We start from the raw sequence: 174,441 nt of genomic DNA, 5'->3' as shown, positions 1-174,441 counted from the left end.
ATCATAATTACATTAAAAATATTAAAATCAGAGATAGGCATATAAAACTATGGCAATGCCTATCTCTCTTTAGCTAAAATCTTGAATTACTGGCTTTCATCACCTTGACTATCGTCGTCAGAATCAGAATAGAGACCCGTATTAGTAGATCTCTTAATACTTGTGCTGGTTTGCCCAGCTACAATAAGATTTAATTGACTTTCTTCATTGATCTGAAGTTTGGGATTATAGCGAAGTTCTTGTTCAAGCACTTCACTAGAAATGCTGGTAAAAGCAGGCTCTACTGCAAACAACATTGCAAAAGGTAGCTTTTCAGAACACTTCTCTTCAGTACCTAACATTTTTACCATTGCTCTGATCCTCTAAGAGTAAATTTAAACCGGTCGTTTATATACTGTCATTCTACTGATAATTTATCAACTTGTACAAATGGGGTTTAAGGGGGATCTTGAGGCAACGATCGCGGCTTGAAAATGTCACCAAATTTGTTTTTATTCCAAGAAATGGGAAAATATGGGATAATGTAGGGTAAAAAGATACAAAACTTAACCCAATTGATTCAGCTATGGAACTTCAAGAAGTCCTCAAGTGGACAGATGATTTGATTTTTGCGAAAACAGGAAAGCGTCTGGATTCCTTACAGCAGGCGATTTTGGAGGGAGTTTGGGAACGTCAAGAATATAAAACCATTGCGGAGGAATACCACTGCTCTACGGATCATGTGAGAAAGATGGCTTGGGAATTGTGGAAATTATTATCAGATGTGTTGGGAGAAGATGTAAAAAAAAAGAATGTTAGGGCTATTTTAGAAAATGTGTCGTTTTTCTATTCTAATCCTAATATGCATATGGGTAACGGCAATATAAATATTTTTCACGACAATTATTCAAATTCACAAGTAAAAGAACAAACTTCTATTAATAAATCGGACAATTTTCAGGCTGAAAAGATTCACGATCGCACCCACATCCCCAAATACGATCGCCTCTATCCCCACCGCACAGAGGAACTCAACACGCTCAAACACTGGATACTCAACGAAAATAGCGCCATTATCACCATCTATGGGTTATCAGGAATGGGAAAAACAGCCCTCGCAACTCAACTCGTAGACGATATCGCAGAGCATTTCGATCGCCTAATCTGGTATAGTCACCGCACCTTCCCCAATCTTAACGCCCTCACCACCGACTTGATCCAATTCCTCTCCCAAGGAGACGCAACCGAACATCGCGCACTACTCGACTACTTGCGATCGCATCGTTGCTTCATTATCCTCGACGACTTCCAGGAAACCCTCACCCCTGGAGAACTCGTTGGGCGCTACTTACCCGAATACCAGCGTTATGGTAAATTGCTGCAAGATATTGGGCGATCGCCCCACAACAGTTGCTTACTGATTCTCAGTTGGGAACAACCCCCAGAAATAGCCACCCTCGAAGCAGAAAACCGTCCTTGTCATAGTCTCCTATTATCCGGTTCTATCCAACTCGCGCAAGAACTCTTGAAAAACAAAGGATTAAGCGATCCAGAGCAATGGTTAGAACTCATCAACCGCTACAGTCAAAACCCTTCATGGCTTAACATTATTGCTGCTACAATCCAAGACCTATTTAACGGTAGCGTCGCCCAATTCTTATCCTATCCTAACCTATTTCTGGGTGATATAGAACTAACGATCAGAGACCATTATGATCGTTTATCTGGTTCCGAAAAATTTCTATTATCCTACTTAGCTCATCAAGAGAATATCACCGATTTATCTAACCTCCCTTCAGAACCATTCCCCTCAGAATTCAATCTGTTAGCCAACATTTCCTCTTTAAGAAAACGGGGCTTAATTCAAACATCTCTAGACTCTAAACACTTCCAGTTGATTCTAGAACCCATCATTCAACACTATAGCGCTTCGCACGACAATGACGAACAGTTGGAACGATCCCCCTAAATCCCCCTTAAAAAGGGGGACTTTTACTGCCCCCCTTTTTTAAGGGGGGTTGGGGGGATCGATAAGTGTTATCATTAGACTAATTACAGGGTTCAAATCAAAGATGAGAAAAGAAACTCTTAACACCATCTTAAACGAAACCTGTCAAGGACTAAAAGCCCTATATGGCCAGAAAATTGACCAAATCATTCTCTATGGTTCTCAAGCAAGAGGTGATGCAGAACCTGACTCAGATATCGATCTTTTAATTATCCTGAAACAAGACTTCCAATACTCTGAAGAGAGCAACAGAATTAGCCAAACAATTGCCGATTTATGCTTAGAACATAATACGTTGATAAGCTGCGCTTTGGCCAGCAGTCGCCAATTCTAAGAGTATAACAATAGCTTTTTTCGTAACATCCGCCGAGAAGGAATACCCCTATGACACCAGAACAGCAAAAATTGCTGGAAAAAGCGACTCGCAGTCTACAAGCTGCCAGAGAATTAAACCGTACAGGTTTTCCGGATTTTGCGGCATCGCGCACTTACTACGCTATGTTTTACATTGCCACAGCATTTTTAGAAGGCGAGGGGTTGTCCTACTCTAAGCATTCAGCAGTTATCGCTGCTTTCGGTAGGATATTTGCTCGCACTAACCGCATTCCGGTTGAGCTACATCGCTATCTCATTGATGCGGAAAGAATCCGATTAAGAGCTGATTACAACACTAATACAGTCCACTGGAGTTAGTTAGGGCGATGCGCTGCGCGATACCTTCGCGATCGCCAAACACAATCCACATCTAGAGTTATAAATCTTCATTAACAAACTTGACCACTATAGATAGTGTGGTTTAGGATAAATACCCCTATCTATAATCAAGCCAACGCAACCGCCGTGAACCACCTACTCGAATGGGAAGCCAGTGGAGTCGATCGCCAGCTTACTCAGCTTAACGTCATTCCCCTCGAAGGACAAACCCCCTACAACTATCTGCTCTACGCTGATGACCTGCCCCGGCGCAAAGATGGCCGCCTGCGAGCCAATATTATGCAACGCTATCAGCATCTCAAGCAAGGGGGATGGTGGTGTTCCGGCATTAACCCCCTTACTGGAGAAGATGAAGACTGGGGATGCTTCAAACCCGCTCAACCGAGATATGCAGACGGCAAACCGATCAAATACGAACATCCCCCCAAAACCCCCACCGGACTCTTTGCGCTCAGGGTTACCCAGTCCATCTGGCAAACCATCGCCAACCGGGGAAACCTCCCCCTAAGCGCCGAACAGCTCCAGCCCCAACGCTCCGATCTCGGCTTTTGGCAGTGGGTCAAAGATAATCCTAGCCTGCCCCTCTGCATTACGGAAGGAGCCAAAAAAGCAGGCGCTTTGCTCACCGCAGGCTATGCGGCAATCGCCCTTCCCGGCATCCATAGCGGCTATCGCATCCCCAAAAATGACCAAGGTCGGCGCATCGGCCACCCCCATCTAATCCCCGAACTGCAACCCTTCATCACCCCCAACCGCCCCATCACTATCGTCTTCGACCAAGACAGCAAACCCCAAACCCTCGGCTCTATGCAAAGCGCCATTCGCCGCATGGGTTACCTGCTGCAACAAGCCGGATGTCAAGTCAACATTGTCACCTGGAACCCGGAATGGGGAAAAGGCGTAGACGACCTGATCGCCAGCCAAGGTGCAGCCAGCTTTCATCAAGCTTACAACCAAGCCATTCCCTTTGAGCGCTGGAAAGCCACCATCACCCAACAGCTCACTCATCCCCGCACCCTCACCCTCCATGAGCGCTACTTTCCGGCAACCCTTTCTATACCCGAAACCGCCCAACTCATCGCCATAAAATCGGCCAAAGGAACCGGAAAAACCCAACTGCTCGAAACCATTGTTAAACAAGCCAAACGCACCGGACAACCTATCCTCGTCATCAGCCATCGGGTGCAACTGGTCAAATCATTAGCTGCTCGGTTCGGACTGCCAGCGCTTACCGATGAAGCCTCCCCAGAACCGGGGGTGGTGCTATGCATTGACTCTTTGCATCCCAACTCCCGCGCTCAGTTGAACCCCCAAGACTGGCAAAATGCCCTTGTGGTGATTGATGAAGTCGAGCAAGTCCTGTGGCATGGTTTAAACTCCAGCACCTGTCGCCGTCATCGGGTGGCTATTCTTAACACATTGAAAACTTTAATTCAAAATGTTTTAGGGGGTAGCGGTCAAGTTTGGGTCGCCGATGCAGACTTAAGCGATATTGCCCTAGATTATTTGATTGCCCTATCTGGAATTGACCCGGAGGTGGCGGTGGTGGAGAATACTTGGAAACCGAGCCAGGAAGAGGCTTGGCAGGTCTATAGCTATGAGGATAAAACCCCTGAGCGGCTGGTGCAAGATTTAGCCGATCATATCGCGGCTGGGGGCCGGCCGATGGTCTGTTTGTCGGCTCAGAAACGGGGGAGTAAGTGGGGAACGATTACCCTAGAGAGCTATTTACAGCAGCGTTTTCCAGAGGGGCGGTTTTTGCGGATCGATTCGGAAACTCTGTCCGATCCGACTCATCCAGCTTATGAATGTATGGGCGAGAATTTCGATCGCCTTTTGAGTCAGTATGATGGGGTGTTGGCTTCTCCCGCGATTGAAACGGGGGTGAGTATCGATCTCATGGGTCATTTTACCTCGGTTTGGGCGATCGCTCAAGGCATTCAAGGGGAAAACTCGGTACGCCAAGCTCTGTCACGGGTGCGGGAAAGTGTGCCTCGCTATGTCTGGGTGGCTCCCTATGGCTTTAACCGGGTGGGGAATGGTTCCACCTCTCTAGCCAGTTTGCTCAGTTGCGAACATCGGTTAACCCAGGTGAATATTCGTCTATTGCAACAATCGGATTTTACCGAGTTGGACGGGTTGGATCTGGGATTTCAAGCCGAATCCCTGATGACTTGGGCCAAGTTGGCGGTACGGTTTAATGGGGGGATGGTGCGGTATCGGGAAGCGGCGATCGCCGGACTCATGGCGGAAGGTCATGTTTGTCAGAGTGCAGTGGAGCAGACGCAAGCGGTAGAGGAGGAGAGCGAACCGAGCTTGAAGACTACGATCGATCGCGTTTTAGAGCAAAACTATCAGGCAGAGTGTGAGGCCATTGCCCATTCTGCTATCCAGCCAATTTCCGTAATTTACCCGCAAGAGCCGTATCATCGGTGTAGCCTAACTCCGGATCAACGACGCAGATCTCGCCATCAGGAATTGTGGCAAAAGTATGGCATTCCGGTTACTCCGGAGGTAGTGAGTTTAGACGATCGCGGCTGGTACGAGCAATTACAGTATCATTATTTTCTCACCGTCGGTCGTCCCTATTTAGCCGATCGCGACACTGCCATGGCACGAGAATTACTCTCACGGAGATCGGGCGGTCTATTTTTACCTGATTTTAATGACTCTCAATTGGGGTCAAAGATTGGTACAATGGAACTGTTAGGCATTCCGGGTTTAATTGCCGATTCAGAGCGGGTATTTATGAATACCGATGTTGATTTACAGCAATTACAGCACATTGCCCTATGCAACCGTCAGGAAGTGCGATCGCTCTTCAGTATTGGACTGGCTAAAAATGCCTCTGGAATTATGATCCTACGCCGGTTTATTAACCTCTTGGGCTATGGTTTAGAGCATCAACGCACTACCAGTCTCAAGGGTTCCGGGAAACGCTTACGGATCTATGGCTTAGTTTGTCCGGATGATCCCAGAGAACAGGTGTTTCAGCAATGGTTACAGCGCGATCGAACAGACGAGAAAACCTATCCTCGAATTCCTTTAAGGCTTCCTGAGATCGCGACAGTAGAGCAGTCGGAGGGCAATCGCTATCAACAACTGAGTTTATTTGGGTAATTGAGTCGATACATACAGCGCCAAGTGCTATATATCAATACCTTTGATATTACCCAATCGTTTTTTTTATTTTTTTTGTATTAATAGCTACAAAAATAAGTCTAACACCCTAAATCTTGGTACGGTTTGCAAGTTCCTGAGCTGATTTTAATAAAGTTTTGTAAACAATATTCAGATCATCTCCAAAACTCTACCTTATACTCAAAGTATTCAGAAAATCTCAAAACATAAAAAAAACCTAATATGTACCTTTTGAAATCTGACAACCCTTATAAAACGCCATTAAAAGCTCAAGGGACTTCCATGGATGAACATCGGGCAAATACCCTATTCAATCAAGCACCGACAGGAATGCTGGAATGGTCTCTAGAGGGTAAGATTCTGAGGATTAATCCTCGGTTTTGCCATCTGATTGGTTATCACGAATCAGAGTTGCAAGGCCATTCGCTGATGGAAATTATTCATCCCGATGATATTGAGAGCGATCGCACCTTTCTCGATCAACTCTTAGGAGGAGAGTTGCAAACCTTCATGCAAGAAAAACGCTATCTGCATCAGGATGGCTCCATGACTTGGGTTAATTTAGCGGTTTCCCTGCTCCATACGAGTACCTCCGCTCCTCCTACCTTGCTGGGAGTGGTGACGGATACCAGTGAACGTCAAGCGGTATTACGCGATCGCCGCAAGGCACAACGAGCCTTAAAAGAGAGCGAACGGCGCTTTCGAGCCATTTTTAATTCTTCCTTTGGATTTATTACTATTCTCTCTCCAGAAGGACAAATTTTAGAAGCCAACCACACCATCCTAGAATTTGCCGGAGTGCAACTTTCGGATGTCATCGATCAAGATTTATGGAAGGCTCCTTGGTGGCCGCAGGATTGCGCGAATCAGGAACAACTCAAAGCTAAAATTAAGCAAGCAGCTAAGGGGAAAACCCTGCGCTCAACCGTTGATTTTTTGGGAGTCAACGAGCAAAAAGCTACAGTAGATTTTTCCCTGAAACCAGTGATGGATTCCTGTGGAAAAGCCGTGATGCTGATTGCTGAAGGACGAGATATTAGCGATCGTCAAGCCTTGCAACAAGAACTGGTCTGGCGAGATCAACTCTGGAATGCCTTCTTCAATGCTGCTCCAATTGGCATGGCAATTCTGGACAAAAAGATGCGCTTTGTGCAAGTCAATGAAACCCTAGCCACAACCAATGATAGTGCGATCGGCGATCATCTGAGCAAAACCATTACCGATATTAACCCCCATCGAGCCAAAACTCTCGAACCCCATCTCAGGCAAGTTTTAGCGACAGGTAAACCCCTACTCAATGTGGAAGTTTCCCATGAAACTCCACGGTTATCGGGAATTGTGCGTCACTGGTTAGAAAACTACTTTCCCCTCACCACCGAGCAAGGTCAATCTAAAGGAGTGGGGATGATCTGCATTGATATGACCGCTCGCAAACAGGCAGAACAGGCTTTACGCCATTCTGAATCCTTGTTAATCGAAAAAAATCAACAACTTCAGGAAACTTTATGTGACCTAAAACGCACCCAATCCCATTTAATTCAAGCAGAGAAAATGTCATCTCTGGGGCAAATGGTAGCCGGATTAGCCCATGAAATTAATAATCCGGTGAATTTTATTTATGGGAATTTGGCTCACGCAGAAACCTACATGAAAGACTTAGTAGAAATTCTGCAATTGTATCAATACCATTATCCCCAACCTCATCCCTCGATCGCGGAAATTAAAGAAGCCAAAGATCTGAATTTTCTTCTGGAAGATTTGCCCGAACTGCTCCATTCTATGACCGTGGGTACAGAGCGCATCAGAGAAATTGTCAAATCCATGCGGACTTTTTCTCGTTTAGATGAATCTGCCGTTAAATCTGTTGATATTCATCAGGGGATTGATAGCACCTTACTGATTCTGCACAATCGCATGAAAGTTAAACCCGATTATCCCGGAATTGAGGTGATTAAAGAGTATGGAGAATTGCCCAAAATTGAGTGTTATGCGGGACAACTCAATCAGGTGGTGATGAATATCCTCAGTAATGCCATTGATGCCATTGATGAATCCCTTTGCTCGAAACAAGGGCATTTAGAAGAACCCCGTGAGGGTCAAATTCGGATTACTACCCAATTGTTAGATTCAAAGTGGGTCGAAATTCGGATTAAAGATAATGGGATGGGCATTCCAGAGCGCGTTAAACAACGGTTATTCGATCCTTTTTTTACGACTAAACCAGTGGGAAAAGGTACAGGTTTAGGTTTATCGATTAGTTACCAAATTGTCGTCAAAAATCATGGAGGTAACATGGATTGTCATTCGATTCCAGGAGAGGGGACAGAGTTTATTATTCAAATTCCCTGCCAACAAAAATAGCTCTAGTAGGGTGCGTTTGTAACGCACCCTACTAGCCCAGGAAAAATTGATCTCAAGGGTGCAAATCTCTGTATTATCCCTCACAAGCTAGATAAATAAGAATGCCTAGCAAGCGCTCGATTGGCTCTATAGGATAGGCTTCTAAGTCAATGGTTAAATCCGTATCTTCTAATTTCAGAAATTTCCACAACTCTCCATTGGTGACGCAACCATAAATCGCCCGATCTGTCCGTTGGTTAAACAGTTGAGCGGCTACCATTTCTGCTCCGCATTGCCCTAATCCAGCATTGAGGTTTTCTGGCTTGGCTTCGACTAGCATAATCACTGGATTTTCTAAGACTAAAAGACGGGGCGATCGGGCAATTAAAAAATCGACATAGCCGACTAATTGTCGGGTTTCATCAATATTGAATTCTCGTCCAGAAAATAGGCTAATTTGATGGGAGGATAACCGACGAACGGCGGTTAAAATGGGATTAATAATCCATTCACTGCGAGCTTTTTCATTGCCCTGAGCTAGGGCAAGGGGCAGATTTTCCGCTAGGGTTGCTTTCAGCAGGGTATCGGCTTCAATGGGGGGGACTGGGGATAAGAAATGAAGGGTTTCGTGAAGGGTTAAACCCAACTCGTTTTGAACTCGCAGAAGATCGAATTTGCTATAAGCCATGGCAGGTTCTCCAAAGTACCAGATTGACAGAGGAAACCTCTATACAAGATCCTTCGATCAATGTAACCCCAAAGGGAGCAAAATTGCTATAGCACAGCCATAGGCTTTACTAGGGCGATCGTGATAAAATCAGTTTTATAAAGTACACCCCCATCAGAGTAATTATCAAGTAATAGGACAAGTCGGATGATAACACATCTTTTTTTAGCCAACTTAGGAGGAACTCTAAATTTAGTTGCGAGTGCTTTTATCGGTGGAATTATAGGGGCAACATCGACCTTTATTCTCTTTCTTCTTTTAAGTAAAAAATATGAGCAAGAAATCAAAAAAATTAATGGCTACACGGCTAAGTTAAAAAGTCTTGAAAATAATGTTTTCACCCTCAAACATAAAACCCTAGATCTGGTTAAACAAGTAGGGAAGCTTCAAGAGGAAAAAGCCCAATTACAAGCCAAGATTGACGAGCTGAACAATTCAGCTTTGAATCTTGAAGGTCAAGCAAAAAAAGTTACTCCAGAGATTGGGAAAACTCTCAAAGAAAAACCGATCAAAAAAATAGGGCTATACCAATACATTTTAGAGGGGTTGGAAAAAACTATGGATTTTTATAATCCCCAAAATCATCAAAGCTTTGAATATTATTTACAATCCCTAAAAAAACCAGCCGAGCAATTGTGGGAATCTTATAGATCGAATCAGGTTAAAGTGAATTACTCCGATCCATCAACTCAAGCCGCTTACTTAATACGTTATTACCCCCATTATGTCCAAATGACTTATGAAATTTTACAACAGTGTTCACAATTTTTCGCGTTTGGTGAGAAAATAAATGCTTGCTTTTTTGGAGCAGGGCCTTGTCCAGAAGTTGCTGGTTTAGCTCAATTTTTAACCAAGTATTATCCCCAAACAAAGGAGATTTTTGTGCAGGTTTATGATATTGCTTCTGACCAATGGTCTCTGAGTCGAGCAATCACTAAAGATTTCGTAATTCCTAATTTATGGAAAGGTCAATTTTCTGGAAATGCTTATAATTTAGATTTATGCTCGTCTAATAGCTTTGAGTCAGTTTCAGACGCGATCGAGAATAGTCATCTTTTTGTCTTTCAAAATTGTCTGAATGAAATATGGAATATATCGACGACGAAAGAGAATATTAAGTTTTTGCTTGAATCTGCTCCTTTAAACAGTTTTATTGTTATTGGAGATCTTCGCTATGCTCAAAACCGATATATATTAGAAGATATTGCCAAATTCGTGCAAAGAACGAATCATTATAAACTGATAATGCTAGATGAATTAGACATACGCTCTTCCTTAAGAATCCCTCAAATAGTGACACAAAATTTGCTAACGAGCGAAGGGTATTTAATTCCTCGCTCCCGCATTAAGTTTATGTTTTTAGTGATTACCAAAGTCTAATGAATAAGGACTTGATAATGCTCGATCTGATTTTTTTAGGGTAAAAGTTCCAAATTTTTTACCTTTGATTGAGGTTCGAGATCATGCCATCCGACTAAAGAAGGCGAATTAGGATTATGTTTTCGGTAATTTTCTCTTGCTCGATCAAAGTTGGTCGTTGCATAGCAATATTGACAGCCAAATAAACAACTGTTATACATGCCAATATCGCGGCTTTTCACACAACCACAAGCTTCTCTCTGACCCGTATCTTTCTTATGACTGACTTCTATGCCAAAGATTTCCTTGATATAATCATCATCTATGCATTTACCATGGTGAATGCTATAGGATTCTAAGTCATAGGGTTCGGCACAACTAAAAAGCTGGATCTTGTGTTTTTGAGCAATCTTTTCTATTGAGGGTAAAAATTTTTCAAAAACTTTTGGAGTTTCTTCTAAGGGATAAAAGGTAATCTCTTTTTCGGTTTCAATCTTTTGGAGACGATAGTTATTTTTGCTATACCGATCCATAAAACTAATTACGCATCGGTGGGTATAACCAGAAAGTTGACTGGCAATGTAAGTATATTGCTGAAGATGGAAATCTATATCAGTATCTTGACTAAAAACAATGGGATCGTATCGCCAAATTACTTTTTGGCTACCGATGAGATGGGCTAATTTTTGAAAGGTTTTAATGGTGAAAGATAAAGGGGTTTGATTCTGGTCTATAAAGTTTGGATTATTCATTACTGTGAACTGAAAGTAGTATTGATATCCCAGTTCATCTAAGAGCGCTAAAGATGACAGTAAAGGGTGGGGGTTGCGCGTCCAGAATACAATAACTTCAACATCTTTTGGAGTCAAATTAATACGGGAAAGTTGCTGGGAATTAAAAGGATTGGGGACGACGCAGTAACCGGCTCGAATCCGGTTGATAAACCATTGATGATAAAAGGCAGGAATATCAGTTCGTCTACTGGCGCTAATAATCATTTGGCTTTCACTTTAGATGAGAGTAAGATGGTTATCTGTTATGCTAACAAAGTTATTCAGTAGATAGCAAGTCTAACTCTAGTTTCAGCAAATTTGCTTATGCGTATTTATGGTAATCGTGCGATTAAAACACTTTCTGGTTCTTTGACTCGCCCGACGGCGGGACGGGTGCGGGAGGCGGTGTTTAATATTTGGCAAGGTTCGATCGCCGGTTGTCGCTGGTTAGATTTGTGTGCGGGTAGTGGCTCGATGGGGGCGGAAGCTCTGTGTCGGGGAGCGAGTTGGGTGGTGGGGATTGAAGCTTCTGCTCGTGCTTGTGGGGTGATTCGTCAAAATTGGCAACAGATGGCATCAGCAGAGCGATTTCAGGTGCTTTGTGGGGATGTTCTGAAGGGGGTACAGCGCTTAGAGGGCGATCGCTTCGATCGCATTTATTTCGATCCGCCTTACCAAAGTTCCTTGTATCAGCCGATATTAGAGGCGATCGCCGATCTCGATCTGCTCTCAGATACCGGAGAACTCGCCGTTGAACACTCCCCCCAACTGCCTCCTCCAGATGAGGTGAATGGCTTGGAAATTCTTCGGCAAAAGGTTTACGGCAATAGTGCGGTGACGTTTTATCAAGTCCATCGATCCTCTTGAGAGGTCAAAATGGGGTAAATAGGACATAATGTTAATGAGGGGTTTAACCCCTCATTCTAGTTTATGCGGAAAATAAAGTATTCTAAGTTACATTTTCAGGATAGATAGTTATGACACCAGCACAGCAGATGGCTCACGTAAAAGTGAAGAGACCGGATAAAAATCCACCTCAATTTCCGCTATCTGATAGAGTATCAACAACTCCGGTTGTGGAATCTTTGGTTTCTATGGGGGACTCAGATTTACCTCTGTACTTGAAGTCATTTCAGATTCCCTCCGAGAGGATTGTCTATCCCTTCGATCGCTTGAGTGAACAACTAACGGCCGTGTCTAATGCTGCGGATATCACAGAATCTGGGTTACCGTTCTCTCCTGGGAAGGGGATTCATTTGGATTTAGAAAGCTTGCAGGGGTTTGAGGTGGTGAACCATCAGTTTGAACAGTGGGGTATTCAGTTTCGCAATGCGATCGCCCTTCAACCTTCTAATCCAGCTTATCCTCCGAAAACGGGAACCATGGTGTTGATTGCTGGGCCGAAAAATGGTTGGATGGAAGTGTTGTTTACTCGTCCAATCCGGGGATTGAGTTGTTATGTGACTAGCTCGCGACGGGTGACGTTGACGGGGTTTAATGAGCAGAATGAGGCGATCGCCCATACGGAGCTGCCAGAAGCTAATCTAGCACACTCTAAGGGTTCTCTCGATCCGAATGCTCTGTTGACGCTAACGACGGAGACAGCAGAGATTTACCGGATTAATTTTTCCGCTTTTGATGGACAATTTAGTGTAGATGATTTCTATTTTCATTGGGATTAGCGATCGCTTGGCGTTGGTAATCGATGATGGGTAATAGCTCTTCTAAACTTCTAAAGCAATTTAGCGATCGCCTGTGGAGCGATCGGCAATTAGGCGATCGGTTTATCCAAGCATTCGATAACCCCCCTCCCTTGCATCCCTGTATTCTCTGGTGTGAAAACCCCCCTTTAGAGCGTCCGTTTGCCGTGGAACCCCCCCAACCTTGGCAACCGGAGCGGGTGGATCGACTCCAGTTAGGCGAGCAACCGGGAAAACATCCAGCCCACGATCGCGGAGCCTATTATTGTTTGGACTTTTCTTCTGTGTTTGCTGCATCTCCTCTGTTGCAACTTTCTACTATTAAAATAGCGATCGATGTTTGCGCCGCTCCAGGGGGTAAAAGTTTATTCACCTGGCATACTCTGCAACCGGACTTACTGCTGTGCAATGAAGTCGTCGGCAAGCGCTTAGGAACCCTAATGGCTAACTTAAGGCGGTGTCAGGGTTCTAGGGTTTCAGAGCAGGAGGGAAAGGCAAGGATTCTCGTCAGCCAACTCGATCCCCAACGGCTTGCCCAACAATTCCCCCAAGCCTTCCAACTCGTCCTTGTCGATGCACCTTGTAGCGGTCAATCCCTACTTTTGAAACAGAAAAAAGTACCCGGATGTTTTCATAAAGTCACCCTTAATCGTAATGCCAACCGGCAAAAGCGGATCGTCGGTAATGCCGCCCAATTAGTCGCACCCCAAGGCTATCTCCTCTACATGACTTGCACCTATTCCCTCGAAGAAAACGAAGAAATTTGTTATTGGTTCCTGAAAAAATATCCCCACTTTCAACCGATTTCTGTGCCCCATCTCCTCAATTACCAATCCCATCTGACCGATCTTCCTTGCTATCGCCTTTGGCCTCATCAAGGATTAGGTGCGGGCGCATTTACTGCTCTATTTCAAAACCAAAACTTAGGGGAAGTCGCAGGGATTTCTAGGGAAAATTTAGCCGCGATTAATCGATTTAGTTGTGTCAATTATTGGCAATGATAAATCAAGTTTTTGCTTTGTAGGGGCGGGTTCACCCAGATCTAGGATACCAGTCAGCAATAATGTTAACCCGCCCTACCCCGAAGGCAATAGCCGAATTTTGTCAGCTTCATTTAATAGTATTCTTGGACTAAACTGGAATTGAGTTTAGCTAAATTAGATACGAGATAACCGAGAATGATATGAGGGGGAGGTGGGAGCTTTAAACCACACCACTGAGCTACATCTACAGATAGGGTAACGCAATCGGGGCCTTTACCAATACAGTAGATTAATCCTCGGTATTTACTGGAAATTTGCTTAATCGTTTGCTCTAAGTCGGAGTCAGGAATTGCAAATTTGACCCAGTGTTTGATGTAGGGAGTTCTATCGGAGCGATCGATATAGCCAGGACAGAGGGGGAATTTGGGGATTTTCGGTTTGAAGGCATACCATTCTGATTTATGGTTGTATTCAAACCAACACACAGAATGAGGAAAACCAGTTTCGCTAATGACAGTGAGATATCCCATAGCCCTCTCTGGATAGAAATATTTCCTCATTTTAGAGGACACTTACTCTAATTCTCTCAGTATCTCACAGTCTGGGGGGCGATCGCCAATTCTCTCAGTTTCGCTAAGTTGATAACATCGAGTTCTGGCTGTTATCATAGGTATAGTTAGTCTCAAAAAATTATGATAAATCGAGTTCCTGCTACGGATACCCTTACCTTCCGTCTCTCCAATATCGTTCAAAAATTAATGGATGAGAACCCTTGTTTTCGGGAGCAACTGGATCGACAGAAAATTACGGAGATGTTGTTGAATGTTTTTGAAAGTGTCGATCGCGATAGCATTTTATTGCTAGAAGAAGAGGAGTTACTCCGCCGAGTCGATCTCTTAATGGCAACGGAATTAGTTTATGGTATGTTAGATACACTGACACCAGAAGAAATGGCACAATTTGATGCCGCAGTTGCCGGGAGATAATCAGATTGGGTTATTTGCTCGATACAAATATTATTACTGCACTGGTGAAGAGAAATTCAAGGGTAGTGACTCGATTACAGTATATCGAAGGTCAAGGTGCAGAGATTTATCTGAGTGCCGTAAGTTACTATGAAGTTAAAAGAGGACTTTTGTATATTAATGCCACTCGGCAGTTGGCGAATTTAGAGATTTGGTGCGCTCGCATTCCTCTGTTATATTTGGATAACCTCAATATTTTCCAGAAAGCTGTGGAAATTCATGCCAATTTAAGACGCAAGGGAGAGCCAATGGAAGATGCAGATATTTTAATTGCAGCAACGGCGATCGCCCATAATCTGATTCTGGTTTCCCATGATTCCGATATGCACAGGGTTGAAGATGTGAAGTTGGAAGATTGGCTTTAGCTGGAGGAGGACAGGGAGCGATCGCGCCTCTGACTTCTGGAAGTTATACTATCTATAGTCTGTCCATATTGTAGGGGAGAAGATTATGACCCAAGTTTTTCCAGCGCAAGATGTCGTCATCAGTCGAATTTCTGAAATTGTCGATCGCTTATTCCAAGAAAACGAGAAGTTCAGAGAGCGATTAGAAAAAGATGAGGTGATGAGCATCTTTTCTAACCTATTGGCACAAGTGGATACCCAGGAGCTTTGTGCTGTGGATGAGTCGGAATTGACCGATCGAGTTGAGCGGGTAATGGTGAGAGAGGCTGTTGCGGGAACGTTGAACGAGCTAACGCCAGAACAGATGGCTATTTTTGATGCCGCAGTGGAAGGTAAATGGTAAGTCACCATGGGTTATCTACTGGATACGAATATTGTCACAGCAATTTTGAAGAATAATAGAAAAGTCCAGGAAAAAATGGGAAACCTAGATGTTTTAGGTGAAAGCGTTTTCCTCGCCGGAATGACTTACTATGAAATCAAACGAGGATTGATTGCGAATGGGGCAACTCGTCAGCTTAAGGATTTTCAGGACTTATGTCAGAAATATCAGGTAATCGTTGGCGATCTGGCGATTTTCGAGAGAGCGGCACAAATTCATGCCAATCTAAAACGGAAAGGAGAGCCAATGGAAGATGCAGATATTTTAATTGCAGCAACGGCGATCGCCCATAATCTGATTCTGGTGTCCCATGATTCGGATATGCACAGGGTTGAGGATTTGATGTTGGAAGATTGGCTTTAGGGTAGGCTGGAGGTGGAAGGATGTGGCAGTCTAATCTTGAGGTTTCGTTAGAGGCGATCGTGGTTCTAGGTGTTATACTATTGAGACCCATCCAATGGAGAGAGCGATGCAAATTACCCTTGAAATACCGGATCGAATCGCGCAAAGATTAGGTGGAGAGTCCAAACCTATCGAGCGCAGAGTTTTAGAAATACTTGTGGCTGATGCCTACAGTTCTGGAGCATTGAGTACCGCAGAAGTTGGCCGCACTCTTGGGATTTCTTCGCGTCTAGAGACTCATGCTTTTTTGAAGAGCATGGGAGTTTATTTAAACTATGATGAAGCGGAACTAGAACGAGATCTTCAAAGCATTGCAGAGTTAAAACAACGCCGCCAACCTTCACCTTTGATTGCGGGCAAAGCTAAAATTACAGGAGATTTGGTCAGTCCTATTGTGGATGAAAACGATTGGGAATGCCTGAAATAAGTCTCAGAAAATGAAGCGAAAAATCAGATTACCAGAACCAGAAATAGCCCAGTTTTGCCAGCGCTGGAAAATTGTTGAATTATCGGTGTTTGGCTCTATTCTGCGCGATGATTTTAACCCGAACAGCGATATTGATTTCTTGTTTACCTTCTCTCCCGATGCTCGTTGGGGATTATTTAAGGTGATGGAGATGCAGCAAGAACTGGAAAATTTGGTGAGCAGGCCGATTGATTTTGTCAGTAAAAGGGCGATAGAGCGTAGTGAAAATTGGCTGCGACGGGAAGAAATTTTAGGGAATGCAGAGATTATTTATGAAGCCCGATAGTCAAACCTTACTCGATATTGTTAAAGCGGCTCGCTTGATTATTCAGTTTCAAGAAGGGATCGACAAACCAGTATTTTTAACGAATCCAGAGAAACAATCAGCGATTATTTACCAAATTATGATTATTGGAGAAGCGGTCAAAAGGCTTTCAGGGGAATTTCGGACACAATATCCAGAAATACCTTGGTCGGCGATCGCCGGAATGCGAGATACAGCAGTTTCCTCTGCTATGAGGTACATTAATGACTGTTTTTAACGATAGCTAAAATGGCTCAAAGCGCTACCCAATCTGTTATTTGTTCCCCCCATTCCCCCACTCCCCCACTCCCCCACTCCCCCACTCCCCCACTACAGCGCTTCGCGCTGTAAGTTGATTCATGATTATGATGAGGTGGATTTAGATCTGGTTTGGATGACTGCTACTGAAGAGATTCCTGGTTTTTTGAGCTTAATTCAGGGGTTGAACGATAGAGACGTTCAGGACAATTAGGATACTTAAGAAAAAGACCGCAGTCTGATGGGTTCGGAATGCGATCGCGTGTCTCCAATTCAATTTAACGGGCTTGTTGTAGCACTAGCTACATTTGCTCAGTCTATTAGTGGTAATCGATAGACTTCAACTAAGCTAGAGCTGGCTCAAATGGCTTAAACGAACCTGTGGCTATATCAAATTCTTTCGTTGGGTTCTGTTGTCCCTCGCGAATTTTCAAGCCATCTGCTTTGGCGGTTCCCCTTAAAATGGCATACACTTGGTAGGGAGTTAAGTTAGGATTAGCTTCTAACATCAAAGCCACTGTGCCAGTGACAAAAGGTGCTGCTTGAGAGGTTCCACTGTCCACGTCCTCTTTTTGCCCTGGAAATGTAGATAAAATCTGCGATCCTGGTGCAGAAACAAAATTGATGGGGGTTTCAGAAGCCGCAGGTAACGACAGATTTATCATTGCATTTATCTCATCTAAAGCTCCAACAGCAATCCCTAAACCTTGTTCTGCGTATCGTGCAGGATAAAAGTATTCAGTTAAACCATCTGATAATTTATTTCCTGCCGCCATGACTGCTACTACACCTTGTTCCTTGGCATATTGGAGAGCTTCTTCGACACGCAAATCGGGTATTAATCCTACTTGCTGGTTCTCACCAGCTAGAGCCAAAGACATATTAATAATATCAGCACCAGCATCCACAGCGCGGCGAATCGCTTGTGCAATGCCAGCATTAGTCTCATCAACAGTTGGATTCGCACCATCTACTTTAGTACCAAGTACTCTGAAAGGAATAATCTCCGCATTGTAAGCGACTCCTGTTACATCATTGCTATCCCTTTCTGCTGCAATGATACCTGTTACATGGGTTCCATGTTCAAATCTGCCTCTGTCCCCTCTATCGTTCTTTTTGTCATCTGGATTAAAAATTGGATCGTTATCTCCATCAACAAAATCAAAGCCTAGGTCTCGATTGACCTTATTGATTAAATCAGGATGATTGTAATCAATTCCACTGTCTAGTACAGCAATCTTCACTCCTTTACCCGTAAAGCCTTGGGCCCAAACTTCTGGAGCATTGACAGCATTTAATCCATAGAAATCATTCGATTCATCGTTGACACTATCAAAAATATCTTCAACCTCTGGAAACGCAGTTGATAAACCCCTGGCACGTGCCACAGCATCGGCCGCATCCACTAAGCCAAATCCAAATTGAGAGGTAAAAGGCCCTTCTGCAATGGGATCGCGTCCTTCAAATTGACCATGACTGAGGAAATGGTCTAATCCAGTGGGAAAATTGCCTTGAGAGACAGCAACAGAAACATCTTGGTTTTGCTGTAGATAATAATCTTCGCTATAAAAGGCGCTAGGTTGCCGTCGTTCAAATACGCCATGACCTAGAAAATGGTTAAATCCAGCCACAAAGTTACCTTGAGAGATGGCATTAGCCACATCTGGGTTTTGCTGAACGTAGTAGTTCTCATCAAAAAGATCGTTCAAGTTTAACATGATGGGTTGACCTAATCAAAAAATGGAGTGTACTGTAATGACGAATACAGATGAGTCATTACTCAAGTGGGATTCGCTAGGGTAGTGCTTTCTGAATAATTGGGTGTAGAGATACCAGCAGAGATGCAGCACTTTGTGTGGTAATGAGGTAAAGCCCACAAGATCCCCCTAAATCCCCCTTGAAAAAGGGGACTTTTACTGCCCCCCTTTTTAAGGGGGGTTGGGGGGATCGAAATGTACCGCACATCAGCGAAAACTGCTGTAAGTCAAGGGTAAGCGGGTTCAAATAAACCCTCAAATGGGTTTTCTGGATTGCCTAAGTCCAAGATTTCTCCTTCTAAAGGATCGCCCAAAGAGTTGACATCTATCTCAACTTCAACAGGATCATTTCCTAGGGAAAGTCGGCTAATGGGTATTCCCCAACTCAGGAGAATCATTTGCTCTGCTTCTCTTGCAGATGGTCGAGTTCCATCGGCAAAAACAAACGCATCGATACCCGTTAAAGGATATTTTTTTCTGCCATTCACCCCAATAAGTTTGCCCTGCTGATTTAGAATTGGGCCGCCACTCATGCCTAATTCAATGGCATTGGTATAGCCAATCTGATAACCCCGATCTAAGGATTTCCTCGATACCATTTCAACCGTTCCCTGGGTTAATTGATAGGCTTTGAATCCCCAGTCACGAGTTTCTTCAGCTAATCCAGGCTGAAAGTGCCAACTTGGAAATCCAGCCGCATAAACGAGATCGCCCACAGATAAAGAGTTATTGGTTTCAATTTCAGCAACTTGATAAGCGCGATCGCTGCTAAACTCCACTAAGGCCAAGTCTAGATTGCTGAATTTTTCTGACTTTAACCAATGACCTGAATATCTGCGTCCATCAGCCGTTAGGATAGTATAGGTCTCTGATTCATTGTCTTCTAACACATGATGATTGGTCAGAACCAGATAACGATCTCCATTGCGCTCAACAATAACACCAGAACCCATACCGATGTCACCCAAAATACGCACGGTAATCTTTTGGGAAATATCTTCGACCGATGTTTGCATTTCCACCAAGGGAATATTGTTTGATGGTCTGGGATCGATATCCACTATCCATTCATCGGCTTGGGCCAAGTGATAGGTTTTCAAAAAGGAAACCCCTTGCCATGATAGGGAAAGTAATATCACCATCATGGCAATGCGGGCAAGTTTCACAGATCCACGGAGAGAAAATAAACACACAATTGTGAGACTCTAAATCAATTCAGGAAAAATCAGAGTGAATGGGCTAGATGGTTGCTGTTACTCTGGACTGTTCAAAGCTGCATCTGCCCAGTCCTCTACGGTTACATCACCAGATTGGGCTAAAGGACGACCTCCCGCTGTTGCGCTAATCATTTGATTGAGAGCTGCACTAGGATTAGTGCCAGGATTTAAGGTAACAATTGTATTTCCACTATCGCATTGGCGCTCGCGACCTTGAAGGGCACAAATCACGCCTAAACCATTGATGTTTCCAGTGCTTAACCGCAAACGGTTGCCACTAGCAATGGCATTGTTAAACCGAGCAGTCACAGTCTGACAACGAACTTCAGGAGTAAAACCACTGTTACTAAAGGCTTGGCTATTCCAAGTAATTAACGAGCGAGTAACGTTGCCTTTACTCACGATGGTTACAAAGCCACCATTAGCACCTTGAACACAAGAAAATTGAAATGGAGTTCCGGCTTCAGCTTTTTTTGATTCCAAAGCGATGCCACCGCACAAGGTCAAAGCACAGAGAATAGTAGTAGAGATTTTTTTGATATTCATGGAATTCAACTCCTTGATTGGGTTAATGTTAGTCATCTGGGTAGAAACAGAATTTTAAGTTTGATTCTGTCCCTGAATACTTGAGAGGTAGTGGGAAAAAATCCTGTCTCTGAAACTACCGTCCTTGTAAGACTTGCTGAATCTGCTGGTAGGCTCATGTTGGGGGTTGACTGCGATCTAACACGCGAGAGAACCCGTTGAAGCTATTCAAATTAAATTTCATGTTTTTGATTGGGTTAACGTCAGAAATTTTGGTAGATAAGGAATCTCAAGTCCGTTCCTTTCCCCGATTTATTTAGAGACACAATACCCCTCACACCCGAATGGACTAGACAAAAATCTACTGTTGAAACTCAAGCCATATCATTCCGCCCCAAGGGATTAAGTCGTTCCGAAGCGAGAACTTTAGAATTTCTTAATAATTTGAGCAAAAAAATAATATTTGCTTGTTTTTTTGGCATTTTTTATATTAAAGCAGGTCGTTCCCAGGCTGTCTATGGACATCTGAATGTTCTTTTGGGGGAATTTGGACAGAAAAAGTAAACATCCGAATGTTCTTTTGGGCAAGAGATGGGCAAAATAGCTTAGAAAAAGGGGGGGCGATCGCCTACAGGATAACAAGTAAAAAAAAACACAAATACTCCCTGTATTTTGGTCGGAAACTGGGCGATCTTGCCCTCTCCCTTTCAGATCCATTCATGTCCCAAAGGGAAAGGAAAATCCTTCTCCCACGGGAGATGAACTTGTGCCCCCTTCTCCTGCGTAGGGGGTAGAGGGATAAGGGAAAAGATAAGTATCAAATCAACTAAAGATTGCCCCACCATCGGTTACAGGGGTAAAAATACGGAATTATACTCAACTCCTGAGAGTAAACATCCGGATGATCCATGAAGTAAGAGTTGGTAAAAAAGGAGAAAAACTGTGTAATATATAATTGTCTTTCAAACCCGAAACTCAGACCTCAACAGTCTAAAATATGCGAATGTTGACCTCTGAGGCAATCAGTTCCCATAACATTCGGTATAGAGCCATGAATCAATAGCAGTTCGATCGCATACTCGCAGGACTCAACCCTACAGAGCGGCAAGTTTTGCACGAATTGCTTAATAATCGGGAAATCGCTACGACTGTCGCCAGTAATAAATCGGATGTGCAGAAAATTCGGCGCGGTATTTATCACTCTTTTGGCATCAAGAAAGATGATGGGCGCAGGAGAGGGCGCTTTTTTCTGGTTGCTCTATTTTTCAAATATAAACCGGAGTTGGTGAACATTCCCTACTTGAAGAACTTCCAGAGCATGAGTGCAGAAGACTTTGAGGAAATTTGCGATCGCCTCTCCACCCAAGAAAAACCCGTTTTACAGCAATTCCTCCAGAACCAAACCGACGAAGAAATCGCCGCTTCCTTGAATAAAAACTCCGGAACCATTCGCAAACAGATCCGCAACATCTATCACAAATTCGGTATTCGCGGCAATAGCACGACTCAACGAAATTATCTGATCCCGATCTTCTTTAAATACAAACCAGAATGGGTTAATATTCCGCCCTTAACCCAGCAATATGTAGGGGCGGGTTCATCAAGATCTCGCTGGGAAGAGGATAAAATAGGTGAAGCCGCCCTTACAGAACCCGCCCCTACAGAACCCGCCCCTAGGTCACCCAAAACGAACAAACAACACTGGGGAGAAGCGCCCGATGTCTCCATTTTCCATGGACGCAACGACGAACTAGACACCCTGCAAACCTGGATTACCCAAGATTGCAAACCGGAAACCTCAACCTCTTCAACAGCCATGCTCTGATCAAAGCCACCGCCAAAGACTACGTGCGCGAAAGCCAAATCCGCCTCATTCTCCAACCCATTGCCGACTACCTGACGAACCTCATCGACCTGCAAAATCCCCGCCCCTGGATCGAACAATTTTTACACAAATTGCGAAATTCCGTTTCCGTTCCCCATTCCCCCATTCCCCCACCCCCCCATTCCCCCACCCCCAAATTCCTCGGATACGCTGCGGGCAACCTGATCAACCTCCTCTGCCAACTGAAAATCAACCTCTCCCATACCAACTTTTCCCAACTCCCCATCCGCCAAGCCTACCTCAAAGGGCACAACCTCAATAATACCGACTTTAGCCGATGTCACTTTGTCGGCTCCGTATTTACCGATATCTTCGGCCCCGTCTTCTGTCTCGCCGTTAGCCCCAAAGAACGATTAGTCGCCATTGGAGATGGGTACGGTGCAATCCGCCTCTGGGGATTCGACGACAGCCAACCGGTTTTAACCCTTGAAGCTCATCAAGGTTGGGTACGCTCCATCGCATTCAGTCCCGATGGTAAGCTCTTAGCCAGTGGTAGTTTAGACCGTATGGTGCGGCTCTGGTGCGTGGAAACCGGAAACTGCTTGAAGACGTTGGCAGGTCACCTGGCTACAGTGCAATCGGTGGATTTTAGTCCGGATGGTCAGCTTTTGGCCAGTTCGAGCGGCGATCGCACGGTAAAGTTATGGGACGCGAGTACGGGCGACCTACTCCGGACGCTAACCGGTCATGAGGATGCCATTTGGTGCGTGCTATTTAGTCCCGATGGCACATTAGTCGCCACGGGAAGCGGCGATCGAACAGCTAAGGTTTGGAGCGTCAGTACCGGTGAATGTTTATATACCTTTGTAGACCATACCCGTCCCACTCGCACCGTCGTATTCAGTGGTAATGGGGAACTGTTGGCGACGGGAAGTGACGATATGACGATTCGCCTCTGGAATCTGCCAACGGGAGAATGTGTCAAAGTTTTAACGGGTCATCAGGATTGGGTGAGTTCCCTGGCTGCGAGTTTGCAAGGATCAATTTTAGCCAGTGGTAGTGATGATACTACGGTGCAGATCTGGAATTGGGAAACGGGGGACGGTTTGCAGACATTGCCTGGTCATTATCACTGGGTTCATGCCTTGACAATGAGCGATAAAGGGGACATTGTAGCCAGTGGAAGCAGCGATCGCACCATCAAAATCTGGGATACGCACAGGGGGGAGTGTCTGCATACCTTAACTGGACATACCGAAGGGGTGCGATCGCTCTCCTTGAGTGCCGACGCTACCACCTTAGCCAGTGGGAGCGAAGATGAGACGATTAAACTCTGGGATGTCCACCAGGGAGCATTGATGAACACCCTGCGGGTACAACCTCCCTATGCAGAGATGAAGATTGCCAAAATTGAAGGCTTAACTCCAGCCGCGATCTCTACACTTAAGGCTAATGGAGCGATGGAGTACAGTGCATAGCAGGGCGTTCAAATGGGCGATGAGGCGATCGCACTCTATTCCAGAGATCTCATCCTAATCTTGTCCTCTTCAACCACGCTAAAATGCCCATACCAATCATCGCGAAGGGCGATCGCTTTCGCAACTTTTTCAGCTACTACCCCACTTGAAGGTGCTTTAATCCGAAACAAAATGATACCCACTGTAGCAGGAAGTTTTAACCGAAAGGCCAACTCTCCAAAATCCTTGTCAAAGGTTAACAAAATTCGAGAGTCTGCCTGAGCTAGACTCAAAACCTCAACATCAGAGATGCCAGGACAATTTACCCTAACCCAAACCACATCATGTCCATCCTGTCGCAATGCTTCAACAGCATCAAGAGGAAAATTTTCATGGGCAAGAAAATTCATAGATTAGGCAGGAATAGCATACACTTTTTCAGACTTCAGAGAAGCACTAGCGTAACTCAGACAGGCTCGAATATCTGCAAGGCTAATACCCGGATAATTACGAACAATTTCCTCCTGACTCCACCCTTGGGCAAGAAGATCAATAATGAATTCAACCGAAAGCCGTGTTCCCTTAATTATGGGTTTACCGGCTAATATCGCTTGGTCAAGGGTAATTCTAGCTTCCCAATCCATAGTCATTACACCACAAATATTTTGCTATTAATATAGCTCATTTTCACACCAATCATCAACACCAGAGGCTAAAAATAAGCCGGTTATGCTCAACCTTCAGGCATTAAGTTCAGACCGCGATAAACTTGCTCAATGGGAAAACTAAGGTTAATACTTTTGAGTTCTATGATATCTCCTTTTTTATAGTTAAGGATGATCCATTCTCCCGCATCATTTTTATGATACAGATCCATTTCTATCTGAGTCGAGCTAACCAATAAATAATCAATTAGGGCGGGATTCTGGCGATACATTCTAAACTTGCCGCCTCGGTCGTAGGCTTCCGTGCTTTTGGATAAAACTTCCACAATTAAGCAGGGATAGGTGATATATTGACTGGTGGTTTTATCGCGATCATCACAGGTTACGCTGGCATCAGGATAAGTGTAGTCATGGGTTTCGGCAATATTAACTTTCAGGTCTGAATTTCCGGTTTCGCAACCACTCCCTTCTAAGTGATTGGAAAATAAAGTGGTCAGTCTGACGGAGATTAAGCTATGATTCTTGCTACCGCCACCCATGGCATAAACTTCGCCATCTATATATTCATATTTTTCGAGTTGGATTTCTTCCCAAGCAAAATACTCTTCAGGAGTTAGATGGGGGGAATTGTCTTGAGCTGCAATCATAAGTTATAGAGATATACAGTATTTATGAATTATAACATTATTTAAAAGGATCGCACCCTAGGCTATACAATGAGAGGAGGTACATCAAAGGTACATTTTATGGAATCAGGATGATGAAAAGATGAAATTACCGGGTTCTTGGACACTCCCTGAAGAGATTAAAAACCGTTTAGGCCAAAAAAGTGCAGGAAAACAACGGGCGATGGTTGCTGAAGGTCATCTGCTCTTGGTTCTCCATCAGGCTCCCAAGCATAATGAAAAACAGCGTCAAGCTATTTTCTTTTGGCGCGATCCTCAAGGAAAATGGCAATCGAGTCATGGAAAAATCGGTTTACAACCCCTCATAAAACACCTACAAACCTATGATGAAGAAGTCAATCAACTGACTGCCCAATATGAACAAGCACAACAGGCTGAAGATTATTTCCAGTTATTGGAAAATTTAGCTCCCCTGCGACTGGCGGCTCAGAATCTACATTTTGCCTTACAATCAGCACGAGAAGAAATTCCGGATGATCGGGATATCATTGACTTGCGAGATTCGGCTTATGAGATTGAGCGATCGCTAAGTTTGCTCCACGATAATATGAAAAATGCTCTAGACTATCGCATTGCCCAACGGGCTGAACAACAAACCCAAATTAGTCTAGAATCGATGAGAATGAGCAATCGCCTCAATATTTTAGTGGCTATTTTCTTCCCGTTAACTGCCACAAGCTGCGTGTTTGGTATGAATCTCAATAATGGGATTAACCCTGCTTCCGTACTGGCGTTTTGGTTTGTTCTAATCGTCAGTATATCCTTGGGATTGGTTGTGCGCCGTTGGATTGTTACAGGAAAGATCTGAACTGAATCGCCAGGAAACGGAGGGAAATACCTATACCCAAAGCCGTAAATCCCGAATCTCTAGGAACTCCAGTCTTTTCTACAATGGTTGCAAAGCGTTAATATTGAGTATCTGAAGAGACTATGCAACCGAATAATCCTAATCAATTTACAGAAAAAGCATGGCAGGCGATCGCCCAAACTCCCGATATTGCCAAAAGCTATCAGCATCAGCACCTCGAAAGCGAACACCTCATGAAAGCGCTCCTCGAACAGGAGGGGTTAGCTACCAATATCTTATCTAAAAGCCAGGTGAATCTACCCGCATTTCGGGAGCAAACCGAAGCCTTTCTTAAGCGACAACCGAAAGTGCAGGGAGGGGGTGGATCGATATATCTTGGTCGTTCCTTAGATGCCTTACTCGATCGCGCCCAAACCTATCAAAATCAGTATGAAGATAGTTACATTTCCATCGAACACCTTCTACTGGCTTTCCTCCAAGATGACCGCTTTGGTAAAAGCTTGTGCAAAGATTTTAAACTAGATGAAGCCAAACTCCAGCAAACCATTCGCGACATTCGAGGAACCCACAAAGTGACCGATCAAAATCCTGAAGGTAAATATGAAGCCCTAGAGAAATATGGGCGAGATTTGACCGAGGCAGCCCGGCAAGGTAAGCTAGACCCCGTGATTGGTCGGGATGACGAGATTCGCCGCACGATTCAAATTCTCTCCCGACGTACCAAAAATAACCCTGTGTTAATTGGAGAACCGGGAGTAGGGAAAACAGCGATCGCCGAAGGATTGGCACAACGCATCATTGCGGGAGATGTGCCCCAGTCTCTCAAAGACCGTGCCTTAATCGCTCTGGACTTAGGCGCACTCATTGCCGGAGCCAAATATCGCGGCGAATTTGAAGAACGGCTCAAAGCTGTACTCAAAGAAGTTACGGACTCCAAAGGTCATATTATTCTCTTTATTGATGAAATTCATACCGTCGTCGGTGCAGGAGCAACCCAGGGAGCCATGGATGCCGGGAACCTGCTCAAACCCATGTTAGCGCGGGGAGAATTGCGCTGTATTGGCGCAACCACGCTAGATGAATACCGCAAGTATATTGAAAAAGATGCTGCCCTAGAGCGCCGCTTTCAACAGGTGTATGTGGATCAACCCAGTGTTGAGGATACGGTATCGATTTTACGGGGACTCAAAGAACGCTATGAAGTCCATCATGGGGTGAAGATTTCCGATAGTGCCCTAGTTGCAGCCGCTACCTTATCGACTCGGTATATTAGCGATCGCTTCCTTCCCGATAAAGCCATTGATTTAGTCGATGAAGCCGCCGCCCGGTTAAAAATGGAAATCACCTCCAAACCGGAAGAACTTGATGAAATTGACCGCAAAATTTTGCAACTCGAAATGGAGCGTCTCTCCTTACAAAAAGAAAACGATCCCCTATCTTTAGAACGACTAGAGCGTTTAGAAAAAGACCTTGCCAACCTGAAAGAACAGCAACATGCTCTCAATTCCCAATGGCAATTAGAAAAAGACATGATTGACAATCTTCAGGAAATCAAAGAAGAAATCGATCGCGTCAACATTGAAATTCAGCAAGCCGAACGCAACTACGACCTCAACCGCGCGGCTGAATTAAAATATGGCAAACTCACCACCCTGCAAAAGCGACTCACCGAAGCAGAAACCCATCTTTCTCAATCCCAAACCACCGGTAAATCTCTCCTGCGCGAAGAAGTCACCGAATCAGACATTGCCGAAATTATCTCCAAATGGACAGGCATTCCCATCAGTAAACTCGTAGAATCCGAAATGCAAAAACTCCTCAATTTAGAGGACGAATTACACCAGCGCGTCGTCGGTCAAAATGAAGCCGTAACCGCCGTTTCCGATGCCATTCAACGGTCTCGCGCGGGCTTATCTGACCCCAATCGACCGGTTGCTAGTTTTATCTTTCTCGGCCCCACAGGAGTTGGCAAAACCGAACTGGCTAAAGCCCTCGCTGCTTACCTATTTGATACTGAAGAAGCCTTGGTTCGGATTGATATGTCCGAATATATGGAAAAACATGCCGTTTCCCGCTTAATTGGTGCGCCTCCCGGCTATGTCGGCTATGATGAAGGCGGGCAATTAACGGAAGCCATTCGTCGCCGTCCTTACTCTGTCATTCTCTTTGATGAGGTTGAAAAAGCCCATGTGGATGTCTTCAACATTATGCTGCAAATCCTTGATGATGGCAGGGTTACTGACTCCCAAGGTCATACCGTAGACTTCAAAAATACGATCATTATTATGACCTCTAATATCGGTTCTCAATACATCTTAGATCTGGCTGGCAATGATGATAATTATGAAGAGATGCAAACTAGAGTTATGGAGGCTTTGCGCTCTACCTTCCGTCCAGAATTTCTCAACCGGATTGACGAAACCATTATTTTCCACTCCTTGAAAAAAGAGGAACTGAGGAAAATTGTGCAACTGCAAACCCTACAGTTAGAATCTCGGTTAAGCGAGCGCAAAATAGCGCTGAAATTGTCTGATGTGGCCCTAGATTTTCTGGCTGCTGTGGGTTACGATCCGGTTTATGGGGCACGACCTCTTAAACGAGCGATTCAACGGGAGTTAGAAACCACCATTGCTAAAGGAATTTTACGGAGTGAATTTAAGGAAGGTGATACTATTTTTGTGGATGAAGAAAATGAGCGCTTAATGTTGAAACGGTTGCCTGCGAGTTTAGTGAAAACTTAAATTCTCTCAAGATGTCAAGAAACCCGGTTGTTTCAAAAAACCGGGTTTCTGGTATATCTTAAGGACATTGGGCAACGGTTTGATTTTCTTTCATAGCGATCAAATATTGTTCAAGTAAAAAAGTAGGAATTTGAGTGACTATCTCATTATCTTGATGTTGAATCACGCGATCAGGTTGACAAGAGAGTTGCAGCTTATCCGGTGTATCTAAGGGTTGGGGCACATATTCAAAGGAACAAGAAATTTGTCGCTGTTGACAACTGTCTAAAACTGCCGCAATAATCATGCCATGACTGCCAGGATAATCGGCAACTGAGTACCAATCTCCTTGATAGATCACTTCAAAACTGCGGCTGTTGCGTTGGCGACAACGTTGGGGTTCAAGTTTCGCCCATTGAGAGAGGTATTTACAAAGTGGGGATTGAGTCATTATCCCTTTAAAGATTGACAGGACAAGGTTTGCTCTGAGCAGTACCTGATATTGTATCAATGCTAGGGAGAAGTTGAACGTTCAATTTGTTGGACTAGATTCCAGAATTTGAGTATACCGAGGCTAAACAGTACGAGGGAGGTGATACCGGAGGTGAAAAATTCTAGGCTATTTCCCCCTAGGAGGCTAATGAGACTACTGCACCCTATCCAAGCGGCAATCCCGGTTAAGACTGATGCTGAGGTGGCTTCATCCCCTCTGGTGATTAACAGCAGCGCGATTCCCGTGCCAAGGACGCTGACTAATCCGGAAAGGGTTCCAGTGGTGGTAATGGCGATCGCCACTATACCATAGCGTACAATTAAGCCCCAGGTTCGCCGACGGCGATCGCTCCTACTCATCTGACTGACTCCAGAAATTCTCTCTCCTCTTATCAGCCCACACTCTCACCCTACGGCAATCTGTTACATTTATTGACATCATTCTCAGTTCTATTTAGATCCAGAAAAAGCCTGGTTTGCTTGGGCATAAATTTTCAATGCTACAGACATTTGCTGCTGTGCCGTTTCTCCTTGTGCCTGAAACCAAGCCAAAGTTTCTGTATCAACTTCAACTTCTACAGTAATAGGAGGCTTAGGCATTCGTAATTTCGCTTTCGCCCAAAACTGCTCCGATAGAGGAGGAATATCAGAAGTATCAATATCTTCATCCTTCATACCATCAATTCTAGACCAATCTGTTTTTGATATATTGCTCATAATATTTTCGTTCATAGGATAATGCCTTTCTTAAGGATATAATACGGATAGTTTGATCGTCTGGCTCAGTATATACAATAACAACAAAACGTCCATCTAGTATACCAATCGCACAGAACCTATCCTCCCCATAATTCTCTCGCTCATCTAGTTCAACAACCATTGGTAAGTTAAATATACGATAAGCATCTGTAAAGTCAAATCCATGTTTAATCTGGTTACTTTCGTTTTTGCCCTCATCCCACTCAAATTTCATAAACTGTGGATTTTAGTTGATTTTCCTGTAAAACTAGAATTTATCTCTTTCCCCTTGTCAAGGAATTTAATGTAACGTTTTATTTCAATCATCATCGGAGTCAATCATGAAACATAACAGCCTTTCTGCCACCCAATACTATACCTGGAAAACCTATCGCTGTGCCTATGCAGTCAGCTCCCCACCAGAATCCGATCCCCAAACGACTCCTCTGCTGCTTATCCATCCCATCGGTGTAGGATTATCCCGAAGATTTTGGGATCGCTTTATTACCGAATGGCGCACCCAAGGGTATAACCAACCCATCTATAATCCCGATTTACTCGGATGTGGTGAAAGCGATATGCCACGAGTTGCCTATACTCCTGAAAATTGGGCGGAACAACTGCACTATTTTATCGAAACCGTGATTCAAAAACCGGTGATCTTGGTAGTTCAGGGGGCTTTATTTCCCGTGGCTATTGCTTTAACTCAACGTCAAAATAGTCACCCCTGGCTGAAAGCACTTGTCCTATCCGGGCCCCCCTCTTGGCCAGTGATCACTCAAACCACTCCGGATTGGCAAAACCGCCTCCTCTGGAATGGTTTTGACTCTCCCCTAGGTAATGCCTTTTATCGATATGCCCGTCGTCGTCAATTTTTAGAATCTTTTTCCATTCGCCAGCTTTTTGGTGAATCCCATGATGTTGATGGTGAATGGCTAGATACCCTAAAAAATGGCGCTCAAAACCCGGCGAGTCGTCATGCTGTGTTTTCTTTTCTAGCTGGATTTTGGCGCAGAGATTATCAAGAAGCCATTGAAAAAATAACCCAACCGACATTAGTGGTTGTCGGAGAAAAAGCGTCTAGTATTAGTAAGGAAGGGAAACAAGAAAAGGCCGATCAATGGTTGACGAAATACCTGGCTTATCTGCCCAATGGAAAGGGCAAAAAAATCCCAGGGCGCAATGTTTTACCCTATGAATCTACAGAAGTCTTTGTTTCTGTAGTTGCCCAACAGTTGAAGGAATGGCAATTATAGCACGGGGAGTCGGTGGGGCGGGTTTACAAAGGTTATGGACTGGTATCCTCATGGGTTGGTGAACCCGCCCCTACAGACCGAAAACCTTGTAGGGGCGGGTTCACCCATAATCTAGGATACTGACGAGCAATGATGTGAACCCGCCCCATTACCAGTTCGTGACAACGGAAACCCTAATTTCTCCCGTTGCTCTAGATAAAGATGGGCAATTTTGCGGGCTAAATTGCGGATTCTGCCGATATAGCGGGTTCGTTCTGTTACGGCAATCACGCCCCTGGCATCAAGGAGATTAAAGCTGTGGGAGCATTTGAGTACATAGTCTAAACCGGGAGTGACTAAGCCTTTGTCAATCAGTTGAGTGGCTTCTTGTTCGTAGAGTTCAAATAATTTAAAGAGTAATTCTGGGTTGGAGGCTTCAAAATTGTAGGTACATTGCTCGATCTCTCCTTGCAGATGAATATCTCCATAGTTTAGGCGATCGCTCCATTGAATCTCGGTGAGTGCTTCCACGCTTTGCAGATACATGGCTAAACGCTCTAAACCATAAGTAATTTCAATGGCAACGGGGTGGCAATCAATGCCTCCACATTGCTGAAAGTAGGTAAATTGGGTGACTTCCATGCCATCAAGCCAAACTTCCCAACCGACTCCCCAAGCGCCAAGGGTGGGAGATTCCCAGTTATCTTCGACGAAGCGAATATCATGGTCTTCAGGTTGAATACCGAGAACCCGTAAGGAGTCGAGATAAATGTCCTGAATGTTATTGGGAGAGGGTTTTATCAGTACCTGATACTGGTAATAGTGCTGGTAACGGTTGGGGTTTTCGCCATAGCGTCCATCGGTGGGACGACGACAGGGTTCGACATATGCGACTGACCAAGGTTCCGGCCCAATCGCCCTCAGAAAGGTATGGGGACTCATGGTTCCGGCTCCTTTTTCGGTATCATAGGGCTGGACAACCAAACAACCGCGATCGGCCCAAAACTGATTTAAGGTAGCGATGACTGACTGAAAATTCATGCCCCAACTTTCCTAGATCGAGTACAACAGTGTCTATTGTCCCTCAAAAGGGGAATTTAGCCTTACCTGTGGGGTTAATGGAAATAATCATAAATGTTCTGTGCTAAATTGGGGCCGATTCCGGGGACTTGTTGCAGTTGTTTGGGGGTGGCTTGGGCGATCGCATCTAAAGACGGAAAATGCTTGTATAATTGCTTCTGTCTTTCATAGCCTAATCCCGGAATTCCATCTAGACGAGAGCTGAGGAGGCGATCGCCCCGTTGCTGACGATGGCAGCTCACCGCAAACCGATGGGACTCATCCCGAACCCGGCGCAGTAACTGCACTCCCGGTCGATCGCGATCGGTAGCAAGAGGCGCAGAATCACCCGGTTGAAAGATTTCTTCCTCCTGTTTCGCTAAACTAATCACCCGCAACTCTGGTAAAAGTTCTAACTCCGAGAGGACGGACACCACCGCAGATAGCTGACCCTTTCCCCCATCAATCAGCAGTAAATCAGGAAAATCTGGGTTTCCTCGACGGGGGAGTTGGGGATTTTCCAGAAAAGCGCGAAATCGACGACTGATAACCTCTGCAAGGGAGGCAAAATCATCGGAATGACCGGGTTGGACAGTGGGATTTTTGATCTTATAATGGCGATAATATTGCTTTGCAGGCATCCCATTCACAAACACCACCTGAGACCCTACCGCGTTTGCTCCTTGCAAATGGGAAATATCGTAACCCTCGATCCTCCGGGGAGCTTCGGGCAAGTTGAGGATCTGGGCTAAATCTGTTAGGCTGTGTTGAGTGCGATCGCCCAATTTTTGCATCCGATTTAGCTCCGCTTCCGCATTGCGATAAACTAAATCAATTAATTCTGCCTTACTTTGCCGTTGCGGAACCTGAAGCGATACTTTTTTTTGCTTAATATTCCTGATATATTCTAGCAAAAAATCACCATCTTGTAAAGCATATTGCACCAAAATTTCCGCCGGAATTTCCAGAGGATCGGCGCTTTGGTAATGCTCCTCTAAAACCCGTTGCAAAATCGCCCCCGGTTCCCCCAATTCAGCAAAGAACCCCAATCGACCCACCAATTTACCGGCGCGAATCTGGAACAACTGAATACAGCAGCGTTCTCCATCCTCTGCCAGGGCGATCGCATCCCGTGAAACGCGATCGTCCGATAAATCGACCTTCTGACTCCTATTCAACGCTTGCAACCCCAGAATTTGATCCCGCAACTGAGCCGCTAATTCAAAATTCAGAGCGGCGGACGCTTCCTCCATTTTCTCCCTCAATTCCTCCACCAACTCCGTCGTTCTCCCCTGAAAAATCATGGCAATTTTTTGCATCATTTGCCGGTACTCTTCCACCTCCACCAACTGTTGACAAACTCCCGGACAGCGCCCCATATCATAATTCAAACAAGTTCGGTCTTTATACAGAGGTTTTAGTCGCTGACGTTGGGGAAAAATTCGCTTAATTAAATCCAAAGTTTGCCGCAATTGTCCCCCATCCACATAGGGGCCATAATATTTATCTTTCCGGTTTCTCAGCTTGCGCTTACGGGTAATAAAAATATGGGGATAATCCTCTGACCAAGTAATACAAATATAAGGATACTTCTTATCATCTTTGAGCAGCACATTAAAACGCGGTTGATGGCGCTTAATTAAGGTAGACTCTAAAGCCAGCGCTTCCGCCTCAGTATCCGTAATAATCCACTCAATATCGCTCACTTTTCGCACCATTAAGGCAATACGCCCATTATGGCTAGTGAAATCACGAAAATAGGAGCGAACCCGCGTTCTTAATTGTTTCGATTTACCGATATATAAAATTGAGTTACCCCTATCTTTCATCAAATAAACCCCTGGTAACTTCGGGACTTCTTGTAGATATTTTTTTAGGCGCTCTGGATTTTCACAGAGTAATTCTGAGTTAGTGTTGTTGGCCATAATGATGAGTTACAGCGCTTTGCTTGCTTGATCATGACTTAATATTAATAATACTGTACTCTGTTACAACCTGCTTAAAAATTCACCCAAGGCAAATTTTGATTACTCAGTAAAGCCAATACCTTGGTACTATCAATGGGTCGAGAAAAAAAGTAACCTTGTCCCCACTCACAACCTAATTCAGATAAGATTTTCAATTGTCCTAGGGTTTCTACTCCTTCCGCAATTACTTCCATCTTTAAGTGATGAGCTAAATTAATAATCGTTCTGACAATATCAGATTGTTCTCCATTTTCTCCCATATTGCTCACAAAAGACTTATCAATTTTGAGTATATCTAAAGGAAACCGATGTAAATAACTCAAAGAAGAATAACCCGTGCCAAAATCATCCATACAAAGTTTAATTGAGCGTTCCTTTAATTGGCTTAAAACTTCATTAACATAATCTGCATTATTAATGATCATACTTTCGGTAATTTCCAGCTTCAAATGATTGGCATGAATCTGGGATTGATGAATAATTTGATCGATTTTTTCTAATAAATCGGGTCGCGATAGCTGACAACCCGATAAATTGACCGCCATGGTTAGGCGGTGGTGACCATAATTTTCCCAGACACGCAATTGATTACAGGCTTCTTCGAGTACCCATTGTCCCAGTAATGCAATTAAGCCCGTTTCTTCAGCAATGGGAATAAATTGCACTGGGGAAACCATCCCCAATTCAGGATGCTGCCAGCGTAAAAGCGCTTCAAATCCAGCAATCGATCCGGTTTTTAAGCAAGTAATGGGTTGATAATAAACAATAAATTGATTATCTTTCAAAGTTTCTGGGCGTTCTAAAATTTGAACTGCACGACGCAAATCATTTTCAAGTTTTAATTGATTCATGACTCGCGTATGAGTTTCTAAATCAAAGACTTCATACCGAGCGCGGCCTTTAGATTTGGCATGATACATGACAATATCAGCATCCCGAAGCACTTGTTCAGGTCGTTCATAAGCGGTAGAACTCAGTGCTATACCAATACTAACAGTGGACAGAATTTGGTGACCATTAACTGAAAAAGGATCGGCCATATTTTGATGAATACATTCTGCTAACTGATTGGCTTGAGACCAGTCTGAGATATGGGTTAATAGAATGGCAAATTCATCACTCCCTAAATGGGCAATTAGGGTCTGTTCTGTGGACAAATGAGATTGTTTTTCTGTAACCCCATTGAGTCGTTTGGATAACTCAATGAGAAGGCGATCGCCAATCGTATGTCCGAGAGTATCATTAACCACTTTGAATCGATCCAGATCCAGAAATAAGATGGCAAATTTATACCCTTTAGAAGCTTGAGCTTCTTCAATCGCTTTTTGTAACCGATCCATAAACAGAAAGCGATTCGGTAAACCTGTTAAGGGATCGTGGTAAGCATTATAACGTAGTTGAGTCGCAATTTTTTCTTTTTTGTCGATCTCAGCTTGTAGTTGTTTTACCGCAGCTCTAAGCTTAAACGTCCGTTCTTCAATAGCTGCTTCGAGTTTGGTTTGAATATGATTGAGTTCTGCTTCTGCACGATGGTGAGCGATCGCCCCCCCGAAACAATCTGCAACAGTGGTTAAAATCCCAATTTCTTCTGCTGTCCATTGGCGATCGGTTTGACAATCATCAAACTCAACAAAACCCCAAAATCGTCGATCGACAAAAATCGGCAGTACCAACAGAGAACAAATTTGGCGATCGCCTAATAACTGTTTTTCCCATTCTGGTAGTTCACCCAGATAACCCGTAATTGGCTTTCCCTGGGAAAGTCCATCATACCAGCGCCGCAGCACCGTAGCATAAGATAAATTTTGTAATTCTAGATTATTAAAAGGAAGAGAAATTAATTCTGGAGTCCATTCCCACCATTGACTAGCCAATAAAGACTGGGTAACCGGATCGGTATGATTCTGGAAAATATACACTCGATCGATCCCCAGCGCTCCTCCCAGATGAGCTAAAGCTAGATGCATCGCTTCATGGCGATCCGAAACAGTCAGCAAGCAATGAGTGGCTTGAGTCACCCCTTGAAGAAGACGAATATGATATTCAGGATCGAGCATAGAAGCTTAGGGAAAATGTATCACTGAAAACAGTCGAAATTGCTACCATAGGCGATCGCTATTGCACTCAATTCTTGCAGTGTAGTCAGCGAGGTTAAAACCCAACCACGACTTTATCCAGAGCAGAAAAGTAAGAGGCGATGAGAGAGTTAATAGATCTCTATAGATCTCTACAACTCTATCCTAGCAATTTCCTGAGCAACACCCCTGATTATAGGCACATTTTCTAAGAGCATCACTTATCCATCTGGGCGATCTATCTGTAGATTCACCAATAAACATAACTTTTAGATTACAATTTAGCTCACCTTAAAAAAACCAATCATTTGTTTTAATTGCTCTGCTTGATCCGCTAACGCTTCTGACATCCTTGAGAGATCTTTCGCTAACTGAGAATTTTGTTGAGTCACTTCATCTAACTTCCCAATCGCTTGATTGATCTGATTCGAGCCTTGTAATTGATCCTGACTAACAACATTAATTTTTTCAACTAACTGATTGGTACTTTCAATACCGGGCAACAATTTATCCAGTAAACTTTCTGCTTTAGTAATACTCATCATACTAGAACTGGCTAATTGATTGATTTCTGACGCAGCATTGCGGGTACGAGTTGCTAATCTTCTCACCTCAGCAGCAACCACACTAAACCCTTTTTCAGATTCCTGCGATCGGGCAGCTTCAATACTCGAATTTAAAGCTAAAACATTAGTTTGCAGTGCAATTTCTTCAACCACACTAATCTTGTCAACAATCGACTTCATAATTTCCACGGCTGCTAACATAGAATCACGGGTTTCCTTGGCACTGTTAGAAGCTTGATTAGCCAAGTTTAGGGTTTCCGAAGCATGGTTAGTATTGTGACGAATATAATTAACCATATGATTAATAGATGTAGAAGCTTCTTCTGTAGATGCAGCTTGTTCTATTGCCCCTGAAGCCATATTCATAGCCTTCTCTTTCATGGTTTGACTACCAAGAGCTACTGAGTTACTAACCATTTTGACTTGTAAAAGGGTTGACTTAAAAACTTCTACCATCTGTTGAACTGAATTCATCAACTGACCGATTTCATCTTTACTTTTGACTTGAATATCTGTTCTTAAATTTCCCTGAGATAATTGGGAGTTGATCTGGATAGCTTCTGCCAGGGATCGACTAATTGACTGGGTAATCATAATCCCCACAAAAATACTAAAAAATGAAAAGATCGCCAGTAAAATAAAAGTATTTATAATCGTCTGCAATCGCGCCCGATCTGCTGCGGTTAAAAATTCCTGGGCCTTATTCTCAGCAAAATCAATGATTTCTTGGATATCAAACAATAAGCTCTCTACATATTTTGCCCCTTTCTCCTGAGTAATATTAGCGGCAGCTTCCGACTGGCCAGCTCTCATTAAGCGAATCACTTCATCCCGAATCGGCTTCCAATCCGTAAACTTTTGTCGAGCCAGATCGATTTGCTCAGGATCGCCTAAAAATTGACGAGTGATTTGATCGAATTCAGCATAAACTTCCTGTTCATACCGATCCACTTGGAGACGAGCTTTTTCAAGACTCTCTGGATTCTTAGCTAAGGCGATATCTTTCATGGAGCGATGCATTTTTACAATCCCTGACTCCACGCGCAACACCGAGGTACTCACCAAGTAAGGATGGTTATAAAGTTTATTGGTTAACTGAGCAAGACGGTTTATACTCACTAGGTTATAGAGACTCGTACTGATGACTAAACCTGTCATTAATCCATAACTTAAAATTAGGCGCGTGCTAATTTTCATCAACTCTTAGCTCCCATTAATATTTATAATGAGCAACGATCGGATTATGCCGGAATAAACTCAGTCACTAGGGTAAGCTGAATCAGTCCCAATTTCCAGGGTTGACCCGATGACGAAATTTTTACCCCAGTTCCTGAAAAGAGCAAACCGAGGTCAGGTCTGAAGGTTTCTATCTCTATTTTAAGTTGCTCTACAAACCGATCAGTTTGTAGAGTCAACTTAGATTCATTTTCCCTAGAAAACAGCTCAATTATGGCATCATTCATCAAGCAAAAATGTCCAGGATTATAAGGTTGTCCTGTGGCTAAATCAATTTGCAAATCTTGGTCAATGGATTTGATATTTAAAAGGGCAACTAAGCGCAAGGTTCCGGCATCCCATCCCCATTCAGGTTGGAGGACACAAGCTGGAACTTGACCGAGCAATTGCATCAAGTCATAGGACAAGCTGGTTAACTCCCAGAGGAGATAGGACATCCATTCCATTAAGGAAACTTGGGGATTAAGCTGTAGAGCATCTTGGATTTGGAATCGCAAGGGAGAAGGGATCGTCTTTTGACTCGATCTTTCCTGGGATAGATTCAGAGTGCCTAAGATTTGCTCCGTAATGGCGATCGCCTTTAAAGGACTCTCTGCATCCAGTGGATCTAAGGTTCCCAGGCGATCGAGCGCGGGATACAGAGCGCTAGAGAACAACATTTGACGATAGGCACTCATTAATAATGGATCGGTGAATCGAATTTCGATTTCTAGATCCCCCTCCTTCTCATCCGGCATCCTTTCTTCTGGAATCCACTCTAAACCTAGGGTGACTTGCGCCGTACCAGAAAGCCAATCTTTACCCGGTTCCAGGATATCCACCAACACCGGTTCAGTCCAGAATTGTACCTGGGGAGTCTGGGTATTTAGCTCCTCCTGCCAGTGTTGGATCAGATCTCTAGCAGGAACAGGATCGGTGATTGATGGGATCAAAATCTGAAACTGGCTGTCTGGATTGGGAAGAAGGGGAGGAGGCGCAAAAGTCCCTAAATCGATCGCCCATTCAATCGATGGGGCTTGCACCTCTAGAATAGGAACCGCACGCAATATACCCCTCTCTCCAGAACCATCAGCTTCCCATTTCTTCCCTAAGACTCCTCCACTCAGTTGCATGAGTCCATAGGAACTCGTAGCAATGCTCCAGAGCAGTTGCACGCTCAGATCTTCAATCAACCAGTTGGAATCTTGGGGAGATAAATCAGCCCTATGAGGCGGTTCAATCTCACTGAGACGATCTAAGACTTCATAGACTTCTTCCGTAACATAGGGCAGTAGATTTTCTGGAGTCCAAGGCAAATGTTCTGGCCAACCTCCTTGAGGCGATCGCAATTCAGCCATCAGCACCATCAACTGCTCCATAGCTCTCTGGAGCGCTTCTGAACCAGACCGGTATTCTATCGTCCGACGAGCATTCCAAGGCTGAGTTAAGCGAATTAAGGTTTCACTAACTCTTTCTGGATCAAAGTTTTCTCTAGAAATATAGTCTGACTGCCCCATTTCGGTCATGTGGGTCATCCTATTCAAATCGGACGGAATCCGATCGCTTCCACCGTTGATGGGGTATATACCCATGACTCTGTTGCCTCAGTTTGATCTCCATGGGTTACCCTTTCCCCATCAGCAGGCACAACCGGCTCGTCGGAACCCCTATCATCTTCACCTGAAAGTCCATTAGAAGCCCTCATCGGGTGAGATTGCAAATGATTTAAGGTTTCCACAAAATCCCGAATCCCTTGAAATTTCCCATAGACTGACGCGAAGCGAATATAGGCCACCTCACTCAAGGATCGCAAATGCACCAAAACCTGTTCGCCAATTTCGCTACTGGTTACTTCCCGTTCCGCTCGTTGCTGTAAATAAGTTTCGATGCAGTCAACCAGTCGCTCCAATGTGGCCAAATCAATGCCCGTTTTTTCACAAGATCGCACCACTCCCCTGAGCAGTTTTGAGCGATCGAACGATTCCCGTTGTCCATCCCGCTTCAAGACCGTAATTGCAACCAATTCAACCCGTTCGTAGGTGGTAAAGCGGCGCTTGCACTTCAGGCATTCTCGCCGCCGTCTCACGCTTTGCCCGGCTTCGGCAGAGCGCGATTCCAAAACCCTACTATCCGTATGCTGGCAAAATGGACATTGCATAATAATATTGAATCGTTAAGCCTCTTCGCGGGATGGACTGTTCCTACATTGAGATTAAATCTCTAATGGGAGATCGTTATTTACCAATTTTCGGGGGATCGCGGAAGGCGATCGCAAAGAAAATGGTTCCCAAAGCTAATGCTAGAACTAATATATAAACCGTGCTTTCCATAATTTAACTTCCCAATTGGGTAATGGATGAATGGCACTTATTTTATCTTACTTTGAAACCAAGAAAAAGTAGGAGTAGACTTACCTACTCCTACTTTTTCGATTATGGGTTCGGGTAGAAACCCATCCTCAAGGGGTTAGCTCAGTCTCCTAAGCCCCTTCTTTACGGGTGGTTGTATCACCCACTTTAGCAAACAAACCGAACTCGACTTGTTCTTCTAGATCCGAATCAATACCCGCAAATACATCTCGGTATAGAGTCCGAGAACCATGCCAGATATGACCAAAGAAGAAGAGCAGAGCAAATACGGCATGGCCATAGGTAAACCAGCCTCTGGTACTGGTGCGGAATACACCATCAGAACCCAGAGTAGCGCGATCGAATTCAAACGGTTCACCCAATTGGGCTTTCCGAGCGATTTGCTTAACTTTAGCGGGGTCAGTAATCACTTGACCATTGAGTTCACCGCCATAAATCGTTGCTGTTACCCCAGTTTGCTCGAAGCTATACCGAGATTCAGCACGACGGAAGGGAATGTCAGCGCGAACTATGCCATCTTCATCCGTAAGGACAACCGGGAAGGTTTCAAAGAAGTTAGGCATCCGACGCACGCTTAAGATCCGACCTTCTTTATCTTTGAATACGGGGTGACCTAACCAGTTTTGGGCAATGCCATCACCATTATTCATCGGCCCAACCCGGAACAAACCCCCTTTAGCTGGAGAATTTCCTACATAATCGTAGAAGGCCAGTTTTTCAGGAATTTTATTCCAAGCTTCTGAAGGACTATCTCCACTCGCAATGTTGGCTTGAACTCGGCGTTCAATTTCTTGTTGGAAATAGCCCTGATCCCACTGATAGCGAGTGGGGCCATAGAGTTCGATGGGGGTAGCGGCGCTACCGTACCACATGGTTCCAGCCACTACGAAGGCGGCAAAGAACACCGCCGCGATACTGCTAGAGAGTACGGTCTCAATGTTACCCATCCGCAGGGCGCGATAGAGTCGCTCTGGGGGACGAACTGTGAGATGGAATAATCCAGCAATGATACCAACCACACCAGCAGCGATGTGGTGAGCGGCAATTCCCCCTGGGTTAAAGGGATCAAATCCCGCCGGCCCCCATTCTGGGGCCACCGGCTGGATACTTCCGGTGAGGCCGTAGGGGTCGGATACCCAAATCCCTGGCCCAAAGAGGCCTGTGACATGGAAGGCTCCGAAGCCAAAGCACAGAAGTCCAGACAGGAATAGGTGAATACCAAACATTTTCGGCAGGTCTAGGGCGGGTTCACCGGTACGAGCATCGGTGAACAGTTCTAGATCCCAGTAGACCCAGTGCCAGCAAGCGGCTAGGAATAATAGACCCGATAGAATAATGTGGGCTGCGGCTACCCCTTCAAAGGACCAGAAGCCAACATTGGATACGGATTCACCCGTAACACTCCATCCTCCCCAGGAATCGGTGACTCCTAGACGGGCCATAAAGGGCATGACAAACATGCCTTGCCGCCACATGGGATTGAGGATGGGATCGCTCGGATCATAGATAGCTAACTCATACAAGGTCATTGAGCCAGCCCAACCTGCAACCAGGGCAGTGTGCATCAGGTGTACAGCGATTAGACGGCCTGGATCATTCAGGACGACTGTATGTACTCGGTACCAGGGTAGTCCCATTGACTACGCTCCTCCTTTTAGGATTTCTAAATCGACGATCAACTCAAGTGGTTTTGCCTTGTTTTTCGTTTTTTCGGTAGACCCTTGAAGCTAGATCCTGAGTCTACCTTAATATTAAATCAGCGACTCCTATTCAGATAACAAGACTTCTGGCTAGGAGTGCTGGTTTTTTTCATGAGAACGAATATAACGAATTGTAACCAGTGATGGAACCGATTGCAAGCTAAAATCGATTACTCTCGTTTCTTGTTGATTTTGGCCATAAGGATACCCAATAGTGCAACATTTCTTTATAATTCTTAATGAGAAGAAACAAGAGGTGATAATGGCTAATATCCAATTTGTCAATGAGAATAAAGAGGCGATCGCCGCCGATGGGGCTAACTTACGCCTAGAAGCTCTAGAAAAGGGGATCGATATCTACAAGCTGATCGGTAAAATGACCAATTGTGGAGGCGTTGGTCAATGTGCGACTTGTATTGTAGAGATTGTCGAGGGCATGGAAAACCTCTCTCCTAAGACCGATTTTGAACAACGAAAACTGAAGAAAAAGCCAGAAACCTACCGTTTAGCCTGTCAAACCTTAGTCAATGGCCCCGTCAGCGTCAAAACCAAACCGTAACTTCTGCTAAACAGGGGGTAAATTTCGGCGATCGCAAAAATGGGACGAAAACTCCATCCTTCCAGGACGGCTTTAAGTTAAACTAAGAAAAACATAACTTAACCGTTGACTAAAAGAGGGCTGTAGTTTATGCAAGTGAATGAATTAGGATTTGTGGCCAGTATCCTATTTGTCCTGGTTCCTGCTGTATTTTTGTTGATCCTGTATATCCAAACCGCTAGTCGTGGAAGCAAAGGCACTTAATTGTCCTGGCTTGTCACCATTAGATAAACCGAAAATGCTGAGACCCTTTTGCTCTCAGCATTTTTTATGGACTCTCAACCCTCTCTAATTACTGGAACTTCTAACCAGTAATACCGGACAGTTGGCCTTAACACGCACATAGTCAGACAGAGAAGATCCCAATAAGCGATCGAGATCCGGTAAACCTTTAGCAATAGAGGGGCGACGGTCTGGAGAACCCAACACCAATAAATCGGCATTCTTTTCTTCAGCAATCTCGCAAATTTTTTCCCCGGCATTCCCTACAGCATGGAGCAGTTCTGTATTCACCCCAAAGGCTTTAGCTTTCTGAGCGGCTGCCGTTAAAATGGGGTCTTGATCGGGACTGGGGATTCTCGATTCTGGATTCACATGCAACAGGGTTAGGGAACTCCCCGAAACCTCTTGCAGCAGTTGCAGGGCTACCCGGAGACTCTCCTGAGCCGCTTCTGAGGCATCTATGGCCACTAATACCCGATTGATACGCTGGACATACACATCATCTTTGATCAACAACATGGGACGGGTCGTAGTCTGGAAAACATATTGACTCACAGATTGTTGCAGGATCGATTGGAGGCGGCCTAGGGCCCGAGAACCCATGATAATCAGATCCGAGTTTTCTTCTTCAGCCACATCCAGAACGGTTTGTTTGGGGTCTCCTTGTTTGAGGCGGGGATTAATCCGGTCTTCATCAAGTTTAAGGGATTTCACAGCTTCCGCTAGGATTTTGCCCCCTTCTTCTAACCGGTTGGCCATAGCCGTTTCGCTAGATTTCTTGGGAACGATATGGAGAACGGTTACCTGAGCTTCCCGTTGAATGGAGGGAATCTCTAGGAGCATGTTCATCATTTGTTCGCATAGGCCTCGGCCCGCAACGGCAACTAAAATTTTCTTGAACATAGGGGTAATTCCACCTGTATTGAGGAAATTTTTCTTATCATTTAAGGATAATCTGAAGTTTGAACGTAGAATCTTAAGAAAAGTGTCAGAAAAACCGATCCCCACTGCTGGAATTGTAGCGGTTACGCCTAAAGCATCCGATCCTGGCGATCGCCCTTGGTTTGAATATCCCCTTTGTGTCTATCCCCATCATACGGACTATGCTGGGGTGGTTTGGCATGGAGCTTATCTGCAATGGATGGAGGAGGCACGGGTGGAGTATTTCCGCTCCATTGGCCTCGATTTTGCTCAATTGGTGGCCATCGGATGCGATCTACCGGTGGTGGATTTGTCGGTGCGCTATCATCAACCGCTTCAGTTAGGGATGAGGGCGATCTTGAAAACTCGTTTGGTGGAGATTACGGGGGTTCGCCAGATTCTCCAATCTCAAATTGGTTCGTTAGATGAACGGGAGCGTTATCTGACGGCTCAAGTGACGTTGGTGGCGATCGATCGCCAGAGGGGTAAGGTGATGAGAAAATTGCCGCCGATACTTACAGATGCGCTGATGAAGTTGTCTTAATCTCTGGTGTGTGATTGGGGGTGGAGAGAGGCTAGAGCAGCTCAATTCGATTGATTACTCATGGGCGATGCTTTGATAGTAGCTGGAGATGACGGCCACAGTAAACCACCAGAGAGTATTAACTTGGGGACGATACCAAACCGTATCGACTGCACCATGCGCCATCATCGCGATCGCGATCGCCAATGCTCCCATGAGCCACCAAGCCTCAGTGGAAGTCATCTCCCGCAGACGTTGCAGTTGTTTCCATCCTTGATAAAAGGTGACGGCTAAAAACCACAGAAACACGCTTAAGCCAATGAAACCCGTTTCTACAGCCGTTTCTAGCAATACAGAATAGGAACTGAGGGCAGAATATTTCGGTTCCATAAACAGGGGATAGATCTTATTGAAGGCGCTATTCCCTGGGCCAATGCCGATGAGGGGATAAGCTTCAACCATCCGTAGAGCGCCCATCCAGACATTAATCCGGAAATTGTTACTGCTATCACTGCGACCGACAAAAATAGTAGAAACGCGATCGCGAACGGGAGGCACAAATAGCACGGCACTGGCAAACAAGACCAGCAAAACCGCCAAGGTTAAGGGGAGAGCAAACTTTTGCCAAAAGGGAGAGGATAACTTAGCGCTCCACCAATACACTGCTAACAGGCCAAAGGCCGTTAAAGCGACTACAAAGCCAATCCATCCCCCCCGGCTATAGGTCAATACTAAGCAGGCAGAATTGACCGTGAAGGTTAAGATCGCCAAGATTTTGGGAAAAAAGCCCTTCCAGATCCAAATCGCCGCCAAGCCCCAAATCGCTGCCGGTAAGAGGTAGCCAGCTAGGAGGTTAGGATTACCCAAATAGCTATAGACGCGGGTGACATCGGCTGATGCTGAACTGGGGTCAACCCAAGTGGCCAGCGATCGCGCCCCAAAAAAGTATTGGCGAATGCCATAAACCGCTACTGGCAACGTCGTTAATAAATAGATGGTAATTAAACTAGAGCGAATCCGTTGATTGCGGGCTAGTCGAGCAGTGAAGGCAAAAAAGAGCAGATACAGACTCAGTTTAATTAACCCCTTCAAGGCAGCCATTTTTACTGGAGATAGGGCTGTAGCCACCAGAGAAATGACGGCAAATAGGAAAACCAAGCCATGAATCGGAGTAGTCAGGGGTTGGTTTTCTTGCTTGGGATCGTCGGAGAGGGTGAGTAAGATCCAGAACCCGCCACAGGCTGCCAATAGCACTCCAATTAAACCGGTGGAGACAAAGGGACTAAAGCCTAGAACCAAGGCAACTAAGGTAGCGCCGATCCAGTCTGCATAGGCCATGATGGCACTACCAGAGCGCCAAGTTCTCAGCGATCCGACAATTCGATGCAGTAGCGATCCTTCTAGCCAAGGATCGAGGGCAAAGTTAGATAACAGTAAAGTTTCCCACATGGTGATAATTAGGGAATAGGGAATAGCGCTCTAAAACTTAAGATAGGGCAATTGGGCGGCAGTGGCCCGAATGGAGTCTACTCCTTGTAGGAGTTGGCCGCAACTGTCCCATGTGCCGGAGGTGAACATCTGTTGCGCTCCCGATCCCAGATGCACCGAGTTGGTGTTGCCATCCCACTGTACGGTTAGGGTATTGAGGTCTAGGGTAAGCTCGATTTGGGGATTAGCGGCGATCGCCGTTTGCAAGGTTTTAATTACGTCCCTTGAAGCCGTGACGCAAGGCAGTCCAATGGCTACGCAATTACCGAAGAAAATTTCAGCAAAACTTTCGCCGATAATGGCTTTGATTCCCCAACGGGCGATCGCCTGGGGCGCATGTTCGCGACTGGAACCACAGCCAAAATTACCATTGACTACCAAGATCCGTGCTTCTTGATACTGGGCTTGATCGAAGGGATGTTCCCCCTGCATGTGGGCGCGGTCATCCTGAAAAACCACCTCTCCCAACCCGTCAAAGGTGATACAACGGAGAAAACGAGCAGGAATAATGCGATCGGTATCAATATCATCACCGATCAGGGGAATTCCAGGGCCAGAAATTTGTTGAATTTGACTCATAGTCAGGGTTTAACGGGCAATGCTATAGTATGTTACAGCGTTTTGCGCTGTTGAAGTCAAGAGGCTTCAACTATCACCCAATCTAGTTTATTATCCATGAGTTTGCCTAAATCTGAGAACCGAGAACTATTAGAGCGCTTAATTTTTGACGATCAGATGCCTGAAGATTGGGCTAGGGATGTGTGGGATATGAGTCCCACCTTGGGGGAGACGGCTGCTAAGTTAGTGGACGGGTTCGCAGCCGTGATTGAATGCTGCTCAGAAGAGAAATTAGATAATTTGGTGCGATCGCTCTATCGTAATCAACTAGAGGACTAATCACAATTGCCCAAACGAAATCCATTTTTAATTTCTAATTTTTAATTTCTAATTGATCTTATGTCATCCCAACAACTCGGATTAATTATCGGCGGTTTAATTCCCGCCTTATTGTATGGTTTCGCTGGTATATTCGCCAAAGTTAGCAGCACTGCGGGAATGCCTATAGGCGCTCATTTGATCTGTATTGGTGTAACGGTAAGCCTAGTCGGAGCCATTATGCAGCAGGTTTTACCCGCTCCTTTACCGTCAACTGGGGCAATGATTTCATCCTCCCTGCTTGGCTTACTCTGGGGCTTAGGAACGGGATTTGTAGCGCTGGGGTTAATTAAATACCAAGCTCCCCTGTCTAAGTTAGTTCCGCTCTACAACATGAATACCTTAATTACGGTGGTGTTGGCTTTAATCATTTTTCTGGAATGGAAAACCGTCGATCCCCTGAAACTCAGTGTAGGCGCAATTTTAGTGATTGTGGGCGGTTTACTGGTTTCTAAAGCCTGAATCAATGAACAATGAACAATTAACAATGAACAATTAACAATGAACAATTAACAATGAACAATTAACAATGAACAATTAACAATTATGGGCAATTGCTAATTAATTCTCCCCCCATCTCCCTATCTCCCTATCTCCCCATCCCCCCATTCCCCCATTCCCCCATCCCCCCATCCCCCCATCCCCCCATCCCCCCACTCCCCCATTCCCCCATCCCCCCATTCCCAACCATGACTGAACTGAAAAACGCGACTATATTACTAACTGGTGCATCTGGAGGATTTGGCCAGGAGTTTATCAAACAACTGGTTGAAGCTGGAAGTCGGTTAATTTTAACCGATATTGATGAAAAAGCGATCGCCAAAACTCTAGACGCTCTCTCGATTTCTTCAACCGATCAAATCATGGCGACCTTAGAAGCAGATCTCACCTCTAGCGATGGATGCGAGCATCTTTATCAACAGGTGAAAGCAATGAATCAACCCATTGATATTCTAATTAATAACGCGGGTATTGCTCTATTTGGTCGCATTGATGAAGTGCCAACCCAAAAATGGGAACAACTGATGGAGCTGAATTTGCTCACTCCCATACGGTTAACAACCCGATTTTTACCGGAAATGATTGCCCGAAAACAGGGCCATATTGTTAATATTTCCTCGGTTGCGGGTTGGTCAGCACCGGGAGGATTAACCCATTATGCTACCAGTAAATTTGGCTTGCGCGGCTTTAGTGAGGGTCTGCGAGATGAGCTAAAACCCTACAATATCAAAGTTACGGCGGTGTATCCCTATTTTAGCCGTACCCCGATTCTGCGATCGCCCCGCTATGGCACTCTAGCCGAAAAGGTTCCCGGTTTTCCCGAAAGTGAAGCCACCAACCCAGAAATGGTGATCGCCAATGTGCTACAAGGAATCATCAAGAATCGAGCCGCAGTTTTCCCCGATCCAACCGCTAAAGCCATTCATATCATTAAACGCTATTCTCCCCCCCTATTAGACTGGCTGACTCAGCAATTAACGCGGAAAATTTCCCAAAGTTCAGCTCATTCTGAATAAAATATAATAAATCAAACCCTTAAGATACAATCAAAAATAACTAAAAACTAGCAGAACATGGGGAATCCAAAATGTCAGTAGAACTCACTACCCAGACTTGCCCCGAAACTGAAACAACTATGGAGCCAGGGTGGAACCCCCCTACTCCACCCACTGACTTGATTTTTGATGATGGAGAACCATTGGAAAGCAACCGCCATCGCATTGCCATGAACGTCCTCATCCGGTCATTGCAACAAGCTTGGAGCGAACGTAATGACTTCTACACAGGCGGCAATATGTTTGTTTACTACAGCGACCAAGAAGTTTTCAACAAAGATTTTCGCGGCCCGGATTTCTTTGCTGTTCTTGATGTGGATGGCACTAAAGAGCGACAGGGTTGGGTGGTTTGGCAAGAAGAGGGTCGCTATCCTGATGTCATTGTGGAATTAATGTCACCGAGTACCTCGAAAGTAGACACAGGAAAAAAGAAAAACATTTATGGACGGATTTTCCGCACTCCAGATTATTTTGTCTATGACCCGTTTAAACCAAAGTCCTTGCAAGGATGGCATTTAGACATTTCTAAGGGCTATCAGTCATTAGTGGCTGATGACCGAGGTTGGTTGTGGTGCGAGAGCTTGGGCTTTTGGCTGGGAACTTGGTCAGGAACCATTGACCGAGAGGAAGCGGTTTGGCTGCGCTTTTATGATACTGAAGGCAATTTGGTGCAACTGCCAGAAGAAGCTGAACGGCAAAAGGCTGAAGTTGAACGGCAAAAGGCTGAAGCAGTCCAACAACAGCTTGATGAGGCTCAACAACGGCTTGATGAGGCTCAACAAGTGGCTGAGGAGGAGCGCCAGCGAGCGGAAACTGAGCGCCAGCGAGCGGAACGTATGGCAGAACAGTTGCGAGCGATGGGGTTAGATCCAGATAACCTTTAAATGAGTCAATGAGTTAATGAGCATGGAAAAATCCGGTTGGTGGACTTGCGCCATCCGGATTTTTCTGTCTGATTAGTGAAGAATAAAACTAAGTATATAGCCAGGGATTAGGGCGCATGAGAGAATAGAGCAACCCTAAACCCGTCAAGATAAAGCGCTTTTAAGATTACTGCCGATCCATGACCCATAAGCAGAGCAAAAGCGCCTATGATATTCTCCAATGATAGTGTGTTGTGTGTGGAGTGTTCTCAAAAATGGTTCAATCTTTATCTAAACCGCAAACTTCGATCGCTAGTAGTCCAGAAATTGCGCCGCTCAATCCCCTCTGGAATCCCCTGAATTTACCACCTTCTCGCCTCTTTGGTACAGATGGCATTCGCTCCAAAGCAGGGGACTTGCTCAATGCTCCCTTTGCGCTTCAATTGGGATTTTGGGCTGGACAGGTGTTGCTTCCTCCAGGAATGACTTCGGGAATTGTGATTTTAGGCCAAGATTCTCGCAATTCCAGTGATATGTTGGCTATGTCTCTGTCGGCTGGATTGACGGCGGCGGGGTTGGAGGTGTGGAATGTGGGATTGTGCCCGACTCCTTGTGTGGCCTATCTGACAGGAGTGACGGAGGCGATCGCTGGCATCATGATCTCAGCCAGCCATAATCCCCCCGAAGACAACGGGATTAAGTTTTTTGGCTCCGATGGTACAAAATTGTCCCCAACCGTTCAGGGGCAAATAGAGGCAGCGCTAAGAGGACAAACCACCCCCCATACCATCCCCCCCCACTGGGGACAACACCACCATCGCCCAGAATTACTCAAACAGTATGCCACCGCTTTACATCAACCCTTGGTCAACACCCTGGATTTGCGAGGAATGCGGATTGTTTTAGATTTAGCTTGGGGGGCTGCGGTTCCGGTTGCGCCTGGAGTATTTGAGGATTTGGGCGCAGAAGTGATCAGTTTACACAACCGAGCAGATGGCGATCGCATTAATGTAAACTGTGGTTCAACCCATCTAGCTGCCCTACAAACGGCTGTTCAAGAATACAACGCCGATCTCGGATTTGCCTTTGATGGCGATGCCGATCGGGTAATTGCCGTAGACTCCCAAGGAAGACCCGTAGACGGCGATTATATCCTCTATCTCTGGGGATGCACTCTCCACCATGGCCAAAAACTCCCCAACCAAACCATCATCTCTACCGTAATGGCCAATCTCGGCTTTGAACATGCTTGGGCAAAACTGGGGGGGCAACTGGTACGGACTCCTGTCGGCGATCAGCATGTTCACGCGGAAATGATTAAAAGTGGGGCTATGCTTGGGGGCGAGCAATCCGGTCATATTCTTTGCCACCATTACAGTTTAACCGGTGATGGTTTGCAAACTGCCTTGCACCTATCCGCCATTGTCCGTCAGTCTGGAACCAGTCTAGCTGACTTGGTAACCCAAAGCTTCCAACCCTATCCCCAACTGCTGAAAAATGTGCGGGTGGAAGACCGCCATACTCGTTTAAATTGGCACACTTGCCAACCCCTACAAGAGGCGATCGCCCATGCCACCGAAGCCCTCGGAAATCAAGGCAGAATCCTGGTTAGAGCCTCCGGAACTGAACCCGTCGTCCGAGTCATGGTGGAAGCCATTCAAGACAATTTGGCGATGCATTGGACAGAACACTTAGTGCAAGCGGTGCAGCGTCATTTAGTCTAGAAAAAGTCCTAGGGGGAGCCACTCCCCCGTTCTCAGATCTGATTAAGGTTGTGGATTAACCCTGGCATTTTGGGCTAAAATCCCATATTTAGGGGCAAACACCATGGCCAGAATAAAGAAGATCGTCAATAGTACCACGATCGCCCCCCCTGTGGAGATATCCAGATGATAGCTGAGATAGGTTCCCAGGATGCAGGATAGCACACTACTGGTAATGGAGATGGCCATCATGCGATCGAAGCGATCGGTCAGTAAATAAGCTGTTGCTCCCGGAGTCACAAGCATGGCAATCACCAGAATAATCCCTGCCGTTTGCAAAGCGGTAACAATGGTTAAGGCTAAAACCGACAACAGCGTATAATACATCAATTGAATATTCAACCCGATCGCCTTCGCATGGTTGGGATCGAAACAAAATAAGAGTAAATCCTTGCGTCGCAACCCAATCACCAATAGGGTAATTATGCCCGCTATTAAAGTTTGGATAATATCACTATTGGAAATTCCCAACACATTGCCAAACAGGATATGAAACAAATCTACATTACTGGGAATTTTGGTAATTAACACAATCCCAAAGGCAAAAAAACCAGTAAATACCACTCCAATGACGGCATCTTCTTTTAAGCGAGTTTTCGATTGCACATATCCTATCGCTACTGTTGCACCAAATCCAAATAAGAATGCTCCTATGGCAAAGGGAATATTGAGAGCATACGCAACCACCACCCCAGGAACCACCGCATGGGAAACCGCATCCCCCATCAGCGACCAGCCTTTGAGGGTAATATAACAGGAGAGTACGGCACAGACTAAACCGACAAAGGCACTCACCCATAAGGCTCGTACTAAAAAGCCATATGCTAGGGGTTCAAGGAGCCAGTCTAAAAGGGGTAGAGTGGTGATTAAAGAATTCATAAATTGATCGTATTTTCAATATTAATCCAGGGTTGCCCTCATCCCCCAACCCCTTCTCCCACGGGAGAAGGGGAGAAGTCCCTCTCCCTGGGGAGAGGGATATAGGGAGAGGGCAAAATCTGCAACTACCCCTCGAAAGGAGAAGATATAGAGGATAAACTTTGCACCGGTAAACCGCCAAATGTCATGGCGAGATTTTCTTGGGTAAAAGTTTCTTCTGTGGTTCCGGATGCGAGAATGGTTTGATTGATTAAAATGGTGCGATCGCAGAATGTGGAAATCGAAGCCAGATCATGAGTAGACACCAGAATGGTATGTCCCTCATCGCGCAACTGCATCAGCAAATCAATCATTCGCTTCTGAGTTTTCACATCTACCCCAGTAAACGGTTCATCCAATAAAATGACTTTACCTTCTTGAGCCAGCGATCGCGCCAAAAATGCCCGTTTCTTTTGTCCTCCCGAAAGCTCCCCAATTTGCCGATTCCGAAACTCCACCATTCCCACCCGCTCTAAACTTTCCATCACCAACCGTCGATCTTTCGCGCTGGGAATGCGGAACAGATTCATATAGCCATAGCGTCCCATCATCACCACATCAAAAACGCTGACCGGAAAATTCCAATCCACTTCATCCGACTGGGGTACATACGCCATTAACTGGCGCTTTTGAGCCATTTCTACCGGCATACCACCCACCCGAATTTGTCCTTGCTTAGGCGGTAAAAAGCCCATAATCGATTTAAATAAAGTCGATTTTCCGCCCCCATTGGGCCCCACTAACGCCGTAATCGTTCCCGGTTCGACGCGACAAGTGGCATTATAAATGGCCAGCCGAGCATTACTATAAGTCACACTCAAATTATTGACAGTTATATTAAGCGATTCAGTTAAAGATGGCATAGTTTTCTCCAAAACAATGAACAATTAACAATTAATAATTAATAATTAAATAATCACTCTGGTTTGGGGCAGGTTTACAAAGGTTATAGAGAGCAATTTGAGATTCTGTATTTCACTCCCCCCATTCCCCCATTCCCCTATTCCCCCACTACAGATTACTCCTTACTCATTAACAATCCCTCTGTAATCAGTTGCACATCATATTCCAATAAGTCTAAAAATGTAGGCACAGGGCCATCTGGAGGAGACAAAGAATCAACATAAAGATTGCCCCCAAACCTGGCTCCCGTAGCTTGCGCGACTTGTTTTTGTCCTTTATCATTTACTGTCGTTTCACAAAAAATAGCGGGAATTTGTTGATTTTTCACGCGATCGATTACGCCTTTCACTTGTTTGGGCGTAAACTGTTGTTCGGAATTAATCGGCCAAATATAAATTTCTTTCATTCCATAATCTCGCGCTAGATAAGAAAAAGCGCCTTCACAGGTGACTAAGTAGCGCTTATTTTCTGGAACTTTTGCGATCGCTTCGAGCAATTTTTGGTCAATGGCTTTGAGTTTTTCGCTATAGGCCGCTGCATTGGCATTATAAGTATCTGCATTTTCCGGATCGAGAGTAACAAACGCTTGGCGGATATTTTCCACATAAATCAGGGCATTTTGGGGAGACATCCAAGCATGGGGATTCGGTTTGTCAGTGTAGGGGCCTTCCGCAATGGGGATGGGTTCAATGCCTTCCGTTAAAACTACAGAGGGTACATTATCGAGGTTACCTAAAAATTGCTGAAACCAGCGCTCTAAATTCATGCCGTTGTAGAGAATCAAATCAGCATCTTGGGCTTTAGTAAGATCGCTGGGGGTGGGTTCATAACCATGAATTTCTGCACCGATGCGGGTTATGGACTCGATGATTAGTTTGTCTCCGGCAATGTTTTGGGCAATGTCGGCAAGAATGGTAAAGGTGGTGAGGACTTTCTTTTTATTTTGTGCTTCTCCAGGGATAGAAGCTGGGTTTTCAGGGGTTGGGTTCAGAGTTGGGTTGGTGTTTGTACTTATACAGCTTGTCAGACCTAGGGTGAGGACTAGGCCGGCGATCGCAATTTTTGGATAGGAGCAAGACATGGAGAAATCAGTCCGGTTGATTTCATAATTGTTTCATCTTTCATATTTATATCATAATTGCTGGGTTGGTTTAAAAAATTTGCCCTCTCCCTTTCATGTCCGTTCATGTCCCAAAGGGAAAGGAAAATCCCTCTCCCACTCCGAGAGGGACTTAAAACCCCCTTCTCCTGTGGGAGAAGGGGGCAGGGGGATGAGGGCAACAGGGCTACTCTATTACCAGAATTAGCCTTTGAGCTTGCGGCGCAAGATGCCACCCCCAATACCACCAAGAACGGCTATTCCTGCAACACCAGCGAGCATAGAACGATTGGCCAGGCGATTGTGGGTATGGTAGGGTTGGCCGTCAAGATAACTGACCTTATCTTCTTCAATCCCTTGGTCATTGACAGGAACGATCAGATTATCCCAATGGCCACCTGCCCCAATTTCTATCGACCACTCACCGGGAATGGAGGGATCGGGTTGAAAGACAAATTGACCGTTAGCATCGGTTTTGGTTTCTAGCCAAGGTTTGGTGGGATCGTTGGGGGCGTAAACGACCACGGGCGCACCTTCAAAGGCTTCACCGGTGCTAAACATAGATTGGATTTCCAGGCGATCGGACATGGCCTGATAATCGGTTTCTACGGCGTGGGCGATCGCCACTTTGGGTAAGCTGACGACGCTCAGTAGAAGGGCAGACAGGGTAAGGAAGGTTTTCATGACTCTCCTGTTGGTTATGACAGTTTTAGTCAATCTTAAAAGCAAATCCTCCAATTGGGCAGATTCTCCTGAGACTTTCCCTACTCCCTGCAAAGCAAGGAGTGGAAGCGTCTCCCTGGCTGCCTTTCTCTAGCAAGCAAGATGCTCCCACTCCCGAAAATCTAAACCTGTCTTTCTCTTTTGTCTCTTTTGTATTGAGCTGGCTACGTCTGGCTGAAGAAGTTGAAAACTAGATCACTTTCGTATATCTTCCCACTTCTAATTCTCCGTCGATTAACTCTGGAACTTGGCGGAGAGCGTCCTGGACATGCTCAGTATCCCAATGAAGAGTTTCTGACTCTATATCTGACCAGATCTCGAAGGAAATAAAGGTATGAGGATCGTCTGTAGATTGGTAAAAGCCGTAGTCAATACACCCTGATTCGTTCTTGCTTTTGAAGGTCAGTTGCTCAAGAAGTTCCATGATTTTAGCGACTTGATTCGCTTTGGCTTTGAATTTGCCTGTAACATAAATTTTTTCAGTCATATTATTGTTTAGAATGGGTAAACAGTTAACAGTGTAGACGATCTGTTTCTCATCGGATTACGGAGAGAGGGGTTTTAGCTGGCTAAAAGCGATCGCACTCAAGAAAAAGGCCAGTTGCATGATCACGATACTAGGGCCGGAGGGCAGGTTAAATAGGGCAGAAAGGACAATGCCGCATAAAGCACCGATCGCACCAATAACCGCAGAGCCGATCGCATAGGTAGTAAAATTATGGCTCAGTAAGCGAGCGGAACAGGCGGGAATAACGATAAACGCACTCACTAATAAAACTCCGATCGCCTTGATCGCGACTCCAACGACTAAGGAGAGCAGCACCACAAAGGCAGTGCGATGGGTTTCGACGGATACCCCACGGGCGATCGCCATCGGTTCATGGAGCGTCACCATCATCTGGGTTCGCAGGGTTAAGCCAATAAAGCCGATACAAACCAACAATAAGACCGTGCTAACGATGAGATCGAAAGGTTCCAGAGCTAAAATATCACCAAAGAGTAAATTATTGATGCCCCCTTTGTATTGACCGATCAGACTCAGGGTAATAATTGCAATGGCTAAGGAGGAAGAATAAACAATATTCAATACTGCATCTGTCCAGAGTTGGGTACGCTCTAGAAAAGTGTTGACGACCAGGGCAAAAATCACCGCAAAGGGCAAAATCACCAATGAGGGATTGAGTCCTAATAATAGCCCTAAACTTAATCCCAATAGGGCCGAGTGTCCCAAGGCATCGCTAAAAAATGAGAGTTGCCGCAAAATGGTAAAACTCCCTAACAATCCCCCCATCATTCCCATTAATATGCCTCCCACAAGGGCCCGTTGCATAAAGGAAAATTGGAAGAGTTCTATGGCCCGTGAAATTTCAGTTTCCATCAATTAATCATTAATCATTAAGAGGGTTGTAGGGGCCGGTTCACCTCAGTTTAGGACACCAACCCATCAATCATCTAAACTCGCCCACCCCTAAAGCAGGATCTTATCTTAAACATTGCCAAGTTTGAGAGGCGATCGCCCAATCTTCTTCTGTATGAATCACATAAACGCGCACCGCAGAATCGGCTGTAGCGATATCTGTATCCATAGGAGCAGAGGCATTCTTCTCCAGATCTAGCATTAAACCCAAAAACTCGAACCCTTCGCAGGCTCTTTGGCGCACTGCCACTGAATTTTCGCCCACTCCAGCAGTAAACACCAGCACATCCAAGCCCCCTAAACTGGCTAACATTTCACCCATGGCACTCCGCAGACGATGGATATAGAGATCGAAGGCCAATTTTGCCCGCTCATTCTTGTCATTCATCCCTTGCAGAATCGTTCGTAGATCGGCCGACAGTCCCGATACCCCTTTAAAGCCCGATTCTTTATTGAGCATTCGATCGAGACTATCGACATCAAAACCGCGATCGCGCATCAAATAGAAGATAATCGCCGGATCGATGGAACCACTCCGGGTTCCCATCATTAAGCCCTCTAAAGGGGTAAATCCCATCGTCGTATTGATACTAATGCCCTCTTTGACAGCAGCCAAGGAACAGCCATTACCCAAATGACAAGTAATCATCTTCAGGGACTCTAAAGGTTTTCCCATTAACTCCGCCGTGCGTAGGGCGCAATAGCGGTGACTGGTTCCATGGAATCCATAGCGCCGCACCCCTTGTCCAAACCATTCATAGGGAATGGGGTAGATCGCCGCTTCTAGGGGCATCTGGCTGTGAAAAGCCGTGTCAAATACCGCCACCTGGGGCAGGTCGGGCAAGACCTTCTCTACGGCTTCTATGCCCTGCAAATTGGCCCGATTGTGGGAGGGTGCAAGGGGGATCAGTTTCTTGATGGTCGTCTTCACTTCTGGGGTGATGGGGGTGGCTTGGGAATATTCGACTCCCCCATGCACCACCCGATGACCGACGGCGTTAATCTCGGAGAGGCTCTCTAGAACTTGGGTTTCGCCACTAACTAGGGTTTGCAGGAGTTGCCCGATCGCCTCTTCTTTGGCATCACTGGGTAAATGGGTTTCCAGCTTCATGCCATTGGCTTTGACTTTCATCACTCCATAGTCGTTGGATACTGTCCAGTCAATAGTCGCTTCCCAGAGGGGATGGGGCGGATGGGCTGGGAGAGCATCGCCGGTAATCTCGTATAAACAGCTTTTTTGGGAACTCGAACCCGCGTTTAAGACTAGGATTTTCATCAGCTTGGGGGATTGAGGGGACAAATGGTTTGGGTTTGGATGGCGGTAATGGTGACCGTATTGATGATATCGGTAACCGTACAGCCGCGACTGAGGTCATTAACGGGTTTCCGCAAGCCTTGCAAAATGGGGCCGATGGCGATCGCCCCGGTTTCCCTTTGGACGGCTTTATAGGTGTTGTTACCGGTATTTAAATCGGGGAAGACTAACACCGTTGCTTGTCCCGCAACTTCAGAATTAGGCATTTTCTGAGCGCCCACTTCTGGATCGACGGCTGCATCATATTGAATGGGGCCTTCAATTTTCAAATCTGGGCGTTTTTCCTGGGCTAAATGGGTAGCTTTTCTCACTTTTTCTACCTCTTCCCCTTTACCGGATTCTCCGGAAGAATAGGAGAGTAAAGCCACTCTGGGTTCAATGCCAAATCGTTTGGCAGTATCGGCAGAAGATAGGGCGATTTCTGCTAATTGTTCGGCGGTGGGATTGGGATTGACGGCACAATCTCCATAGACCAATACTCGATCTTCTAAACACATTAAGAAGACGGAAGAGACGATGGAACAATCGGGTTGAGTTTTGATGATTTGTAGGGCGGGGCGGATGGTATGTTGGGTGGTGTGGACGGCTCCAGAAACCATGCCATCGGCATCTCCACTGTAAACCATGAGTGTGCCAAAGTAAGACACATCCATGATTAAGTCTTTGGCCATATCGACGCTGAGGTTTTTATGTTTGCGGCATTCATAGAGGGTTTGGGCATAGCGATCGAAGTTTTCACTAATGGCAGGATTGATAATTTGGACTTGGTTTAAATCCAGGCGGATGTTATGTTTTTTCAGGGTTTGTTCAATGCTGGAAAGACTGCCTAAGAGGGTGATTTCGACTAATTCTTGGGATAAGAGGGATACCGTAGCATTGAGGATGCGGGGATCGTTGCCTTCGGGAAGGACAATATGGCGTTTTTGGGCTTTGGCTTGTTGAACCAAATTGTAGGTAAACATTTTCGGGGTGATGCCCTTGGTTTTTACCCCTTGAATGCGTGCTTCTAGCTGTTGTAAGTTGACGTAGCTATCGAAGGTTTGAATCCCTAGATTAATTTTTTTGCGATCGCCACAGGTGAGGGGAATATGCAAGTCATGGATGGCGGAAGCGGTAGTATAGGTATCGGTTTCTACTGATAAAATGGGCGGCGGATCGGGTAATCCATCTAGGAGTTTGGCGATCGCCGGGTGAGGTTTAATGCCACAGGAGAGGACTAAACCCGCTAAATTGGGGTAATTTACCGACTGATCCGCCTGCACAACACCCAGGATTACATCGGCGCGATCCCCTGGAGTCACGGCTAAATTGCCATCCTTTAATCGCTCGATCGCATGTTGCACTTGCATTGCTGCTACCACATAATTGGTGGCTAAGGTGTTCAGCCGTTTGTGTCCATATAAGACTTGGGCATTAAGTTGTTCTACTACATCTCGCATTCGGGGACTACTGAGGCGATGATCGTAGGGAATAACTGAAACTAAGCTCTCTGGTAGATCTAATGCTTCTACTAAACTGGCTTTGAGGCTATTGACTTGATCCGGTTGAGCTAAATTGAGAACTACTCCCACCACATCACATTCTTTTTCCCGATACACATCCAGGGGCAATTGTACTGAATTAATCGCTTCTTCTGGAGTGCGATCGCTCGCTTTCCCCACAATTAACACCGGACAGCCTAAATTTTTGGCAATTTCCACATTCAGATCGAACTCAAAAGCTGCCTCTTGACCCTTAAAATCCGACCCTTCACAGACTACAAAATCAACTTTTTTCTCTAATTCTTTATAACGCTCAATAATCCGATCGAGTAGATCGTCTAAATGGTGGTGACTGAGCAAATCGGTTGCTTCTTGCAGATATAATCCAAAGGAATCCTCTGGGGACTGCTTGAGACGAAAATGAGTCAGAATTAGGTTAATATCATCATCAATGTCACCGGATTCTGGTTTACGAATAATTGGGCGAAAAAAACCAATATTACTGGTTTTACGGGATAGACACTCAATCACACCCAGAGAAATAAGTGCTTTTCCACTGGCGACTTCTGTAGTGCTAATATATAAAGAATTGGCCATGATTTGTGAACCTTAAGCATTGACAAACATTGGGGCTAAGTAGAGATGAATTTTCAGAACACGATCAGGAATCGTTCTGCCGATCGCCTCCAATATTCTAACTCACCCACTCGATCCTAAAGGACTGTTGTGGCGATCGCCTGTTTGCTCTGACACCCATAGGCGCTTTTCCCCCTAAATTAGCATTCCTCTTTTCCATTCCTGATAAAATCTAAAATTTTGCTCAATCATGGATGTTCAGAATCGACCCGGTGATTGCTCACACCTCTAGTCAACTTTAGCAAACTCTTCCCCAATTTAATATTAATATGACATTAAATTCCTTTTAAGATTTTCATCCGGGCTATCAATCAAAAGAAAAGCTTAAGAAATCCGCCTTTTGTTATTTTGACAATTCCACCCTTGAGAGAGTTTAATAGGCTAGGAGTGAAGGGCGATCGCCTCTCACTCAACCCAGAAAAGTAAAATCGATCAACCGCTTTACAGTTTTTGTATCTAGGGAGCAAATATGGTCACCGTACCCGAAAAACTCAATATAAATCAAACGCCCCTATCTCCCAATGAACTTGACCAAATCCATGCTTACTGGCGAGCCTGTAACTATCTAGCCGTTGGCATGATTTATCTCAGGGATAACCCCTTACTCAAAGAACCCCTGAGATCCGAACAGATCAAATATCGGCTTCTGGGTCACTGGGGGGCCTCCCCAGCCCTCAGTTTCAGCTATGTTCATCTCAACCGACTGATCAACAAATACGATCTTAACGTCATTTACCTAGCCGGGCCGGGCCATGGTGCGCCCGGAGTCCTCGGCCCCGTTTACCTAGAAGGAACCTACTCCGAAGTCTATCCCGACAAAAGCGAAGATGAAGAAGGACTGCAAAAATTCTTCAAGCAATTCTCCTTCCCCGGTCATATCGGTAGCCACTGTACCCCAGAAACCCCTGGCTCCATCCATGAAGGGGGAGAACTCGGTTACAGTGTCTCCCATGCCTACGGAACCGTTTACGACAACCCAGACCTGATCGCGGCTGTGGTGGTTGGGGATGGAGAAGCCGAAACCGGCCCCCTAGCCACTGCTTGGCACTCCAACAAATTCCTTAACCCCATTCGCGATGGGGCCGTACTGCCCATTCTCAACCTAAATGGGTATAAAATTGCTAACCCCACAGTGCTATCTCGCATCAGTGCAGAGGAACTGGAGAGCCTATTTATCGGCTATGGCTATACTCCCTATGTGGTAGAAGGGGATGATCCCGCCATCATGCACCAAAAGATGGCCGGAACTATGGAAACTTGCATTAACCAAATTCGGGCCATCCAAGAGGAAGCCCGCCGCACAGGAGAAGCCAAACGCCCGCGCTGGCCGATGATTATTCTCCGGACTCCCAAGGGTTGGACGGGGCCAAAAATCGTGGATGGCCACAAAGTAGAAGGCTTTTGGCGGGCGCACCAAGTGCCCATGGGGGGAATGCACAGCAACCCAGAGCATGTGCGCTTGCTGGAAGAGTGGATGAAGGGTTATAAACCGGAAGAACTGTTTGACGAAAAGGGCAAATTGATCCCAGAATTAAAAGCACTGGCTCCAAAAGGCGATCGCCGCATGAGCGCTAACCCCAACGCTAACGGTGGCATTCTCCGCAAAGACCTGAAAATGCCCGACTTCCGCAGCTTCGCCGTCGAAATTCCCAAACCGGGAACCGTAGAAGTGGAAAATACCAAATTTCTCGGCTACTTCCTACGGGAAATTATGCGCGACAACCCCAACAATTTCCGCCTCTTTGGCCCCGATGAAACGGCCTCTAACCGACTCCATCCCGTCTATGAAGTCAGTAAAAAAGCCTGGATGGCCGACTTTCTCCCCGAAGACCTCGATGGTAGCGAACTTTCCCCCGATGGTCGGGTAATGGAAATCCTCAGCGAACATACCTTACAAGGTTGGCTCGAAGGTTATCTTTTAACCGGTCGCCATGGCCTATTCCATACCTACGAAGCCTTCGCCCATGTAGTAGACTCCATGTTTAACCAACATGCTAAATGGTTAGATATCTGTAAAAATGAAGTCTCTTGGCGGGCCCCCGTATCCTCCCTGAATATCCTTCTGTCGTCCCTCGTTTGGCGACAAGACCACAATGGCTTTAGTCACCAAGACCCCGGCTATGTAGACCTGGTAACCAACAAAAGCCCGGATGTCGTCCGCGTCTATTTCCCACCTGATGCCAACTGCTTACTGTCGGTTTCTGACCACTGTTTACGCAGCACCGACTATGTAAATGTGATCGTTTCGGACAAACAAATGCACCTGCAATATTTGAATATGCAGGATGCGATTAAACATTGCACGAAAGGGATTGGAATTTGGGAATGGGCCAGTAATGATGACTGTGGCAAAGACCCGGATATGCCCGATGTCATTATGGCTTGCTGTGGTGATATTCCCACGATGGAATCCTTGGCAGCCACTGCGATTTTGCGCGATGAATTCCCCGACCTGAAAGTACGGTTTATTAATGTGGTGGATTTGTTTAAGCTGATGTCAGAGGGAGAACATCCCCATGGTTTGAGCGATCGCGATTTTAATAGTCTGTTCACGGTCGATAAACCGATCATCTTCAACTTCCATGGTTATCCTTGGTTAATCCATAAACTGGTGTATCGTCGGGCGAACCAAGAGCGGATTCATGTACGCGGTTACAAGGAAAAAGGCAACATCAATACGCCCCTAGAATTAGCGATTAATAACCAAGTCGATCGCTATAACTTGGTGATTGATGTGATTGACCGCGTGCCTAAACTCGGCTCTGCTGCTGCCTATGTCAAGGAACGGATGAAAAACGCGATTATCGAAAACCTGCAATATGCCCGCGAACAAGGCATAGATCGGGAAGAGATTGTCAACTGGAAATGGCCCTATTAATGTCCTAACCTAGCCTAACTCAGTAGGGGCGAAAAATTTTTCGCCCCTACACAACAGAGTAAACAGAAGTTGGAACTCCCCAATCTTAAGCCAGGGTAGTCTTTCCCTGCAAATAATCTTGGATTTGTTGGCGATGATCGTGGGAAAGCCTCTCTTGAGGTAAATTCGAGAACTCATAGGGTTGAGCCGCTTCAATTTCTAGGGTATCTGCAATGGAGAGATCCCCTTCTACCTGAGCTTCAACCACAATGCAGACTGAATGTACTCTCGGATCGCGATCGGGTGCAGAATATACCCCCACCAAACGCCCAATCTTCACCACCGTTAATCCCGTTTCTTCCGCCACCTCCCGCACTGCCGCTTGATGAATGGTTTCTCCCCAATCGACTAATCCTCCCGGTAATCCCCAGGAGCGATCGTCCTTTCGCTGAACTAATACCACACGCCCATCAGGAAGAATAGGGATAATACTGGTTCCTACCAAGGGATGGCGGAAAATCAGTCCTAAAACAGTTTGAAAAATTTGCCACAGACGGCCCATAGGAAATATAGAGTATTGTAAGTCTGAAAATTAGGAGCATGGAAGAGATGGATATAACGGGTATAAGTATCCTCGCTGGACTCCTGTTACTGGCGATCGCCTGCTATCAAGTGTATCAGCAAATTCATCATCGCCGCCGGGCTGAACTGATTCTCAGACAGCAAACCCAGAGAGAGCGGTTAATCCATGAAATTGCCCAGCATATTCGCCAATCTTTGAACCTCGATGAAGTGCTGGCAACCACGGTAGCTGATGTGCGCCAATTTTTAGACTGCGATCGCGTTTTAATCTATCAAATTTACGCCGATGGAACGGGATGCGCCATTACCGAAACGGTTTTACCCGATTATCCCCGTATTTTAGGACAAGTTTTTCCCGCAGAAGTCTTTCCCCAGGAATATCATCAAGCTTACATCAAGGGCAAAAGTCGGGCGATCGCCGATATCGAACACTCCGATATTGAAGAGTGTCTGGTGGAATTCGTGCAACAATTTGCCGTCAAAGCCAAATTAGTCGTTCCCATTATTCAAACGGAAATTGAAACCCCGCAAACCCCCCATCCTTCCCCCCATCTGTGGGGCTTACTCATTGCCCATCACTGTCGCCAAACTCGGCAATGGCAATCTCACGAAATCGAACTGATGAAACAGCTTGCTACCCAAGTGGCGATCGCCATCCGCCAATCCGAACTCTATCAACAACTGCAACAACTCAACACCCAACTCGAACAGCGCGTCGAACAGCGCACCGAAGAACTCGCCCGCACCAACCACGCCCTACGCCTAGAAATAGCCGAACGTCAACGCACCGAAATCGCCCTCCGGCACACCAACCACACCCTACAATCCTTAATTGCTGCCTCTCCCCGTGCCATCTTTACCCTCGATCTCCAAGATCGAGTACAACTCTGGAATCCAGCCGCCGAACAGATGTTTGGCTGGAGTGAACTCGAAGTTTACAATCAACCCAACCCCATCCTCTCTGAAGAAACCGTAGACGAATATCGCGACCTGCGTCAAGCCTGTCTGCAAGGCATTACCCCCCCCAGTTTAGAACTACGCCGCTTTAGAAAAGATGGCTCCCCCATTGATATTGTCTTCTCTGCTGCGCCTCTACTCGATAGCGGCGATCGCATTAGTGGTATGGTTACTGTCGTCGCCGACGTTACCGAACAAAAACGGCAAGCGGAACAGGTGCGTCTCCTTCAGTCTGTGGTCATCAATACCAATGATGCCGTGTTAATCACGGAGGCAATCCCCCTCGATCCCCCCGGCCCCCGTATTCTCTACGTCAATCAAGCCTTCACCCGCATGACCGGTTATACCCTCGAAGAACTGATCGGCCAAACCCCCCGCATTCTCCAAGGGGCAAAAACTGACCGAGAAAAACTCGAACAAGTCAAAGCTGCCCTTTCTCAGTGGCAACCCCTAACCATGGAATTGATCAACTATCGTAAAGATGGCTCGGAATTTTGGGTCGAGTTTAGTTTAGTTCCTGTTGCCAACAAACAGAATGAATATACCCATTGGGTTTCCATTCAGCGAGATATTAGCGAACGCAAACACACTGAAGAAGCGCTCAAGCGCTCGGAAGAAAGGTTCCGTTCCCTGATTGAAAATGCCTTAGATATTATTACCATTCTCGATCGCCAAGGCACTATTTACTATGCCAGTCCTTCTGTAGAAAAAGTCCTGGGTTATCCCCCCACGAAACTGATGGGTCAAAATTTTTTTGACTTAGTGCATCCCGATGACTCCTGCAAAATTTATCAGCAGATCATCAATAGCTTAGAAAGCCAAGAAGGGCTACTGCCCATGGAATTTCGCGCCCAACATCAGGAGGGGTTTTGGCGTATCCTAGAAGCGGTTAGCCATGCCGATCGATCGTCCGTGAGGGAAAATGGCATAGAAAGCTACCCAGAACCCCGATTTGTCGTCAATTCCCGCGATATTACTGCCCGTAAGCGACTAAATGAGATGAAACTGGCTCTAGAGCGGGAAAAGGAGCTGCATACCCTGAAAACGCGCTTTTTCTCCATGGCTTCCCATGAGTTTCGGACTCCCCTGAGTACGGCTTTAGCGGCTGCCCAGTTGTTAGAACAATCCTCCCCTCTCCATCAAGCGGAAGATCCGGTTAAACGCTCTCGTAATTTACGGAGAATTCAAGATTCAATTAAACAAATGGTACACCTGTTAGATGATATTCTCACCATTAATCGGGCTGAAGCGGGCAAATTAGAATTTGACCCCCAACCCCTGGATCTGCCGCAGTTCTGCCGCCAGTTGCTGGAAGAAATTCAGTTTAGTACCGGTCATCAGTATAGTCTCAAATTTATCTGTAGCCAGGATTCGGTTTGGGTGAGTTTAGATGAAAAATTGCTGCGATCGATTCTTTCTAATTTGTTGTCTAATGCGATTAAATATTCTCCGATTGGCAGTGATGTTCAATTGCGCTTAAAGGTTGAACCGCAGGCAATTATCTTTGAAATTAGCGATCATGGTATTGGGATTTCCCCAGAGGATCAACAAAAACTGTTTGAGCCTTTCCAACGGGGTCAAAATGTGGGCCATATTCCCGGTACAGGATTAGGGCTAGTGGTGACTAAAAAATGTGTGGAACTGCAAGGGGGAACCCTTAAAGTTGAGAGTCAACTTAACATAGGTACAACTTTAACTGTTGTTTTACCCCTTGCCAAAGATTAGATTTTAACGATACAAAAGTTTTCATAGAAATAGGGGTTTAGCAACACCTGAAGTCTATTGTAGAAAGATGACGAAACTATGACAGTTCTGGGTAGGATCAAGGGTTCTCGACTTTACCTAAGCGATAGCCGATACCATGAACGGTTTCTATAAAGTCTTCTGGCGCACCAGCCGCTTTTAATTTTTGACGTAAACTGCGAATATGCACTTTCACTGTATCTTCTTCTGGGGGATCTTTGAGAGACCAAATATGTTCAATCATCACATGACGACTTAACACTCGACGACCATTTCGCAGGAGTAATTCTAATAGGGAATATTCTTTAGGCGTTAAATGTAGGGGTTGATGATTATAGTTGGCTTCATAGGTGCTAGGATCAAATGTTAAGGCTCCCCACTCTAAAATCGGAGCCGATACACTCCCTCGACGCAAAAGAGCGCGAACCCGTGCAAATAATTCACCCAAATCAACCGGTTTAACAATATAATCATCTGCGCCAGCATCCAAACCTGCGATTTTGTCGCTAACGGTATCGCGAGCGGTAATCATTAGAATCGGCATTTGATAACCTTGAAGACGGAGTTGCTTGCAGAGACTGATCCCATCGAGATCGGGAAGCATCACATCTAAGAGCAAGAGATCGTAGTCAAGAGCGTCAAAATATTCCCAAGCTGATGCTCCATTCTGGGCAATGTCAACAACATAAAGTTGATCCGTTAGGGCTTCTGCTAGAGTCTCAGCCAGACTTATGTCATCTTCAATTAAAAGAATCCTCATGTGGTTACAGTTGCCTTGACCCATTCATTTCAGCTTACAAGAAAACTCAGCATATTCTCCCGGTTATTCGGGGATCGAGTATTACAAAATGTTAAAATTTGCGATATTTTAGGAATCTTTCCGATTTCTTTACCATTTGTTCACTCTTTTAATTACTTCTCATCTGCTAAGTTCCTAAGTTATGGGAGGTTGGCTGATTTAGACAGTTTCCTAGAGGCTGACTTAGAGTCAGTCCCTAGGCTCCTTCAATGGAAGAATAAGAAACAGATCTCTCACCTCTGGATGGAGATGGGGTCGAGGTTTAGAGTTCGTCTCGGCATAATTTAGGTTCAGGGAAGTCCTCATAGATCCCGTTTAGGCGATCGCTCAGGGGTTAAAATGCACCGAAAGAGAGCAAAACTCTTTAGGCATATTAACTTAGTTCAACTCAAAATAACCTAGGAGGTCTTATGGTAATTCCCTTGCTTCAATATCCCCCAACCTCTCAAAACCATCGGGTTGAGGGATTTGAAATTTCTAGTCCAGAAAAACCTCGCCTATATACGACTGAACTGTTGACCTCATCAGCAGAAATGGATGAGCTGATTTGGGCAGCCTACCGGCAAGTGTTTAACGAGCAGCAATTGCTGTGTAAGAACCTTCAACAGAGCCTAGAATCTCAGTTGCGATCGGGTCAAATTACCGTCCGTGATTTTATGCGATCGTTGCTGCGATCAGAAACCTTTCGGATTAACAACTATGAACCCAATAGTAATTATCGGTTTGTAGAATTGTGCATTCAACGGGTACTCGGACGAGAAGTTTATGGAGAACGGGAAAAATTAGCCTGGTCAATTATTCTCGCGACTGAAGGTTTAAATGGATTTATCGATCGATTACTTGATAGCGAAGAATATTTGACCCATTTCGGCGATCGTACCGTTCCCTATCAACGGCGGCGGATTTTGCCCCAACGTTCTCAAGGAAATTTACCCAGTGCTAGGATGCCTCGTTATGGAGTCGATTATCGCCAGAAGTTAGAAGAGTTGGGTTATTTTCAACCTCCTAAAGCCGATTATCGCTGGTCATGGCAACGGCCTCCTTATCCGGTTTGGCTTCGTCTAACGGGCACAATCATAACTCTGGCTGGGGCAGGATTATTAAGTTTAGGAGTAGGCGCTGTAGCTTTAGCAGCTTGGGGAATTATTCCCTTATAACAGTGACAACATAATCTGTTTAAAAAATTGAAAACTCATTTAGGATGATACCCATGAGCATTGTATTAGATGCACCAGTTGAACTTTGGAAAACCAGTGGCTTAGATGAACAGCAAGCCGTTATTCGTGCTGTTTATAAGCAAGTGTTGGGGAATCCCCATGTAATGGAAAGCGAACGGCTGGTGACGGCTGAATCCCAGTTGACTCAAGGAGAGATTACAGTACGCGAATTTGTGCGGGCTGTGGCTAAGTCTGAATTCTATCGCCGTCGCTATTTTGAGTCTTGCGCTCCCTATCGATTTATTGAGTTGAATTTCAAGCATTTATTGGGCCGTGCCCCAGTGGATCAGAAGGAAGTTTCAGAACACATTACTATCTGTATTGAGCAGGGTTATGATGCTGAAATTGATTCCTATCTTGATAGTATGGAATATCAAGAAAAATTCGGGGAAAATATTGTTCCTTACTACCAGGGATCTATGAGTCAGACGGGACAAAAACAAGTCGGTTATAACCGCACTTTGTCTTTGTATCAAGGGAATGCTGGTGTAGATAGTGCATTTAAGGCTTCTCGCTTGGTGCAAGATGTGGCTACGAATGCAGCGACCAAGATTAAATTGCCTTCTAAAGGCGGTCGTGTTGCGGGCTATAAAGATGCGACTGAGAAGATGTTTGAAATTGTGGTCACAGGGTCTAAATTTGACTGTCCGCGTCATGTGAGTACAACTAAGTATTTGGTTTCTGGAGCTAAGATGACTCCCCAAATCCAGCGTATTCATAAAGCGGGCGGTAAGATTGTGAGCATTACAGAAGTGGCTTAAACCCAACAAGAGCTACTGTGCCCTGGTAGTCAATGATTAGACCAAAGAAACAAGGGGTTTTATCCCCTTGTTTTGATCTAGAGAGTTGAAAAGTTCTGAATGGAGAGAGCTGTGATCCCCCCAGTGGCTTGTCAAAAAATGCGAAATTGGATCAGAAATCGCTATTTAATCTGTTCCGGTAGTTTTTTCATCTTTCAAAGTGTAGAATATTCAGCAGTAGAACGATTTGAAGAATGCGTATCGAGTTTGGGTGGAACTTTAATTTCGGTCGAACCGGCTAAACGGGTTTGGATCGGACAACATCGACAGGTGATTTTGTATCAAGCTAAGGCGAGTTTGCATACGCCTAATCATGGTTTGAAACAGTATTGGCTGCAATATGGTAGCTTCTATACGAAGTTTAACGATCCTGGCGGAGAGGATAATTAGGGAATGGGTTAGGGTGGGGCGGCGATCGGGTACACTTTCCTTAAGGGATGAAAGGATAAGGTAGTGCTTTTGCAATGATACCGCTACAATTGACGCTGAAAAACTTTCTGAGTTATCAGGAAGGGAGCCTAGATTTTAGTCAACTCCATACCGCTTGTATTTCTGGGGTGAATGGGGCGGGAAAATCGTCTTTGCTGGAGGCAATCGCCTGGTGTCTGTGGGGTAAAAGTCGTGTCAATACGGAAGATGACTTGATTCATTATGGAGCGGCGGAGGTTCGGGTGAGCTTTAGCCTCATTCAGCATCAGCAAACGTTTCGGGTGATTCGTACTCGTCAACGGGGACAAACAACGAGTCTGGAGTTTCAGGTGCAAAAGGAGAGCGGGTTTCGTTCGCTGACGAGTCGGAATATGCGCCAAACTCAAGAGCTTATTATTGAGAGTCTGAAGCTGGATTATCATACGTTTGTGAATTCGGCTTATTTGCGCCAAGGAAGGGCGGATGAGTTTATGCTCAAAGGGGCGATGGAGCGTAAGCAGATTTTGGCGCGGTTGCTGAATTTGGATCGCTATGATCACCTGAGCGATCGCGCTAAGGAAATTTCTATGCAGCATAAAGCGACTGTGGCAGTGCTGCACCCACAACTTCAGGCAATTCAAAGCCAACTGACGACAGAAGAGGCGATCGCCGAAGAACTGCAAGCGATCGAGCAACATTTGCAGCAATTGCAGCAAACGCAAACCAGAGCGAAGCAGCAACTGAGCAGTTGGCAAACCCTCCAGCATCAGCAACAAACCTTACATCAGCAACTCCAATGGCATCAAAGCCAACAGCAAAGTTTGGAGCGCGATCGCCAGGGTTTGCATCGGCAGCGAGAAACTGCTAACGCCCAAAAGGAGCAACTCGAAAGCCTTTTAGAGCAAGAAAGCAGCCTGACGACGGCTTATCACAACTTCGAGAACCTGCGAGCCAAAGAAGCCCAACTTGCCGCCCAATTTAGCGCCTATCAAACCACCCAAGAACAGCTTAATCACTTACGTCAGACGCAAAAAGAGCAACAGGAAGCGATAGAGGATCAACTGCGTCTGATTCACATTCAACTGGAGCATCTACAAACCCAAGAGGGAGAACACCAAGCCATACTCGATCGCCAGCCAGAAATTGAAGCAGCTCAAGTTAAACTCCAACAAGCCCGCGATCGCCTCAATTCCCTAGATCGGCTTCAATTGCAAGTCTCTCCCTTGCTCCACCATCGCCAAAATCTGCAAAGTCAACTCGATCGAGCAACAGCCCATTGTCGAGCCAAACTCGAAGAATTACAAGCCTCTTGGCGACAGCTCCAAACCGAACAAGCACAAGCGCCCTTATTAGAACAAGCTGCTGAAGAATTAGCGGGACAAATTGCCCAATTGGAGAAAAAACGGATTTATCAACAGCGCGTGTTAGAAAAAGGGCAAGAACGGCGCAATATGATGGAACGCTTGCAAGCGCAACAGCGCAGCTACGAAAGCCAGCTTGATGCGATTAGTCAAAAACTACAATTGCTCAAACAGCGATCGAGTCCAGAAAACGGCGAGGAGCGGATCTATCCTCCTTGTCCATTATGCGATCGCCCCCTAGATGAACACCACTGGCACTTAGTGCAAGAAAAGCATAGTTCTGAACAACAACAAATTCTCAATCAAATTTGGGTCATTCGCGAACAACTTGCCACCTCTGAACTAGAAATTAAAGTTTTCCGTCAAGAATACCGAGATTTAGATCGCGAACTGGCTGGGCTGAGTCCCGCTCTTGAAAAGCGAGGACAACTCAAAGCCGTCTTAGATGTCACGGAGCAAAAACTCGAACGTCTGCAACAATTGCAAACGGAGATTTTAGAACTTGAAGAGGCTTTGCAAACTCGCAGCTATGCCCAGGATGTGTATGCAGAATTAGAGACCATCGATCGGCATCTTCAGAAACTTAATTATGACGAGAAAAATCATGTTCTCGCCAGAAATCAAGTTGAAAAATGGCGCTGGGTGGATATTAAACAAGGAGAAATTAAATCCGCCCTCAAACAGAAGCAGAAACTGCAACAAGAGCGCCCTGAATTAGAAGCGCAACAGCAGCAACTCAGCCGCCGTTTAGAGAAATTGCAAACCACCTCTAGCCTACAGAAACAAATTCAAACCTTAGAAACCCAATTAGCCGAAATTGGCTACGCTCCAGAGAGCCACCAAATTCTCATCAATCAGTTGCGAGACTCCCAAAATGCCCAATTTCGCTATCAACAATTGCAACAAGCCCAAGAACAGTATCCCCAAGTAATTCAGACCTGCTTAGAGTTAAATCGTCGCTTAGAAGATCATCAACATCGAGAGCAAGAATTAGGCAAAAGTTTAGCACAGTTGGATAAAGTTCTGCTCCAAAATCCCGATGCTACACCTCAAATAAACGCCTTAGAGCGACAGCTTCAGGAAGGACAACAGCAGCGAGAAGAATTGCTCTCTCGTAAAGGCAGATTGCAGCAGCAACAGCAACATCTGAAAAGTCTTAACCAGCAGTATCAAACCCTTAAACAACAACTGGAGAGCGCCCAGAGAAACTACCGAGTATACAGCGAATTAAGCTATGCTTTTGGCAAAAAAGGCATTCAATCTCTAATGATTGAGAATATTTTACCAGAGTTAGAAGCGCAAACCAATCGGGTATTAGCGCGGCTGAGTTCTCATCAGTTGCATGTCCAATTTATCACCCAAAAATCCCAGAAGACTAAAAAAGATAAATGGGTGGAAACTCTCGATATTTTAATTGCTGATTCCCAGGGGACTCGTCCCTATGAAACCTATTCCGGTGGGGAAGCCTTTCGGGTCAATTTTGCCATTCGTTTAGCCTTAGCTAAACTCCTAGCCCAACAGTCGGGGACAGCCTTACAAATGCTGATTATTGATGAAGGATTTGGCACACAAGACGAGGAAGGATGCGATCGCCTCATTGCCGCGATTAATGCCATCTCTCCCGAATTTGCCTGCATCCTCACCATTACCCACCTAAGCTTTTTTAAAGAAGCCTTTCCCCTACGGATTGAAGTCACCAAAACCGCTAACGGTTCCCAACTTACCGTAGTCTAAGGAAAACCCCTTTTCCCCCTCTGCCATTAAAAAACCCGCCGTAGCGGGTAAAACAAACAACAGAGAACAGACATAAAATGAATGATCTTAACCCATACTCAACACCATACCCATCAGAGTCTCTAAATGACCAGTACAAGCTTGTACCATATGATGGGTAATGGGGAGGCTGTCGATCACCATTCCCGTACACAATACCATCATATACAAAATCGAATACTTAAACATAGATTTGGCTAACGGGAGATCTTTCGGATTTTTTAACAAAACCCAAGCTTTCTGGAGAAAAATCGCCCCTAAAACCACTGCAAAAGCGCCATAGACTGCCCCACAGACTCCCAAGGGATAAATCAACATCAACGAAACAGGAACCACCAATAAAGAGTAGATCCAAATTTGCACAGTTGTGGCTTCTTCTCCTTCTACTACAGGCAACATAGGAACATTGACTGTGGCGTAATCTTCCCGAATCATGAGAGCTAAGGCCCAAAAATGGGGTGGAGTCCAAAGGAAAATTAAAGCAAATAATAACCAAGCTGCCCAACTTAATTCTCCCGTGACTGCCGCCCAACCGACTAAGGGAGGAATTGATCCAGCAGCGCCACCAATGACAATATTTTGGGGAGTATTGCGTTTAAGCATATGGGTGTAAACGACCAGATAAAATACAATCCCCATCATCGCCAACAGAGCGGCTGGCAAATTAGCAAATTGGGTTAACAAACCAAAGGATAAACCCGCCAGAATTAAAGCAAAAATGAGGGCATGTCGCGGTTGCACTTTGCCTGAAGGCAGGGGACGCTTGCGGGTGCGTACCATGGCATAATCAATATCGAGGTCATAAATACAGTTGAGAGTTTGGGCAGAGGCAGCCGCTAAAGTTCCTCCAGTTAGGGTCACCAGTAAGAGGATGGGATCGATTTTGCCATCTGAGGCAATCCACATACTGGCGGCTGTGGTAATCAGGAGTAGGGGAATAATGCGAGGTTTGGTGAGTTGATAGTAATTGCGCCAAGTCTCTAGAAGAGTTTGTTGGACAGAAGATAGGGAAATTCTTACAGTGTCTTGCATAGATTAATTGGGCGCTTTGCGCTGGTAAGGGTGTCAAGCGTAAGGGGTAAGGGGTTTTCGGGGTCGTCTCAGTGATGGGTCGCACGATCGCGCCATGCTAAAACTGAAAAAGCAGTTAAAATCCCCAATAAACAGGCCCCAATAGTTTGATGGGCAACGGTTAGGGGTTCCACTTGCAGGTGTAACCAGAGGGTTCCCACTCCCAACAGAATTTGCAAGACTAAAAGACCTCCTGCATAGTGAATTAAGCGCCGCAGTAGAGGATGAAGAGCAGGAGTCCGTCGGGCCCAAATAATCAGAATGGCGGTAGTGATGATAGGAGGGAGTACCCCAGCAATATGGCTATGCATAATGCCACAGAGTTGATTACCCCCTAAGCATTGATGAACGGCCCATTGGGAGGCAACGAGGGCCCCTAAAATACTTTGAATGTAGACCAAAGCGGCGGCAAATGTGCCTATCCAGGGCAGTTTTCCCGTTGCTCCTGTGCCGTTATAGGGTAAGAGCAACATCCAGATAGTCACCAGACTGAGGAAAAAGAGCAGGGCGGTTCCCAGGTGGGCGGCTACAATATCAAACCGGAGCAGTTCCGTCACCGTGAGTCCTCCGAGCAGTCCTTGAAAAACCACTAATCCTAGACTCCCAGTAGCGGCCCAGGGTAACCATTGGGGCAGTTCCTGACGATACCACCAAGAGAGACCCATCAGGTAGATTGCCCCCAAACCAATGACACTGGCATCGAGACGATGGAACCATTCCAGGAATACTTGTAGATTCATCTGTTGGGTGGGTACTAAGGTTCCATAACACAGGGGCCAGTCTGGACAAGCTAAACCCGCATTCATGACCCTGGTGGCACTACCAACGGCCATTAACAGCACCGTGGCCACGACCAGCTTGAGGACTAAATTGAGGATTCTTTGTTGAGGGTGAACTCGATGCTTCGATTCTATCTGTTCATGGAAGGTGAAATTAGCCATGCCCATATCCACAGTTCATTTATGCAATAAATTATCGATCTATGTTAATCAATTTGCGAGCTAATGCTCACCAACCGAAGACAGAGGTCAAGACCATCCGGCCAGTTCCCACTGGTCTACTACTTTAATCAGGCGATCGCCAATCCTAGCCAGGCTTTGGTTTTTCTTTCGATTCTCGGTAGTCGGTAATAGGGCATTCCCCTCTCCCCCATCCTCCCTCATTGCTGAAAAAAGTATTAAGGATAGCTTAGGATAGCTGTTGTTTAAACCTAAATTGACGAGACCTGCTCTAACGTAAATAGAGAAGTAAAGACTCCCTCAATCTAGAAAAAGGGATATCATGCTTCATACTCACTCCCTAGGAGGACTTAAGCATTGGTGTAGAGCAGTACCAACAACTGATCACCAATCCGCTATCCTATAGCATTATCTATAACCAGCGCCCAGCGCTATTGTTAAACCCCTTGAAGATCAACCGGCCTAATCACTGTGAATATTCCGAGTAACATTATTACCTTAATTGCAGGTATTCTCTTAACCCTGATCAGCCTCTGGTTCGGTCAACATCATGGGTTATTGCCTGTCGCTGCTTCTGAAGAAGCACCCTGGATTGATGGGCTTTTTAATACTATGATGACCATTTCTATTGGTTTATTTTTGCTGGTTCAGGGCATTCTGATCTTTTCGATCGTTAAATTTCGTCAGCAGCCAGGCGATGAAACCGATGGCCCTCCCATCGAAGGCAATATTCCCCTAGAAATCGTCTGGACAGCAATTCCAGCCATGATTGTCTTAGGCTTAGGGGTCTACAGTTTCGATGTGTATACCAACATGGGCGGACTCGATCCCATGGCTTCCCATGACCATGGTCAAATGGCCCACCATGGGCAGGGATCGGCGATCGCCGCGCCCCTAGAAGCACCAACGCTGGAAAAAACAGACCGTCGAGTGGCGATTGGGATTGGCGCTGATCCCAAAGCAATGGGCAAACCCGCCGATCTCGTCGTAGATGTTCTCGGCCTCCAATATGCCTGGATCTTCACCTATCCAGAAACGGGAATCGTCAGTGGAGACCTGCATATGCCCGTAGACCGGGATGTACAACTCAATATCAAAGCCTCTGATGTGATCCACTCCCTGTGGATACCCCAATTCCGCGTCAAACAAGATGCCATCCCCGGCCGGGACACCCAACTGCGACTGCGGCCCAGACAAGTGGGAAACTATCCCGTTGTCTGTGCTGAACTGTGCGGAGCCTACCATGGAGGCATGAGAACCACGACCATTGTGGAATCAGCAGAAGATTTTGACCGGTGGGTGAATGAGCAACTCGCCTCAGCCGATGGAGAAAATCTCGGAACCGTAGTCGCTAACCTCTCCTCCGAAGAATACCTCGCGCCCTATACCCAAGAAATGGGCATTGATGAGAGTGCCCTGAAAGCCATGGGTGTAGGGGAATGGGGGAGTGAGGGAATGGGGGAATAGGAGGATTAGGTTTTTCCCCATTACTCATTACTCATTACCCATTACTCATTACTTATTACTCATTTCTTATGACACAACCCCAAGCATCAACTGTTGTTGAAGCCTATCGCCCCAGTTGGCGAGACTTCTTAAGCTTCAGCATCGACCACAAAATAATCGGGATGCAATACCTGATTACCTCCTTTGTCTTCTACATCCTAGGAGGACTTTTAGCCGTTGGTATCCGTACCGAACTAGCCACTCCACAGGTAGATTTTGTCAGCCGCGAACTCTATAACGGTCTCTTTACCGTTCATGGAACCGTGATGATTTTCCTTTGGATTGTTCCTGCTGGAGCGGGTTTAGCCAACTATCTCATTCCTCTGATGATTGGTGCTAAGGATATGGCCTTTCCTCGGCTCAATGCCGTAGCCTTCTGGCTGATTATTCCAGGGGGCATTTTGTTAATGGCCAGTTTCTTTGTTGGCGCTCCCGGTGCAGGCTGGACTTCCTATCCCCCCTTAAGTACCACCGGCGCTAAGGCAGGGGAATTTATTTGGATTCTCAGTGTGCTGTTGTTGGGAACCTCTTCAATTTTAGGGGGCATCAACTTCATGACCACCATTGTGAATATGAGAATGCCGGGTATGGGGATTTATGATATGCCCCTGTTTTGTTGGGCGACAGTCTCTGTTTCTATTTTGATTTTGATGTCTACTCCGGTTTTAGCGGGGGCATTGATTCTCTTAGTCTTTGACTTAATGGCGGGGACTTCGTTCTTTAATCCCACGGGGGGCGGCGATCCCATCGTCTATCAGCACCTGTTCTGGTTTTATTCCCATCCGGCGGTCTACATCATGATTGTGCCCCTGTTTGGGGTGATTTCCGAGATTATCCCCGTACATTCACGCAAGCCGATCTTTGGGTATAAGGCGATCGCCTACTCCAGCCTCGTCATCAGCTTCCTGGGCCTCATTGTCTGGGCCCACCATATGTTCACCAGTGGCACACCCGGCTGGTTACGCATGTTCTTCATGGTCGCTACCATGATTATCGCTGTCCCCACCGGAATCAAAGTCTTTAGCTGGCTCGCCACCCTTTGGGGCGGCAAAATTCGCCTCAATAGCGCCATGCTCTTTGCCCTCGGCTTCCTCTCTCTGTTCGTAGTCGGTGGCTTAAGCGGCATCATGTTAGCCTCTGCTCCCTTTGATATCCATGTTCATGACACCTACTTTGTCGTCGCTCACCTGCACTATGTCCTCTTCGGCGGTAGTGTCTTCGGCATTTATGGCGCAATTTACCACTGGTTCCCTAAAATGACCGGTCGGATGCTCAATGAAACCTGGGGTAAGGTGCATTTTGTCCTTACTTTCCTCGGCTTTAACCTCTGCTTCCTCCCCATGCATTGGTTAGGCTTACAAGGAATGCCTCGCCGGGTGGCTGAATATGACCCCCAATTTACGACCGTTAATATGGTCTGTACTGTGGGTTCTATTCTTCTGGCTATCTCCACTTTGCCCTTCTTAATTAATGCCGTTTGGAGTTGGTTAGCCGGTCCTATCGCTCCGGCGAATCCTTGGCATGGCTTAACCCTAGAATGGTTAACCGCTTCTCCTCCCCCGGTGGAAAACTTCTTAGAACCCCCCGTGCTTTGGTCTGGCCCCTATGATTATGGAATTGATACCGAAGCTTCAGAAAAGGAGAAATCGGTGGACGAGTTGTTAGCGGAAATGAAACCCTCGACCTAGGGGAGTGGGGGAATGGGGGAATGGGGGAATGGGGGAGTGGGGGAGTTAATTCCCTGTTCCCTATTCCCTATTCCCTGTTCCCTATTCCCTATTCCCTGTTCCCTATTCCCTATTCCCTGTTCCCCAATTGGAGGATATATTACATGCAAAGTTCTGCTGAAGCGACAGCAACCGTAATGGGATATGCCGAAGAAACCCATGGCGTATCCCATCATGAAGAGCATCCGGATCATCGCATCTTTGGGATTTTGATGTTCCTGATTGCCGAATCAATGATCTTTTTGGGCTTATTTGCCGCTTATCTCACCTTTAAGCTGACTGCACCGGACTGGCAACCGGAAGGCACGGAACTGGAACTGCTGTTACCTGGCATTAATACCATTATTCTAATTTCCAGTAGTTTTGTGATTCATAAAGCTGGGGATGCGATTAAGAATAAGGGGGATGAAAAGGGACTCAGACTCTGGTTTGGCCTTACGGCACTGATGGGAATTGTGTTTCTGATTGGACAGTTGTATGAGTATTTCCATCTCAGTTTTGGCTTAACAGATAATGTGTTTGCTAGTACGTTTTATGTGCTAACCGGCTTCCATGGTTTGCATGTTTTGTTCGGATTGGTGTTAATTTTGGGGGTATTGTGGCGATCGCGTATTTCCGGTCACTATTCCCAATCTGCCCATTTTGGTGTAGAAGCGGCCGAGATTTACTGGCACTTCGTTGATGTGATCTGGATTGTCCTGTTTACTCTGTTATATATCCTGTAAATAATCAGCAACTTCCTGACCAAGGTATTCTAGAAACCGGGTTTCTGTGCAAGAAACCCGGTTTCTTTGGTATTACTGGCGTGGGAGCGTCTCTCTCCCCATCCCCCCATCTCCCCATCTCCCCATCTCCCCACCCCAGTTTCTGAAAATGGGAGTAGCATGGGTGAGTGTAAACCTGGATGCGATCGCCATGTTGAAAACGAATACGATCATTTCTTTACTGCTAGTCTTTGTACCCATCTCCATTGCCAGTGAATTTCTCGGCTGGGGATCGACTACTATCTTTATTACCTCTGCCTTGGCGATTATTCCCTTAGCCGCTTGGATGGGAACCGCTACGGAAGAAATTGCCGTAGTGCTAGGGCCCAATTTGGGAGGGCTGATGAATGCTACTTTCGGTAATGCCACTGAATTGATTATTGGTCTAGTTGCCTTAAATGCGGGCTTAGTTGATGTGGTGAAAGCCAGTATTACCGGCTCCATCATCAGTAACTTGCTGCTAGTGATGGGGTTTGCCATGTTTCTAGGCGGGATTCGCTATAAGGAGCAAAATTTTACTTCGGTTGTGGCGCGTCTGAATGCCTCAGCCATGAATTTGGCGGTGATTGCCATTTTGGTTCCCACTGCGGTGGATGTCACATCCGATGGTATCGCCGAAGAAACGATGCAAACCTTATCTGGTGCAGTATCCATTGTTTTAATTATCGTTTACTTGCTCACCTTGCTCTTTTCCATGAAAACCCATTCCTATCTCTATGATGTGGGATTGGCGGAAAATCAGGAGGAAGGGGAAGAAGAACCCCATGAAAAGCCCAATATCGTCTTGTGGGGTATAGTGCTGCTGGTGGCAACGGTGGTGGTTGCCGTAGAATCGGAGCTATTAGTGGCTTCTTTAGAAGAGGCAACCTCTTATCTAGGCTTAAGCGCTTTATTTACTGGGGTAATTCTGGTTCCCATCATTGGTAATGCGGCTGAACATGCCACTGCTGTTACCGTCGCGATGAAGAATAAAATGGAATTATCGGTTTCTGTGGCTATGGGATCGAGTTTGCAAATTGCCCTATTTGTGGCTCCGGTTTTAGTGTTAGCGGGAGTTATCCTTCACCAACCCATGGATCTCGATTTTAATCCCTTTGAATTAGTAGCGGTAGTGGTGGCTGTTCTCTTAGCCAATTCCGTTAGTTCAGATGGTCGTTCTGATTGGTTGGAAGGCTCTCTGTTACTCGCTACCTATGTGGTTTTAGGGTTAGCTTTCTTCTTCCATCCGGCGATCGAAGGATTGGGTTAATTTCGTTTTTCATGGATTGATAAATAAAAGGGGTTGAACAGACCCCTTTTTGAGATCTGCTATTCAAGGGTATGCACCCATAGCCAGCGCTGATAAAATATAATGCTCTAAAAGCTATGCTCTAATGCGATCGCTCATGCCTGAATCTTCTGTTTCTCCCACTTCCTTAACGTTTGCTGTCAGCTTAGATGACCCAACTCCAGAAGAAACCCCAGATCAGCCGGTTGCTCTGATGCCTTCAGAAGCGCCTCTAAGCCAAGATGAGGCTCAACCAGAAGGAGATCGTCCTCCAGATGCGGAACTGGATAGCCAAGAAATGCCACCGGAAAAGCGACAGTTGAAAGATATTCCGGTGCGCTTGAAGTCCCAAGGCTCCCATTTTTGCTTGATTTTACCGCCAGAGGGAGAATTAAGTTGTACTTGGATGGAGTTGTTTCAACAACTTCAAGTCTTGCTCAAGGGGAGCGATCGCCTGCGAGAAGCGAATGTACCGGTTCATCTGATTGCTGAAGACCGTTTGCTGGATATGCGCCAACTCCAGGCGATCGCCGATTTACTCAAAGCATACCAACTGCAACTCGAACAAGTCGAAACTCAACGCCGCCAAACCGCCGTTGCTGCTGCTACCTGTGGCTATTCGGTGCAACAAGTGACGCGCACAGACCCCCTCAAATCTCCTCCCTCCCAACCCCTAAAACTGCAAGAAGAACCCCTCTATCTGCATACCACCTTGCGATCGGGGGTGGAAATTCGCCATAAAGGAACGGTGATAATTCAAGGAGATGTTAACCCCGGAGCCTCGATTATCGCCGATGGCGATATCCTGATTTGGGGAAGACTGCGAGGAGTAGCCCACGCGGGGGCGATCGGGAACCCCGAATGTGTCATCATGGCATTAGACATGGAACCTACCCAAGTCAGGATCGCTGGTCAAGTCGCCAGAGCCAGCCAACATTCCCTACCCAAACCCTATCCAGAAGTGGCCTACGCCACCCCCGAAGGCATTCGTATTGCTGGAGCCATGGATTTTCAAAAAGTCCGTCAGGCTTTAGCCGATGAACAACCCGAAGTTTAACTCGATCTGTTAAAACCCTAAAACCCCTTGCTATAATCAACTGCCGTGACCCTGCCAAAGAAATCGCCATCATGAGCCGTATTATTGTCGTGACATCAGGAAAGGGAGGAGTGGGTAAAACCACCTGCACCGCCAATTTAGGAATGGCTCTGGCTCAACGGGGACGACGAGTCGTCCTAGTTGATGCCGATTTTGGGTTGAGAAATTTGGATCTCCTCTTAGGTTTGGAAAACCGCATCGTCTATACCGCAGTAGAAGTGATTGCCGGAGAGTGCCGCTTAGAACAAGCCTTAGTGCGAGATAAGCGTCAGTCGAAGTTGGTGCTGTTACCGGCTGCCCAAAATCGGACTAAAGATGCCATTACTCCGGATCAGATGGCTAAGTTGATTCATCGCTTGAGTCCCAGTTTTGATTATGTGATTGTGGATTGTCCGGCGGGGATTGAAATGGGATTCCAAAATGCGATCGCCGCAGCCGAAGAAGCCATCATTGTCACGACTCCCGAAATTGCGGCTGTGCGAGATGCTGACCGGGTAATCGGTCTGTTGGAAGCCAATAGTATTCGTAAAATTCGCCTCATTGTCAATCGCATTCGCCCGAAGATGGTGGAAGCCAATGATATGATGTCGGTGCAGGATGTTCAGGAAATTTTAGCCATTCCCCTGTTGGGGATCATTCCCGATGATGAACGGGTGATTGTCTCTACAAACCGAGGTGAACCCCTCGTCCTTTCTGGGGCTGGAGAGTCTTCTTTGCCAGGCATGGCCTATGGTAATATTGCTCGCCGTCTGGAAGGGGAAAAAGTCCCCTTTTTGGATCTGGTTCCTCCCCAAGGGAATTTTTTCAGCCGCTTCTTCCAGATGTTCCGCAAGGGCTGATCCGGGTGAATTTCTTTTTCTCGCTCTAAAATTGGTAATGGGGTATCGGTAAGCGTCACCAATTATCAGTTGTGAATGATCCAGTATGAACTTACCCATTAGCGATCCATGTTAAATGATCTTCTAGAACGCCTTTTTCCCTGGAAAACTCGCCCCTCTAGTCGTGAGGCAGTCAAAGAGCGGTTGAAGTTTGTCTTGGCTTATGACCGAGCGGGGATTAGCCCAGGAATGTTGAATGCCATGCGCGATGATATTTTAGTGGTGCTGTCTCGCTATGTGGAGATTGATCGCGAACAACTGGAGTTTTCGATCGAAAATAGCGATCGCACTACAGCATTGATTGCTAATTTTCCCATTCGCCGGATTAAACCTACGGCCGATCCAGAACCAGAAAATTCTTCCTTAGAGGAAGAGAGCTACCCCATCTCTTCTTCTAACGAAGAATCAGAGGCAGAATTCGCCCCTGAATTAGAGGAGTTGTTTGCCGAAGATGCTCCTCTAGAATCTCCCCAAACCCCTGCTCCTTCTTCATTACCAGAGAACAAAGAGGAAGAGGAAATTGAGCCTTCGACTCCCTCTGAACCCACAGAATCCGTAAAAAAATCGGATTTATCATCAAAATCTAACCAAAAATCGCGAAAATTGCCCAAATCTGAGTAAGATAAAGTCAATCGTTTTACTTTGTCTTACGAATGAACTTGGAATCTGATGCACAAAAACCCACTGGTGACTCCTTAAGTGTTTGTGTAAAGGCACTTGGTCTAGATCGGATTGAGCGCCATGTCTTCATTTGCACGGATCAGAGCGTTCCTAAATGTTGCGATCGCCAACAGAGTCTTGAATCCTGGGATTATCTCAAAAATCGCTTGCAAGAATTAAAGTTAGATCGGCCCACCCCAGAACGAACAAGCAGTATTTTTCGATCGAAGAGTCATTGCCTACGAGTTTGCCAGAACGGCCCCATTCTCGTTGTTTATCCTGACGGAGTTTGGTATCATAGCTGTACTCCAGATGTGATAGAGCGGATTATTACGGAGCATCTTCTCGGCAATCAAGTCGTTGAAGACTATGCTTTCCTCATCCACCCCTTGCCCAATCCTTCCGTAATTTCATCATAACTTTTCCGTGAATCCGGAGTTTTTCTCTGAAAAATCCGTAAATTCCGCAAAAAATCAAAGGATAATCCTGATTTTTTCCGCAAAAGTACGCTATAATCAAGAAAATCCAGCTAGTCAATGTCAGTATATTCACGAAATGTATTCTAGAAAACAGTCTGTCCGAAAGTCTGGGAAAACTCTCAGATAGTTTCGGACAAGGAGAAAATTAAATGATTCTCCCTATTGATTTTCCGTAATTCAATGAATATACTGACATAGCAGTAGTCAATTATGAACTTAATGAGAGGATACGGATATGACCACTGACCAGAAGCAATTACTCTTAATTGATGACGATCCCAACCTGATTCTGTTGGTACAAGATTACTTGGAATTCCGGGGATACGAAGTCACCACGGCTGAAAATGGGCAAATTGCGCTGAATCTCTTAGAAGAGACAACCCCAGACATGATCATCTGTGATGTGATGATGCCGGAAATGGATGGTTACCAGTTTGTGGAACAAGTACGGGTCAATGAAAAAACGGCCTGGATTCCCGTTCTATTCCTATCCGCAAAAGGCCAAAGTCAAGACCGGGTGAAAGGATTAAATAAAGGCGCTGATGTCTATATGGTCAAACCCTTTGAACCGGAAGAACTCGTAGCCCAAGTGGAATCATCTCTCAAGCAAGCTTCCCGGATGATGCATCATCCCTACAAAGGAGGTAATAGCGAGGTCAATTTCCCGAAAGTCCCTGAAGATGTGACCTTAACCCCCACAGAGCGTAAAGTCGTCCAGAAAGTAGCCCAAGGGAGTTCTAATCGAGAGATTGCAGAGATTTTAAATGTCAGCCAGCGCACCGTAGAAAGCCATGTGTCCAATATGTTGGGTAAAACCAATTTGCATAACCGCACCGAGTTAGCGCGTTGGGCCATGGAAAATAATCTCGCTTAAGAAGTGATGGGGTTGACCTAATTGATTCTAGAGGGTTGCATCTTTATTGTTTAGGTATCCCAATCCATTTACCTACTCCTCAAAACCACCAGCGAACCATTCCCAATCCAGACTGCCCTGCTTTTCTGTCTTAGAGCGTGACAACAAGATATCATTTCTGATATACTGCTCTAAGCGTCTGTTTGCTGGTGTAACTCAGTTGGTAGAGTAGCTGATTTGTAATCAGCCTGTCAGGAGTTCGAGTCTCCTCACCAGCTTTTGAACTTTGAGTTCATTGCTTTGTATCTGAATTGAAAATCGTTCAGAGGTTTTTGCCCTTTAGAATATCGATCGATAACCTCTTTCGTTAAATTTCAGCATATCCTATGGGCGAACCCTTAATTGAACTGCGCGGCATTTGTCAAACCTTTGGTCAGAGCAAGATATTAGATCACCTGGATCTGACCATTTATAAAGGAGAAGCATTAGGAATTATTGGGCCCTCTGGCACAGGAAAATCAACGATCTTAAGAATTATTGCGGGTTTACATCAGCCCGATGTTGGCGAAATTTATGTCGCCGGACAAAAGCGCGAAGGCTTAGTGGGAGATATCGAAGATCCGATTACAATTGGCATGGTATTTCAGCAGGCTGCTTTGTTTGACTCGTTAACAGTAGGGGAAAATGTCGGCTTTCGACTTTATCAAGAGGGAAAAATCCCTCAGAAGCAAATCCGGGAAATGGTAGAAAAAAAACTGGAATTAGTGGGATTATCAGGAATTAGCGATCGCTTCCCAGCCCAACTTTCTGGAGGAATGCGTAAACGAGTCAGCTTTGCTCGGGCGATTATGGAAAACCCCCAAGATCCTCAAGACCATCCGGAAGTCTTACTCTATGATGAACCCACCGCAGGACTCGATCCCATTGCTTCCACCGTTGTTGAAGACCTAATTCGCTCCCTCAAAGATCAACAAGGAGGGTGTAGTACCTATGTGATGGTGACCCACCAAGATAGCACCATTCGCCGCACGACTGACCGTATTGTGTTTATGTACCAGGGTAAAGTCCAATGGGATGGCAAAATCGCAGAAATTGACCACACGGATAATCCCTATATGCGCCAGTTTGCAGCAGGGAGCTTAGATGGCCCCATTCCCGTCATCAGTTAAGATAAAGCTGATACGGTGCTGGAGTCAGTAAAAACCATCATGCGTCAACGGACAATTCGAGAAGGTTCAGTCGGGTTACTTATCTTAGCAGGGGTGGGACTTTTTGGAGGTCTCATCCTTTGGTTGCGGGGGGCGACCTTCGGTAAACCTACTTACTCCATGATTGTGGAATTTGAAAACATCGAAGGAATGCAAATTGGGGCCGATGTTCGATATCGTGGGGTCGAAGTCGGTTCTGTGGCTGCTATTAATCCGGGATCGAATGGGGTTGAAGTCACCCTTAATATTCATCAAGCGAATTTGGTGATGCCCAAAAATGTAGTCATCGAAGCGAATCAAGCGGGTTTAGTCGGTTCTACTTCTATTGATATTATTCCTTTATCATCCGTGCCTGCCAATATGACTTCTGCTGTGGGGAGTTCATGCGATCGCCAAGTGGTCATCTGTGAGGGGACTCGACTTCCTGGGCAAATTGGAGTGAGTTATGTGGAACTCCTACGCAAAGGACTAGAGATGGCCGAACTTTTTAGTTCGGAAGAATTTTATACTCGTCTGATCTCCACCTTAGAAGGAGCAACCACGGCGGCTGAACAATTCACAGTTCTGAGCGCTGAACTCACACAACTGACCACCCTGGCTAAGGGAGAAATCAGTAATATTTCTAATACTACCCAATCCGTAGGTGCAGCAGCCGATCAAATTCGCCAATCTACTCTGCAAGCGACCACCCAATTTACAGAAAGTAGCGCTAAACTCACTAGCCAAGTAGAAAGCACGAGTGCTGAACTGAGAACAGCGCTACAAAATATGAATGGTTTGATTGCCCAAAACCGCACTAATATTACCAACACTCTGACTAATTTAGAGCGCACTTCAGAGGAGATGAAAACGGCTGTATCGACGTTAACTCCGATTCTCAATCAAGTGCAACAAGGAGAGTTAATTAATAATCTAGAAACCCTTTCAGCTAATGCTGCTCAAGCTTCTGCCAATCTCAAAGATTTATCCGATCAAATCAATAATCCCACTACCTTATTAATGCTCCAGCAAACTTTAGATTCAGCCCGATCGACATTTCAAAATGCCCAAAAAATCACCTCAGATATGGATGATCTGATCGGCGATCCCCAATTTCGTGAAAATATTCGTAATTTGGTTAATAGTCTTGGTCAATTAGTATCTTCTACAGAAAGGCTGGAAGAACAAGCCCAAATTGCTCAGGTTTTAGAGCCAATCAAAACCCAAATTGAATCACCAGAGTTTCAGCAATGGGAAGCATCAAATGTTCCTGAGTTAACGGACTGGAATCTAGCCCAGGATACCGACTCCAATCTGAAAACCGATTTTAAGATTGAACCTAAAATCTTGTTTGAGCTTCATCCAGGGTTTCCCTTGCCTAATTTTTCATCTTCAACGCCACCAATTGATTTTGATCCATAGGAGAGGGGGAGATACGGAGAAAAGAAGATTACCATTGCTCTTGGTAAGAGGTCAATTACTGGCCATCTCTGCGTCCTAATTCATAGACTCCACAAGCGACGCAGGCTAATAATCCCATGCTAATCCCCCAACTTTTCCCTAATGTTGCTTCTACAGCCCAGTTAAATAAAGCACCGAAGAGCAGAAAGGGAATGATACTAAATAGGGAGGCATAAAAGGAGTTTTGCGCTTCCCGATTTTCCCTGGTGCGCTCGAACTCTTCGACTGAGGTATAGAGACTGCGTTCAGCAAAGTTAAACCACCGAGTCAGTTGCAGCATAATCCAATCTCCAAGGGGAGAAAAGCCTAAGTAAAGACCCAGAGACCAAAGGGTGGTTCCGGCGATTGCCGTTGTATCGAGCGAAAAGGAGAAGGGGAAAATATCGGTGAACATGAGAACAGGCAGTTTGAGTGCAATTCTACCTAGTGTAATCAATTCTCCAAGGTTTGCATTAAGGATTCAAAAAATAGATTAAAGCTGTAATTGTTAGCCAGAAAACCCCTGCACTTGCGATCGCCGATCGCAATCTTCGGTTATTCTGTTACAGTGTTGCTAATCGACTCTGGGCCTGCGGGTTCCAGCTTGATGTGGAGTGGACTGTCTTTGCATGAAAAAATCCCTGAACCCCCTGATACAAACGGTGAAATTGCCCCTGAAGGCTTTGCTGAAGAGAGCGTCGAACCTAGAGGTAAACCCCACAGGAGACCTCCAGGGGTTCTTAGAAAGTCCCAATACCATTGAACGAAATGTCAGTGGGGTATTGCGGATTGCGGGTTGGGTGTTTCATCGGCGACATGCCATTGAGTCCCTGACCCTGATTCAAGATGAAACTACAGAAGCAACCATTACCTATGGGGAACCCCGTCCCGATGTAGGGCAGGCTTTTATTGATTTTCCCTCGGCTGAAAATAGTGGCTTTGGCTGGAATTTACCCATTGAACCCAATTTTTCTGGGGAGATTGCCATTAAGATTATGGCCAAGTTGGATAATGGGGATTCGCTCTGTTGTTTTGCCCGTACCATTACGATTCAAAATGTGTACGAGCGTCCCCCAAAGGTGAAGATTTCCCAGATCATTTCTGGGTTTATGACTAAGGTGATTTTGGCTTATAAACAGCGTGGTGGCATTCCCTTATCTCCTGCGGTTTGGATTCGGTTTGTGAAGCGCTATGTTGACCAAACCCAAACTCAGCCCTTTTCAGCCTATTCGACCATTATTCATCCTTGGCAACAGCAAGATCCCTATCAGCGTTGGTTAGACCATAATCGTTTAACGGCTAAGGTGCGGCAGTTGATGGAGGAGTCGGCCCAGAGCTTGGAGAAAACTGGAGTAAAAATTAGTGTGGTGGTTCCGGTTTATAATCCACCGAAGGGCTTTTTAGAAGAAACGATCGCCTCTGTACAAGCACAAATTTACCCCAATTGGGAGTTATGCATCGCGGATGATGCCTCGACTCAACCCCATGTTAAGCAGGTGTTGACCGCCGCCCAAGCCTCCGACCCTCGGATTAAGGTTGTATTTAGAACAGAAAATGGTCATATTGTCAAGGCGACGAATTCAGCATTAGAGGTGGCAACGGGGGAGTATATCGCCCTTTTAGATCATGATGACCTGCTCTCTCCGGATGCGCTTTTGCAGGTAGCTGAATGTGTAGACCAATACCCGGATGTGGATTGGATGTATACAGATGAGGATAAAATTACCCCCACGGGAGAGCGCTACGGGTATCAAATGAAGGGGGTTTGGAGTCCAGAAATGGCGATCGCCCACAATTACACGCACCATTTAGCCGTCATTCGCAAGCGCTTAATTGACGAGGTGGGAGGGTTGCGACCGGGTTTGGAGGGAGCGCAGGATATCGATCTTTACCTGCGGGTGCGGGAAAAAACTACGGTTGACCGGGTGCGTCATATTCCCCATGTTTGTTATCATTGGCGCGTTCATCCGGAAAGCACAGCATCCAAAGGAACACAGAAAACCTATGTATTTGATAGTGCCTATCGAGCGATTTCTGATACCCTGGCGCGGCGCAATTTAAAGGCGAAACCTTTTTTACCGGAATTGGCGACAAAGTATGGGTTATGTTTGCATCAGTTGCAGTGGGATAGCTCGATTTTAGCGGAAAATCCGGTTACTATTGTGATTCCAACCCGCGATCGCACGGAGATCTTATCAGAGTGTATCGCCAGTTTAGAGAAGACCGTAGATCCGCGCTATGTGCAAGTGATTATTGTGGACGATCAGTCTACGGAAGCGAAGACCGAGGAATTTTTCCAATACCTTGTAGGGGCGAAAAATTTTTTGCCCCTACCTGATCCCCTAAAATTAACCTATCAGGTGATTAGAACCCAACGTCCCGACCCCAGTTTAACCGGACGGGAAGGCTTCAATTATTCTCGCTTGGTGAATATTGGCGCTGCCCAGGTGAAAACACCCCTGATGTTGCAGCTTAACAATGATATCACGGCGATCGCCCCCGGTTGGCTCGAAGATATGGTCGGTTGGATGTCCATCGAAGGAGTCGGAGTCGTTGGCGCTCGTCTCCTTTATCCCAATAATACCCTACAACATGCCGGAGTTTGTATCGGCCCCAATGGCGGATTAGCCGGTCATTTATTCCATGGGTTACGCCAAGAAGAATTGGGTTATCTTTTCTATCCCCACACCACGCGCAATGTATCCGCCGTCACTGGAGCCTGCTTGCTTACCTCCACCGAACTTTACCATCAAGTAGGAGGATTTGATGAAGAAAAATTAGGCTTAGAATTGAACGATGTGGACTATTGTTTGCGCGTTCAAGAAACCGGTAAGCGTGTCGTTTATACCCCCCAAGCCACCCTTATCCACCAAGGAAGCGCCTCACGGGGAGATTATTATAATCCCAAAGAACATCTCAATTTCATGGCGCGATATCAGGGTAAGAAAGACCCCTACATTAACCCCAATATTAATATCGACTCCATGGCCATGGACTTAAACCCCCTCCACTATGTCCATAGTCGGCGCATTTCTGGGATTAAAATTCTGCTGGTCACCCACAATTTAGCCCTAGAAGGCGCTCCCTTAATGGCCTATAATTTTGCCAAGCATTTTGTCGAGTCAGGAGAATGCCAAGTTAAGGTTGTTTCTCTGGTTGATGGGCCGTTACGCAATGATTATGAGAGCTTAAATATTCCCGTCAAACTGATAGAAGATAATTTGCAACGGGTGGATAATAGCCTAGAAACCTACCATCAGCGCCTCCGGCAGGTGGGAGAAGTCCTAGATATGACTGAGTTCGATCTGGTGATGTCCAATACCATGGTCGGATTCTGGGGCATAGAATTAGCCCAACTCTTTGGCTTACCCAGTATTTGGCATATCCATGAAAGTTGTACGATTGAGCGCAGTTTACGCAACTTTTTTGGCGACTCTCCCCCACAAGTGATGCGCGGTGTATTGGAGGGTTGTTTTCAGAATGCCTCGCGGGTGATTTTTGTGGCGGATGCGACGCGGGCAATTTTCCACGATCTCGATATTCATGGCCGTTTTCGCACTATTCCCGGAGGCATGGATTTAGGAAAAATAGCTGAGTTTCGCCAAAGGAATAGTAAGTCCTATTTACGGCAAAAATATGGAATTTCGGAGGAAAAAACGGTAATTTCAGTGATTGGCACGACTTGCGAGCGTAAGGGACAGCATATTTTCTTAGAGGCGATTAAACAGTTAGAACATAATTATCCTGCCTCGAAGTTTAAAGATCTAGAGTTTTTGATTGTGGGGACTCGCGAGATTATCTATCTGGATTATTTGCGTCAGGTGCAAGAGCGGCTGAAATTGGATTATGTGAAAATGTACCCGGAAACGCGCTATGTATTTGACTTTTTTGGCTTGACGGATATTTTTGTCTGTACGAGTTTTGAGGAGTCTTTTCCGAGGGTGATTTTAGAGGCGATGGCGTTTGAGCTAAAGATTGTTAGTACGAATGTGTTTGGGATACCGGAGATGATCGGCGATCGCCACGAGGGGTATTTGGTGCGTCCTGGCGATCCAGAGGCGTTAGCCCATGTCTTGGTGGAGGCGATCGATACTGACTACGCCAACCGTCTACGCGGTAATGCTTATGCGCGAGTCAATCGCCTATTTGACAACCAGAAACAGTTACCCAAACATCTGGAAATGGTGAAAGAAGTCGTCTTGCAATATGAATAAATCTTTTGAGAGTCCCCAGCTTATACAGACGATTGAAGAGGCGTGAATAAACCCATCATGTTATGGGACTTCATCAAATACGGGAGGCCAAATTTCGGCGATCGCCAATTCCCAACCGGGGAGGAGTTCCGGAATAATCAAGGTATCCTCATTGGTGAGAACTAGGGGTTCACTATTGGGACGATAAACCGTCACGGTCAAATTTTTGGGGTCAACTAAAATACCGACTTGAGAGCCTAATTCTAGGAATTTCTTCAGTTTTTTCACCAGGGGTTTAATATGATCTGAGGCTGACCTGACTTCAATCGCCAAATCGGGTACAATTTCCGCAAATGCACGGGGAGCTTGGCGCATTTTTTGAGCCGGAACAAAGGAAACATCCGGGCCGCGCAGGTTGCCATCAGGTAGGCGAAATCCGGCGGAAGAACCGGTAACATAACCTAGCGATCGGGGAATCACCCAATTTTGCAAGAAAAATACTAATCGGGCAATAATAACTTCGGAAACGTAATCGGATAATCCCATGATAATAATTTTACCATCTACTAATTCTGTCTGATAGTCCAGATGGGCATCGGTTAATTGGGTTTGCAGTTTTTCAAGGTCTTCAACAGTGAGAGACATAAATGGGTAATGGGTCATGAGGAAAATTGGTATTATTCTAGCAACTTATAACCCAAATTTGGGATACTTGCGAAAACAAATTGAGTCTTTAAAAGGGCAAACTTGGCAAGATTGGATATGTTATGTGGTTGACGATCGCTCCTCTGAAGAGTGCCAAATTCAGATTAAAGCGCTGATTGCAGGCGATCGCCGTTTTCAGTTCTATCCCTACTCAGAAAATGTGGGTTCCTATCATAACTTTGAACGGGGATTACAGTTGTGCGTAGGCGATCCGAGTTTGGAGGCGATCGCCTGTTGCGATCAGGATGATATTTGGTTATCCGATAAATTAGAGCGTCAATGGCAGGCTTTAGAGTCAGAATCAGCCCTCTTAGTCCATTCTGACCTAGAGCTGATCGACCCACAAGACCAAACCCGCCATGATTCTGCTTGGCAGTTTGAGAAAAGAGCGCCCCAAAACCTCAGCCCCCAACTGCTCCTCCTCCGCAACACCCTCACCGGATGCACGATGATGTTTCGTCCTCAACTGCTGTCGCTGCTGCTGCCCTTTCCTGCCCGAAATGGGGGCGACTGGTATCATGATTGGTGGATTGCTCTGATTGCTTCCCATCAGGGCAAAATCGCTCATATTCCCCATCCCCTGGTGCGATACCGCATCCATGAGACGAATACGGTGGGAGTGGTGCAAAATGCGGGGACTCTTGCCCAGGAAGTGATGACAGGATGGCAAAAAGTAGGAAAAATGACGGGTAGGAGCTATATCACCCATTGTAATTTGAACCAGGCCTTGTGCGATCGCCTCAACCTCAGCTCCCAAGATGTGGCGAATAATCCCTTTGGCGATCGCCCTCTCAATTTCGGCTTGCCCATCCTACAACTCGGCTGGCGCAGTTGGCAAGCCGGTTATGGTTCCCAAGGGATCGCCCTACGAGTTTTTGTTCATAAATGCCGCAAAGATGTTAAAAGATTATTTAAGCAGGGATAGGTCTAGCCTTCTCAATAACTATCAATAACCGGTTTATGGTGGATTACCTGATTATAGGAGCGCAAAAAAGTGGGACAACTTCCCTCTATCATCATCTGATTGAACATCCAGGGATCAGTCCAGCGACAGAAAAAGAACTCCATTTCTTTAGCTTACACTTTGACCGGGGAATTCCCTGGTATGAGTCCCAGTTTCCGCAACCGGGAGTCAAAGGAGAAGCAAGTCCCTATTATCTCTATCATCCCTTAGTTCCCCAACGGGTTCAACAATGTTATCCCAATGTGAAACTGATTGTGCTATTGCGAGATCCTCTCAAACGGGCCATTTCCCATTACTATCATGAGGTACGATGGGGATTTGAATCTTTAGGATTAGAAGCGGCGATCGCCAGTGAACCCCAGCGACTAGAAACAGAAGTGGCAAAAATCCAAGCCAATCCCCTGTATCATAGCTTTAACCATCGCCATTACAGTTATTTAGACCGAGGAATCTACCTCGATCAACTGCTCCGTTGGTACGAATATTTCCCCCCGGAACAGTTCTTAATTTTACTCGCTGAAGACTTTTACAGCCATCCCCAGGCGATCGTCAATCAAGTTTATGAATTTCTGCAATTACCGCCCTACGATCTCAAAGAAACCCCCGTTTATGATGCGGGAGACTACCCCGACATTTCCCCCCAACTCTATCAACAGCTCACCGACTACTTTACCCCTCACAACCAGCGTTTATCTGCCTATCTTCGTCAACCCTTACCTTGGACTATGACTAAATCATCCAGCCCCATTGACTATGAAGGTGCTTGGGATCAATACGCCCAAACTTGGACATCTACCGATCCAAACTATCAACATATTGGTGATGAGTGGATCGGCAAACAAGCAGGAGCAGCGTCTTCCCTCTCTGAATACGAACAGTTAATCGAAACCCATTTAATCGCACCTTACATTCAATCCGGCGATCGCGTCCTCGAAATAGGCATTGGTGGCGGTAAAACAGCCGCCCTATTATTAAAATATTGCCAAGAATTAATTTGTGCCGACATTTCCGCCCAAATGCTCAAAGCCACCCAAGAAAGATTAGGAACTGAAAAAACATCCTACATCAAACTGAATGGACTCACCCTAGAAGGCATCGAACCCGCCAGCATTGATGTCTGTTTCTGTTACGATACCCTGGTTCACATCGAGCCGCGAGATATTTATAACTATCTCGTTCAAATCCCCCCCCTTTTACGCGGCAGACGGCTCTGTTTATTCCATCATAGTAACATCCTTTCCCCTCTCGGATGGGAAAAATTCCTCAACGATTATCCCCATAATCTCCTCGGAAAACGAGATGGAACCGCATTCTCTATCATGACCAATGAAATCATGGAAAAATTCCTCACCACCTTGGGCTATGAAATCTTAGAACAAAATACGGAATTAGTCCCCAGAGACTGTATTTGGATCTGTCGCGCTCCCGAACAATAATGACAGCAATTTTCGCTCTATATGAGGTCTACGATCCCCCCTTACCCCCCTTAAAAAGGGGGGAATAAGCAAGTCCCCCTTTTTAAGGGGGATTTAGGGGGATCAAAACCTGCCCCATCCCATCGCTAAAGTGCTGTAATCAACCTTATCTATCCAACCGTTCATTAACCTACATGAAAATTCTATTTTTACACCCCAATTTCCCCGCCCAATTCCGCCATTTAGCCAACGTTTTTGGCAGCGATCCCAATAACGAAGTCGTGTTCATCACCAAAAATGAACGCCCCGAATGGGTCATTCCCGGAGTACGAAAAGTTCTCTTTAATCCCAGTCGAGAACCCAGAGCAGAAACCCATCACTATGTTCGCCCCTTAGAAAGCGCCGTTTTATATGGTCAAAGTGTTTATCGTGCAGCAGAAAAACTCAGAGCAGAAGGATTTATTCCCGATATTATCTATGGCCATTCTGGATGGGGGCCGACCTTATTTTTAAAAGAAGTTTTCCCCGAATCTCCCCTAATCTGTTACTACGAATGGTTTTATCATGCCAGGGGAAGCGATGCCGATTTTGACCCTTCAGAACCTCTTTCTGCTGATGATTTGTGTCGCATTCGGATTAAAAATGCTTCCATTTTACAAGACCTATACAACTGTGATTGGGGGGTGTGCCCGACCCAGTGGCAAAAGTCTCAATTTCCGCCAGAATTTCAAGGTAAACTATCCGTTATTTTTGATGGTATTGATACGGACTATTTTAAGCCTAATCCAGACGCAAAACTAAAATTTACGGGTGAAGGATATAGTAAAAACATCGAGCCACTAGACTTATCCGGAGTCGATGAAATTGTCACCTATGCTACCAGGGGAATGGAACCCTATCGCGGCTTTCCCCAGTTCATGGAATCGATTATTTATCTTCAGGAACAGCGCCCTAATTGCCATGTAGTGATAGTGGGAGAAGACCGGGTTTGTTATGGGAAATCTTTACCCAATGGCAAAACCTATAAACAGGCGATGTTAGAGCGCCTAAATTTAGATATGTCACGGGTACATTTTACCGGCCCTTTGCCCTATGGACTCTATTTACAGGTTCTTCAAGCCTCTTCGGTTCGAGTCTATTTAACCCGACCCTTTGTGTTATCTTGGTCGATGGTGGAATCCTTAGCCACGGGATGTTTAGTCATTGGTTCCGATACGGCTCCGGTACGGGAGATGATCCGGGATGGAGAGAATGGTTTGCTGGTGGATTTTTTCTCACCGAAAGAGATTGCTAAACGGGTGGGTGAGGCTTTAGATCATCCCGAACAAATGGCTCCTTTACGGCAAAAGGCGAGGGAGTTAATTGTGGAGCAATATGCGCTCAAGGATTTATTACCCAAGCATGTTCAAATTGTGGAAAATGTGGCTAAGGGTAATTTGCCCAATGCCAATGGAGATGGATTTACTCCACAGATGAAGGCGTATATGCAGAATGGTAATCCGAAATCCTCGAAGGGTAAGAAGAAGAAATCTAAGGGGTTTGCTCTGCCGTAAATCAATTAAAAATTAAAAATTTTCATGTCGGCGACAGCCGAAAAAATTAAAAATTGATGGTCACATCGTAGGGTGGGCAGGGAAAGAGGGGTGGTTGAATAACATCGCTTATCCTCCTGCCCACCCTAAATCAGTTATGATACGTCATTGCGAATGCAGCGCCAGCAGAATGAAGCAATCTCGATCATCTCGGAATCTCGGCGATTGCTTCCCTGCGGTCGCAATGACAAGTCTTTAACCGGATTTGATTTCACCACACCTCGTTCCCCACAGCTACACCACTGTCTTAACCTCTCAGTTAATACTGTAATCGTCCTGATTTTAACATCGAGTAAACTCACCCTTTTTGTTATAGAATTAAAATCTGTGCTGACTGTAGTTTGTCATGAATCATCCCTCTCCTGCTGAATTTTCGACTTCCGATCGCCTCGGCTGTTTATCTGCTGAAGAAACCGATGCTTTTTTGCAAAGCGTGCAAGAGCAAATGGTGGCGGGACAGTTTGATAGTGGCGATCGCCAAGTTTTACAGCAAATGGTAGAATGCTTAGGCGACCCTAGGGGGATGGTGCGCCTCAGCTTTGCAGAAACCATCGGCAAAAGTATTGGTACACCCGCCACCCCAGTATTATTAGAAGCTCTGCGACATCATGCTAACCCCGTGGTACGACGAGCTGCCGCCAAAACCTTAACCCTAATTGCCGATCCCACCGCCGTTCCCACCTTGGTAGAAGCCCTGCTCAATGATGATGATATGGTGGTTAAAGGCTCTTCTGTAGGCGCTTTAGCGAGAACTGGTGAGGTAGCCGTTCCTGCTCTGTTGGAGATCTTAGCCGATGCCAACCATCCCGAAAATTATAAGGGATTAGTGGGTTGGGCGTTGGCTTTTATTGGCTCAGAAGCCAAGGATTTAGTCTATCAACAAATGGCTTCTGAGTCCCCAGAAGTGCGAGCAGCAGTGGTGGAAGTGATGATGCAGGTGGTGCAAGAAAACCGTGAAAATGGCGATCGCACCACCGATGGAGAACACAATCGCGAACTGGAATTATTATTACAGAGCTTAAACGATCCCGCTTCTATCGTCCGTTGTGAAGCCGCCACCGCATTAGGCAACTTAAAATATACTGATGGCATTCCTCAACTCTTAGAACTCCTGCAACATTCAGATCCAGAAAGCCGGAAAAGTGCCGCCCTATCCCTGATGAAAATTGGCGATCTGAGGGCGATAGAACCCTTGCAAACCGCCTTAACTCAGGAAAGTGAAGCCTCTGTTATCCAAGTGATTAAACTGGCAATTACTAAACTAGAAAATAGTACCCCAGAAGATAATGATTGGGAGGATTGAGTCGTTAATCTCCCTTTTTCTAGAGAATAGACACCTGTTCTAAAGAATGACTAATCTTATCAGCAATTCCAGCAATCCAAGCTTCATCTTGTTGCGTATAACTGCGCGGTGCATTCGCACCTAAAATCATCACGCCATTCTCTCCCAAAGGTTGACAAATCACCCCTTGAGTGTTCTCAGGTAAATAATCAAATTCAATTTTGCCCGGATAAATATTCAGATTAACTAAATAAACGGGTTTGCCTTTATCAAGAACTCGTTGCACAATTGGCCCCGGTTTAACCTCAGACTTAGAGCCTAAAATCCCTCGGCGCAGAATTACTTGACCTTGATAATAAATAACCAGCGATCGCCCTGCTGTATTGGTGAGCAATAATTGGGAAGCCCAAGCTAACTCAGTTTTCACAAAATCCGGTAAATCAGGAGAGAGTTCAAATCCTTCTTCGCCGACTAATTGTACCCGCTCTGGAGGAACCGGTTGAATCTGTTGCCAGAGTAATCCCGTTAAAATTAACATCGCACAAATTATCACTCCGAGAACATCAGAACGGCCTTGGGAAGGGGTTAACTCTGGCGTAAAAAGCCGATTCACCATCAATAGAGTCCCCCCGATTATGCCGACAAGAATTGGCAAAAGTCGTAAAAATGAGTTGCGATCGCTGCGTTTGCTAGTCAAGATAATTAAAACAACAATAAAATACGAGTTGTATGACAATAAGGTTTAGGTAATGATAAAAGTATAACTCAAAGGTTCATTTTCTTCATTTTCAACGGATCTATCTCTATGGCTAGAACTCGATTTGTGGTTTGTCGGCTGATGCTCCATTTAGCGGGAGATCAAATTGCACCTTTGCTCGGTGTGTTAAATGAAAAAGCACAAGATGCCATTGATGCAGAAGGAAATTTAGGGGTTTTGGGTGAGGGGTTGGTGGAGATTGCCGAAGCTTTGCTACAATATGAATCCTATTGGCGATCGGCAGCTAATGAAGGGGATGTAATGGGGAAGGAAGCAGAAGCAGCCGATTATGTACAAGAGTTGTTTACGGATTCCGCCCAGCGCTATTTAAGTCAGCCAGATTTAGGGGATGATGAAGATGAGGACGATCTGCTGGCGTTGCCAGTTACGGAGAATATTGTGGTAATGATTACGATCGCCTTTGAAGGAGAATCCCCCGATCTAGAAACCGATTTAGCCAGCTTCAGCGCCCTACAGCAGGGATTAAAAGCGATGATTAATCTCCATTATCAAGACCGATTGCGGGCGATTCAAGTACATTTCTCTCCCGCTCGATTGGGCGATCGCCTCACCAACGATCAATTACTACTCAATTTCTCTGAACTAATCCCCCTCTAGTTCATGGCACAATAACCTTATTGATTTCATTGCATAACATCACCGGATTTAATTCTTATGTGGCGTAAATTCTTAACTGTCTTTCTCTGTTTTACCCTACTGCTCACCACAACCGCTTGTGGCGACTCATCCAAGCAAACGGTGAGTTCCACGCAAACCGTAAACGCTCCTGTGCGTAATCCCGTCTCTAGTGGAGAATATCCCGTACAACAAGCCACCTATGATGATGGCACGGGCGAATATAGCTTAATGTTACTGAATACTCCCCCAGGGACTGGCCCCCTATTTCGCACCACGGATGTACAGATGGCACAGCTCACTAATGAGCAAATTCAAGCCGGAAAAAGCACTTATGCTCAAATTGAGGGCGATCGCGCTACCCTCTATATGACTCCAGATTTTCAAATCCAGTATGTTCATAATGTCACCGAAGAGCGCACTAACCCACAAACCGGACAAACCGAAACCGTCATTGTCCGTCGAGAGTCTAATTTTTGGACACCCTTTGCTGGTGCATTAGCAGGACAAGTCGTTGCCAATATGCTCTTTAGCCCCAGCTATTATGTGCCCCCTATTTATCAACCCGGTGTCGTGATGACGGGTTATGGTGGCTATGGCAGTACCTATAGCCAAGCCGTAAGTAGCTATCAAAGCCGCTATAATCAACCGCCAGCCGCCGTTAAAAATCGTCAAACTCTACGCACCACTGGAAATCTGCGCTCCCCCAGCACCACCACCAACCGCCAACCCAATTCCACTAATGCCAATCGCTCCACAGGTTCCGGCTATGGTGGTTCTAATTTGCGCTCGTCTGGCAATTCCCAACCCAAGGAGCGCAAACCCAGTTTTGGCAGTGGTGGAGCCTCTCGTCGCTCTTCTGGATTTGGTAGTGGGAGCAGAAGACGGCGTTAAAATGGGTGATATGGCCCCATCAACTCCCCAATTGTTTCAACGCTTCTAGGGCGCGTTGAAAATTCATCACATCCGCTTGAGTATCAAACAGGGTCGCCGCTTGTTGTAAATCGGCGATCGCCCCTTGCTGATCCCCAATACGAGACCGGGCTAACCCCCGGTTTCCGTAAATAAACGCATTCTCAGGCTCCAATTCTATCGCTTGACTATAATCGGCGATCGCCTCCTGCCATTCTTCTTTCCCCGCAGAGCGATTGCCCCGATTAAGATAAGCCAGAGCCAGATTTAACATCAACGTCGAATTATGGGAATCCCCATAAGAAATCACCCCTAATTTTTCCGCCACTAGCCCCCTCACATCGCCCCGATTTTCATAGATCATAGCCATATTTTCAGGTAAATTGATCGGGGATGAATCATCCGATAACACCTCATACTCAATCCCCTCCCGATCAACCACCTGGGCAGACAGTTCAGATCCTCGATCCCTAGCCAATAAACCCACAGCCTCTTCATACACCTGAATCGCCTCCGAGTAGCGCTGGAGTCGTTGCAACAAATGACCTTGCAATTCTTGTAGATGAATATCATTCGGAACTAAAGTAATCGCCTGCTCAATCGATTGCAGAGCATCCTCATATCGATTTAACCAAACTAACTCTTCCGCCCGCGCCCGCCAAGCCGGAGCAAACCTACCCTCACTCTCAGTAATCGCTTCTTCAAAAGCCGCTAAAGCCTCATTGTAGCGCTTCTGGAACCTTAACATCATCCCCAAACCATACCAAGCCTGATAAAAAGATTGATCCTGTTGAATCGCCCAATTAAAGGCCAGCATCGCTTCTTCATACTGTTCTAACTGCCACAAATTCATCCCATAATTAAACCAGGCGATCTCATCCGTACTGCTTTCTGGTGTCTTTAAATGTCGCAAGAGAGAAGCTCGAACTTGTTGAACTTCCATCCCATGTAACTGCGGGGGAGGGTTAGAATCTACTTTCAGCCAAGCCAGATCGATCCCAACAGAACCGGCTAACTCTAAAAAAGTCTCAATGGGAATTCCCACCCCATAGCCCAACTTCAGGGGACGAATTTCTCCTTGTTCATCTTCCCTAATTTCCCCTGAACCTCGACCATGAATGCCAATCACATGGCCTTGGGTGTCTAAAATTAATCCCCCACTCATGCCTGGAGCCGTGAGATTAGAATAAACCATCTCATAGCCATAGGTTAGAGATAAAGACTCAACCCCCTGTTGCCGTTGAGTTACTTCTAGGGCCCTTTTGATCTGGGAGTCCTGACTCAGCAATCTCCCGGTAGTTAACAAACGACTGGGAGGACTAGAAACTCGCTTAGGAGTCGAAACCGGCCAACCCGACACAAACACATAATTTAAGTCTTCAGAATTACGCCAATCATAATTGCCTAAAGTGGCCACTTCATAAGGGGTATCACTCTCAAATTCAATAATTGCTAGATCGACACCTTTTATCGGTCGTATTTGTTCTCGGTTAATGGCATAACATTTGCCATCTGGAGCGACCAATTGGTAATTGCTAGGGTTACGGATGACATGCTCGGCTGTTAGCACATAATAGGTAGAGTTATGCTGGCCGATGATGATCCCGGAGCCAATACTTTTAGGGTTAGCAATCAAAACCGTTGTTTCTTGGGCGATCGCATCCATTTGATTAACTAAATTCAGATTAACCCATTCCGGAACCGCCTGGGCAATACGGTGGATAGGAATTCCCCAAGCCACTTCTCTCATTTGATTTTGCCAGCCAGTATCCGGTCGCGAACCATCCTCAAACACATAGGGATTACCCCACAGAGGGTACGCCATCATCCCATTAATACTCACTAATTCTCCCCTTAAATTCAGGACTGGCCCCCCACTCATCCCCTTATAAATATCATTAGTGTACCCAATTTGATATCCCTGTTGCAGAGACTGATTAGGAAGCAGCCTAATTTCCCCTTTGGTTAAGCTTAATTTTTGAGTCTCATCTGAAAACCCAGCCGCAACAACTTTTTCCTGTGTCTTTAAAGTCGCTGACGATCCCAGTTGAGCTACTGGATAATTCTCGGAGGACTGGAATTGTAGTAGTTCTACATCTTGATGATTTAGGGGTAAACCTTTGACCACCCTAGCTGGATAGGTTTTACCATCTGCTGTTTCGATCTCGTACACTGCTCCTGTGGCAACTACATGACGAGTTGTTAGAACCGTGTAAATTGTCCCTTCTCTGTGGATTAAGGTTCCAGACCCCCCAGTTGTGCCTGTTTTGACTTTTACCGTAATGGACTGAGCTAATTTTTTTATTTCAGCATATGATAAATTCAGAACACTAGGAGTAGTGTTACAGAGAGGGTAAGACACTTCATCTTGGAGCAGTTTTAAGGATAGCCCTAGGGATAAACTGCTCAGACCAGCCATCAATACTATCACGAGGCGTTTCATCGTCGATCCACTCCCAATCTATGAGTTACGGTTATCCCACCTTGGCTTGAGTGGGTTTGGTTTACCGAAAAGCACTCCTCTATACCACATAATAGCGTTTATGGGAGTGGGGGTAATACCCCTTGTATAACATTTGAGGCTAACAAGGGCAAGTTGAGGGCAGGCTCCAATCTGTTTGAGGTAGGGTTCAGGAAATTTATACCCATAAGTTGGATACTTTTTTTATCCAAAAGAAACCAGATATAGGAACTTAAATCATTAAGATGAATCAAGGGTAAGAATTGAGATACAAGGAAAAGAGATTATTTTGTTATTCATTCAATGGCTTAAATTGTCCGGATCGTTGAAGCTTCAACAGTGCATTATGATGCCAGTAGCCGTTCTATCGATCGGCATAAAATACTTTTTTTATACCTAAAGCCTCATTGATTTTGAGGGATTCGGATCGGCATAGACCTCGATTACTGATTAAGTAGCAATCGCATCCATACCGTAAGGTTTTATCGGCACTATATGTTATTAAACTGATGTTTTAGTCTTAAAAGTAACTGAGATAATGAGTAAGTGAACCATGGTGGTGAGGAAAGAAAAACACTTAACACAAGGGCAGTTAAAATACTAGCTACAGTTGTGTTGAGTCCATTTAATTAGTGTACCGAGAAAAATGGATCAATTCAAGTTGATGAGCAAAAATTAGGGATTGAATTCAGCATCGAAAAGATAAAAAAAAAGAACCGAAATCGGTTCTCAAAAGCTTTTTATGCTCTAATCAACGAGATTTTACGGAACTATCTTCTACTGGGGATTGACCAATAAGTTGGTTTAAATCAATATAAATTTGATCCGTATTCGATCCTTGTAATAGAGGATTTAAACCATATTGACCCACATCAAACAAATCCTGAATGACTTGACTAGCCCTCTCTCCCGGTTGGAGAGTAAACAGAAGTCCCGTACAGGGCCCTCCCAAGACACTAGACACACAAATGACATCTAGACCGTCCTGAATCCCTGTGGTAATAAAATTAGCAATTCCTTGTTCTTGGTAAGTTTGTAGGCGATTAGAAACTTGCTCGCACCGAGTCCTTGGGTCGTAACCAAAGGGAGTAAAATATTCAGAAACCCAGCGAATAATGGGGATATTTCCTCTAGGAACCAGAGCAAGGGTTGTGGGAATCCCATCGCGGGACGCGCCACAAGCAAAGGTTTGAGTCTGGGTAGCCTTGATTTGAGCGGTTGCCCCAACCGCCAATAAGGACAACACCAAGACCGTAGCTGTAGATTTGAGCTTCATAGCAGTATTTGGATAACTGAAGCGAGGTAGAAACAATACAATGATGGACAATTGGCCATGCTAGTTCTGGTTCTACTTTACCATTTCTGACTCCGGAATAAAGAACCGGATGAAGGGCGATGAGATGATATATCCTTAACAGGAAAGATGAAAGGGCAGAAGATCGCACTCGAACAGCAGTGGATCATCGCTTGCTCAGGGTTCAGAATTACTTCAGGAGTAAAGCAGTATGAAATACGGCCTTGGCGGGTTAGTTATGTTCGGATTAATGATGGCTCATTTTCCCGGTCGATCGCTACCAGCGATCGCCTCTTCCCCTCCCTTGTCTATTGCCCAAAACATTGTCGGAGAATGTCGAGCAGCGCGTCAGGGAACCTTTATCTATTACGAGCGCAGTTTAGAGTCGGGTAAAATTCGCGCCCTACAAACTAACGATCGCGTGATCTTAGCCGGGAACGCAGAAGAAGGATGGGTTGCCGTCAGTGAACCCACCGTGGGTTTTGTGCCTACCGGAGACCTTAAACTCTGCACAACCGAAAAAATAACTCTCTGTGCGAGTGTGGGCACATTTATTTACGAAAACCCCTCTACCGGATCGAGAACCATTAGGAGTGTGCTACCCAATGAATCGGTTGTAGTCACCACAGAATTGGTAGAAGGATGGCGCACCGTGCTAGAACCCCGTGCCGGATTTATTCAACAAGCCCGTTTAAAAGAGTGTGAAAACACTTCTTCAAGAGTAAGATCTATCTCTAGCACTAGGGTTGCACCCAGCACCAGTTTCTGTCACCGAGTCACCCCCTTAGTCGATCCGGGCTTAAATGTGCGCTCAGGGCCAACAGAAGCAGCAACTGTGGTGGATACCCTAGCGCCAGGAACAGTAGTCAGGCTCAGATCGACAACGGCTCAAATGGATAGTAACGGGCGGTCTTGGGTTCCGATCATTGCCCCGGTATCGGGTTGGGTTTCCGATGGATTTCCGGGAAATCAAACGAATTTAAGACCGGTCTATTGTGGCAGTAGTCAATAAAATCAGGGTATTTATGTGGTTGAGGAGTGAAAACCAATGAGATCAAAGCAAGAAATGTTGGCGGCTGGGATGGCGATGGTGGCGATCGCCGGTTTTAATATCATGGGGGTTGAAGGGGCGATCGGCCAATCTTCTCCCCCTACCCTCATCGCCCAAAGTTTAGCCGGGCAATGTCGGGCTGCAAAACGAGAGATCTTTATCTATCGAGAAGCCAATACCAACTCTAGAGTTCGCGCTCTACAACTCAATGAAACCGTTACCCTAGCCGATAATGGCAGTAATGGTTGGATTGCCATCAGCGCCCCCACAACAGGGTTTGTGCAAACGGCAGACCTCAAACCTTGTCCCAGTGCGGCTAACCCCAAACCCGATCCCGCACCTCCTGCACCCAAACCCACCAATTTATGTCGCCAAGTGACGATTGCCCAAGGGTTAGTCGTCCGGGAGCAACCCAGCACAGAAGGAAAAATTGTCGGATCGGTCGCTTATCGCCAACAGGTTACCCTCAAATCCGATGCGGTAACAGTTGTGGATAAACGATCTTGGGTCGAAATTACTGCTCCAGTCAAGGGATGGGTATCAAGTGGAGTCGATGGCAGTGCTAACTTAGGAGCGTGCAACTCAACCACCCAAGCGGCTCAACCGGCCCAGACCAGCCCAACTCCACCCACAACTTACTGTAGTCGCGTCACTTGGCAAGGGGAAGAAGGCTTAGGCATTCGTAAAGAAGCCGGAGGAAATGCTGTGGCGACGTTGCGCTATGGCGATCAAATCACCTTAAGATCCAGGGAAGAAAAGGTAATCTTCGATCCTCAACTACCGGGCAATCGATTGTGGATCGAAATTACTCAACCTATGGCGGGTTGGATTTCTAGTGGTATTCAAGGGGGAGGTCGCAATATTGCTCCTCCGACCCCTTGTCGTTGATTTAGGAATTTGACATCCTCACCGCCCTTCTAGGGCGGTGATTCCTATAGCTCATTACTCATCGGGTGGCGACGGAATGTCGGGGAATGATGGCTTCTGGTTCTATGGGGGTGATGCTTTCTGCTAAGGGTAAAACCCGCAGAGTTTGATGATAGACATTCACTTGGTAAACTTGCTGGTTTGTCCAATCTAGGGCGGTTAACCATCCACTGCGGCGATGGTAAGCTCCCGTGTCAATATCTAACCAGCCTTGTCCTTGGGCAATTTGGCCGGGAAGCACCCCAGGGAGGGTAAAGGTGATGGTGTGACCGGTGATGATGGTTTTATCGGGGAAATAGGGGGTGGGGATGCTGTGGAATTGATCGCGAATCCAGCAGAGTTCATATTCGCTTTGTTCATGGATGGGTAGACCGGGATGAACGCCAGCATGGACGAGCCAGACATCACCCAAGTCCAGGTATAGGGGGAGCTTGCTAATCCATTGCAGATGCTCTAGGAGCAGGTGAGCATCTTGGTAACTGGCGAGGGTGGCTTGGCCGCCGCTATAGAGCCATGCTTGGAGGGCGGGATAATGGATTTTGCCGTCGGGGAAACTGTCGATGAGGAGTTGTTCGTGGTTCCCTCGAATGCAGGGATAGGAATTTTGGGAGACAAAGGTAACGACTTCTGCGCTTTTTGGCCCGCGATCGATGAGGTCTCCTAGGAAGTATAACCGATCGTCTTGTCCAGGGGCGATCGCCTCCAGGAGATGCATTAAGCCATCATAATTTCCATGGACATCACCGATAATAATCCGTCGCCCTATTGCTCCTGTCATTGTCTTTGTGTTCCCTGTGTGCTAATGAAGTCGGTTCCTGAGTGAGGAATCCAGGGTAATGCCACAGGCTTCCTCAACACCGGGTTAGCCGTGCGGATCGACTTTAAGATCCGAGCTGTTTCAGTGTCTCTACAGTCTACTGAGAAAGTCTAATTCTGGACAACTCTTCTGAGGCTATTGGGTCAAAGCTTTAATAAAGCGTTCGAGTTCTCCGAAAATTCCCCCCCCTCGTTTCTGGGTCGGCGTGGCGGGTTCAACCGTATTTTCACCAGTAGTGGCTCGGATGAGAATCTGATCTAGGGCTTCGCCTATGGGTTTTTGCGGTTGTTCGGCGATTTGAGTATAGTTCCCTTCTGTGGTTTCGAGCCAAACTTGCCAGGGATGGGGATGGCAGCGATAGAGGGCTGCACCTTCTAGGGGGCGGATATAATAGCAGGAGTAGATTTGGCTTAGGAATCTCTCCCGCAGTTGGCGAGCGGCATAACCAATGCCAACTACAGCAATATCTTCGAGTTTCGGGATTAACAGGACAATGGGGCGATCGCCCGCTAAATTCGCTAGACGCTCAACTTGGCCGACTTCTACCGATGAGGGATTAACCACCAAAAAGCTCTCATCTTCGGGGTCTATTTTATGATCTATGGGCGATCGACTGCTGCCTAAGTCAGTGACCTTAAACGGGATTTCACCCCAGTCTCGACGAGCTAGAGCTGCTGCTCCCGTATCGGGAAAGAAGACCTTCGGTTGTCCCCCAAACTCTTGCAAAACCGGGATAAAGTCTTGGGCGAGTTTCTGCGCTTCCAGGGCAATTTCGGGAAAGACTAACTCGACTTGAATTAAACGCTGTCCATCTTGGAGCGCTTGCAAGGTAGCTGCCTTCCCTTGAGCGATCGCCTCATCAAGAGTTTGGGGTAGTGCGGTCATAAAGCGTTTTTATCTATACTTTTTCTAGTTATTGTACCAAATGGAGGGGTTTCCAGTTCGTACTTTTAGCCTACTCCCTACCGCCAAATCTAGAATTTTTGAGGAATAACCCTTCTATCCTTCAGCAACAAGCGATCGTCATATTGATGCTTCAGATCCCGTTTCCCTAGATCCACTGATTTAATCGGCAACTCTTCATAGGGAATCAAACTCAGAAAATGGGAAATACAATTGAGGCGGGCTTGTTTTTTGCGATCGGCTGGCACAATATACCAAGGAGCCAAATCTGTATCGGTTGCCTTCAACATCTTATCCCTGGCATGGGAATAATCATACCAGCGCCGATAGGATTCAACATCCATGGGAGTCAACTTCCAGACTTTACGCAGATCGTGAATGCGATCTTGGAAGCGGCGCTCTTGTTCTTCCATGCTAATATCCAACCAATACTTAATCAGTTGAATCCCCGAATCCACAATCATATGTTCAAAGGTGGGTATGTAGTGCAAAAATCGCTTATACTCGTCATCGGTGCAAAACCCCATCACCTGCTCAACACCCGCCCGGTTGTACCAACTGCGATCGAAAATCACCACTTCTCCCGCAGCCGGAAAATGTTGAATGTAACGCTGGAGATACAACTGGGTTTTTTCCCGCTCTGAAGGAGTCGGCAGGGCAAAAACTCGGAAAACTCTAGGGCTGACGCGATCGACCATTCGCTTAATAATCCCCCCTTTTCCGGCGGCATCTCGACCCTCAAAGAGGACAATAACTTTCAGTCCTTTTTCTTGTACCCAATATTGCAGTTTCACCAATTCTGCATGAAGCTTGGTTAATTCAGATTCATATTTTTCCTTGGAGAGTTTACCCGTTGTTTTGACAGCAGCTTTCTTTTTTTTGGCCATTTATCTACCTATTTTAATGGACTATACTAGCCTATCACCCTCAAAGAACTAACCCTGTATTCCCATCCCATCTGTGCCAACTTCACAAAGTTTTGTAACAATAGAAGGAGTTCCCTTACTTCAGAATCGATCTATGTTTCTATTTGGATTAGGCAAGAAAACCACACTCCCCACCCCGGAAGAAGCTTTACCGGGGCGTAGCACCCCCATGGCTGTACCGGAAAAACACTTTGTTAATGGTAATCCCCTACAACCCCCCTACCCAGAAGGACTAGAAATGGCGATGTTTGGCTTAGGCTGTTTTTGGGGAGCAGAGCGCTGTTTTTGGAAACAACCGGGAGTCTTTAGCACTGCGGTGGGTTATGCGGGTGGATATACCCCTAACGCCACTTACCATGAAGTCTGTACCGGAAAAACTGGGCATAATGAGGTGGTACGAGTGATTTTTGATCCTCAGCAAATCAGTTATGAAACCCTGCTGAAAGTGTTCTGGGAAAGTCACAATCCGACCCAAGGAATGCGCCAAGGGAATGATGTCGGAACCCAATATCGTTCTGGGATTTATGTCTATTCTGAGGCTCAGAAAGAACTGGCGCAGAAATCCAGTCAACTCTATCAAGCAGAGTTGAAGAAAGCGGGATACGAAGAAATTACCACAGAAATTATGGATGCCCCTGAGTTTTATTATGCTGAGGATTATCACCAACAGTATCTGGCCAAAAATCCGGGGGGTTATTGTGGTTTAGGCGGTACGAAGGTAGCTTGTCCAGGGGTAACGGCGGTCTCTTAAAGAGCGAAAACATAAAAGATGATGTAGGGGCGAATTCCAGAAAGCCCCTACAGATAGTTTTTCTGAATCTAACTCTTACCGATGAATTTCTGATAGCTCTCGGTCAACTCTTCCACGGCTAATTCATAAAATTCTTTGCCATGTTCTGGCGTGGCTAAGGCTGGGTTTGACCCCATGCGACCATCGGGATAATGGCGACGGAATTCGGCGGGGGTGGTGATGGGGTGACCTTTACTGACTTCTGGAGACAAGGGGGCGGTTTTAATGAAGTCGGGATAAATATACTGGGTGATGGCGACTTCGCTGGGTGTGGCATGAGACCCTTCTTCATCTCCGTATAATTCTTGGGCCCGTTTATAGACACTGCGACACATAAACCAGTTGGCTAAATGGCAGGTGATTTTTCCTTCGGGGTCGATTTTGAGCTGGGCTAGGTGGGTGTAGACTTCGGAAAATGCGGCTTTCATGGGGGAAATATTGCCCCCATGGCCGTTAATAAAGAAGAATTGGGTAAATCCGGCTTGGGCTAAGTGGGTGAGATAGTCTTTAATCACCAAAATTAAGGTGGAGGGTTGGAGGCTCATGGTTCCAGGGAAGGCGGTGTGATGGAGAGCCATACCGACGTTGATGGTGGGGCCGACTATGGCTCCGGTTTTTTCTCCAACTCCTTTGGCGATTGCCTCGGCACAAATGGCATCTGTACCAATTAATCCGGTTGGCCCGTGTTGTTCGGTGGAGCCAATGGGCAAAATTAAGCTTGTAGAGTGTTCGAGGTAGCGTTCGACTTCTGGCCAGGTGCAGAGATGGAGCAACATGGGACTAAATCGCAGATAGGGCATCCTCTAGGGTAGCAAATTCTCAGGTTGCGGGAAAGGCGATCGCAATCGCCTTTACCCCCAAAATTCCCAGTTTGGCCAAATTTGCTAAATTTTATGGTTCTATCGCTAAAATAAACGATAACATTTGAGAAGCCCAACTATAAAGCCACATATAAATAGCCAATTATGCTACATCGCAAGATCTATCAACTCTGTTCCGAGGGTCGTGAAATCTGGATTTTCTTGCGAGACCAGCAACGCTGGATAGAACGCGCCCGCGTTCTGGAAATCGAAGGAGATTTAGTCACGATTCGATATGAAACTGAAGAGGAGGATGAGATCTGTGCTTGGGAAGAAATGGTTCGCCTAGAGAGCATTGGTGCAGTCAGCCAAAAGCTTTCCAATTTCCCCAAGGGCAATAGTGAATTACTGGTCTCAGAAGAGTGTCCAGAAGCAGAGCAAATCCGTCAGCACCCAGAGTCGAACCACGATTAACCCAGAATCGAACCCTGGCGATCGCCCCTTGGCCCAGTACGCTATGATTCACAACTGAAAACCTTAATCATAATTACAAGACTATGGATGTTAAGTTGATTTTAGTGATTCTTACCGTTGTATTTACGGTTACCACCTTGTTTTTCGGCACTAAAAACGGGTTCTATGATTCGGACGACTATCACGGTAATGGTTCTGCCCATTAATTTATAGCATTTTAAAACGAGCGATCCACTTACCCTCATCCCCTAAGCCCGGCTCCCCCAGGCCCTGCCCTGAGCGTAGCCGAAGGAAGAAGGGAAGCGATAGTCCCTCTCCCCTGGGAGAGACTTTAGGGAGAGGGACTTTCATTCTGGTCTTGTTGCGGTTTTTGGCCGGTGTCCAGCTTTGATTACTCTTGAATGCATTCCCTATGGTACAGGTCAATCTGGGGATGGAGTCTGTCTGCTGGCGCGGATGGGCCCCTATCGCATCCTCCTTGACTGCGGTATACATCAAATCGACCCCCTAATTGGCACTGAGCCAGTCGATCTAGTCTTCTGTTCCCATGCCCATCCTGACCATTGTCGCGGCCTTCCGGATTTATTGGCTCAATTTCCCGATCTGCCCATTTATGGCAGTGAAGTCACCCGGCAATTATTATCCCTACATGGCCTAGAGCGGGAAGATTGTCAACCTTTACCTTGGCGATCGCCTCAACAGCTCAAACCCCATTTAATCGCTGAACTCTATCCCTGTGGCCATCTCCCAGGGGCCGCCTCCCTCCACCTGACTTACACTGCACCAGAGAGTACCTACACCCTGTTCTACACGGGGGATTACTTTTCCTCTAATTCCCGCCTCGTCGAACGGATGCGGATTGAAGATTTACGGGGACTGCAACCGGATGTACTGATTATTGAAGCCAGTTATGGAACGGCTCGTCATCCCAACCGCCGCCACCAAGAAAACCATCTTGCTGCGCGAATTTATACCACTCTCAAACATCAAAAGTCAGTTTTACTACCCGTTCCGGTTCTCGGTCTGGGTCAAGAACTCCTGATGTTGTTACGCTCTCACCATCAGTTTACCGGCCAAGATATTGATATTTGGGTGGATGAAACCATTGCCAAAGGCTGCGATGCTTACCTAGAGATTTTGCCTCATTTGCCGAGTAACGTGCAAAATTTTGCCCAACATCAATCCCTATTTTGGGATGAGCGCGTCTGTCCCCAAGTGCGCCGTCTCTGTGGGGATCGTCCCTCTAATGAACTGCCTCGATCTCCCTGTATCGTAGTTGCTCATCGTCAATCGGATCTCCAGCAGTGGATTGCATCTGACCCTGATCGCTGGTTAGTCTTGCTCTCTCAACATGCCGAAGATACGGATCAATTGTTCCAAACCTTAGAGCCGATCGAAGGACTGCAACTTGATACCTATTTATTCTCCCAACATTGTGATGGCTTAGGAACCACCCAACTCATTCATAATATTCGTCCCCAACATATTGTTTTTTTTCATGGCAGTCGTTCTTATATGGAGGATTTGGCGGGTTTGGAAGAGCTGCAAAATCGCTATCATCTCCATTGTCCCCAGGTGAATAAACGAGTAGAATTACCCATTGGTGAGACTTTCATTCAACCGGCGGCTCCAGAAAACCATTATGAAGGGGAATTAACGGAGTTAGACACGACTGTTCAGATCCATTTACCCGAAGAAATTACCCGCGATCGCCGTTGGCAACCCTTCAGTGATACCGGCATTCTTGAAGCCCGTTGGCAAGGAGAAGAATTAGTCATTCGGGGTCTCTCTCAACGGGAATTACTGGCCCAAGGACTACCCAAAATGCCCCCCGATCTGAATTGTTGCGGTAACTGCGCCCATTATCGCAGGCAGCGCTGTTGGAACCCAGCCTCCGCCCTGTTTGAATTTCGAGTCAGTCCTGATGGTTTGTGCCCCGTCTTTGTCCATAGCCCAGTTGAATAATCCCCTATTGCTAAACTTTCTCTCCTAGCAGGATGTTAAGAGAGAACTATTAATGTTAAAATCAGTAACAAAGATGAGATAGTAACTTACGAAGGGAAGCAAAAAAATTATGGGTCGTGTTGGGGTTTTACTCTTAAACTTAGGTGGGCCGGAAAAATTAGAGGATGTTCGCCCGTTCCTGTTTAATCTATTTTCCGATCCAGAAATTATCCGCTTACCGGTTACCTGGTTACAGAAGCCCCTAGCCTGGTTGATTTCCAGTAGTCGCTACCAGAAATCTCAAGAGAATTATAAGCAAATTGGGGGCGGGTCTCCCTTACGCAGAATTACTGAGGAACAAGCCCAGGCTTTGGAAGTAAGTTTAGCTCAAAAGGGGCAAGAAGCTAAAATTTATGTGGGAATGCGCTATTGGCATCCATTTACAGAAGATGCGATCGCCGAAATCAAAAAAGATAAAATCGATCATCTGGTCATTCTCCCCCTCTATCCCCAGTTTTCTATTAGCACCAGTGGCTCTAGCTTCCGAGTCCTGGAAAGACTTTGGCAACAAGACCGAGTATTAGCCAATAACGTTAAATATAGCCTGATTTCCTCCTGGTATGACCGTCCGGGCTATCTCCAATCCATGGCCGAACTGATTGCCCAACAATTAGACCAGTTTGAAAACCCCGATCGCGTCCATCTCTTTTTTAGCGCCCATGGGGTTCCTGTCAGTTATGTGGAAGAAGCAGGCGATCCCTATCAAAGAGAAATTGAAGCTTGTACTGCCCTAATTGTTAAAACCCTTAACCGTCCCAATCCTCACACTCTAGCCTATCAAAGCCGTGTCGGCCCGGTGGAATGGCTACAACCCTATACGGAAGATGCCCTACAAGATTTGGGAGAAAAACAAGTTAAAGAGGTGTTGGTGATTCCCATTAGTTTTGTGAGCGAACATATCGAAACTCTACAGGAAATCGACATTGAATATCGAGAAGTGGCTGAAGAAGCGGGTATTACCGATTTCCGCCGCGTTCCTGCTCTGGATACCCATACCGGGTTTATTAATGATTTAGCCGACTTAGTGATTGATTCCCTCAACTCTCCCAGTCAAAAATTCTCCGATGTAGTCCGTCCTTCGGAGCGCTTGAAAATGTATCCTCAAGAGCGCTGGGAAATGGGTATCACCACCAGTGCAGAAGTTTGGAATGGTCGGTTGGCAATGTTAGGCTTCATTGCCCTACTGGTGGAGTTATTCAGTGGTAAGGGAGTCTTACATGCGATCGGTATTTTGTAGAAAAGGCTCCCTAACAGCCTCAAATCCTAGAAGCAGAGTTCATCCCAACAGGAATAAAAATATCTAGTCAAGGTACGTTGGTGACCCAGAATTATGCACTGATTGGAGCAGAAAAGTTGTTAGCCAATAGCGATCGCTGGATGGATCAGTCTGTACTCTCCAGAGATCTGATTGACTTAGCGATCCTCGCGTATCATGGAGACTTAACCGATCGCAGTTTCATCAAAGCAGAAGCAGCATATCCAGTACGAGAACCCTTGAAACAGGCGATCGCCGCTTTCCGGGAACTGCCTGATGGTGGCGATCGCCTGTTTCAAACACTACAAATCAAAAACCCCAGCCCAATTCTAGAAGGTTTGGAGCAGTTGAGAAAGGCGGATCAATTATGAATGGGTTCACCGGAACCGGGATGATCGATCAACCGGATAAAGCGCTCTAGACGCTTTTGATTATTTTCCTTAACCTCTTCACCCTCGGCTTGTCCGGTGAGCGTAAAAATAGCATTTTGTTCATCACATACCCCTTCAGCATCAGGAATACAAGCGACTTGAATCTTATTCTTGAACGTTAAAACCTGCCCAGTTGCTGTAGTTTCTTCTACTGTCCTTTCCAGGGTTGCCACTCTAAATAACGGTTGCGCTCCCCTATTAATCAAAGCATCCCCAATACTATTGAGGCGTTCAGAAACACTGGTGCAACGTCCTTGAGCAGATAACTGGGTATTTTTTTCAGCTACCGTAGTCGTTACCACTGCCCCTTGGTTATCTTTAATTTCCACCACAGTCCGGTTAAAATCAGGGATCAGAGCAGTACCCAGGGCATCTTGGGGTAGAAATATGGGGTTGCCATTGTCGTCTATATCCAGTACCCTCTGATCGTGCCAAACAATCAATGGGTAGCTTTTCGAGTCTAGGTTCATCACCGTTTCCCACCGATCCCCACTCTGGCGACAGACAAATTTTTTACCCATTTGATCGATGAGTCTGATGGCCTGATAAGCGGCCAAACCCTGGCCTTGTCGCCAGTATAAACCAGCAGCAGTGCGTAAATCAGATACAGCCCCCCCCGAGTCTCCCATAGCATCGCGGGCTAAAGCACGACCTTGATAGGCTTGGGCATACTGAGCGTTAACGGCGATCGCCTGATTAAAATAAGTAATAGCTTGTTCAAAATTTTGCTGTTCCAAGGAGGATTGACCCGTATTATACATACTTTGGGGAACACTCTGATCCATTTGGGCGATGTCAATTTTCTCCGTAATATTTGATGGGATTACTTCTGCGCGAACGGATTCAGGAAGCATACATCCTAGAGTCAATAGAGTGGCCGCGCCAGCGATAACAGGGGAGATCCAGTTGAAGGTAGGGAACTGAGCCGTCATAATACTTTTCCTGGGAGTCAAACAAAAAAAGGTAACTAAAAGTGCAGTGATAACAAGACTAAACCAACATGAATTGGGAGACCATTTTTAAAAGATCCGATTCTAGAGTGTTACCCATCAGAGAATTATATTAGTTATTAGTATAAAGTGTGAGCGCTAAAGCGTCTAGAGATCGGATGGAAAATCACAGCACTTTGAGCTGCTGAGGAGGCTGTCCAACCCTGCCTGTCCCTAGACAGGGCTAACTTTTTAGGGAGGACTGACTAAAATATGCCCACACCCACCAATCCCAATGTCCAAAGGGTATTTAATCTGGGTTGAGGCTTAACGTTCATAGAAGCATCGGTAGAACTCTCTTCGATTTGAAAAACTCCTCCTTGGGTAACATCTTGCACCCCAACAGTGAGAGCAAAATCTCCCTGATTCCGATAAGCGGGATTTTTAATCAGTAATACACCATAATTTTCACTATCTATAGTTCGGGGTTTATAAAATGCCCATCCCTGGGTTAATGCACCAAATCCTCCAATGGTGGCAATGCGAGGTGTGGGGTAAGATTCTCCTTCTGGGGCCCATAATAGGGGTTGATCGCGAGAAACTAAATCATCTAAAGACCATTGTTGAGATTCAAATGTGGCTTCAAAATTGGAGATTGCAAAATAGTCTACATCATGAATCGTTCGATAGGGTTGGGAATCATCATAACTAAATTGCCCTTGTCCAATGACTGTGCGTTTACTACTAAAAAACTTCATCGTCAGGGTAATGGTCTTAGCCTCAGCAACGGTCTGTCCTAGCATCCAACTCAATGGAGTCAGAGCAAGGGTTAGGGCAAAAATAGAGGAGAGAAAATAGGAGGGTTTTAGGAGTCTGTTCATAGGGATAGTTCAATTCAGAAATGAAATCCTGTAGTCTGGGTTAATTGAGAAATCACTACCAGGGTAGGGCATAATTGATTACAATAAAGGGAAAATCTGGAGGATAAGAACCGGAAAGATTTTCTCTGGTTATGCAGATGTAACCTTAACCCCAATTTGGTTTATGAGGCAACGGGATCGATTAAGTCAATGGAAACGATCGGATCGAGAGGTGAGTCTATTGAGGGATAAACTGATGGCCAATTGGCTAATTGCAATTAACTCGGCTCCCCTGCGATCGCTGGTACTCATGTCTCTAGTGTTGACGACTACGGGATGTAAATTGCTCCCCCGTCCTGAATCAAGCGCTTTTTCCCAACCAATCGCCAATCAGCAACAGTCCCTTTCTGTGGATGTGGCGACTGCTACTGTGAGCGATCGGGGTAACCATTTAACCTATACGGGAACGACGGAACCCATTCAGGAGGTGACATTGCGATCGCAAAGTGAAGGGCAGCTTCTTTACTTGAATGTAGATGTGGGCGATCGCGTCCGTCGCGGGCAAGTGATAGCTGAAATCGATAAAGCCTTACCCACCGCAGTGATTAACCAAGCTCAGGCTGAACTGTCCGCTCGTCGTGTAGAAGTCGCCCAAAGTGAAAGCCAGATTCGCCAGTTGCAGACCCAAATTGAAATCGCCAAACTGGAATTAAGTCAAGCTGAAGCAGATGCCCAACGCTTAGAAACCCTGTATAAAGAGGGAGCTATTTCTAAACAGGATGCGGAATTAGCCCGTACTTCTGCCGAGAGAGCCAAACAAGCCCTGAAAGCAGCAGAAGCTCAGATCCTTACCCAAAATAAAGCGATCGCAGCGGCCGAAGAACGAGTGAGCGTCCAACAAGCCATTGTCAGCCAGGCCCAAGAGCGAGAATCTTATACTCAACTGGAAGTGCCCATTTCAGGGACGATTTTAGAGCGACGGATAGAAGCAGGAACGGTGGTGCGCCCAGGGGATGAATTGCTCAAAATTGGGGATTTTAGCCAGGTGAAAGTGAATGTGGAGGTCTCCGAGTTAGATTTACATCAAATTTATCTGGGGCAGTATGTGTCGGTCACCTTAGATGCTTTTCCTGACGAAGAATTTGACGGAGAAGTGACCCAGATTTCCCCAGCAGCCGATCCGGTGGCGCGACTGATTCGAGTAGAAGTGACCCTGGCTAATCGGAGTGGACGCTTGGGAAGTGGATTATTAGCAAGGGCGAACTTTGAAGTGGGCGATCGCCAAATTATTCGCGTTCCTCAAGGGGCCCTTTCTAATCGAGAAGGTAATGATGCCACTTTATTTCTGATTGATGAAAGCACGGGAAACACAGTGCGCTTGCAACGAGTCATTCTGGGAAAAACTCGCGATGGTGAAGTAGAGATCGTCTCCGGTTTAGAAGCCGGAGAACGCTATATACTGCAAAGTTCTCGGCCCCTTGAGGATGGCGATCGCGTAGAATTAAGTATTCTCTCGTCCCCATAACGGCGCTGTTGTTTCCGTCCCAATCCCTTAAATAACTTATGACCGATAAAACACCTCTAACCCTGCTGCAAAATCTTTCGGATTCCCAGAAAAAACTGGGGTTACTGGCGATCACTGGAATCGTCGTCCTGGGTGCAACCGGTAGCTTCGCCTATTGGCTCTTCATCGGACGGACTCAAGTTCCCAAAAATATGCAACTGGGGGCTAATGTGGTTCCCCAAAATTCCCTGATGACCATTTCCCTGTCCACTAATGAACGTCAATGGGAAAATTTACGCTCCTTTGGCACAGCCAATACTCAAGCGGCATTAGACCAAAGTTTAGTTCAACTGCGCGATCAATTCCAAACCCAAACGAAACTGGACTATCTCAAAGATATTCAGCCTTGGGTGGGACAAGAAGTCACCTGGGCCTATTTAGCGCCGGAAATTGCTGAGGATGAAACCCAATCGGAAGAAGAACGGGTGGTAATGCTCCAAGAACCCTCTTGGGTAATGATTGTGCCGATCGCTAATCCCTTGAAAGCAAAAGAAATTTCTGGGAAATTAGTAAGTCAAGAACTCACTAAACGCACCTATAAAGATATTGAAATTCAAGAAACCCAGCCGGATGCAGAGGTGGTCTTTTCCTCCACGGTTTTAGAAGGCCGCTATTTGGTCATTAGTAGCGCTCCAGAAGGTACAGATCGAGTGATTGATACCTTTAAAGGGAAAGCTTCTGTGGCTTCGACTCCGGGATATAAAAATGCTTTGGAACAGTTGGGAACTTCTTCAGCATTGGCTCGTGTGTATGTGAATATTCCCGAAGCAACTAGAGTCGCAGCCGCCAATTCGGTGCGCCCGATCGCCCCAGAAGAGTTGGAAAAGATTGAAACCAATCAGGGATTAGCCGCTACGGTAGAAGTGGTTTCTAATGGCTTGTTGTTTAAGGGGATTACTTGGCTCAGTAATCAAGCAGATCGGAAATTAACAACGGATAGCCTGGGTTTAGATTTGGGAAATTATGTCCCCAGTGATACGCTGTTTATGCTCACCGGCAGTAATTTTAATCAGGTTTGGAATCAGTACACAACGGGTGTTGAAGGTAATCCCTTAGCCCCCTTAAATCCACAAGGTCTGAAAAAAGGGTTATTAGATACCACAGGACTCAATTTAGAGGAAGATTTACTCAAGTGGATGGAGGGTGAATTTGCGATCGCCATGATTCCTGCCGATCAAGGTGCATCTCCGATTCCCTTTGGGTTTGCCGTCATGGTGAATACTAAAGATCGAGAAACAGCCGATCAAACTTTTGCGACTCTCGATCGGGTGATGAAAGAGAAATATCAGATGCAAATCAACTCGGAAACGATAGGCGAAACGGAGGTCACCCAATGGCAATTGCCCTTTGGTATTGTTAACATTAGCCGAGCCTGGTTGAGCGATGATTTGGTCATGATGACCTTTGGTGCGGCGATCGCCAACCGCTTGATTACCCCTCCGGAAACTCCGTTAGCGAGTAGCGAAGCCTTTAAGACCAGTATTCCTACAGGTTTGAGTCCCCAAAACGGCTATTTTTATGCCGATATCGAGCGCCTGTTTAACCAAAATCTACCCCTACCGATTATCATGCCCCCGGATCAGGATAATCTCTTGAAAGCGTTTGACTCTATTGGTCTCAGCTCCGCCATCACCAGCCCCCGTACCACCCGCTATGACCTGCTGGTGCGCCTGAAAAAAGGACAAGCACCGGGCCCCCTACCTTCTCCAAGTTTGAACCCCTCACCGACTCCAGAAGCCTCTCCAGTACCTTCTCCAGAACCCTCAGAAGAGTCACCCGAATAAAATCCGGCGATCGCCAGGCGATCGCCTTGAGTTTTCTCTGGTTTTGATCTAAAGTGATAATCATTCTACAGAGGAGACTGAGCTTGGCCGAGACCGTATTGCAAGTAGAAAGCTTAATTGTCAATCGCGATCGCACAGCAGGAGTCGTGCGTGATGTTTCCTTCTCTCTCCTTGCGGGGACAGATACCGCCCTCATCGGCCCCAATGGAGCGGGAAAAAGTACCCTCATTCAAGCCATTTTAGGCATTTTACCTCGCCAATCAGGAACGATTTCCATCCTAGGAAAACCCCTCAGTCCCAAGGGTAAACTCCCGGCACAAATTCGTCAACAAATCGCCTATTTACCCCAAAACTTTCTCTTCGATCGCCGCCTTCCCATGACTGTCTCCGACCTAGTAGGCTTAGGTTGGGATAAACTCGGCATTGAGTGGCCCTGGTCAGGGTATCAAGAGCGCCGTCAAGCTATCCGAGAGAGTCTTTCACGGGTTGATGCTTGGCATTTAAAACACCAACCCATCAGCCAACTTTCTGGTGGAGAAACCAAACGGGTATTACTGGCTTATTGTCTGGCTCGGCCGCGAAAATTGCTAATTTTAGACGAAGCTCCTGCGGGGTTAGATATTCGGGGAGAAGCCGAATTTTATCAACTCCTAGAAGAACTCAAAAAAGAACATGATTGGGCAATTTTGCAAATCTCCCATGATTTAGATATGGTCAAAAAACAATGCGATCGCGTCCTCTGTCTCAACCGCACCTTACTCTGCCAAGGAACCCCAGAAACCACCCTCAGCACCGAAAATTTGACGGCCGCCTATGGTTCTGCCTTTGCTCGGTATCATCATAACCATTCCTGCTCATCCTAATATTAGAATCAGGATTAATTAGGCTGTTTCACCAGACTTGATATAACTTTGCAAAACATGACCGACCACTCGATTAAAAGCTTCGGGTTCAACCAAAAAAGCCCAATGGTTGCCAGGAACGGTTTCAATCTTTAAATTATGCAGATAGGTTCGATAGGGTTTTAATTGCCAGTTAGTGCGATTGAGTCCTTTTTCGGGAGTGATTAATAAAGTAGGAACTTCTAGAGCTTGGGTTAGTCCGGCCACTTGCATGACTTCTTTAAAAATTTCATTACGAGCATCAAGGGTAAATTTGCTGCCCCAAGTGCCATCGGGTTTGGATTCGATACTTTCTTGAAAAACTTGTTGTTGTAAATTGCTCCATCCCTGATATTGCTTGAGGGTTTTAGCTTTGGTTTCGGCGGCTTCATAGCTGCTAAAGGGGCCCATTCCTTGTAAGAAGGGAAGGACGCGATAGAGTAAGGGAAAAGTGACCTCAAAGAAGTTAGGAATTTTATCAATAAAAAAGGGATCAACTAGAGTCATGCTGCGGAAACGTTGGGGATTTTGACTGGCCCATAAGGGGAGAAATTTGGCGGAAAAGGAGTGACCGATAATATGGGCATTTTCCCATCCGAGATGATTCATTAATGCTTCTAAGTCAGTAATGAGATGATTAAAGGTATATCCCGTTTTGGGTTTATCACTTTCTCCATGGCCGCGCAAGTCGGGGGCAATGCAATGGAAGTTTGGGCCGAGGGAGGAAGCAAAACTTGACCAAACCAGGGCATGATCGGCTAACCCATGTAATAACAGGATGGGTTCTGTACCTGAGCAATGCCATTGCAGGTAGGATAATTGTAGGTGATCTGTGGAGAATGTATGACGGATGGCCATAGAGCTGATGGATTTACGATAAGGTGCGATCGCTATGTTTAATCTTCCCATAGGATTGATTGCTGGGGCAACTTACCCGTTTCGCGCTTTGGTGCTGTTGGTGAGTACGCCTAAATTGCGCGGTTATGTGATTGTGCCAATTTTAATTAATATCTTGATTGGCATTATCCTCTATGTGGGTCTGGTTTTTCCGAGTTTGGAACTGGTAGATAGTCTCGTGGAGCAGTTGGCCCTTCGGTGGAATGAGTGGATTAGTGTTTTACCCTCATGGTTAGGATTTTTGACAAGTTTAGCCGTTGTTGTGGATTGGGTGTTGAGTGCTTTACTACTGCTGCTGTTATTCTTGGTGACGGGGTTTTTGTTGGTGCAGTTTGGGGCAATTTTAGGGTCTCCTTGGTATGGGCAATTATCAGAACAAATTGAGAAAACTCGCTTGGGACAACTGCCCCAGATTAATACCCATCCGTTGGCTATTGCCCAGGATATTTGGCGAGCGATCCTGTTTGAGTTGAAAAAACTGCTGTTGATGGCGATCGCCGCTATTCCCCTTTTATTATTTAACTTTATTCCGGCGATCGGAACCCTGCTTTTTAGTATCGGCAGTTTAAGCCTAGCTACAACTATCGTTTGTCTGGATTTTTTTGACTCCCCCCTAGAGCGTCGTAAGCTTCAATTTCGGCAAAAATTAACCCTGGTTTGGCGCACTTTTCCAGCAAGCGCCACCTTTGGTTTAGTGTGCTTTGGATTAGTCAGTGTTCCGTTTATTAATATCTTAACCATTCCCCTTTGTGTCTCTGGCGGAACTTTGTTATTCTGCGATCGTATTTGGCCCGATCACTTTGCCCAAGAACAGGCACAGGACTAAGAGTAACTTAATACAATACAAAGTTAAAGAACTCTTGGAAATGGGATGGCATGATCCCCTATTTACTCTCCTGGAGCAGAGAGCATTTCTTGCCACTCTGAGGCTTCCATATCTGAACTGTTGGTCGGGGTTTCCATCCTAGGAGATTCCATCGGAGCCATTTTTATTGGTTCTTCCAAGGGGGCAGCCTCCACTAAATCGGGCGACTCGATCGCCTCTTGAACTTCTTCTTCTGGCTCTTCTGGAGTCTCAACTTTTTCTTCTAGAACTTCCGGTTCTGGCGTTTCAATTTCTGCTTCTACGGGTTCGGGTTCGGGTTCGGGTTCAGCCGCAGATTCAATCGCTTCTTCGATAATCGGGGATTCTGGAGTTATTTCCAGAGTCTCTTCTGACTCTACCGCTTTATTGCCAAAGGGATTAATCGAGTCAAAATCCAACTCATTCCATTTGGATTTTAGGCGATCGCGCCAGCGATGCGGAGCATTATCGCGCCATTGATTCAGATTCAGTTGCTTACGCCATCCTGGAGTCTCACTCACTACTGGTTGACTTTCCTCTTCCACTGCTGAAGGTTCCGGCGCAATTTCTTCTGGTTCTATCGCTTCTATCGGTTCTGACTCTGGAGATTCTACCACCTCTTCTTCGACCTCCACCGGTTCAGAAACCTCTTCTTCTACCTCTGGCGTTTCTAAAACTGCTTCTGCCTCTACCTCCGAAGTTTCCGGTAATACTTCCTCCACTTCAGGCGTTTCCAGAATCTCCTCCTCTAGAACTTCTTCCACCTCTACCGGTTCATCTTGGGGTTCTGTAACTTCCGGTTCTGGTGCAGCAGGTACAGGAGCAATATAGTCTGGATCGACAAGGGCTGGGGCAACTTCCGTCCTAATTTCACCCCGAATCAGTTGAGATAGGGGATCTTTAGCTTGAGGATCGTAGGTCACCAAGCGAGCGGTGGTATTAAAAACATTGTTAATGGGGTTACCCAGCTCGTCTAAAATCTCCAGTTTTACCCAGTTGTTTCCTCGGTTAAATCCTTTCAGATACAGAGGTTCCCATCGATCCAGGATAAACTCTTCTCCATTGACCGATGCCCGAATGCGCCAGTCTAGGATATTGTCATCTGAGTTTTCTTGAGCGACAACATGCAGGGGCGCATTGGTGAGATAGAAATCGAGCAGAATCGGTTCTGCGCCATATGTGCCGATGGGATTGCTATAGGTGAGTAGGGGTAGATCGGGATTGGGAATTTGGTCTTCAGTTTGGGTAAAGATGTGAAACGTGGTTTGGGCATAAGCTCCTTCATTTTTGAAACTTTCTCCCCAGGGAGTCGTGGCAAATACTCTCAGGGTATGGGTTCCTGGATTGAGATGGCTAAAGGTAATAGGTTGGGAGAGGTCATAAAGGGGGGTGTAGGGTTGGTTGTCGAGGATCACTTCTAGGTGAGGCCCCAGGCCTAGGGTGGCATCTTTATAGATGGGTAGATCTTGAACGTTTAGTTTTAGGGTAAAGGTGTCCTCTTGCAGGGTTTGGTTGGCTTGGGGACTCAGGATATTGACTTGGGGTTGGTAGGTTTCCAGAATTTGACGTAGCTTTTGGATCGGTTCTGGGGGCGAGACTTCGGCGATCTTGGGGGCAACTTGTCGTTTGAGGGGATTGGAGATCCCAGATGTGGGATTGGGGAGATCGAGGCGATCGCTTGCCTGATTGCCACAACTGACGATTCCCAGGGATAGGCCCAGCAGCAATACCAATCCCAAGAGGCTTGACCCAATCCATTTGCCGATTTTTTGACTCCAGTGCAACATCCCTAATCCCTTGCCCATTAAAGTACAGCGCTATTTTATCACCAACCTGGAAGTCTCTAAACTCTGCCCCTCTTTATATATTGAGTTTTGTAAATATTATTGATAGATTATTGACTTTTGTTCTCTTTTTTGAACAAAACGCCATCTTGGATTTAACCGGAGACTTGATGAAGGCAAATTTGAATTATTGTTAAGGAGCTTCCTCAAACGTAAGACAAGTCCTATAATTCACATTCAGTACACTACTTAAAGCCGGTGACCTTCTGGAGCGCTAAATTCTAGCGAAACCTTCCAAGGATCGGGATCAAAGAGAGAGTGCTGCAAAAAAGCCTTGTCCTGAGTGAGGAAATTAAGATTTCTCAAATTCAGTAACAAAGCGTTACAAAGCAACCGAATCTTGAAAAAAACCGATCTTGAACATCAAGAAATCTAATCTTGAGCATCAAGAGATAAGTGATAGATCCCAACCCCCCTTTGAAGTCCCTCCCAGAAATAACCAAAATTAATGTAGTGCCTAGCGTTCTGTAATGACGCTACTTGTCTAAAGAGAGGAGAGTCTCAATGACAACTACCCCAAAAGAGCAAAAAGCAAAGGCGAGGGTGGTCGTCGATAAAGATCCAGTCCCTACTTCATTTGAAAAATGGGGAAAACCGGGTCATTTTGACAGAACCCTAGCTAGAGGACCCAAAACCACAACCTGGATTTGGAATCTTCACGCCGATGCTCACGATTTCGATAGTCATACCAGTGATCTAGAAGACGTATCTAGAAAAATCTTTAGTGCCCATTTCGGTCATTTAGCCGTTGTCTTTGTTTGGCTAAGTGGCGCTTACTTCCATGGTGCTAAATTCTCAAATTACGAAGCTTGGTTGAGCAACCCCCTAGGGATCAAACCGAGCGCCCAAGTAGTTTGGCCCATTGTTGGCCAAGATATTCTCAACGGTGATGTTGGCGGTGGATTCCACGGAATCCAAATCACTTCCGGGTTATTCCAACTCTGGAGAGCCTCCGGCTTCACGAACTCTTACCAACTTTACTGCACCGCAATTGGTGGGTTGGTGATGGCTGCCTTAATGTTATTTGCCGGTTGGTTCCACTATCACAAAGCAGCTCCCAAACTGGAATGGTTCCAGAATGTGGAGTCGATGATGAACCATCATCTATCCGTACTGCTCGGTTGTGGTTCCCTCGGTTGGGCTGGTCACCAAATCCACGTTTCCTTACCGATCAACAAGTTGTTGGATTCGGGAGTAGCCGTCAAGGATATTCCCTTACCCCATGAGTTCATTCTCAATCCCAGCTTGATGACGCAATTGTACCCCGGTGTAGAGTGGGGAGGTCTCGGTGGAATCCAGCCTTTCTTTACCCTGAATTGGGGAGCTTTCAGTGACTTCTTAACCTTCAAAGGTGGACTGAATCCGGTTACCGGTGGATTGTGGTTGTCTGATACAGCCCATCACCATGTGGCAATCGCCGTTCTCTTCATCATTGCTGGCCATATGTACCGCACCAACTGGGGCATTGGTCACAGCATGAAGGAAATCCTCGAAGCTCACAAAGGCCCCTTCACTGGAGAAGGGCACAAGGGATTGTACGAAATCTTCACAACCTCTTGGCACGCTCAACTCGCCCTCAACCTCGCGTTGTTGGGATCATTGAGTATCATTGTGGCCCATCATATGTATGCGATGCCTCCGTATCCATACATCGCTACAGACTATCCGACTCAACTCTCCCTGTTTACTCACCATGTTTGGATTGGGGGATTCCTGATTGTCGGTGCAGGCGCTCACGCAGCTATCTTTATGGTTCGTGACTACGACCCTGCAAAAAATGTTGATAACTTGTTAGACCGGGTGATTCGTCATCGGGATGCAATTATCTCCCACCTCAATTGGGTTTGCATATGGCTAGGCTTCCATAGCTTTGGCTTGTATGTTCATAACGACACCATGCGTGCGTTAGGTCGTACCCAAGATATGTTCTCGGATACGGCAATTCAACTCCAACCTATCTTTGCTCAGTGGGTTCAGAATCTTCATAATCTGGCTCCGGGCAATACAGCCCCCAATGCTTTGGCTAGTGTAAGTCCTGTCTTTGGTGGTGATGTCGTAGCCGTTGGTGGAAAAGTAGCTATGATGCCCATCGCGCTGGGAACAGCCGATTTCATGGTTCACCACATCCATGCCTTTACCATCCACGTTACCGTACTGATCCTGCTCAAAGGCGTTCTCTATGCCCGTAGCTCTCGTCTAGTTCCTGACAAAGGCGATCTGGGCTTCCGCTTCCCCTGTGATGGTCCGGGCCGGGGCGGTACTTGTCAAGTCTCAGGATGGGATCATGTCTTCCTGGGTCTATTCTGGATGTACAACTCCTTGTCCATTGTGATTTTCCACTTTAGCTGGAAGATGCAATCGGATGTATGGGGCACTGTATCCTCTGACGGAACCGTTTCCCACATCACCAATGGTAATTTTGCCCAAAGTGCAATTACTATCAATGGCTGGTTGCGTGATTTCTTGTGGGCGCAAGCTTCTCAAGTAATTACCTCTTATGGGTCTGCTTTGTCCGCCTATGGCATTATGTTCCTAGCCGGTCACTTCATCTTTGCTTTTAGTCTCATGTTCCTCTTTAGTGGTCGTGGGTACTGGCAAGAGTTGATTGAATCGATTGTTTGGGCCCATAATAAACTCAAAGTCGCACCCGCGATTCAGCCTCGCGCCTTGAGTATTATTCAAGGTCGCGCTGTAGGGGTAGCTCACTACCTCTTGGGAGGAATTGTCACAACCTGGGCATTCTTCCTGGCTCGCATCATTTCAGTAGGATGAGGTCGAGAAGGATTTAAACATGGCAACAAAATTCCCCAAGTTTAGCCAAGACCTCGCACAAGATCCCACAACTCGTCGGATCTGGTACGGGATAGCTACCGCCCACGATTTTGAAACCCACGATGGAATGACGGAAGAAAATCTTTACCAAAAGATTTTTGCTTCCCACTTCGGTCATCTGGCAATCATCTTCCTGTGGACTTCTGGCAACCTGTTCCACGTAGCTTGGCAAGGCAACTTTGAACAGTGGATCAAAGATCCTCTCAATGTCCGTCCCATTGCACACGCGATTTGGGACCCCCAATTTGGACAAGCGGCGATCGATGCTTATACTCAAGCCGGTGCGTCTAGTCCTGTAAACATTGCTTATTCAGGTGTCTACCATTGGTGGTACACCATCGGAATGCGGACGAATGGCGATCTCTATCAAGGGGCTATTTTCCTGTTGATCTTAGCTTCGTTGATGCTGTTCGCTGGTTGGTTACACCTCCAGCCCAATTTCCGCCCCAGCTTGTCTTGGTTCAAGAATGCTGAATCCCGTCTGAATCACCACTTGGCTGGTTTGTTCGGTGTTAGTTCTTTGGCTTGGACAGGTCACTTAGTTCACGTTGCGATCCCCGAATCTCGCGGGCAGCATGTGGGCTGGGATAACTTCCTTAGCACTTTGCCTCACCCGGCTGGTTTGGTTCCTTTCTTCACAGGGAACTGGGGCGTATATGCCCAAAATCCAGATACAGCGGGTCATGTGTTTGGCACATCTGAAGGTGCAGGGACTGCAATTCTAACCTTCTTAGGTGGTTTCCATCCCCAAACTGAGTCCCTGTGGCTCACGGATATGGCTCATCACCATTTGGCGATCGCAGTTCTCTTCATCGTTGCTGGACATATGTACCGCACGAACTGGGGTATTGGCCACAGCATGAAGGAAATCATGGAAGCCCATAATCCTCCCAAAGGCACTCCCTTTGGAGGCATGATCGGTGACGGTCATAAAGGAATGTACGATACCTACAACGAATCGTTACACTTCCAGTTGGGATGGCACTTGGCTTGTCTGGGTGTTGTGACTTCTTTAGTCGCCCAACATATGTATTCCATGCCTCCTTATGCTTTCATCGCTAAGGACTACACCACCATGGCAGCTCTATACACCCATCACCAGTACATTGCTGGATTCCTGATGGTGGGAGCTTTCGCTCACGGTGCGATCTTCTTAGTTCGGGACTACGATCCAGAAGCCAACAAGAACAACGTATTGGCTCGGATGCTTGAACATAAAGAAGCTCTCATTTCTCACCTGAGCTGGGTTTCCTTGTTCCTCGGTTTCCATACCCTGGGACTGTATGTTCACAACGATGTTGTGGTTGCCTTTGGTACTCCTGAGAAGCAAATCTTGATTGAACCGGTTTTTGCCCAGTTCATCCAGGCTTCTCACGGTAAGTTAATGTACGGAATGGATATTCTACTGTCCAATCCGGATAGCATTGCTTATACCGCATTCCCCAATCATGCCAACTTCTGGCTACCCGGATGGTTAGATGCCATTAACAGCACCTCTAACTCTCTGTTCTTACCCATTGGCCCTGGTGATTTCTTGGTTCACCATGCGATCGCCCTCGGCCTGCACACCACCACCTTAATCCTCGTGAAAGGTGCGTTGGATGCACGGGGTTCTAAGCTGATGCCCGATAAAAAAGACTTCGGTTACAGCTTCCCCTGCGATGGCCCCGGTCGTGGTGGTACTTGCGACATCTCTGCTTGGGATGCCTTCTACCTCGCCATGTTCTGGATGCTGAATACCCTGGGCTGGTTAACCTTCTACTGGCACTGGAAGCATTTGGCCATCTGGCAAGGTAATGTGGCTCAGTTCAATGAGTCCTCTACCCACCTCATGGGTTGGTTCCGCGATTACCTGTGGTTAAACTCCTCTCAGTTGATCAATGGATATAATCCCTACGGCATGAATAACCTGGCTGTTTGGGCTTGGATGTTCCTCTTCGGACACCTGGTCTGGGCAACTGGATTCATGTTCCTGATTAGCTGGCGGGGTTACTGGCAAGAATTGATTGAAACGATTGTTTGGGCCCACGAGCGCACTCCTCTGGCGAACCTGGTTCGTTGGAAAGATAAGCCCGTTGCTCTCTCCATCGTTCAAGCTCGTGTAGTTGGTCTAGCTCACTTCACCGTTGGCTATGTCCTCACCTACGCAGCCTTCTTGATTGCCTCCACTGCGGGTAAGTTCGGTTAAATCCTGGCTGGACTGATCGTTAAGTGATAAAAAACCCTCACCTTCGGGTGGGGGTTTTTGTGGTTTGATCTCAAGTTGGGTTAAAAGTCTATTTGACCTATGACTTCATTGATTTCGTGCGGATGGGAGTGGCTACTGCTTGGTCGATCGCCTGGCTTTGATAGCTCGATGGAGGATATTGTTCAATGTGGCGAAAAATGGCGATGGGGGCACTGGTGCGACAGGTAAAAAATTCTACGGCCACCTTTCCATCTTCGCGCTCGCGGATTTTGGCAGATAAGTCCTTGATCGCAGCTTTCCATTGCCATTGCACTTGCTTGGGAGGAGTTTCAATGAGGCGGTGGTGACTCCAGTCTCGGTTCGCTTCTGCACAAACAAATTCTTGGATTTCTCGCCGTAGTAAGGTCGCCAGGAGAAAAGAAGAGGGGCTGCGATCGCCCTCAATGGCTGTCATAAAATCATCTAGTGCCCCTTGGGGATGGGGGGGATGCTCCCCATCTGAAGCATGGGCTAAGGCTTCTTCTAGAGTGGCGATCGTACAATAGTCTTCCGGTACAGCCCAGGTTACCCCGCTTCCTTTCTTGGGTTCATTGGGGTCGCGATAGATATAGCTGACCCAGCGTAGACCAGCTTTTAAGCGCAGTCCGGGTAATTTTCGCAAGGGAGCCGCCGGGTTAACCGCACTAATAAACCAGGGGCCAGAAGGCGATCGGGCGATCGGTTCCTCATCTTCTTCTGCTGGCCCCAAATCAAATAATCCTCCTAACTCATCCAGAGATTCAGGTTCTGGAAGATCGTCGGATTCACTAAAAGATAAGGCGCGAGGGCAATTTTCAGATTCTGGAAGCACCAGTAGACTGGTGAGATAAGTGCGGATTTTTTGGATAGATGTCAGGGGGATTTTTTGGATACTCATCAGGAGAGGAAGAATTGAACAAGGGGCTGATCGCCCCTTGCCAAAGGCAAGGGTGTTTTTTCGTTTACAAGTCACATAAACCGTTATCCTTCATACTCTGGTTTTTTCAGAGTTTCTCGGATATTCACTTTCGGTAGATCATAGGGTTCATCCCGATCTCGATCAGCCCAAGCATCCTCTTCAATTTCCCGATAGGAGGGTTCATAGGGAGCTTCTCGGATCTCTTCCCTCTCTGGTTGTGGAGGATCAACCCGATAGCTGGGTTCTCGATAGTTGGGATCTTCATCCCCATCATCTCCCCAATTGTCCTCTTCATAGCTTTGCTCATAGCGGGGTTCGGGTTGCTCGAATTGTCGCATGGGAGCCGGTTGGGGTTCTTCCCACTGATCTGCATCCCAAGCTTCTTCCATCACTGGTTCCATCGCCCGAATTGGCTCTTGGGTGCGTAGGGGAGTGCCTGTCCCTAACTGATTCTCGGTTTTAATCGTTGGCATAACATAGGGTTCGGCTCCTTCTCTTTCCCATGGTGCTTGGGAAATGCCGAGTCGCTCCAGTACCCCTACACTTAACTGCACCATTTGTTCTTCTGCGCCTTCAAATACAATCAGGCGGTTAGGCCCACTACTCACAATTTGGTCAATGGTGAGTTCATAGGTACTAAGCACCTGTTCGGGAATTAGGGGTAGGCCAATCGAGGCAATAATTAAGGAGGTGACGCGATAATCTTCTGTATCAAAACGATAACCTCTGACCCGGCCGAGCATTTCCCCAGCTTCGGTGATTACTTCACTCCCAATGAGGCTGCTGTAAACTTCTACATTGACATCTTCGATTACGTCGTCATTGTCAACAAGAATCACATCACCAACTTGGCGAATATTGCTCAAGTACATATAGCGGGGAATTCCGGCGAGAACACCTGAGAGCAGATTATCTCGCAAACTTAAGGCAACGACTTCCCGCCGGTCAATATCGACCCACAGTTGGCTGACGACCCCCAAGCGTTTGCCGGTACTTCGGGTGATGACTTGGGTTCCAAGAAAGTCAGAGCGTTGGCTAATTTTTTCCGATATCATTATTAGGGGACGAGTCCTCTTCTCTGGCGAAATATTTATTCTCTATTGTAGTTGAGCTGACATCTTCCTTACCGGTCGGGTTTGAGTCAGCCTAGATTAAGGGTGAACTGAGAGCAGCCCATGGTTCAATTCTACTCTCTCTGGGGAGAGGGGGCAAGGGTGGGGAGTGGGGGAATGGGGAGGAGCCGTAGTTGTTAATGGTTTATTGTTCATTGTTCATTGTTCATTGCATGTCTGATTTATCGATTCGCCGGGCGTATGAAACTTGGGGGGTAGAGGGGTTTTATCAGCAACAGGGTTCAACCTATCGTAATCCCCATGAGGCCAAGATTGGGCAAGTTTTGGCGCAGGGGTTGGTGGATGTGCCTAGGGAGGGTTTGCGGGTTTTGGATTTGGCTTGTGGGAGTGGAGAGGTGACGTTGGCTCTGCGTGAGTTGGGATGGCAGGATATTGAAGGAATCGATCCTTATACGCAGCAGGCTTATCTAGAGCGCACGGGACAGGTAGCGGAGGGTTTCCGGTTTGAGGAGATTGAGCAGGGGGTATTGTGGGGACGGGAGTATGGGTTGATTGTGTGTAGTTTTGCTCTGCATTTGGTGGAGCGATCGCGTTTACCCTCCTTAATGTATCAGCTTAGTTGGATTGGCGATCGCCTGATGGTGATTACTCCCCATAAACGCCCGGAAATCTTCCCCCAATGGGGCTGGACATTAGTTGATGAGTTCTGTTTAGAACGAGTGCGATCGCGTCTCTATCTTTCTAGTAATAGAAATCTGATCGCCTTTTAGATTAAGGTTTTATTAAACAAGTAAAATAAAGTTTAAGGGGATTATAAAAATTGACTGATATTGATGATTATTATAGTCTATTATAGTTTTTATTTCTTATAATAGGAGAGGAGTTTTTTTATCCTAAAAACATGGTGGCACAAGTGTCAGAGATCCAAACTGAGGTAGTGGCTCGATCCGGTCTGAAAGCCACTGAAGTAAGCCTGGATTCAAGATTACAAGACCTCTCTTTATGGCAATGTTCTGTAGAGGTGAATCAGCCGGGACGTATCGTGGCACAAATTTTCAAAGACCATTCCCTTTTACCTGGTGTGATTTTAACTGATAAGGGAAATTTTGCCGGTATGATTTCCCGCAGACGGTTTTTAGAGCAACTCAGCCGTCCCTATGGTTTAGAAGTTTTTATTCGCCGAGAAATTAGGGTTTTAAATCGACTTGCCAATCAAAAAGTCGGCGAACATCTTTCAGTCGATCACTTGATTTTACCGGGTCAAACGCCGATTGTAGAAGCTGCGGTTCAATCCTTAGAGCGTCCTCCGGAAAAACTCTATGAACCTTTGGTAATTGAGTGTCCCAATCATAAGTATTGCTTGCTCGATATTCATCAATTACTCTTAGCCCAATCCAAAATTCATGAATTAACCACAAAACTGTTACGGGAAAATACCCAAGCTCATCTGATTCAGACGGAAAAATTAGCTAGTTTAGGGCAAATGGTGGCGGGATTAGCCCATGAAATTAGAAATCCCGTGAATACCCTATGGGGAAATGTGAAGTTCTTAAAAACCTATAGTCAAGATTTACTAAATTTGGTTAATGCTTATGATCAAGAATCAGGCGAAGATCCGGAAGTTATTGAAGAGTTAAAAGAAGATATTGATTTTGAATATTTACAGAAGGATTTACCGGAACTCATCGACAGTATGCAGGAAAGTGCCGAGCGCTTAAATCAGTTAGTTGGTGGAATGCGGAACTTTTCCCATATGGGTGAAAACCAGGCCCAGTTAGCCAATCTTCATGAATGTTTAGATAGTACCTTGTTGATTTTACGCAATAAACTCAAATATGGGATTAACTTAGTAAAAAATTACGGAGAGTTGCCCTTAGTCGAGTGTTATTCCGGGCAACTGAGCCAAGTGTTTATGAATTTACTTACCAATGCCATTGATGCGTTGAATGAACGGGAAAAATCCGATCAATGGCAACCAGAAATTACGATTACGAGCCAATGGTTGACGGAACTGGATCAGTCAGAGTGGGTTAAAATCGAGATAGCTGATAATGGAGTAGGCATACCTCCAGAGATTCAGGATCGAATTTTTGAAACATTTTTTACAACTAAACCCGTAGGTCAAGGTACGGGATTAGGGTTGGCGATTTCCCATCAAATTGTAACCGAAAAACACCAAGGCTATTTAAAGTTGCGATCGCAACCGGGAAGCGGTACAACCTTTGAAATTGGGTTACCCGTCAGTCGCTCGGCAGATTAATTGAGGGAGGATAGGGTAACACCTCGCATGGAATAATCGAGTAGCTCAATGGGATGGAAAATCGAAACTATTTTACCCTGCTGCTGTAGGTGTTTTTTGATCTGCAAACTACAGCCTGGATTAGCAGAAGCAATTAAATCAGCTCCCGTATTGAGCAAATTATTCACTTTTTGATCGCCTAAACTTTCGGCCACTTCTGGCTGCAACATATTATAAACTCCCGCACTACCACAACACAAGGCAGCATCTAGGGGTTCTTTCAACTGCACGCCGGGAATTTGTTTTAAGAGTTGGCGGGGTTGGACACTAATTTTTTGTCCATGTAACAGATGACAAGCATCTTGATACACAATCTTCAATTCTTCATCAGCTAAGGGAGAGAGGGATGCGGTTAACCCCACCAGGGCTAAAAATTCTTGAATATCTTTAACTTGGCTGACAAACTTTTTCGCCCGATCTTGATAGTTAGGATCGTCAGCTAAAATATGGCCATATTCTTTAAGAGTATGGCCACATCCTGCCGCGTTGATAATCACATAATCGAGATTTAAATCAGCAAAGGAATCAATCATTTGCCGGGCTAAATCTTGGGCGGGTTTGGTTTGCCCCTGATGTTCGGGCAGTGCCCCACAACAGCCTTGGCTTTTGGGAATGAAGACTTCGCAACCATTGCCAGTTAAAACGCGAATGGTTGCTGCATTCACGGGATTAAAAAACAGTCGTTGTACACAGCCGAGAATCACGCCCACTCGATAGCGTTTTTGTCCTTGAGCAGGAATAACATCAGCAAAGGAGTGGCGCAGGGAAGCGAGGGAAATCTGGGGTAAAATGGATTCCATGGCTGTCAAGCGGGGGGATATTTTCTTGAGCAGATGGGTGCGGCGAATGAGGGATTGTAAGCCCGATTTTTGATAGAGATAGAGGGGATAAAGGAGGGGAATTAAGCGATTGGGATAGGGAAAAAGATTGAAGATTAAGGAGCGAATAATTTTATCGCCCAAATTGCGGTTAATATTGCGTTCGACTTGGTGGCGAGTGGCAGAAATGAGTTTATCATACTGCACCCCAGAAGGACAGGTACTAACACAGGCTAAACAGCCTAAACAGGTGTCAAAATGTTGGGAGGTAGCTGGAGCTAAGGGGGCTTCACCTTGGTTAATGGCATCCATGAGGTAAATTCGTCCTCTGGGAGAGTCCATTTCTTGTCCTAAAACGCGATAACTGGGGCAGGTGGAGAGACAAAAGCCGCAATGAACACAGGTGTTAATTAACTCTGGTTTGGGGGGATTTTGGGGATCGAATCCAGAGGAAAGATGGGGATTTTGAGAGAGGAAATTACTGTTTTTGGCGGGGATGAAGTCTGAAGTGGTCATAAATGTAGTGCTTCGCTCTGGTAATAGGTAATGGTTTTAATTATGCAAAGAAGGGTTACCTTTTTGCAAGGTAAAAAACATGGTTTCTGCTAATTGATACTATAGAAATACAGTTTATCCAATAAAACGATGGGGACTGAGTAAGTTATCTGGATCGAATTGGTGCTTGAGATTTTGCATAATATTCAGGGCGTTTCCTGTATATCCCCATATGTCTAGGGATGATTTGAGGGATTGGGGGGCTTCTAAGAGGGTGAGAAAGCCGCCTTTTGAGGTAATGTGCGATCGCAGTTCTAAGAGTTGGGTCGAGCGGATTTGATTACATCGTAGCATACCTAACCCGGTGCGGGCATGAATGACACATTGACTTTGTACTTGCACAAGTTGTTGAATTTTTAACAACAGGTTAATGGCTTCTGTGGGGCGAATACCGAGTTTACAGATTACTTTTTGGGGGTGGGGTTCCCAGATCTGATGTTGCCAGGTTTGCCAGTGCTGAGTTTCGTCTTGCTGCTCGTAAATTTGGGCGCTTAAGTCTAAGGCTTGACCAAGTTCGAGTACCCGTTGGGCTTGTTCTTGTACGCTTAAGGGTATACTTTGAAACCGAGCAATGAGCAAAATTTGATCGTTTTGGGGTCTGAGATCGAGGGCGGTGGGGGTTAGACTAGAACTCAGTAGGGTTTGGGTAGCTTGGGCGATCGCCTCTGGATTCCCTGAAAGTACCACAGTAGCCGAATGTTCGGGAATGGGATAGAGGCGGAAGGTGGCTTGGGAGATGATGCCTAAACTGCCATAACTGCCGGTAAATAGTTTCATCAAGTCATAACCTGCCACATTTTTGACGACTCTACCCCCGGCTTTGGCTAACTCGCCATCACTGCGAACAAAGGAGATCCCAATCAGGCGATCGCGCACACCCCCATATTGATGTCGCCAACTGCCGGTATCTGCTGTGGCAAGGATACCGCCGATGGTGGCTTGGTTGGGGTAGGCGGGATCGAAGGCTAAAAACTGGTTATGGGGGGCAAGAAATTGATTCACTTGTGCCAAACTTATCCCGGATTCTACGGTAATGGTTAGGTCTCCGGCTGCATGTTCTATGACCTGATTAATGCGTTGGGTACTGATGAGTAAATCGACGGGTTTAACGATGCCTCCCCAATGAATTTTACTGCCTGCTCCCCAAGGTAAAACCCGCCATTGGTTGGCTTTAGAGAGTTTCATCACTTCGCTTAGTTGCCCTTGCGTTTGGGGATAGATGACAGAAGGTAGAGGCGATCCAGGTTGCCAAGCCTGTTGAAAACGCTGCTGTAGGGAAGGTTCAAGCTGCTCAAAGGGCAACAGGGGGCAGATATCGAGGAGGGAGGTAGGGGCGATCGCAGTCACAGGATGGATGGATAAGATTAGAGTCTATTTTCTATGATACTCCGCGATCGTCCCTCCGTCGTCGATTACGGGTCTAGGCGATCGGGATCGATGCCTAATTCCCTCAGTTTTTGGGCGAGTTTCTCAGCTTTCTGTTCCGCCGATAATGCCCGTTGTTCAGTCAATAATGCCCGTTGTTCAGTCAATAATACCCGTTGTTGGGCTGATATAATTCGCTCTTCCGGTGTTAAATAGCGTTCTCCCTGTTCATCATACCAATAGAGCCATTCTCTCTTAATTCCTTGATAGGTTCCCTCCGCTCTACCGATGCCTAAATTCAACGAGGATAACCACACCGGTTCCCCCGACAATAATTCATATTCACCGGCTTTAAGTTCATACACTTCCAACTTCTGTTTCCTTTTCCTTAAGGGGTTGTAGATCGCATAATATAAAATTCCCAGTTGGGCATATTCTTCTTTTTTCTGAGTATATTCTTTCCGCCGTTTATGGGAAACCACTTCTAACACCAGGCTGGGTAATTTCTGCTCTTCCCACAACACATAGGATAAACGTAAATCCGAGTCAATAATTCTCGGTACACCCACACTCAAAAAACCATCAGGGACAATAGCGGGTTGGTTCGGATCGTAATAGATCCCCATATCTACCCCAAAAAACCAATCCATCCGTTCTGCCCAAATTAAAGCCAACATTGCTTTGAGCAAACCGGGAATTAAATCTTGTAGTTCGTTATCCACAGGAGTATCATCCGAATCGGGTAAATCTTCAGCAGAGGGTAAGCAAGCTTTGGGATTGTAGTTGAGTAACATAGGCGGGTTGTGCATCTATCCATTACAGTATAGTTCAACCAACATAGTTCAAGCAACACCATACTGGGTGTAAGAGCGTTGATCTGAAACCCATCAAAAAATGGAATTAATCCGGACGTACTGAGCAATTTTCTCGCCCATAATTCACCTCCTTATTGCCCTGGGGATTAATCCACACACACCAAACGCCATCGGCTTGATGAATCCGCCAGCGATGCATCATTTCGGCGTATAGGGTAAAGATAAATAATAATCCGATACAGCTAAAACCAATGATAATTAAAATTCGGTCTCTATCCATGAGTCATTCAATATTAGAAATGCTTTTTTTTATAGACAGCCAATCGTTTTTTATGCGCGGATTTTAAGAGTTTGAGGCGGTAGGGGTCAAGGTCGTTGCGCCAATGAATTTTAGATCCCCTAATTTCTACTCCATGTTCTTCTAAACATTTGAGCCATCCGCGACGGGTTTGGATAGCTTGCCAATCCTCGAAGAGTCCCCATTTTTCTTCTTGTAAGCTCAGTTTCTCAAATTTAGCAAACTGGGGATAGGTGCAATCCATAAATTTTTCTTTGCGGTGTAAGATTGGAGGATTGGGATGATCGTCATAGGTTTCAGAATAGACGGCTAAATTGCGTAAATCAATTTGCAGAATTGTTTTTAAGAGGGGGTGAGGGTTCGAGTCAAAATCAGGATAAAAGAGATAGGAAATTTTGGGAATATTGAGGTGAAATTTAATTAGGGTAGCTCCTTCTAGTCTGCCGATGGTGCGGTTAGCGCAGCCTTCATAGAGACGCAAACGGGGATCAAGGGAGTCGAGATAACTGGAATGGACAGTAAAAGATTTAGAAGTTAATTTACCGACGGGGGAGTTTTGACAGCAACGAGTAATAAAGTCTAAATCGCCTAAACTAAAGAGCATTTGATCGGCTAAAATACAGGCACTTTTATAACTGCCAAATAAGCTTTGAATGTCTTGACGGATGGTCGGGGAGAGGTGGCGAAATTGGGGGCGATCGCCAAAATGAGATAGAGCAAGATAGACGAGGAAATCCTGACGGCGGGAAGTAGCGATTTTTTCCCATTCTTCTTCTTCTGTGGCTTGCAGGACAAGCTGAAAGGCACGGCGAAACGTGCCAAATTCCTCTAAAATCGGTGTTTCTTCGGCTAATTCTCCCCGTTTTGGCAGTCGTCCGCGATCGGTAACAAAGGTCATCAGGGGGGCGAGTAAGTCCTGATAGTCCTCAAAGCGGCGGACTTCGATACGGATGCGAGGGGTAGAGAGACGGGAGTGGAAGCGGGAAGCGCGGAAAATCTCCGCTTGGGTGCGATCGCGAAATACAAAATAAATCCCCAAATCTACGGGTACAGCATCGACTTCTAAGACTTGATCGATATAGGTTTTCAGTTCTTCCTGTTCATAGTATTTCTGGAACGTATTGCGTTGGGTAATCACTCCATCAGCATAAGCCATCAGGCGATCGCTGGCCGCACTAATCAACACCTGAGCCGACACCACCAACACCTTTTGGGTTAACTCCCACGCCTTGATCAGCGCTTCCTGGCGTTCTCCCCGATCTTCAATCACATTAATCACATAGCCGAGATTAACAATATCAGCCTCAGTAAGGGGCGTATCCGGGCGGTAATAGGGGTCCCATCCACTACTACCATAGCCCTTTTTAGCAACTTGTTTAATATCTTCCCCATACCCACATCCATAGTCAAAAAAAGTCGTTTCTGGGGTAAATAACTCCGCCTCCAACGCCAAACGAACCGGCCGCGATAACTCCTTTCGCACCATAGCCGCTTTATAGCGCTCAATAACTGGAGCATAGGTCGTATTCACAGTCGCTTCCATAGCAACCACCCGATGATCGTCAATTTTCACCCGATGCACCGATAACCATTTCTGCCAATGCTTTAATGTGCCAATAGAAAACCCACTGCGCTTATTTAAAAGTCCCCATTCTTCTTCCTGTCGGGTTAACTGAACAAACTTTTCATACTGGGGATAGTGAGGGGTAACAAAAGTTTCTTTGCGATGCAAAATTGGAGGATTTTCGCTGTTGCGGTAGTCGCGATAAACTGCTTTTTCCTGAGCAAAATCGACTTGTAAACTAGCCTGTAAACAGGGATGGGGGTCATCGTCAAAATCAGGATAATAAAGATAGGAAATCTTCGCTTGATCGAGATGAAATTTAATTAACGTCGGCAGTTCTATCTCTCCCGCTATTTGACGGCCGAGAGTTTCATACTCTTGCAGTTGGACATCAAGAGCATCTAGAGCCGTCAGATGAACATAGAGGGCATTAGGCAGATGTTTACCGATCGCACTCTGTTGGCAGAGACTTAAAATGTCAGCATGAGAGACCATCGCTTCGCAAAGACATCGGAGTTTTTCCTAGTGTACCCGCATACAGCGCTGCTGTATTGGGGGAGTGGGGGAATGGGGGCATCTTGCCCGCTTCTCTTTTCCAATTAACCAGATTGGATATAAACTAACCCGCAACAAAATCCCCCCTAGATCAGACGATCTAGGAGGGAGAATTTCACACTACCCTAGGGTATAGAGCAACCGAAACCGTTCGTTTACTTACTTAGTTTCCGAGAATTCAGCATCAATCACATCATCATCCGGGCCACCGGAACCCCCATTACCTCCGGGAGGGGGAGCATCAGCACCCGGTGCGCCTGCTGCATCACCGCCAGCTTGTTGGTAAACACTGCTACCAATGCTGTAGAGGGTTTGTTGCAGTTCAGTCGTCAGAGATTGGATATTCTCATCATCTTCCTTACCGATCGCCTCACGCAAGTTCTTCACCAATCCTTGCACCTTAGTCTTATCCTCGGCAGAAACCTTATCACCGAGTTCCTCCATCTGCTTCTCAGCTTGATAGCAAAGTTGATCCGCTTGATTCTTGCGATCGATTTTCTCGCGCCGTTCCTTATCCGCATCAGCATTCGCTTCCGCCTCTTTCACCATGCGCTCAACTTCACGCTCATCCAGAGTCGAAGCTCCCGTAATACTAATCGATTGAGCCTTACCCGTTCCCTTATCCTTAGCCGTCACATTCAAGATACCATTAGCATCAATATCGAACGTCACCTCAATTTGGGGAACCCCACGGGGAGCAGCCGGAATACCATCCAAGCGGAAAGTTCCCAAGCTCTTGTTATCAGCCGACATTTCCCGTTCCCCTTGCAGCACATGGATTTCCACATTAGTTTGACCATCAACTGCCGTAGAGAAAGTTTCCGACTTCTTAGTTGGAATGGTGGTGTTCCGAGGAATAATCTTAGTCATCACACCGCCGAGAGTTTCCACCCCAAGGGACAGAGGCGTTACATCTAAGAGGAGAATATCTTTCACTTCCCCAGCGAGTACCCCACCTTGAATAGCAGCGCCAACCGCAACCACCTCATCCGGGTTTACCGTTTGGTTAGGTTCTTTGCCTAGAGTCTTCTTGACCACTTCTTTAACCGCAGGCATCCGAGTAGAACCCCCAACCAAGACGACTTCATCAATCGCTTCTTTCGTCAGCTTGGCATCCTTGAGGGCATTTTCTACAGGGATGGCACAGCGCTTAATCAAGTCGCCACATAAATCTTCAAACTTACCCCTGGTTAGGGTCAAGTCTAGATGTTTGGGGCCTTCTTGGGTAGCCGTAATAAAGGGCAAGTTAATTTCCGCTTGAGTAACGCTAGAAAGTTCAATTTTAGCTTTTTCAGCAGCTTCCGTTAACCGTTGTAGAGCTTGTTTATCCTTACGCAGGTCAATCCCTTCTGCTTTCTGGAATTCTTCAGCCAGATAATCCACGATTTTCTTATCGAAGTCATCCCCACCCAGGTGAGTGTCTCCAGAGGTTGCTAATACTTCAAATACACCATCGCCGACTTCGAGGATGGATACATCGAAGGTTCCACCCCCTAAGTCAAATACGAGAATGGTTTCGTTGCTCTTTTTGTCTAGTCCGTAAGCCAGAGATGCGGCGGTAGGTTCGTTGATAATCCGCAGAACTTCAATACCAGCGATTTTACCCGCATCTTTGGTGGCTTGCCGTTGGGAGTCATTAAAATAGGCAGGAACGGTAATGACAGCTTGGGTGACGGTTTCACCTAAATATTTACTGGCATCATCTACCAGTTTTCGCAGCACTTGGGCAGAAATTTCTTCGGGAGCGAATTTTTTATTGGCAGCCGGACAATTGAGTTTAACATTATTGCCTTCTTTAACCACTTCGTAGGACACTTCAGTGGATTCGGTTCCTACTTCGTCGTAGCGCCGCCCGATGAAGCGCTTAACGGAATAGAAAGTATTTTGGGCATTCATTACCGCTTGGCGTTTGGCGATTTGTCCCACCAGGCGATCGCCATTTTTTGCATAAGCCACGACGGAGGGGGTGGTGCGTCCCCCTTCTGCGTTAGCAATAACGGTGGGTTTGCCTCCTTCCATTACTGCTACACAAGAGTTTGTGGTTCCTAAGTCAATTCCAACTACTTTAGCCATAAGAGTTTTTGCACTCCAACTTTACTAACTACTAGGGTGTTCGGCCTGGGCCTGAGAGCGCTCTATAAATGTTTTGCTTTGAAGGTGGGCCGTTCTCAGTATAAAGACCTCTTCACCTATACTGATGGGGGTTTGCCCTTGTGGTGAAGGGCGGTTTACCGAACCTGGGGCAATCCTGAATTTGGGTTTAAGCTGCCCAAGGGTCTTCTTCTAAACTCACCGGAGTTTCTAAGGCGATCGGTTCGGGTTGGGAATGAGTGGATTTACCCAAAGTTATTTTTACCGGTTGAGGTTTTTGCTTTTTGGGTAGATTCAGGGTGAGGATGCCTTGTTTTAGGTGGCTCTCAATGCGATCGCACTCAATTTCAAAGGGTAGAGCTACAGAGCGCCGAAATTGTCCATACTTGACTTCGGAATAGAGGGCAACCGAGTCAGGATGAGGACGACGAGTCCATTGCACGGTTAGGGTTTTTGCCGTGGCTTCAATATCGAGATCTTCGGCTTGAATTCCCGGTACTTCCACTTGCAGCATCAGACCTACTGATGTGACGTTCCAGGCGATCGCCGGTTGATAGATGGGTTTTTTTTCTGTCGGGTGGACGCGCATCATCATGGTTGCCCTCCTGTTAACCTTGGGTTCAGTGATTTCTACTGTTCTCATCCTAAAGGCTGGAACCCTTTCAGACAGGAGGGCAAACCGTATCAGCATTGGGGCATTTTCCCTAATTCCACGAAACCTTACCTCTGTTTTTGCAGTATAGCTCCTCAATCCTGATGACTCAGACAGCGCTAACGGCTGTAACTTTAGCCTACTGGATTAGGAACTGCATATAAATGGGCCCGCTTTTCAATCTTCGGTGGAGTATTGGGATCGAATTCGACCGGAGTCTTTTTATCATCTAGCTGAATCCAAGTTTTATAGCGACTTAGATCGATTGCATCAAACAAATCTTGAACTGACGTTCCATACATAAACAGTTGCTCTGTATGAATTTCCAGCAGAATTTTCGGAGCGGTCTCTAATATTTTTTTCGCCCCTTTAAGAACTTCAAATTCATATCCTTCCACATCAATCTTCAGAAATGTCGGCATAATATCATGTTCAGCCGCATAGGTGTCTAGATCGATCGTCTGGACTTCTTCTAACCCGTAGATCACATTAAAAATTCGCGTCGATCTTAAGTTCCCAGGAATAAATTTAGGAATAATTGAAGCATTGGATTTCTTGAAGATCGTGATGCTTCCAGGTTCTGAACTCACTGCCTTATGCTCAACAACAACATTTTCTAAGTGATTTATCTCTATGTTTTGTTGAATAATGTTCTTGTTTTTTGAGTTCGCCTCAAATGATATCACCTTTCCTTCCTTTCCTACCCAGTTTGCTAATTGGATAGCTGTCCAACCATGGTGACCTCCACATTCAAAAACGATATCCCCAGATTCAATCAGGTGGTTTCTGACAAACTCCATTTCTAAAACTTGCTTTTCACCTGTTTTTTCCGACTCTTCTTGATGTTGGGGCTGGCTATACCATTTCTGTCCCATCAAATCACCAATCAGAAATTTAAACTCCACCCCACATTCCTTTCTATCAATTACATAGGGCTTGAAGTTTCTTTCCCGATAAATTTGATTGACTTGATTAATTCCAGATTGGATTTTACTTAAAATTGACATATTTGATTTGTATAGAAAAGCACTGAACAATTTTTACAGTATAGCCTTGCCTATTCTGAATTGTCAATCTTAGTGCTGTCGTTACTGAAATTTCAGCTTTCAGAAAATAAAAAGGGGTTCGTCTGACTTGGCAACTAACCTTTGAATTTAGGTTCTCAATGGCCACTATTCAAGGTGAACAAAAGACAATCTAGATGTTTGACTGGTCTAAAAACCGTATTTTGTTATTCAGAGTGTTTAACGGGACTGACGGGGCTCGAACCCGCAACTTCCGCCGTGACAGGGCGGTGCTCTAACCAATTGAACTACAGTCCCTTATTTGAGCCAATATCCATAGTTACATGATTTTTTAGGTTTGTCAAGGGGAGGGGGAAATTTTTTGAGGAATGGGGGAATGGGGGAATTGGAGATCCTCCCCATCCCCCCCATCCCCGTCAGGGGACGACTTCGATATATTGGCTGTCCATCAGAAATGCACCGCCCGCAAAGCGAACGCCCCAATATCCTCCGGGACGACAGTCGAGAATTGTACCTTCTTCGCCCAGTTGAATGACATCGGGAGGGCGAAGCATGGGCATGGGTTCGGCAGTTTTGACATAGGGAGGAAGGGCAATGACGCGCACGCGATCGCCCACTTGAAAGATTTTGTTCTCACTCATGGGACTTGCCAAATCCGTTGATGATAGGCTTGAGGATCAGCATAGGGATCGACTGGGGGATGATCGTGATCGTGATGGTGATGATGATCGTGATGGTGATGATGATCGTGATGGTGATGATGATCGCCATCACCGAGAGCAGCTAACCGGAATTTGCATAACTCACAGTTCATCTGTACTTGTCCCAACTGGGTTTCAATTTCGCGATCGCGCACCAACTGCATTAAAAGCGGATCGATACCCATCTCAGATAAGCATACATGGTCGATCGCTGGAAATTCTTCCTGTTGTTGGAGGGTAATATCGGCGATTTTCTTCACCAATACCCCAGTAAACAAGAAATAGGGTAACACAATAATGCGCTTGGGCTGATAGAGCCTAGCGCGACGAAACCCTTCTTCTAGACGAGGATGGGTAATGCCAATGAAACAGGTTTCCACGGTTTGATACCCGCTTCCTTCCCAGAGCATCCGAGCCAATTTGTAGACATCTCCATTGGCATCGGGATCGCTCGATCCGCGCCCCACAAACAGGAGTACAGTATCAGCGCGGGGATAGTTTGGAGTATCGAGGGCAGCTAGGCGATCGCGCCATAGGTCTAAAATACTCGGCGTAATGCCAAAGTGGCGACCATAGTGAAATTTCACTTGCGGATACTCTAACCGAGCGGCATCTAGGGCATTAGTGACATCAAACTTATTATGGCGGGCAGCAAATAACAAAATCGGCAGAGCAGAAACATCCGTATACCCTTGCTCTACGCAGCGTTTAACCCCCTCTAAAATACTGGGTTCGGTTAACTCCAAAAAACAAGGAATTACCGGACGAGAGGGGTCTAGGGCTTCGTAAGCTGCCGCAAAATCGATAAATGCCTCTCGCCCTTCGCGATCGCGGCTCCCATGGCCAATCATCAACAACGGGCGGTCGATGGGCAAGGGAGATAATTGCATGGAAGACGGTTTAGATTGAAGTTGCATGATGGCTAGTAAGATACGATAACCCTATGGCATAGTACGTTAATGCTATAGCATCAGGCTATGCAGGGGTGGGGGATATTATTTTTTTAAGGTCAAAAGGTCAACCAGCATGATGAAAATGGGTAAATCTCAATCCCAAATTAATCTATTGACGATGTTCCGTCTGGGACTCTTTCAAATGGGTTTGGGGATTATGTCCCTGCTGACGTTGGGGGTGATCAATCGGGTGATGATTGATGAGCTGAAAGTGCCCGCCTTGATTGCATCGGGGGCGATCGCCGCTCACCAGTTTGTTTCCCCTGCTCGCATTTGGTTTGGGCAACTCTCCGATGCAAAACCGATCGCCGGTTACCATCGCACGGGCTATGTTTGGATCGGCACTCTGCTGTTTACCGTCACTTCATTTCTAGCGATGCAAGTCGTTTGGCAACTGGGCAATAGTGCCGCTACCCTAGGCTGGACTGCCCCTACCTATGGCTGGGCGGGTTTATTGGCCCTTATTTTTGTGTTCTATGGATTAGCCTTAAGTGCCAGCTCTACGCCATTTGCCGCCCTATTATTTGATGTCTCTGATGAGAGCAACCGCTCTAAATTGGTGAGTATTGTCTGGTCAATGTTAATGGTGGGGATTGTGGTTGGGGCGATTATTAGTAGTCGTTTATTAAAACAGTTGGGTTTAGATGCTCCCCCCGAAGATCTGCAAGCTTCGATTAATCGCTTGTTTATTATTGTGCCCACTTTGGTGTGCCTTCTCACCCTGCTAGGAACCGCAGGAGTAGAAAAAAAATACTCCCTGTATCGCGATCGCTCCAGCGCCCTCAACCGCGAAGATCAAATTACCTTGGGCAATGCTCTGAAAATCCTCACCGCCAGTCGCCAAACCGGGATCTTTTTTACCTTTCTTCTCTTCATGAGCATTAGCCTGTTTATGCAAGATCCCATCTTAGAACCCTATGGGGGCGAAGTCTTCCAGATGCCCATCTCAGAAACCGCTAAACTCAATGCTTTTTTTGGTATGGGAACCTTAATTGGGATTGGTTCCACCGGTTTTTTAATTACGCCTAGATTAGGCAAACAGCGCACCTGTTTTACGGGCTGTGTAGCCACAGCTTTTTGTTCGGGATTTCTCTTATTTTCTGGATTTACGGGTAATCCTAAAGCCTTGATGTTGAGCCTGTTTCTATTTGGTTTAACCTCCGGAATTTTGACCGCAGGAGCGATCGGATTAATGCTCGATTTAACGGCTGCGGAAACTGCTGGAACGTTTATCGGTGCTTGGGGACTGGCACAGGCAATGGCACGAGGGAGCGCAACAGTGTTAGGAGGAGCGGTGTTAGATCTGGGAAAAGTCCTGTTTTCTGAGCCAGTATTCTCCTATGGCTTAGTATTTGTAGTGCAAGCCGGGGGCTTGATTTGCGCCACTTGGTTATTGAATCGGGTGAATATTCGCGAGTTCCAGGAAAATACTAAACAGGCGATCGCCCTAGTCATGGAAGGCGATTTAGACGGATAGTTGGCGATGGAAAAAACCATTATATCCAGTCCAGTTGATGGGTTCACAAGCGGGCAAAATGCCCGCACTGCTGTTTCGTCTTTTTGTTCCAGACTTGATATCAAAGAACAATAATTTGATTGGCTACTAATGCCGGAGAACCCGTCAGCGTCGCCAGTGTCTGCGCTGCTGTTGCACCCGTACCATCGGAGTCAAAACTAAGAACACCACCACTGTAGAGGAACTGAGCCGTTATGCCCACAGGGGTTGCAGACTGGGTTAGTGTGGGAGTCACGCCAGCCGTGAGTCCCGTAAATTTAGAAGCAAACACGCGGATAGTATCCGCACCATTCCCAAAATCGGTAATGGTATCACTGCCATCTCCAGGAGCAACAAAGACAAAGACATCACCATCAGCCCCTCCGGTGAGATTATCATTGCCTGAGCTACCAGCAATAATGTCATTGCCTCCATTACCAGTAATATTATCAACACCAGCATAGCCAACTAACACATTAGGGTTACCATCCCCAGTAATGGTATTGCTGCCGTCTCCAGCAATGCTAACGCTAGTTCCGTTGAAAACTGTATCTGCGGCATTTGCTAGATTTTGAATGCGGGTATCTCCAGAAGCAGGCGTTTCAGCCACATTAAATGGAGTCGTCCCATAGTTTGCCTTTAAATATTCAGCTAAGGCATCTTGCTCGGTGTCATCCGTGGCAAAGGTTGCATTACCCGTCCTATTGGCAGCCAAGTTAGTTTGATTCCCTTGAGGGAAAGGATAGCCATCTCCTCCAGTAGCGAGAAAGCCTAGGGTAATCACCTTAATCGTGCGGTTGGCATCTCCCACCAGGTTACCATTTTCGACCACAATATCCACTGTATTGCCTTGGTCGTCTTTAATGGCTAGAGACTTGACTCGACTGCCTACAGCTTTGGTAGCATCAAAGCTAAACGCCATGCCAGAAATTTGGGGAAACTGCCCCGGAGTTTCCCCAGGAGCCGTTCCAGCTACCCCATGTTCGGCGATCGCCTTCAACTGGGTTGCTGTTAGAGGAACAATCGTCAAACTATTGTTAAACTGTAAGGCATTCTCAATATCGAGTTGCGAAATATCCCCTTGTTGCTTATTCGCCAAAGGGTTAGCAGAGGGTGGAGAAAGTTGTAAATCTGTAGACGTTCCTCCTGGAGGAATAATCGCTTGCCCGATATTATCGCGAATGCCTCCCCCATTTTTCAGGGAAGCTACTACAGCCGAGTCTGTTTTCCGAGCCACCATTAAGTTAGCATCCGCAGTTAAACTGCCTAAGTTAGTTTCTTGTGTCCGCACTTGAGAGCGCCGTCCGTCCAAGAAAACACTGGTCTTACCAAAGAGATTGCTATCTTTAACCGTAGTAATGTTTGGCGCTGGTGTGGGGGTTGGACTGGGACTAGGGCTGATATCGGGGATACTGATCGGGGTTGACGCAGGGGAAGGAGCTGGAATTGGTGTATTGCTACTGGTGAAGTCGCTGCTATCAATTTGGTCAGCATTTACACCTTGAATGGTGGCGAGAATTTGGCCGTTTTTGTCCCGAATGATGGTACGGGTTCCGCTTCCTTGTGCAATGGTGAGGTTGCTGAATGAGAGTCCGTTCGCTAATCCAATTTTGTCTAAACCGTTGGTAAAGTCAATCAGGGTTTGTACGCCAACGCCGATAACAAAGACATCTTGACCTGCGCCTCCGGTTAAGCTGTTCTCACCTAAATCTCCGTAGAGAACGTCGTTACCGATGTCGCCAAAGATAGCATCATTTCCTTGACCGCCTCGAACGATATCGTTGCCTTGTCCCCCGTAGACGGCATCATCACCGCCATTACCGTTGAGTTCATCATCTCCTAGGTTGCCAATGAGACGGTCATTTCCTGCTTCACCGGAAAGTAAGTCATTATTTTGGCCGCCAAAGAGAACGTCATTTCCTGCACCACCGAGTAGGATATCGTTTCCTCGATCTCCGGCTAGAATGTCAATACCTTCACCACCGGAAATGAGGTCATCCCCATCTAATCCTAGCCCTAGATCGTCGCCAGCCAAAAGATTAATTGCATCATTTTCGGCAGTCCCTACAATGATGTCATTGTTAACCGTCCCATTAATGAGTGCCACGAGTTAACACTCCTACAGTAGATTCTTTATCTACAAAATTAACCTTAACAGGTTAATGGGATGTTAATTGTTATTAATAATTAACAACTCATCATTGAATGATTAAGTTTCAAACTCCTTTTCTGAGCGAGTATTCTCCTAGGGTGGGCAAGGTGTAGTCGGGAACTTGAGATTTACACCAAGATGCTTGCCCATCCTACAGCTAGAAAACTTGGCTTAAACGCTTCAGGATGGCTAGAACTTCATACAGTTCATTGTCGGGATTAATTAAAGAGAACAGTCTAGAGGTTCTGTATTGGACTATGGGAGTATGAGAGGCTTTGAGAAACAGAAATTCATTGCCATTGGTAATCATAGCAAAGGTGGGGTGTTGAAGTTCTGGGTTACCTAACATATAGCTTAAGGTTTGTGGAATGGCACGGGTAACGGCAAAATCACTGCGTTTGGATTCAATGACAACGAGCCACAATCGGTTTTTAACGACGAGAATATCTATTCTGCCTCGAATGATGATTTCTTCGTCTTCTAGCTGAATTTCTATGCTGGTTTCTGTTTCGATGCGAAAGGGACGACGGTAAAAGCCAGTACAATCGAGTAAGGGAGCTAGGATCACCATTTTAACGGTGTTTTCCAGTAATGGGGGATCGTCCATTAAGTCTTGAAAATTGGCTTTGACGCGATCGAGTGTCTGTTGCTCAATGTCGGTTAAGGAAGGAAGTTTTTCTGACCATTCCGTAAAGAAGTTACTATTTTTAGCCACTTGCAATCCCAAGGTTTGTTTGAGAGTTCCTAGGGTAATCTCTTGTGCAGAAAGGGTTTGAGCCATGGGATATAGCAGTTTAGGATAGGGAATAGGGAATCGGAAAAAGGGGGTTTTGCCCGCGCTGGGTTTTGTTTGTGATTCTTAACAAACTTATAATGATACCGTACTTTCGAGATATATTGGAAAAATACACAAAAAATCAAGATAAATTCTCGATTCACATTCATTCCGAGGGGGAAGAATCTGTGGTAGCACAAGTGGAAAATCCAACCTATGAGAGCCAAACCCTGGCGATCGCCAAGGAACTGCTCGCAGCACAAGGAGAAAAGCGCTCTATCTTTGCTCAGATGCGCGATCAGATGCGCTGGGATGATAAGCTCCTAGACTGGGCTATGAATAACCCAGGGTTGCGGGTGCAATTGTTCCGGTTTATTGATTGTTTGCCTGCTCTGCGATCGAAGGCGGAAGTGGCGCGGCATTTGCAGGAATATATGACAACGGAAGCAGTGGAATTACCCAGCGCTTTGAAGGGTATTCTCAATTTTACCAATGCCGACTCTATGCCGGGACAAGTGGCAGCGACGACGGTATCGACTGCGGTAGAAACCTTGGCGAGAAAATATATTGCTGGGGAAACGGTACAGCAGGTGCTGAAGACGGTGGAAAATCTCCGCAAGGATAAGATGGCGTTTACCCTAGATTTACTGGGGGAAGCGGTGATTACGGAGACGGAAGCGAAAGCCTATCTGCAAGGCTATATCGATCTGATCGATGAGTTGACGGAAGCGGCGAAACGGTGGAAAACCATCCCCGAAATCGATCAAGCGGATGGGGAACCTTTACCCAAAGTGCAAGTTTCGGTGAAGCTGACGGCGTTTTATTCCCAGTTCGATCCCCTGGATGCAGAGGGTTCTAAGCAACGAGTCATTGAGCGTATCCGTACCCTATTGCGTCATGCCAAAGAAAAGGGGGCTGCTATCCATTTTGACATGGAGCAGTATGTTTACAAAGATATTACTTTAGCGATTCTCAAAGAACTATTACTCGAAGAAGAGTTTAAAACCCGTACTGATATTGGGGTAACTCTGCAAGCTTATCTCAGAGAGTCGGAAGCAGATTTAAAAGATTTAATTGCTTGGGCTAAACAACGGGGAAATCCGATTACGATTCGCTTAGTGAAAGGAGCGTATTGGGATCAGGAAACGATTAAAGCGGTGCAACACAATTGGCCGCAACCCGTGTTTGATGATAAGGTGGCGACAGATGCTAACTTTGAACAGCTCACGCGGTTGTTGTTGGAAAATCACGAGTTTCTGAATGCGGCTATTGGTTCCCATAATGTGCGATCGCAAGCCAGAGCCATTGCGATCGCCGAAACTTTGCAGATCCCCCGCCGTCGCATCGAATACCAAGTTCTCTACGGAATGGGCGATCGCCTGGCTAAAGCCCTGGTTAACCGAGGGTTGCGGGTGCGGATGTATGCTCCCTACGGTAGTCTGCTTCCCGGTATGGCGTATTTGATTCGCCGCCTATTGGAAAATACCGCTAACAGTTCCTTCTTGCGTCAAAGCCAAGAAAACCGCCCCATTGAAGAACTCATTGGGCCTCCGGTGGTTAAAACTACCGCATCTCGACCCCAGAAAACCACGAGCTTTAAAAATGCAGCAGATACGGACTTTGCCCAAGTTGCCAACCGGGAACGGGGACAAGCGGCGTTAAAAAAAGTACGTCCTCAACTGGGCAAAACCATCCTGCCTTACATTAATGGTGAGTTTGTGGAAACGGCAGAGAGTATCAATTCTGTCAATCCTTCCGACCCGACGGAGTTAGTCGCCAAGATTGGCATGGCTTCTATTGAACAAGCGGAAACCGCATTGAATGCGGCTAAAGCCGCCTTTCCCGGTTGGAAAGCCACCCCCGCAACAGAGCGGGCGCGAATTCTGCGAAAAGCCGCCGATCTGATGGAACAGCGCCGGGCAGAACTCTCTATATGGGTGATGCTGGAAGTGGGGAAAGTGCTGCAACAGGTGGATGCAGAGGTTTCCGAGGCGATCGATTTTTGTCGCTATTATGCTGATGAAATGGAACGGCTCGATCGCGGCCATAATTATGATATTGCTGGGGAAAATAACCGCCTGATGTATCAACCGCGAGGTATCGCCCTAGTGATCTCTCCCTGGAATTTCCCCATTGCTATTACTACGGGGATGACGGTAGCGGCCCTGGTGGCGGGGAACTGCGTGATTCTGAAGCCCGCAGAGGTAAGTACGGCGATCGCCGCCCAACTGATGGAGGTGCTGATTGAGGCGGGAATTCCTAAAGGAGTATTTCAATTTTTACCCGCAAAAGGATCAACCGTGGGGGCCCATTTGGTCAAACACAAGGATGTGCATATGATTGCCTTCACCGGTTCCCAGGAAGTGGGCTGTCAAATCTATGCCAATGCTGCCCTGCTGCAACCGGGACAAAAACACATGAAGCGCGTCATTGCTGAGATGGGCGGTAAGAATGCAGTGATTGTCGATGAGAGTTGTGATTTAGACCAAGCCGTGCAAGGGGTCGTGGATTCTGCCTTTGGCTATAGCGGTCAGAAATGTTCCGCTTGTTCGCGGGCGATCGTTCTGGAACCGGTATATGATAGTTTCTTGGAGCGGTTTGTGGAAGCGACCAAATCTTTAAATGTGGGGCCTGCCGATCATCCCGGTACGAAGGTGGGGCCGGTTGTGGATGAGACATCCATGAAGCGTATTCAAGAGTATATTGCGATCGGCAAACAGGAGGCTAAAGTGGCTCTAGAAATGCTGGCTCCCAATGTCTCTGGCGCGAAAGATGGCTATTATGTCGGCCCTACCATCTTCCAGGATGTGCCACCCACCGCTAGAATTGCCCAAGAAGAGATTTTTGGCCCGGTGGTGGCGGTGATTAAGGCGAAGACATTCCAGGAAGCGCTAGATATTGCCAATAATACTAATTTTGCCCTGACTGGGGGTCTCTATTCCCGCACTCCCAGCCATATCGACCAAGCTATGGCCGAGTTTGAAGTGGGCAATTTGTATATTAACCGCAATACGACTGGGGCGATCGTCTCTCGGCAGCCCTTTGGTGGCTTCAAGCTCTCCGGGGTCGGTTCTAAAGCGGGTGGCCCGGATTACCTGATCCAGTTCCTCGAACCCCGCACCATTACGGAAAACGTGCAGCGTCAAGGGTTTGCCCCCATTGAAGGTAATGAGTAGCTTGAGTTAGGGATAAGAAACTGGGTTTCTGATCTGCCAGAGGTGGAAAGAAACCCGGTTGCTTTGTTTTTTTCAATTATTCATCAGCGAGTTCAAGGGCTTTAGGATTCATAACCGGATCTCTTGCTCTAATTCAACCGCAGGGTAATTTATAACCGGAATACCCATCTTGCCGATCATTTCGATAAAAGTTCCCTTAGAGTAGCCAGCGAGTTTTGCCGCTTGACCGATGGAGAGTTTCCCAACTTCAAACAGTTTGGCCGCTAGAAGAAGCTTGGCTTCATCTTCAGAGATAGTAGGAGGGATGTCTATGGTAAATTGAGTCATGAGATTAATTACAGGAAGTAAAAGTCAGATACTTTACATTTGTGCCCATTCTTTACTAAGGACTCGTAATAAGGCTCTGAGAGTTAATATGAAGAACTTTACGCCTGTTTCAAGCGATTCACTGCGGAAGTGACAAAGGATTGCACAAAAGCGGTGCGCTGGTTTTGTTCAAAGACTTGTTTAATCATTGCGGTCAATTTCTCTAGGTTTAATCCCTGTTCGGGTTTAAAGTCTTGAGTTTGGAAATATTCAATTAAACTTAATCCAGCAATGCGAGTTAAATAGGCAGCGCTGATGCCTTGTACCAGTCCCCCGGCTGTATAGGTGATGGTGTTGGTTTTGAGTATGCTGGTAATGGTTTGGGTGGAGAGTTCAACTAAGCCGAGTTTGACGATTAATTCGCCGACAATGCCAGCCACTTTTTGACCCTGTTGGAGGTTAAAAGATTGGTTCGGTTGATAAATTTTGGCTAGGTCTAAAATCAGTTGACCGGTAATTGCGCCGGTAGTCAAGAGATCGAGGCTGGGAATGGGATTAGCAAAGGCTGTGGTGGCGGCGATCCATTGATATTGCTCGATCGCCGGTAGAGCGCGATCGCGGCGTTTTTGGTTCCAGATGGCTTGGATTTCGCTCTGTAAGGCTTCTGCTTGGCGCTGGATCGTCCCTAAAATGGGAAAATGGGGAGCATCCGCCACTTGCGCGAGACGGGTTTTCAGGGCTTCAATTTGGGGTGCTGGCTGCTCCATCCATTCGTCTATTGTGCCATCGGGTTGATGTTTGCGGACTTTGATCGCTTGAGGGAGAGCAGCAGTGACGACTAAATCTTCTTTCTCTAGTTTAGAGGTAATGCGGCTGTTGATTTGTTGCAAAATACTGGGCAGTTCTTGGGGTAAGTATTGGTCTTGTTTATTCAAGACTAAAATTACGTGATGATGGTTATTTTTTAGCTGTTGTAAGGTTTGATATTCAGAGTCGGTTAAGTCTCCAGCAATCACTAACAAAATTACATCACTGTTGCGGTGCTGTTCTTCAATCTGGCGTTGAATCTCTGCGCTAGGATTGGGTGTAAATAGGGCAGGCGTTTCTACGATCTGCCAATCTGGAGAGAGGAGATTAAACAGACTACTTTTGCCCACATTTTTACCGCCCGTAATTGCAATTTTGAGGGTTTTGCGGTTGATTTCGGCTCTGAGTTCATCTAGGCGGTTTTGCCAACTGGAAACATCAACATTTTCTGTGGCTAACTGGGCGTTCGCCTCTTCAACCTGGGTAAAGGTTCGCTCTAGGGTTTCCCGGTTTACCGGTGGAGCAGGGGTTTCCACGGGGACAGCAGTAGAGTTTTGCCGCCACCACCAGATCCCACCCCAGGCGATCGCCCCCAGGGTAACCCATTCTCCCCATTCACTCACGGAACTTTGGACATTTGCCCATAACCAGAGGATCGCACCTAAGCCTAAGCCACTGACTAACAAAGGACGACGTATGAGTGTTGCCATCGATAATTCTCCACGAAACCCAACCCGATCTCTAGCTTAACCCGATTGGGGGGCGATCGCGTACTCTAGTATCATGTAGGGTGGGCAGGGCATGGTTGTAAACTTTGAATGATGTCGCTTATCCTCGTGCCCACCTTACAATTGGCTATTTTAAAAACGGATATTCTGCCAAATGTCAGCTTCAGCAAAGCGCTCTAAATGTTTGCGATTAGTTGTAGCAATCACAACATACTGACCAGGATATTCTGCTTGAAGGAGTTTCCATTGAGCGCATATAATCATATCACAATCAATTTTGATACAACCATTGTTTACATTCTTGGGCTTCACCTAAATAACTCGGAGATGAAATCAATCCGACAATTCCTGAATCTAAGAAGACGATCATTCTTAATGATATAACTTAAAGCCTGATGGACGTTCGCGATCGATAATTTCCTTTACCATTTGCCAATATTGTTCTCGTTCACGCGCTTCTTCTGGGGTGGGTTCTTCTTCTATCCACTGTTTTAAGAGTGCAAGAGCCGCTTGATTTTTTTCTATCTGCTCTTCAATAGTCTGTCCTTTACGGGGCAAAACGAACCTGGATTTAGATTGTAATTGTTCTGGCATAAACTGATTATTATTGATAGAATTCAAACGTTACTAAAATTCTAACACATACAAACGTCCCTATACCAAGTATGGTGTGGCTTAAGAGGTAGCACTCTATTAACGTTCAAGGGGTAGCGCCCCTCGATTAATATGGTTGATCGATAGGTTATGAAGATTCCGACAAAGCTCAGTTGGCCAACTTCCATAGAGGAAGCTAAATTAATTCAAGAACAATGGCGCGATCGCGTCATTACCTCGGATCGGCTTTCAGGAGTGCATTGGGTAGCTGGAGTCGATCTGGGATTTGAAAATGAGGGAAAAACCACTAGAGCAGCAGTGGCAGTGCTGAGTTTTCCAGATTTAAAGCTGATAGAAACGGCGATCGCCCTTTGTCCGACGATTTTTCCCTATGTTCCCGGTTTTCTCTCCTTTCGGGAAGTGCCCCCCATCCTCAAAGCGCTCCGTCAACTCACCACAACCCCCGATTTAATTCTCTGCGATGGTCAAGGATGGGCACATCCCCGTAGATTTGGATTAGCCTGTCATCTGGGAACCCTACTCGATTGTCCCACTATTGGGGTTGCTAAATCTAGATTTATTGGCACTTATCAAGAACCTGCACCCCAACGAGGCAGTTGGGAACCCCTCAAAGATGGAGAGGAAACGATTGGAGCAGTGCTGAGAACCCGCACCCATGTTAAACCCCTGTATGTCTCCATTGGCCATAAGATCGGCTTAGAGACGGCGATCGCCTATGTCCTCGATTGTACCCCCCATTACCGTCTCCCCGAAACCACCCGCATTGCCGATCGCTTGGCCTCTAATCGAATTCAGAGTTAAGGTGAAGTACAATAGACCCAGATTCAGAAGCCCTCTTCTGAAGCGTTGGGTTAGCGCGACTTATGGAACCTTATGGAAGAAAATAACCAGTCTTTACGCTTACAATTTAATCCTAACCGCTCCTACATCCCCATTTCCTATGAAGAGGCGGATGTGGGATTATGTACTCCAGAATTTGCCGCCAGTATTGTTGACACTATAAACCAAGCGGAAAAACTGCAACAGGAAAATGAAAAGCTCTCTCAACAAAACAAAACTCTCAATAAAGCCCTGAAAATGGCTTGTACGGACTTGGTGAAACAGTTGGGAGGCACTCCCCAACAAGTCAATGAGCTATTCAAACAATATGTCGATCGCTTTAAGCGTCCCGATCATGGTTCGCGGGCGATCATGTTCCTATTGCGCGATCGCCAAGAACAACTCGATATTAGCGATAAAGAGTTCGTCCGCTTTTGTGACTCCTATAAACTCTCCCCCCAAGATTTGCGGGATGTGTATGGAGGCAAAGAAATTACCGACGAACAAATTGGGGCGATCGCCCGTATTGTTGGCCGTGCCCCCAAAGAACTGATCCAAATTCGGGATGGATTCACTGATAATGAAATCTCCAAACTCGCCCGCATTTTAGGAACCAGTACCGAAGAACTCTCCGAACTCTTTGAAAGTCAATAAGGGGATAGTTTTTATGAGCGATATGAACGATCCCCCACCCAAACAAGGATTTGGACAATGGATTAGTTTTGCAGCCGATCGCTTTGGATTTGCCGGTTTAGGTTATATTCTGGGTGCGATCTTGGTTCTGGTTATTGGTTGGTTGATCCACGCTTCCCAAAAATCTCCCCCTTCCAATCCCAATACTCCCACCGAACAACAACCACAGGATGTGGGAGATTAGGGGAATAGGAGGATGGGGAAATGGGAAGATGGGGAGATTACCAATTATCAATGCCAATTACTCATTACCTAATTACCCATTTATGAGCATTCAACCCTTTCAGATCGGCGAGCAGGATCTTAATGATGAACAACTTGCCCATTATATGCAAGCCGGTGAAATTGCCGTAGACACAGAAACCATGGGCCTATTGCCCCTACGAGATCGCCTCTGTTTAGTGCAAATTTCTGACCCCCAAGGCCATGTCATTGCTATCCGGATCGCCAAAGCACAAACCACCGCCCCTAACCTGAAAAAGCTCCTGGAATGTCCAACAATTACCAAAGTCTTTCACTTTGCTCGATTTGATGTGGCCCAGTTTCGCCATCATTTTGATATTATTGTTAATCCCATCTTCTGTACCAAAGTTGCCAGCAAACTCGCCCGTACCTACACCAACCGCCATGGACTCAAAGAATTAGTGCAAGAACTAGAAAAAGTCGAACTCGATAAAAGTGCCCAAAGCTCAGATTGGGGCAATGTCGGCAACCTTTCCCAGGAACAACTCAGCTACGCGGCTAATGATGTGCGCTATCTTCTCAGCGTGAAAGAAAAACTAATCCAAATGTTGCACCGAGAAGAGCGATGGGAACTGGCCCAAGAGTGTTTTGGCTGTATCCCGGTTTTAGTTGCCTTAGATTTGTTGCAGTACAAAGATGTGTTAGAGCATTAATTGAGTCATCTATGAATATAGTGCTTTAGTGCTTTGCGCTGTAACCCAGAAGCCGGGTTTCTTGCTTCTTTTCTCGTTGCTATCCTCAACTTTGCGAGAAACCCGGTTTATTTGCACTCCATTTATTCTGCTAAGGGTTGGGAGGTATCCATTTCAACTTCTTCCCCTTCCGGGGTTTCTTCGGCGTGGGTGGGCACTAGAGCAACGGCTGCAATGGTATCATCCTTATCTAGCCGTTGCACTAAGACCCCGGTTGCACCCCGCGACTGTACGGAAATAGCATTAGTAGACTGGCGAATAATAATGCCACGGGAGGTGACCATCATTAACTCATCGTCGGGGTGAACGATGCGTAGAGCGGCTAACTGGTCATTGGCTTTGTGGGATTTGAACTTAGTGGCAATAATCCCTTTTCCGGATCGGTTTTGCAGTCGGAATTGGTTGACCGGAACTCGCTTACCGTAACCTTTGGTGGTGACGACCAAAACCCAGGGGCCTAGAGTGGATGTTGTGGTATCGATGTCTTCGGTTTCGGGTTGATCGTTGACTTCTTCTTCTTCAGTCTGATCGACCATTAGCTCACTGAGTACCTGACCGGGTAAAATATCCATGCTAATCAGGCGATCGCCGTCTACCAGTTTCATTGCCCTTACTCCCCGTGCTGTCCGACCCAGGGGACGCACTTGGTCAGTATTGGTTCTAAAGTGAATGGCTTTTCCCTGGGAGGAGGCAATAATAATACTGTCTTCTTCCGTGGCTCTTCTGACCCAACGCAACTGATCTCCTTCTGCTAGAGAAATGGCAATCAATCCATTGGTGCGAATGTTACTGAAGGCATCCAGGGCAGTGCGTTTAATATAGCCTTTCTGGGTGAGCATGACCAAGTATTCATGGTCGCTAAATTCGGAGACGGGGATAATGGAGGTGATTTTCTCATCCATGGGGATGGGTAACATTTGCACTAGGGGTGTGCCTTTGGAATTGCGCGATCCACTGGGAATTTGATAGGCGAGGAGACGATAGACGACACCGCGATCGCTAAAAAACAATAGACTATCATGGTCGCAACAGGTCAAGAAATGGTCAATGCCATCATCTTCTTTCATTTTCGCGCCGGATTTACCCCGCGTTGCCCGACTTTGGGCATCAAAGGTATCGACGGGCATCCGTTTAATATAGCCTTGTTCCGTAATTAAGATCACCGCTTTTTCATTGGCGATCAAGTCCATATCGACGAGATCCCCTTCTGCTTTTTCGATCTGGGTGCGGCGAGGGGTGGCAAACTTTTGTTTGAGATCTGCACATTCTGCCTTAATCATCTCTAGGATGCGATGGCGGTTGGCGAGAATGTCCTGTAAATCTGCAATACGAAGTTGCAATTCTTCATGTTCTTGTCTGATTTTTTCGGCTTCTAGGGCAGTGAGTCGCCGCAGTTGCATTTGCAGAATGGCATCTGCTTGCATTTCGGAGAGGGAGTAGCGCTCGATCAATTCGCCTTTGGCTGTGGGAGTATCGGCAGCATGGCGAATGAGTTCAATAATTTGATCGAGGTATTGCATGGCAATGAGCAAGCCCTGCAATAGATGGTCTCGCTCTTCGGCTTTGCGGAGTTCGTATTGGGTGCGTCGGGTAATGGTTTCTACGCGAAATTCCAGGAAGACGCTGAGGAAGTGTTTTAGGCAGAGCAGTTGGGGGTCATTGTTGACCAAGGCCAACATATTGGCCCCAAAGTTGCTTTGTAGGGGGGTTTGTTTGTAGAGGTTATTGAGAACGACTCTAGGATAGGCATCGCGCCGCAGTTCGACGACGATCCGCATTCCGTCGCGATCGCTTTCATCGCGAATATCGGAAATGCCTTCAATGCGTTTATCATTGACGAGTTCGGCGATGCGCTCAATTAAAGCGGCTTTATTCACCTGGTAGGGTAATTGGGTGATAATAATGGCATCTCGTGACGGCCTTCCGCGATGTTCGATGGTTTCAATGTCGGCTATTCCGCGCATAGTAATCGAGCCACGACCGAGGGTATAGGCTTCTTGGATGCCGGAGGTTCCCAGGATTTTGCCACCGGTGGGGAAGTCAGGGCCGGGAATATACTGCATGAGGTCAGTATCGGTTAAGTCTGGATCGTCAACCAGGGCGACTAGACCATCGATCAGTTCTCCTAGGTTATGGGGGGGGATATTGGTGGCCATGCCGACGGCAATACCGGCCGAACCGTTGAGGAGGAGTTGGGGAACCCGTGCGGGGAGAACGATGGGTTCTTGTTGCGATCCATCGAAGTTATCGAGAAAGTCTACGGTTTCGGCTTCGATGTCTTGCAGCATGGCTTCGGTGGAGATGGCTTGCAAGCGACATTCGGTGTACCGCATGGCGGCTGGGGGGTCGTTGTCTACGGAGCCGAAGTTACCATGACCGTTGATGAGGGGCGATCGCATGGAAAAGTCTTGAGCCATACGCACTAGAGCATCATAAACGGCGGTATCGCCATGGGGATGATATTTACCGAGGACTTCTCCGACGACACGGGCGCATTTTCGGAAGGGGCGATCGGGGGTTAATCCCAGCTCGTGCATGGCATATAGAATACGGCGGTGAACCGGTTTGAGTCCATCCCTGGCATCGGGGAGCGCTCGACCTACAATCACACTCATGGCGTATTCTAGGTATGACCGGGACATCTCATTTCTTAAGTCCGTGGGCACAATCCGATCTAGGGGGATACTCATACGGGGCAAGGCTCCATGCAGAAAACAATTCAGAAATCACAAAGTTTGGTATTCCTTCCCAGATCCTGGGTTTGGGTCTACCAAGTTGTGAGTGTTTACTTATTAAATTTTAACATATTTTCAGAGTCCCGCTCTGCTTGGGACTCTGAAGGGGGCGATAATGCTGGGTATTACTTTCCTGTCCGCGATCGCCACTGAGGAATTGCTGCTAATGCTGACAGAATTGTGTATGGCTAAAGCTTGATTGAAATTTTCATATGAAATTTGCATAAACGGGGGGATTGAAAGCGATAGATCACTAGATGTCTCTGCGAGTAACTGCAATGATTCCATCTTCTTTCAGCCATGACAACACACCACCTTGGTTTAAATCTCCTTTAATTTTACCCCTGATTTGCTTAGAATTAGTGATTTTTGCTACGCCTTTACTGATCGATTTCAAGACTGAGCGCGTGATTCATATTCGAGGGGATGATTGTTCAGATTCGGCTCAACAATACTCCTCAATTCTTTGTTGCCAGAACTGTTTTACTAGATATGATATGATCCCCCACATCCTTTTTAATCACCAGTTAATCCATGGATGAGCTTGATCGGCAACTACATCGCTTGGTATCGGAAGTCCAGAAATACCCTAGTAAAAGCCCGGAAAGGAGCAAAAAATCAGGAGAATTATGGGAAACTATGATACCACCAAGACGGGGGCGATCGCGATCCACCGATGTAGAAGCAAGGGGAAGATTGGCTAAATTGAAAGCTAAATTGAAAAAACAGTGTCACGATCAATATCGAGGCAAAGTCGGTGATTTTGAGGAAAATTGGGCTGATGTTTTAGGGGATGTCCAGCAAGAAATTTTGAAAAAAATTGATACCTATGGCAAAGGAATAGATTTTGAACTATTCAATGCATGGAATACATTTTCTGAAACCATACCATCCCAGAGAAATTCTCAATGTTTTTGTGCCGAAATAGAAAAATTTCGCACTCGTTTTATCCGCAGAAGAACTAAAAAAAATGGAATAGTCATTAAAGATTTCAACTCAGAAAAAATAGAAAGGTTTACTCAAATTTGCTACAATTTTTCTCAAGTTATTCAACGGGATAAAGAGGATTTAAACCCTGCCTGGGATACCTTTTGTCAGGAAGTACAAAAACTGTATCGTCCCCTCAAATTTTGGAATTTCTTTGCCTTCTATCTCAAATCTCGCTTCTGGGATAAAATTCGCAAGAATATACGACGTAGAGAAACTTCAGGAGATGCTCTCATCAGGGAAGCTCAGGAAAATCCGACAACGCAGACGCGCTTTGATAAGATTGAGGCAAAAGCTCGGAATAGACGACCAGAGATAAAACTCATTGATAACGATCCAGACCAAATTTTTGCGGGCAAACATATTGAAAAATTTCCCCAGGTAAATTTTCGAGCAATTGCACTCTTAAAGTCTGAAGAAGCAACCTTGAAAGAAATTGAAGCACACTTTGGCAACCAAGTGAATGCCCAAACCACTATTGCTCCTTTTTACACCCGGACTTGCCGCTATTTTAAACCAATTCTTGAAGAGTATTTAGAGGCTCAAATCGCTTTACCAGAAACGGTCATTGACCAAATTATAAACGATCCAGAAAGGAGGTATAAGAGAAGAACAATGAAAGATCATCCTCAAATCAATTTTAGACAAATTATCATCGAGAGAAAAAAAGTCCATTCTTGGCGAATTGTTGCTCAAAAGTTGCAGGTTAATGTCACACAGTTAATTTATTTTTACTTAGACAGCATCCGCTTTTTCAAGCTCATAACTCATCAAAATAGACAACATAGGAGACCAAAAAATACTATTGATTAATGATTTATCAGGAGAAAATTACCATGACTTACACCAACCATTCCTTGTTTACTGTTCCCTTAACTTCCCAAGCATATCGGTTAGCGAAAACCTTGAGCAGCCAATATGAATATCCCCGTAAAGCTCAACAAGTTTATCTCAACACCCTGGCAGTTTATGCCGTAGCTACCTACTGCGAATGCTTGGAAATTGACACAAATCTAGAAGCTTCTGACAGTTTAAACTCAGTCATGCAACCTTTGATGGATATCGCTGATTTAGAAATCGAGCGCATCGGAAAACTAGAATGTCGTCCTCTGTCAGTCAATGAAGAAAAGTGTCATATTCCCGTAGAAACTTGGGAAAATCGGATTGGATACATTGCCGTAGAAATTGATCACGAAGAGAAGGAAGCCACCCTATTAGGATTTTACCCACCCGTTAATCCTTTAGAAATGAGCGAATGGATTCCCATCCAGGAGTTTAAACCCTTGGAAGCCTTCATCGATTATCTACATCGGATAAAATCAGGCATAGAACCTGTATCACTTTTTTTTGAAACAACTTCTATCAGCGAATGGCTGCAAAATATGGCTCAAACCATTCATCTCGTCCTCCCATCGGCTTGGCAAAATTTGGATTCTTTCCTGACCAGTAAACCAGAGGATTTCTCCCTTCGGTTTGCTCCAGTTTTTCGTGGACAGACAGATACCTCTGGATTAAGTATTACTAAAATCAAGGAAATTCAACTGGGTAATCATCTCCTCGCTTTGACTATCAATGGGGAGAAAAAAAACAATGGGATAGTTGATTTACTGGTCAGACTTTATCCTAGCAGTGAAGCAGAAATCTCTCTGCCATCGGGGATAAAATTAATCAGGATTAATGAATCTGAAGAAAGGGTATCGATATCGCGTGATGCTGATAACTGGATACAATTAGCTTTTGAATGTCATTGGGAAGAGCAGTTTAATATTACAGTTGAATGGAGAGAGGAGCGTTTTAGTGAGGATTTTATTATCTAGTTCCCTTGAATACCATAATTAAAAACCTAGGGAGCAAGATGCTCCCACTCGAGTAGTATGAATTGTCATTGCGACCTCCGGGAAGCAATCGCCAAGATTAGCAAGATCGCACAGATTCTTTTAACAGCGCCAAGGGCTGTATAATAATTTCATGGTTACCATCCCTGAAACCCTATGGCTGAAAACTTCTCTTATCAAAATCTGCGTGGACGGAATTTTAAGGGGCAAAATCTGACGGGGGCTAACTTCTCTGGTGCGGATATTCGGGGAGCAAATTTTAAGCAAGCCATTTTAGTTGGTGCTAACTTCAGCCATGCCAAAGCAGGATTGCAGCGTCGGTGGGTAGTGGTGCTAATCATTGGCTCGATGATTTTGTCCCTCGTTAGTGGGTGGACTCTAGGACTGAGTGGCTTTTTGATAGCGTCATTATTCACGCCTGAAATTATTATAGACATGACCAGAATTCCAGGTATTACTGCTCTTATCCTGATCGTATTTTTCATAGGACTCTTCCTCCGCCAAGGTGTAGGGGCTGGAGCAGTGGCTGTGGCTGTGGCTGTGGTAGGGGGTGGGGCAGTGGCAGTGGCAGTGGCAGTAGTGGTGGGTGGGGCAGGGGGTGGGGCAGGGGGTGGCGCAGTGGGTGGCGCAGTGGCAGTGGCAGTGGCAGTGGCAGTAGCTGGAGCTGTGACAGTAGCTGGGGCAGTGGCAGTGGCAGTAGCTGGAGCAGTGGCAGTGGCAGTAGCTGTGGCTGAGGCTGGGGCAATGATAGTGGCAGGGGCAGGGGCTGTGGCTGAGGCTGAGGCTGGGGCAGTAGTGGCAGTGGCTGGAGTAGTGGCTGGGGCAGTGGCTGGGGCTGCAATATGGATGGCTGTCTGTGCCCTAGGGGGGGATGAAAAACACGCCCTGATTCGGAAAATGGCTCTTGGTTTGGCGGCTCTGGGAGGAACTAACTTTTGTGGGGCTGACTTAACCGATGCTGACTTTACAGGCGCTGCTCTAAAATGCACGGTATTGATTGGTGCTACCCTGACACGCACTCGCTTTTATGAGGCGAAACACCTGCTGCGTGCCAGAGTCGGCAGATCGATTTTAGATCCGATTCCCATTCGGACTTTACTGAGGACGGGAAATGGGGAGAATAAATCTTATCAGGGGGGGAATTTGCAGGGGGCTAATCTCACCGGGGCATCCCTGCACGGGGCAAATTTCAAAGGTGCAAATTTGAGTGATGCCACTTTCCAAGGAGCGAATTTAGAAAACGCGAATTTAACGTTGACGGAAGTCATTGGCACAAACTTTACTCATGCCCGGATGACTGGGGCTTGTATAGAAGCGTGGAATATTGATAGTACCACTCAATTAGATCAAGTTGATTGTCGATATATTTATCTTTTAGAAGATGACCGAGAACGTCGTCCCAGTAGCGGAGAATTTGCCCCTGGAGAATTTACGAAACTCTTCCAAGAGGTACTCAGCACAGTAGATTTAATTTTCCGCAATGGGGTGGATAGGAGCGCGTTTATTGCTGCTTTTCAAACGGTGCAAGTGGAAAATGAAGGGACAGAACTCACTATCCAAAGCATTGAAAATAAAGGGGATGGAGTGGTGGTTGTCCGCGTCAATGTGCCTCCTGAAGCGAATAAGGAAAAGATTCATCGGGAATTTACCCAAAATTATGAGATGGCATTGAAAGCGATTGAGGAAAAATATCAAGCCCAGCTAGAAGGTAAAGACGCACAACTGATCCTCTATCGTCAAGTTCTGGAGGATGCTCGCCAGCGAGAAGTCTGGCAAAATATTAATATGGAAAAAATGATTGATATTCTGGCCAAAACAACCGCTAATGTGCCGATTAATGAACAAGAAGTTAAGGTAATTGCCGATCGCCAAGCTTCCTCAAATTTAGTCATTCTTACCCTAGGTTCAGGTGATTTGACCGCAGGATTTGCTTCCGTTATCGCTCAAGTTTGGACAAAAAATGACCGATTCCCTCGGCAACTTCCCGGAGAGTTATTGCCTAAACCCGAGCTGCTCGAAACTTACCAGCAGTGGCAGATAGCCTATCGCCATTTTATCGATCCGCCTCGCGAGGCGACCAACGTTTCTAGACAAGAGGTGGATGCTCTGGCTGAGTCCTTGGAAGAACATTTGAATAAATGGTTAAATGGGGAGAATTTTTTATTCATTGATCGATATTTGCGAGAACAATTTAATCGTGGCGATGAAATTCGAGTGATCGTTCAATCCAATGATCTTGAGATTCGGAAGTTGCCTTGGCATGGATGGGATTTTCTGAAGGCTTACCGCAAGGCAGAGGTGGCGTTAAGCGCTCCGTTTGCTGACCGGAGTTTCAGGGGTTCTCCTTCTCGCCGCAGGATGCGAATTCTGGCGGTTTTGGGTAATGATCGAGGGATTAATGTCGATCAAGATCGGCAGTTTTTGCAGGAGATTCACCCGGAAACGGTTTTTCTAGTTAAGCCTAGTCCTCAAGATTTGCACGAGCAGTTATGGTCTGAAGCAGGGTGGGATATGTTCTTTTTTTCCGGTCACAGTGATAGTGAAATGGGGGGCAAGAGTGGGTATTTTGCGATTAATGATACCGATAAATTGGCGATTAGTGATGTGAGGAATGCTCTGCAAGCGGCGATTGAGCGAGGATTACAAATTGTGATGTTTAATTCTTGTGATGGTTTGGGATTAGCCCATGAGTTTGCCTCTCTGCATATTCCGCAAATGATTGTGATGCGAGAATTAATCCCAGATCGGGCGGCGCAAGAGTTTCTGAAGGGTTTTCTGACTGCGTTTAAGGGTGGGAAGTCTTTCTATGTATCAATACGAGAAGCACGGGAGAAGTTAGAAGGGTTAGAAAGGTATTTTCCGGGGGTGTCTTTCCTGCCTGTGATTTGCCAAAATGCGGCGGAAATTCCTCCGACTTGGCAGGGGTTGACTGAGATGGAGAGCGAGTAAGAGCGTAGGTTGGGTTGAACGATAGTGAAACCCAACCTACAACATAAGGGTCATTATCTGCGGAACTCAAGTTGCTATGACCGTCGATCAGGGGCGATCGCCACTCACCTCGCCCAAAGGTCAAGCCTCTTAATACTTCAAATACTGCTTGAAGAAATTTGCTGTATTCCGTTGTGCCATTTTCGATTCGGGCAAATCGTAAAATACACCTTGGAAGACATGCCACATGCCATCGTATAGTTCTAGTTTAACCGTTTGACCAGCGTTGTTCAGAGCATGATATAAACGAATTGAATTACTTAAGAAAATCTCTTTAGTTCCCACTTGTAGCAACGTTGGAGGATAGCCTTTAGTAAAGTCTCCATAAACTGAAGAAACATAAGGATTTTTCCAGTCTTTGGGATCGGCATAAGCCAGGGCACATTTACGCAGTTGATTTTCGTAGTTACAAAGGGGATCGATGTCTTTGAGAGAACCGTAACTATCACCGCAAGCGGCATCAATATCCGCCCAAGGAGACCAGAGGACTAGAGCGCCTGGCATTCCTACTCCCTGATCGCGCATTTTTAGTACGCTTCCAGAGGCTAGTCCACCACCAGCCGAATCAGCATACAGACCAACATTTTTGAGTTTCCGTCCTCCATCCACCAAGGCTTTAAACACAGAAACGACTTGATCGGAAATGAAGTCATGTTTGGCTTCAGGGGCAAGGGTGTAGTCAACTGAAATGACGTTTAATCCGGTTGTTGCTGCTACAGTAGCACTGAAGAAGAGGGTTGACTCCGCGCTGGTTTCAGTGTAGGCTCCCCCATGGGTATAGACTAATAGTTTACCATTGTCTTTCCACCCTTTGGGCTTAATGTCTAGAACCGGAACCCCTCCTAATTCTTTTTTTTCTAGAGTTGGTTCAAATTCTTTAAGAACTTTGTCGTTCAAGGGCTGGAATCCTTCAATTACTTTAGCTTGAAATTTTTTCCAGGCTTCGATATCATCGGGTTCTGGATAGGAGGTTCCATCCCGTAATGCAAATGTAAACTTCTCCAATATAGCTTGGGCTTCAGGAGAAATGGTTTTGGGAATGTAGAAATCGCCCATGGTTTTACCTTTGATCCATAGCTCAAATTTAGATTTCAGCTTTACTTTATCAGGATTAGATTATTGTATTCGTTAAATTATCATAAGATTTTCAGAACTTAATCATTGATACTTGACAATATTGACAAAACTCAGTCAATTAACATAAAATCGTAGATTGTCTGCTTAATCCCTGCTCGGATCAGGTAAAAGCATCCGCAAATGCTGGCTACAAGCAGCTACCTGTACGGCAACCTGAAGGAACCGAATATCTCATGAGTTACGCAATTATTGAAACGGGCGGCAAGCAATTACGGGTAGAACCCGGCCGCTTTTATGACATCGAGCTGCTGGCGGTGGAACCGGAACAAACGGTTTCGATTGACCAGGTGTTGTATATCCAGCATGGTGATGATATCCATGTGGGGCAACCTTTGGTGAGTGGCGCGACGGTGGAAGGAACGGTGATGCGTCATTTCCGCGATCGCAAGGTTTTGGTCTATAAAATGAAACCGAAAAAGAAAACGCGCAAAAAACGCGGACACCGCCAAGAACGCACTCGGTTGATGATTAATTCCATTAATGTCAATGGAGAAGTGTTAGCTTCAACTCCAGCGCCTGCTGAAGTTTCTTCTGAGGCTTAGTTGCGTTAAGCTTTGTACACTAGATAATAGATAATCGATCTCAAAACTCCTATGGCACATAAGAAAGGAACTGGAAGTACGCGCAACGGCCGCGACTCGAACGCTCAACGCTTGGGTGTGAAACGCTATGGTGGGCAAAGTGTCCTCGCGGGTAATATTCTCGTCCGTCAAAGAGGAACGACTTTCCATGCGGGTAAAAATGTGGGTGTGGGCCGGGATTACACCCTGTTTGCTCTGACTGATGGTATCGTTACGTTTGAGCGCAACGGTCGATATCGGAAGAAAGTGAGTGTTTATCCGGCTGAAGCGACTTCGTAGTTAATGGGAAAAGAGAAGCGGGCAAGATGCCCGCACTTCTCCAATCCTTTGATATTACTGGACTGGGAGCGTCTCGCTCCCTATATTTTTAATTAGGGTAAGTTTCTTTTCCTTTGCTGTAGCATCAAATGCTTGGGCTTGGAGAATGACCATGTTGCTACCGACGAGGGAGTTACGGGCTAATAGGTGGCCTTCGAGATCGAGGATTTCTAAACGGGTAAAGTCGAGTTTTTGCGATCGCCGTAACATATCATTAGCGAGGCGCTTTTGTTGTTCTATGGGTAAGCTATACCAGCGCCGATCGACTTTTAGCACTAACAGGCTATTCAAGAAATCAGCTTCTAATGAATCAATTAAACCCTCTTCATATTTTTCAGTTAAGTGGTTGATTTGTTCTTGAATGGTGACAATTAACCGTTGTTCGGGAGTGAGAACGGGAGGGGGTGGGGGCGCAATTTCTACAGGAATGGGTGGGTTGGTTTCTTCTTCCTCAACAGGTTCTTCTGTTTCTGGGGGTTCGGGTTCTGCGCTGATGTCTTCTTCAACGGGTTCAGAAACCGGTTCAGAAATCGGTTCTGGAATCTCTTCAGGGATAGGTTCTGATGGGATCTCTGGTACTTCTATTTCTGATTCTTCAATGGTTTCTGTCGGTTCGGGGGGTTCGGGAACTTGAACGAGTTCTGGAGCAGGACGGGGAATGAGGGAAACGGAGAGGATCAGGGATAGGGTGATGATTGCACCGAGAGCTAAACTGAGATCAAAATCGTTGATTTGGCGATTCCAGGGAGCGGGTAACCATCGGCGCACCCTTGCTAAAAGTTGATTCCAGAGGGGAAATATCGGCTCTTGGGGATCGGAAAAGGGCGCAGTTTCGAGGCGATCGGCGATCGCCTGTAAACGGGTGATGAGCGATCGCACTATCTTCAGCGTTTGCTTTTGCACCCAAGAGGGACTTTTTTCTGGTGGAGGATTAGAAGGTTGCCGTGCCATAACTCCCCTGCATTAAAATTGATGTCTTAATTTAGCATTGTGTATGGTATAATGGAAATCTAATTAGAATTAATTGCATGAAACAAACAACTATTGACATCGTTAAAGCTACCACTCCAGTTGTTAAAGAGTATGGAGCAAAAATCACTCAAAGAATGTATGAAATAGCCTTTGAAGAGCGTCCAGACATAAGACGCTTCTTTGAAAAAACCTGGATGAAGGATATAGAAGCAGGTCGTCAGCAGGCACGCAAATTAGCAGCATCAGTTTATGCTTATGCTCAACACATCGACCAATTAGATGAATTGAGTAAGGCTGTTGAGCGAATTGCCCATGTTCACGTCGATTCCAAAATTTTACCTGAAACATACCCTGTTATCGGAGAATGTCTGATTGCTGCAATGAAAGACGTTTTGGGTGAAGCAGCAACACCAGAAATTTTGGAGGCTTGGACTGAAGCTTATGGTGCTTTAGCTGATATTTTCATCAAGCGAGAGCAGGAAATTTATCAGCAAGAAGATAGTCAAATGTTTTCACCCAAAGATGCGGCAACCGATTAGCCACATCTGGTAGGGACGGGTTCAGAAAAATATGATCTTCCTATCCATTAATTTTCTAAACCAGCCTCCACAGTGTATCTATCTCATCAAAATCTCAAGTCTCAACCCCAAACTCGGCGCAAATCTAACACAAAATCCGGTAAAACTTCTTCACCGGATAAATGGGTAGGATTGGACATTTTTTCCACCTCTAAACTCACTCGATAAACCTCCACCGTTCGATTTTGCGGATCGATTAGCCAACCCAATCTCGCCCCATTCTCCATATACTCCTGCATTTTCTCTTGCAGAGACTTAAGAGTATCCGACTTTGAACGCAATTCCACCACAAAATCCGGGCAAATATGGGGGAATGTTTCCCTTTGTTCATCCGTTAGCGCATCCCAACGCTCTTGACTAATCCAACAAGCATCCGGAGAGAGCGTTGCACCATTGGGTAAAATGAATCCGGTAGAAGAATCAAATGCTTTCCCTTGTTGATTGTTTTCATACCAACGATCCAATTGTCCGATAATACTGCGGTTACGTTCTCCAGTTTCCCAACCTGTGGGTGGATTCACAATTAACTCTCCTTTTGCCGTTCTTTCCAGTTGTAATTCTCGATTACTCGCAGCTAGGACTGCAAATTGTTCTTGAGTGACATAGAGATTCAATGTTTTGGGTAACGTCAGCAAGAGAGTTTCAGTTTCCGGTTTTACTGGTGTCTTTACCATGTCGATCTCTCCTATTTTGTTCCTAATTCAGCTATTTTAGGCGATCTAATCTCTGCGTTAAAATAAATTGCCATACGGTTAAACCTTCAACGACAAACCAATCCGTTTCAACTGCACATTCACCTCCAAAACCCTCACCTTCACCACCTGTCCCACCTTGACAATATCCTTGGGATCGCTCACAAAACGATCTGCCATTTCAGAAATATGAATTAACCCATCCTGATGTACACCAATATCCACAAACGCGCCAAAATTCACCACATTAGATACCATCCCCTCTAAAATCATCCCCTCTTTTAGGTCTGTAATCTCATTGATACCCTCTCTAAACGTCGCGTATTCAAATTTGGCTCTAGGGTCGCGTCCCGGCTTCTGAAGCTCATTTACAATATCTTTGAGCGTCGGCAATCCGATCGCCTCCGTCCGATACTTCTGTAAATCCATTTTACCCACCCGATCCGCAATTTCACCAACCCTCACTAACGGCAAATTTAGATCCTTCACCATCTGTTCCACAATCCCATAACTCTCCGGATGCACCGCCGTATTATCCAACGGATTCTCCCCCTCACGAATTCGCAGAAACCCCGCCGCTTGTTCAAACGCCTTTGGCCCTAACTTCGGCACTTTCAGCAACTGACGACGATTTTTAAACGCCCCATTTTCATCTCGGAACTTAACTACATTCTTGGCAATTGTGGGCGTAATTCCCGACACAAACGACAACAACTGTATCGAAGCCGTATTTAAATCCACCCCCACATAATTGACGCAACTTTCCACCGTTTCATCTAACTGTTTTTTCAGTAACTTCTGATCCACATCATGCTGATATTGCCCCACCCCAATTGATTTCGGGTCAATTTTCACCAACTCCGCCAACGGGTCTTGCAAGCGCCGACCAATACTAATTGCACCGCGCACCGTCACATCCAAATCGGGGAATTCCTCCCGCGCCAAATCACTGGCCGAATAAATCGAAGCTCCCGATTCATTCACCATCACTTTAATCGGTTTGCGCTCTAAATTCTGCAACACTTCCGTTACAAATTGATCCGTTTCACGGGATGCTGTACCATTACCGATCGCAATCAACTCGATGCTATACTTCCGAATCAGCTTCATGATAACCTGGGCCGCTTCGAGCCTTTTGCGCTCTCCCTGGTGGGGAAAAATCGCCTGATACTCCAGAAACTTCGCCGTCTCATCCAACACTGCCACCTTACACCCGGTGCGGAATCCGGGGTCAATCGCCAGCGTCGGCTTCATTCCTGCTGGAGGAGAAAGCAACAGCTCCCGCAGATTCGTTTCAAAGGTTTGGATAGACTCAATATCCGCCTCTAACTTACACTCATTGCGAATATCTGACGTTAAAGACGGCTTCATCAACCGACTAAAGCTATCCTCAATCACCCCCTGAAACCAGAGACGCAACACCCGGTTACGGGTACGGAGAATCTGACTTTCTAAGCTCTCTAGGATTTTATCGCGATCGCAATCCAAATCCAGCCTTAAAACCTTCTCCTCCTCTCCCCGAAACAGCGCCAACAAATTATGAGCCGCAATCTTACTCACCGGGGCACTATAATTGCGATACATCTCATATTTCGTCGTTCCCTCCGGATAATCCTTCTTAATTTGGGAAACAAACGCCCCCGTTTTCATCATCTGCTCCCGCACTTGAGAACGCAAAGCCGCCGTTTCCGCAATTTGTTCCGCAATAATATCACCCGCACCTTTGAGCGCCTCTTCCACCGTCTCCACCCCTTTTTCTGGATTTAAATAGGCTTTAGCCAATTCCTCCAAAGACGAAACCGAGCCTTGAGAACGATTCAAATCTTGCAGCAGTTGCGCCAAAGGTTCCAGTCCCTTTTCTTTCGCAATAATGGCGCGAGTTCTGCGCTTTGGTTTATAGGGCAGATAAAGATCTTCGAGTTCCGTTTTTTGCTGACAATTTTCAATTTGCGCCTTCAGTGCATCCGTCAGTTTACCTTGACTGGCAATCGACTCTAGAATACTCATTTTCCGCCCTTCCAGTTCCGACAGATAAACCGAGCGGTCAGCAATTTCCCGCAACTGCACTTCATCCAGCGATCCCGTTCTTTCCTTCCGATACCGCGCAATAAAGGGAATCGTCGCCCCTTCTTGCAGCAGTTCCAGGACATTCTCAACTTGAGAGAGATTAAGATTTAATTCTTGGGCAATTTGTTGTGGAATTTGTAGCATAATCAATCAACCGAACTCCTGATAATTATCCCACAAATCCGTAGTTTGACGCAAACTCTGATGGGAACCCTGACCTAAAATTAAGTGATCTAACAACGGAATACCCAACAATTGTGCTGCCTGTAATAACTGTTTCGTTAGCTCAATATCTTCCTCACTCGGTTCTGTGCTTCCCGTAGGATGATTATGGGCAATAATCAAACGACTAGCACCTTGACGAATCACTTCCCGAAAGATTTCCCTAGGATGAGCTAAAGTTTCAGTAGCTGTACCGATGGTAATCACTTTAGTGGCTAAAAGTTGGTTTTTTACATCCAAAGATAGGACAGCAAACTTTTCTTGAGTTTGCCACATTAACTGATGACTTAAGGCGGCAGCAGCTTGATCGGGACTACTGATTTCTGGCTTCACTGGACGCAATTCAAACACCCGTTTTCCTAATTCAATCGCCGCTAAAATAGTAGTAGCTTTAGCTGGGCCAATGCCATGAATTTTGGTTAATTCTTGAGGAGTAATATCGCGCAGCACTTCTAGGGCGTTGCGCTGCCCATCGCTGAGTTCTTTTAACAGATGTTGCCCCAACCCCACAGCCGATAATTTACCCTTTCCTTGCCCGGTTGCTAATAAAATGGCAATTAACTCGGCTGCGGTCAAATGACTGGCTCCCAGCTCAATTAGTCGCTCGCGGGGGCGTTCGCTGATGGGCAGATCCAGCATCCGAATACTGTAGGTCATTTCAATTAAAAATTAAAAATTAAAAATTAAAAATTTTCATGTCGGCGACAGCCGAAAAAATTAAAAATTAAAAAAAAATTAGAGCAATCGTGCCCTCTCCCTATATCCCTCTCCCACGGGAGAGGGACTTATGATCCCACAGGATTTACTCATAAACATTGGCAGCTTTCAACATATGATAAGTAATCAACAGTTGAGTGAGTGCCAAAGGATAACTTTGGAGAATTTCGCCAGTTGTGCCGACCAGTTTACCAATTTCGTCGTTGCCTTCTAAACTACAGAACTTGCCTAAATAAGGGACATCATTACAGAGAATTTTTTCCAGTTCTTTAACTTGTTCGCTGTTGGCATGACCATCCACTTCTAGAACATCCACGGGTTTATTCATATCCCGGTCTAATTCGAGGCGAATGGCGGAACTGAGGTGCGATCGCCCCGGCTCCAAAATACCGGTAAAATCAGGGTGGGGAATGGTGGGACGCAAGACTAAACGCACATTTAATAAGAGGTCGTTTTCTTCGGTGCGATCATTGGGAGGATAGAAACTGACGACGATATCCGACCATTGCCGTTGGGGACGGATAAACTGCTCCGAGTCAGATTCCCGTTTGCGGAGTTGTTCGATTACCTGTTCTTCAGTATATCCGCGCTTGCGGGTATCGCGCTTAATTTTCCACTGGCTGCGTATATCTTCAGGGGGAGCCAAGTATACTTTGACATCAAAGCTATCCCTAGCGATACGGGTAGAATAACTTAAGAGTCCTTCAACGATGACAAACCGTTTGGGTTCGATATATTCAGGGGCATCAAACATGCCCGTATCGTGATTATAAATGGGTTTGAGGATCGGTTGTCCGGTTCGTAATAGCCCTAAATGTTGTTGGATAATATCGAGATAGTTACAATCGGGATGCAGTGCAGAGATCCCCATTTCCGCCCGTTGCTTGCGGTCATATCGGTGGTAGTCATCGGTACAAATGACCGTAACGCTATCTTCTCCAAGAACTTGAGCGATTCCTTTGGTTAAAGTGGTTTTACCAGCAGCGCTATCACCGACAATACCCAGGAGAATCGGGCGGTTAGAACTATTACGAGTGGGCATGATTGAGGTTTTACTCAGTTTAGGGGTTCAGTTGCATTATGATACCATGAATGGGGAATGAAAAAATGGGGATACGGGGAGAGAAAGAGAGCGGCTATGGTCTGTTTTCCTCTAGTGAAATGTGACTATCCTGGAGGAGTAGAGGAGGACGGAAGAGAAAATAGGCGACTAGACCCAAAAAAGGAATTAGGCGAGTGACCCATAGTATTGTTGGATTATGCCATTGGCGGCGCTTCATGTCATCTTTGACGAGCCAGGATTGGAAGAGGGAAAAGAAGAGCAGATCGATCGCAAAGGAATAGGCGAGGCGATCGCTTGATATAATTTGCATCAAGTCTTGCCACCGTTGCCCCATATCCCCGAATTCCGGTCGAGCAAACAGGGCCCAACTGACCGACAGAAATACAATTCCGGTTAAAAAGAGACTCCAACCCCGACTTTCGGTCACTTGTTCTAATGAGGAGAGGGGGCGATCGCCCAATTCCGGATTGCTACGTCTAATCCCTAACCAAGGCAAGTAAAATACATTGGTCAAAAAGGCTATACCCACTAAAAAGGGAAACATCGGCCATTTTTGACCCCGACCATCAACCAAAAAGCCCCATAATAATAAAGCCCAAGCAACAACCATATTAAATAAGCCTTCTAAGGCAGGATGTAACACAGGGGCAGATTCCGGTAAAAACAGGGGCATAATCAACCAAAAGTTTAAGCTTAAATCCCAGACTTCTTGCAGTAATTCAGCATTAATATGCAGCAAAGATGGGCCAGGAGGCAGGTCAGAAAACAAGAGGTAAACCACATAAACCAACCAGATTGTCCAAATGAAAGCTTTACTCATTCAAGCCACCTGATGAGAGCATTGACATTTCGGTAACTTATTGAGTAATTCACTGTCAATATTACTGACTGAGGGAGGCGTTTCACCGGGTTCTAAAATGGCCAGTTCCCCAGGAATCGGTTTTTCACTGGTCTGGATTAACCTTTGTTTAATGGTACTTAAAATGGCTTGATTATCCACTGGCGATCGCGGTAAAGGCAAGTCTAAATTAGGCCAACTGGATAAACTCATGCAAGGACAACTTTTAGACTCCATACTACCAATGGTCATGGGAATGGGCATCACACAACGACAGCAGAGAATAATCTCCCATTTGTCCGTGAGTAACGCAGCAATCGTTTGATCCGTATCTTCTAAATAACAGTCTCCCGATCCCTCAGCCAGGAGGGTTTGCCAACAGTCTTCAAACGCTTTACTGTAGCGATTTCCTTCAACGACAGGATGGGGCGACAGGGAGCGATCGCCATTATGAGTGTAAATTTTGCGCCCTAACTGAAGCCAGTGGGCTAAATATCGTCTAACTTGGTCTGCGGATGCCATAAATAATTTAACCTGAATACAGCTTATGAAAGTTCACAACAAGGATAATCGGTCGATCAAAAATGGAAGGAATGGGTCATCAGCCCTAGGGTCAAAATGTATATGTAGTAACGACAGCAGAAAGCACTGCGCTTATTTAGATCCCTAATCGCTCCTCACGTATTCCCATCTTAACCTTGATTCTCAGTACCTTATGCCCATCGAAAGGAAGAACTTCAGCCCTAACAGCTTATAAAATTCTAAAGATTGGTTTTCAAAGGAGTTCCTAGCTGGGTTAAATTGAGGACATATCCTCCTGTAACTAGGTATACTTGGTCAGCGATCGCCCCTACATGACGCACTAAATTTCCCAGGCGATCGCGGAATTGGCGACCCAGAGGATAGGCTGGAACCACCCCCCATCCCGTTTCCTCCGCCACCAAAATCAGATCCGCTTGCATCTGCGTGACCTGAGTTAAAAACCTTTGCTCCACCGATAACCAACTTTCCTCCCCTAGATCCAGACAGTTAGCTAACCAAGTTCCTAAAGAATCAACTAAAAAACATTCTCCTTTCTGCCCCTTCTCCAAGCAGTGATTTAAATCCTCGGAAACCTCCCTTGTTTGCCATTGTGCAGGTCTGCGTTGTTGATGTCGCTCAATGCGCCCAACCCATTCCCGATCCGTAGGATCGACCTGAGCTGTCGCCACATAAACCACAGATTTTTGCATCTGTTGAGCCAAGGTTTCCGCCCATTCACTTTTTCCCGATCGCGCTGGCCCCGTCACTAATATGACTGTTCCTAGACGAGAAGCATCAGTTGACCAAATCAATACCTTATATTCTCCATACAAAAAACCAGGTACATTTAGTGTACCTGGTTAATCAACTTCTAAGCAGTATCTTTTATACGGCTGCGAAGTAAACTTTGGATTTTACGGGATCGGGGTTCATGGTTTTTTCACCCGGTTTCCAACCCGCAGGACAAACTTCATCGGGGTGAGATTGA

161 protein-coding genes, 2 tRNA genes and 1 pseudogene (1 of these 164 cut by a window edge) are annotated in these 174,441 nt (G+C 46.1%); 83 read left to right on the top strand and 81 right to left on the bottom strand.

The genetic code is table 11. The features are described from left to right. Positions 1–86: 86 nt before the first annotated feature. Positions 87–350 carry a hypothetical protein gene (locus AC3FZD_RS22460; protein ID WP_488738161.1) on the bottom strand — a complete coding sequence of 88 codons (264 nt, stop codon included), beginning with the start codon at positions 348–350 and terminating at the stop codon, positions 87–89. Positions 351–565: 215 nt separating this feature from the next. On the opposite strand from AC3FZD_RS22460, the gene AC3FZD_RS22455 reads away from it, so the two are divergent. The 5 genes and pseudogenes from AC3FZD_RS22455 (at position 566) to AC3FZD_RS22435 (ending at position 8,203) form a co-directional block, all read left to right on the top strand. Then, positions 566–1,948, top strand: coding sequence for a helix-turn-helix domain-containing protein (locus tag AC3FZD_RS22455; RefSeq protein WP_488738160.1), 1,383 nt, complete (start codon positions 566–568; stop codon positions 1,946–1,948). A gap of 103 nt (positions 1,949–2,051) precedes the next feature. Further along, positions 2,052–2,321, top strand: coding sequence for a nucleotidyltransferase domain-containing protein (locus AC3FZD_RS22450; RefSeq protein ID WP_488738159.1), 270 nt, complete (start codon positions 2,052–2,054; stop codon positions 2,319–2,321). A 50-nt stretch (positions 2,322–2,371) separates the two neighbouring features. Then, positions 2,372–2,659, top strand: a pseudogene (locus tag AC3FZD_RS22445) (HEPN domain-containing protein); the annotation flags it as partial. 168 nt (positions 2,660–2,827) lie between these two features. Then, positions 2,828–5,821 carry a plasmid replication protein, CyRepA1 family gene (locus AC3FZD_RS22440; RefSeq protein ID WP_488738158.1) on the top strand — a complete coding sequence of 998 codons (2,994 nt, stop codon included), beginning with the start codon at positions 2,828–2,830 and terminating at the stop codon, positions 5,819–5,821. 243 nt (positions 5,822–6,064) lie between these two features. Beyond that, complete coding sequence (locus AC3FZD_RS22435; RefSeq protein WP_488738157.1) at positions 6,065–8,203, top strand: PAS domain-containing sensor histidine kinase; 2,139 nt, start codon at positions 6,065–6,067, stop codon at positions 8,201–8,203. 73 nt (positions 8,204–8,276) lie between these two features. Here the strand turns inward: AC3FZD_RS22435 and AC3FZD_RS22430 are convergent, their stop codons facing one another. Next, positions 8,277–8,870 carry a hypothetical protein gene (locus tag AC3FZD_RS22430; protein ID WP_488738156.1) on the bottom strand — a complete coding sequence of 198 codons (594 nt, stop codon included), beginning with the start codon at positions 8,868–8,870 and terminating at the stop codon, positions 8,277–8,279. Positions 8,871–9,056: 186 nt separating this feature from the next. On the opposite strand from AC3FZD_RS22430, the gene AC3FZD_RS22425 reads away from it, so the two are divergent. Then, positions 9,057–10,289, top strand: a complete 1,233-nt coding sequence (locus AC3FZD_RS22425) for a hypothetical protein (protein ID WP_488738155.1) — start codon at positions 9,057–9,059, stop codon at positions 10,287–10,289. A gap of 35 nt (positions 10,290–10,324) precedes the next feature. Here AC3FZD_RS22425 and AC3FZD_RS22420 read toward each other — a convergent pair whose 3' ends face one another. Beyond that, positions 10,325–11,266, bottom strand: a complete 942-nt coding sequence (locus AC3FZD_RS22420; RefSeq protein ID WP_488738154.1) for a DUF1848 domain-containing protein — start codon at positions 11,264–11,266, stop codon at positions 10,325–10,327. A gap of 99 nt (positions 11,267–11,365) precedes the next feature. Here AC3FZD_RS22420 and rsmD point away from each other — a divergent pair, with 99 nt between their 5' ends. The 3 genes from rsmD to AC3FZD_RS22405 all read left to right on the top strand — a co-directional run bounded on the left by rsmD (position 11,366) and on the right by AC3FZD_RS22405 (position 13,742). Then, positions 11,366–11,908: a 16S rRNA (guanine(966)-N(2))-methyltransferase RsmD gene (gene rsmD, locus AC3FZD_RS22415; protein ID WP_488738153.1), complete on the top strand. Its 543-nt coding sequence runs from the start codon at positions 11,366–11,368 to the stop codon at positions 11,906–11,908. A gap of 110 nt (positions 11,909–12,018) precedes the next feature. Beyond that, a complete protein-coding gene (locus AC3FZD_RS22410; RefSeq protein ID WP_488738152.1) occupies positions 12,019–12,723 on the top strand; it encodes a hypothetical protein in 705 nt (234 codons plus the stop codon). Between the two features lie 23 nt (positions 12,724–12,746). Further along, positions 12,747–13,742 (top strand): RsmB/NOP family class I SAM-dependent RNA methyltransferase, encoded by a 996-nt coding sequence (locus AC3FZD_RS22405; protein WP_488738151.1) that lies wholly within the window; start codon positions 12,747–12,749, stop codon positions 13,740–13,742. Between the two features lie 113 nt (positions 13,743–13,855). Here AC3FZD_RS22405 and AC3FZD_RS22400 read toward each other — a convergent pair whose 3' ends face one another. Beyond that, positions 13,856–14,254: a hypothetical protein gene (locus tag AC3FZD_RS22400; protein WP_488738150.1), complete on the bottom strand. Its 399-nt coding sequence runs from the start codon at positions 14,252–14,254 to the stop codon at positions 13,856–13,858. A gap of 162 nt (positions 14,255–14,416) precedes the next feature. Between AC3FZD_RS22400 and AC3FZD_RS22395 the strand changes: the two genes are divergently transcribed. The 8 genes from AC3FZD_RS22395 to AC3FZD_RS22360 all read left to right on the top strand — a co-directional run bounded on the left by AC3FZD_RS22395 (position 14,417) and on the right by AC3FZD_RS22360 (position 17,179). Further along, the gene (locus AC3FZD_RS22395; protein ID WP_488738149.1) at positions 14,417–14,710 is read left to right on the top strand and encodes a hypothetical protein; all 294 of its coding nucleotides are present in this window, start codon (positions 14,417–14,419) and stop codon (positions 14,708–14,710) included. Positions 14,711–14,715: 5 nt separating this feature from the next. Beyond that, positions 14,716–15,114: a type II toxin-antitoxin system VapC family toxin gene (locus tag AC3FZD_RS22390; protein WP_488738148.1), complete on the top strand. Its 399-nt coding sequence runs from the start codon at positions 14,716–14,718 to the stop codon at positions 15,112–15,114. 85 nt (positions 15,115–15,199) lie between these two features. Then, complete coding sequence (locus tag AC3FZD_RS22385) at positions 15,200–15,496, top strand: hypothetical protein (protein ID WP_283761632.1); 297 nt, start codon at positions 15,200–15,202, stop codon at positions 15,494–15,496. 6 nt (positions 15,497–15,502) lie between these two features. Next, entirely contained in the window at positions 15,503–15,898 is a 396-nt protein-coding gene (locus AC3FZD_RS22380) for a type II toxin-antitoxin system VapC family toxin (RefSeq protein WP_488738147.1), read from the top strand. 106 nt (positions 15,899–16,004) lie between these two features. Next, a complete protein-coding gene (locus AC3FZD_RS22375; protein ID WP_283761630.1) occupies positions 16,005–16,364 on the top strand; it encodes a UPF0175 family protein in 360 nt (119 codons plus the stop codon). Between the two features lie 10 nt (positions 16,365–16,374). Further along, positions 16,375–16,689: a nucleotidyltransferase family protein gene (locus AC3FZD_RS22370; RefSeq protein ID WP_488738146.1), complete on the top strand. Its 315-nt coding sequence runs from the start codon at positions 16,375–16,377 to the stop codon at positions 16,687–16,689. Beyond that, positions 16,676–16,945: a HepT-like ribonuclease domain-containing protein gene (locus tag AC3FZD_RS22365; RefSeq protein WP_488738145.1), complete on the top strand. Its 270-nt coding sequence runs from the start codon at positions 16,676–16,678 to the stop codon at positions 16,943–16,945. Before AC3FZD_RS22370 ends, AC3FZD_RS22365 begins: the two co-directional genes overlap by 14 nt. Positions 16,946–17,059: 114 nt before the next feature. After that, on the top strand, positions 17,060–17,179 hold the full coding sequence (locus AC3FZD_RS22360) for a HepT-like ribonuclease domain-containing protein (protein WP_488738144.1): 120 nt from the start codon (positions 17,060–17,062) through the stop codon (positions 17,177–17,179). 130 nt (positions 17,180–17,309) lie between these two features. On the opposite strand, the gene AC3FZD_RS22355 is transcribed toward AC3FZD_RS22360, so the two are convergent. The 3 genes from AC3FZD_RS22355 to AC3FZD_RS22345 all read right to left on the bottom strand — a co-directional run bounded on the left by AC3FZD_RS22355 (position 17,310) and on the right by AC3FZD_RS22345 (position 20,485). Beyond that, positions 17,310–18,683, bottom strand: coding sequence for a S8 family serine peptidase (locus AC3FZD_RS22355; protein WP_488738143.1), 1,374 nt, complete (start codon positions 18,681–18,683; stop codon positions 17,310–17,312). Positions 18,684–18,949: 266 nt separating this feature from the next. Further along, on the bottom strand, positions 18,950–19,888 hold the full coding sequence (locus AC3FZD_RS22350) for a S1 family peptidase (protein ID WP_488738142.1): 939 nt from the start codon (positions 19,886–19,888) through the stop codon (positions 18,950–18,952). 87 nt (positions 19,889–19,975) lie between these two features. After that, positions 19,976–20,485, bottom strand: a complete 510-nt coding sequence (locus AC3FZD_RS22345) for a COP23 domain-containing protein (RefSeq protein WP_488738141.1) — start codon at positions 20,483–20,485, stop codon at positions 19,976–19,978. A 1,090-nt stretch (positions 20,486–21,575) separates the two neighbouring features. Here AC3FZD_RS22345 and AC3FZD_RS22340 point away from each other — a divergent pair. Beyond that, complete coding sequence (locus AC3FZD_RS22340; protein WP_488738140.1) at positions 21,576–22,289, top strand: helix-turn-helix transcriptional regulator; 714 nt, start codon at positions 21,576–21,578, stop codon at positions 22,287–22,289. Further along, positions 22,247–23,767: a WD40 repeat domain-containing protein gene (locus AC3FZD_RS22335; protein ID WP_488738139.1), complete on the top strand. Its 1,521-nt coding sequence runs from the start codon at positions 22,247–22,249 to the stop codon at positions 23,765–23,767. Before AC3FZD_RS22340 ends, AC3FZD_RS22335 begins: the two co-directional genes overlap by 43 nt. A 35-nt stretch (positions 23,768–23,802) precedes the next feature. On the opposite strand, the gene AC3FZD_RS22330 is transcribed toward AC3FZD_RS22335, so the two are convergent. The 3 genes from AC3FZD_RS22330 to AC3FZD_RS22320 all read right to left on the bottom strand — a co-directional run bounded on the left by AC3FZD_RS22330 (position 23,803) and on the right by AC3FZD_RS22320 (position 25,058). Then, positions 23,803–24,156 (bottom strand): DUF5615 family PIN-like protein, encoded by a 354-nt coding sequence (locus AC3FZD_RS22330; RefSeq protein WP_488738138.1) that lies wholly within the window; start codon positions 24,154–24,156, stop codon positions 23,803–23,805. A gap of 3 nt (positions 24,157–24,159) precedes the next feature. Next, positions 24,160–24,390 (bottom strand): DUF433 domain-containing protein, encoded by a 231-nt coding sequence (locus tag AC3FZD_RS22325; protein ID WP_488740411.1) that lies wholly within the window; start codon positions 24,388–24,390, stop codon positions 24,160–24,162. A gap of 89 nt (positions 24,391–24,479) precedes the next feature. Next, a complete protein-coding gene (locus AC3FZD_RS22320) occupies positions 24,480–25,058 on the bottom strand; it encodes a Uma2 family endonuclease (protein ID WP_488738137.1) in 579 nt (192 codons plus the stop codon). Between the two features lie 121 nt (positions 25,059–25,179). Here AC3FZD_RS22320 and AC3FZD_RS22315 point away from each other — a divergent pair, with 121 nt between their 5' ends. Continuing rightward, positions 25,180–25,905, top strand: coding sequence for a CorA family divalent cation transporter (locus AC3FZD_RS22315; RefSeq protein WP_488738136.1), 726 nt, complete (start codon positions 25,180–25,182; stop codon positions 25,903–25,905). A 122-nt stretch (positions 25,906–26,027) separates the two neighbouring features. After that, positions 26,028–28,646, top strand: a complete 2,619-nt coding sequence (gene clpB / locus AC3FZD_RS22310; RefSeq protein ID WP_488738135.1) for an ATP-dependent chaperone ClpB — start codon at positions 26,028–26,030, stop codon at positions 28,644–28,646. A gap of 58 nt (positions 28,647–28,704) precedes the next feature. On the opposite strand, the gene AC3FZD_RS22305 is transcribed toward clpB, so the two are convergent. The 4 genes from AC3FZD_RS22305 to AC3FZD_RS22290 form a co-directional block, all read right to left on the bottom strand. Then, complete coding sequence (locus tag AC3FZD_RS22305; protein WP_488738134.1) at positions 28,705–29,076, bottom strand: hypothetical protein; 372 nt, start codon at positions 29,074–29,076, stop codon at positions 28,705–28,707. 62 nt (positions 29,077–29,138) lie between these two features. Continuing rightward, positions 29,139–29,477, bottom strand: a complete 339-nt coding sequence (locus AC3FZD_RS22300; RefSeq protein WP_488738133.1) for a hypothetical protein — start codon at positions 29,475–29,477, stop codon at positions 29,139–29,141. Between the two features lie 90 nt (positions 29,478–29,567). After that, the gene (locus AC3FZD_RS22295) at positions 29,568–29,834 is read right to left on the bottom strand and encodes a BrnA antitoxin family protein (RefSeq protein WP_488738132.1); all 267 of its coding nucleotides are present in this window, start codon (positions 29,832–29,834) and stop codon (positions 29,568–29,570) included. Then, positions 29,803–30,090, bottom strand: a complete 288-nt coding sequence (locus tag AC3FZD_RS22290) for a BrnT family toxin (protein WP_488738131.1) — start codon at positions 30,088–30,090, stop codon at positions 29,803–29,805. Before AC3FZD_RS22290 ends, AC3FZD_RS22295 begins: the two co-directional genes overlap by 32 nt. A gap of 106 nt (positions 30,091–30,196) precedes the next feature. Here AC3FZD_RS22290 and AC3FZD_RS22285 point away from each other — a divergent pair, with 106 nt between their 5' ends. Continuing rightward, positions 30,197–31,111 (top strand): alpha/beta fold hydrolase, encoded by a 915-nt coding sequence (locus AC3FZD_RS22285; protein WP_488738130.1) that lies wholly within the window; start codon positions 30,197–30,199, stop codon positions 31,109–31,111. 111 nt (positions 31,112–31,222) lie between these two features. Here AC3FZD_RS22285 and glyQ read toward each other — a convergent pair whose 3' ends face one another. The 8 genes from glyQ to psbB form a co-directional block, all read right to left on the bottom strand. Further along, positions 31,223–32,131 carry a glycine--tRNA ligase subunit alpha gene (glyQ, locus tag AC3FZD_RS22280; RefSeq protein ID WP_488738129.1) on the bottom strand — a complete coding sequence of 303 codons (909 nt, stop codon included), beginning with the start codon at positions 32,129–32,131 and terminating at the stop codon, positions 31,223–31,225. A gap of 74 nt (positions 32,132–32,205) precedes the next feature. Beyond that, a complete protein-coding gene (gene uvrC, locus AC3FZD_RS22275; RefSeq protein WP_488738128.1) occupies positions 32,206–34,074 on the bottom strand; it encodes an excinuclease ABC subunit UvrC in 1,869 nt (622 codons plus the stop codon). Positions 34,075–34,148: 74 nt separating this feature from the next. After that, positions 34,149–36,173 carry a bifunctional diguanylate cyclase/phosphodiesterase gene (locus AC3FZD_RS22270; protein WP_488738127.1) on the bottom strand — a complete coding sequence of 675 codons (2,025 nt, stop codon included), beginning with the start codon at positions 36,171–36,173 and terminating at the stop codon, positions 34,149–34,151. A gap of 299 nt (positions 36,174–36,472) precedes the next feature. After that, complete coding sequence (locus AC3FZD_RS22265) at positions 36,473–37,954, bottom strand: methyl-accepting chemotaxis protein (RefSeq protein ID WP_488738126.1); 1,482 nt, start codon at positions 37,952–37,954, stop codon at positions 36,473–36,475. Positions 37,955–37,998: 44 nt separating this feature from the next. Continuing rightward, a complete protein-coding gene (locus AC3FZD_RS22260; RefSeq protein ID WP_488738125.1) occupies positions 37,999–39,564 on the bottom strand; it encodes a hypothetical protein in 1,566 nt (521 codons plus the stop codon). After that, positions 39,513–40,130, bottom strand: a complete 618-nt coding sequence (gene nrdR / locus AC3FZD_RS22255) for a transcriptional regulator NrdR (protein ID WP_488738124.1) — start codon at positions 40,128–40,130, stop codon at positions 39,513–39,515. The genes AC3FZD_RS22260 and nrdR overlap by 52 nt, the downstream gene beginning before the upstream one ends. 76 nt (positions 40,131–40,206) lie before the next feature. Then, positions 40,207–40,302, bottom strand: a complete 96-nt coding sequence (locus tag AC3FZD_RS22250) for a photosystem II reaction center protein T (protein WP_271936322.1) — start codon at positions 40,300–40,302, stop codon at positions 40,207–40,209. A gap of 149 nt (positions 40,303–40,451) precedes the next feature. After that, positions 40,452–41,978, bottom strand: coding sequence for a photosystem II chlorophyll-binding protein CP47 (gene psbB / locus AC3FZD_RS22245; RefSeq protein ID WP_488738123.1), 1,527 nt, complete (start codon positions 41,976–41,978; stop codon positions 40,452–40,454). Positions 41,979–42,303: 325 nt separating this feature from the next. Between psbB and AC3FZD_RS22240 the strand changes: the two genes are divergently transcribed. Together AC3FZD_RS22240 and psbM are read left to right on the top strand one after the other, a co-directional pair. After that, positions 42,304–42,600 (top strand): 2Fe-2S iron-sulfur cluster-binding protein, encoded by a 297-nt coding sequence (locus AC3FZD_RS22240; RefSeq protein ID WP_283753019.1) that lies wholly within the window; start codon positions 42,304–42,306, stop codon positions 42,598–42,600. A gap of 129 nt (positions 42,601–42,729) precedes the next feature. Next, positions 42,730–42,843, top strand: a complete 114-nt coding sequence (psbM, locus tag AC3FZD_RS22235) for a photosystem II reaction center protein PsbM (RefSeq protein WP_488738122.1) — start codon at positions 42,730–42,732, stop codon at positions 42,841–42,843. 84 nt (positions 42,844–42,927) lie between these two features. Here the strand turns inward: psbM and AC3FZD_RS22230 are convergent, their stop codons facing one another. After that, on the bottom strand, positions 42,928–43,764 hold the full coding sequence (locus tag AC3FZD_RS22230; protein ID WP_488738121.1) for a universal stress protein: 837 nt from the start codon (positions 43,762–43,764) through the stop codon (positions 42,928–42,930). A 97-nt stretch (positions 43,765–43,861) separates the two neighbouring features. Between AC3FZD_RS22230 and AC3FZD_RS22225 the strand changes: the two genes are divergently transcribed. Further along, the gene (locus AC3FZD_RS22225; RefSeq protein WP_488740410.1) at positions 43,862–44,326 is read left to right on the top strand and encodes an acyl-CoA thioesterase; all 465 of its coding nucleotides are present in this window, start codon (positions 43,862–43,864) and stop codon (positions 44,324–44,326) included. A 54-nt stretch (positions 44,327–44,380) separates the two neighbouring features. Here the strand turns inward: AC3FZD_RS22225 and AC3FZD_RS22220 are convergent, their stop codons facing one another. Beyond that, positions 44,381–45,754: an IctB family putative bicarbonate transporter gene (locus AC3FZD_RS22220; RefSeq protein ID WP_488738120.1), complete on the bottom strand. Its 1,374-nt coding sequence runs from the start codon at positions 45,752–45,754 to the stop codon at positions 44,381–44,383. Positions 45,755–45,784: 30 nt separating this feature from the next. Beyond that, positions 45,785–46,372 carry a 3-isopropylmalate dehydratase small subunit gene (leuD, locus tag AC3FZD_RS22215; RefSeq protein WP_488738119.1) on the bottom strand — a complete coding sequence of 196 codons (588 nt, stop codon included), beginning with the start codon at positions 46,370–46,372 and terminating at the stop codon, positions 45,785–45,787. Positions 46,373–46,468: 96 nt separating this feature from the next. Between leuD and AC3FZD_RS22210 the strand changes: the two genes are divergently transcribed. The 5 genes from AC3FZD_RS22210 to glmM all read left to right on the top strand — a co-directional run bounded on the left by AC3FZD_RS22210 (position 46,469) and on the right by glmM (position 50,872). Beyond that, positions 46,469–46,690: a hypothetical protein gene (locus AC3FZD_RS22210; RefSeq protein ID WP_488738118.1), complete on the top strand. Its 222-nt coding sequence runs from the start codon at positions 46,469–46,471 to the stop codon at positions 46,688–46,690. Between the two features lie 60 nt (positions 46,691–46,750). Further along, on the top strand, positions 46,751–47,191 hold the full coding sequence (locus AC3FZD_RS22205; protein WP_488738117.1) for a hypothetical protein: 441 nt from the start codon (positions 46,751–46,753) through the stop codon (positions 47,189–47,191). Between the two features lie 227 nt (positions 47,192–47,418). Continuing rightward, positions 47,419–48,246 carry an SDR family NAD(P)-dependent oxidoreductase gene (locus AC3FZD_RS22200; protein WP_488738116.1) on the top strand — a complete coding sequence of 276 codons (828 nt, stop codon included), beginning with the start codon at positions 47,419–47,421 and terminating at the stop codon, positions 48,244–48,246. Positions 48,247–48,317: 71 nt separating this feature from the next. Further along, on the top strand, positions 48,318–49,169 hold the full coding sequence (locus AC3FZD_RS22195) for a Uma2 family endonuclease (RefSeq protein ID WP_488738115.1): 852 nt from the start codon (positions 48,318–48,320) through the stop codon (positions 49,167–49,169). Between the two features lie 254 nt (positions 49,170–49,423). After that, positions 49,424–50,872 carry a phosphoglucosamine mutase gene (glmM, locus tag AC3FZD_RS22190; RefSeq protein ID WP_488738114.1) on the top strand — a complete coding sequence of 483 codons (1,449 nt, stop codon included), beginning with the start codon at positions 49,424–49,426 and terminating at the stop codon, positions 50,870–50,872. A gap of 42 nt (positions 50,873–50,914) precedes the next feature. Here glmM and AC3FZD_RS22185 read toward each other — a convergent pair whose 3' ends face one another. From AC3FZD_RS22185 to pta, 8 genes are all read right to left on the bottom strand, one after another. Beyond that, on the bottom strand, positions 50,915–51,790 hold the full coding sequence (locus tag AC3FZD_RS22185) for a metal ABC transporter permease (RefSeq protein WP_488738113.1): 876 nt from the start codon (positions 51,788–51,790) through the stop codon (positions 50,915–50,917). A 125-nt stretch (positions 51,791–51,915) separates the two neighbouring features. Beyond that, the gene (locus AC3FZD_RS22180; protein WP_488738112.1) at positions 51,916–52,692 is read right to left on the bottom strand and encodes a metal ABC transporter ATP-binding protein; all 777 of its coding nucleotides are present in this window, start codon (positions 52,690–52,692) and stop codon (positions 51,916–51,918) included. A 155-nt stretch (positions 52,693–52,847) separates the two neighbouring features. After that, the gene (locus AC3FZD_RS22175; protein ID WP_488738111.1) at positions 52,848–53,813 is read right to left on the bottom strand and encodes a metal ABC transporter substrate-binding protein; all 966 of its coding nucleotides are present in this window, start codon (positions 53,811–53,813) and stop codon (positions 52,848–52,850) included. A gap of 222 nt (positions 53,814–54,035) precedes the next feature. Then, entirely contained in the window at positions 54,036–54,515 is a 480-nt protein-coding gene (locus AC3FZD_RS22170) for a carboxypeptidase-like regulatory domain-containing protein (RefSeq protein WP_488738110.1), read from the bottom strand. Positions 54,516–54,744: 229 nt separating this feature from the next. Then, positions 54,745–55,041 carry a putative quinol monooxygenase gene (locus tag AC3FZD_RS22165; protein ID WP_488738109.1) on the bottom strand — a complete coding sequence of 99 codons (297 nt, stop codon included), beginning with the start codon at positions 55,039–55,041 and terminating at the stop codon, positions 54,745–54,747. 57 nt (positions 55,042–55,098) lie between these two features. After that, a complete protein-coding gene (locus AC3FZD_RS22160; protein WP_488738108.1) occupies positions 55,099–55,932 on the bottom strand; it encodes a metal ABC transporter permease in 834 nt (277 codons plus the stop codon). 103 nt (positions 55,933–56,035) lie between these two features. Continuing rightward, positions 56,036–57,247 (bottom strand): acetate/propionate family kinase, encoded by a 1,212-nt coding sequence (locus AC3FZD_RS22155; protein WP_488738107.1) that lies wholly within the window; start codon positions 57,245–57,247, stop codon positions 56,036–56,038. Then, entirely contained in the window at positions 57,247–59,364 is a 2,118-nt protein-coding gene (pta, locus tag AC3FZD_RS22150) for a phosphate acetyltransferase (protein ID WP_488738106.1), read from the bottom strand. Before pta ends, AC3FZD_RS22155 begins: the two co-directional genes overlap by 1 nt. A 508-nt stretch (positions 59,365–59,872) precedes the next feature. Between pta and AC3FZD_RS22145 the strand changes: the two genes are divergently transcribed. Beyond that, a complete protein-coding gene (locus tag AC3FZD_RS22145; RefSeq protein ID WP_488738105.1) occupies positions 59,873–62,281 on the top strand; it encodes a phosphoketolase family protein in 2,409 nt (802 codons plus the stop codon). 85 nt (positions 62,282–62,366) lie between these two features. Here the strand turns inward: AC3FZD_RS22145 and AC3FZD_RS22140 are convergent, their stop codons facing one another. Then, positions 62,367–62,822, bottom strand: coding sequence for an NUDIX domain-containing protein (locus AC3FZD_RS22140; protein ID WP_488738104.1), 456 nt, complete (start codon positions 62,820–62,822; stop codon positions 62,367–62,369). A gap of 38 nt (positions 62,823–62,860) precedes the next feature. On the opposite strand from AC3FZD_RS22140, the gene AC3FZD_RS22135 reads away from it, so the two are divergent. Beyond that, positions 62,861–65,524 (top strand): PAS domain S-box protein, encoded by a 2,664-nt coding sequence (locus tag AC3FZD_RS22135; RefSeq protein WP_488738103.1) that lies wholly within the window; start codon positions 62,861–62,863, stop codon positions 65,522–65,524. Between the two features lie 97 nt (positions 65,525–65,621). On the opposite strand, the gene AC3FZD_RS22130 is transcribed toward AC3FZD_RS22135, so the two are convergent. Continuing rightward, positions 65,622–66,302, bottom strand: coding sequence for a response regulator transcription factor (locus AC3FZD_RS22130; protein ID WP_488738102.1), 681 nt, complete (start codon positions 66,300–66,302; stop codon positions 65,622–65,624). Positions 66,303–66,751: 449 nt separating this feature from the next. Between AC3FZD_RS22130 and AC3FZD_RS22125 the strand changes: the two genes are divergently transcribed. The 4 genes from AC3FZD_RS22125 (at position 66,752) to AC3FZD_RS22110 (ending at position 71,861) form a co-directional block, all read left to right on the top strand. After that, positions 66,752–67,498: a phycobilisome rod-core linker polypeptide gene (locus AC3FZD_RS22125; protein WP_488738101.1), complete on the top strand. Its 747-nt coding sequence runs from the start codon at positions 66,752–66,754 to the stop codon at positions 67,496–67,498. Between the two features lie 53 nt (positions 67,499–67,551). Further along, positions 67,552–68,319, top strand: a complete 768-nt coding sequence (locus AC3FZD_RS22120) for a phycobilisome rod-core linker polypeptide (protein ID WP_488738100.1) — start codon at positions 67,552–67,554, stop codon at positions 68,317–68,319. A gap of 111 nt (positions 68,320–68,430) precedes the next feature. Then, complete coding sequence (locus AC3FZD_RS22115) at positions 68,431–68,748, top strand: CpeR family transcriptional regulator (protein WP_488740409.1); 318 nt, start codon at positions 68,431–68,433, stop codon at positions 68,746–68,748. Between the two features lie 74 nt (positions 68,749–68,822). Next, on the top strand, positions 68,823–71,861 hold the full coding sequence (locus AC3FZD_RS22110) for an AAA family ATPase (RefSeq protein ID WP_488738099.1): 3,039 nt from the start codon (positions 68,823–68,825) through the stop codon (positions 71,859–71,861). Between the two features lie 87 nt (positions 71,862–71,948). Here AC3FZD_RS22110 and AC3FZD_RS22105 read toward each other — a convergent pair whose 3' ends face one another. The 3 genes from AC3FZD_RS22105 to AC3FZD_RS22095 form a co-directional block, all read right to left on the bottom strand. Then, entirely contained in the window at positions 71,949–72,932 is a 984-nt protein-coding gene (locus AC3FZD_RS22105; protein WP_488738098.1) for a heme o synthase, read from the bottom strand. 68 nt (positions 72,933–73,000) lie between these two features. Continuing rightward, positions 73,001–73,912 (bottom strand): COX15/CtaA family protein, encoded by a 912-nt coding sequence (locus AC3FZD_RS22100; protein ID WP_488738097.1) that lies wholly within the window; start codon positions 73,910–73,912, stop codon positions 73,001–73,003. Between the two features lie 87 nt (positions 73,913–73,999). Beyond that, entirely contained in the window at positions 74,000–74,134 is a 135-nt protein-coding gene (locus tag AC3FZD_RS22095; RefSeq protein WP_488738096.1) for a hypothetical protein, read from the bottom strand. A 267-nt stretch (positions 74,135–74,401) separates the two neighbouring features. Here AC3FZD_RS22095 and AC3FZD_RS22090 point away from each other — a divergent pair, with 267 nt between their 5' ends. From AC3FZD_RS22090 to AC3FZD_RS22035, 12 genes are all read left to right on the top strand, one after another. Beyond that, on the top strand, positions 74,402–75,397 hold the full coding sequence (locus tag AC3FZD_RS22090) for a cytochrome c oxidase subunit II (RefSeq protein WP_488738095.1): 996 nt from the start codon (positions 74,402–74,404) through the stop codon (positions 75,395–75,397). 68 nt (positions 75,398–75,465) lie between these two features. Continuing rightward, positions 75,466–77,124, top strand: a complete 1,659-nt coding sequence (ctaD, locus tag AC3FZD_RS22085; protein ID WP_488738094.1) for a cytochrome c oxidase subunit I — start codon at positions 75,466–75,468, stop codon at positions 77,122–77,124. Between the two features lie 143 nt (positions 77,125–77,267). Beyond that, the gene (locus AC3FZD_RS22080) at positions 77,268–77,888 is read left to right on the top strand and encodes a cytochrome c oxidase subunit 3 (protein ID WP_488738093.1); all 621 of its coding nucleotides are present in this window, start codon (positions 77,268–77,270) and stop codon (positions 77,886–77,888) included. Between the two features lie 190 nt (positions 77,889–78,078). Continuing rightward, positions 78,079–79,176, top strand: a complete 1,098-nt coding sequence (gene cax, locus AC3FZD_RS22075; protein WP_488740408.1) for a calcium/proton exchanger — start codon at positions 78,079–78,081, stop codon at positions 79,174–79,176. 136 nt (positions 79,177–79,312) lie between these two features. Next, positions 79,313–80,251, top strand: coding sequence for a septum site-determining protein MinC (gene minC / locus AC3FZD_RS22070; protein WP_488738092.1), 939 nt, complete (start codon positions 79,313–79,315; stop codon positions 80,249–80,251). A 71-nt stretch (positions 80,252–80,322) separates the two neighbouring features. After that, complete coding sequence (gene minD, locus AC3FZD_RS22065) at positions 80,323–81,129, top strand: septum site-determining protein MinD (RefSeq protein WP_488738091.1); 807 nt, start codon at positions 80,323–80,325, stop codon at positions 81,127–81,129. Positions 81,130–81,237: 108 nt separating this feature from the next. Then, positions 81,238–81,789 carry a cell division topological specificity factor MinE gene (minE, locus tag AC3FZD_RS22060; RefSeq protein WP_488738090.1) on the top strand — a complete coding sequence of 184 codons (552 nt, stop codon included), beginning with the start codon at positions 81,238–81,240 and terminating at the stop codon, positions 81,787–81,789. 32 nt (positions 81,790–81,821) lie between these two features. After that, on the top strand, positions 81,822–82,247 hold the full coding sequence (locus AC3FZD_RS22055; protein WP_488738089.1) for a (2Fe-2S) ferredoxin domain-containing protein: 426 nt from the start codon (positions 81,822–81,824) through the stop codon (positions 82,245–82,247). A 295-nt stretch (positions 82,248–82,542) separates the two neighbouring features. After that, positions 82,543–83,181: a response regulator transcription factor gene (locus AC3FZD_RS22050; protein WP_488738088.1), complete on the top strand. Its 639-nt coding sequence runs from the start codon at positions 82,543–82,545 to the stop codon at positions 83,179–83,181. A gap of 184 nt (positions 83,182–83,365) precedes the next feature. Beyond that, positions 83,366–83,438 (top strand) — tRNA-Thr (locus tag AC3FZD_RS22045). Between the two features lie 108 nt (positions 83,439–83,546). Then, positions 83,547–84,329, top strand: coding sequence for an ABC transporter ATP-binding protein (locus tag AC3FZD_RS22040; RefSeq protein WP_488738087.1), 783 nt, complete (start codon positions 83,547–83,549; stop codon positions 84,327–84,329). Positions 84,330–84,368: 39 nt separating this feature from the next. Next, positions 84,369–85,769 (top strand): MlaD family protein, encoded by a 1,401-nt coding sequence (locus AC3FZD_RS22035; protein ID WP_488738086.1) that lies wholly within the window; start codon positions 84,369–84,371, stop codon positions 85,767–85,769. Between the two features lie 55 nt (positions 85,770–85,824). Here AC3FZD_RS22035 and AC3FZD_RS22030 read toward each other — a convergent pair whose 3' ends face one another. Further along, the gene (locus AC3FZD_RS22030) at positions 85,825–86,202 is read right to left on the bottom strand and encodes a hypothetical protein (RefSeq protein WP_488738085.1); all 378 of its coding nucleotides are present in this window, start codon (positions 86,200–86,202) and stop codon (positions 85,825–85,827) included. Between the two features lie 214 nt (positions 86,203–86,416). On the opposite strand from AC3FZD_RS22030, the gene AC3FZD_RS22025 reads away from it, so the two are divergent. Continuing rightward, positions 86,417–90,001 (top strand): glycosyltransferase, encoded by a 3,585-nt coding sequence (locus AC3FZD_RS22025; RefSeq protein WP_488738084.1) that lies wholly within the window; start codon positions 86,417–86,419, stop codon positions 89,999–90,001. A gap of 60 nt (positions 90,002–90,061) precedes the next feature. On the opposite strand, the gene AC3FZD_RS22020 is transcribed toward AC3FZD_RS22025, so the two are convergent. Continuing rightward, complete coding sequence (locus AC3FZD_RS22020) at positions 90,062–90,625, bottom strand: Uma2 family endonuclease (RefSeq protein WP_488738083.1); 564 nt, start codon at positions 90,623–90,625, stop codon at positions 90,062–90,064. A gap of 16 nt (positions 90,626–90,641) precedes the next feature. On the opposite strand from AC3FZD_RS22020, the gene AC3FZD_RS22015 reads away from it, so the two are divergent. From AC3FZD_RS22015 to AC3FZD_RS22000, 4 genes are all read left to right on the top strand, one after another. Next, the gene (locus tag AC3FZD_RS22015; protein WP_488738082.1) at positions 90,642–91,610 is read left to right on the top strand and encodes a glycosyltransferase family 2 protein; all 969 of its coding nucleotides are present in this window, start codon (positions 90,642–90,644) and stop codon (positions 91,608–91,610) included. Positions 91,611–91,645: 35 nt separating this feature from the next. Continuing rightward, complete coding sequence (locus tag AC3FZD_RS22010) at positions 91,646–93,085, top strand: sulfotransferase domain-containing protein (RefSeq protein ID WP_488738081.1); 1,440 nt, start codon at positions 91,646–91,648, stop codon at positions 93,083–93,085. Between the two features lie 173 nt (positions 93,086–93,258). Then, positions 93,259–94,617, top strand: a complete 1,359-nt coding sequence (locus tag AC3FZD_RS22005; protein WP_488738080.1) for a glycosyltransferase family 4 protein — start codon at positions 93,259–93,261, stop codon at positions 94,615–94,617. Between the two features lie 385 nt (positions 94,618–95,002). Next, a complete protein-coding gene (locus AC3FZD_RS22000) occupies positions 95,003–95,959 on the top strand; it encodes a HEAT repeat domain-containing protein (protein ID WP_488738079.1) in 957 nt (318 codons plus the stop codon). Positions 95,960–95,978: 19 nt separating this feature from the next. On the opposite strand, the gene AC3FZD_RS21995 is transcribed toward AC3FZD_RS22000, so the two are convergent. Beyond that, the gene (locus AC3FZD_RS21995) at positions 95,979–96,635 is read right to left on the bottom strand and encodes a cofactor assembly of complex C subunit B (protein ID WP_488738078.1); all 657 of its coding nucleotides are present in this window, start codon (positions 96,633–96,635) and stop codon (positions 95,979–95,981) included. A 108-nt stretch (positions 96,636–96,743) separates the two neighbouring features. On the opposite strand from AC3FZD_RS21995, the gene AC3FZD_RS21990 reads away from it, so the two are divergent. Next, positions 96,744–97,313 carry a DUF1517 domain-containing protein gene (locus tag AC3FZD_RS21990; RefSeq protein WP_488738077.1) on the top strand — a complete coding sequence of 190 codons (570 nt, stop codon included), beginning with the start codon at positions 96,744–96,746 and terminating at the stop codon, positions 97,311–97,313. A gap of 57 nt (positions 97,314–97,370) precedes the next feature. Then, positions 97,371–98,225, top strand: coding sequence for a hypothetical protein (locus AC3FZD_RS21985; RefSeq protein WP_488738076.1), 855 nt, complete (start codon positions 97,371–97,373; stop codon positions 98,223–98,225). 19 nt (positions 98,226–98,244) lie between these two features. On the opposite strand, the gene AC3FZD_RS21980 is transcribed toward AC3FZD_RS21985, so the two are convergent. Next, a complete protein-coding gene (locus AC3FZD_RS21980; RefSeq protein ID WP_488738075.1) occupies positions 98,245–100,686 on the bottom strand; it encodes a trypsin-like peptidase domain-containing protein in 2,442 nt (813 codons plus the stop codon). 769 nt (positions 100,687–101,455) lie between these two features. Then, positions 101,456–101,980, bottom strand: a complete 525-nt coding sequence (locus AC3FZD_RS21975) for a COP23 domain-containing protein (protein ID WP_488738074.1) — start codon at positions 101,978–101,980, stop codon at positions 101,456–101,458. Between the two features lie 229 nt (positions 101,981–102,209). Here AC3FZD_RS21975 and AC3FZD_RS21970 point away from each other — a divergent pair, with 229 nt between their 5' ends. Together AC3FZD_RS21970 and AC3FZD_RS21965 are read left to right on the top strand one after the other, a co-directional pair. Continuing rightward, the gene (locus AC3FZD_RS21970; RefSeq protein ID WP_488738073.1) at positions 102,210–103,010 is read left to right on the top strand and encodes an SH3 domain-containing protein; all 801 of its coding nucleotides are present in this window, start codon (positions 102,210–102,212) and stop codon (positions 103,008–103,010) included. A gap of 36 nt (positions 103,011–103,046) precedes the next feature. Continuing rightward, positions 103,047–103,937 (top strand): SH3 domain-containing protein, encoded by an 891-nt coding sequence (locus AC3FZD_RS21965; protein WP_488738072.1) that lies wholly within the window; start codon positions 103,047–103,049, stop codon positions 103,935–103,937. A gap of 58 nt (positions 103,938–103,995) precedes the next feature. Here AC3FZD_RS21965 and AC3FZD_RS21960 read toward each other — a convergent pair whose 3' ends face one another. The 3 genes from AC3FZD_RS21960 to ppk2 all read right to left on the bottom strand — a co-directional run bounded on the left by AC3FZD_RS21960 (position 103,996) and on the right by ppk2 (position 106,583). Further along, on the bottom strand, positions 103,996–104,754 hold the full coding sequence (locus tag AC3FZD_RS21960; RefSeq protein WP_488738071.1) for a metallophosphoesterase family protein: 759 nt from the start codon (positions 104,752–104,754) through the stop codon (positions 103,996–103,998). 174 nt (positions 104,755–104,928) lie between these two features. Next, positions 104,929–105,678, bottom strand: coding sequence for a DUF1995 family protein (locus AC3FZD_RS21955; RefSeq protein ID WP_488738070.1), 750 nt, complete (start codon positions 105,676–105,678; stop codon positions 104,929–104,931). A gap of 89 nt (positions 105,679–105,767) precedes the next feature. Further along, entirely contained in the window at positions 105,768–106,583 is an 816-nt protein-coding gene (gene ppk2 / locus AC3FZD_RS21950) for a polyphosphate kinase 2 (protein ID WP_488738069.1), read from the bottom strand. Between the two features lie 133 nt (positions 106,584–106,716). Between ppk2 and msrA the strand changes: the two genes are divergently transcribed. After that, a complete protein-coding gene (gene msrA, locus AC3FZD_RS21945) occupies positions 106,717–107,373 on the top strand; it encodes a peptide-methionine (S)-S-oxide reductase MsrA (protein ID WP_488738068.1) in 657 nt (218 codons plus the stop codon). 68 nt (positions 107,374–107,441) lie between these two features. Here the strand turns inward: msrA and AC3FZD_RS21940 are convergent, their stop codons facing one another. Continuing rightward, the gene (locus AC3FZD_RS21940) at positions 107,442–108,188 is read right to left on the bottom strand and encodes a creatininase family protein (protein ID WP_488740407.1); all 747 of its coding nucleotides are present in this window, start codon (positions 108,186–108,188) and stop codon (positions 107,442–107,444) included. A gap of 189 nt (positions 108,189–108,377) precedes the next feature. On the opposite strand from AC3FZD_RS21940, the gene AC3FZD_RS21935 reads away from it, so the two are divergent. The 5 genes from AC3FZD_RS21935 to AC3FZD_RS21915 all read left to right on the top strand — a co-directional run bounded on the left by AC3FZD_RS21935 (position 108,378) and on the right by AC3FZD_RS21915 (position 112,316). Next, positions 108,378–108,686 carry a DUF6679 family protein gene (locus AC3FZD_RS21935; RefSeq protein WP_488738067.1) on the top strand — a complete coding sequence of 103 codons (309 nt, stop codon included), beginning with the start codon at positions 108,378–108,380 and terminating at the stop codon, positions 108,684–108,686. Between the two features lie 83 nt (positions 108,687–108,769). Continuing rightward, entirely contained in the window at positions 108,770–108,892 is a 123-nt protein-coding gene (locus AC3FZD_RS21930; protein WP_488738066.1) for a hypothetical protein, read from the top strand. A 181-nt stretch (positions 108,893–109,073) separates the two neighbouring features. Further along, positions 109,074–110,651, top strand: coding sequence for an MBL fold metallo-hydrolase (locus tag AC3FZD_RS21925; protein ID WP_488738065.1), 1,578 nt, complete (start codon positions 109,074–109,076; stop codon positions 110,649–110,651). A gap of 109 nt (positions 110,652–110,760) precedes the next feature. Further along, on the top strand, positions 110,761–111,927 hold the full coding sequence (hemH, locus tag AC3FZD_RS21920) for a ferrochelatase (RefSeq protein ID WP_488738064.1): 1,167 nt from the start codon (positions 110,761–110,763) through the stop codon (positions 111,925–111,927). Between the two features lie 80 nt (positions 111,928–112,007). Continuing rightward, on the top strand, positions 112,008–112,316 hold the full coding sequence (locus tag AC3FZD_RS21915; protein ID WP_488738063.1) for a hypothetical protein: 309 nt from the start codon (positions 112,008–112,010) through the stop codon (positions 112,314–112,316). On the opposite strand, the gene AC3FZD_RS21910 is transcribed toward AC3FZD_RS21915, so the two are convergent. Then, positions 112,307–113,308 (bottom strand): tetratricopeptide repeat protein, encoded by a 1,002-nt coding sequence (locus AC3FZD_RS21910; protein ID WP_488738062.1) that lies wholly within the window; start codon positions 113,306–113,308, stop codon positions 112,307–112,309. The two genes, AC3FZD_RS21915 and AC3FZD_RS21910, sit on opposite strands and share 10 nt — an antisense overlap. 263 nt (positions 113,309–113,571) lie before the next feature. Further along, complete coding sequence (locus AC3FZD_RS21905) at positions 113,572–114,186, bottom strand: hypothetical protein (RefSeq protein ID WP_488738061.1); 615 nt, start codon at positions 114,184–114,186, stop codon at positions 113,572–113,574. A gap of 163 nt (positions 114,187–114,349) precedes the next feature. Between AC3FZD_RS21905 and AC3FZD_RS21900 the strand changes: the two genes are divergently transcribed. The 3 genes from AC3FZD_RS21900 (at position 114,350) to AC3FZD_RS21890 (ending at position 118,376) form a co-directional block, all read left to right on the top strand. Beyond that, a complete protein-coding gene (locus AC3FZD_RS21900; protein ID WP_488738060.1) occupies positions 114,350–115,690 on the top strand; it encodes an efflux RND transporter periplasmic adaptor subunit in 1,341 nt (446 codons plus the stop codon). 38 nt (positions 115,691–115,728) lie between these two features. Continuing rightward, complete coding sequence (locus tag AC3FZD_RS21895) at positions 115,729–117,513, top strand: DUF3352 domain-containing protein (protein WP_488738059.1); 1,785 nt, start codon at positions 115,729–115,731, stop codon at positions 117,511–117,513. Between the two features lie 83 nt (positions 117,514–117,596). Next, complete coding sequence (locus tag AC3FZD_RS21890; RefSeq protein ID WP_488738058.1) at positions 117,597–118,376, top strand: metal ABC transporter ATP-binding protein; 780 nt, start codon at positions 117,597–117,599, stop codon at positions 118,374–118,376. Between the two features lie 18 nt (positions 118,377–118,394). Here AC3FZD_RS21890 and AC3FZD_RS21885 read toward each other — a convergent pair whose 3' ends face one another. Then, positions 118,395–119,252 carry an alpha/beta fold hydrolase gene (locus AC3FZD_RS21885; RefSeq protein WP_488740406.1) on the bottom strand — a complete coding sequence of 286 codons (858 nt, stop codon included), beginning with the start codon at positions 119,250–119,252 and terminating at the stop codon, positions 118,395–118,397. Positions 119,253–119,286: 34 nt separating this feature from the next. Between AC3FZD_RS21885 and AC3FZD_RS21880 the strand changes: the two genes are divergently transcribed. After that, complete coding sequence (locus tag AC3FZD_RS21880; RefSeq protein ID WP_488738057.1) at positions 119,287–120,117, top strand: EI24 domain-containing protein; 831 nt, start codon at positions 119,287–119,289, stop codon at positions 120,115–120,117. A gap of 62 nt (positions 120,118–120,179) precedes the next feature. On the opposite strand, the gene AC3FZD_RS21875 is transcribed toward AC3FZD_RS21880, so the two are convergent. Then, a complete protein-coding gene (locus AC3FZD_RS21875; RefSeq protein WP_488738056.1) occupies positions 120,180–121,922 on the bottom strand; it encodes a hypothetical protein in 1,743 nt (580 codons plus the stop codon). A 561-nt stretch (positions 121,923–122,483) separates the two neighbouring features. Here AC3FZD_RS21875 and psaA point away from each other — a divergent pair. After that, positions 122,484–124,751: a photosystem I core protein PsaA gene (gene psaA, locus AC3FZD_RS21870; RefSeq protein ID WP_488738055.1), complete on the top strand. Its 2,268-nt coding sequence runs from the start codon at positions 122,484–122,486 to the stop codon at positions 124,749–124,751. 19 nt (positions 124,752–124,770) lie between these two features. After that, positions 124,771–126,999, top strand: coding sequence for a photosystem I core protein PsaB (psaB, locus tag AC3FZD_RS21865; RefSeq protein WP_488738054.1), 2,229 nt, complete (start codon positions 124,771–124,773; stop codon positions 126,997–126,999). 97 nt (positions 127,000–127,096) lie between these two features. Here the strand turns inward: psaB and AC3FZD_RS21860 are convergent, their stop codons facing one another. Further along, positions 127,097–127,915 carry a hypothetical protein gene (locus AC3FZD_RS21860; RefSeq protein ID WP_488738053.1) on the bottom strand — a complete coding sequence of 273 codons (819 nt, stop codon included), beginning with the start codon at positions 127,913–127,915 and terminating at the stop codon, positions 127,097–127,099. 83 nt (positions 127,916–127,998) lie between these two features. After that, positions 127,999–128,991: a PRC-barrel domain-containing protein gene (locus AC3FZD_RS21855; protein ID WP_488738052.1), complete on the bottom strand. Its 993-nt coding sequence runs from the start codon at positions 128,989–128,991 to the stop codon at positions 127,999–128,001. 230 nt (positions 128,992–129,221) lie between these two features. Between AC3FZD_RS21855 and AC3FZD_RS21850 the strand changes: the two genes are divergently transcribed. Both AC3FZD_RS21850 and AC3FZD_RS21845 read left to right on the top strand, forming a co-directional pair. Continuing rightward, on the top strand, positions 129,222–129,779 hold the full coding sequence (locus tag AC3FZD_RS21850) for a class I SAM-dependent methyltransferase (protein WP_488738051.1): 558 nt from the start codon (positions 129,222–129,224) through the stop codon (positions 129,777–129,779). A 131-nt stretch (positions 129,780–129,910) separates the two neighbouring features. Then, positions 129,911–131,269, top strand: a complete 1,359-nt coding sequence (locus AC3FZD_RS21845) for an ATP-binding protein (RefSeq protein ID WP_488738050.1) — start codon at positions 129,911–129,913, stop codon at positions 131,267–131,269. Here the strand turns inward: AC3FZD_RS21845 and AC3FZD_RS21840 are convergent. The 11 genes from AC3FZD_RS21840 to AC3FZD_RS21790 form a co-directional block, all read right to left on the bottom strand. Beyond that, positions 131,266–132,642, bottom strand: coding sequence for a (Fe-S)-binding protein (locus tag AC3FZD_RS21840; RefSeq protein WP_488738049.1), 1,377 nt, complete (start codon positions 132,640–132,642; stop codon positions 131,266–131,268). The genes AC3FZD_RS21845 and AC3FZD_RS21840 overlap by 4 nt on opposite strands. A 114-nt stretch (positions 132,643–132,756) precedes the next feature. Continuing rightward, positions 132,757–134,028: an FAD-binding oxidoreductase gene (locus tag AC3FZD_RS21835; RefSeq protein ID WP_488738048.1), complete on the bottom strand. Its 1,272-nt coding sequence runs from the start codon at positions 134,026–134,028 to the stop codon at positions 132,757–132,759. 65 nt (positions 134,029–134,093) lie between these two features. After that, positions 134,094–134,840 carry a Uma2 family endonuclease gene (locus tag AC3FZD_RS21830; protein WP_488738047.1) on the bottom strand — a complete coding sequence of 249 codons (747 nt, stop codon included), beginning with the start codon at positions 134,838–134,840 and terminating at the stop codon, positions 134,094–134,096. A gap of 106 nt (positions 134,841–134,946) precedes the next feature. Then, positions 134,947–135,141: a hypothetical protein gene (locus AC3FZD_RS21825; RefSeq protein WP_488738046.1), complete on the bottom strand. Its 195-nt coding sequence runs from the start codon at positions 135,139–135,141 to the stop codon at positions 134,947–134,949. A 13-nt stretch (positions 135,142–135,154) separates the two neighbouring features. Continuing rightward, complete coding sequence (locus AC3FZD_RS21820) at positions 135,155–137,218, bottom strand: DNA phosphorothioation-associated putative methyltransferase (RefSeq protein ID WP_488738045.1); 2,064 nt, start codon at positions 137,216–137,218, stop codon at positions 135,155–135,157. Positions 137,219–137,437: 219 nt separating this feature from the next. Further along, positions 137,438–139,351, bottom strand: coding sequence for a molecular chaperone DnaK (dnaK, locus tag AC3FZD_RS21815; RefSeq protein WP_488738044.1), 1,914 nt, complete (start codon positions 139,349–139,351; stop codon positions 137,438–137,440). A 187-nt stretch (positions 139,352–139,538) separates the two neighbouring features. Further along, complete coding sequence (locus tag AC3FZD_RS21810; protein WP_488738043.1) at positions 139,539–139,964, bottom strand: Hsp20/alpha crystallin family protein; 426 nt, start codon at positions 139,962–139,964, stop codon at positions 139,539–139,541. Positions 139,965–140,155: 191 nt separating this feature from the next. Next, on the bottom strand, positions 140,156–141,028 hold the full coding sequence (locus AC3FZD_RS21805) for an FkbM family methyltransferase (protein WP_488738042.1): 873 nt from the start codon (positions 141,026–141,028) through the stop codon (positions 140,156–140,158). 241 nt (positions 141,029–141,269) lie between these two features. Further along, positions 141,270–141,343: transfer RNA gene (locus AC3FZD_RS21800), tRNA-Asp, on the bottom strand. Between the two features lie 119 nt (positions 141,344–141,462). Beyond that, on the bottom strand, positions 141,463–141,687 hold the full coding sequence (sipA, locus tag AC3FZD_RS21795) for a regulatory protein SipA (RefSeq protein WP_488738041.1): 225 nt from the start codon (positions 141,685–141,687) through the stop codon (positions 141,463–141,465). Continuing rightward, positions 141,684–142,664, bottom strand: coding sequence for a sirohydrochlorin chelatase (locus AC3FZD_RS21790; protein WP_488738040.1), 981 nt, complete (start codon positions 142,662–142,664; stop codon positions 141,684–141,686). Before AC3FZD_RS21790 ends, sipA begins: the two co-directional genes overlap by 4 nt. 118 nt (positions 142,665–142,782) lie before the next feature. Between AC3FZD_RS21790 and AC3FZD_RS21785 the strand changes: the two genes are divergently transcribed. After that, positions 142,783–144,177, top strand: coding sequence for a BCD family MFS transporter (locus AC3FZD_RS21785; RefSeq protein WP_488738039.1), 1,395 nt, complete (start codon positions 142,783–142,785; stop codon positions 144,175–144,177). 100 nt (positions 144,178–144,277) lie between these two features. Here the strand turns inward: AC3FZD_RS21785 and AC3FZD_RS21780 are convergent, their stop codons facing one another. Together AC3FZD_RS21780 and AC3FZD_RS21775 are read right to left on the bottom strand one after the other, a co-directional pair. Next, positions 144,278–146,302, bottom strand: a complete 2,025-nt coding sequence (locus AC3FZD_RS21780) for a 5'-nucleotidase C-terminal domain-containing protein (RefSeq protein WP_488738038.1) — start codon at positions 146,300–146,302, stop codon at positions 144,278–144,280. A 202-nt stretch (positions 146,303–146,504) separates the two neighbouring features. Further along, positions 146,505–147,128 carry a type I restriction endonuclease gene (locus AC3FZD_RS21775; protein WP_488738037.1) on the bottom strand — a complete coding sequence of 208 codons (624 nt, stop codon included), beginning with the start codon at positions 147,126–147,128 and terminating at the stop codon, positions 146,505–146,507. Between the two features lie 182 nt (positions 147,129–147,310). On the opposite strand from AC3FZD_RS21775, the gene pruA reads away from it, so the two are divergent. Further along, on the top strand, positions 147,311–150,298 hold the full coding sequence (pruA, locus tag AC3FZD_RS21770; RefSeq protein WP_488738036.1) for an L-glutamate gamma-semialdehyde dehydrogenase: 2,988 nt from the start codon (positions 147,311–147,313) through the stop codon (positions 150,296–150,298). 108 nt (positions 150,299–150,406) lie between these two features. Here the strand turns inward: pruA and AC3FZD_RS21765 are convergent, their stop codons facing one another. From AC3FZD_RS21765 to AC3FZD_RS21750, 4 genes are all read right to left on the bottom strand, one after another. Continuing rightward, entirely contained in the window at positions 150,407–150,625 is a 219-nt protein-coding gene (locus tag AC3FZD_RS21765) for a UPF0175 family protein (protein ID WP_488738035.1), read from the bottom strand. Positions 150,626–150,723: 98 nt separating this feature from the next. Beyond that, the gene (locus AC3FZD_RS21760; RefSeq protein WP_488738034.1) at positions 150,724–152,121 is read right to left on the bottom strand and encodes a slr1306 family protein; all 1,398 of its coding nucleotides are present in this window, start codon (positions 152,119–152,121) and stop codon (positions 150,724–150,726) included. A gap of 150 nt (positions 152,122–152,271) precedes the next feature. Beyond that, the gene (locus AC3FZD_RS21755; protein ID WP_488738033.1) at positions 152,272–152,403 is read right to left on the bottom strand and encodes a hypothetical protein; all 132 of its coding nucleotides are present in this window, start codon (positions 152,401–152,403) and stop codon (positions 152,272–152,274) included. A gap of 108 nt (positions 152,404–152,511) precedes the next feature. Continuing rightward, positions 152,512–152,733, bottom strand: coding sequence for a hypothetical protein (locus AC3FZD_RS21750; RefSeq protein WP_488738032.1), 222 nt, complete (start codon positions 152,731–152,733; stop codon positions 152,512–152,514). Between the two features lie 150 nt (positions 152,734–152,883). Here AC3FZD_RS21750 and nfi point away from each other — a divergent pair, with 150 nt between their 5' ends. The 4 genes from nfi to AC3FZD_RS21730 all read left to right on the top strand — a co-directional run bounded on the left by nfi (position 152,884) and on the right by AC3FZD_RS21730 (position 155,162). Further along, a complete protein-coding gene (gene nfi / locus AC3FZD_RS21745) occupies positions 152,884–153,555 on the top strand; it encodes a deoxyribonuclease V (protein ID WP_488738031.1) in 672 nt (223 codons plus the stop codon). Between the two features lie 72 nt (positions 153,556–153,627). Beyond that, on the top strand, positions 153,628–154,227 hold the full coding sequence (locus tag AC3FZD_RS21740) for a hypothetical protein (RefSeq protein WP_488738030.1): 600 nt from the start codon (positions 153,628–153,630) through the stop codon (positions 154,225–154,227). A gap of 13 nt (positions 154,228–154,240) precedes the next feature. Further along, positions 154,241–154,450: a hypothetical protein gene (locus AC3FZD_RS21735; protein ID WP_488738029.1), complete on the top strand. Its 210-nt coding sequence runs from the start codon at positions 154,241–154,243 to the stop codon at positions 154,448–154,450. A gap of 82 nt (positions 154,451–154,532) precedes the next feature. Beyond that, positions 154,533–155,162 (top strand): ribonuclease D, encoded by a 630-nt coding sequence (locus AC3FZD_RS21730; RefSeq protein ID WP_488738028.1) that lies wholly within the window; start codon positions 154,533–154,535, stop codon positions 155,160–155,162. Between the two features lie 122 nt (positions 155,163–155,284). Here the strand turns inward: AC3FZD_RS21730 and gyrA are convergent, their stop codons facing one another. Further along, on the bottom strand, positions 155,285–157,891 hold the full coding sequence (gyrA, locus tag AC3FZD_RS21725) for a DNA gyrase subunit A (protein ID WP_488738027.1): 2,607 nt from the start codon (positions 157,889–157,891) through the stop codon (positions 155,285–155,287). A gap of 579 nt (positions 157,892–158,470) precedes the next feature. Between gyrA and AC3FZD_RS21720 the strand changes: the two genes are divergently transcribed. From AC3FZD_RS21720 to AC3FZD_RS21710, 3 genes are all read left to right on the top strand, one after another. Then, positions 158,471–159,736, top strand: a complete 1,266-nt coding sequence (locus AC3FZD_RS21720; RefSeq protein WP_488738026.1) for a hypothetical protein — start codon at positions 158,471–158,473, stop codon at positions 159,734–159,736. Between the two features lie 23 nt (positions 159,737–159,759). Then, positions 159,760–160,740 carry a DUF1822 family protein gene (locus AC3FZD_RS21715; RefSeq protein WP_488738025.1) on the top strand — a complete coding sequence of 327 codons (981 nt, stop codon included), beginning with the start codon at positions 159,760–159,762 and terminating at the stop codon, positions 160,738–160,740. A gap of 174 nt (positions 160,741–160,914) precedes the next feature. Then, positions 160,915–163,707, top strand: coding sequence for a pentapeptide repeat-containing protein (locus tag AC3FZD_RS21710; protein WP_488738024.1), 2,793 nt, complete (start codon positions 160,915–160,917; stop codon positions 163,705–163,707). 129 nt (positions 163,708–163,836) lie between these two features. Here AC3FZD_RS21710 and AC3FZD_RS21705 read toward each other — a convergent pair whose 3' ends face one another. Beyond that, positions 163,837–164,802: an alpha/beta hydrolase gene (locus AC3FZD_RS21705; RefSeq protein ID WP_488738023.1), complete on the bottom strand. Its 966-nt coding sequence runs from the start codon at positions 164,800–164,802 to the stop codon at positions 163,837–163,839. 254 nt (positions 164,803–165,056) lie between these two features. On the opposite strand from AC3FZD_RS21705, the gene rplU reads away from it, so the two are divergent. Continuing rightward, the gene (rplU, locus tag AC3FZD_RS21700) at positions 165,057–165,425 is read left to right on the top strand and encodes a 50S ribosomal protein L21 (RefSeq protein WP_488738022.1); all 369 of its coding nucleotides are present in this window, start codon (positions 165,057–165,059) and stop codon (positions 165,423–165,425) included. Positions 165,426–165,476: 51 nt separating this feature from the next. Next, entirely contained in the window at positions 165,477–165,743 is a 267-nt protein-coding gene (gene rpmA, locus AC3FZD_RS21695) for a 50S ribosomal protein L27 (RefSeq protein WP_283755036.1), read from the top strand. A 54-nt stretch (positions 165,744–165,797) separates the two neighbouring features. On the opposite strand, the gene AC3FZD_RS21690 is transcribed toward rpmA, so the two are convergent. Beyond that, positions 165,798–166,733 carry a hypothetical protein gene (locus AC3FZD_RS21690; protein ID WP_488738021.1) on the bottom strand — a complete coding sequence of 312 codons (936 nt, stop codon included), beginning with the start codon at positions 166,731–166,733 and terminating at the stop codon, positions 165,798–165,800. Positions 166,734–166,810: 77 nt separating this feature from the next. Between AC3FZD_RS21690 and AC3FZD_RS21685 the strand changes: the two genes are divergently transcribed. Further along, positions 166,811–167,293 carry a globin domain-containing protein gene (locus AC3FZD_RS21685; protein ID WP_488738020.1) on the top strand — a complete coding sequence of 161 codons (483 nt, stop codon included), beginning with the start codon at positions 166,811–166,813 and terminating at the stop codon, positions 167,291–167,293. 101 nt (positions 167,294–167,394) lie between these two features. Here the strand turns inward: AC3FZD_RS21685 and AC3FZD_RS21680 are convergent, their stop codons facing one another. The 8 genes from AC3FZD_RS21680 to AC3FZD_RS21645 all read right to left on the bottom strand — a co-directional run. Further along, positions 167,395–168,006, bottom strand: coding sequence for a Uma2 family endonuclease (locus AC3FZD_RS21680; RefSeq protein WP_488738019.1), 612 nt, complete (start codon positions 168,004–168,006; stop codon positions 167,395–167,397). A gap of 78 nt (positions 168,007–168,084) precedes the next feature. Continuing rightward, complete coding sequence (locus AC3FZD_RS21675; protein ID WP_488738018.1) at positions 168,085–170,235, bottom strand: Tex family protein; 2,151 nt, start codon at positions 170,233–170,235, stop codon at positions 168,085–168,087. 6 nt (positions 170,236–170,241) lie between these two features. Continuing rightward, positions 170,242–170,970, bottom strand: a complete 729-nt coding sequence (gene radC, locus AC3FZD_RS21670) for a RadC family protein (RefSeq protein ID WP_488738017.1) — start codon at positions 170,968–170,970, stop codon at positions 170,242–170,244. A gap of 145 nt (positions 170,971–171,115) precedes the next feature. Then, the gene (locus AC3FZD_RS21665; RefSeq protein WP_488738016.1) at positions 171,116–172,072 is read right to left on the bottom strand and encodes a phosphoribulokinase; all 957 of its coding nucleotides are present in this window, start codon (positions 172,070–172,072) and stop codon (positions 171,116–171,118) included. Between the two features lie 94 nt (positions 172,073–172,166). Further along, positions 172,167–172,913: a hypothetical protein gene (locus AC3FZD_RS21660; RefSeq protein WP_488738015.1), complete on the bottom strand. Its 747-nt coding sequence runs from the start codon at positions 172,911–172,913 to the stop codon at positions 172,167–172,169. Then, positions 172,914–173,453, bottom strand: a complete 540-nt coding sequence (locus AC3FZD_RS21655; RefSeq protein ID WP_488738014.1) for a hypothetical protein — start codon at positions 173,451–173,453, stop codon at positions 172,914–172,916. A 239-nt stretch (positions 173,454–173,692) separates the two neighbouring features. Further along, a complete protein-coding gene (gene cobU, locus AC3FZD_RS21650) occupies positions 173,693–174,265 on the bottom strand; it encodes a bifunctional adenosylcobinamide kinase/adenosylcobinamide-phosphate guanylyltransferase (protein WP_488738013.1) in 573 nt (190 codons plus the stop codon). Positions 174,266–174,338: 73 nt separating this feature from the next. Next, positions 174,339–174,441 carry the 3' portion of a peroxiredoxin gene (locus AC3FZD_RS21645; RefSeq protein ID WP_488738012.1) on the bottom strand. The gene runs 500 nt beyond the window's last position, so only the last 103 of its 603 coding nucleotides appear in the window; its start codon lies off the right edge, out of view; the stop codon is at positions 174,339–174,341.

The sequence above is a fragment of the Roseofilum sp. KMC-1 genome, from assembly GCF_057802075.1.
Note: the sequence above shows the minus strand (reverse complement) of the source record. Positions and strands in the feature narration are given on the sequence as shown.

Excerpts from the sequence above, each read along its gene's own strand:
- AC3FZD_RS22460 (WP_488738161.1), bottom strand. The coding sequence starts at position 350 with ATGGTAAAAATGTTAGGTACTGAAGAGAAGTGTTCTGAAAAGCTACCT.
- AC3FZD_RS22455 (WP_488738160.1), top strand. The coding sequence starts at position 566 with ATGGAACTTCAAGAAGTCCTCAAGTGGACAGATGATTTGATTTTTGCG.
- AC3FZD_RS22450 (WP_488738159.1), top strand. The coding sequence starts at position 2,052 with ATGAGAAAAGAAACTCTTAACACCATCTTAAACGAAACCTGTCAAGGA.
- AC3FZD_RS22435 (WP_488738157.1), top strand. The coding sequence starts at position 6,065 with ATGTACCTTTTGAAATCTGACAACCCTTATAAAACGCCATTAAAAGCT.
- AC3FZD_RS22430 (WP_488738156.1), bottom strand. The coding sequence starts at position 8,870 with ATGGCTTATAGCAAATTCGATCTTCTGCGAGTTCAAAACGAGTTGGGT.
- AC3FZD_RS22425 (WP_488738155.1), top strand. The coding sequence starts at position 9,057 with ATGATAACACATCTTTTTTTAGCCAACTTAGGAGGAACTCTAAATTTA.
- AC3FZD_RS22420 (WP_488738154.1), bottom strand. The coding sequence starts at position 11,266 with ATGATTATTAGCGCCAGTAGACGAACTGATATTCCTGCCTTTTATCAT.
- rsmD (WP_488738153.1), top strand. The coding sequence starts at position 11,366 with ATGCGTATTTATGGTAATCGTGCGATTAAAACACTTTCTGGTTCTTTG.
- AC3FZD_RS22410 (WP_488738152.1), top strand. The coding sequence starts at position 12,019 with ATGACACCAGCACAGCAGATGGCTCACGTAAAAGTGAAGAGACCGGAT.
- AC3FZD_RS22405 (WP_488738151.1), top strand. The coding sequence starts at position 12,747 with ATGATGGGTAATAGCTCTTCTAAACTTCTAAAGCAATTTAGCGATCGC.
- AC3FZD_RS22400 (WP_488738150.1), bottom strand. The coding sequence starts at position 14,254 with ATGGGATATCTCACTGTCATTAGCGAAACTGGTTTTCCTCATTCTGTG.
- AC3FZD_RS22395 (WP_488738149.1), top strand. The coding sequence starts at position 14,417 with ATGATAAATCGAGTTCCTGCTACGGATACCCTTACCTTCCGTCTCTCC.
- AC3FZD_RS22385 (WP_283761632.1), top strand. The coding sequence starts at position 15,200 with ATGACCCAAGTTTTTCCAGCGCAAGATGTCGTCATCAGTCGAATTTCT.
- AC3FZD_RS22380 (WP_488738147.1), top strand. The coding sequence starts at position 15,503 with ATGGGTTATCTACTGGATACGAATATTGTCACAGCAATTTTGAAGAAT.
- AC3FZD_RS22375 (WP_283761630.1), top strand. The coding sequence starts at position 16,005 with ATGCAAATTACCCTTGAAATACCGGATCGAATCGCGCAAAGATTAGGT.
- AC3FZD_RS22370 (WP_488738146.1), top strand. The coding sequence starts at position 16,375 with ATGAAGCGAAAAATCAGATTACCAGAACCAGAAATAGCCCAGTTTTGC.
- AC3FZD_RS22365 (WP_488738145.1), top strand. The coding sequence starts at position 16,676 with ATGAAGCCCGATAGTCAAACCTTACTCGATATTGTTAAAGCGGCTCGC.
- AC3FZD_RS22355 (WP_488738143.1), bottom strand. The coding sequence starts at position 18,683 with ATGTTAAACTTGAACGATCTTTTTGATGAGAACTACTACGTTCAGCAA.
- AC3FZD_RS22345 (WP_488738141.1), bottom strand. The coding sequence starts at position 20,485 with ATGAATATCAAAAAAATCTCTACTACTATTCTCTGTGCTTTGACCTTG.
- AC3FZD_RS22330 (WP_488738138.1), bottom strand. The coding sequence starts at position 24,156 with ATGAATTTTCTTGCCCATGAAAATTTTCCTCTTGATGCTGTTGAAGCA.
- AC3FZD_RS22325 (WP_488740411.1), bottom strand. The coding sequence starts at position 24,390 with ATGGATTGGGAAGCTAGAATTACCCTTGACCAAGCGATATTAGCCGGT.
- AC3FZD_RS22320 (WP_488738137.1), bottom strand. The coding sequence starts at position 25,058 with ATGATTGCAGCTCAAGACAATTCCCCCCATCTAACTCCTGAAGAGTAT.
- AC3FZD_RS22315 (WP_488738136.1), top strand. The coding sequence starts at position 25,180 with ATGAAATTACCGGGTTCTTGGACACTCCCTGAAGAGATTAAAAACCGT.
- clpB (WP_488738135.1), top strand. The coding sequence starts at position 26,028 with ATGCAACCGAATAATCCTAATCAATTTACAGAAAAAGCATGGCAGGCG.
- AC3FZD_RS22305 (WP_488738134.1), bottom strand. The coding sequence starts at position 29,076 with ATGACTCAATCCCCACTTTGTAAATACCTCTCTCAATGGGCGAAACTT.
- AC3FZD_RS22300 (WP_488738133.1), bottom strand. The coding sequence starts at position 29,477 with ATGAGTAGGAGCGATCGCCGTCGGCGAACCTGGGGCTTAATTGTACGC.
- AC3FZD_RS22295 (WP_488738132.1), bottom strand. The coding sequence starts at position 29,834 with ATGAGCAATATATCAAAAACAGATTGGTCTAGAATTGATGGTATGAAG.
- AC3FZD_RS22290 (WP_488738131.1), bottom strand. The coding sequence starts at position 30,090 with ATGAAATTTGAGTGGGATGAGGGCAAAAACGAAAGTAACCAGATTAAA.
- AC3FZD_RS22285 (WP_488738130.1), top strand. The coding sequence starts at position 30,197 with ATGAAACATAACAGCCTTTCTGCCACCCAATACTATACCTGGAAAACC.
- glyQ (WP_488738129.1), bottom strand. The coding sequence starts at position 32,131 with ATGAATTTTCAGTCAGTCATCGCTACCTTAAATCAGTTTTGGGCCGAT.
- uvrC (WP_488738128.1), bottom strand. The coding sequence starts at position 34,074 with ATGGCCAACAACACTAACTCAGAATTACTCTGTGAAAATCCAGAGCGC.
- AC3FZD_RS22270 (WP_488738127.1), bottom strand. The coding sequence starts at position 36,173 with ATGCTCGATCCTGAATATCATATTCGTCTTCTTCAAGGGGTGACTCAA.
- AC3FZD_RS22265 (WP_488738126.1), bottom strand. The coding sequence starts at position 37,954 with ATGAAAATTAGCACGCGCCTAATTTTAAGTTATGGATTAATGACAGGT.
- AC3FZD_RS22260 (WP_488738125.1), bottom strand. The coding sequence starts at position 39,564 with ATGGGTATATACCCCATCAACGGTGGAAGCGATCGGATTCCGTCCGAT.
- nrdR (WP_488738124.1), bottom strand. The coding sequence starts at position 40,130 with ATGCAATGTCCATTTTGCCAGCATACGGATAGTAGGGTTTTGGAATCG.
- AC3FZD_RS22250 (WP_271936322.1), bottom strand. The coding sequence starts at position 40,302 with ATGGAAAGCACGGTTTATATATTAGTTCTAGCATTAGCTTTGGGAACC.
- psbB (WP_488738123.1), bottom strand. The coding sequence starts at position 41,978 with ATGGGACTACCCTGGTACCGAGTACATACAGTCGTCCTGAATGATCCA.
- AC3FZD_RS22240 (WP_283753019.1), top strand. The coding sequence starts at position 42,304 with ATGGCTAATATCCAATTTGTCAATGAGAATAAAGAGGCGATCGCCGCC.
- psbM (WP_488738122.1), top strand. The coding sequence starts at position 42,730 with ATGCAAGTGAATGAATTAGGATTTGTGGCCAGTATCCTATTTGTCCTG.
- AC3FZD_RS22230 (WP_488738121.1), bottom strand. The coding sequence starts at position 43,764 with ATGTTCAAGAAAATTTTAGTTGCCGTTGCGGGCCGAGGCCTATGCGAA.
- AC3FZD_RS22220 (WP_488738120.1), bottom strand. The coding sequence starts at position 45,754 with ATGTGGGAAACTTTACTGTTATCTAACTTTGCCCTCGATCCTTGGCTA.
- leuD (WP_488738119.1), bottom strand. The coding sequence starts at position 46,372 with ATGAGTCAAATTCAACAAATTTCTGGCCCTGGAATTCCCCTGATCGGT.
- AC3FZD_RS22210 (WP_488738118.1), top strand. The coding sequence starts at position 46,469 with ATGAGTTTGCCTAAATCTGAGAACCGAGAACTATTAGAGCGCTTAATT.
- AC3FZD_RS22205 (WP_488738117.1), top strand. The coding sequence starts at position 46,751 with ATGTCATCCCAACAACTCGGATTAATTATCGGCGGTTTAATTCCCGCC.
- AC3FZD_RS22200 (WP_488738116.1), top strand. The coding sequence starts at position 47,419 with ATGACTGAACTGAAAAACGCGACTATATTACTAACTGGTGCATCTGGA.
- AC3FZD_RS22195 (WP_488738115.1), top strand. The coding sequence starts at position 48,318 with ATGTCAGTAGAACTCACTACCCAGACTTGCCCCGAAACTGAAACAACT.
- glmM (WP_488738114.1), top strand. The coding sequence starts at position 49,424 with ATGGTTCAATCTTTATCTAAACCGCAAACTTCGATCGCTAGTAGTCCA.
- AC3FZD_RS22185 (WP_488738113.1), bottom strand. The coding sequence starts at position 51,790 with ATGAATTCTTTAATCACCACTCTACCCCTTTTAGACTGGCTCCTTGAA.
- AC3FZD_RS22180 (WP_488738112.1), bottom strand. The coding sequence starts at position 52,692 with ATGCCATCTTTAACTGAATCGCTTAATATAACTGTCAATAATTTGAGT.
- AC3FZD_RS22175 (WP_488738111.1), bottom strand. The coding sequence starts at position 53,813 with ATGTCTTGCTCCTATCCAAAAATTGCGATCGCCGGCCTAGTCCTCACC.
- AC3FZD_RS22170 (WP_488738110.1), bottom strand. The coding sequence starts at position 54,515 with ATGAAAACCTTCCTTACCCTGTCTGCCCTTCTACTGAGCGTCGTCAGC.
- AC3FZD_RS22165 (WP_488738109.1), bottom strand. The coding sequence starts at position 55,041 with ATGACTGAAAAAATTTATGTTACAGGCAAATTCAAAGCCAAAGCGAAT.
- AC3FZD_RS22160 (WP_488738108.1), bottom strand. The coding sequence starts at position 55,932 with ATGGAAACTGAAATTTCACGGGCCATAGAACTCTTCCAATTTTCCTTT.
- AC3FZD_RS22155 (WP_488738107.1), bottom strand. The coding sequence starts at position 57,247 with ATGAAAATCCTAGTCTTAAACGCGGGTTCGAGTTCCCAAAAAAGCTGT.
- pta (WP_488738106.1), bottom strand. The coding sequence starts at position 59,364 with ATGGCCAATTCTTTATATATTAGCACTACAGAAGTCGCCAGTGGAAAA.
- AC3FZD_RS22145 (WP_488738105.1), top strand. The coding sequence starts at position 59,873 with ATGGTCACCGTACCCGAAAAACTCAATATAAATCAAACGCCCCTATCT.
- AC3FZD_RS22140 (WP_488738104.1), bottom strand. The coding sequence starts at position 62,822 with ATGGGCCGTCTGTGGCAAATTTTTCAAACTGTTTTAGGACTGATTTTC.
- AC3FZD_RS22135 (WP_488738103.1), top strand. The coding sequence starts at position 62,861 with ATGGAAGAGATGGATATAACGGGTATAAGTATCCTCGCTGGACTCCTG.
- AC3FZD_RS22130 (WP_488738102.1), bottom strand. The coding sequence starts at position 66,302 with ATGAGGATTCTTTTAATTGAAGATGACATAAGTCTGGCTGAGACTCTA.
- AC3FZD_RS22125 (WP_488738101.1), top strand. The coding sequence starts at position 66,752 with ATGGTAATTCCCTTGCTTCAATATCCCCCAACCTCTCAAAACCATCGG.
- AC3FZD_RS22120 (WP_488738100.1), top strand. The coding sequence starts at position 67,552 with ATGAGCATTGTATTAGATGCACCAGTTGAACTTTGGAAAACCAGTGGC.
- AC3FZD_RS22110 (WP_488738099.1), top strand. The coding sequence starts at position 68,823 with ATGATACCGCTACAATTGACGCTGAAAAACTTTCTGAGTTATCAGGAA.
- AC3FZD_RS22105 (WP_488738098.1), bottom strand. The coding sequence starts at position 72,932 with ATGCAAGACACTGTAAGAATTTCCCTATCTTCTGTCCAACAAACTCTT.
- AC3FZD_RS22100 (WP_488738097.1), bottom strand. The coding sequence starts at position 73,912 with ATGGCTAATTTCACCTTCCATGAACAGATAGAATCGAAGCATCGAGTT.
- AC3FZD_RS22095 (WP_488738096.1), bottom strand. The coding sequence starts at position 74,134 with ATGAGGGAGGATGGGGGAGAGGGGAATGCCCTATTACCGACTACCGAG.
- ctaD (WP_488738094.1), top strand. The coding sequence starts at position 75,466 with ATGACACAACCCCAAGCATCAACTGTTGTTGAAGCCTATCGCCCCAGT.
- AC3FZD_RS22080 (WP_488738093.1), top strand. The coding sequence starts at position 77,268 with ATGCAAAGTTCTGCTGAAGCGACAGCAACCGTAATGGGATATGCCGAA.
- cax (WP_488740408.1), top strand. The coding sequence starts at position 78,079 with ATGTTGAAAACGAATACGATCATTTCTTTACTGCTAGTCTTTGTACCC.
- minC (WP_488738092.1), top strand. The coding sequence starts at position 79,313 with ATGCCTGAATCTTCTGTTTCTCCCACTTCCTTAACGTTTGCTGTCAGC.
- minD (WP_488738091.1), top strand. The coding sequence starts at position 80,323 with ATGAGCCGTATTATTGTCGTGACATCAGGAAAGGGAGGAGTGGGTAAA.
- minE (WP_488738090.1), top strand. The coding sequence starts at position 81,238 with ATGTTAAATGATCTTCTAGAACGCCTTTTTCCCTGGAAAACTCGCCCC.
- AC3FZD_RS22055 (WP_488738089.1), top strand. The coding sequence starts at position 81,822 with ATGAACTTGGAATCTGATGCACAAAAACCCACTGGTGACTCCTTAAGT.
- AC3FZD_RS22050 (WP_488738088.1), top strand. The coding sequence starts at position 82,543 with ATGACCACTGACCAGAAGCAATTACTCTTAATTGATGACGATCCCAAC.
- AC3FZD_RS22040 (WP_488738087.1), top strand. The coding sequence starts at position 83,547 with ATGGGCGAACCCTTAATTGAACTGCGCGGCATTTGTCAAACCTTTGGT.
- AC3FZD_RS22035 (WP_488738086.1), top strand. The coding sequence starts at position 84,369 with ATGCGTCAACGGACAATTCGAGAAGGTTCAGTCGGGTTACTTATCTTA.
- AC3FZD_RS22030 (WP_488738085.1), bottom strand. The coding sequence starts at position 86,202 with ATGTTCACCGATATTTTCCCCTTCTCCTTTTCGCTCGATACAACGGCA.
- AC3FZD_RS22025 (WP_488738084.1), top strand. The coding sequence starts at position 86,417 with ATGAAAAAATCCCTGAACCCCCTGATACAAACGGTGAAATTGCCCCTG.
- AC3FZD_RS22020 (WP_488738083.1), bottom strand. The coding sequence starts at position 90,625 with ATGTCTCTCACTGTTGAAGACCTTGAAAAACTGCAAACCCAATTAACC.
- AC3FZD_RS22015 (WP_488738082.1), top strand. The coding sequence starts at position 90,642 with ATGAGGAAAATTGGTATTATTCTAGCAACTTATAACCCAAATTTGGGA.
- AC3FZD_RS22010 (WP_488738081.1), top strand. The coding sequence starts at position 91,646 with ATGGTGGATTACCTGATTATAGGAGCGCAAAAAAGTGGGACAACTTCC.
- AC3FZD_RS22005 (WP_488738080.1), top strand. The coding sequence starts at position 93,259 with ATGAAAATTCTATTTTTACACCCCAATTTCCCCGCCCAATTCCGCCAT.
- AC3FZD_RS22000 (WP_488738079.1), top strand. The coding sequence starts at position 95,003 with ATGAATCATCCCTCTCCTGCTGAATTTTCGACTTCCGATCGCCTCGGC.
- AC3FZD_RS21990 (WP_488738077.1), top strand. The coding sequence starts at position 96,744 with ATGGCTAGAACTCGATTTGTGGTTTGTCGGCTGATGCTCCATTTAGCG.
- AC3FZD_RS21985 (WP_488738076.1), top strand. The coding sequence starts at position 97,371 with ATGTGGCGTAAATTCTTAACTGTCTTTCTCTGTTTTACCCTACTGCTC.
- AC3FZD_RS21980 (WP_488738075.1), bottom strand. The coding sequence starts at position 100,686 with ATGAAACGCCTCGTGATAGTATTGATGGCTGGTCTGAGCAGTTTATCC.
- AC3FZD_RS21975 (WP_488738074.1), bottom strand. The coding sequence starts at position 101,980 with ATGAAGCTCAAATCTACAGCTACGGTCTTGGTGTTGTCCTTATTGGCG.
- AC3FZD_RS21970 (WP_488738073.1), top strand. The coding sequence starts at position 102,210 with ATGAAATACGGCCTTGGCGGGTTAGTTATGTTCGGATTAATGATGGCT.
- AC3FZD_RS21965 (WP_488738072.1), top strand. The coding sequence starts at position 103,047 with ATGAGATCAAAGCAAGAAATGTTGGCGGCTGGGATGGCGATGGTGGCG.
- AC3FZD_RS21960 (WP_488738071.1), bottom strand. The coding sequence starts at position 104,754 with ATGACAGGAGCAATAGGGCGACGGATTATTATCGGTGATGTCCATGGA.
- AC3FZD_RS21955 (WP_488738070.1), bottom strand. The coding sequence starts at position 105,678 with ATGACCGCACTACCCCAAACTCTTGATGAGGCGATCGCTCAAGGGAAG.
- ppk2 (WP_488738069.1), bottom strand. The coding sequence starts at position 106,583 with ATGGCCAAAAAAAAGAAAGCTGCTGTCAAAACAACGGGTAAACTCTCC.
- msrA (WP_488738068.1), top strand. The coding sequence starts at position 106,717 with ATGTTTCTATTTGGATTAGGCAAGAAAACCACACTCCCCACCCCGGAA.
- AC3FZD_RS21940 (WP_488740407.1), bottom strand. The coding sequence starts at position 108,188 with ATGTTGCTCCATCTCTGCACCTGGCCAGAAGTCGAACGCTACCTCGAA.
- AC3FZD_RS21935 (WP_488738067.1), top strand. The coding sequence starts at position 108,378 with ATGCTACATCGCAAGATCTATCAACTCTGTTCCGAGGGTCGTGAAATC.
- AC3FZD_RS21930 (WP_488738066.1), top strand. The coding sequence starts at position 108,770 with ATGGATGTTAAGTTGATTTTAGTGATTCTTACCGTTGTATTTACGGTT.
- hemH (WP_488738064.1), top strand. The coding sequence starts at position 110,761 with ATGGGTCGTGTTGGGGTTTTACTCTTAAACTTAGGTGGGCCGGAAAAA.
- AC3FZD_RS21910 (WP_488738062.1), bottom strand. The coding sequence starts at position 113,308 with ATGACGGCTCAGTTCCCTACCTTCAACTGGATCTCCCCTGTTATCGCT.
- AC3FZD_RS21905 (WP_488738061.1), bottom strand. The coding sequence starts at position 114,186 with ATGAACAGACTCCTAAAACCCTCCTATTTTCTCTCCTCTATTTTTGCC.
- AC3FZD_RS21900 (WP_488738060.1), top strand. The coding sequence starts at position 114,350 with ATGAGGCAACGGGATCGATTAAGTCAATGGAAACGATCGGATCGAGAG.
- AC3FZD_RS21895 (WP_488738059.1), top strand. The coding sequence starts at position 115,729 with ATGACCGATAAAACACCTCTAACCCTGCTGCAAAATCTTTCGGATTCC.
- AC3FZD_RS21885 (WP_488740406.1), bottom strand. The coding sequence starts at position 119,252 with ATGGCCATCCGTCATACATTCTCCACAGATCACCTACAATTATCCTAC.
- AC3FZD_RS21880 (WP_488738057.1), top strand. The coding sequence starts at position 119,287 with ATGTTTAATCTTCCCATAGGATTGATTGCTGGGGCAACTTACCCGTTT.
- AC3FZD_RS21875 (WP_488738056.1), bottom strand. The coding sequence starts at position 121,922 with ATGTTGCACTGGAGTCAAAAAATCGGCAAATGGATTGGGTCAAGCCTC.
- psaA (WP_488738055.1), top strand. The coding sequence starts at position 122,484 with ATGACAACTACCCCAAAAGAGCAAAAAGCAAAGGCGAGGGTGGTCGTC.
- psaB (WP_488738054.1), top strand. The coding sequence starts at position 124,771 with ATGGCAACAAAATTCCCCAAGTTTAGCCAAGACCTCGCACAAGATCCC.
- AC3FZD_RS21860 (WP_488738053.1), bottom strand. The coding sequence starts at position 127,915 with ATGAGTATCCAAAAAATCCCCCTGACATCTATCCAAAAAATCCGCACT.
- AC3FZD_RS21855 (WP_488738052.1), bottom strand. The coding sequence starts at position 128,991 with ATGATATCGGAAAAAATTAGCCAACGCTCTGACTTTCTTGGAACCCAA.
- AC3FZD_RS21850 (WP_488738051.1), top strand. The coding sequence starts at position 129,222 with ATGTCTGATTTATCGATTCGCCGGGCGTATGAAACTTGGGGGGTAGAG.
- AC3FZD_RS21845 (WP_488738050.1), top strand. The coding sequence starts at position 129,911 with ATGGTGGCACAAGTGTCAGAGATCCAAACTGAGGTAGTGGCTCGATCC.
- AC3FZD_RS21840 (WP_488738049.1), bottom strand. The coding sequence starts at position 132,642 with ATGACCACTTCAGACTTCATCCCCGCCAAAAACAGTAATTTCCTCTCT.
- AC3FZD_RS21830 (WP_488738047.1), bottom strand. The coding sequence starts at position 134,840 with ATGTTACTCAACTACAATCCCAAAGCTTGCTTACCCTCTGCTGAAGAT.
- AC3FZD_RS21825 (WP_488738046.1), bottom strand. The coding sequence starts at position 135,141 with ATGGATAGAGACCGAATTTTAATTATCATTGGTTTTAGCTGTATCGGA.
- AC3FZD_RS21820 (WP_488738045.1), bottom strand. The coding sequence starts at position 137,218 with ATGGTCTCTCATGCTGACATTTTAAGTCTCTGCCAACAGAGTGCGATC.
- dnaK (WP_488738044.1), bottom strand. The coding sequence starts at position 139,351 with ATGGCTAAAGTAGTTGGAATTGACTTAGGAACCACAAACTCTTGTGTA.
- AC3FZD_RS21810 (WP_488738043.1), bottom strand. The coding sequence starts at position 139,964 with ATGATGATGCGCGTCCACCCGACAGAAAAAAAACCCATCTATCAACCG.
- AC3FZD_RS21805 (WP_488738042.1), bottom strand. The coding sequence starts at position 141,028 with ATGTCAATTTTAAGTAAAATCCAATCTGGAATTAATCAAGTCAATCAA.
- sipA (WP_488738041.1), bottom strand. The coding sequence starts at position 141,687 with ATGAGTGAGAACAAAATCTTTCAAGTGGGCGATCGCGTGCGCGTCATT.
- AC3FZD_RS21790 (WP_488738040.1), bottom strand. The coding sequence starts at position 142,664 with ATGCAACTTCAATCTAAACCGTCTTCCATGCAATTATCTCCCTTGCCC.
- AC3FZD_RS21785 (WP_488738039.1), top strand. The coding sequence starts at position 142,783 with ATGGGTAAATCTCAATCCCAAATTAATCTATTGACGATGTTCCGTCTG.
- AC3FZD_RS21775 (WP_488738037.1), bottom strand. The coding sequence starts at position 147,128 with ATGGCTCAAACCCTTTCTGCACAAGAGATTACCCTAGGAACTCTCAAA.
- AC3FZD_RS21765 (WP_488738035.1), bottom strand. The coding sequence starts at position 150,625 with ATGACTCAATTTACCATAGACATCCCTCCTACTATCTCTGAAGATGAA.
- AC3FZD_RS21760 (WP_488738034.1), bottom strand. The coding sequence starts at position 152,121 with ATGGCAACACTCATACGTCGTCCTTTGTTAGTCAGTGGCTTAGGCTTA.
- AC3FZD_RS21755 (WP_488738033.1), bottom strand. The coding sequence starts at position 152,403 with ATGATTATATGCGCTCAATGGAAACTCCTTCAAGCAGAATATCCTGGT.
- AC3FZD_RS21750 (WP_488738032.1), bottom strand. The coding sequence starts at position 152,733 with ATGCCAGAACAATTACAATCTAAATCCAGGTTCGTTTTGCCCCGTAAA.
- nfi (WP_488738031.1), top strand. The coding sequence starts at position 152,884 with ATGAAGATTCCGACAAAGCTCAGTTGGCCAACTTCCATAGAGGAAGCT.
- AC3FZD_RS21740 (WP_488738030.1), top strand. The coding sequence starts at position 153,628 with ATGGAAGAAAATAACCAGTCTTTACGCTTACAATTTAATCCTAACCGC.
- AC3FZD_RS21735 (WP_488738029.1), top strand. The coding sequence starts at position 154,241 with ATGAGCGATATGAACGATCCCCCACCCAAACAAGGATTTGGACAATGG.
- AC3FZD_RS21730 (WP_488738028.1), top strand. The coding sequence starts at position 154,533 with ATGAGCATTCAACCCTTTCAGATCGGCGAGCAGGATCTTAATGATGAA.
- gyrA (WP_488738027.1), bottom strand. The coding sequence starts at position 157,891 with ATGAGTATCCCCCTAGATCGGATTGTGCCCACGGACTTAAGAAATGAG.
- AC3FZD_RS21720 (WP_488738026.1), top strand. The coding sequence starts at position 158,471 with ATGGATGAGCTTGATCGGCAACTACATCGCTTGGTATCGGAAGTCCAG.
- AC3FZD_RS21715 (WP_488738025.1), top strand. The coding sequence starts at position 159,760 with ATGACTTACACCAACCATTCCTTGTTTACTGTTCCCTTAACTTCCCAA.
- AC3FZD_RS21710 (WP_488738024.1), top strand. The coding sequence starts at position 160,915 with ATGGCTGAAAACTTCTCTTATCAAAATCTGCGTGGACGGAATTTTAAG.
- AC3FZD_RS21705 (WP_488738023.1), bottom strand. The coding sequence starts at position 164,802 with ATGGGCGATTTCTACATTCCCAAAACCATTTCTCCTGAAGCCCAAGCT.
- rplU (WP_488738022.1), top strand. The coding sequence starts at position 165,057 with ATGAGTTACGCAATTATTGAAACGGGCGGCAAGCAATTACGGGTAGAA.
- rpmA (WP_283755036.1), top strand. The coding sequence starts at position 165,477 with ATGGCACATAAGAAAGGAACTGGAAGTACGCGCAACGGCCGCGACTCG.
- AC3FZD_RS21690 (WP_488738021.1), bottom strand. The coding sequence starts at position 166,733 with ATGGCACGGCAACCTTCTAATCCTCCACCAGAAAAAAGTCCCTCTTGG.
- AC3FZD_RS21685 (WP_488738020.1), top strand. The coding sequence starts at position 166,811 with ATGAAACAAACAACTATTGACATCGTTAAAGCTACCACTCCAGTTGTT.
- AC3FZD_RS21680 (WP_488738019.1), bottom strand. The coding sequence starts at position 168,006 with ATGGTAAAGACACCAGTAAAACCGGAAACTGAAACTCTCTTGCTGACG.
- AC3FZD_RS21675 (WP_488738018.1), bottom strand. The coding sequence starts at position 170,235 with ATGCTACAAATTCCACAACAAATTGCCCAAGAATTAAATCTTAATCTC.
- radC (WP_488738017.1), bottom strand. The coding sequence starts at position 170,970 with ATGACCTACAGTATTCGGATGCTGGATCTGCCCATCAGCGAACGCCCC.
- AC3FZD_RS21665 (WP_488738016.1), bottom strand. The coding sequence starts at position 172,072 with ATGCCCACTCGTAATAGTTCTAACCGCCCGATTCTCCTGGGTATTGTC.
- AC3FZD_RS21660 (WP_488738015.1), bottom strand. The coding sequence starts at position 172,913 with ATGAGTAAAGCTTTCATTTGGACAATCTGGTTGGTTTATGTGGTTTAC.
- AC3FZD_RS21655 (WP_488738014.1), bottom strand. The coding sequence starts at position 173,453 with ATGGCATCCGCAGACCAAGTTAGACGATATTTAGCCCACTGGCTTCAG.